Below are 226,519 nucleotides of genomic sequence, written 5' to 3'. Positions count from 1 at the left end.
CACGGCCCCCGGCGCATGGCCGCGTGGCTCGGAAGGCTCTGACATCGCCAGCAGACCCATGCGCCCGCCGATCACGGTGAAGGCACAGAGGAAACAGACGCCAAGGACCAACAGCCGCCCTTCGGCACGCATCCGGGCCTTGTCGCGCATTTGCTCATGGCGGATGCGCTTGTTCTCACGCTCGATCGCGTCGGGGTTTTCGCCCTTTTCGCGGGCGTCGAGGATGCGGGCCAATGGGCGAAGCGGGGTGCGGATCATTCGAAGTCCTCCTCGGACTCATCCGCGCCGGTGAGCGCGTCGTAATTCATGGTCGAGACATCCACAGGATCGGTGATCGGCAGCAGTTCGGACGGCGGCTGCGGATAGGCCACCTGATCGACCTGACCGAATTGGCCGGGATGCAGTGGCAACAGGCCGAGGCGGTCAAAGTTCAGATCGGCCAGATCGCGCAGCCGGTCAGGGCGGTTTTGGAACGCCCATTCGGCGCGCAGCACCGCCAGACGGGCATGGGCGGCGCGGATATTGGCATGTAGCCTGTCGGCATCGCTCAGGGCCTGCTGGGTCGCGTAATTCTCGCGGTAAGCCCAGAAGGCCAGCCCAACCACGGCAATGGTGGTGAGGATATACATCACCGTGCGCATCTCTCAGATCCCCCTGACCATCGGCATGCCGATGGATTTCGCATCAATCTCACCACTGGGCGCATCGGTGCGCGTGGCAACCCGCAGTTTGGCCGAACGGCTGCGCGGGTTTTCGTCCAATTCCTGCGCATCAGGCCCGATTGCCTTGCGGGATTTGAGTGTAAACTGCGGCGGCGCCTGTTCAAGCGCCGGGGCAAAACGGTTAGCATTGCCCCCGGCCCCTGCCCGCGCGGTGAGGAAGCGTTTGACCATGCGGTCCTCGACCGAATGAAAGGTCACCACAGCCAGTTTCCCGCCCGGCTTTAGCGCGCGCTCTGCGGCCATAAGCCCTTGGAACAGCTCGCCATATTCATTGTTCACCGCGATGCGCAGCGCTTGGAAGCTGCGCGTGGCGGGATGGCTCTGGCCGGGCTTGGAACGTGGCAGGCAGCCTTCGACCAGTTTGGCCAATTCCAATGTGGTGGTGATCGGCGCGTCTTCTCGGGCGCGGACAATCGCCTTGGCGATCCGGCGGGAGGCGCGTTCTTCACCATATTGAAACAGGATGTTGGCGATGATCTCTTCTTCGGCCTCATTCACCAGATCAGCCGCCGAGGGGCCGTCTTGGCTCATCCGCATGTCGAGCGGGCCATCCTTCATAAAGGAGAACCCACGCTCGGCCTGATCAAGCTGCATCGAAGAAACGCCGAGATCCAGCACCACCCCATCAAGATCTTGGGCATATTCATCCATGCGCGAGAAGACGCCCTGCTGCATGGTGATGCGGTCACTGTAGTCGCCCGCCCATTCCGCTGCCATCTCGAACGCCAGAGGGTCACGGTCCACCGCGATCACACGCGCGGCCCCGGCCTCTAGAAAGCCACGGGTGTAGCCGCCCGCGCCAAAGGTACCGTCAAGCCAGACCCCTTCCACGGGCGCCACGGCGTTTAGAATAGGACGCAGCAGAACGGGGGTGTGAGGGGCGGAAGGGTCAGAGGCAGCAACCATTCCGTCAGACCTCCATGTCACCATCAAGGAACGAGAGCGGGTCGACATCGTCGGGCAGTTCTTGCTGCCAGGATTCTTCCTCGGTCTCGTAGGTTTCGGGCTTCCAAATCTGGAAGGTGTCACCGGCAGCGATAAAGAACGCCTCGCCGTTGAGATCAATTTTGTTGCGCAGCTTGGCGGGCAGCACCAAACGGCCTGTCTCATCTACCGTGGTCGGGAAAGACTGGCCGTGGAACAGACGCTGAAGCGCCTTACGCTGCATGGAGCCGCGCGGCATGCGGTCGATCTTGGCGTCGACCTCTTCGATGGCTTCCATCGTGTAGCATTCAAGGTAGTCGCGGCGCTGATCGCCATAGACAATGACCAGCTCAGGGTTGTCGCCGTTTTTCCAGTTCGGATCGCCAGCCTCCAATACACGCCGAAAAGAGGCTGGGATAGACACCCGCCCCTTCGTATCGACTTTGTGTTGGCTTTCGCCTCTGAACCTGCGGCTCACGTTCTGTCCCTGCCTCTTGCGCGTTCGCGCTTAATTCGTTTTTTCGTCTTTCTGCCCTGCCCCGGAAATGGAAACGGCGGGTTGATCTGCTGCCACTGATCAACCCGCCGCCCACGTCCCGCAGCTTGGCGGGGGAAGTCCGACTGCGCGCGCCACCTGGGGGGATGTCTGCTCGCTCACGCGCCGGATCTCTTTGGTCTGATGAAAGCGAGGTGCCTGTATGAAACCTGCTAGGTTTTGATTATTTTTGGGGTCGTTTGCTGCCCCGTGTCCCGTTCTCATCCGATGCACTAGGGATGCCATGGGAATTGATGGGCGTCTACATATTTTTTGGAAATATGCCCAATATTTTGTTTTGCACAGGCTGTGTGAACAACATCTGGTATAACTTTTTGAGCGGAAAATGGCTTAACTTGAGCTTCCTTAGGCCTCAAACACAATATCTTGTTAACGAATTGCGGGCTGCACAAATTCCCACAGTTTCCCACTAAAATTTGCTCACATAGTTATCCACAGGGCGTGTTCGTTGCCTGTTCTGCGGAAACTGTATGGAGGCTTCGGAATGCAGGTCAACTCCCCTGCCCGCGAATCGGCAGAACCCGCCAATAGCGCAAGGCGTGCCCATAATTTCCCAGACTTCCCATGCATTCCCGCGACTTTTCCCATGACGTCCCAGCCGCCCATGCTTTCCCAGCCCTACGCCTCCCTTAACTGACTGCATCTTGCCCTTTCGGCCCACCCACGCCATGTAATGCCGCAAAATGAGGGAGTTCATCATGATCCAAGCCACGGCTCTATTCACCCACGCCCTGAACATGCTGTTTCACGCGCCGTCCACCACGCTGCGGGTGATCCTGCCCGCGGTGCTTTGGGTGATGGGCGCTGCCGCCGTGGCGGGTGTGCTGGCCGGAGATGCGCTTGGGGCGATGGATCAGGTGATCGACAACGCCACACCGCCGCCCACGGATCAACTCTTGATCCTGATCGCCTGCGGTGTGGCCGGCATCCTTGGCTATGCGCTGATGGCCATCCTCTGGCACCGCTACGTATTGCTTGGCCATGATGGGGCCGACCTGCGCCCCGGCGCGCGTCTGTTCGGGGCCTATGTCTGGCGCGCCATCGTTCTGGGCTTCGTCCAGTTTCTTGCGGCACTTCCCATTGGCCTCGCCATGTTGCTCTTGGGCGGGCTGACCGGGTCGAGCCCCGCGGCGCTGCTCTTGATCGGACTGGTGGCGGGCGTGGCCTTCCTATGGCTGGCGCTGCGGCTCAGCCTGGTATTGCCAGCCGCCGCCTTGGGGCACGTTATGTCAGTGCGCGAAAGCTGGCGCGCGACGGAACCGCTGGCAGGCACGCTCTGGGCGCTGGCCGTATTGCTGGCGGTGGTGAACACGTTGTTAGGCGTGATCGCAAGCATGTTGCCGCCCGCCGACCCCGGCCTGCGGCTGATGCTGGATTCAGCGATCTACCTTATAGAGGGGCTGGTTTTCGTCTCGATGCTGACGACACTCTATGGTCATCTGGTCGAAGGGCGCGAACTGGGGTAACCGCCCGCGCCCCAAGTTTCAGGCCATACCGCCGCCGATCAGACCCCGCGCAAGACGCGCATAGGCGTCGGCCATCGGCCCTTCGCCTGCAGCGATCGGCGTGCCGATATCCCCCGCCAGACGGGTGTCGAGATCAATCGGCAGGCTGCCCAGCAGCGGCACCCCCATCTTGTCGGCCTCTGCCGCCACACCGCCATGGCCAAAGATCTCATGCTGAGAACCGCAATCGGGGCAGACGAATGTCGACATATTCTCGATCAGGCCCAGCACGGGGGTCTTCAGCGTCGCGAACATGTCCAGCGCCTTGCGCGCGTCGATCAGGGCCACATCCTGCGGTGTGCTGACCACGATCGCGCCCGACAACTCGGACTTGGTGCAGAGCGTCAGCTGCACGTCACCCGTACCGGGCGGCAGATCGACAAGCAGCACGTCAAGCTCGCCCCATTCCACCTGCCCCAGCATCTGCTGCAACGCGCCCATCAGCATCGGCCCGCGCCAGACCACGGCCTTGCCCTCTTCCAACATGAAACCAATCGACATCATGGTCACGCCATGGGCCTGCAGCGGAATGATCGTTTTGCCGTCGGGGCTGGCAGGGCGTTTATTCACCCCCATCATGCGCGGCTGGCTGGGACCGTATATATCTGCGTCAAGCAGACCCACCTTGCGCCCCGCCCGCGCCAGCGCCACCGCGAGGTTGGAACTGACGGTTGATTTCCCGACCCCACCCTTGCCCGAGCCGATGGCAAGGATGCGCTTCACGCCACTGGGCTTCATCGGCCCCTCTTGCGGTTTGGGGTGCCCACCAATCTTGAGACTGGGCGCTTTCGGGGCGGGGCCATGGGCGGTCAGGGCAACCGATACATCACCTACCCCGGGCAAATCGCGCACCACCTGCTCTGCGGCGTCACGCAGGGGGGCCATCTGCCGAGCGACATCGGCGTTGGGCGCTTCGATGACGAATCGCACTTTATCGCCTTCGACGACCAGCGCGCGGACCAGATCATGGGACAACAGGCTTTTCCCGTCGGGCAGTTGCACCCGCGCCAGCGCCGCTTCGACTTCTGCTTTGGTCACAGACATGCGCAAATTCTCCTCTATTACGGCTTCTGAAATGGCAGGTTCTGCGCCAAGCGCAAGGGGACGGCTATTTTTGCATAGGGATGAGGCGGAATGCCCAAGGATTACGCAGGGGTACCATGTTTTCGCCGCATAGCAGCATTGCAAAAAGAAATATTGTGCACTCGCAGCAATTAGCGCTAACTTAGGTTCATAGGCAGGGCAAAGCGCCCCGCTTTCGGAAAGACCAGACACATTCATCCTCCTCCCGAATGTGTCTGATTTGACCAAGACTTGGATGCATCCCTCCTCCTCCCGGATGCAGCTGAGTTTGGAAAGACCAGACGCTTCCATCCTCCTCCCGGATGTGTCTGTAATTGGCGGCGACATCTACCTCCTCCCAGATGTCGTCGCCCCCTTTCCCCACTCCACCCCCATATGACAGTTTTATGACGTTGCGCCGTTTCGCCGCAGGATCAAAACCGTTTTTAATCAATAAGTTGCGCAGATCCAAACCTATGCGATTTCTGCATAGCGGCATTGACTTTATGCCCGTTGTGCAAATGCAGAAAGAGCGTAAATAGCACGCAACGAGATGATTAACCGATGAAAAAAGAGGCGCCGAAATGGCTTACATGAACACAACAACCGCAAACACAACTTCCGTCTTCGCCCGTATCGGCGGCGCATTCGAAGCACTGGCAACCCGCTACAAACAGAACCGTCTGTACCGTGAAACTTTCGACGGTCTGAGCGCGTTGAGCAACCGCGAACTGGCCGACCTTGGCCTGAGCCGTTCCGAACTGCGCCGCGTCGCATGGGAATCTTCCCGCGGCTAAGCAGAGATAGAGATCGGACGTCAGAACCCCTCCCTGTTCTGCCGTCTGAAAGTCGGGGTGCGCGTCACCTTCCTCCTCCCTGAATGAGGCGGACCCCGCAAGGAGACCCGAAGCCGACCCTCCCTCGACGCTTCGGGCCGACATAGAAACGGCGGCACCTTCCTCCCAAGGTGTCGTCGTTTTTGTTTTTAAGGCCTTGTTTAGGCGGGCTTTTGACTGCCTCGCCTTAGCGGTACGATGGCGCGTCAGAACGGCACGTCGTTACCACCGGTCAGGAAACGCGACACGACCTTCTTGGTCCCGGCCTTTTCAAAAGCGACTTCCATCTTGTCGCCCTCCATACCGATTACCTCGCCATAGCCGAATTTATCGTGGAAAACCCGCTCGCCCATTTCAAAGGCAGCGACCGCCTGCATGTCGATCGTGACATTGCGGCTTTCGCGCGGCTGACTGGTGCCCCGCGCCCCGCTACGCGATTGCAGGCGTTTCCACCCCGGGGAGTTATAGACATTGGCGCTTGCCGCGCGGTCATGCAGGTCGGATTGCGGCATCGCGGCGCCGAAACCACCGCCGTAAAGCCCCGGCGGGGTCAGCACATCCACATGCTCTTCGGGCAGCTCATCAATAAAACGGGACGGCATCGCGTTTTGCCACTGACCAAAGACCCGGCGATTGGCAGCGAAAGAGATCGTGCAAATCTGCTCGGCGCGGGTGATGCCAACATAGGCCAGCCGTCGCTCTTCTTCGAGCCCCTTTAACCCGCTTTCATCCATCGAGCGCTGCGAGGGGAACAATCCGTCCTCCCAACCCGGCAGGAAAACCATAGGGAATTCCAACCCCTTGGCCGCATGAAGCGTCATGATCGAGACCTTCTCGCCGTCGCCTTCCTGTTCATTGTCCATGATCAGGCTGACATGTTCGAGGAAGCCTTGCAGGTTTTCGAACCCTTCCAGCGCTTTCACAAGCTCTTTGAGGTTCTCCAACCGCCCCGGCGCTTCGGGCGTTTTGTCATTCTGCCACATGCCGGTATAGCCGCTTTCGTCGAGAATCATTTCGGCCAGTTCAACATGAGAGACCTCGGGCGGGCCGTAATCGACCCGCAGCGGCGCCGCGCCATCATCAAGCACCGCGTCGTCTTCGCTGATCTCGATCCGGGGGCCTTGCAGCATTGCTGCCCAACGGTCGATCCCGTCGATCAACAGCCGCAGTTGTGCTGCCCCTTTGCCGCTGATCCCCCCGTGTGCCAAGAGGATTCGCGCCCCTTCGACAAGGTTCACCCCATGTTCGCGCGCGGTGCGCTGGATTTTCTGCTGCGCCTTTTCACCCAAACCGCGTTTTGGCGTGTTCACGATTCGCTCAAAGGCCAGATCATCGTCGGGGCTGGTGACCACGCGGAAATAGGCCATGGCATCGCGGATTTCCAAACGCTCATAGAATTGGGGGCCACCGATCACCTTGTAAGGCAGGCCGATGGTCAGAAATCGGTCTTCAAAGGCGCGCATCTGGTGGCTTGCCCGAACCAGAATCGCCATGTCATCCAGCGAGAATGGGTCGAGCCCTCGTGAGCCACGCTGCGCGGATTCGATCTCATCCCCGATCCAGCGCGCCTCTTCCTCACCATCCCAATGGCCGATCAGGCGCACTTTCTCGCCCTCGGTCTCCTCGGTCCACAGGGTCTTGCCCAACCGCCCCTCATTACCCGCGATCACGCCAGACGCGGCGGCCAAAATATGCGGGGTCGAGCGGTAATTCTGCTCGAGCTTCACCACATGGGCGCCGGGGAAATCCGTCTCGAACCGCAGAATGTTGCCCACCTCGGCCCCGCGCCAGCCATAGATCGACTGGTCGTCGTCACCGACGCAACAAATATTCTTGTGCCCCTGCGCCAGCAGCCGCAGCCAGAGGTATTGGGCCACGTTGGTATCCTGATATTCGTCGACGAGGATGTATTTGAACCAGCGCTGATACTGGGCCAGCACATCCGGGTGTGCCTGAAAAATCGTCACCATATGCAACAGCAGATCACCGAAGTCGGTGGCGTTCAGCTCAACCAGACGGCGTTGATATTGCGCGTATATCTCCGGCCCACGGTGGTTATAGGCCCCGGCATCCGCGCTTGGAATCTTATCGGGGGTCAAGGCGCGGTTCTTCCAGCCGTCGATGATCCCCGCCAGCATCCGCGCGGGCCAGCGTTTGTCGTCGATCCCCTCTGCGGCGACCAGTTGTTTGAGCAGGCGCAGCTGGTCATCCGTATCGAGGATCGTGAAATTGCTTTTCAGCCCCACCAATTCCGCATGGCGCCGCAGCAGCTTGACGCAGATCGCGTGGAACGTGCCCAGCCACGGCATCCCCTCCACTTGCTGGCCTAGCATCTGACCCACGCGGTTCTTCATCTCCCGCGCGGCTTTGTTGGTGAAGGTGACCGCCAACACCTCATGCGGCCGCGCGCGCCCGGTGTTGAGCAGATGCACGATTCGCGCCGTCAGCGCCCGCGTCTTACCGGTGCCCGCCCCGGCAAGCATCAACACAGGGCCATCCAATGTCTCCACCGCAGCACGCTGGGCGGGGTTCAACCCCTCCAGATAAGGCTGCGGGCGCGCAGCCATGGCGCGGGCGGACAGGGAAGCGCCCTCAAAGGCGTCCATTTCGTCAAAATCACTCATGCCCACAATCTAGCGCGTCCGCGATACGAGATAAAGAGACGTTCCACAAATGTTCTTTCGAAAGACTACTAGGCGCCATGGGGCGGGGGCGCAATGACAGGGAATTTCAAATGCAGGGCAAATCTTTACCCGTTGATAATGCTTTGGCGGCAATGTGATGGCACAACGACAAACGAGAGGAACCGCTCATGTTCAGAAACGATGATACTTCGGTACTGCGCCGAGAGATTGACCGGTTCAAGCTGCCGATGTTCATTGCGGAATTGAACGCCGACAGCGGGCACTTCGAACTTCTTGCCCTCAACACCGCCCATGAGGCGCACAGCGGCATGGTGATGGATGAGGTGATAAACCGCCCCCTGCACAGTTTAATGCCCTATGAAGAGGCTGAGGCGGTGAATGAACGCTATGCGCGCTGCGTCTCAAACGCGGGTCAAATCCGCTACCGTGAGATGCTGCATATGCCGCGTGGGCCGCTGATCTGGGACACCACGCTGCATCATGTCCAGTCCTACCGCGGTCTTGATCGGGTTGTGGGCAGCGCTATTGTGGTGGAACGGGTGCAACGGGATAACCGCGACACCCTCGCTTTTGAAGATGTGCGCTATTTCGCGGCGACCTCTTCGTTCAAACTCGAACAAATTTCCACGGTGCTGGATGCCGCTGAAAAAGGGCTGATCGACCCGGCGAAACTCACCGGATCGGCGGGGATGCTGGCCGGGCTTTGCCGCGCCATCGACAGCACAATGCAAGAGCTCCGCTCGATCGCGCAGGAACGTCTGGATGCCGAGGCGACCCCGACCGTGCATTTGATCGATATGGATGGGGGGACCAACGGCGACAGCGACGAAATCGAAGCGGCCATCGCAGCACTTGTGGATATGGCCGACAACCTACCCACCGCGCCGAACCGTAAGATCAGCGAAGCAGCACCGCTTGCCCGGTCAACTTTCCGCCAGTAACCCGGCGGGCGGAAAACAGCGCTGCACGCGCAGCGCCCTTACGCCGACGGCGGAGCGCCGGCTCGATCTCCGCGCTTCCTCTCTATCTGGACAATCCGTAACCCTTTGGCGCAAATGCCGCCATGGACCTACATGCAACCTATCCCGCCCTTTCGGACCTTCGCAGTCGCGCGCAATCGCGCCTGCCTAAATTCGTTTGGGAATACCTTGATTCCGCAACCGGGACGGAGGCCACCAAACACCGCAACCGCGCGGCCTTGGACCGTGTCGGGCTTATGCCATCGGTGTTGCACGGTGAATTCACACCTGATCTCAGCGTTGAGCTGATGGGCCAAAAGCTGCCCCTGCCCTTCGGCATGTCCCCCTTGGGCATGTCCGGCCTGATCTGGCCCGATGCCGAAGCTCACCTTGCCCGCGCGGCGGATCGGGCGGGCATTCCCTTTGGCCTTTCCACCGTTGCCGCCACAAGCCCCGAAGATATTGCACCCCATCTGGGCGCGCATGGTTGGTTCCAACTCTACCCCCCGCGGGACCCCGAGATTCGCACCGACATGCTGGCCCGCGCCAAGGCCGCGGATTTTACCACACTCGTCCTTACCGTCGATGTTCCGGTTGCCTCGCGCCGTGAGCGGCAGACCCGATCTGGCTTGACCAGCCCGCCCAAGCTTACCCCCCGCCTGATGGCACAGGTGGCGATGCGGCCCGCTTGGGCCATGGGCATGGCGCGGCGTGGTCTGCCCCATATGAAGATGCTCGACAAATATACCGAAGGCACGGCCAGCGCGAACCTACCGCCAACCGCCCATGTCGGCTATCTGCTGCGCACCGCGCCCGATTGGGACTATCTGCACTGGCTGCGCGCCCATTGGGATGGCCCGCTGGTGATCAAAGGTGTCTTGCGCCCAGAAGATGCGACCGCCCTAGAGAAAGCCGGCGCGGATGCGATCTGGGTCTCGAACCACGCGGGCCGTCAGTTCGACGCAGCCCCGGCCAGCGCCGAGGCGCTGCCCGCCATTCGCGCGGCCACGAAATTGCCGGTGATCTTCGACAGCGGCGTGGAATCGGGTCTCGACATTCTGCGCGCCTTCGCGCTCGGCGCGGATTTCGTCATGCTTGGCCGGGCTTTCCACTTTGCCCTCGCGGCGCTTGGACCGCGCGGGGTTGATCACCTGATCGATCTGCTCGCGCGCGATCTTACTGCCAATATGGGGCAGTTGGGCGCAGGCACCCTGCGCGACCTGCCCGCCCCCTTCGATCTCTCGCCGCTCTGATCGGAAAGCTTGCAGAAATGTGACAAAGAGTGCCACAGCCCTCTTGCGCTGCACCGCAGCATCCCTAAGCTGCCTTCAAAACCAGCAGGGGAGACCAGCCAGTGACCGATTTCAAAAAGATCCTGATCGCCAACCGCGGTGAAATCGCAATCCGCATCATGCGCGCCGCCAATGAGATGGGCAAGAAAACGGTCGCGGTCTACGCCGAAGAAGACAAACTTGGGCTGCATCGGTTCAAAGCGGATGAGGCCTACCGCATTGGCGAGGGCCTCGGCCCCGTCGCCGCCTACCTTAGCATCGACGAGATGATCCGCGTGGCCAAGGCCGCCGGCGCTGACGCGATCCACCCCGGCTACGGTCTGCTTTCAGAGAACCCCGAGTTCGTCGATGCCTGCGAGCAGAACGGCATCACCTTCATCGGCCCCCGCGCCGAAACCATGCGCGCTTTGGGCGACAAAGCCTCCGCCCGCCGCGTTGCCATGGAAGCCGGCGTGCCGGTCATTCCTGCGACCGAAGTGCTGGGTGACGACATGGACGCAATCCGCGCCGAGGCGAAGGAAGTCGGCTATCCGCTGATGCTCAAAGCCTCATGGGGCGGCGGTGGTCGTGGCATGCGCCCGATCATGTCGGAAAAGGAACTCGAGGAAAAAGTCCGCGAGGGCCGTCGCGAGGCCGAAGCCGCCTTTGGCAATGGCGAGGGCTATCTGGAGAAGATGATCCTGCGCGCGCGCCATGTCGAAGTGCAAATTCTCGGTGACAAACAGGGGGATATCTACCACCTCTATGAGCGCGACTGCTCTGTCCAGCGCCGCAACCAAAAGGTCGTTGAGCGCGCCCCCGCGCCATACCTTTCCGAGGACCAACGCGCCGAGATCTGCGAGCTTGGCCGCAAAATCTGTGCCCATGTGAACTATGAATGCGCCGGCACTGTCGAATTCCTGATGGATATGGACGACGGTAAATTCTACTTCATCGAAGTGAACCCGCGCGTGCAGGTCGAACATACCGTCACCGAAGAGGTCACCGGCATCGACATCGTCCGCGCGCAAATCCTCATCGCCGAGGGCAAACCACTGGCCGAAGCCACCGGCAAGGCGCGTCAGGAAGACATCACCCTCACCGGTCACGCGCTGCAGACCCGCGTCACGACTGAGGACCCGCAGAACAACTTCATCCCCGACTATGGCCGCATCACCGCCTACCGTTCGGCCACCGGCATGGGCATCCGTCTGGATGGCGGCACCGCCTATGCGGGCGGGGTGATCACGCGCTACTACGACAGTCTGCTGACCAAGGTCACGGCCAAGGCGCCCACGCCAGAGATGGCGATTGCGCGGATGGACCGCGCCTTGCGCGAATTCCGCGTGCGCGGCGTGTCGACCAACATCGCCTTCGTAGAAAACCTGCTGAAGCACCCGACGTTTTTGAACAACGAATACACCACCAAGTTCATCGACGAGACGCCGGAGCTTTTCAACTTCAAGCAGCGCCGCGACCGCGCCACCAAGGTGCTGACCTATATCGCCGACATCACCGTCAACGGCCATCCCGAGACCAAGGGCCACGCCCTGCCTGCTGCCCATGTTCGCGATCCCAAACCGCCCGTGTTGCATGGCGAGCCGCAGATGGGCACGCGCAACCTGTTGGAGCAAAAGGGCCCACAGGCTGTGGCCGATTGGATGGGGCAACAACGTCAGTTGCTGATCACCGATACCACCATGCGCGACGCGCATCAGTCGCTTCTGGCGACCCGGATGCGCAGCCTCGACATGATCAAGGTGGCCCCCGCCTATGCCGCCAATCTGCCCCAGCTTTTCTCTGTCGAATGCTGGGGCGGCGCGACCTTTGATGTGGCCTACCGCTTTTTGCAGGAATGCCCGTGGCAGCGCCTGCGGGATCTGCGCGCGGCCCTGCCCAATGTGATGACCCAAATGCTGCTGCGCGCCTCCAACGGCGTGGGCTATACCAACTACCCCGACAACGTTGTGCAGAAATTCGTCGCGACAGCGGCGAATACCGGCGTCGATGTCTTCCGCGTTTTCGACAGTCTGAACTGGGTTGAGAACATGCGCGTGGCGATGGATGCGGTGGTCTCCTCCGGCAAGGTCTGCGAAGGCACGATCTGCTACACCGGCGACATTTTCGATCCGGATCGCGCGAAATACGACCTTCAGTATTACGTCAACATGGGCAAGGATTTGAAAGCCGCCGGCGCGCATGTGCTGGGGCTGAAAGACATGGCCGGTCTGCTGAAACCCGCCCAAGCCCGCGCGTTGGTCAAAGCGCTGAAATCCGAGGTTGGTCTGCCGATCCACTTCCACACCCATGACACCGCAGGCAGCGCCACCGCCACGATCCTCGCGGCCTCTGAGGCGGGGGTAGACGCTGTCGATTGCGCGATGGATGCGCTTTCTGGCAACACCTCGCAGGCGACGCTCGGCACCGTGGTTTCGGCTCTTCAACACACAGACCGCGACACCGGAATCGACATGAAGGCCGTGCGCGAAATCTCTGATTACTGGGAAGAAGTCCGCGGTCATTACGCGGCATTCGAAACCGGCATGCAGGCGCCCTCCTCCGAGGTCTATTTGCATGAGATGCCCGGCGGTCAGTTCACCAACCTCAAGGCGCAGGCCGCCTCCATGGGGTTGGAGGACCGCTGGCCCGAGGTGGCGCGGACCTATGCGGATGTGAACCAGATGTTCGGCGATATCGTCAAAGTCACGCCCTCGTCCAAGGTTGTGGGCGACATGGCGTTGATGATGGTTTCCCAAGGGCTGACCCGCGCGCAGGTCGAAGATCCGAACGTCGATGTGTCCTTCCCCGACAGCGTGATCGACATGATGCGCGGCAATCTGGGCCAGCCGCCCAACGGTTTTCCGGCAGGCATCGTCAAGAAAGTGCTGAAAGGTGAGACGCCGAACACCGAACGCCCCGGCAAACATCTGGAGCCCGTCGATCTTGAGGCCCTGCGCAAAGAACTGTCCGAGCAATTGGACGGCATGCAGATCGATGATGAAGACCTCTGCGGCTACCTTATGTATCCTAAGGTTTTCCTCGACTACATGGGCCGCCACCGCGTCTATGGTCCGGTCCGCACCCTGCCCACGCATACGTTCTTCTATGGCATGGAGCCGGGCGCTGAGATCTCGGCCGAGATCGACCCCGGCAAGACGTTGGAGATCCGCCTGCAGGCCGAATCCGAGGCCGGTGAAGATGGCGAAGTGAAGGTCTTCTTTGAGTTGAACGGCCAGCCGCGGGTGATCCGTGTGGCGAACCGTCTGGTCAAGGACGCCACCGTGCAGCGGCCCAAGGCCGAGGCCGGCAACGCCAATCACATCGGTGCGCCGATGCCAGGGGTCGTGGCCTCGGTCGGGGTCAAGGAGGGGCAGCAGGTCAAGGCGGGCGACCTGATTTTGACCATCGAGGCGATGAAGATGGAAACGGGCCTGCATGCAGAGCGTGATGCGGTGGTAAAGGCCGTGCATGTTCAAGCAGGCGGCCAGATCGACGCCAAGGACCTGCTTGTCGAACTAGAGTAAACCACCTGCGGGCGCGGCCTTCTCCGCGCCCGCCACTTGGAGCGAAACGATGCATCTTTCTGCGATAACCTTGATCGTTCCTGACTATGACGCGGGAATCGATTTTTACTGTAGCGTCATGGGGTTCGACCTGACCGAAGACGTTGATCAGGGCCGCAAACGCTGGGTTCGGGTCACCCCGCCCGGCGCGCAGACGGGGTTCATTCTGGCCCGAGCCGATGACGACCAGCAAAAGGCCGCGATTGGCAAACAGGGCGCGGGGCGCGTTTGGCTGTTCTTGAAAGTAGATGATTTCACGGCGGAATTCGACCGTCTGACCGCTGCTGGCGTCATATTTGAAGAATTACCGCGGCACGAGCCCTATGGCAAAGTTGCCGTCTTCCGCGATCCTTTCGGCAACCGCTGGGATCTGCTGGGCGACTGACCGCGTCCCCGCGCCGCATTGCCATCGCCCGCCGCGCCGCTATCTTGGCGGTTGAGTGAGCCTGAGCGATCCCATGCCCTACGAATGGACAACCCCGCCCCGCGCAAATCCGCAGCAGATGCGCCTTTGGCCGCATCAATCCCTGCCCGCGCGCGGCTTTGCGGCTTTCATGCTGGCGACTTTCACGCTGGCGATGATCCCGCTTTTCGCCATGCTCGGCACCGCCCTGCTCTGGGGCCTGCTGCCCTTCGTACTCTTGGCCTTGGGCGCGGTTTACTGGGCCTTGCAGCACAATCACCGCGCCCGGCAAATCGAAGAGGTACTGACCCTCGACGACACCACGGCGCGGCTGATGCATACCACAGCCAAGGGCGAGGTGAAGGATTGGAACTGCAACCGTTATTGGACCCGGGTGAAGAAATACGACGATGACGGCCCGGTGCCACATTACGTCACCCTGCGCGGCGAGGGCCGCGAGGTAGAGATCGGGGCCTTTCTCAGCGAAGAGGAGCGCATCGCGCTGTACGATGATCTGTCACGTCACCTGCACACCTAAAAAGGGCCGGACCCGACGGCCCAGCCCTTCATCTCAAACCCTAACCGCGGCTCAGCTCAGGCGGTCTTTGATGACCGGCCCCACCGCGCCAAAATCCATCTGGCCAGTATAGCGCTCTTTCAGCAGCCCCATGACCTTGCCCATGTCGCGGATTGAGGTCGCGCCCACGTCGGCCACGGCCTTATCCACCGCGGCAGAGGTTTCGGTGACGCTCAGCTGCCGTGGCAGGAACTCTTCGATCACCTCGACTTCTTCGCGCTCCCGCTCCGCAAGGTCCAGACGCCCGCCCTCTTCATAGGCGCGCGCCGATTCCTGACGCTGCTTGGCCATCTTGCTGAGAATGCCCAGCACCTCGGCATCCGACACGCCCTCATCCGTGCCGTTGGCCCGGGCGGCGATGTCCTTGTCCTTGATCGCGGCATTGATAAGCCGCAGCGTCGAAAGCCGGTCCGCCGCCTTGTCTTTCATGGCCTGTTTCAAAGCATCCGAGATGCGCATCCGCAATGACATGGTGGTTTCCTGTGTTTCGCTAAATCCAAGTGTCGCAGCTTACCTGCTCTCTCCGCGCGGAGCAATGGGGGGCGACGGAAGGTAACCCACTGTTATAAAACGATATCTCATTTATCTCCGGCTATTGACCCCGCGCCCGCGCGGGATTAGGTTGCCACCCGTTTACCCGCCCATTTCTGCCCGGAGACTGCCCCATGTCCGCGCCCGCTCGCCCACGCCCAACCGCCTGCCTTGCCCTCGCGGATGGATCGATTTTCTACGGCATGGGGTTTGGCGCCACGGGCCAAACCGTGGCGGAGTTGTGCTTCAACACCGCGATGACCGGTTACCAAGAGATCATGACCGACCCCTCCTATGCGGGTCAGATCGTGACCTTTACCTTCCCGCATATCGGCAATGTCGGCACCAACCCCGAAGATGACGAGACCGGCGATCCGGTCGCCGCCGGGATGGTCGTAAAATGGATGCCCACCACGCCCAGCAGCTGGCGCAACATCCAGCCGCTGTCGGATTGGCTAGCCGCGCGCGGTCGCATCGCCATCGGTGGTATCGACACCCGCCGCCTGACCCGCGCGATCCGCCAGCAGGGCGCGCCGCACGCCGCCCTCGCCCATGACCCGGACGGCAACTTTGACATCGAAGCGCTGGTCGCCACCGCCCGCAGTTTTGCCGGTCTCGAAGGCATGGATCTGGCCAAGGACGTCACCTGCGCCCAGACTTACCGTTGGAACGAGATGCGGTGGGCATGGCCCGACGGCTACGCGCCCCAGACCGAGGCCAAACACAAGGTCGTGGCCGTGGACTATGGCGCAAAACGCAACATCCTGCGCTGCCTCGCCTCTGCGGGCTGCGACGTGACCGTGTTGCCCGCCACCGCGACCTATGACGATATCATGGCGCATAAACCGGACGGCGTGTTCCTCTCGAACGGTCCGGGCGATCCGGCAGCGACCGGCGCCTATGCCGTGCCGATGATCCGCGACGTGCTGGATAAAACCGATCTGCCCGTCTTTGGCATCTGCCTTGGCCACCAGATGCTAGCGTTGGCGCTTGGTGCGACCACGGTCAAGATGAGCCACGGCCACCACGGGGCGAACCACCCGGTCAAAGACTATGACACCGGCAAGGTCGAGATCACCTCAATGAACCACGGTTTCGCGGTCGATGGCCAATCCCTGCCCGAAGGCGTGCGCGAGACGCATGTGTCGCTCTTTGACGGGTCGAACTGCGGCATCCGCGTCGATGGCCGCCCGGTCTGGTCGGTGCAGCACCATCCTGAAGCCAGCCCCGGCCCGCAGGACAGCTACTACCTATTTGAGCGTTTCAGCGAAGCCATGGCCGCGCGTAACGCCTAAAATTTGCCACATGCATTGATTGCATAGGCGGCTGTTAATTCTCAATTAACGGTCGCCTGCCAGTCTCATTCCGGAACCTCGACGGGGCACGGAATGAGCAACCTTCGCCTTAAACTCTCAGCGCCGCGTATGGCCGCCGCGCCCGCCCGCCGGATGCGGTTGGGTCAGCATCTGATTGCGGCGGGGGTCATCGGGCCAAGCGATCTTCTCCACGGGCTCGACCTACAACGCCGGATCGACGCCCCCTTGGGCGAGGTCCTTGCGACCGAAGGGCTGGTCGCGCCTGATGACATCGTCAGGGCGCTCGCCCGGCAGTACGGTGCGCAGCCTGTCGATCTTACGCGCAGCCCCTCCGATCCGCGCCTCTCTGCTCGGATACCCGCGCGCCTCTGTCTGAAATTTGGCGCGGTGCCTTGGCTTGAACTGGGGGACCGGCTTTTCGTGGCCAGCAGCCGTCCCGCCGAATTTTCCCAGCTTTGCAGTGCCTTGGGCGAAAGGGGGGAGTCCTTGGTGCTGGTCATCGCCGACCCCCAGCAGGTGCAGACCCAGATCGGCCGTCTTTACGCGACAGAGCTCGCGCATCATGCCGTCACCCGTGTGGCGGACGCCGAAAGCTGTCGAAACTGGGCGGTGCGCAACCGAAAACGGCGGTTTGCGTTGCAGGGCATTCTGCTGTCCCTCGTTGCCCTGCTGGTATTCTTTCCCTCGGCAGTCCTCGCCGTGGCGCTTCTCTGGGGGGCCTTTACGCTGCTTTTGACCAGTGGCCTCAAGGCGGCGGCGCTATGGGCGTGTCTCATCCGGACCGCCCCACCGCGGGCACCGCCGGAGGCCAGTGATATGAAGGGCTTCCGCCTGCCCCGCGTCTCGGTCCTCGTGCCGTTGCTGCATGAGGAAGAGATCGCGCAGGCGCTTATCGCGCGGCTGTCTTGGCTGACCTACCCCAAATCACTGCTGGAGGTGGTCTTGGTCCTCGAAGCAAGCGACAGCCTCACCCGAAAGACCATCGCCCGCACGCCTTTACCGCCGTGGATCAGCGTGATCGAAGTACCCGACGCCGGGGCGCTCAAGACCAAGCCCCGCGCGCTGAACTACGCGCTCGACTTCTGCCGGGGCAGTATCATCGGCGTGTGGGACGCCGAGGATGCGCCAGAGCCGGACCAAATCGAACAGATCGTAACCCGCTTTCAAAACGCGCCTGAGAATGTCGCCTGTTTGCAGGGGATTCTGGATTTTTACAACAGCCGCAGCAATTGGATGGCCCGCTGTTTCGCCATCGAATATGCGACGTGGTGGCGGGTGATCCTACCCGGTGTGGCCCGACTGGGGCTGGTTGTCCCTTTGGGTGGGACAACCCTGTTTTTTCGGCGCGATATCCTTGAACGGCTCGGCGCTTGGGACGCTCATAACGTGACAGAGGATGCCGATCTGGGTCTTCGACTGGCGCGGCGCGGTTATGTGACCGAACTAATACCCACCACCACTTTTGAGGAGGCCAACTGCCGCCCTTGGCCTTGGGTGCGGCAACGATCGCGGTGGCTGAAGGGCTATCTTATCACATGGGCCGTCCATATGCAGAGGCCGCGCGCACTGCTGCAAGACCTCGGGCTGCGGCGGTTCATCGGCGTACAGGCGATCTTTCTCGCGACGGTCTCGCAATTCGCCCTCGCCCCGCTGCTCTGGTCGCTCTGGCTAAGCGTCTTTGGGCTGTACCACCCGGTCACTGATTGGCTTGCCCCACCGCTCATGACGGCGATCTTTGCGCTGTTCATCCTGTCCGAACTGCTGAACCTCTGCGCCTCTGTAATCGCGGTCTCAAACCGCGGGCAGCGCCACCTGCTGCCTTGGGTTATTACATTCCCGCTCTATTTTGCCCTGGGGGCCGTAGCCGCTGCCAAGGCACTTTGTGAGCTCTATCGCAGCCCCCACTTTTGGGACAAAACCGCCCATGGGCATACATTGCCCCACTACGTAAGGCCGCAGAAGAAGACGCCTAAAAATCTTCCTCGCGCCGGGCCGCTTCCTGCTTCAATCGGGTCATGAAGGCGACAGAAATATGCGTGCGCAGCGCCTCATCCGCGCCATCCTCATCGCGCGCTTCGATCATTTCCACGATGCGGTTATGTTCGGCCTGCGCGATCTCACCACGCCCCTCCACCGCAAGCGAAGAGGTCGCCATCAAGGCCATGGAGCGGTGCACAAGGTCAAGCTGTTGCACCAGATAGCGGTTGTGCGACGCCAGATGGATCTGCTTGTGAAACCGCTTATTCGCCCGCGCCAGCGCATTGGGATTGCCCGCCAGCGCGTTGTCGGCATCCACCATCTCGCGCAGCACGCGCACTTCCTCAGCCGTGGCATGGCGCGCGGCCAGACGCGCGGCCAGCCCTTCCAACTCCCCCCGCACGACGTAAAGCTCGGCCATCTGGTTGTGATCCAGCGAGGCCACGATCAGGCTGCGCCCGTCGCGCATCAAAAGCGATTGGGTCTCAAGCCGTTGTAAAGCTTCACGGATCGGGGTGCGCGACACGCCGAAACGCTCGGCCAACTCGCTTTCTACCAGCCGGTCACCGGGGCGATAGGTGCCGATGTCGATGGCCTCTAGAATCATCGAATAAGCGTCGGTCGGGCCGGTTTTGGCGTCGGGCATGAGCTATCTGTCCTTGAAAGTTGCGCCACCTTACTCACCGCGACCATATGCGCAACCCGGGAGGGCTTGCGCGGCTGCCCATCTCGGCCTACCTCTGCGCCATGCCGCGCGATGCTTTCTCTCATGTCACCACTTGGGTCTTCGACCTTGATCAGACGCTCTACCCCCCCGAGGCGCGGCTTTTCGATTTGATCGAAGCGCGTATGGTCGATTGGGTGATGCGCGCCATCAATGTCGACCGGGCCGAGGCCAACCACCTGCGCCAGCACTATTGGCAGACCTATGGCACCACGCTGGCGGGGCTGATGCGCGAACACGGCGTCGATCCCGGCCCCTACCTCACGGATGTGCATGACATCCCGATGGACCGGCTGACCCCCGACCCGCTGCTGGCCCAAGCGATCCGCGTTCTGCCGGGGCGGCGCATCGTCTACACCAATGGCTGCGCGCCCTACGCCGAACGGGTGCTTGAGGCACGCGGCCTTTCGGGGCTTTTCGATGCGGTCTACGGCGTCGAACATGCGGATTTCCTGCCCAAACCCGAAGCCGCCGCCTACGATAAAGTCTTTGCCATCGACGGTTTCCAAACCGCAGCCGCCGCGATGTTTGAGGATGATCCACGCAACCTTGCCGCCCCCCATGCCTTGGGGATGCGCACGGTGCATGTGGCGCCCACACGTGGCGAAGGCGATCACATCCACTACCATACGCAAGACCTCTGCGATTTTCTGACACGGGTGGCGGGCCGATGACCTTTGATTGCGATATTCTGATTTCCGGTGGCGGCATCGCCGGACTGACCGCCGCCGCCGCTTTTGGCGCGGCGGGTTTCGACGTGATCTGCGTCGATCCCACACCGCCCGTCACCGACGGCGCAGCCGAGGGCGCCGACATGCGCTCCACCGCGCTGCTGCAACCATCCCGTCTGCTCTTGGAAGATGCCGGACTATGGGACCGCCTCGCCCCACATGCCGCCCCTTTGCAGATCATGCGGATCGTCGATGCGGGGGGCGATGACCCGAGCCCCCGCGTCACCCGCGAGTTCGATGCCGCCGATATCTCAGATGCCCCCTTCGGCTGGAACTTCCCAAATTGGCTGCTGCGCCGCGAGATTTTGGCCCGCCTGAACGCGCTGCCCAATGTCGATTTTCGCCCCGGCACCGGCACCACCACGCTCTTCACCCGCAGCTCCGAGGCCCGTGTCGGTCTCAGCGATGGCAGCCGCATCAAAACGCGACTGGTGATCGCCGCCGATGGGCGAAAAAGCCCAATGCGCGATGCCGCCGGGATCGAAGTCACCACCCGCCGCTACGGCCAAAAGGCGCTGGCCTTTTGCGTGACACACCCCATCCCGCATGAGAATGTTTCGACCGAAGTACACCGCTCCGGCGGCCCCTTCACCCTCGTCCCCCTGCCCGACCGCGACGGCATGCCCTGCTCCGCCGTGGTTTGGATGGACGACGGTCCCGCGACCCAAGCCCGCGCCACGCTGGATACCGCTGCCTTTGAGGCCGAAGCGACGGCGCGCTCAGCCAATCTTTTCGGGCCGCTGACCCTCGCCAGCCCCCGCGCGCTTTGGCCGATCATCAGCCAAGAGGCCAAGCGCCTCTCCGCCGAACGGGTGGCATTGGTGGCTGAGGCCGCCCATGTGCTGCCCCCCATCGGCGCGCAGGGGCTGAACATGTCGCTAACCGATCTGGCGACGTTGTTGGATCTGGCCCGCAAATCGCCTGAAAAGCTCGGCGATGCCGAGATGCTAGAAGCCTACCACAAGGCCCGCCACACAGACATCAGCCTGCGCGTCCGGGGCATTGACCTGCTCAACCGGGCCAGCCAAGCCAGCAGCCCACTGGCCCGCGATGCGCGGGCGGCAGCGCTTAATGCGCTCTACGCCCTGCCCCATGTGCGCAAGATGCTGATGCAAATGGGGCTGGGCCTGCGCCGCTAACGCGCGGCGCAGCCTGTTTTACAAAACCTCGTCGAGCACAGCCGTCAACCGTGCCACGGTGGCGTCAACGTCATAAAGCTTATCCAGCCCGAACAGCCCCAGACGGAAGGTGCGGAAATCATCCGGCTCTCCCACCTGCAACGGCACGCCCGCTGCAATCTGCATGCCATGAGCGGCAAAGGCCTTGCCGTTCTGCACATCCGGATCGGCGGTGTAGCCGACCACCACGCCCGGCGCGGCAAACCCGTCAGCAGCAACCGAAGTCACCCCCCGTGCGGCCAGCGCCTGCCGCACCGCTTCCCCCAAACGCCACTGCGCTTCTTTCAACCGGTCGAACCCATAATCGCGGGTCTCTTTCACTGTATCACGGAACAGCCGCAGCGCATCCGTCGGCATGGTCGCATGATAGGCATGCCCCCCCGCCTCATAGGCTTTCATGATGTCGCGCCACTTGCGCAGATCGATCGCGAAACTGTCCGATGTGGTCTCATTCAACCGCGCTTCTGCCCGCGCGGACATCATCACCAGCCCAGCGGAAGGCGACGCGCTCCACCCTTTTTGCGGGGCCGAGATCAACACATCGACCCCAAGCGCCTTCATATCCACCCAGACACAGCCCGAGGCGATGCAATCAAGCACCATCAGCGCACCCACTTCATGCGCCGCCGCAGCCATTTCTTTGATGTAGTCATCCGGCAGGATCATGCCCGAGCTAGTCTCCACATGCGGTGCAAACACGACCTGCGGTTTCCCGTCGCGAATAGCTGCGGTGACCTCTTCAATCGGCGCGGGCGCAAAGGGCGCGGGGCTGGCGTTGCCCTGCATCCGCGCCTTCATCACCTCGGCACTCTTGGTAAGATCGGCGCTTTCAATGATCTGGCTCCAACGGTAGGAAAACCACCCGTTGCGTACCACCAACACGTCTTGGCCGCGCGCGAATTGTCGGGCCACGGCCTCCATCGCATAGGTACCGCCGCCGGGCACCAGCGCCACAGCGTCGGCGTTGTACACTTCGCCCAGCCAGCCCGAGAGGTCGCGCATGACCTGCTGAAATTCCGCTGACATGTGGTTGAGCGAACGGTCGGTAAAGACCACGCTGAATTCATCAAGCCCCGTGGGGTCTACCGTGTCGAGCAATGCCATCGTTCTTCCTCCATCTTTCGATCAAAGGCATATGTCCCGCCGCCACAAAAGGCAATTCACGGCTAAAGCGGCCCCGGCAGGCGCTCTTCGCTCAAAAGCACATTGGCCTCCACCTCCCCCGCGCCGGGCAATGTCATGATCCGCCGCCTCAGCACGCGTTCGAAATCGGGCAAATCCCGCGCCACGACCCGCAGCCGGTAGTCGAAAAGCCCCAAGACGTGCTCCACCGTCTGCACTTCGGGAATGGCACTCACCGCCCGCTCGAAATCCTCCAAACTCACCCGCCCCCGCGTGGCCAGTTTGATGCCCAGAAAAACGGTCACACCAAAACCCAAAGCCTCGGCATTCAACCGCAGCCGCCGCCCGGCAATCGCGCCGCCCTCTTCCAACCGCCTGATCCGCCGCCACGTCGCAGGCTGCGACAGGCCCAACCGCCGTCCCAATGCGCTCGCACTCTGTGTGGCATCCCGCGCCAAAGCGCGCAGCAAGGCGCGGTCAATCTCATCAAGCTCAATCACAGCGGCAGCCCCTCCTGCGTTTTGATCCGCGCCACATGCATCAGCGCCTCAATCTCGGCGATATGCGGTAGCGTGAGGATACGACTGCGATAGATCTGCTGGTAATGCCCCATATCCCGCGCGATGATCGACAGCCGCAGATCGACTCGGCCCAAAAACGTCTGAAGCTCGATCACCTCAGGCACCTGCCGCGCCTCTGCCAGAAAGATGTCGAAAGCATTGGCCTGCGTTTTGTCCAGTGTCACCCGCAAGGACACCTCCAACGCATAGCCCAGTGCGGCCCAATCGATCACCACACCGCTGCCCTGCACGATCCCCTGATCCTGCAGCCGGGCAATCCGCCGCGCGGCCTTGCCAGAGGTGATATTGCACCGCTCCGCCAACTCGCCGGGGCTGAGGCTCGGCTCCGCTTGCCAATAGCGCAGAATACGGCGATCCAGATCATCAAGCATGAATTTTCCGTTTTCTAGTGAAACCACGAATAACTATCTTCATTCTTTCACAAATACCTCTGCGATGACAATGGCCACTAGACGCAACATCGCTATGGTGAACCGCAGATAGAGATCAACCAAAGGACAAGATCATGCGCGTTTACTACGACCGCGATTGCGACGTGAACCTCATCAAGGACAAAAAAGTAGCCATCCTCGGCTACGGTTCCCAAGGCCACGCCCACGCCCTGAACCTGCGCGACTCCGGTGCCAAGAACCTCGTCGTCGCCCTGCGCGAAGGCTCTGCCTCCGCCGCCAAGGCCGAAGGCGAAGGTCTCAAGGTCATGGGCATCGCCGAAGCGGCCGCTTGGGCCGACCTGATCATGTTCACCATGCCCGATGAGCTTCAGGCCGAGACCTACAAGAAATACGTGCATGACAACATCCGCGAAGGTGCCGCCATCGCATTCGCCCACGGCCTGAACGTCCACTTCGGCCTGATCGAGCCCAAAGAAGGCGTCGACGTGATCATGATGGCGCCCAAGGGCCCCGGCCACACCGTGCGCGGCGAATACACCAAGGGCGGCGGCGTGCCCTGCCTTGTGGCCGTCGACAAAGACGCATCCGGCAAGGCGCTGGAAATCGGTCTGTCCTATTGCTCTGCCATCGGTGGTGGTCGCTCGGGGATCATTGAGACCAACTTCCGTGAAGAATGCGAAACCGACCTCTTTGGCGAACAGGCCGTGCTCTGCGGTGGTCTGGTCGAACTGATCCGCATGGGCTTTGAGACGCTGGTCGAGGCGGGCTACGCCCCCGAGATGGCCTATTTCGAATGCCTGCACGAAGTGAAGCTGATCGTCGACCTGATCTATGAAGGCGGCATCGCCAACATGAACTACTCGATCTCGAACACGGCGGAATACGGCGAATATGTCTCCGGCCCGCGCATCCTGCCCTACGACGAGACTAAGAAGCGCATGAAAGACGTGCTGACGGACATCCAGAACGGCAAGTTCGTGCGTGACTTCATGCAGGAAAACGCAGTCGGCCAGCCTTCGTTCAAAGCCACACGTCGCATCAACGACGAGCACCGCATCGAACAGGTCGGCGCGAAACTGCGTGAGATGATGCCGTGGATTTCCGCAGGCAAGATGGTGGACAAGGCCAAGAACTGAGCCATCTCCCCCTCAAGATAAGACGACATCGACCCCGGCCTTGCGCCGGGGTCTTTGCCTTTACGCCGGAGCCCCGATGAACACCACGCCTCAGATCACCCGCACCAGCTGGCTGCTGATCGCCATTCTGGGCTTTGTCTGGGGCGGCACCTTTCTGGCCATCGAAATTGCGCTGACGGGCATTACGCCCTTTTGGCTCGCCGCCTCTCGGATCGGGTTTGCGTCGGTGGTGATGCTGGCGCTATGGGCCTGGCGCGGTTTCGCGCTATTCGCCGACCGCCCGACGCGGGGCGTGATCGCGACACTGACCACCATCGGCATTATCAGCTCGGCCCTGCCGTTTTCACTGCTGGCATGGGGGCAGCAATATGTGACCTCTGGCTTTGCCGGGGTGACCATGGCCTCGGTCGCGCTGATCGTCCTGCCCTTGGCGCATTTCCTACTGCCGGGAGAGCGTATGACCCCGCGCAAGGTTGGCGGTTTTGTCATTGGCTTTATCGGCGTGGTGGTATTGATCGGCGGGCAGGCATTTGAAAGCACGGGTGCCGCGATGGAGACTGCGGGCCGTATCGCCTGCGTCGGCGCGGCATCGTGCTATGCCATCAGCTCGATCCTCATGCGCCGCTTGCCGTCGGTAGACCCGATCGGCCTGGCCACGATCCTTATGCTGATCGGTGCAGGCATCATGTTGCCTGCCGCTCTTATCAGCGAAGGCCCGCCGCCCCTGCCCGGCCCCAAGATCGTGGCCGTCTTGGCCTTTCTGGGTCTGGTTCCCACCGCAGGCGCGGCCTTTTTGCGGGTCTATGTGGTGCGCACTGCCGGGCCGGTCTTTATGTCCTTGGTCAATTACCAAGTGCCGGTCTGGTCGGTCCTCTTGGGGGCGCTGGTCTTGTCAGAGCCGCTGCCGATGTCGCTGCTCTATGCAATGGCGCTGATCCTTGCGGGGGTCGGGCTCAGCCAATACGGCGCGCTGAAACGGCTGTTCCAGCGCGGATAGGACAGCCTAGCCGCCCACCGCCGCATTCACCGCGTCAACCACGCTGTCCACGGCACGTTCCATCAGTGCCGCGTCTTCATGTTCGGCCATCACACGGACCAGCGGCTCGGTGCCCGATTTGCGGATCAACAACCGCCCGCCTTGCGCCAGATCGGCCTCGGCCTGCGCGATGGCGGCTTTTACCTGCGCCTCTTCCAACGGGGTTTGCCCGGCAGAGAACCGGACGTTTTTCAGCAGTTGCGGCACCGGGTCGAATTGGTACAGCAACTCCGAGGCAGGTTTGCCCGAGCGGACCATCTCAGCCAGAAACTGCATCCCGGCCATAAGTCCGTCGCCCGTGGTCGCGTGGTCGGTCATCACGATATGACCCGACTGCTCCCCGCCGAGGTTGAACCCCCCTTCGCGCATCCGTTCCACCACATAGCGGTCGCCCACGCTCGTGCGCTCCAACCGCAGACCGCGGTCGTCGAGGAAACGCTCCAGCCCAAGGTTGCTCATCACCGTGGCCACAAGCGCCTTGCCCGCAAGCCGCTCTTCTTCGGCCCAACGGGCGGCCATCAGCGCCATGAACTGGTCGCCGTCCCCGATACGGCCATTCTGATCGATCAAGATCACCCGGTCTGCATCGCCATCAAGGCAGATGCCCACATCGGCGCCATTCGCCACCACGGCCTCTGCCGCGGATTGCGGCTGGGTCGAACCACAGCCATCGTTGATGTTGAACCCATTGGGGGCCACGCCCACGGGGATCACCGTCGCACCCAATTCCCACAGCGCCATGGGCGCCACGTGGTAGGCCGCGCCATGGGCGCAATCGATCACCACTTTCAGCCCATCAAGACGCATCTGCCGCGGGAAAGAGGATTTGACCCGTTCGATATAGCGATAGCGGCTGTCGTCGATCCGCTTGGCCCGGCCGATCTGATCCGGCTCCGAAGGCGCGACCCCTTCCGCGACCAGCGCTTCGATTTCCTGTTCGACCTGATCGGAGAGTTTGAAGCCATCCGGGCCAAAGAATTTGATACCATTGTCGCTGGCCGGATTGTGACTGGCCGAGATCATGACCCCCAGATCGGCGCGCATCGACCGTGTCAGAAGCCCGACCGCAGGCGTTGGCACCGGCCCGAGCAACAGGACGTTCATTCCCGTGCTGGTGAGGCCCGCCGTCAGCGCGTTTTCGAACATATAGCCCGACAGCCGCGTGTCCTTGCCGATGACCACGCGGTGCACGGTGTCTTTCTCACGCCGGAAATAGCGCCCCACGGCGGCACCGATGCGCAGCGCCATTTCGGCGGTCATGGGGTGAATATTGGCGGTGCCGCGCACGCCATCAGTACCAAAGAGTTTTGTCATAGCTGTTTTCCTGTCAGTGCCGCGCGGTAAAGTGAAATGGATTGGATGGTTTGCGCCACGTCGTGGACGCGCAAGACTTGGACACCGTGGCTCAGCGCCGCCAGGGCGACCGCGATGGACCCCGGTGCGCGATCTTCCCCAGCCGCGCCGCCGCCTATGGTGCCGATGAAGCGCTTGCGCGATGCGCCCAGCAAGATCGGCACGCCGAGGCTGTGGAACAGGCTGAGATTTGCAAGCAGCGTGAGGTTGTGCTCAAGCGTCTTGCCAAAGCCGATGCCCGGATCGGCGATAATGTTGTGCCGCCCGATGCCCTCGGCCTCCAACGCGGTGATCCGCCCGGCCAGATAGTCATAGACGTCGAGCAGGACGTTTTCATACTGCGGGTCACGTTGCATCGTGGCCGGGTCGCCTTGGGCATGCATCACGCAGACCGGCAGGTTCCGCGCCGCACAAAAGGGCGCGAGCGCCGGGTCAAAGGTCAGCCCGGCCACGTCATTGACCAAATCCGCCCCCGCCGCGACCGCGGCTTCGGCCACGGCGGCCTTGCGGGTGTCGATGCTGATCGCTCCGGTCCCAGCAGCGCGCAGCCCTTCGATTACGGGACGAACGCGCGCGATCTCCTCGTCCTCAGGCACCGTTTCGGCCCCCGGACGGGTCAATTCGCCGCCGATATCCAGCATGTCGACCCCCGCCGCCCGCATTGCCGCCCCCGCAGCGACCGCGATCTGCGGATCGGCATGACGACCGCCATCTGAGAAACTGTCCGGCGTGGCATTGAGAATCCCCATCACGCGGGGGCGGTCGAAGGTCAGTCCGGCGATGGCCGGGCGCGGCGCGGTCAACGCCGCCCGCGCCGTAGGGGGGAGCGCGTCTGCCGTGATCACATGCGGCGCCTGCCCCCGCGCCAATACCTCAACATGGGTAAACCAGCCCCAGCCGCCCGCAAGGGTCAGCGCGCCTTCGGGCCGCGCGGGACCAATCTGAACCAAGGGGCGGTGATAATCTGTCATCAGGCAATCTCCGCACTGTCGACATCGAGCACCCGCACCGGCAGCGCCGCGCCCTCGGGCCGGTCTGCGCCGATCAGCACCAACTCGCTGGCGGCAGAGGTCTCTGCGAACCACGCGGCCAAGGCCGGTGCCGCGCTTGGCGGGGCGGCGGGGCCGTCCACCGCATCGAGCACGATCCGCGCAGGGGCCCAGATGCTGATCTGGCCGTTTTTCATCGCCCAGTCCAACTCTGTCCGGCTGCCAACGACCCCGCAGCGGGGATCGCGCGCCCAGAGCACCCAAGCGTTCTGTTCGATCGCCAACAGGTCGATGTGGCGTTGTGCTTTTTCATCTCCGGCCCGTGGGGCCGCGATGTCAGCTGGGCCAACGCAAAGGATCACGGGCTGGGCGGAGGCTTCCAAGTGGTCGAGCCATCCGGTCAAGCGGTCAGAGGCAATGGCGGCATTTGACAGGTAAATCACGCGCGGCTGCGGTGCCTCTTGGGCGGCGTCCTGCGCTATGGCAGCGCCCTCCCGCGCCCGCACGATCTCAACCCCAAGCGCACCGGGGCCACGGTCAAGCTTTTCGATCCGCACGAAAACCCGCATCGCCTGCGGTTCGATCAAGATACGGTCCGCCACCCGTTCGGCCAGCGTTTCCAAGAGGTTGAGCCGCTCGGCGGCAAGCTCGGCGGCGATGGCCTCGGTCACGCGGTCATAGGACAGGATGCGGTCCACATCGTCATCCACCACGCCCGTCAGGGGCGCCACCTCGACCACCACGTTGAAACAGACCCGTTGCGTGACATCCCGCTCGGCCTGAAAGGCGCCGATCTCTACCTCAACGATATGATCGCGCAGGGAAATACGGTCGCGCGGCTCAGGGCCGGCCATCGTCTCTGCCCGCTCAGAAGGGTGGGCAAAGGCAAGTCGAATTTCGTCGTCGGACATCGGCAGCGCCTATCGGATCAGGGTATCGGGCCCCGTCGGGGGCGCTTCGATGCACATTTAGCAGGCCCACCGACGGCAGGCCAGCACCCGAAGGCACATCCGAACCCGAACTCTTAGTTCGAGGCGGTTTTCCACGTGTGGCGGTAGAAGAGATGCTGACCGATCCGCGCAGTCTTGGTATAGACCCGCGCCCAGTTGGGGTTCACGGCGGTGGTGTGGTAGTGGGTCGCGCCATTGGTCAGCTTGGGCGCGGAGCCGTCGATGATCGCACGCGCCACTTTAGAGACCCGGGCAAAGGCGCGCGGCTCATTGATGACTTCTTTGTAGCCGTCGCAGGTATAGGTAAACTGGCACTGATACTTGCGCCCCGTCCCCTGATTGATCACGCCGCAAAGCGTGCCGGGAAAGCGGGCCGATTTCACACGGTTCATGATCACTTCGGCCACGGCAAACTGGCCTTTGACCGTCTCACCGCGCGCCTCGAAATAAAGCGCTTCGGCAAGGCACTGCAACTCGGCGTTGCCCTCGGCTTTGGGCTGGCTGTCGACCCAAGCGGTCGAGAATTTCACATCTGTCTCGCTGGCCGACACGGGCTGCGCGACCATCTCCTGAAGCCGCGCCGCACCGGCGGATTTCAGACCTTGAATTTCAATCTGCGCAAGATCGCTCGCGCTTTCGGAGCTTGCTTGAACAGCCAGCGGGCTGCTGCACAGAGCCATGGAAAGAGCAAAAGAGATCGACCGGATAAAACGCATCATGCGCCTCGCATCATTGTTAGGGCTGCGGGGCGGATAGCCAAAAGGTTCCGGGCGGTAAACCCAACCGGGCATTATGTGCAGAAACTTGCCGAATTATGGTATAAGTTGGGCTGGAGCCCGCTGCCCCTACCCGATCTTGTGGGCAATGGCGAGCTGGGCCGCAGCCAAACGTGCAACCGGTACGCGAAACGGCGAACAGGAAACATAATCAAAGCCCGATTCGCGGCAAAAAGCGATGGATTCGGGGTTCCCGCCATGCTCCCCACAGATGGAAAGGGTGATTCCGGGCTGGGCTTTGCGCCCCCTTTCCGCCCCAAGTTGCAGCAATTCGCCGACCCCATCGGTGTCGAGCACATGGAAGGGATCCTCTGGGTAGACCCCTTGTTGGACGTAATTCGACATGAAGCGCCCCGCGTCGTCGCGCGAGAGGCCATAGGTCATCTGCGTCAGATCGTTGGTCCCGAAACTGAGAAAGGCACAATGCGGCGCGATATCATCAGCACGCAGACAGGCGCGTGGGGTCTCTACCATCACGCCGAGACGGTAGGTGAAGCTCGCGTCGCGCTCGCTGCGCACGGCGGCGGCCACGGCATCGACGCTGGCTTTGACCAATTCCACTTCGCGCCGGGCGCTGACCAGTGGGATCATGATCTCGGGCACCACCGGCTCGCCATCGCGGCTGGCTTCGATTGTGGCCTCAAAGATCGCGCGGGCCTGCATTTCGTAGATTTCGGGCACCGTCACCCCGAGCCGCACGCCGCGCAGGCCCAGCATCGGGTTATACTCCGTCATCGCCGCCACGCGCCGCGTCACGTCAGACATCTGAAGGCCAAGCGCCTCGGCCAATTCGCGCTGCCCGGCTTTGTCTGAGGGCAAGAATTCATGCAGCGGCGGATCAAACAAGCGGATGCACACTGGCTGCCCCTGCATGATGCGGAATAACTGGGTAAAATCCTCGCGCTGCATGGGCAGCAGACGTTCCAGCACGGCACGGCGGTCTTCGCCGCTTTCGGCAAAGATCATTTCGCGCATCACGGTGAGGCGACCGGGCTCGAAAAACATATGTTCGGTGCGGCAGAGCCCGATGCCATGGGCGTTGAAATTGCGCGCGGTCTGCGCATCGGCGGGGGTGTCGGCATTGGCGCGAATGCCAATGTCGGCCACATCCTCGGCCCAGCCCATCAGCCGGGTGAACGTATCATCCAGCGCGGCCTCTTGCATCTTGGCCGCCCCGGCCAAGACCTGCCCGGTTGAGCCATCAACGGTGACTTGATCCCCTTCGACAAAAACCCGCCCATCGGGGGCGATGATCTGCCGCTGGGTCACGATAAAGCGCATGTTCGACGCACCGACAACGCAAGGCAACCCCATGCCGCGCCCGATCACCGCCGCGTGGCTGGTGATGCCGCCGCGCTCTGTCAAAACGGCGGCGGCGGCATGCATGCCGCGAATATCCTCTGGTGACGTCTCGCGCCGGACGAGGATGCAAGGCTCCCCCCGCGCGGCGCTGGCCTGCGCGTCGCTGGCCGAAAAGACGATCCGCCCGGTGGCCGCTCCGGGGCTGGCGGCGATGCCGCGCCCGATCACGTCGCGTTTGGCGCTTGGGTCAACCTGACGGTGAAGCAGTTCCGACAGCGTGCGCGGCTGCACCCGCATGAGCGCTTCCTCGCGGCTGATGATCCCTTCGTCAGCCAGCGCCACGGCGATCCGCACCGCCGCACGGGAGGACCGTGCGACCTTCACACCATCCAGAATATGCAGCTTGCCTTGATCGATCACGAACTCGACCTGCATCTCGGCCCGGAGCCGTTTGCGCATCAGCGCCGCGTGGTCTTTCAACTCGGCAAAGGCATCGGGCACCAGCTCTTCCAACGACGGCCCGCGCGGATCGCGGGTGAGATACATCGCCGCCGCATCGCCTTCGAGCGCATCACGACCCTGGCTTTGGCTCAAATAGCGCCCGGTGATCTGCGGCAGGCCGGTATCACTATCGACCAGCTGCAACACGCCCGAACCGCATTGCCCCTGCCCGACGCCAAAGGCCATTTCCTGCACGATCAACCCCAGCCCCGCATCCGCAGGCGCCCCCTTGGCTTGCCGGAGCAACCGCGCCGAAGTGCCGTTCCACGCCCGCGCCATTGACCGCAACACGGCAGCCAGTTGCGTTGCCGGGTCTTGGGGAAAACGCTCTTCGGTCTCGGCCTCGTAGGCGCGTAGTGATTCCATCAGCGCCGCGCGGCCATCGCCGTTCACATCGTCGAACATATCCGGATCCAGCCGGGCAACATTGACCGCATAGGACTGCACGAACCGCGAATAAAGCGCCGCTGCCGGGCCTTCGCCGATGGTCGTGGCGTAATGTTCAAACAGCGCGTCGTTGATGCCGATGTTCAGCACCGCCCCCGGCCCGCCCCAATCAGGGTCTTGGCTAGAGGGGCGCACACAAAGCAGCGCGCCTTTGGGAAATTGATCGACCACCGCTTGGATATCAGGCAACTGCCCGCGCGCGATCTGTTGCACTGCGTTAAAGGAAACCGCCACGGTAGAGGGCACCGGCAACTCAAGCCGCACAAGGCGCTGCAAGCATTTCGCCCGCCCGCCGTGGGTGTCATTGGCAATTGGCGCGGTGGGGGTCACCAGCGTGGTATGGGGATCGTTCTGCACTGCGGCACCTTAATCGTTCAGATGCAGCATAGGGGTTGAGGCAGAAGGGGCAAGGGATCTTGCCCCCTCAGCGGTCAGCCATCCAGTTTGGTCAAATCCGCCACGGCGCTACAGATCGTGCGAATACGGCTGAGCAGATTGAGCCGGTTGCGCCGTACGGTGGGGTTGTCGGCATTGACCTGAACCGCCTCGAAAAACGCATCAATCGGCCCGCGCAGTTCCGCCATGGCGGCCATCGCGGTCGAAAAGTCCTGCGCCGCCATCGCCGGGGTGATCTTGGCCTCGGCTTTGTCGAGTGCGGCGAAAAGGTCTTTCTCGGCTTCTGTCTCGGCAAACTTCGGATCGGCGCCGAAGGAGTATTCCACGCCATCGGCCTCTTCAGCTTGGCTGAGGATGTTGTTGGCGCGTTTGAAGCCTTGGATCAGGTTCTCGCCGTCGTCGGTTTTGAGCGTCTCCGACAGGGCGCGGGCGCGTTTGACCAATAGGGTCAGATCGTCGCTGCCGTCCATTGCGATGCAGGCGTCGATGATGTCGTGGCGGATACCTTGGTCGCGGAGGTAGACTTTGAGGCGGTCGTGGATGAAGGAGAGAATATCACCGGTATCGGCCCGACCTGCATCGCGGTCACCGACGATCTCGGCGCTTTTGTTCAGCACGTCGTTCAGCGTCAACGAGACATCATTCTCAACCAAAATCCGAATAACGCCCAACGCCGCACGGCGCAGCGCAAAAGGATCCTTGCTCCCGGTCGGCTTCTCATCAATCGCCCAGAAGCCGGTCAGCTTGTCGATCTTCTCGGCCAGCGCCACGGCAATCGAAACAGGCTCAGTCGGCACGTCATCGGACGGCCCCAGCGGCGCATAGTGATCCTTGGCCGCATCGGCCACGGCATCCGACAGCCCAGCCTTGCGCGCGTAGTAGCTGCCCATCAGGCCCTGCAATTCGGGGAACTCATAGACCATTTCGGAGCTGAGATCGGCCTTGGCGACGCGGGCGGCCTTTTCGGCCTCATCGGCGTCGGCGCCGACCAGCGGGGCAAGCTCACGCGAGAGGGTCGCCATGCGGTCGATCAACTCGGCCTGTGTGCCGAGTTTGTTATGGAAAGTCACGTTTTCCAGCGCCTTGACCCAAGTCTCCATCCCCGCGCCCGAGGTCACGGTGCGCAGGTCATTGTCCCAGAAGAATTTCGCATCCGACAGCCGTGCGCCGAGCACTTTTTCGTTGCCTGCAAGGATCGTCGCGCCATCGTCGGCGGTGGTGCGGTTGGCCACGGTGACAAAGCGTTCAATCTGACCCGACTTTGGATTGCGGACGGAAAAGAACTTTTGATGTTCTTTCATTGATGTCTGCAACACCTCGGGCGGCAGACCTAGGAAATCGTCGCCAATGCGGCCCATCAGCACCACGGGATATTCAACCAGCCCGGCGACCTCGGCCAAAAGCCCTGCGTCTTCGACAACCTCAAGCCCAGCGGCGAAGGCCATGTTGGTGGCGTCATGCCAGATCGTATCGGCCCGCGCGGCGGGGTCGAGCACGACATGGGCGCGGGCGAGTTTGGTCTGGTAGTCTTCGAAGCCCGCGACTTCGATCTGATCGGGCGCAAGGAACCGGTGTCCGCGCGTGCTGTTGCCAGCGGTGATGCCATCGACGGTCAACGGCACAACCTCGGCCCCGGCTTCATCGCTGATGACGCAAAGGATCGAATGAAGCGGGCGGACCCATTTCAAGCTGCCCGTGCCCCACCGCATCGACTTCGGCCATGGGAAATTGCGGATGGTCTGTTCCAGCACCTCGGCCACGATCTCAGCCGCAGGGCGGCCCGGTTTTTCGATCTTGGCAAAGAACACTTTGCCCTTGGGCGTGTCGCGTTCTTCCAATTGATCACGGGTCAACCCAGCACCGCGCAAAAACCCTTCGATGGCTTTCTCAGGCGCGTCGGCTTTCGGGCCTTTGCGCTCTTCCACCTGTCGCGGGCTGGCGGCAAGCATATCGCCAAGCGCCAGCGTCAGACGGCGCGGGGTGGTGAAAACGGCGGCGAAGCCATAGGTCAGACCAGCTTCGACCAGACCGTTGGTCACCAGCTTTTGCAGGTCTTCGCCCGCGCGTTTCTGCATCCGCGCAGGGATTTCTTCGGAGAAAAGTTCAATCAGCAGATCTGGCACGGGCGGCCCCCAATTCTTGCCGCGATGGCGGCGTCTCATCGGGGGCTTGGATAACGAGTGCTAGGCGGAGGGTCTAGCCCCCCGCCCTGCGTTTAATCCAACAAGGTGCGGATATCGGGGTCGGAGAATTTCGGCACCACCCGGTAGCCCGCTTCGACAAAGTTATAGACCGCAAAGCCAATCAGCCCCAGCCCGGCACCGCCCAAAAGGAAACGCCCAAAGGCCATGCCGCGCAGGCTTTGCAGCGCCTCGCCCAGACCGCCCGCCTGTGCGGGGTTCGCGGTCAGCGCCGCATAGCCCAGTGAAAAGGCAACCAACCCCAGAATGCCGCCATAGATAATCAGGCCAACCTTCACGATAGGGTCGATGCTTTCGGTGAACTGGGTGCGCGCCAGATGGCCCTTATATTTCCCGCTCCAACCTTTGTAGGCATAGTAGATGCCTGCGCCCAATAGGATCAGCGCGCCAGCGGCTACGATATAGCGCCCGGCGGGCATCGACATCAGCTTTTGCGTCCAGTCCTGCGCGGAACTGCCGCCGGAATTCTTGCCGCTCATTGCCAAGGCCAGAACGGAAACGCCGATACCGCCGTGGATCAGCCCGGTCGTGACTTGCCCCAACCGCGCGATCAGCCCCTTGGCGTCGGTCCCGTGATCTTCGACATCCTTCACGCCCGCAGCCACGCGCCAGACCAGATAGGCAAGCAACCCGATGCCAATCGCGATGAGTGCCGGAATACCGTATGGCTCATCCCGCAGCGCCGCGAGGGCGTCTTTCGTGCCCGAGGCTTGGGTGCTTTTGACGGCGGCCAATAGGGCCAGCCCCCCGATGATCGTATAGATCACCCCGCGCGCGCCGTAGCCCGCGCGCATCACCCATTTCAGCCCCTCATGTGTTTTTTCCGACATTTTCGCCCCCGTTCTATGTGGGGACAAGCGTTCGGCAGCGCCAAAAGGTTCCGCGCAAACAGGCGGCGCCTGCGTTTAAGATCAGTCGGCGGGACGCTCGGGGCAAGCCTCTCCTACCACGGTGCCGTCATAGGACTTCTCGCCGCAGTCGTTCAGCTCATGCCAGATGTAGCCACGCCCGTCATCGGTCAGCGCCACGATCCGGTCGACGCCGTAGTGCACGTTCTTGCCGCCAAGGAAGGTCAGCGCGGTGCCGGCCTCAATCTCGGCCCCGATGGCGGGGGCGTCGAAACAATCGAACCAGCCCGGCGCGTTGCGCGGATCGGTGGGGTCGGTCATCTCATAGGTCTCGGTCGCCATGGCGAGGCTGATGTCATGCTCAAAGCAGGCACGGAACCGGATCGGAGAACTGTCGGCGTCGATGGCCTGAAGGTTCTCTGCCGCGATCTCTTCCGGCTCTTGCGAGGTAAGCGATACCAGTTCGACCTTGGCCTCAGGCACCTCGTGATAAAACCCATAGATCTGCAAATAGTAGAGTGCAGCCCCGGCGATCAGTGCGGATACTAGGATCACGATACCGACAATCTTGCCGCTCATGCCGCGCTATCCGCCTCAGGCGTCCAGCCGCCCGCGCGGGTCTGCACGAAGGCATCGGCACATTGTTTTGCCAAGGCCCGCACCCGCCCGATATAGGCCTGCCGTTCGGTCACCGAGATCACGCCGCGCGCGTCGAGCAGGTTGAAGATGTGGCTCGCCTTGATGCATTGGTCATAGGCCGGATGCGCCATGACGATGCGTTTCCCGGTCTTGGGGTCCTCGGCAGGCTGTTCGAGGATGAATTGGCAATGCGCTTCGGCCTCGTTGAACTGGTCCAGCAGCACCTCTGTATTGGCGGTGTCAAAGTTCCAGCGCGCGAATTCTTCTTCGGTCTGCTTGAAAACATCGCCATAGGTCAGCGGAATTGGTGCCTCGGGGCTGTTAAAGGGCATGTCCATTACGTGATCGACACCTAGCACATACATCGCCAAACGCTCCAACCCATAGGTCAGCTCTCCCGAGACGGGGTGGCAGTCATGGCCGCCAACCTGTTGGAAGTAGGTGAACTGGGACACTTCCATTCCGTCGCACCAGACCTCCCAGCCCAGACCCCAAGCGCCCAGCGTCGGGCTTTCCCAGTCGTCTTCGACAAAACGGATGTCATGCAGCGCCATGTCGATGCCAATGGCTTCGAGCGAACCGAGGTACAGATCTTGCAGATTGGGCGGGCTGGGTTTGATCAGCACCTGATACTGGTAATAATGCTGCAAGCGGTTGGGGTTCTCACCATAGCGCCCATCGGTGGGGCGGCGCGAGGGCTGAACATAGGCCGCGGCCCAAGGCTGCGTGCCGAGGCTGCGCAGCGTGGTGGCCGGGTGAAAGGTGCCCGCGCCCACTTCCATGTCATAGGGTTGCAAGATTGCGCAGCCCTGCCGCGCCCAATAGCTCTGCAATGCAAGGATGATCTCTTGAAAAGAGCGTGGTTTCTGCGCCGCGTCAGACATGGTGATTGCCCCTTTATGATGCGCGCCTTTCCTACGTCTGCAATCCATGGGGGTCAATCGCAGCTTTGTGAGAAATTCGCCCCCTTTGCCATGGCATTTGCGCTGCTTTCCGGCGTAATCTGGCTCGGATTTGGTTTTGCGAGAGTTGAGTGACGATGAAGCGAATTCTACGTGCCCCGGTGGCGTTCTTTTTGGCCCTGAGCCTGACTTGGGCCAGCCTCGCGCGGGCGCAATCGGCAGAGGATATCGTTTGGGTCCAGATCGAGGCGCAGCCCTCATTGGCCGAAGCCACCGATCGCGCGCGCGCCTATGAGACCCTGTTGGATGACGTGAATGGCTTTTCCCTTGGCGGCGGTTGGTACGGCATCGCCGTGGGCCCCTACCGGCGCGAAGATGCGGAACTGGTGCTGCGCAGCTATGTGCGCGACGGTCTGGTGCCGCGTGACAGCTTCATCCAGCAGTCCAGCCGCTTCCAGCAGCAGTTCTGGCCCGTGGGCGACAATGTTCTGGAAACCGGCGTGATCGATGCCCCCGTGAGTGTGGATGGCGGTGAGCCAGAGGAAGCCGCAGCGGGCAGCACCACCCCCGATGTCACCACAACCCCGCTCGACGCGACAACGACCGAAGGCGAGATTGAAGGCGAGACTGAGGGCGAGATTGAAGTCGCTGAGGCAGAGGCCGAAACCGCTCCGGCCCCCACCCCGCCAGAGCCGGATGAAACCCCGGCAGAGGCGCGCCGTTCGGAACGCGCCCTCTCGGCGCAAGAGCGCAAAGACCTGCAAATCGCGCTGCAATGGGCCGGTTTTTACGACGCCGCGATTGATGGTGCCTTTGGCCGGGGCACCCGCGCCTCTATGGGGGCGTGGCAGGCGGCGAACGGATATGAGCAGACTGGCGTGCTGACCACCCGACAGCGTGCCGCGCTGATCGCACAGTATAATGCCGTCCTTGATGGTTTGGGCCTGCAAATGGTGCGCGATGAGAAAGCCGGGATCGAGGTTATGATGCCCACGGCTGAGGTCGAATTTGCCCGCTACGAGCCGCCCTTCGCCCATTACGACACCAGCGGCAACATCGGCGCACGGGTGCTGTTGATCAGCCAGCCCGGCAACCAAGATACGCTCTACGGTCTCTATGACATCATGCAAACGCTTGAGATCGTCCCCTTGGATGGCCCCCGCGAACGCAAGCGCAACTCCTTTGAGTTGATCGGGGAGAACGGCAGCATCATCAGCCAGACGCAGGTCTCGCTGGAGAACGGTCAGATCAAAGGGTTCACCCTGATCTGGCCCGCCGGGGACGAAGACCGCCGCCGCCGCGTGGTCGCAGAGATGTCCAAAAGCCTGACCCGCCTGCCCGGCGCGTTGGACGCGGCCGCGGGCAACAGCGACGCGCAGGCGATTGATCTGGTCGCGGGTCTGCAAATCCGCCAGCCCAAGATCGCCCGCAGCGGCTTTTTCATCGACGGCAATGGTGCGGTTGTCACCACAAGCGAGGTTGTCGCCTCCTGCTCCCGGGTAACGCTGGACGCGGATACCGATGCTACTGTTATCGCCACCGATGAGGCACGCGGGCTTGCGCTGCTCAAACCCGAAAGCCGCCTCGCCCCGCTGGCCGTGGCCGAGTTCAGCAGCGGTGCGCCACGTCTGCAATCGGAAATCTCTGTCGCGGGCTACTCCTACGAAGGGGTGCTGAGTGCTGCGACCCTGACCTTTGGCGCGCTGTCGGACCTTAAAGGGCTGAACGGGGATGAAAACCTCAAACGCCTGTCGGTCAACGCCCAGCCCGGTGATGCCGGGGGGCCGGTCTTTGACGAGAATGGTCATGTGGTGGGCATGTTGCTCCCCCAGACGGAGGCGGACCGCAAACTGCCCAAAGACGTGAGCTTTGCCCTTGATGGTAGTGTGATCCTCAAAGCGGCACAGGACGCAGGGCTCGACAGCAAGCAGGCGCAGGGGGCCACTGGCCCGATCGCGCCGCGCGATCTGACCCTGCGTGCGCAGGGCATGACGGTCTTGGTCAGCTGCTGGGAATAACGCGGGGGCCCAGCCCCAAGCGAAAAAGACAAAGGGCGGTGCCATCGGCGCCGCCCTTTCGCGTTTCAGGCGCGCCAGAATTTCGCGGTGAACATGACGTAGACCGCCAGCAATTCCAGCCGCCCGATCCACATGGCGATGATCAAAATCCATTTCGCCGTGTCGTTGAGGCTGCTGAAATTCCCCGCAGGGCCGATGATCTCTCCCAGTCCCGGCCCGATGTTTGCCAGCGCCGCCGCTGCGCCCGAGACGGAGGTGACGAAATCCAACCCCGTCAGGCTCAGCGCGACCGAGATCAGCCCCAGCGACACCACGAAGAACATGAAGAACGACATCACCGAGCTCAGCACGTCCGCCCCCACCGGGCGGCCATCATAGCGCGGGGTAAAGACGCCATGGGGCGAGCGGATCCGCCGCAACTGCGCGCGGATCGAGGCAAAGAGCAATTGATAGCGGAAGATCTTGATCGAACAGGTGGTCGAGCCCGCGCAGCCGCCGATCAAGCCGATGAAAAAGAACAGCGCCACGGCGAAGCTGCCCCATTTCATATAATCCGCCGACGCATAGCCGGTGCCCGAGATGATGGAGGTGATATTAAAGATCGCTTCCCGCAAGATCCGCTCGGACTCGTAGGTCGTGCCGCTGCGCAGGACGAAAAAGACAATCACCACCAGAAAGGTCAAGGTCATGAAAAAGCCGCGCACCTGCGGGTCGCGGTGCAGGGCCACGGGGTTGCCGTTGATAAGCTGCACATAGCGCACGAAAGGCAGGGCCGCGAGGATCATAAAGATCGCCGCTACATACTCGGCGGGGCCAGAGAAGGTGCTGAACGAGGCATCGTAGTTGGAAAATCCCCCAGTCGATACCGTGGTCAGTGCATGAACCGTCGCGTCAAATGTGCTCATCCCGAGCGCAAGATAGCTCAGCATACAGGCCAGCGTCAGCCAAAGGTAGATCACCGAAATCTGAGTCGCGATTTGCCCCGCGCGGGGCAGGATTTTTCCAAAGGTGTCAAAGGATTCAGATTTGAAAATCTGCATACCACCGACCCGCAACTCGGGCAGGAACACCATGGCGACCACGACGATACCGATGCCGCCCAGCCATTGCAGAATACCGCGCCAGATCAGCAGGCCCTTGGGCAGGTCTTCTAACCCGGTCAGCACCGTGGCCCCGGTGGTCGTCAGCCCCGACATCGCCTCGAACATCGCGTCGGTGACGCTGGCATCGGTCGCGCCCAGCACGAAGGGCAAGGCCCCGAACAGCGGCAGCATCAGCCAGACGCCGGTGGTGAGCATAAATGTCTGTTGGATGGTAAGCCCTTCGCGGACCCCATTGGCGCTGGCAAGGGCGATCATACCGCCACCCAACGTCGTGATCAGTGCGCTTTCGACGAAGACCCACCATTGGCCCCGGCCCTCGGCCAGATCGACCAAGATCGGGATGATCATGGCAAGGCCAAGCACGGCCACCAAAAGGCCCACGACATATCCGACAGGTCGTATATCCAACATGGGCGCAGCGTTGGCTTGGCCGCTCGTCGCTGTCAAGCCGAGACGGGACCGGGGCGCGATTTGGCCCCGGTCCGTGTCGTCTTAGATGTAGTAGAGGTCTTTGAAAACGTGGTGAACGATGTCGTCACGCTTGATGCCCATGGCGGACAGTTCTTCGTCGCTTTTCGCTTGCAGGCCTTGGACCTGCTCAAAACGGCGGTGGGCGGTGGAGCCCACCATGATGCCATGGCCGATCCCCGCAAAAAAGCGACGCAGACCGGCGCCGGCGCGCCGCAGCCCTTCAAAGGGAGAGACGGAGTGGGCGGGATGAGCAGTGCTCTGGTAGGTCATCTGATTGCCTTTGCAATTTCCAGTATTTCGATGACCGCTAGATAGGCAATGCTGCGCCGCAGCAGAACCGACGTTTTCGCATAGCCGCTGGTCGGGACTTGCAGGGCTGACGGGGCGACATTCGCTATTTCTGCGCTAAGACACCCGGAATGCCCCGCAAAGGGGCGCTGCGCGGGACGCGGACAACCATCGCGCGATTGCCGCGCAGCGCCGGGTCAGCCCACGTGAAAGAGCGTGTTGAAAAGCTTGGGGTCGATGCTCTGCGCCGCGAAGGTCTCGCCTTGGGTCAGCACGCTGATCGCATCATGGCTGTGCAAGCTTTCTTGATGGCTGGCGACGATGCGGAAATCCCCCACCCGTCCATCGGCCAAAAGCTGTTCACAAAACAGCCGCGCGGCATCCTCAACAAAGATCGGATTCGCGGCGTTGAGTTCGGCGAACGCCTGTTCGTCCTCGCGCTTGACCATGACCTGCGTCTCGGTCGGCACGGCGCGGCGGCAAATCTCGATGAGGTCTTCGAACCACAGGCAATCGCCCTCGTCCTGCGTCTCGACCGAAATGCGCGCCACGGAGCGCTGCGAATGCGGCGTGGCCAATTGCCCCCGCGTTTCCCGCGCATGTTCGCTGAGTTCCAGCGAACAGGGGCAGGTGCTGGAATAGACGTAATCGAGATGCACGATCTTTTTGCGCTCTCCGTCCTGCTCAACCAACTCCAGCGCGATGTCGTAATACTGATAGCCCGTCAGCCCCGAGCGCAGGCTGGCGATCTTCATCGGAAAAGAGAATCGCATCTGAATCCGTGCGTCCAAGCTTTCGAGATCGGTCTTATAATCATCCAGCGCCGCTTCGATCACCTCAAAGCTAAAGGTCGCCTCTGCATGGCGGTAAAAGCTGCGCATGATGCGGGACATGTTGATGCCCTTCTTTTCCGCATCAAGCGACACCGAACCGGTCACAGAGGTTTCCAGCCGCATATCCCCGCCCTCACGGCTGCGATAGCGGATCGGCAGGCGAAAGTTCGAGATGCCGACATGCTGGATCAACTGCTGCGCGCCCCGGATCAGGCTGGAGGGGCCGTTTTGCAAATCAGGCAGGCTCGCGCGGTAGTTGTCACCCGCGGTGAAGTCTTCGGGGTAGGCACGGCTCAGCGCCGGGTAGTCGGCGGGCGCGAGCATCCGCGCCATCGCCGGGTCAAGGGCTGCAATCTCTGCCGGGGTGGCCGTTTCGGCCCAAGCGCGCAGGGTGGCGAGCGCAGCCTCCGCAGCGCTTCGATCCGGTGTTTCGGACATCTCAGTCACGATGTTCATTGCGCGGCCCTCCGGTCTGTCATCCTCAATGTATGATGCGCGGGGCCAAAATGCCACCGCGCCTGCGACACATCAGGTCAGGCTTGCGCCGCCGCGTCCAAGGCTTGCAACAGATCGGCCTTGAGATCGCCGGTATATTCCAGCCCCACGCTGACCCGCACGAGGCCCGGCGTAATGCCCAAAAGGTCTTTGGTTTCCTGCGGCAAACGCTGGTGCGTCGTGGTGGCCGGGTGGGTCACGATGGTCTTCGCATCGCCGAGGTTGTTAGAGATCACCCCCACCTGCAGCGCATTCAGGAACGCGAAAGCAGCCGCCTTGCCGCCCTTCAGGTCGATCGACAGCACGGTGCCCCCTGCCCCCATCTGCTTCATCGCAAGCGCGTTTTGCGGATGCGCGGAGAGGCCGGGGTAAAGCACCCGCGCCAGTTCGGCGTGGCCCTCCAGCGCTTCTGCCAATTCCTGTGCGCTGGCCGCCTGTGCCCGCACCCGCAGGTCGATGGTTTCCAACCCCTTGAGCATGATCCACGCGGTGAAGGGGCTCATCGAGCCGCCGGTGTGTTTCATATAAGGCTCAAGCGTGCCACGGATGAAATCGCGGCTGCCCAGCACCACACCGCCAAGCGCGCGGCCCTGCCCGTCGATATGTTTGGTCGCCGAATAGACCACCACATCCGCCCCCTGCGAAATCGCGCGGGAGAATACCGGCGTGGCAAACACGTTATCGACCACCACCAGCGCGCCCTTGGCATGGGCCAGCTTGGCGACGGATTCGATGTCGATCACCTCAAGCGTGGGGTTGGCAACGGATTCAAAGAACACCGCGCGGGTGTCATCCCGGATCGCCGCCTCCCATGCGCCCAGATCGCTGCCGTCGACGAAGGTGACCTCAACGCCATAGCGGCCAAGGACTTCTTCGAGCACATAGATACAGGAGCCGAAAAGCGCCCGGGCCGACACCACATGATCGCCCGCCTTCAGCATTGAGATCAGCGCGCCCGACACCGCCGCCATGCCGCTGGCGGTGGCGAATGCGTCTTCGGCCCCTTCCAGCGTGGCGATACGGTCTTCGAACATCGCGACCGTCGGGTTGCCGTAGCGGGCATAGATGAACTCATCCGGGCCAGTTTCCTCGAACCGGGCCTCGGCCTGTTCGGCGCTGTCATAGACGAACCCTTGGGTGAGGTAGATCGCCTCGCTCACCTCGCCATATTGGCTGCGGCGGGTGCCTGCGTGGATCGCTTGGGTGCGCGCGTGACGGTCGTTGCTCATGTATCTCATCCTTCCGGCCCGACCTTGCGGGCATAAAAAAAACCCCAGACGCGGCCAAGCGAAAGGGGGTCTTTCATCCTGACCTTTTAGCGGCATGTTTAACGTGGCCCACAATCCGGTAACAAATCGCCACGCGGGGTGGATTACGCCGCGCGACGCTGCAGGTCAACAGTTTCGCGCGGGCATGGTTTAAATTCGGGTCAGCTTTGATCTTTCTTCTCGCCGTAGGCTTCGAACAGCTTGCCCTGCGCCATGAAGAAAACGAAAATCGCCGCCGTCAGGCCGAAGGTTTTGAAATAGACCCATGTGTCGGTCGAAAAGAACCGCCAGATCAGTTCATTGGCCAACGCGAGGCCAAAGAAGAAAAACATCAGCCGCTTGGTGAGCAGCATCCAGCCCTCATCGCGCAGGGGCATCATCTCTTCCATGACGTATTTCAGATAGGACTGCCCGCGCAGCAGGCCAACCGCCAAAAGGCCGCCAAAGAGCACATAGATCAACGTCGGTTTCATCTTGAAAAAGCGGTCGTCGTTCAGCCAGACCGACAGCCCGCCAAAGATCACCACCAGCACCACGGTGGCGACCTGCATCCGGCTCAGCTTGCCCGTCAGCGCCCAGAGCGCGCCGGTCGACAGCACCAGCAAAGGCACGAACATCGCGGTGACGACGATGAAGCCATCGTACTCCGTGCCGCCGAAGGTATAGGTATTATCCTTCAGCCACAGATAGGCGACGAGGAAGGCCAACACCGGCCCATATTCCAAGCCTGCGCGCAGCATTGGGTTGATCTCTCTTGGTTCTGACATGCCTGTTCCTTCAGCCGCCCATTTCAACAATCACCGCCCCGGCCGCGATCAGCGCCATCAGCGCGATGCGGCGCGGGCCGACGGTTTCTTTCAGCACCAGCACACCGATCAGCGCGGCGAAGACGGTAGATGTCTCGCGCAGCACCGCCGCCTCGCCCACCTTATCGAGCCGCGTGGCCAGCATGACCGACCCAAAGCTCGCGAATGCGATGAACCCGCCGATCACGCCGCGCAGCATCAGCGGAGCAACGTCGGGCGGGTTCTCCATTCTATGCCAGCGCCGCCATGCAATCACCGGCATCACCAGCCCGTCGATCATAAAAAACCACGCGAGAAAGGTGAACGGATCAGCCGTGGCGCGAATGCCATATGCGTCATATGTGGTGTAAAGCGCCACGAACAAGCCCGTCAGCACCGCAAGCCCCAAGGCCGCGTGCAGCGTATCGCGCGCCGCGACCAGATTGCGCAGATTATAAACCGCCAGCCCGAAGATACCGCTCAGCAGCACGGCCACACCCAGCCACTGCACCGCGTTGAAGCGCTCGCCAAAGATCAGATAGGCGCCGACCACGGCAAACAGCGGCCCCGTGCCGCGCACCACCGGGTAGACCACCGTATAAGCACCCTTGGTATAGGCCCAAGCCTGTAACAGTTTATAGATCACATGGATCACGAAGGCGCCGAGGAAGATCAGCCACATATGCGGCTCGGGCCATGGCACGACGAACAGCGCAAAGGGCGCGGCCATCACACCATAGGAGACATCAATCGCCCCGCGCGTGAGCCACGGATCATGCCGCCCCTTTTGCAGCGCGCCAAAGACCGCATGCAAAAAGGCCGCCGAAAGCGCCAACCAAAGCGCCGCGGTATGGCCCGCGGGCGTGCCTTCGATCGACAGGATCCATTCGGTCATCGCGGAACCACCACAGCGGCGAGAGGTTTATTCCTCAAAACCTTTATCACCAACGGAAATTCCATGTTTGAAAGCCTGCTCGCCGACCTGACCAACAGTTTTTCCAAAGTGCCCGTCACTGTCGCTGCCGCGCGGCTGCTAATGGCAGCGTTTCTGGCGGGTGTTGTGGGGTTTGAGCGCGAGCGGCGAGACAAGCCTGCGGGGCTGCGCACCCATATCATGGTGGCCATCGCGGCCTGCCTGTTCATCATCATCGGGCAAGAGCTGGGCAGTCTGGAGTTCGGAGAGGGCGACCAGATGCGCTTTGATCCGCTGCGTTTGATCGAAGCGGTCACGGCGGGCGTCGCCTTCCTTGCCGCGGGGATCATTTTCACCTCCAACGGCGAAGTGCGCAACATCACCACCGGCGCGTCGATGTGGTTGGCCGGTGCCATTGGTCTTGCTTGCGGCGCGGGGCAGATTTTGCTCGCCTGTCTTACGGCAGGGATTGTGGTCAGCGTTCTGACGGTATTGCGCTGGATCGAGCGAAAGCTCGGCACCCACGAGTAATCAGAGCCGCCGCGCAGGGCGACCAAGGCGTCGCTAGGCATCCGTACCAACCAATGCGGCGGCAAATTCATCGGGATCAAACGGGGACAGATCGTCAATCTGCTCGCCCACACCCACCGCATGGATCGGCAGACCGAAACGATCCGCCAGCGCCACCAGAACGCCCCCCTTTGCGGTGCCGTCGAGTTTGGTCATAACCAGACCGCTGACGTCGGAAATCTCTTGAAAAACCTTCACTTGGTTCAGTGCGTTCTGCCCGGTCGTCGCGTCCAGCACCAATAGGGTGTTATGCGGCGCGGTCTCATCCTTCTTGCGGATGACGCGGACGATCTTGGCCAATTCCTCCATCAGGTCGCCCCGGTTTTGCAAACGGCCTGCGGTGTCGATCAGCAGCAAATCGGCGCCTTCCTCCTGCGCGCGGCCCATGGCGTCGAAGGCAAGGCTGGCGGGGTCGCTGCCCTGCGCTGCGGTCAGCACAGGCACCCCTGCGCGTTCACCCCAGACCTGCAATTGCTCCACCGCGGCGGCGCGGAAAGTGTCACCGGCGGCGATCACGACCTTCTTGCCCGCCGCACGAAATTGCGAGGCCAACTTGCCGATGGTCGTCGTTTTGCCCGAGCCGTTCACGCCGACCACCAGCACCACCTGCGGGGTCTTGGAGTAGATCGGCAGGGGCCGCGCCACAGGCTCCATGATGCGGCTGACTTCGCTGGCGAGCAGTTGTTTGATCTCTGCCACTGACAGTTTCTTGCCAAAGCGCCCTTCGGCCATGTTGGCGGTGACCCGCAAGGCCGTATCGACGCCCATATCGGCGCTGATCAACAACTCTTCGAGCTGTTCGAGCATCTCGTCATCCAGCGCGCGGCGCACAACTGGCTGCGCTGCGCTGCGGCCCATCAGACGACCCAGAAGGCCCGGCTTCGCAGGGGCGGCCTCTGCTTCGTCGAGCGCAGGCGCGACCGGGGTCATGGCTTGGCGCAGGTCCACGGCGGGCGGCACTTCGTCGGGGGCCGGAGCGGGGTCGGGGGCCGGAGCGGGGACTGGATCGACCGCTGGCGGCACCTGCTCGGGTTCGGGCGTGGGCTCCGGGTCTGCGGGCTCAGATGGCACCGCTGGCGCGGGCTGAGGGGTGGGCTCGGGAATGGTGACGGGCTCGGGCGTCGGCTCGGGCGTTGGTTCTGGCATTGAAGCGGGTTCGGGGGTTTCCTCCTCCTGCTCAGCTGCCAACATCGGGCCGCTGTCGTCCTGCCCATCGGGCATCACATCCGACGCCGCGCCGGGCTGGTCCATCACCGCGTCAACCGGGGCCGCTTCGGCCTCCGTTTCGCCGCCATCGCTGACTATCGCCTCTAGCCCCTCGTCGATCTTGGACGAGGATTTGAACAAGCGGTCCTTGAGCTTCGTGAAGAAGGCCATCGGCGTCTCCCATGCAGTTTCTTCTTGATCTATAGGCTTGCCCGCGCAGATGGAAGAGCGCCTAGGGCAGATCAAGGCAACCGGGAGGGGCCGCAGTTAGATTTCGTCAGAAAAATGCTTCATCACCAGCCGGATCGGGTTCGGCGCAGCCTGCCCCAGCCCGCAGATTGAGGCATCGACCATCGCGGTCGACAACTCCTCCAACAACCTTTGATCCCAGCGGTCCTCTTGCATCAGCTTGACCGCCTTTTCGCAGCCCACCCGGCAGGGCGTGCATTGACCACAGCTTTCATCTTCAAAGAACCGCAGCATGTTCAGCGCCGCCGCGCGGGCGCTGTCGTGCTCTGACAGGACAATTACCGCCGCCGACCCAATAAACGACCCATGCGGTTGCAGCGTATCAAAATCGAGCGGCACGTCATCCATCGAAGCAGGCAACAGGCCAGAGGACGGCCCGCCCGGCTGGTACGCCTTCAGCACATGCCCCTCGGCCATGCCCCCCGCCGCCGCGATGATATCGGTGATGGTCGACCCCGCAGGCAGCACATACATCCCCGGCTCCGCCACCCGCCCCGAGACCGAGTAGCTGCGCAGCCCCTTTCGACCATTCTTTTCGGTCGCGTTCAGCACCTGCGGCCCTTCGCGGCAGATGCGGGCGATCCAATGCAGGGTTTCCACGTTATGCACCAGTGTCGGGCGGCCAAAGACACCGACCTGCGCCACATAGGGCGGGCGGTGACGCGGCAGGCCGCGCTTGCCTTCGATGCTTTCGATCATCGCGCTTTCTTCGCCGCAGATATAGGCGCCCGCCCCGCGGCGCAGATCGACATAACCGGGGGTGATGACGCCTGCATTCTCCAGCGCCGCAATCTCGCGCCGCAGAATTTCCAGCACCGCCGGGTATTCGTCGCGCATGTAGAGGAAGACTTGTTCCGCCTCGACCGCCCATGCGGCGATCAACATACCTTCGAGGAAAAGATGTGGTGTACGCTCAAGATACCAGCGGTCCTTAAAGGTGCCCGGCTCGCCCTCGTCACCATTCACCGCCAGATATCGCGGACCCGGATTGGCCCGCACGAATCCCCATTTCTTGCCCGAAGGGAAACCAGCCCCGCCAAGCCCGCGCAGTCCGGCTTCTAGCAGTTGTTCTTGAACCGCTTCCCAATCACCGCCCGCGCGCAGGTTCAACAGCGCCTCGTAACCACCTGTATTCTGGTAGCTTTGATAAGGCTCATAGTCCGGCAATTGGGCATGCGTGTTTTGTGCTGCAATCGCCGCCTGAACCTTTTCGGGCGTTGCGTGGTCGATATGATTGTGGCCCAGTTCCAGCACCGGCGCGGTGTCGCAGCGCCCCATGCAGGGCGCGCGCAGCACGCGGACCTGCGCAGGGTCCAGCCCCTCTTCCAGCGCCGATTTCAACGCCTGCGCCCCGGCGAGTTCGCAAGACAGCGAGTCGCAGACACGGATGGTCAACGCGGGCGGTGGGGTTTCGCCCTCTTTCACCACGTCGAAATGCGCGTAGAAACTGGCGACCTCATAGACTTCGGCCATCGACAGGCGCATCTCTTCGGCCAAGGCCCGCAGATGCGCGGCAGAGAGATGTCCATAGCGGTCTTGGATCAGATGCAAGAACTCGATCAGCAGATCGCGGCGGCGCGGGCGGTCTCCCAAAAGCACGCGAACTTGCTCCCAAGCCGCGTCCTGCACCTGCCGACCCTTGGGGTGATGCCGCCCCTTGCCCTTGCCGGATTTCCAGACGCCCTTTTGCGGTTCCTGCCCCGCCGCTTTGCCGTGATCATCCAGCGCCATGTCGCTTCCCCCCGCCTTGCTTTCAGCAGTCGTAGCAAATCAAGGCGCAGCCCGGCGATCAAAAAGCGACAATCGCGCGGGTGTTTGCGTTGTGCGCGGGCCGTGCGGCGGGCAGAATGGGCGGATGCGCCGCAAGGCGGGTCATGAGTAAGGGAAAACACGTGCTGTGGTATGTGATCGCCAGTTTTACGCCAGCGGTGCTGATCGCCGCCGCCGCCCTCTGGGGCGGGGTCTGGCCTGTGCTGGCACTTTTGTCGATCACGGTCCATGTCTCCTTTATGGACCGATTGGGCCGTGCGCTGACCCTTTCCGACAGGTCCGGTCGGGGGCTGACGCTGACATTGGCTGCCGTGCATTTCATGCTGCTCCCGCTCGGGGTCTGGGCGATTGGCGGCGCGCCGCATCTTGAGGGGCTGGACCGTGCGCTGATCTTTGCCGCCCTCGGTCTGTTTCTGGGTCAGATCAGCAATTCCAACGCACATGAGTTGATCCACGCATCCCGCCGCCTGCCCCGACGGATCGGCACGGCGGTCTATATCTCTTTGCTGCACGGGCATCACGTCTCGGCCCATCTGCGGGTGCATCATCCCGCCGCCGCCACCCCCGCCGATCCCAATTCCGCGCCCAAGGGCATGGGATTCTGGCGGTTTCTTCTCAGCGCAAGCTGGGGGGAGTTTCGCGCCGGGTGGCAGGCCGAAAACGCGCAGCGGGCGCGCAAGACGGGGGCGAAGGGGCTGCACTCCTATGCAATCTACCTCGGCGGTGCAGCACTGGCCCTGCTCACCGCGCTACTTTTGAGCGACATTTCCGGGCTGTTGGCCTATCTTGGCCTTGCCGCCTATGCACAGATGCAACTGCTGCTGTCGGACTATGTGCAGCACTATGGCTTGCGGCGGCAGCAACGCCCCGATGGCCGGTTCGAGCCGATCGGCCCGCAACACAGCTGGAACGCCCCGAAATGGTATTCCGCGGCCATGATGCTGAACGCGCCGCGCCATTCGGACCACCACATGCGCCCCGCCCGCGCCTTTCCGGCGCTGGAAGTGACCGAAGAGATGCCGAAACTGCCCTATTCCCTGCCCATCATGGCGGTGATTGCCCTTGTGCCACCGCTCTGGCGTCGGGTGATGGACCGCCGCGTGGCGCGGTGGCGCCGCGGCTGATCCCACTGGCGCGGGGCGCAGGCTTCTGGCAGGCTGTTGGGATGAGACATACCCTCGCCCTGATCTGCGCCCTCCTGCCCCTGCCCGCCTTGGCCGAGATGTCAGCGGCGGAGTTCGAGGCTTATACGCAGGGCAAAACGCTCTACTACGGCCAGTCCGGCGCGCCCTATGGGGCCGAGGTCTATCACAAGGATCGCCGCGTGCAGTGGTCCTTTCTTGATGGCCGCTGCAAGGAGGGGCGCTGGTATGAGGCCGGGGGGCTGATCTGTTTCGTCTACGAAGACAACCCCACCCCGCAATGCTGGAGCTTCACCGAAAGCCCATCCGGGCTGGTCGCCCGGTTCGAGAATGACCCAACCCAGACCGAGCTTTACGAGGCGCAGGAGCAGAATGACCCTCTACTCTGTCTCGGGCCCGAAGTCGGGGTCTGACCGGCCTTAGCTTTCGCCTTTGACAGCCAGCCGACCATCCGCAAATTCGATCTCCAACCGGGCGGCGTTCTTTGCGGCCTCGGCGCTGGTCACCACATCGCCATCGCCACGCACCACGGCGAAACCGCGGGCGAGCGTTTCGCGGTAGCCAAGCGTGCCAAGGGTGCGGCCCAAAGCGTCGATCTGGCGGCGACGGCGGTCTTGATCCGCGCGGCCTGCGCGCGCCAACCGGGCGAGCACCTCATTCAATCGCTGGTCTTGGCGGGAAAGGTCGCGGAGCAGCACCTCTGGGCGGAAAGTCTGCGTACGGTCGAGCAGCCGTTCACGACGACGCAGGATCTGCCGCTGCAACACCTCGGGGTGAAACCGGTCGATCCTTGTCCCGAGCCGTTCACGCTGCCCTGCCAAGTTGCGTTGCCATGCGGGGTCGAGCCTTGCCGATAGCTGGGCCAGCCGCTGACGATCAGCCTCCAACTGGCGGCGCAGGGTGCCGGGACGCAGGGCACCGGACATATCGGCCAGTTTCACGCGGCGGCCTTGGACGCCTGCGATTAGCGCGGGTCCTAGTTTTTCGCTTGCGCGGTCGAACCGCTGCCACGCACCTTCAGTCAAAGTCTCGGCACGCGGCAAGGCCCGCGCCAGATCCCGCATCCGCTGGCCGCGCCGGGTCAGCCCTTGGCTCAGCGCCTGACGCATCCTTGCGCCCTGCCCTTCGAGCCATGCTGCCAGTTCATGCCGCACGGGCACCGCCAATTCCGCCGCTGCGGTCGGCGTCGGCGCGCGTTTGTCAGAAACGAAGTCGATCAGCGTCGTGTCTGTCTCATGCCCCACGGCAGAGATCAGCGGGATCTCCGAGGCTGCCGCCGCACGCGCGACGCTTTCCTCGTTAAAGCCCCAAAGGTCTTCGACCGAGCCACCGCCCCGCGCGACAATCAGCAGCTCAGGCCGGGGCAATGCGCCACCTGGGGTCAGCCGGTTAAACCCTTCAATGGCGCGCACGACTTCGGGCGCGCATTTCGCGCCCTGTACGGCGACGGGCCAGACCAGCACTTTGCGCGGGAAACGGTCGCGCAGCCGGTGTAGGATATCACGGATCACAGCCCCCGAGGGCGAGGTCACGACGCCGATGATCTCAGGCAGGTAGGGCAGCGGGCGTTTGCGTTCGGGCGCAAAAAGCCCCTCCGCCGCCAACGCCGCTTTGCGTTTCTCCAAGAGCGCCATCAGCGCGCCCATGCCCGCCGGTTTGATATCCTCGATGACGATCTGGTATTTCGATTGGCCGCCAAAGGTGGTGATCCGTCCGGTGGCGATCACCTCCATCCCCTCTTCGGGCTGGGTCTCGAGCCGCGCCGTGACGCCTTTCCAGATCACACCGGAGATCACCGAACGGTCGTCCTTGAGGTCAAGATAGACATGCCCCGAACGCGGGCGGCTCACGCGGCCCACCTCACCCCGAATCCGTACATGGGCAAACTCACCCTCAATCACCCTTTTGATCGCGCCGGAAAGCTCGGTCACCGTAAATTCGGGGCTGTTTGCACCGGGGGCGGGGTCGTCGAACAGATCCATCTGGGCACCTTGTGTCTGTGGGCACCCCAGCTTAGAACGCGGAGCAACGAAGTCCAAGGGAGTGCGCGGCATGAATATCCTGATCCTCGGCAGCGGAGGCCGCGAACATTCACTCGCTTGGGCGGTGATGCAGAACCCCAAATGCGACAAGCTGATCGTGGCACCGGGCAATGCGGGCATCGCGGCCATTGCGCAATGCGCTAAGCTCGACATCATGGATGGCGCGGCGGTGGTGGCTTTCTGCGAAGGCAACAACATCGACTTCGTCATCATCGGCCCCGAAGCGCCCTTGGCAGCGGGCGTGGGCGATGACCTGCGCGCAGCGGGTTTCGACGTGTTCGGCCCCTCCAAAGCGGCGGCTGCGCTGGAAGCTTCCAAAGCCTTTACCAAGGAAATCTGCGACGCCTGCAATGCCCCAACGGCGGCCTATGGCCATTTCACCGACGCCGCCAGCGCCCGCGCCTATGTGGAAAAGCAAGGCGCGCCGATCGTCATCAAGGCCGACGGTCTGGCGGCGGGCAAAGGTGTCATCATCGCCATGACAGATGCCGAAGCCTTGTCCGCCGTGGATGAGATGTTTGACGGTGCCTTTGGCGATGCGGGCGCGGAAGTCGTGATCGAAGAGTTCATGGAAGGCGAAGAGGCGTCCTTCTTCGTGCTTTGTGATGGGGAGACCGTGCTGCCCATCGGAACGGCCCAAGACCACAAGCGCGTCGGCGACGGCGACAGCGGGCCCAACACCGGCGGCATGGGCGCCTATTCCCCTGCCCCGGTGCTGAGCGACGAGATCGCCGAACGCGCGCTGGAAGAGATCATCCGCCCCTGCATGGCCGAGATGGCGAAACGCGGGATGCCCTATCAAGGCGTGCTTTATGCCGGGTTGATGATCAAAGACGGCCAGCCGCGTCTGGTGGAATACAACGTGCGCTTTGGCGATCCTGAATGCCAAGTGCTGATGATGCGCCTTGGGGCGCAGGCCTTTGATCTGATGCAGGCCACGGCCAAGGGGTCTTTGGCCGAGATGCAGGTCAACTGGGCCGAAGACCACGCGCTGACCGTGGTGATGGCGGCGAATGGCTATCCCGGCGCCTATGCCAAGGGCAGTGAGATCAAGGGGCTGAAAGACCTGCCCGAAGACAGCGCCAATATAGTGTTCCACGCGGGCACCGTGGCGCAAGACGGGGCGATCTTGGCAAACGGCGGCCGCGTGCTGAACGTCACCGCGCGGGGCACCACGCTGGCCGAGGCGCAAGAGCGTGCCTATGCGATGGTCGACGGGATCAATTGGCCAGAAGGCTTCTGCCGCCGCGACATCGGCTGGCGCGCGCTGAGCTAACAGGCGGCGGCTTAGGCCGCCCCAGCACCCTCACTCACAGGCAAGTGCCGCGGCAAAGCTGTCGGCCCCCGCGAAGGGGCCGATGTCGCGACGCGCAAGCTGCCCGTCCTTCAGGGTCACCCCGACCACGCGCTGCCAATCGGCATCCGCCAGCACCATCTCTGGCCCGGCACCGCAATCGCGCAGCCCGCCCGAGATGAAGGACTTTCCGATTCGATGGTTGGTCAGCCCCGGCATCTGAGCCACCTCGCTCAGGTCCCCATCCGCAAAACGCCAGACCCGCAGCACCCGCGCCAGATGCGGGCGGTCGACATAGGCGATCTCAACCGCGCCGTCACCGTCGAGATCAGCGGCGCCTATGGGGGCAAGCCAGCGGTTGCTTTGGCCGATATGCGGGGTCTCAGCAATCTTGCCCTCGGGGCCGTAGATTGCCAGCGCCGCGCCGCGGTTCACGTCGGTCTCAATCACCAGCACTTCGGGCGCGCCATCACCGGTCACATCGACCAGCCGCGGGGTGATATCTTCGAAAACATGGTCACGGGGCAGAACGAAACGCCGCGCGCTCCCGTCTGCCAAAGAGACCTGTAGCCCGCCCCATTCCAGCGCGTCGCCGAGAATGCCATGGGCGTAGCGCCCGGTGGGCGAGATATAGCGCGCGGCGGTGATCGTCTCCGCCGCGGCGCTGGTTGCGATCAGCGCGAGCAAGGCTGCGCCGACCGCCCGCATCAGATTTGCTTTTCGGGCATCTGCACACGCAGACCGTCCAGCGCATCGGTGACCTTGATCTGGCAGGTCAGACGCGACCGCGCAGGGTCAGGCTCGAAGGCGAAGTCGAGCATGTCTTCTTCCATGTCGTCCATCGGGGTCAGTTTCTCTGTCCAGGCCGGATCGACATAGACGTGGCAGGTGGAACAAGCGCAGGCCCCGCCACAGTCGGCTTCGATGCCGGGAATGTTATTGTCCCGCGCGCCTTCCATGACCGTGAGACCATTGGCCACCTCGACCACATGTTCGGTGCCGGAATGTTCGACATAGGTGATTTTGGCCATGATGATGCCCTTTCGTCCTAAAAGTTCGGCCTTGTTTAGCGGGCTATGGCAGCCGGTTCCAGCCCCCTTTTCATGAGTTCGCCCACGCATGCCCCCGCCGATGACATTGCGGTGGGCAAGGTCCGCGCATCCCGCTAGTCTGCGCGCAAACAACAGGCGAGCCCCGCGATTCCGGCATGACACAGCCCCCTCCCCTCCGGTCCAAATTGCAGCGCGCGGCCTTGCTGCTGCTCGTCGCCGGTATCGCGGGCTGCGAGACGGCGACACCGGCCACGCCGCGCCCTGAGCCGGGGGTGCTGGAAGCCACCCGCAACGGCCCCGCAGGCGCGCCGGAGGGAAGTTGCTGGGGCCGCACGGTCAGCCCCGCGGTAATCGAGACGGTGACCGAACAGGTCGAAGTCACCCCGGCCAAAATGAACGCCGATGGCAGCATCGCCAAACCGCCCGTCTACAAGACAGAGACCCGCCAAGAGATCGTGCGCGCACGGGTCGACAACTGGTTCGAGACCCCCTGCCCGGATGTGCTAACGCCAGAGTTCAACAGCACCCTACAACGGGCGCTGCAGGCACGCGGGCTGTATGCTGGGCCGATCACCGGTGAGATGGACAGGGCGACACGGCTCGCCGTGCGACGCTATCAGGCCAAACAGGGCCCGAACAGCGAGGTGCTGTCACTCACCACCGCCCGTGCGCTTGGGCTTGTAGCGGTGCCCCGGCAGGGCGGCTGATCCCCCAACGAAAAAGGGCGCCCGGAGGCGCCCTTTCCAAACCACGGTAGCGGATCACTCCGCCAGCGACAGCGCGACAAATCGCGGGTCGCCGCCACGGCGCACCAGCAGCAGCAGAGACTTGCGGCCAGCCTCTTTCGCGGCGGCGATCCGCGCTTCCAGATCAGCGATGCTCGTCACCTGTTCCTGCCCCGCTTCGGTGATGATGTCACCCATGCGCAGGCCCTTCTCAAAGGCCTCCGACGTTTGATCCACATCCGTCACGGCAAGACCGCTCATATCGTCATCGGCCCCCAGTTCGGCGCGCAGATCGTCGGTCAACGGCATCAGGGTCAGGCCCATCAGCATGGTCGACTGCGGCTCTGCCTCGGTGCCGTCATCGGCGTTTTCGTCCACTGCCGCAGGAACCGCGCCATCCGCATCTTCGCGGCGGCCCAGCACAACTTTGATGGTCTGGGTCTTGCCATCGCGCAGCACGGTCACGCGGACCGTCGCGCCCACGGGGCTGTTGCCCACCTGACGCACCAGACCGCGGGTATCGACGACTTCGACGCCATCGAACGATTTGATCACGTCACCGGTCTTGAGCCCTGCTTCCCTCGCCGGGCCTTCCGGCACGTCTGTGATCAAGGCCCCAACGGCTTTCTTGAGGCCCATGGCGTCGGCTACATCGTCGGTCACGTCCTGAATGCGCACACCCAGCCAACCGCGGCGGGTCTCACCGAATTCCTGCAACTGGTCGATCACGCGGGTGACCACATTCGAGGCCATCGAAAAGCCGATCCCGATGGAGCCGCCATTGGGCGACAGGATCGCGGTGTTCACGCCGATCACCTCGCCATCCATATTGAACAGCGGCCCGCCCGAGTTGCCCCGGTTGATCGCAGCATCAGTCTGAATGTAGTCGTCATAGGTGCCCGAGAGCGCCCGGTTGCGGGCCGAGACGATACCCGCAGAGACCGAAAAGCCCTGCCCCAGCGGGTTGCCCATGGCGATCACCCAGTCCCCGACACGCGCGGCATTGCTGTCGCCGAAAGAGACGAAGGGCAACGGCTGGCTGGCTTCGACCTTCAGCAGCGCAATGTCGGTCTTGGGGTCGGTGCCGATCACCTTGGCGACCAGTTCCTCGCCCGAGAAAAATTCGATCGTGATCTCATCGGCACTTTCGATCACGTGGTTGTTGGTCACCACATAGCCATCTTCGGAAATCACAAAGCCCGAGCCAAGCGCCGAGGAACGGCGCGGGCGGTTGCCCTCGCCGTCGTTGTTGCGGTCCTGGAACTCGCGAAAGAAGTCTTCGAAAGGCGAGCCTTCGGGAACGATGCCCTGCGGCCCGGTGCGGCCCTCAACCGTGGTCGATGTGGTGATATTCACCACCGAGGGGCTGATCTTTTCCGCGAGCGGGGCGAGGCTTTCAGGTTTGGCCAGCGCCATGCTGGCTTGCAGGATCAAGAGGGTCAGCGCCATCACCCCCATTGCCATCGCTCGCATCCATTGGGTGTGTTGTGCTGTTTTGGACAGGGAAACCGCCTTGGCCTGCATTCATCGTCTCCTGATTGTTCCTGTTGTTGCCAACGTGGGCAGAGTGCATTCCGAAAGGACGCGCTGCAACAGCAAAGATGGGGCCGATCACGGGCATTTCAACGGGCACGCGGCTGATGATTTATGGCTCGGGCCTCTGTGCCTTGGCAGAATGCGCGGCGAAACCGAACGTCCTTCAGCCCCTGATCCGGCCTTTAGACGCCCAATTGAAACGCCAGCCAGACAAGTATCAATCCGGCGACCACCACCAGTGCGCCGAGTTGGCGCAGCGCCGCCTCAGGGATCCGGCGGAGCATTTCCAGCATCTGCTCCAAAAACGAAGGGGCCAGTGCGTACACCAGCCCCTCGAATATCAGCACCGACCCTAGAGCCAGTAGAACAAGGCTCATTCGTCGAGCGCGGCTGGCTGGTCGGCCTCCGCGTCCGGCGCGACAGGTGCAGGCGCTACTGGCTCAGGCGTGGCGGGGGCCGCAGGGGCGGCCTCCTCCTGCGTGTCGTCGGCAGCAGCGCTATCGTCCGCTGGCGCAGGTTCCGCCGCCGGCGCATCGGTTTGCGGTGCCTCGGCTGGCGTCTGGACCTGTGCCTCGGCCGCTGTCTGCGGCGGTGCGTTCGCATCGACAGTGGTCGAAGGATTGCGGTCCGAGCGCAGGTAGTTGAAGAACTCGCTGTCCGGCGACATCACCATGGTCGAGTTCTCGCCCCGCAGGGCCTGCTCATAGGCGGTCAACGACCGGTAGAATTCAAAGAACTCCTGATCCTGACCATAAGACTGCGCGAAGATTTTGTTTCGCTGAGCGTCCGCCTCACCTTCGATAATCCGTGCGTCCCGACGCGCCTCCGACAAGATCTCTTCATAGGTCCGGTCAGCAAGGGCGATCACACGCTGCGCGGCCTCGCGGCCACGGGCGCGTTCATCGGTGGCTTCACGCTCACGTTCGGCGATCATCCGCTGCAGGGTTGCATCAAAGTTCTGCTCTGGCAGGTTGGTCTGACGCAGACGCACATCAACGACCTTGAGGCCAAGCGCCTGTGCACGGGCATCTGCGCGGACACGAATTTGCTCCATCAGGTCCGACCGCTCGGGCGACAGGATCGTGTTGGAGGTCACGCCCTGCGAACCCAAAACGGCACGGATCTGGCTTTCCATGATGCCGCCCATTTCGCTTTCGGCCTGACGTTCACCGCCCGCACCCAAAGCTTGGCGGTACTGGACCATGTCGTCGATCCGGTAGAGCACGAAGGCATCGATTTCCAGACGACGGTCATCGGCGGGGGTAACTTCGATCACCGGGGTTTCCAGCGACAGAATGCGGTCTTCGTAGCGCACGACCTCATCCAAGAAGGGCACTTTGAAGCCGATGCCCGGCTCATTGCGAACCTGTTTGATCTGGCCAAAACGCAGCACCAGCGCTTTTTCGCGCTCGTCCACGACGAAGACAGCCGAAAGGACACCCACGATGGCGATCACCAAGATGGGAATGATAAGACTTGTTTTCCGCATCAGTTCGACCCTCCGCCGCGCCGCAATTCATTGAGTGGCAGATAGGGAACGACGCCCTGCCCGCCTTGGCCGCTGCCGTTTTCGAGGATGATTTTATCCACGTCGCCCAGCACCTTTTCCATGGTCTCAAGGTACAGACGCTTGCGCGTCACGTCGGGCGCGTTGCGGTATTCTTCCAAGACGGCCTCAAAACGGCTGGCTTCACCCACAGCGTCGTTCACCACACGGGCGCGATACCCTTCGGAAGCTTCCAAAAGCTGCGCGGATTCACCGCGGGCTTCGGCGGTGCGGCGGTTGGCATAGGCATCGGCCTGACGCTCTACCCGGTCACGCTCCTGCTCGGCCGCTTGCACGTCGCGGAAAGCGTCGACGACCGATTGTGTGGTCGTGTTGCCATTGGCATCGGTGACCTGCACGGTCTGGCTGGGCGGGTCGACCTTGTTCACGTTGACACGCAGCACGTTGATGCCGGTCTTGCGGTTATCAAGCGTGGTTTGGATCAACTCTTTCACCCGATCTGCAACGGCACCACGGTCCCGGTTGAGGATCGGCGCGAGTTCGGACTGGGCGATGACTTCGCGCATCGCGGATTCGGAAATCGCACGCACGGAGGCTTCAGGATCGCGCAGCGAGAATTTGAAATCGCGCGCGTTCTTGATGTTCCAGACCACCTGAAAGTCGATGTCGACGATGTTTTCATCGGTGGTCAGCATCAGGCCTTCGTTGCCGCCCGTGCCGCGCCGCACACCAAGTTCTTCGGTGCGGTTGGTGGTGACGTCAAAAACCTCTGCCGTGACCAGCGGCCATGGGGCAAAGTTCAGACCCTCGGTGCCAATGCCGGAAAATTCGCCCAAGAACAGTTCGATCGACTGCTGTTCGGGCCGCACGGTATAAAAGCTGGCAAAACCCCAAAGCGCCACGCCGGCCAAAAGGGCAATACCAATTGTCGAGCGGGTCACACCCGGCCCGCCAGAGCCGCGGCCACCGCCGCCGGTGCCATTGCCCCGGTCGCCACCACGGCCGCCCATCAGGACACGCAGCTGCTCTTGGCCCTTGCGCACCAGATCGTCGATCTCGGGCATCTGGGGGCGGTCACCGCCCTGCCCGCGTGGACCCTGCGGCCCGTCGTTGCGTCCCTCGTTGCCGCGGTCACCATTGGTGCCCCGGTCTCCGCCGTTGCCCCGGTTGCCGCCTCCGCCGCCCCCCCAGGGGCCTTGCGAATTTCCTGCCATTGATATGTTCCCCTCTCGGCCGCCCATGCGGCCTATCGTTCCAAAAATTGTACGCTTTCGCGCGATATTCAAGCCGTGCGGGTCGGATTACGCATCGTCACCAGCTCTTCGGACATGGTTGGGTGTACCGCGCAGGTGGCGTCAAACTGCTCTTTCGTGGCCCCCATCTTGACCGCGATGCCGACCATCTGGATCAACTCGCCCGCATTTGGTGCGACGATATGACAGCCCAGCACGACCCGCGTATCGGCGCAGACGATGAGCTTCATCAGCACCCGGTCGGCCTTGCCCGCAAAGGCCCCCTGCATCGGTTTGAAAGAGGTTGCATAGACCTCAATCGGTCCTTTGTCGCGGGCGTCTTCCTCGCTTAGCCCCACGGTGCCCATTTCGGGCTGCGTGAAGATCGCCGAGGGCACCAGATCGTGATCGACCTGCGTCGGGTTGCCGCCAAAGACGGTTTCGACAAAGGCCATGCCTTCGCGGATCGCCACCGGCGTAAGGTTGATCCGGTTGGTCACGTCGCCGATGGCATAGACCGAGGGCACGGCGGTCTGGCTGTACTGATCCACTTCGATCGCACCGCTGCGGCCCAGTTTCACGCCCAGTTCTTCCAGCCCCATGTCGTCGCTGTTGGGGCGGCGGCCAGTGGCAAAGAGCACTTGGTCGAACATCTTTTCGGTGCCGTTGGTCGGCTTGACCTTCATCGGGCCGCTGCCGTCTTCGTGGCTGGGCGACATTTCCAGAATGTTGGTGCCAAGATGCAGGTCGATCCCCTTTTCCTGCATCATCTCGGCCACCATGCCGCGGGCTTCGTCGTCAAAGCCGCGCAGGATCTGCGCACCGCGGTAGTATTGCGTCACCTCGACGCCCAATCCGTTGAGGATACAGGCGAATTCACAGGCGATATAGCCGCCGCCGATAATCAGGATCGACTTGGGCAGCTTCTCAAGGTGGAACAGATCGTCGGAGACCAGACCCAGTTCCGCATTCTCGATCTCGGGGCGCACGGGGCGACCGCCGCTGGCGATGAGGATATGTTTGGCGGTCTTCTCGGTCCCGTCGGAAAGGGCGACGGTATGGGCGTCTTTGATCCGCGCGCGGGCGTCGAAAGTATCGACGCCAGAGTTCTTCAAGAGCTTGCGATAAACGCCTTCAAGGCGGTCCAACTCTGTGTTCAGGCGGCTTTTGAAGTCATGCCAATCGAAGGGCCCGGCCTTGAGATCCCAGCCAAAGCATTTCGCCTCCTCCACCACATCGGCATAGCCCGAGGCAAAGACCATCAGCTTTTTGGGCACACAGCCCCGGATCACACAGGTGCCGCCATAGCGGTCTTCTTCGGCCAGTCCGACCTTGGCGTCATGCTCGCCCGCCGCGACACGCGCCGCGCGCACACCGCCCGAGCCGCCACCGATGACAAACAGGTCGTAGTCGAATTCATTCTTGGCCATTTGGCGCCTCTCTTAGTCGTTTTTGGTATTGCGCGGGATCGCGCATATTTCGGTCTTGCGCGGGATCGCGCATATTTCGGTCTTGCGCGGGATCGCGCATATTTCGGTCTTGCGCGGGATCGCGCATATTTCGGTCTTGCGCGGGATCGCGCATATTTCGGTCTTGCGCGGGATCGCGCATATTTCGGTCTTGCGCGGGATCGCGCGTGGATCGCTCTTGGGCGTTAATCGCTGAGGTCGGAAAACAGGTTGTCGGTCTCGACGAATTCCAGCCGGTCGGTCGCCACGGTGCCTTCATTTATGTCGCGCACCTCAACCCTGCCATCCCCGTAGCCGATCACAACCGCGTCACAGATATCTATGAACAGGCCGTTTTCCACCACGCCGGGCATCTGGTTCAGCACCAGCGCTAGTTGCCGCGCGTTGCCGATGCGCCCCAGCCGCAGGTCTAGAATATAGTTCCCCTCGTCGGTGATGAAAGGCACCTCGCCGTTCATCCGCAGGGTCGAGTTGCGGCCAAGCACATCCATCGAGATCAGCGTCTCTTCGACCAGCGCCTGCGTGGTTTGCCAGCCAAAGGGAATCACCTCGATCGGCAGAGGGAATGCCCCCAGATGATGCACCTCTTTGCCGATATCGGCGATCACCACCATCTGGTCACTGGCCGTCGCTACGATCTTTTCTTGCAGCAACGCGCCGCCGCCGCCTTTGATGAGGTTCAGTTCTGCGTCGAACTCATCCGCGCCGTCAATCGTCAGGTCGAGCCATTTCGCCTCATCGAGCGAGATCACCTCGATCCCCACCTCCCGCGCCAGTTGCGCCGTGCGCGAGGAGGTCGGCACGCCTTTGATCCGCAGCCCATCTTCGCGCACCAGCTCGCCCAGACAGCGCACCAGCCACGCCGCCGTCGATCCGGTGCCAAGGCCCACGCGCATCCCATCTTCCACGAACTCGCAGGCCCGTTTCGCGGCCACGAATTTGGCCTTGTCGATCGGTGATAGGTCTCCGGACATCGGGTGCTCCCTCTCAGGCGTTTGCCGCGTTATAGGGCGAATTGGCATAGGGTGCGAGGGGCAAGTCGGCGGTTTTTGGACGCACGGCAATGCGACAGGACGGCCAGAGCGCGCGCCCTGTCGCTTTCAGCGCGCCAAGCGGCGGCAGGAAATGGTTGGATCGGCCCACACCGCTTGCAATGCGCCAAAGGTCTGGGCGATACCCGTTCCACCGCGCCCCGACACCCGCAACCATAAAAGGGTCCGCCACCTGATGTTTCTTTCCGTCTTCGACATGTTCAAAGTGGGCATTGGCCCTTCGTCTTCGCATACCATGGGGCCGATGGTGGCGGCGGGGCGTTTCCTTGACCTGATGCGCGCCTCGCCTTTCCAATTCGCCGGGCTGCGCGCGTCGCTCCACGGCAGTCTGGCCTTTACCGGGGTGGGCCATGCCACCGACCGCGCCACGATCCTCGGCCTCGCCGGATTCACGCCCGAAGACTATGACGCCGAAGCCGCCGAGAAGACGCTGGACAAGGTCAAGCAGACCCGGCGCATCAGCGTCGAGGGGCTGCCCGAACTGCGCTTCGACCCCGAGCACGACATGATCTTCGACTACGACACCAAGCTTGCAGGCCACGCCAATGGCATGATGCTGATGGCCACCGACGCCCAAGGCGACGTTGCCTTGCGCGAAACCTATTATTCCATCGGCGGCGGCTTCGTGATGACCGAAAAGGAACTGGCCGCAGGCAAGGACACGGATGAGGGCGCGCCGGTGCCCTTCCCCTTTAAGTCCGCCGCCGAAATGCTTGAGATGTCGACGAAATCCGGCAAGACCATCGCGGGCATGAAACGCGCCAACGAAGAGGCGCGTGGCGGGGCCGAAAACCTGCGCGCGGGCAGCAAACGGCTTTGGCAGGTGATGCGCGATTGTATCGACCGGGGGCTGACGACCGATGGCACCCTGCCCGGCGGCCTTCAGGTGAAACGCCGCGCCAAGGGCATCCATGACGCGCTGATCGCCGAGCGTGGGCAGAACCAATCCGCGCCGCATACGATCAACGACTGGATGAGCGTCTATGCCATGGCGGTGAACGAGGAAAACGCGGCGGGCGGTCAGGTCGTCACCGCGCCCACGAACGGCGCGGCAGGCGTGATGCCCGCGACATTACGCTATTATCTCGACCATGTGCCCGGCGCGTCTGAGGCGCATATCGAAGACTTCCTGCTCACCGCCGCCGCGATTGGCGGGCTGGTGAAATACAACGCCTCGATTTCGGGGGCGGAAGCAGGCTGTCAGGCCGAAGTCGGCAGTGCCGCCGCCATGTCCGCCGCCGGGCTTTGCGCCGTGATGGGCGGCACGCCGCAGCAGATTGAAAACGCCGCCGAAATCGCGCTGGAGCATCACCTTGGCATGACCTGCGACCCCGTCAAAGGGCTGGTTCAGGTACCTTGTATTGAGCGTAACGGGCTGGGCGCGATCAAGGCGGTATCGGCGGCCTCATTGGCGCTGCGCGGCGACGGCACGCATCTGGTGCCGCTGGACGCCTGTATCGAAACCATGCGCCAAACCGGCGCGGACATGAGCGAGAAATACAAGGAAACCTCGCTCGGCGGATTGGCTGTCAATGTGCCAAATTGTTGAAGCTGCGCAAATTTGCACAGGGCCCGTTCGCCGGGGCCAATTGTTGAGGGCACTGCCACCGCCTATCTTCTAAGCAACCGCAAAGGAGAGCATCATGTCCCTCAGACCCACATTGGAAACCCGCCGCGCCACGCCCACAATGGAAGGCGCAGGCGTCAAATTGCACCGCGCCTTCGGCTTCCACGACCCGTCGGAGCTGGACCCCTTTCTGCTGTTCGACGACTTCCGCAACGACCGGCCCGAAGACTTTGAAAAGGGCTTCCCTTGGCACCCTCACCGCGGGATCGAGACGATCACCTATGTGCTCGAAGGCACCGTGGAACACGCGGATTCGCTGGGTAACACCGGCGATCTGAACGCGGGCGACGTGCAATGGATGACCGCAGGCTCGGGCATCTTGCACCAAGAAATGCCGCGCGGGAATGCCGCCGGGCAGATGCATGGCTTCCAGCTTTGGGGGAACCTGCCGTCAGCCCAGAAGATGACCGCGCCGCGTTATCAGGATATGAAGTCCAGCGATATCCCAGTGGTGACCGACGACGACGGCACGCGGGTGAAAGTCATCACCGGCGAGTTCTGGGGCAAACGCGGCCCCGTCGATGGCATCGCGGCTGACCCGCAGTATTTGGATGTGTTCGTGCCCGCAGGGGTCAAGAAGACCTTTAAGATCGACACCTACCGCCGGGCCTTCGCCTATGTCTTTCAAGGCGCGGGGGCGTTCGCGGATGCCTCTGCCCCCTCGGGCGTGTTGCTTGAGAAAGAGGTCGCCGGTGAGGAGGTCAACATCCGCGACATGTCGGGCGACCGGACGCTGATCCGTTTCGGCTCCGGGGATGAGGTGACGGTTCAGGCTGGCGAGGAAGGTGTGCGCTTCCTGCTGATCTCAGGCGCGCCTATTGAAGAGCCGGTGGCGTGGCATGGGCCAATCGTGATGAACACCCGCGCCGAATTGCAGCAGGCGATGCGCGATTTGAACAATGGGACTTTCATCCGCCCGGCGCATTGAACCGAAGGGCCGTGGCCGCTTAGGCGGTCACGGCCTTGCGCACCATATCCCAATATTGCGCGACAACCTCGTCCAGCGACAGCCGCCCGCCCGCGCGGTACCAAGTATTCACGCCCGTCAGCATCGCGATGATCGCCAGCGTCACGATCTTGGTGTCGGCGACGGCGAAATCGCCGTTGGCAACTCCGGCTCGCAGGATCGCTTCGAGGCGGTCTTCGTAGTCGCGGCGCAAACGCTCGATCACGGCGAAATTCTCCTCCGTCAGATTGCGCAGTTCCATATAAGCGATGAAAACCTCATCAGGCCGATCCGCGTGAAAGCGGATGTGGAAGGCCACGAAGTCCTGCAACTGCTGCAGTGCAGAGCGGTCTGCATTGTTGGGCGTTTCAGCCAGCAGGTCGGTCATATGCGCCCGCATCAGGTCGAACAGAAGGCTCTGCTTATCAGGCGTATAGTTATAGAGCGCCCCGGCCTGAACGCCGACCTCAGCAGCAATCGCGCGCATCGACACGGCGGCATAGCCGCCCCGTGCAAAAAGCCGCAGCGCAGCCGCGCGCACGCGCGGGCCGGTGATATCTGAATGAGAGCCTGTGGTTCTTGCCATGGCGGCAATTTAATGAACAAGCGTTCAAAAGCAAACCCCGCTTGCGCGAAGATCACGGCTGGGGCAGAACGAGGCATGACCCTCATGCGCACGCCCCGCCCCCATTCGATCACCGCCCTGTTTCTGGGCGTCTCGCTGATTGCGGGCTGCACGCAGTTTCCCGAACTCGACCGCACGATTACCCCAGAGCTTGAGGCAGCGCCCTACCCCGATCTGGTGCCGATTGACCCGCTTTTGGCCAAGGCCACCGCCGGGCGCATCGACCCCGTTCGGACCGAAGCCGAACTTTCGGGGCGTGCCGCACAGCTTGAAGCCCGCGCCAGACGGATCGGGACGACAAGCACCAATGCCACGACCGCGACGCGGGTGGCGCGTCTGCGGGCAAAGGCCGCTGAGTTGCGGCGCGCACGTCAGGCCGCCGAAACCAGTGCAGAAGCTGAATAAACAGGCATGTCCGAGATGCGTATGCGCGTTGCACGCAGGCGCTGAACCCGCTACATCGCGGCTATGCCCGGCCCCATCCGCCGGGCCTTTCGGATCAGACCAGAAGGACCACCGCCATGTCTAAGCCGCTTCGCCTCGGGATTGCCGGATTGGGAACCGTGGGCGTAGGTGTGCTGCGCATTCTGCGCCAGCAGGCCGCCCTGCTAGAGGCCCGCACCGGCTGCGCGATGACGGTTTCTGCGGTCTCGGCCCGCACCCGCAACAAGGATCGCGGGCTGTCGCTTGCGTCTTATGACTGGGAAGACGATCCCGTCAAACTGGCGACCCGCGATGATGTCGATGTTTTCGTCGAACTGATGGGCGGCGCAGACGGCCCTGCCAAGGCCGCGACCGAAGCCGCACTGGCGGCGGGCAAACATGTGGTCACCGCGAACAAGGCCATGCTGGCGATGCACGGCCAAGCGCTAGCCGAACAGGCCGAAGGCGCAGGCGTGGCGCTGCGCTATGAGGCCGCCGTGGCGGGCGGCATCCCGGTCATCAAGACGCTGATGGAAGGGCTTGCTGGCAATGAGATCACCCGGATCATGGGGGTGATGAACGGCTCGTGCAATTACATCCTCACCCGGATGGAAAACTCGGGCAAAACCTATCAAGAGATTTTCGCCGAGGCCGATGGGCTGGGCTATCTCGAAGCCGATCCGCAGCTGGACGTGGGCGGCATTGACGCGGCGCATAAGCTAGCGATTCTGTCATCGATCGCATTTGGCACCAAAATCGACTTTGACGGCATACAGCTTGAGGGGATCGAGCGGGTCGCCATCGAAGACATCCGCGCCGCCGCCGACATGGGCTACAAGATCAAACTGCTGGGCGTGACCCAGAAAACCGGACGCGGACTGGAGCAGCGGATGATGCCCTGCCTCGTGCCGCAGACCTCGCCTTTGGGACAGCTGGACGGCGGCACCAACATGGTGGTGATCGAAGGCGACGCGGTGGGGCAGATCGTGCTGCGCGGCGCAGGCGCAGGCGAAGGTCCAACGGCGAGCGCGGTGATGGCCGATGTCTGTGATATTGCGCGCGGGTTGCGCGGGCCCGTCTTTGGCCAGCCAGCCGAGACGTTAGAGCAAACCACCCCCGCCAGCAGCCAGCGCCCGGCCCCTTACTATCTGCGCATGGCGCTGGTCGACAAACCCGGTGCACTGGCGAAAATCGCCACGGTGTTGGGTGAAGCGGGCGTGAGCATCTACCGGATGCGCCAGTATGAACATTCCGACACTTCTGCCCCGGTTCTGATTGTGACCCATAAGACCAGCCGCAATGCGCTGGTTGAGGCGCTGGCGAATATGGACAAGACCGGCGTGCTGGCGGGTGAGCCGGTCGCGTTGCGGATCGAAGAGGTCTGAAGGTTTGCGTTGAGGGCCATCGCCTGCCCGCGGGTCGGCGATCTGACCGCGAATATTGCCACTTTATGGTGCAGCCAAGATGTACCTTCGCAAAGCAGCACCCAGCCCCACCAAATCGCCTACCCGTCTGGGCGGGCAGGCGATGGCCCGGCGCCTGCGGCTTGATTCCGGGCTTAGGTGGCATTTGTAGCCAAGCTCCGGCGTTTGCCAGCGGATCGGCAAACTGAAGGCAGCGACATGCCACTTTATGGCGCAGCCGTGATGTGCGCTCCGCGAGGGTGCACCCAACCTCATCAAATCGCCCACCCGGTCGCACCAAAGGTGCGCCCTTATAATACGGCACGCCTTTGGCGTGACGGCCCGGCGCCTGCGGCTTGATTCCCGGCCAAGTGCTACCTGCGCCCAACCCAAAACTTGCCCCGAGGCCCGCGCGAGGGTACAGGACAGAAAACACATTGCACCCAAGGACACTCCATGACCGCTTCTGCCGAATTCCAAGACCGCATGCTCTCTCTGGGCCTCGCCCGCGTTTCCGAAGCCGCCGCGCTGGCCTCGGCCAAGCTGATCGGCAAGGGTGACGAGAAGGCCGCCGACCAAGCCGCCGTCAACGCCATGCGCGAACAGCTCAACATGCTCGATATCGCGGGCGTCGTGGTCATCGGCGAAGGCGAACGTGACGAAGCCCCGATGCTTTACATCGGCGAAGAGGTCGGCACCGGCAATGGCCCCGGCGTGGACATCGCGCTTGACCCCCTTGAAGGCACCACGCTGACCGCCAAGGACATGCCCAACGCGCTGACCGTGATCGCCATGGGGCCGCGCGGCTCCATGTTGCACGCGCCCGATACCTATATGGACAAACTCGCCATCGGTCCGGGCTTCGAGACCGATGTCGTCACCCTCGACATGACCCCGGGTGAGCGGGTCGAAGCACTGGCCCGTGCCAAGGGCTGCGCGGCGTCCGACATCACCGTTTGCATCCTCGAACGTCCCCGCCATGCGGATATGATCGCCGAGGTTCGCGCAACCGGTGCCGCCATCCGTCTGATCACCGACGGCGACGTGGCTGGCGTGATGCACTGCGCCGACCCCGAGACCGGCATCGACATGTATATGGGCCAAGGTGGCGCGCCCGAAGGCGTGCTGGCCGCTGCCGCCCTGAAATGCATGGGCGGGCAGATGTATGGCCGCCTGTTGTTCCGCAACGACGACGAAAAAGGCCGTGCCACCAAGGCCGGGATCACCGAATTTGACCGCATCTATTCGCGCGACGAGATGGTCACCCAAGACGTGATCTTTGCCGCCACCGGCGTCACCGGCGGCAACATCCTTCCGGGCGTGAAACGCGAGCCGGGCTGGCTGACCACCGAGACGCTGATCATGCGCTCGCGCACCGGGTCGGTCCGCCGGATCAACTACCGCACCCCGGCAGAGTGAGGGCCAGATCGGCCCTTACTCCACTCCTTTTCCATAACGGCCAGATGAGGTCCGCATGAGCTTTCTCGGTGTCGAAACATCCTTGACCGGGCGGCGCTGGATCGGCCCTGACGTGGAACTGACCCGCGCGGCGGAACTGCTGGTGCAGCGCGCGGGCCTGCCCGACCCGGTGTGCCAAGTGCTGGCCCGGCGCGGCGTGGTCGACACCGAGGCGGCGGGCTTTCTGGCCCCCGCCCTGCGCGACCTGCTGCCCGACCCACGCAGCTTGCGCGATATGGAGGCAGCGGCAACGCGGTTTCTCTCGGCCCTCCAAAAACGTGAACGCATCGCGATTTTCGCTGACTACGACGTGGATGGCGGCTCTTCCGCTGCGTTGTTGCTCGTCTGGCTGCGCGACATGGGCCACCGCGCGACGCTCTATATCCCTGACCGTATCGACGAAGGCTATGGCCCCAATGACGAGGCCATGTCGGCACTGGCCGCCGACCATGACCTGATCATCTGCGTCGACTGCGGTACGCTGTCTCATGGCCCCATCGCCGCTGCCAAGGGCGCGGATGTCATCGTGCTCGATCACCACTTGGGCGGAGAGACGCTGCCGGATGCGCTCGCTGTGGTGAACCCCAACAGACAGGACGAAGACGGCACGCTGGCGCATCTCTGCGCCGCTGCGGTGGTGTTCCTGATGCTCGTCGAAGCAGGCCGCCAGCTGCGTGAGGCGGGCCAGAAGGGGCCGGACCTCATGGGGATGCTAGACCTCGTGGGGTTGGCCACCGTGGCCGATGTGGCCCCGCTGATCGGCGTCAACCGCGCCTTTGTGCGTCAGGGTCTGAAAGTCATGGCCCGCCGCGCGCGCCCCGGTCTGGCCGCCCTTGCCGATGTGGCGCGGATGGACACGGCCCCCACGGCCTATCACCTCGGTTTTCTGCTTGGCCCCCGCATTAACGCGGGCGGGCGCATCGGGCAGGCCGACCTTGGCGCGCGGCTTTTGGCCACCGCCGACCCGCATGAGGCCGCGGCCTTGGCCGAGCGACTGGACCAGCTCAACACCGACCGCCGCGAGGTCGAAGCCGCCGTGCGCGCCAGCGCCATGGCACAGGCCGAAGAGCGCGGCTTTGACGGGCCGCTGGCATGGGCCGCTGGCCCCGGCTGGCACCCCGGCGTGGTGGGGATCGTCGCCTCGCGCCTCAAAGAAGCCGCCAACCGCCCCTCCATCGTCATCGGCGTCGAAGACGGCATCGGCAAAGGCTCAGGCCGCTCGATCAGTGGCATCGACCTTGGCGCGCCGATCCAGCGCCTTGCTGCCGAAGGGCTGCTGATCAAGGGCGGCGGCCACAAGATGGCGGCGGGTCTGACGGTGGCCGAAGACAAGATCGACGCGGCAATGGAACGGCTTGGCGAATTGCTCACCAAACAGGGCGCGCATCTGGCTGGCCCCGCTGATCTGAACCTCTGCGGCATGATGATGCCCGGCGCGGCCACGGTAGAACTGGCCGAGATGGTCGACCAGGCCGGCCCCTTCGGCGCGGGCGCCCCTGCCCCGCGCTATGCCTTCGCCGATATGCAAATCCGCTTTGCCAAACGCGTAGGCGAGAACCACCTCAAGGTTAGCTTTGGCGACGGTCTGGGCGCGAACCTCGAAGCGATTGCGTTCGGCGCCTACGACGGCCCCCTCGGCCCCGCGCTTGAAAACCACGGCGGCGCGCGCTTCCACCTTGCCGGGCGTCTCGACATCAATAATTTCCGCGGTCGGCGCACAGTTCAACTGCGTTTGGAGGACGCCGCGCGGGCCTGAAAACTTTTTCTAGAAAAAGTTCATTTTTCTGCTTGCAGCCCCCCGCCGGATTACTTAAACGTCCGCTCACAGACAGAGCTGCAACACACGAAACGCTGCACTGACCTGACAAAGAGTGGCCCGTTCGTCTATCGGTTAGGACGCCAGGTTTTCAACCTGGAAAGAGGGGTTCGATTCCCCTACGGGCTGCCACTTTTCTTCTCAAAATTAATACTACGACGACCACTCTGACCATGAGGTTCTGGTTGCGGGTCACTCTGCGATAAACGGGCCTTCTCGAGCCAGTCGAAGCATGACCCGGCAAGCCCCTCACGATCAGGCTCCTGAACATATTGAGCAAACTCCTTATAGTCGGAGTGAATAAGGTGGGCAGCGATCTCGCACAGGTTGGCACCAGACCGGGTGGGGCGCGCTTTGCGAACGCCATGTTGCAACAGAAAGCTCAGTTCGATTTGCGCTTCCCGGCTTTCCCCAATAACTTTCAAAGCACATGTCAAACCGCGCTGCACGCCCCATAGATGGGCTACAGAGCTTACTGACGGCAAGAGTAGCATCATGCTAATCCCCCACGCCAGTTCTTCGGGGAGAGGCGGCTATGCAGCACGTATCGGCTCTAAGCGCCAATCCTACGGATCAATCAACGCAACGTCATCGTTCCATAACCCGACCGTAGACGTCACCCGCGTGACCCCACCTCAATACAGCCCCTGAATTTCCAGTGGCAGTTGCTTCACCTGCTGCTGTTTCAGCACGGTCTTCGGCTGGGGCGTCGAGTCTGCTGATCTCAGCTTGTTGTAGCGGTTGGCCGAGGCGGCCGAGATATCTTCGCGGCTGCGCAGGATGGTGGGGCGCAGGAAGACGAAAAGCGTGCGTTGTGTGTTGCGGCCGTTGCGGGTCTTGAACAGCTCGCCGACCACCGGCAGATCACCCAGTCCCGGCACCTTGCTGCTGCCGTTGATCCGGTCGTCGGTGATCAGCCCGCCCAGCACCACTGTGCCGCGGTTGTCGGCCATGACAGTGGTGTTGATAGCCCGTCGGTTGGTCACGAGATCGGCTGCGCCCTCGACATTGGCGTTGGTGAGGCTCGAAACCTCTTGTTCGATCACCAGTTGCACCACCCCGCCCGCGGTGATCCGCGGCACCACGTTCATGGTGATGCCGACGTCACGCCGCTCAATCGTGGTGAAAGGCGTGGCGGTATTACCGTCTGTTGCAAAGCTGCCGGTGCGGAATGGCACGTTCTGGGCGACTACGATGGTCGCAGGCTCGTTGTCGAGCGTGGTGACCGAAGGCGTGGACAAGAGCCGCGCGCTGGTCGATTGCGACAGCGCCTGCACGAGGATGCCAAAATCGTTGCCCCCTGCGCCCAGCGTCAGCCCGGTCGAGAGCGCGGACCCCGCAGGCACGCCGACAGCCGACAAAACGGAGCCGAGCGAGACCCCGCCGCCATTGGAAAAATTGGTCGCGGCGATGGCACCCGTGGGAATGTTCGGACCCAAACCCAGCTGCGCGCCAAGCCGTTCGGCAACCTCGCCCGAGACCTCGACGATAGCCGCTTCGATCATCACCTGCGGGCGGCGCACGTCGAGCGCATGAACCAGTTGGCCGATCTCTTGAACCTGCGCGGCGGTGCCACGCACAATGATGGAATTGGTTGCGACTGAGGCCGTGATATTGACGGCATCCGGCGCCACAACGCGGCTCAGGGGGACAAAGGCACCCTCCGCGCCCTCCTCGGCCTCAGCCGCAGCACCGACATCGGCGGCCACGACATTGGTGATGTCGGTGGCTTCGCCCACGGTGCCCTTGATGATGTCGGCAATCACCTGAGCATCGCCGTACTGCAGGTTGAAGACCGTGGTGGCCACGGCCTCGCGTGGATCACGGCGTGGGGCCACGTCCATCGCGATGGCAAGGTTGCGGATCTCGGTGATGTCTTCGGGCGTGCCCCGCACGAGCAAAAGGTTCGATCCGGGATCGACAGAGAGCCGTGCGCCGGTGCCTGCCGGGCCCAGCACCTCAAGAATGGCATTGCCCACGGTCGCCGCATCGGCGCTGCGAAAACGCAGCACTTCGGAGCGCACCAGCGCGTCGCCGTCAAAGCTGCGCGCGATGGCCATGATCCGGTCCACATTGGCACGGGTGTCGGTGATGACCACGCCGTTGGGGTCTTCGACCGCTTCGATATAGCCCAATTCAGCCACCAGCGGGCGCAGCACTCGGACAGCCTCTGCCGAGGGTAAGCGATTGAGACGCAGCATCTCGGTCACGAAGTCCTGACTGCCTGCGTCGTCGGCCTCGCCCAGATTCGGGCCGCTCGCGGTGCGGGCCTCGGCCTCAGGCACCACCTGCCAGATTGATCCGGCCTGAACGGCGACGAAGCCGCGCACCCGCAGAATAGACTGGAACAGCGACCAGACGCCTTCGGCATCCAGCGCCTCGGCAGAGACCACCGTGACCTCACCCACAAGGCCCGGGTCCAGCACCAAGGTCCGGCCAGTGATCTCGGATATCTGTTCGACCAAGAGCGAGATATCCGCATCGCGCAGATTGATGACAAAGGTCTCTTGTGCCCGCGACGGGGCGGGCAAGAGGGTCAGCAGCCCCAGCATCAGGGCGGCAAGGAGAGTGAGCGGACGGGTCACTGCAGCGGGAATGACATCACGATCGTGCGGCCATCCCTTTCCACTTCGATGCGGGCAAGGCCGGATTCGGCGATCACGTCATAAAGCGCGCGATCCTTATCCACGTTGCCGACACTCTGCCCGTTCACACTTGTCACGATGTCTCCTGCCCTCAAACCAGCGCGGTTTACACCCACGTCGTGCTTTTCTGCGATGGTATAGCCTTTTTCCCCCGGCACCAAACCAATCGTGTCGAGCACCTGAGCCGGATTGGCGATGATGCGCTTACGCCACATGTCGATATAGTCCTGCGTGGTGACAGGCTCTGCCCGGGACGCGGCATCCACCTGTTCGCTGATCGACCCGCCCTTCCCCGAAGTGATCAGCGCCATCAGCCGCTCTGCGCCGGTCGGCACGGCCTCGGCATCCGGAGTGGCCTCGGCACCTGCAAAATAGAGCACAATTTCAGCGCCATCCTTGCTGAGGGTCACGCGGTCCTGCGCGATGGCGGTGAGCGTGGTGCCCGGTGCCACCTCCTCGTCAATGCGGTAGTTGCCCTCCGATTGGTCCGAGCGCAGCAGGGCCAGCGAACGGCTGGGATCATCGCGCACGATCACGCCCAGAAGGACCAGATTGAGCGGCGCCTCGACGGCTTCGACCTCGGCCACCGCCACCTCGGCGGCACCGAAAGGCGCCAGCGCCAAGGCGGGGCCGAGATCGGTGGGGGCGGTTTGCGCTTCGACCGGCGCGCGCAGCACGGCGACGGACGGCATCACCCGGTCATGGCCCATCACCCGCCATGTCACATCCGCCCCGGCCACCGCCACGCTGCCCAGAGCGCCAAGGATCACGGCAAGCCGCAGCCATCTGCCAAGGGGTGCTATCGGGATCATGACGGCGCTCCAATATCGAGATACCCATCCAACACGTAAAGCGGCTGGTCGCTGCCCGCGATCGCGCTGCGCAGGGTCACGGCCTCGACCGCCGGGTCTTCGGTGGGACGGCGGGTTACGGTGATGTCAAAGTCGATGCCATAGATTTCCAATGCTGAGGTCGCCGCTGGCAGCCCGGCGCGCAGTTCCGACAGGCGGTATTCGGCGGCCCAGCGGGCGGCGACGCGGTCCGACAGGTCAGTGATGCGGCGGGTATGACCCTCGCTGGCCGAGAGCAAAGACACCGCTCCAAGCGCCAGCACCGCCATCGCCACCAAGGCTTCGATCAAGGTAAACCCTGCATCCGCCTGCCGCCTCATTGCGCCCCCTCCAACCGGGCGGCGTTGAGACCGTCAAAACGGATCACTTCCGCGGCGCCCGCGCCCGACAACAGTTCCAGCGTCAATGGCCCGGACACACCGAGGTCCATGTCGCGCGACAGCACCAAGCTGCCCGCCGCATCGGCGATCCGGGTGCCGCCGTCAAATAGATGCGGCGCGGCGAGGATCGGCAGGTCATGCGCCTGCCATCTGTCGCCATCATATAAATCAAAACGATAGCCTTCGGCCGCCCAGACAAACCCCAAGGGCACCCCGGTCAAGATCACCTCATCCGCCGCTCGGTTCAGCCGCGCCACCAGCAGGTCCGCCTCCTGCCCTGCCACATCGCCGCGCGGACCAGAGCCAAAACTCAGCCCCACCACTCCGGCCAGAATGCCGATCAGAGCGAGAACGACAAGCACCTCCACCAGTGTCACGCCAGCATCGGGCAGCCGGTGTCGGCCCGGCGATGTGGATGTGGATGTGGCGGAGATTTGGGTCACCTGTTAGCCTGCAACTGCCCATGTGCGATGTCTGCATTGGCGCCCTCGCCCCCCGGCGCGCCATCCGCGCCCAACGACATCAAGTCAAAGCCACCATTCTGCCCCGGCGAGGCATAGAGGTAATCATTGCCCCAAGGGTCAATCGGCACGGCGGTCAGATAGCCTCCCGCCACCCAGTTGCGCGGCTCGGGCGGGGAGGTCGGGCGCACGGCCAGCGCCTCCAACCCCTGTGTGGTCGTGGGATAGGTGCGGTTATCAAGGCGGTAAAGTTCCAGCGCCGAACTGACCGCGCGGATGTCCGATTGCGCTACCGTGGCCCGCGCCTCATCGGGGCGGCCAATGACGTTGGGCACGATGATCGCGGCCACCAGCGCGATGATCACCAGCACCACCATCATCTCGATCAGGGTCACCCCGGCCTCGGGGTTACGCGCGCCTTTGAGCGCTGGATGAGTGCGCGGGCACGCTTGGCGCAAGTTTTTCCGATGGCCCATGAAACTGTTCCCCTATCTGTCGCGTGGCTTTGGCTATACTATGGTAAAAACAGGATGATTGAAAAGGCAATTTTACGTGAGTAATCAAAGTATTACGTCAGAAATGGACGCCTCTGAGCGCCCCATAGACCTGCGCGATGAAAATACTTTGAAACCTTTGCTGTCTCCTGCCACGGCCGGTCTACTGGCCCGCGCCGATGCCTATTGCCCGAAAGAAAATGGCCTGTCCGCAAGGCTTGTGGCCGCCGAGCAAGTCGGCAGCTTTCTGGTCGATGTGCCCCGCGCCACTGCCCGCCAACGGCGCGCTTTGCTGACCTTTGCCGTCGAAGACCGTATCGCCGCTCCGATCCAGTCGGTGCAGGTGATCCAAGGCCCACTTGAGAACGCCGATCCGGGTCAACTGCTGGCCTTTGTCCTGTCGCAAGAGATCATGGCAGAGATCGCCGCCGCCGAGGCCCCCTATCTGCCGGAGTTTCTGATGATCCCGCGCCCCGATGCCGGGGGCGGCCCGGCATGGTCGGTCTGGCGCGATGGCGACAGGGCGGTGGTACGCTGCTCGGATGGCACCGGATTTGCCCTGCGGACCGAGATGCTGCCGCTGTTCTGGAGCCGCTCGGGAAACCCCAAGCTCTACGCGCTCGCCGAACCGCTGGGTGACGCTTTGCCAGCCCAAGACCTCTCTGCCGCGCCGCCGCCACCGGACCCGCGCGACCTTGCTTTCAGCTTTGCACGCCAGCGCACGACAGGGGCCGAAGGGGTTGCGGCATGGCGATGGGCCGCGGTGGCCGCCGGTGCGGCGCTGATGATCCATCTTGGCCTGACGGCCTTTGACACTGCCGCCCTCAAACGCATTGCGCAGCAGGAACGCCTCGCAGCCGAAGCCGCCATTGCAAACATACTGCCCGGCGTCCCGCTGACCGGCGATGTCGGGCCGATCCTCGCACGGCTCACCCCGGCCCCCAGCGAGGAGGGGCGCGGCCCCTTTTTGCCGCTGCTGAACGAGGTCGCGGGCACATTGGCCTCAGACCCTGCCAGCGTGGGGTTCCGCCGCCTGTCTTGGGGGCGGCGCGATAATACACTGGTGGTGCTGATGCAAAGCCCCGGATTGGAAGACCTGCAACGCATTGAGCAGGAACTTGAAACCGCAGGCTTTGCCGTGCGCAGCGGGGCGGCCACCGCTGGAAATGGCGGCGCGGAAGTTGAAATGCGCATCACCAAAGGGGCGGGCGGATGACAGGTTTTGATCGGCTCAGCAGACGCGAAAAACTGCTCATCGCTCTTGTGATCCCGCTGGCCCTTTTGGTGGCGCTTTACCGTTTTGCATGGATGCCGCTGCAAGCGGGTGAAGCGCAGGCGCGGTCCGATATCGCGGCGTACCGCCTTGTGCAGGACACCGCAGCACTGGCCGCCCAGACCGAGATCGCGCCGACTGCGCCAATCAATGACACCCCGCTTGCCACCCGGATCACCAGTTCCGCCAGCGCGGCGCAGCTGACCCTGCGCCGGATCGAGCCCGAAAACGACGGCATTCGCGTGACCTTGGACGACACGCCCTTTGCCACCCTGCTGCTTTGGCTTGCCGATCTCGAAGAACAGCATGACGTGACCCTTGAGGCGCTCGAAGTCGACCGCCGCCCGGCGCCCGGTGTGATTTCGGCCCGTCTGCTGCTGGGAGCCCTGTGATGCCTGAACCAAGCCTCCTGACCCGCCTCGCCTACGGCTTTGCCCAAAGCCATGGCGTCATCGTGACGCCCGGCGCCGAGGGTCCGCTATGCCAGTATCGCAGCGATGCGCCGCTTGAGGCGCTGATCGAAGCGCAGCGGGTCTGCGGCACGACATTGACCTTCGAAGAAGTCGGCACCACGGAATTCGAGGCCGCGCTTGGCACGCTGTATCGCGATTCCGCGTCCGAGGCCGCGCAAGTGGCCGCCGATGCCGATGACGATCTGGTCACGCTTGCCGATACGGCGGCCTCTATCGACGATCTTCTGGCGCAGAACGACGATGCCCCGGTGGTGCGGCTGATCAACGCGCTGCTGCTCGAAGCAGTCAAGGAAGGCGCCTCGGACGTGCATATCGAGACCGAAGAGCGCCGCCTGCTGGTGCGTTTCCGCGTCGACGGTATCCTGCGCGAAGTGATCAGCCCGAAACGCGCGCTGGCGCCCTTGCTGGTGAGCCGGATCAAGGTCATGGGCAAGCTCGACATCGCCGAAAAACGCCTGCCGCAGGACGGTCGGGTGTCGCTACGGGTCGGGGGCTATGACCTCGACGTGCGGATCTCGACCATTCCGTCGCAATTCGGCGAACGGGTAGTGCTGCGTCTCTTGGACCGTGGCCAGACCCTGCGCGGCATCGACCATCTAGGTCTGTCGCCTCGCGATAACACTGTGCTGAAACGCATCCTCGCCCTGCCCGACGGCATGGTGCTGGTGACCGGCCCCACTGGCTCGGGCAAGACCACAACGCTCTATGCCGGGCTCGACATGCTCAACGACCGGCAGCGCAATATCATGACGGTCGAGGACCCGATCGAATACACGATGGACGGGGTTGGCCAGATGCAGGTCAATGCCAAGACCGACCTCAGCTTTGCCCGCGGGCTGCGCGCGATCCTGCGGCAAGACCCCGATGTCATCATGGTGGGCGAAATCCGCGACCGCGAAACCGCGCAGATTGCGGTGGAATCGGCGATGACCGGGCATTTGGTGATCTCGACCCTGCACACCAATACGGCCATCGGCGCGGTCTCGCGCTTGGTGGAAATGGGGGTTGAGCGGTTCCTGCTGGCACCAATGCTGCGCGGGCTGATCGCCCAGCGTCTGGTGCGGCGCAACTGCCCGGACTGTCTGGCCGATCACACCGTCACCCAGACCGAAAGCGATCTTCTGGCGGGCAAGGTCAAACCCGGAGAGATCGTTCAGAAAGGCATGGGCTGCGACAACTGCCAAAACAGCGGGCATCGCGGGCGCCTGCCGCTGTACGAGATCATCGAGGTCGATGGCGATCTTGAGCGGATGATGCACGAAGGCCAATCTGAAGCCAGCCTGATCGCCGCGGCGCGGGCGCGGGGTCCGGGCATTCTGGAAGACGGCATCGCCAAGATGCGCGCAGGCATGACCACGGCGCAAGAGGTCGCCCGCGCGATCCATGAGGGCGCGGTTCTCCCCCCGCCTGCCCAAGACGCCTCGCCCGCACCGGAGGCTGACTGATGCCCGCCTTTGCCTATGAAGCCCTGACCCCCGCGGGCAAATCAACCAAGGGCATCATTGAGGCCGCTAGCGCCGCCGCCGCCCGCAGCAATCTGCGCCAGCGCAACCTCGCGCCGCTCTCTGTCGAGCCGACAAAACAGAGCAAGACCGCCAAGCAATCGGGTTTTGGCAAGCCTCGCATCCCGCGCCGGGCGCTGACGCTGCTGACACGGCAATTGGCCACGCTTGTCGGGTCGGGCATTGGGGTCGAACAGGCGCTGAAAACTGTGGCGGATCAAAGCGGAAAACCGGCGGTGACCTCGCTGCTGCTCAACCTGCGCGCCTCGGTCCTAGAGGGTCGCAGCTTTGCTCAGGCGCTTGGCGATTACCCGAATGTCTTTGGCGATTTCTACCGCGCCTCGGTGGCGGCGGGAGAGACCTCGGGCCAATTGGGTCAGGTGATGGAGCATCTCTCAGGCTTTGTGGAAACCCGCGCCAAGAACCGCCAGACGGTGCAACTGGCGCTGCTGTATCCGGCGATCCTTGCCGTGGTGTCGCTGGCGGTGATCGTGGCGCTGCTGACATTCGTTGTGCCCGACATCGTGCGCGTCTTTACCTCACGCGGGGCGGAACTGCCGTTTCTGACCCGGGCGCTGATCTCGGTGAGCGACTTTATCAACGCTTGGGGGCTCGTGGCCCTTGGGGGGGTGGCCGCGACGGGACTGGCGGCGGTGAGCCTGTTGCGGCAGCCCGCGGTCCGGCTGCGCTGGCACCGTTTCCTGTCGCGCTCGGTGCTGACGCGGGGGTTCTCGCTCAAGACCAATGCGGTGCAGTTCGCGGGCACCCTCGCGACCCTGACGGTCAGCCGCGTGCCTTTGGTCGATGCGTTGGCTGCGGCGGCGCAGACGGTGCCGAACCTGCATATCCGCGCGAAGGTCACTCAGGCCACGGCGCGGGTGCGCGAAGGGGTGGCCCTGTCGCAGGCGCTAGAGGAGGCCAAGGTGTTTCCGCCGATGCTGATCGCCATGGTGGCCAGCGGTGAAGCAGGCGGCGTGCTGGGCGCGACCCTGACCCGCGCCGCCGATGATCAGGAACGCGACCTGAATGCGCTGGTCGCAGCACTGGTAGCCCTGGTCGAGCCGGCCGTTCTGCTGATCATGGGCGGAATCGTGATGCTTTTGGTGCTGTCGATCCTGCTGCCGATCGTCAACCTGAACAATCTGGTGACTTAGAAAGGGTATTCGATGATGATCGGGCCGCCGGTCGGCATGCCGGGCACCAAGACCGCCCCTTCGGGTTCGACCCGCCCAATCACCCGGCGGTCGCCGGTCACGGTGAGTTCCGCGAGCACGCTGTCGCGGTCGCGCAGCAGGCCGCGGGCATCATTGCCCTGCGTGGTCAGATCAAGCGTCATCTGCGGCACCGACGCGGCGCGCCCCAGCAAATCTTCGCAGTTGCCCGCCTCGACCGAAACAACCCCCGCCGCCGCGGCACGGCCCTCTCGCCAGCTCAGGCTCTGCAGATCGACCACCGCGCGTGAGGTGCAGTTTTTCAACGCCAGCCCCGGGATAAGCCCCATAAGCCCCGGCCCGGCGCGGCCCACGACCGTTTCAGCCTCAAGCGCCCAAGGCGTGGCACGGGCGACCCCGGTCAGCTGGGTGTCGCGGCCCTGCAGCGTCCAATCGACCACGCCGCGCGCCAGCAGCAAGGGCTGGCCCCGAACCTCCCAGTCCAGCGAATATCCACCGCTAAGCACCGCGCGGCCTTTCCACAGGCTGCCATACAGGTCAGTAATCTGTGCAGGGACAACCGCCACACGGTGCAGCGCGGTGGCCGGGAGGGTCACGATCAATGCAGCCAGGTAAAAAAGGAGCGCGAAAGATGCCAAAAGCACGAGCGAAACAAACCCCCGAAGCCGCGATTTGCGGGGCTGGGGCGGCGCTGACACGGCGGCGTCTGTTGCTGGGTCTTGGTGGATCATCTGCGCTCTTTGGTCTGTCGGGCTGTGGCGGGCTGTCTCTGACGGGGGGCGACAAGCTGCCGCCAGCGAATGCGGTGGGTCAGGCGGTTCTGCTGGCCCCTCTCAGCGGGCCGCGAGCGTCATTAGGTCAGATCATGCTGGCCGCTGCAAGCCTTGGCGGCAATTCCACAGCACCGGGCGCAGAGGTGGCGGTGGTCGACGCGGGCGATAGCGACGCCTCGGCGGTTGCGGCGGCCAAAGCCGCGCAGGCGGGCGGCGCGCGGATGATCTTGGGGCCAATGTTCTCGGGGCAAAGCCGCGCCGTGGCAGCGGCGGTGGATGTGCCGGTGGTGTCGCTGTCCAACGACAGCTCGATCGCTGGGGGGAACCTGTTTGTCTTTGGCATCACCCCGCAGCAATCGGCCAAATCGATCCTTGGGTTTGCGGCCTCACGTGGTAAGCGCAGCGTGGCCACCGTCGTCCCGCCCGGTGCCTTCGGGGCCCTGTCGGCGACAGCCGCGCAGGCGGTGGCGGCCAGCGTTGGGATCAAGATGCCCGCCCCAGTGGTCGCGGCCTCGGCCGCAGGGCTGGTGGACAAAATCCGCGCGGCCAACGGCGGCGCGCTGCCCGACGCGGTCTATCTGCCCGTGGTCGGCGGACCCTTCGAGGAACAGGCCGCCGCCCTCAAATCCAGCGGGGTGCAACTGCTGGGCTCCGAGCAATGGGCCTCGATCACCCCCTACCGGATCGCGGCGCTGCAAGACGGGTGGTTCGCCGCCCCCGACCCGGTGGGTTTCGAAGCCTTCGCCACCGCCTTTGCCGAGGTCAGCGAGGCCGACCCCGGCGTGCTGGCAGGGCTGGCATTCGACGCCGTGGAGATGGCCCGCATCCTTGGCCGGATTGCCCAGCAAGACCGCAAGGGACTGCTGCGTGAGGCGGGCTTTGACGGTGTTGTCGGCCCCTACCGGTTTCAGAAAGACGGGCAATGCAGCCGCGGCCTGGCGATCCTTAGTGTGACCAATGGCGCCAACAACCTGATCGGCTCGACCGGCGCATGACCCCTCGGCGCGACGGCATGGCCGGGGTGACATTGGTCGAAATGCTGGTGGCGCTGAGCCTTTTTGCCATGGTCGGTCTTGCCGCCTTTACCACCTTGGACACGATCCTGCGGGTGCGCGCGCAGACCGATGGGCGGCTGGAGCATCTGGCCCGGCTTGACCGCGCGCTCATGATCTTTGGCCGCGATCTGATCGAAGCCGATCCGCAGGCGGTCACGTTGGAGGCGGGCGTACTCTCGGCTCCGCTGCAAGACGGGCGCACCCTGCGCCGCTACCTGCGTGCCGAGGGGGAATTGCACCGCCAGTCGGGCACGCAAAACGCTGACCCCGATCTGACGCAGACCCTTGTGCCAGAGGTCGAGAGCCTGACCTTTCGGGTGCTCGACGACGGGGGCATTTGGCATGACACCTGGCCTGACCCCGCCAGCGACACTCCGGCGTCTGCCGTGGACCTGCGCCTTGAGATCACCGGAGCAGGCACGCTGCGGCGGCTGGTGCCATTAAGCCAAGTGGTGCCGAAATGAGGGCGCGTGAGGCTGGGGTGATCCTGATCAACGTGCTGGTGGCACTGGCGCTTGGCGCGGCCATTGTCGTGTTGATGTTCACCTCGCAGGAAAACCTGATGGACCGCACCCGCCGGGCTGCGGCGGCCACGCAGGCCGAAGCGCTGGCGCTTGGCGCGGAGGCATCGCTGGTCGCAGCCCTGCGCCGAGACATGAAAGAAGCCCCCGAGACCGACCATATGGCCGAGCCTTGGGCGCTGGCCGCGCAGGAGGAAGTTGAACTGGAAACCGGCAGCTTCTCGATCACCGTGAATGACGCGCAGGCGCGGTTTGACCTCAATGCCTTGGCGGCGGGCCGGCTTGCGCAGCAGCAGACATTGGCGCAACTGATCACTGCGCTGGAACTGCCGGACCGTGTGGCGCTCGATATAAATGACCACCTGATCCGGCGCGGCCCGGTGCGGGACTTGGCGGAAATCCAAGCGTTGGACGCCCAGACCCGCGCCGCGCTGGCACCCCATGTCAGCCTGCTGCCGCAGTCCGGGAATGTGAATTTGAACACGGCCAATGAGACGGTGATGGCCGTGATGCTGGGCTCGCCCAGTGCGGCGCGACAGCTTGTCAAACGGCGCGCGGCGGCGGGCTTTCTTACCAAGGGCGACCTCACCGACGCGGGGATTGTGACGCTGGACGGGATTGGCTTCACCTCGGCGGTCTTTGACGTCGAAAGCCGGGCCGAGGTTGACGGTCTCACGGTCACGCTGAGTTCGCGGCTGCTGCGCCGCACGGTGCTAGGTCAAAAGGAAGTGCGCGTCATTGCGCGCAGTTTCTCGCCCCAAGGGGCAGATACAGCCCCCCTGCCCGACCCGCCGCCCTTTCGCCCCTAAAAACCACAGACGCCAAGAAAAACGCGGCCTCCCGGGGGGGAAGGCCGCGTTTCAGGTCATTCACGCCAATCAGGCGCTTGCCGTCCCCTTACGGGTTAAACGGCTCCCGTGTGGGGAACTGGGGCAACGACACCCCGGCGAGGGAAATCGGCTCATCGTTGCGATCCTGCGCGAAGGCACGGGCAAAGTCCGACCCCAGCGAGGCGATCCCATTCAGCCCGCTCCCGCCGCCGCAGGCGACCAGAACACCGCCCAGAAGCACAAGAATCGAGATATTCTTTAACATTGGAATTCTCCTATTCCTTTGGGTTTAGTTGTTCGGCGAACCGGCGATCGGCGTATTCAGATAGGGGAAGGACGCCCGCAGTTCGGTGGCCCGCAACGGCGCACCATCGGTGAAGGGAACTTCGCCCGCTGGTGCTGTGTCATCAGGGTCACCATCGCCACAAAGGCCAAGGTTGATGCTGTCTTCGGCGCTTGGATCACCGCTGACTTCCTGACCAAGCGGCACGTTGTGGCACAGACGGCCCATCATCACACGCAGGGCAAGGTCGACCGTGTCATCGCCGGGGCGACGGCCGTTCGGGAAACCACCCAGATCTTCGGCCAGCAGGCCAAAGGTGTGCTGATCATCACGTGGTGTCGCCGGGAAAGTGGTGTTCAGACGCAGCATTTCCGACAGGTCGGTGGACGCATCGAAGTTAGCTGGCTGGTTCACACCCGGAAAGCCCGACAAGAACGCCGTCACAAGGTCATTGCGCGGGAAGTTCGACGGTGCGATGTCGCCCGAGGCACCAAGCGCATCGCGGAACAGGATGTCCAGCAAGGCCGGCAGGGTCGGGTTGGTAACATAGACCGCGAGGGCTTCGTCGATGGTCGGCTCGGCTGCGTTGAAGAGGTCCTTGTCGGCCAGACCGATGACGACTTCGTTCACCAGCGGGTTCGACAGACGCGACTGCTGCACCCAAGCACCGCCAAAGAGCGAAGTCTGCTCATAGGTCGGCGACGGATCTTCAAGCTCACCCTGCGGCAGGCTTGCGGTGGTCCAAGCGCCGATCACAGCTTCATCGCCTTGGGTCAGGCAGTCAATCGGGACTTCAAGTGCCAGCGTGGTGACATTGGCCTTGCCGATCAGATCGTCATTGGCGCGGTCCTGCACGATGCCGTTCGCAATGAAATCCGGGTCATTGTACTGCGGCCACATCGGGTTATCAGGGCCTTGCACGGGCACAAGGTTCACCAAGTCGAAGATCTCGCCGAGGTTCACGGCAAAGGCTTCTTCGCGCTGACCGGCAAAGACACGGCCGGTGCCACAGCCCGGAATCTCGACATTGTCGTAGATATAGGCGTCGGCATAGGCCTCGTAGTCGGGCAGTGTCTTGTTGCCGACGTTGTCGAGGGGCTTGGTGAAGGTTGCACCGCCCGAGTGGGTCAGTTCGGCGCGATCGCCGCTACGGCGGTCGCCGGTGATCATGGTGACACCGTAGCTTTCGGTCTCGCCCAAGGCGGCTGTGGGGTTGCTGGCGGTGATCTGGCCAGCCGCGCGCAGCGGGATGCCCACGGTCTCGCCGCCGATATCAAGCTGGATACCGGTGCCGCCCGTCAGGTTGTTGTCGAATTTGAACTGGAAGGTGATCTCTTCCTCGGCGTCGGCATCGTTGCTGACGTGGATCTCATAGATCGCATCGGGATCCATGGTGAAATAATTCGGGCCGCCATAAGGGGCCTGCAAAGGCTGGTAGTTGGCAATCAGGGTCACATAGTCGCCGCGCCCTGCCTCATAGCTTTTGAACATGTAGAAATCGGTGGCGTCGATCTTTGGCTGCTCGGTGATACCGGGCGCTTCGCGGTGTGACGACGCTGATGCAAGGGTCGTCGTCAGGCACAATGCGCTGGCGCAGCTCCCTCGTAGCAGGGTACGAACAGAAATAGTCATTTGTCTCTCCCAAGTTGGCATTTTTCTGATGTAATTGTTGGTTCTACTCTCCCTGCGAACGCTGAAAAAAATGCAACTCAGTACCCGCATTAACGCAGTCACGTGGTTCGTTAAGAAAAGGTTTCAACCTTTCTGAAAAAAGTTTTGTTGCCGAAGGACGGGATGATTTGTAGGCCAACGGAATGCCTTTGAACGCGGATATGTCGCCTGCCCTATTCCTTGCGAGCACGGCCATTTTGGCCGTGTTTCTGGGTCTGCTGGTACGGATCGACCTGCGCGAGAAGCGCCTGCCGGATCGGTATACCTTGCCGCTCATCGTTCTGGGGCTTTCGCTAATTGCCTATGCTAGGGGCACATTACCGGGGGGCGAGATCTGGGGGGCGATTGTCGGCTATGTGACCTTCTGGGCGCTCGGTAGTTTGTTTTTCAGACTGCGAGGGCAAGAAGGGCTTGGGCTCGGCGATGCGAAGCTTCTGGCCGCCGCTGGCGCGTGGCTGGGTATTAGCGCCTTGCCGATGGTCGTGCTGTGGGCGGCGCTCGGCGCCTTGGGCTTTGCGGTTATCACCCAGCGTGGACGAACGGACCAACTGGCCTTTGGCCCTTGGCTTGCGGCAGCGTTCTTTGTCTTGTGGGTATTGAGGATTGATACCGTCTGGTAGTGATCGGCAGGCCACTGTTGGAGCGTTGAACCATTGGTGTCCCTGCAAACTAACTGCACATTTTGGTGGTAGACCTAACATATGAACCCAATCCGGAAGTCATTGTTCGCCAAGATTTTCACAGCCGTCGCAGCGATTTCCATTCTTATCGTATTGGTGATGGCGCTGATGGTCGCCCTGTGGATGCGCGAGGGTTTTGCGCGCTACCTGCTCAGGGGGGAACTGGCACGGTTCGACGAGCTCGCAACATCCTTGGCTGAGCGTGGACAGAACGGTTGGGCCGAGTTTGATGAAGACCCGCAACTGTGGGCTGCATTTGTACATGCGCATGCCCCTCTCCCAAGCCGGTCCCCGAGATTTCCACCTGAAGCCCCACCCCCACCAAGGCCAGACAACCCACCGCCGTTTATATTAGGCGATGACAATATGAGGCTGGAGAAACGTATCGTGCTGCTTGACCGCGATGGCAATCAGATCGCGGGCCATATTGAACGCTCGGCGCTATTTGAGCGGCGCCCCGTATGCGCGAACAACACCTGCGCGGGCGCGAACCTTCTTGGCTATATCGGATTGAACGCGCCGATGGAGCAACGAGATGCGAGCGACACATTCTTTTTGCGCGGGCAGTATGCCTCTCTTGCTCTTGCAGCGCTGATCGCCATCGCCCTCTCGGCTGCGGCTGCGTTTATCATCGCGCGCCAGTTGCTTGAGCCCGTTCGGCGGTTGGAGGCCGGCGCGAAAACGATGGCGGCGGGCAATTACACGGCCCGGATCAAACAAGACAGAAGTGACGAATTGGGGCAGTTGATCGGCCACTACAACACTTTGGCGGCGACACTTGAACAAACCGCCAAGGCCGAGCGTGAATGGATTTCCAACACCAGTCACGAACTGCAAACGCCGCTTGCAGTGCTACGCGCCCAGATTGAGGCGCTACAGGACGGGATCCGCCAGCCCGACGACAAAACGCTGACCGAAATGCATGCAGCGCTCATGCGACTGTCGCGTCTCGTACAGGACCTCAAAACACTGTCCTATGGCCGCGAAGCCGAGCTGACATCGTCAATTGAACAAGAAGACCTCCCGTCCCTTGTGAAGCAGGCGGCTGAAACGATGCGTTCAAAGCTCAGCGCTAAAGGGATAGAGTTGGAGCTTAATCTGCCGATGCAGATGTGGGTTCCCTGTGACCGAGGGCAGATTGGCCAAGTCATGGATAACCTGCTTGAGAACGCTTTTCGATATACCGATGGGCCCGGCCAGATACGCGTTAATCTGCAAGACGGCGAGGGTTTCGCGCAGCTGACTGTAGAGGACACGCCGCCAGCCGCGCCCGAAGACGATGGGGACAAGCTGTTTGACCGTTTCTACCGCGTGGAGGCATCGCGGTCTCGCGCGCATGGGGGGTCCGGGCTGGGGCTCTCCGTCTGTAGGGCCATCGTAGAGGCGCATGGCGGCACCATCTCTGCTGGCCGATCCGAGTTGGGCGGGGTACAAATTTTCATACGATTGCCGAAACAAGCAGTGTGACCATGGCGCGCATCCTGATCGTAGAAGACGAAATAGCACTTGCAGAAGTCGTGCGGGATTACCTGCTTGCTGACGGTATGAGCGTAGAAATGTTGGGTACGGGCGCGGGTGCCATCGCGCTTGCCCAGACAAATCAGCATGATCTGGTCATTCTGGATCTGATGCTGCCCGAGGTGGATGGCCTGACGATCTGTCGAGAATTGCGCAAAACATCCGATGTACCGATCATCATGACCACCGCGAAAGTAGAAGAAATCGACCGTCTTCTGGGTCTTGAACTGGGGGCAGATGATTACCTGTGCAAACCCTTCTCTCCGCGTGAGCTTGTCGCGCGGGTCAGGGCGGTTTTACGCAGACGCCCTATGGGTCAGCCCGCACAAATCCCTGCCACGAACGACCGCCTCATCATCGACGGCGACCGGTGGCAGGCAACACTGGATGGCAGCCTCCTTGACCTCACACGCCGGGAATTCTCGGTGCTGCAGGCGCTTGCTTCCCGGCCAGGCCGCGTTTTTTCGCGCGACCAACTGCTTGCACTGGCCTTTCCCGACGACACAGAGGTTTTTGACCGAACCGTCGATAGCCACATTCGAAACATCCGGCGCAAGATCGCATCGGTCAGCACTTGGGACCCGATCCGCTCTGTCTATGGGGTGGGATACGCCTACGATGGCTAAAGGGGCCGCCCCTACCCCAACCTTTCGAGAATTGAGCCAGAAAAGCTACAGAGTGCATTTTTTTACGATCTGCATTCTCGCTGCATAATTGCTGCAAACTCACTGCTCAAAGAACATGGAAAAAGGCCCTGTGAATGGCGACTTAACGCCACAACAGGAGAACCTACGATGTTCATGGATAAACTTAGAGCACAACGCGAACAGGCTGCGGCCCAACGTAAGATCCCACTTTACCGGCCAACAGTACCCCGCATCAAAGGCAACCAAAGCATCATCCTCGCGATCACCTTCGCCGCTGTGGTTCTGGGCGCGCTTAACATTTCCGCCGTGCGCGCTGAAAGTGCTTCGGCAACGGATCAAGGTACCGTTTATGCGCAATCTGCGCCTTCCGGTCAGGGCGAACGCGCAGGCCGCCCGCCGCGCGAGGCTATTGAAGCTTGCGAGAATGTTGAGCCACAGTCTGTCTGCGAGTTCTCGGGCCGCGATGGCGGCACCGTTCGGGGCACCTGTATGTCCCCCAAAGCAGATGTGCCACTGGCGTGCGCCCCGGCCAATATGCCGAAGAAGGGTTAGTTCGCGCTTCGCCACGAGATTGCGATGCGGCAACCCTCAGGGGGTTGCCGTATTCTCCGTGTCTTGCCGAGAAACGGATAGGCTGAATTGAACCTCCCCCCCACCTTTGCCCGGGCTTACTTATGCGCGCCTCACTTAGTCTCGCTCGGGCGGTTTTGGTGCATTCCGACATAGACGAACCGATCACGACGGCGAGCGCTGAGCGTCCCTTGACCGTAGATTTTACACTTGAGGATGGCACTGCATCCGCCCGCTACCAGATCACGGCGCCCGACCACGAAAACCATCGGGCTGAATCACAGCTTACCGAGCAAGGCCCATCGCTCGGTGCCCCTGAGGGAATTAAGATGATTTGCACGAAACCAAACAAGGGCATTGTGGGCCGCCGTTCGTTTCTCATGGGCCTTGGGGCCACCGCTCTTTCAGCCTGCACAAGCCCCGTTCAGACGCCTTTGGCGACGCGCGTCGAAACGGACAATGACCCGCTGTCGCGGTTTCGTCTCTTTGCGGATGATGGGCCGGACGAATGGCGCAAACACCTGCATCCCCCGTCGTCTTTACCGGACCCCTCTGCCGGGCCGAACGTGCTGGCCCTATCCGGCGGCGGTGAGGACGGTGCTTTTGGGGCGGGCGCGCTTGTGGGCTGGTCAAAGCGCGGCGACAGGCCCAATTTCGACTTGGTGACCGGCATTTCGACCGGCGCCCTCATCGCTCCGTTTGCGTTTATGGGACCGAATTACGATAATGTTCTAACCCGCGTTTTCACCGAAAGTGACGCAGGTGACATCATGCAGATGCGGCCATTTCAAGCGGTCTTCAGCGACGCGCTATATGACACCGCGCCGCTGGCTGCGTTGATCACCCAGCACACCCCACCCTCGTTCCTTCGTGCCATCGCGCAAAAGCACAGAACGGGAAAAAGCCTGCTCGTTGTCACCTCGGAACTTGATAGTGCGCGGGCCTCGATCTGGGACATGGGCGCCATCGCCGCCGCAGGGCAATACGAGCTGTTTCGCAGCATCTTGCGCGCCTCTGCCGCACTGCCGGGGCTCTTTCCGCCGGTAAATCTGCGATACACTGCGGGGGGTAAAACCTATGCGGAAACGCATGTCGACGGGGGCGTACACATGCAGTTTCTGGCGGTCCCCAACTTCGCGTTCACGACACCTGATCACAGGCTGCAAGGCGGGCATATTTACGTCCTGATCAACAACACGCTTAATCCGGCCCCTGAAACAGTAGGAAGATCCGCGCTAAGCATTTCGCAACAGGCACTCACGACAACAGGCCGAGCCAACGCATTGCTGCAGGTCAACGCGACCCAGCTTTACGCACGCGAACGGGGGCTACGCTTTTCGGTAACTTCAATCGATCCGAAATCTGGGATCGTCTATGATCCGTCGGATCGGTTTTCATCAACCTATATGAACGCTCTTTATCAACACGGCGTAGAGCGGGCGCAGAGCGGTACACTTTGGACGAACGCAAAGGAGGAGTGGCCGCCACGACAGTAGCACCGAGAAAATCGAGTGCGCCCCGAAATTAACGGATTGAACATGCAGGCCCAATCAGAAAGATGCTTGCACCCTCCTCGGTTCGTCAATTTCTGCGTTCGCTAATGGGTGGTTTTATTCAAAATGGGCAGATTTCAGTTGTTCCCTGCAGTGCCGAAGATCGGGTCAGATAGGAGCGAGGGACGTAAAATCACCCCTGCCGTTGGGCAATGTGAACTGCGGGGTTTCAGTCACCTATCAAGCATCTAACTGCCCAAACCCGGTGCAATTTCTATGTTTCCCAACCATGGCTCACATTTTGCCCAATTTTCGTCCCGATTTCTTAACATGGTTGTGTGAAACCTAGATACTGGCGCAAGCAGTGAAAGAGGCCGCAACAATGACCCATGTACCCACACCAGGAACCGTGTCACGCCCGCAGAGCGGAAATCTTTCGATGTTAGCGCGCCACATTGCTTTCGGCTTGTTTGCGGTATTGATCTATCTGGGCCCGGCTCCTGGACAGATCTTCGGCTCCCATTTGCCATGGCTGCGCGAGTGGGTCATGTTCTCTGGGGTGGGTGTGGGCATTCCCAATGGCCGCTTTGTCGTGCGACATGAGGATGGTGCCGAGACAATGCACACCCCATTGGAAGCGGCAGATATCGAGCAATATCCGTTGATTTTGCACTACCTTTTCGAGAATCGCATTTTCGCGACAGAGCATTTCGCCCATTTTGCCGCGCCCCTATGCGCAACGGTACCTGAAACAAGTTCGGTTCGTTTCGAAGGGGCGGTTGGAACCCGTCAGGGCTGGCAAGCCTTGAAGATCGAAAATATCTGCGCCTCCAGCGAAGGGAAGAAGCCATGAACGCTGGGGTGATGTTGCGCGACTTCGTCGCTTGGGGCCCAGACGCCACTGGTCCAACGCGGGCAGTTGCGCTTATGCGAATTGGGCTGGCAACCATGGCAATTGTCCGCTTCGGTGCCGAAGTCGCACCCTTCGCGGCGGAGACATTCAGCGAACTGCTGCTGGGATTGGTCTTCTTTATCTTTGCAATCGCAGCCCTGCTGGGCGTCCGCGCCAGACTGTCAATCGGTCTGCTTGGGCTGACAATATTTCTTCTATACGGGATGAGACAAGCGGGCCTTGGTACCGCGGGTTGGAATCATCACCATGTCTATCTTCTTGGCATCTCTTGTATTTTCCTCATGTTTACGGATTGCGGCCGGTCTTATTCCTTTGACCGATGGACGGCCATCCAGAGCGGAAACCGGGTTCTACCTGAACACGGCATCTTGTGGGGGCAGCGCCTGATCGCCCTGCAAATGTCGGCACTCTATTTCTGGACTGCGGTGGACAAGTCAGACCAAGCCTTCATTTCAGGACAAAGGCTCGAACAGATTTTCGTTTGGAGCTATTCGGGTCGCACGCTTGAGATACTTCTCGCTTCTCCCATGCTCCTTGCGTTGATGTCCTGCGCCGTCTTGGTCGTCGAATATTTTCTCGCCTATGCGATCCTTACCCGTCGCCATCGCGCAACGGCCATATTCATCGGGTTAAGCATGCATTCGACGTTCTACCTGTTGCTCCCCGTCAGCACCTATTCTGCGACGATGATGCTCCTATACCTTGCGTTGCTGGACCCGCAATCCGTCCAAAAGTTCATCAAGAGGATGCAAGAGCCATGACGCCGCTGCGGATCGTCTACGATGGTGAATGTCCTTTTTGCGCAAACTATGTCGCGCTCTTTCGACTTCGGGAAGGCCATGCCGTTGAACTGATCAATGCGCGCACCGATCGAACCAGGGCCAATAGTTATGGTCTGGATCTGAACGATGGGATGATCGTCGATCTTGACGGTGAGGTTTTCCATGGCGCGAAAGCTGTCGCCCTGCTCTCGCGTCTGTCGCGGCGGCGAGGGGCGTTAAGTTCCGACCGCGTTGCGAAGGCGGTCTACCCGGTGATGCGTTTTGGTCGGGCGGTAACACTTAAGGTTTTGGGCCGAAAACCTCTCTGACCCGCGCCGAGCTAGAACGGTGACACTGCTTTGCCCATAGGCGACGCCGTTAACGCCCACGCGCAACCCTAAGCCAAAAATTGACGCCGACAGTGCAGGTCTACAGTTCACGTGCATTCAGCAACAGGTCAACGCAGCGGCAAAGATCGCGGAGGCTACTAGGCCATCGACCAGCACAGTATCCGTCAGATCCGCCAGCCTATGGCGAAGCCCGACATACCGGCGCGGCAGAAACACTCGACGCGCTCGGCCGGATGGGCGGGAACGGCTATGCAGGCACCTTCGACGACTTCGACCTGCCGACGCCCTTGGCCGAGGACGCGCAGCGTTCCGGCAAAAAACATGTCGTGAACGGCAATAGCTGAAACGGAGAATAGACCTCGGCTGGGTTGTGTGACGCAACCAGCGACAAATCGTCGGTGGTAATGAGGGGCTGCTGTACTGGTGGGTGGCGGGGCACGCTCATCTTGACCCAGGGTGTCCTTTCCTCTCGTTTGAACACAGTAATTTTTGGGTCTTCAGTATTTGCCTTGGTCCGCACCAAGCCAAGCCTCACAACCAACCGAAGAATCCTCTGAAATCTTGCTGCCATGCAGGACGAATTTGCTTTCACACATCCACTACCTGCGCCCAACTGTCGCCCATTTATCGCCCTGACATTTTTGTGAGAGCTCCGCGAGAGGTGACCGCAGGCGTGCCGATATCTCATCCCTCCACAAGTGCCTTAGTGTAGGAGAGGCAAGCAGCCGATACACGGAGCGCATCGCGGCACAGCCCTGAAATAAAAGATATTCCTCAACAATATCAAGCTCTTGATACACACTTTCGCGCCCATCCGCACCCCTCTTTTCGCGGCATGCCAGCAGGGTCCACGCCCGAGCACCCCCTGCCTAACCCCTACAGTTCCCTCGCTAATTTCTGCCACCCCCCTCTCCTGCGAAACAGTCTGTTTCTGAGAAAATGGATCGAATAAGGCGAAAAGGTGGTAACAAATGATACATATCCTACCTGAACGTATAGGCCGCCTAGGCCGTTGAGACAAAGCGGGGCGAAGGCGCCGTGGGCCGGACAGGTCCGATTGAATGCGAATGAACCCTGGGGGGTTTGGAATGAAGTACTTTGACGCCCACAGCCATACCTATGGCTCAATGGAAGCCCTCGCCGGCCCGATGTTGGGCCGCACGCAGCCTGCTGCTGCGGGTGCCGCCGCGCTGCCCGCGCCGCGCGCTTTGGCGGCCTTTCGTCTGCGTCCTACCGGCCTTTATGGGCGCTATGCGAAACCGATTATCGACCGGCTGCTGATCCTTGCCTCCCTGCCCATCGCGCTGCCGATCATCGCCCTTTGCGCGCTGGCGCTTTGGATTGAAAGCGGGCAGCCCTTCTATACCCAGCAGCGTCTTGGGCGGGGGGGCAAACGCTTCTCTATCCTGAAACTGCGCACCATGGTCCGCGATGCCGATGCCGTGTTGGAAAGCTACCTTGCCGCGAACCCGGCGATGCGGGCCGAATGGGACGAGATGCAAAAACTGAAGGACGATCCGCGCATCACACGGGTTGGCGCCTTCCTGCGGGCAACCTCGTTGGATGAGCTGCCGCAGCTTTGGAACGTGCTTAAAGGCGACATGAGCCTGATTGGCCCGCGTCCGATGATGCCCGACCAGCTTGAGATGTACGGCGAAGCGAAAGCTTATTTCGCCCTGCGCCCCGGCATCACCGGGTTGTGGCAGGTCTCGGCGCGCAACAACAGCCGCTTTACATACCGCAATGAGGTCGACGCCGCCTATCGCCGCAATCTGTCGCTGCCGATGGACCTGACGATTCTGCTCAAAACCGTTGGCGTCGTCTTGCGCCGGACCGGGTGCTGAGCGATGCTTGCCGCGCCCGGCAACAACGAGAAAATTAGCGCCTCATGTTCAGAAAATCGAAAGGGAAGACGATGAAAGATCTCTATGCATCCGACGCCCTTGGCGCGGACAACAGCGATGTGTCGGCGCAGTTTGGCGGCCCGGGGATGCGGCACAGCATCCGCCCGCGCCGCACCGTGATCGACCATGAGGATGAGTTCGACGGCGATCTTGCGTCTGAAGAGGCGCTGCCCACCGCCGCTCCGGCCGTGTCGCGCTATATCGGCGACGACCGCGCGCCGCGTTGGCAAGACCTGCCCATCGCCACCCCCGGCCCCGGGGGGGACATGCCGTTGGTCGACGATCACCGCAACAGCGCCGCCGCGCGGGCTTTTGACCTGCTGCGCACGCGCCTGCGTCAAACCACTCTAGAGCACCGCTGGGTCAATATCGCTGTCACCGCCCCCACCTCGGGCTGCGGCAACAGCTTTTCAGCGACCAATCTGGCGCTGAGCCTGTCGCGTGTGCCGGGATCGCGCACCGTGTTGATGGACATGAACATGCGCAACCCCGGTCTGGCCCGCGCTTTTGACCTGCAAGCCCCCGGCGCAATGAGCGACCTGCTCAGCGGACGGGTCGATCTTGGCAAAGGGATGCTGCGGGTCAGTGACACGCTGGCCCTCGGCCTGAATGACCAGCCCGAGGTGAACGCCGCCGAAATCCTCCAAGACAGCGCCACCGCCGAAACACTGCTGCGCCTGCGCGCCTCACTGCAGCCAGAAATCGTTCTCTACGATATGCCACCCATGTTGGAGCATGACGATCTGTCGGCATTCCTGCCGCAACTTGATGGTGTGTTGCTGATCTCGGACGGGACGCAAACAATGGCGCGCCATCTGCGCGAATGCGAACGCATGCTCGAAGGTCAGGTGCCGCTCTTGGGCATCGTACTGAACCGGACGCGCGCGTCCAGCCTGCCGAAATATGCCTGACACCCCCTGTCGCTGCCCCCTCTAGCGCCCTATTATCGCCCAAGTCTTCTGGTCTAGGCAGGGAAACTCCGCCGGGCAACGGTCGGGGGCTTTAGGCAGGTTGGAAAGAGGCACATGGGACCGATCTATACATTCGATGACATCATCGACATGCTCCGCCGTCGGGCGGGCGTGATCATTTTGATCACGCTACTGGGCTGCATCGCCTCGGTCTACTGAGCGCTTTCGACGCCGCATGTTTACCAATCTTCCGAAGTCATTCAGATCGAGCAGCCCAAGATCGCCAATGATCTGGCCCCCTCCACCGTAGAGGGGTCATCGGCGCGTCGTCTGCAGTTGATCGAGCAGCAGTTGATGGCCCGCGGCACCCTCGTGGACATCATCCAACACTTTGATCTTTATGATGATCTTACCGCGCTGCGGATGTCGGAAAAGGTTGATCTGCTGCGCCGTTCGGTTACCATCACCGGTGTGGCCGCCGCGCGCGAGGGCTTTGCCGATGACGGCACCATCTCTGTCATGACCTTCACCGCCGAGATGGACAACCCCGCCGATGCGCAGGCCGTGGCGCGCGAATTTGCCGACCGCACCCGCCAGATGTCGGCGGCCCAACGCCAAAGCCAGACCCAAGAGACCTTGGAGTTCTTTCAGCGCCAAGAGCAGAACCTGATCCGCGACATCTCTGAGCTTGAGGCGGAACTGGCCGATTACCGGGCCGAGAATGATCTGTCTCTCGAAGGCAGTCTTGAGTTTCGCCGCGGCGAAATCAGCAGCCTGAACGACGCCCTCCTTGAGCTTGACCGCGAGATCATCGCCTCCCGGCTGGCCCGCGACCGGGTCAACCCCGACGCCCGCGCCGCCACCATCGCCCGCGAACAGGCCGAACTGGACGCCACGTTGGAAAGCCTCACCACGCAGCGCGATTTGCTGCAAGAGCAGCGCGAAACGCTGACCGCCAGCCTGCAAACCTCACCTGAGGTTGAGCGTGAACTGGCCCGGTTTGATCGTCGCCTAACCCAGCTGCAGGACCAGTTGGAGGTGATCACAGCCCGCCGCAACGAGGCGGAGGTGGGGTTCTCACTCGAATCCGATCAACGGGGTGAGAAACTGATCACGCTGGAGCAGGCCGAACTGCCGGATTACCCCGTCTCTCTCAGCCGCAAAAAGCGGGCGGCGATAGGTGGCATGGGCAGCTTCGCGCTTGCCCTGATCGTGGCCTTTTTGCTGGAACTGCGCCGCCCGGTGATCCGCTCTTCCCGGCAGATGACGCGCGAGACGGGGCTCATCCCCGTCGTGTCGATCCCCGACCTCAGCCCCCGCGAAAAGCGCCGCACCTTGGGCAAAGTATGGCAAGAACGCTTAAAGGCAGGTAAAGAGGGCCGCGCCGCACGTATGGCACGCAGGCAAAAGAGCTGATCCGCTCAGACCGTAGCGCTGAGCCCCAGTACCCGGTCCCAATGCAACCAAAGCGCCAGTGCGCCAAGCACGATCCCCAGCAGGGCGAAGATCAGATCGTGGCGCGCGTCCCAGACGCCATGCGCCCGCGCAAGCCAGATCAGCACCAGATGCGACAGGGCCATCGCCGCGCCCAGGCCAATCAACGCACCGGGCAGCCCGGCGGCGATCACCCCCGCCAACAGAAACCCAATCTGCAAGCTGGCCCGCGAGGCCGAGGAGATGAAAAAACGCCGCGAATCCCCCGCCGCGCGTATGGCACGCAAGCAAAAGAGCTGATCCGCTCAGACCGTAGCGCTGAGCCCCTGTACCCGGCCCCAATGCAGCCAAAGCGCCAGTGCGCCAAGCACGATCCCCAGCAGGGCAAAGATCAAATCGTGGCGCGCGTCCCAGACGCCATGCGCCCGGCCGAGCCAGATCAGCACCAGATGCGACAGGGCCATCGCCGCGCCTAGGCCAATCAACGCACCGGGCAGCCCGGCGGCGATCACCCCCGCCAACAGCAACCCAATCTGCAAGCTGGCCCGCGAGGCCGAGGAGATAAAAAACCGCCGCGAATCCCCCGCCGCAAGCGCCGCTTGGTCATAGGTCATCCCGATCACCTGCGGCATCAGCGCCAGCGCCAGCATCACCAGAATCGCGCCGCTTTGCAGATAGCGCGGGTCATAGAGTACTGAGACCAGCCACGGCCCTGCCAGCGCCATTGCGGCCAAAAGCATCAGCAGCCCCCCGCTCAGCCCATAGCGCATCCGCCGCAGCTTGGGATGATCGCCGCCCCCGGCCTCGCGGTAGATCGGGATCATCACCCGCCCGGTGACGTTCTGCCCCAAAAGCAGCGGAAAACTGGCGAGGAAATAACCGATATTGTAGATCCCCAAGCCTTCGAGTGAGAGGAACTTGCCCAAGATCGCCTTGTCCCCTTGGCTGGCAAAGAACCAAAACATGGTCGACAGGAAAATCCATTTCCCGAAATGCACCAACTCCTGCACCGCAGGCCGTTCCCAGCGAAAGCGGTTGCCCGGCCCCGGCAGGAACGCATGGGTCAGCGCCAGTTTTGCCAGCGCCCCCACCACGCCACCGACCACCAGCGCCGCCACGGATTGATAAAGCACCGCGCCCACGATCATCACCACGATGCCAATCACCTGTGACGCCAGATCCAGCAGTGTCAGCCGCCCCATTTGCAGATGCCGGTGCGCCGTCTCGATCCGCGTGGGATTGAACCCGGCGACCACAAGGCTCAGCGCTGCGATGGGCAGATAGGTCAGCAGCGAAGGCTCATCGTAAAACGCCGCCACTGGCCACGTCAGCGCACAGGCCGCCAGCCAGAGGCACAGCCCCCGGATCGCTTGAATCGTCCACGCGGTGTCCAGAAAGTCGCGATCGTCTCCGCGTTTGCTCTGTGCGATGGAGGGCGCGATGCCTACGTCCGAAAACAGCGTCAGCCCGACGATCACCACCTGTATCAGCGCCATCAGGCCAAAGGCTTCGGGGAAAAGCAGCCGCGTCAGGATCAGGTTCGAGGCCAGCCGGATCGCCTGCGACCCGCCATAGCCCAAGACGATCCATGAGGTTGAGCGCAGCGCCCGTGCCATCAGGCGATTGCCCGTCACCGCTTGGGAAACCTGTGAAAACACCCGTTGCTGCGCCTTTGCCAATTCTTTGCGAGAGACTAAAGGCTTGCCCGCCCTTGTGCCAGTGGCAAGCGGGCGGGTAACAAGGTTTATCAGCCATAAGCCAAGGCCGCGCCCCCCGTGAAGATCGCCTATATCCTCAACACCTACCCGCAGCCCTCGCATTCCTTCATCCGCCGCGAGATCGCGGCGCTAGAGGCGGCTGGCCATGAGGTGCTGCGCTTTGCCATGCGCGGCCCCGATGTGCCGCTGGTCGATGGGCAGGACAAGGCCGAAGAGGCGCGCAGCCACTATGTTCTGGCCGCTGGCGGGGCCGCCCTCGCCCGTGCAAGCCTGCGCAGTGTCCTGCGTTCGCCCCGCCGGTTCGGCAAAGCGCTGCGCGAAGTCTGGCACGCCGCACGTCGGGCCGAGACGGGGATGGCCCGCCATCTGATCTATCTGGCCGAGGCGTGCTATCTGCAGGCGCAGCTGGACGGCAGCGGCACAGAGCACCTGCACGCTCATTTCGGCACCAACGCCACGATGGTCGCGATGCTTTGCCACCTGCTTGGCGGGCCGTGCTATAGTTTCACCACCCATGGGCCCGAGGAATTCGACAGCCCCCACGCGCTGTCACTCGGCGCGAAAATCCATCATTCGGCATTTGCCGTGGCGATCAGCCAGTTCGGGCGCAGTCAACTGTGCCGATGGGCTGACCCAGCCGATTGGCCGCGCATCAAAGTTGTGCATTGCGGCATTAAGCCCGCTAAATTCCCTGCCCCCGCCGCCCTGCCGGATGGCCCGCGGCGCCTCGTCTCCATCGGGCGTTTTGTGGAGCAGAAGGGCCAGCTTGCCCTGATCGACGCCATGGCCCAGCTGCGCGACAGCCAACCCGATCTGCATCTGACGCTGATTGGCGACGGCCCTTTGCGCCGCGCGATTGAAACGGAAATCGCCCGCCATACCCTGCAAAATCGCATCACCCTGACCGGCTGGGTCGACGAGGCGCGAGTTACCTCCGAACTCAGCGCTGCCCATGCGCTCGTCATGCCCAGTTTCGCCGAAGGTCTGCCCATGGTGGTGATGGAGGCCATGGCCGCCGCCCGCCCGGTGATCGCCACCTATATCGCAGGCACGCCGGAACTGGTGCAGCCCGGCCAAACCGGCTGGCTGGTGCCCGCAGGCGATGTGGCGGCCTTGGCCGAGGCGATGACCGCCCTGCATGACGCGCCGCTCTCGACGCTGGAAGAGATGGGAGCGAACGCCCGCGCGCGGGTCTTCGCGCGCCATGATGTGTCCCGCGAGGCGGCAAAGCTCGCCGACCACATGCAAGACGCCGCCCGCTAGCGCCCCCGCACCCAGCGGTTTGCACTGCGAAAGACCGGTGCGTAAATCGTCAGCCGCACGGCGACAAAGACCAGCGCCCCCAAAGGGTCCGCCAGCGCGCGCCGCCAAAAGGGGCGCATCTGATCATGCGCGTCATCATTGCGCATCAGGTCGGGGAAAAGCTGCTCGACCTCGGCCACGCCAATGTCTTGCCGCCGCCGCACCCGCACCAGCGGCGCAAAGCCTTCGATCATGGGCCAAGCATAGGGGGCAGGCACCGCGATGCGTTCCTCGGGGCGGAAATTCAGCCGCGCGAAAGTGTCGTCCGAGATGATGTCCGGCCAATCCCCCCAACGCGCCCGCCCGGTGCGGTTCATGGCAAAGACACCAAACCCCGGCACGCCATGGGTCATGAAGCCGGTGGTCTGCCAAAACCGCGTGTAATGGCGCGTCACCCAATCGCCTGAGGTCGTCACCTGCGGCATCCCGCTGGCATAGCGCGGCGCGTCCTCGGCCAGTGCCCCGGCCAGTTGCGCCAGCAGGGGCGGTGAGACCAGCACATCGGCGTCGAGATAGACCAAGACCGCACCCCGCGCCGCAGCCTCGCCCGCATTCAACGCACCGAGTTTGCTGCCTTGAGCCAGTTCCAGCACCCGCAGCGCCCAGCCTCGCGCCTCGAACGCGGGGGCCTTTCTGCGGGCCAGTTCTGCGGTGTCGTCCGTGCAGCCATTGGCCACGACGATCACCTCCACCGGCCCCGCCACCGGGTCAGCGGCGCAGAGCGCGTCGAGGCAGGCGGGCAGCCAGTCGGCCTCATTATGGGCGGGGATCAACACGCTCACCCCTTGGAACGCGCCTGTTGCTACTTCCATGCGTTCAAAGCGTCCCAACGTGGATTTTCATCCGCCAGATAGCGCAGCGCGCCCCAAGACCCCCATTTCGTCGGGGCATAGACATCTGAATAATGGGTGAACAATTGCCCGCCGACAGCCAGCCACCCTGCCATCAAATCGGTATAGAGCGCGCCCATTTGAGGCGCGTAATTGAGATGGTGAAAGAAGGCGGTCAGACTTTCGTCATTCACCTGTGCCCCAAGGCCAACCACATGGCTGCCGCCTTCGTACATCACCAGATCTAGGTCATGCGCCCGCGCCACGGCGGCATGATAGGGCCAGACACGGCCAATAAGGTCGGCAAGCGTATCGTTTTGAAGCCCGCTGATGCCACCGTTGCGCAGATCTTTCGCCGCACGGGCGGTGGCCGCGTCAAAGCGGTGGGTCTTGATATAATCGTCGAGAGCGCTGCCGCTCACCCCTTCCGCTTCCCCCTCGGCGCGGGCCAATTCGAGGCTTTCCGACAGCCAATCCTTGACCAACTCGGCGTTGTCTTCCAGCCCCAGCACCCCACCAAAATAGCCGGTGATCGCATAGGCATCAAAGGCGGTGGCGGGCGCGCGGTTTCCTGCTTTTTCAGCTTGGTAAAGCGGGGCTTCCAAAGCCTCACGCTCAAGCCCCAGCCAGCCGGTCTGGCTCGCGATCACATTGCGCAACCGCGCTTCAGCCTCACCGCCGAAGACATCCGTCCAGATGCGCGCCACTTCGGCGGCGCGCAGGCCATAGAACTGCATCCCCTTCTCGGCCTCATTCCAGCGGGCCTGCGCCATCTCATCCGCCCATTGGGTCTGGGCGAATTGCCAATTCCACACCTCGTTGGAGAATTCCACATAGGCTTTGCGGTCCTCGCTCAACGTCTCCTCGACGTAGGTCGCGAACGCGGTCACATAGCCATCATCCGCCAGATGTGGCATGTTGAACCACGGGTCGATCCCCAGCTCATTGGCCAAGGCGACCATGACTTCTACCGGGACACCGCGCAGGGCATAGGTCACATCCTCGGGGCGCGGGCGGTCCTCCCATGCGGCGATGAGGCTGTCGTTGGTGCCCATCCAATCCATGAAGCGCAGCACCTTCATCCCGGTCAGATGCTGCGTCCAATCGGGGTTGAACCGCGCGCCAGCGTCGAAATCGGCAGCGCGGTCTTCGCGCACGACGGTGATATCGCGCGGCGGATCGCTGCGGTGCATGCGCTGAATGCGAATGTCGACACTGCCCGGCCCCGGCGCATAGTCGAACCGCACCTCGTTCTTGCCATAGCGGACATTCTCGGCCCGGCCCGTGACCTCGATCACGCCCTGCCCCTCAAAGCGAAGCAGATAGCGGCCCTTGAGCGTGGTCGCCTGCGGCGGCATGTCGGTCAGGATCAATGTGCCGATGCTGCCCAAGGCGCGGGGCATCTTCACCGGCCAGCCTTCGGAATCGAGGTAGCCACCCTCAACCAATTGCGCATATTCCATCCCGCCAAAGCGCCCGGCCAGATGGCCAAGCCACGGGCGCGCGGTTTTCATCAGGTCGAGGAAGGGAGCCTGCACGCTCCAATCGGCGATGGCGGCAAGGCCGATGCCCATGTCGCGGGTGCCTGCGACGGCGTCCTGCGGCGGTGTGATCTTGAACGGGGCATTCGCAATCGGCGTGACAGGTACTTCGGGCTCATCTGGGGCCGGCGCTGGCTCATCAGGAGCGGACGCAGGTTCATCTGGGGCGGGCGCTGGCACATCGCGTGCAGGCGTAGGCTCATCACGGGCAAGTGTAGACTCAGGCACCGCGGGCGGGCCAGTGGGCGAAATCGGGGCGGTCTGTGCATTGTTTGCGGCGGCAGGGCGCGTGGCAGGCGGCACCGGCACCACAGCACTGCCCTGATACTCTCGCACCGCATCCCACGCCACACGCTGAAGCTCCCGCGCGAGGTCGGGGGTGGGCGTGTCAAACGCTTTGCCCCAACGGTCATTGAAATCCGTCGGCAGGCCCAAGGGATCTTTGCCCGTTAGCGTGGCATATTGCACCATGGCGACAAAGTAGTGGCCCAGATCGTTCAGGTGGATGTCATCGGCAAAAAGCGCGTCGATCTCATTCAGCCCCGGCACACGTTCGGCGGCGATTTCATCGTAAAGCCGCGCCATCGCTTGCCCGGCGGGGATCACCTCAATCGTCGCAGTGTCAGAGCTGCGCCCATCGCTCACCGCCGCCGCGATCCCCTCCCATGCGGGCAGATCATTCTGCAACCGTTCGCGCCAAGGGATATGGGCGTGGTCGTCATAGGCCACTGCCTCTCCGCTGCCGCTTTTCAGCGAATGCCATGTCTCTTGCAGATAGACCTTCACCGTCGCATTGGCCGCCGCAGCAAGGCCAAAGAAAGCCTGCGCATAGACTTCGGTATCCGACCAACGGGTGTGATTGGCCAGCGGGATCGCCTCGGTCAGGATCAGATGGGTGGTCTGCCCTTCGGGCAAGACCGTGCGGGCATCCACGCCCTCGGCCCGGTCAGATTCGTCCCAATTATAACGCAGGGGCGCGCCGTTGATGATCTGCGCGCGCACCTCGCCCTGCCCCACCCCGGCGCGCAGCGCCTCTTGCAACATATCCGGCCCGTCCGCCCCAAAAAGGCTGTGGCCCACCATCAAGACCGAGAACAGCCCGCCCAGACCGCTCATGCCGCGACCCCGCTGTCGGGATGGGCGCGGACCACGTCCCAGACCACGCGCTGCATCAGTGCTGCGGCCTCTGCACTTGGTGTGTCAGCCGGGGTGCCATCCGCACGGGTCAACTGATGCGACAGCCCCGCCGGGTCGCGGTGATAGAGCGTTGCGTAATGGGTCAGCGCCACAAGATAGGCCCCCTGATCGTTGAAGTGAATCGTATCGCGGCGGCCCTGCTCATCGCGCGAAAAGAGGTTCTGCAGGCTGATGATGCCGCCCACCCCTCCGGCCGCATCGACTGCGCGGGCAAAGGCCGCCATGACCTGCCCGGCGGGGATCAGATAAATGGGCACCTCCGATTGCTGCAACGCGGGGTAGATCACCTGCTGCCGCCAGTATTGATCGAGGTCACGGTCGATCCGGTTCAGCCACCCCTTGCCATCGTCGGTGTGATGCCATGTCTCATAAAGATAGACGCGCGTGTCGGGCCGGGCCGCCTGCGCCAGATCGGCCCAGCGGGCAAGGTAGTCGGGGCTGTCGTGGTAGCGGATGGCGTCGGCAATCTCGACCATCTCGGTCAATACCAGGGCGTCGTAATCGCCCGAACCGATCGCCGCCCGGGCGGGCCGGTGCTGCGCATGGTCATTAGAGCGCTCAAACCCATTCACCGGCACATTCGGCTCCCAATGGTCGCGCAGCGAACTGCCCCAGCCGGTTTGACTGTGATAGCTGTGCCCGGCCCCCGCCATCTGCGCCAGCATCGCGGGCATGTCTCGGCCCACCAGTGAATGCCCCAGATGGTAGACCTGCATCGGCCCCGCCGGCGGGGTCAGCGGCGTGGCATAGAGTTGTTCCGCGCGGTCCTGCACCTGCGCCCGGCGAAAGACCCAAGTCCCGCCGCCAAGGCTGGCAAGAGCGGCGCCCCCCAGAAAGGCACGGCGAGAGAGTGCGACCATGAGATCAAGCTCCTTTGCGATCAATCTGCCCAATCGCCACCCCGCTGACAAGGTGGCCCGCCACCGAAACGATCCGCCCCGGCAGCTTCTCGCCGCGCTTAAAGCGTTCAGTGTCTTGGGTAAATTGCGCGTCAAAAGCGGGGTTTTCGGCGGATAGGGTTACGTCCAACCGATCAAAGCCAAAGAGCGTTTTGGTGAGCGGATATTGCGCCTTATAGGCCGCCTCCTTGGCGCAGAAGATGCGTTTGGCGGCGGCGAGATCAGCCCCCCCGAGGCGGGTAATCTCGGACGGAAGACAGATTTCTGCAATCAGGTCGTCGGGCAGCGGGCTGTCTTCTTCGATGTCGACGCCCAGTGCCACCACATCAGAGCACCGCGCCAGCACGGCGATGCACCACACATCGGAATGGCTGATCGAACCGGTCAGGCCCTGCGGCCAAATCGGCGCGCGGTCGGTGCTGGCCAGCACCGGCGCAGGCGGGTGGCCAAGGGCCTGCATCGCTTGGCGTGCGGCGTGGCGTCCGGCGGTGAATTCGGCGACCCGCTTGGGCCGTGCACGTGCGATGACGGCGGCTTCGTCCCCCAGCAATGGCGGATGGGGCCTGTCGATCTGGGTTACAGCAACGGCGACTGGCAGATCGAACAGACTGCGGACTGCGGTCTTGATCTCGGCCTCTGCCGTCACCTCAACCCCGCCCGCGGGCGCGCTCGGCACGCATGAGGCGACGTTTCGACATGGTTTCGGTCCGGGCAGGCGTTTCGGCGGCTGGGGGCGCCTTGGGCGGTTCGGCTTTCTGGCCGTCCAATCCATCAATATGCGCCGCCAATCCCGCAAGGGTCGGGAAACGGAAGATATCGGTGATCGACAGCGCGCTGGCGCCCAAGGCCGCCTTGATATCGCGATGCGCCTGCACCGCCAGCAGCGAATGCCCCCCAAGAGCAAAGAAGTTATCGCCGCCGCGAATGTCCCCGATGCCCAAAAGCGCGCCCCAGACCTGCGCGATGGCGGCTTGGCTGTTGCCGTCTTGCGTGGCCGTCTGTGGCGCGGCGGCAGGTGCAGCACTGCGTTTGACCGGGGCGGGCAAGGCCTTGCGGTCAATTTTCTTGTTGGGCGTCAAGGGCATGGCGGGCAACGTTACGATGGCCTGCGGCACCATGATATCGGGCAGATGGGCGGCCAGTTGCCGCCGCGCCGCGTCGCTGTCGATCGCCGCATCGGCGACCACATAGCCGACCAGTTGCGCGCCACCCGGCCCCGCATCATCGCGCAGCAGGGCCACGGCCTGACGCACCCCCGGCAGATCGGCCAGCCGCGCTTCGACTTCCCCAAGCTCAATCCGGTGGCCGCGTATCTTGACCTGCGCATCGGCGCGGCCTTCGAAATGCAGCACGCCTTCGGCGTCCATGCGCACCAGATCGCCCGTGCCATAGAGACGACCGTGGCCCGCGAAGGGATCGTCGATGAAACGCGCGGCGGTCATCTCGGCCCGTTGCCAATAGCCCTGTGTCACGCCAGCGCCCCCGATCCAAAGTTCACCCGCCGCACCGATCGGCAGCACCTGCCGCGCGGCGTCAAGGACATGAACCTGCGTGTTGGCAATCGGTGTGCCGATGGGGGCCGTGGTGCTGTGGGTGTCTTGTAGCACATGGGTGGTTGACCAGATCGTCGTCTCGGTCGGGCCGTACATGTTCTGGATCTGCGCCAGCGTCGCCGCACGCAAAGCGCGTGACAACGTGCCGGGCAACGCCTCCCCCCCGACCATCAGCGCCTTTACCCGCGCCAAAGCGCCACGTGCCTCATCGTTCATCACCATCATCTGCGCCATCGAGGGCGTGCATTGCAGATGGGTCACGCCATGGCGCACGATCTGCGCGGCGATTGAGTGGTCGTCCTCTGCCGGTTGCCCACCCGCATTGGCGCGGCGCAGCACATCGGCCAGCGGCTTCAGCCCCGCCATCACCTTGTCGGTGGGAATGCCATAGTCGATCAGGCAGGCGATCTCATCCACACCGATCCGCTTGAGTTGCTCGGCCCGCGCCAGCCCATCTGCCACGGTGCCAAACATGCCACTGTCGTTGAAATAGCGTTGAAAGGCGAACTCTAGGATCGCATCCATTTCTTCGGCCGAGAGCCCTTCGAGGTCGATCTCAAACGGGTTCGTCGTGCCGGCCGGTTTCTTGAAGGCCGGAAAGGCCCAAGCGTATTGTTTGATCAGCCCCGCCGCCGAGCGCAGGTAGTCCTTCATTGGCGCGCGGGCGATTTCCTCGGCCTCGGCGCGGGTCTCGGCAAGATAGCTGTGCAACATGACGGTGACCCGGTGATCCGCCGGGTCATGGCCCGCACCGCGCAGGGCGTCGTGGTAGATCTTGATCTTGTCCGCCACCTCTTCCACCGATTGGCCGAGCAGGTGGGTCAGCACATTGGCCCCGATCTCTCCTGCTTCTTTCCACGTTTGTGGATTGCCCGCCGTGGTGACCCAGATCGGCAGCCTGTTCGAGACGGGGCGCGGCTGCGTTACCACCGCGTGGGGCGTGCCATCGGCACGGGGGAATTCCACCGGCTCCCCGGCCCAGAGTTTGCGCAACTGGTCGATGGCGTCATACATCGCGGGCTTGTTCTGCGGCGGCGTGTTCTCCGGGCGCAGCACGAAGTCATCGGGCTGCCACCCGCTGGCGATGGCCAGTCCCACGCGCCCGTTTGTCAGGTTGTCGATCACCGCCCATTCCTCGGCGATCCGCGCGGGGTGATGCAGCGGGGCGACGCAGAATCCGGCCCGCACGTCAAGGTTCTGCGTCACCGCGGCCACGGCAGCGCCTGTGACAGAGGGGTTCGGATAGGGGCCGCCGAAGGCATGGAAATGCCGCTCGGGCGTCCAGACCGCGTTGAAGCCATTGGCATCGGCGAATCGCGCACCTTCCAGCAGCAGCTCGTATTTCTTGGGGCCGACCCCGTCGTCATTGCCCCAGTAAAACAGGTTAAAGTCGATCTTGCGGTCGCTAGTGGCAATCGGCCCGTTCGACATCAGCGCCCGGCTATCGTCGCCTGCCAGCACCAGTTTGATCCCCCGTGCGAGGGTCCAGAACAGTTCCAGCACCGAGATATCGAAACTGAGGCTGGTGACAGCGAGCCAGACAGCGCCCGCCTCATGATCGATCCGGTCGTCCATCCCGGCAAAGAAATTCGCCACATTGCCGTGGCTGACCATCACGCCCTTGGGGGTCCCGGTCGAGCCGGAGGTATAGATCAGATAGGCAAGGTCATCCGGCCCCGCGCTGGCGGCAGGGTTCACGTCCGAAGCCGTGGCGAGGCGTGTGTCACGGTCCAGCTCCAACACCTGCGCGCCTTGCGCGGGCAGGCTGGCGGAAAGGGCCGATTGCGTGACCACGACCGCAGCGCCACTGTCTGAAAGGTAATGTGCCAGACGGTCCGCCGGATAGGCCGGATCAAGCGGCACATAGGCGGCGCCAGCTTTCAGGATGCCAAGCGTGCCCACCAGCAGGTCCACCCCCCGTGCAACGCAAAGCGCCACCGGCATCCCCGGCCCGGCCCCCATGTCACCCAGCACATGCGCCAATTGATTGGCGCAGGCGTTCAGCGCGGCATAGCTAAGCGTCTCCCCCTCGAACACCAGCGCGGGGGCCTCGGGTGTGCGCGCCACCTGCGCCTCAAAAGCGGCATGGATGGTGAGGTGTTCATAGTCGCGCGTCGTCGCGTTAACGCGGGTCAGGAGCTGCATCTCGGTCTCTGGAAGGGCCCAGAGGGTGCCGCAATCTGCAGCCTCGGAGATGTTGGCGAAAGCCGCCTCAAACCGCGCGGCGAGGAGGTTGATCGCGGCATCGGTCAGTCGCGTGCTATCCGCAAAGAGGCGCGCGCCCCCCGCCCCGAGGCAGAGGGTCAACGCCGCGCCCGCGAGCGGTTCACTGTCAAAGGACAACGCAAAATCCGGAGTGCCAAGCGCTTCAATCGCTGGGTCGCGCAGCGGCAGATCACGCGCGAAACCTGCCGCATCCTTCGCGCGGGCAAGTTGTGGTTCCACCTGTGCGATCAGTTCCGCCACGGGCAAGCCCGCCTCTGCCGCGATGGTGACCGGCAACCAATCGGCGATCAGCGGCGCGGATTCCCCTTTGCGGCTGAGGGCGATGCCGCCTTCTGTTGCCCCGGCGCTGCGCAGCGCGACGAGGGCTGCGGCTGCGGCCTGCTGCGAAAGGTCACTCCTCTGCGGCAGCGCGATCTCTCGCTCTGCCCATGTCGCTGCCGTCGTTTCAGCTGCGGTGGCCAAGGGGACCGGCAGCGCCTCAAACCCGGTCAAAGCGCGCCGCCAATGTGCCTCCTCAGCCGAAGCCGGAGCGCTGCCCGCCGTGTGGGGCACTTTATCACCGGGGGCAAAAAACTGGGCCGGAGCAATACTCTCACCCGCCATATCGCGCAGATCATAGAGGGCGATATGGGCATCGCGCGCCGCCACGACCACCCGCGTGCTGTCGACATCGACAACCTCGCCGGGGGTGCCGCCTTGGCCCGCCAGCACCTCGACGCGGGAAACGGCCAGCACCGCGCCTGCCGCGCCTGCGAGTTTTGCCGTGGTCAAAGGGTTCCAATAGGCCCCGAAATCCAAGCCACGGACCAGCGCGCTGATCTCTCCTGCGGTCTTGGTAAAGTCGATCAGCCCGCAGTTCTCGGGCCGTTTGTCCTTCGCGAAATAGCTGCGCTGACGCAGGTCTTGGGCGGTGCCTTGCAGCTTGCCGCTTTCCAACTGGGCCAGCACTGCGCCAAAGCTTTCCATCCCGGCGGCGTAGCATTTAGAGTTGAGGCTAAAGGCCGTCTCATCGGGCGCGATCTCTACCTCCCGCTGCGCCAGCAGGTCACCGGTGTCAACGCCCGCTTCAATCAGATGCCAACTGACCCCATGCTGCGCCTCGCCGTTGATGATTGCCCAAGCGGGCGTGTTCAGCCCAGCATAGCGCGGCAGGGGCCCATCGTGGAAATTGACCGCGCCACGTGTGGGCAGGGCCAAAACCGTCTGAGGGATCAGCCGCAGGTTGGCGATGCTCAAAAGCCAGTCGGCGGCCAGACCCATGGGCAGCAGATCTTCCGCATCGCTGCGAAGGACCAGCCCCTGCCCTTCGGCCCAAGCGCGCACCGCGTCATCTCGGGTGATTACGGCGGCGATCCGATGGCCGCCCGCCAGCAGCATGTCGCCGCAGGCAATGGTCAGAGATTCGTCGCCCATCAAGAGCGCGGAAAACGGTTCTGTCTTGAAGCTGGCGGTCATCAACGGTCCTCCGTGGCGGGGCTACGGCTCGGGTCTTGGACGGCGGGGGCCGCGCGCCTCGCGGTGAGCGCATGGGCCGCGAGGTCACGGTAAAAACCGGGGGCGTCTTCTGGCTGGCGTCCGGTCAGCAGGCAGCGCAGGCGGTGCAATCCGCCCCCGGCAAGCCGAGCACAGGTGGCCAAAGCGGCATAGGCGCGGCCATGGTTCTTGGCGAAATAGCGGTGGCGACTGTCGAACCAATAGCGCGGCATTCGGCGCCATTCCTTCATCCCGGTCGAGACCGAGCCAACGTGAACGCAGCGCGCCTGAGGCACATACCAGCAGTCCCACCCAGCCCGCGCGGCACGCAGGCAAAGATCAGTTTCCTCATAATAAAGGAAATACGCTTCGTCGAAGAGACCGACATCAGCCAGCATATCCCACCGCATCATGACACTGGCACCGGCCACCCAATCGACCTCTGCGGCCTCTTCCGGCAAGGGCGGGGCCACCACGGCAGAGGACAGCAGTCGCGTCAGTGGGCCCAACCGCGCGGCAGCTTCCAACTCGCCCGCGGCAGAGGGGAACCGGAAGGCCGTGGCATGGGGCAGATCATCCTCGCCGCGCACATGGCTTCCGGCCAACCCGGCGCGGGGGTGGTTCTGTAGATGGTCCAACAGCGTCCCGATACAGCCCCGATCAAGGAAGGCATCCGAGTTCACCACATGCACGAAATCCGGCGCTGCCCCGTCGGACATCCCCGCCCGCATGGCAATGTTGTTGCCCGCCCCGAAGCCACCGTTGCGGGGCGATGTGATCAGCCGCACCCGATTGCCCGCACCCCAGCCCCGCGCGGCAATCTCCTGCGCCAAGAGCGCGGCAGAACCGTCGCCGCTGTCGTTGTCAACGATCACCAGTTCGGCATGGGTCTGGGGCATATCGGCCAAAGCGGCCTCAGCCGCGCGCAGGGTCATCTCTGCGGTGCGGTAGTTGAGAATAATGACCAAAAGGCGGGGTGATTGTTGCATCATTCCGCCGCCGTGGCCTGAGGCTGATCAGCGGGCTGGTCGTGGCTGGCGTCTATTGGCAGGGCCGCCGCGATCACCTCGGCCAGCTCTTGCGCCAAGACAGTCACATTGGGCGCCAGCACCATGCTCACATGGTCGCCCGGCACTTCGATCACCTGCAAGCGCGGCGCATATTGCCGCCACTGGTTGTCCTCATAGACATATTCTTTTTCCGCGGTGACATATTGCCCGGCAGAAACAGCCCAATGCCGATCCAGCGGTGGTCGGAAGAGTGTCATCGGCCCGTCCCACTGGGGCGTTTCATAGCGCTCCATCGCGCGCAGGAAGGCCGCCTGAATGCGCAGACTGTTGAAGGAAGCCCCCCCCTCACCATCGCCGACCGCCTCCTGAGGCCCCCGGCGGCGCGCGCGCTCCCACGCCCAGCGGTTGCGCGCCCATTCAAGCAGATAGGCCGGACCCTTACGCCGCAGCTCTGCCAATTTGATATGCGCCTTGTCGATCTTGCTGAGCGTCGGGCGGACGGGCAGCGGCGTGTCGAGCATCGCTAGAACGGCCACCTCTTGCCCTGCCGCCTGCAACTGCTGCGCCATCTCATAGGCCGTGATCCCGCCGCCGGAGTATCCGGCCAACAGATAGGGCCCTTGGGGCTGCAGCGCACGGATCTCTGCGATGTAGTCAGCCGCAGCGGCCTGCACCTCTTCGTGGGGGGCAGCGTCACCGATCAACCCACGGGCCTGCACACCATAGACCGCGCGTTCGCCGCTAAAGGGCAAGGCAAGGTGGCGCAGGTTCAGCACATTGCCGAACATCCCCGCCACCACGAAAAGCGGCGTCGCATCCTGCGGCGATTGATTGAGCGGTACAAGGTGGTCAAAGCGCTGCTGCGGGGCCGCCGCTGCCGTATCAGCCACTTCCGTCTGCGCCAAATCTCCGCGCTCCGCCGCGATGAGCGCTGCGCATTTGGCGATCGTGGGAGCCTCGAACAGAACGGAGATCGGGAATTCCACCTTGAACTCGCGCTTGACCGCCGCAAACAGGCGGACAGCGATCAGGGAATGCCCGCCGAGGTCAAAGAAACTATCCTCGACCCCCACCGGGCTAACGCCCAAAAGGTTCGACCAAATCTCGGCCAGTTTCTCTTCGATCCCGTTGCGTGGGGCGACGAAAGAACCGTCCAGATCGGGCCGCTCAAAGCTTTGCCCTTGGGCGGAGGCATCGGTCAGCGGCGCGTCGGCTTGGGCAATCAATGTCTGCAAGGGCAGTGAGGACACCATGACCTGTGGCGCATCCAGCGCCAGCGCACGGCGCAGGGCCTCTGGCCCTTCCTGCGCGCGGATACCTTGGCGCACCAGACGGGCCAAACGCTCTTCGGCGGGGCTGAGACTGTCGGCGCTTTGGGCATCCTCAAAGACCACTTCGCGGGCGTCGGGCGGCGGCACCTCGGCAAAGGCCCCTTCGAGCCGTTTCATCGCGAAATCGCGCACATCGACAAGGACCGCTCCCTGCGCATCGGTGATCGTCACATTGAACCGGGCCAAGCCCTCCGCCGCCGATCCTTCGGCAAGCCGGACGTGCGAGCGGACCTCGGCAGGCAGCGCCGCGTGAAGCGTGATCTCACCATGAGACAGCGGCACCCAAAGGTGACGCGCGGCATAGCCCGGGATCAGCGCCATGGCCCAACCGGTGGCGATGTCCATCAGACCGGGGTGCAGCACATAGCCATCGGCCAGATCACCCTGCGCGGCCTCGGGCAGCCGTAGCGCGGCGAGCCCCTCTCCCTGTCCCATGGCGGTGCGTTGCAGCACATGCCAGCGCGGGCCGAATTTCAGATGCGCCTCTTGAACGGCGGGCAGACGGCCCCCGGGCGCGGCTTCGGCCACGTCCTCGCAACGGGCCGCGAGGGCAGCAAGATCGAGAGGGGTGGCTGTGCGCCCCGTGGGGGTCAAACGCGCTTGAACATGCAACTGCCACGCGGGCCTGCCATTGACCACACAGGCGCTGCGCAACTCGGCGGCGAAACCTGCGCCCTCGGGGGTCAGGGTGATCTTGATCTTGCGCCGCGCCCCATCGGCCAGCGGCAGGGGACGCAGAAAATAGAGGTCTTGCAGCGTGAACCCCTGCAGCCCTTGAGCCTGCGCGGCCTCGGCCAAAAGCTCAATATAGCCTGTCCCCGGCATGATGGCGCGGCCATCCAAGGTGCGGTGCTGGTCGAGCAGCCAATGTGAGGTGGCGATCTCGGTGGTGAATTCCGGTACGCCGCTGTCGCCTGACCCTGCGGTTTCAAGCAGCGCCGCATTGATCGCGCGGGCAGGCAGCGCCACGGCACCGCCCCCCGCAAGCGTGTCAGCGGCCATGCCCACATCGGCCCAAACGCCCCAGTTCACCGCGACCACGCGGGTCTTCGCGCCGCGCCGCGATTGCGCAAAGGCATTGAGCCAGGCGTTCGCCGCCACATAGTCCACCTGCCCCGCCGCGCGACTGGCGGTAGAGGTCGAGGAAAAGAGCACCATCAGGTCAAGCGCGCCATCGGGCAACAGTTGGTCCAAGACCCGCAGCCCCTGCACTTTGGGGGCCAGCACCGCGTCAATGCCCGCGTCGGATTTGGCCAAGAGCGGCGCATCGTCCAGCACCCCGGCGGCATGGATCACCCCTGTCAGCCCCCCATGGCGGGCGGTCAGATCGTCGATCACCCGGCGCATCTGCGCAAGGTTGGTGACATCCGCGCGGGCCACTTCGACCGCCCCGCCCGACTGCGCCGCCTGCGCCTCAAGTCGCAGAACGGCACGCAGGCGGCGGGCCGTGGCATCGGCGGGGCCGTGACTGGCAAGGTAGCTGTCCCATTCGTGGCGCATCGGAAGCGCAGCGCGGCTCAGCAGGATGACACGGGTGCCCGGCGTCTCAAGAATGTCTGCCGCAAGGGTCAGCCCGATGCCCCCGAAACCGCCGGTGATGAGGTAATGTCCCTCCGGCTTCCACCCCGGCAAATCGCTTGGCGGTAGGCTGGCTGCGCGGTAGCCCAATTCATAGCGGCGGCCAGCACGATGGGCGACCTGAAGGTTGGCCGGGCTGGCCAAAAGCTCTTCGATCAGGTCACCGGGATCAATCACCGGCGCGGGGTCAGCTGGCTTCGCAAACCATCTTGCCGGTGCCACGGGTGCTGCGACGGGCAGGTCAATCTGGCTCGCCGTCAGCCCCGGCACCTCTCGTGCCATGACGCCGACGGGGCCAGAGATCAGCGCCTTTTCGGGATAGGCCAGCCCCTCTTCCGCGATCTGCGCCCCACCGGTGGTGAAGACGTTAAGGTGCAGCGGCGCGTCAATCTCGGCCTCGGCCAAGGACTGCGCGAGCCACGTCAGGCTCCAGAACCCCTGTTCAATATTGCGGTCAAATCTGCTGGAACCGGGGCGCGGGGCGACCTGATCATCGGTCAGCCAGAAATGCGCGATCCGGTCGGGCATTTGCCTTTCGGCCTGAAGCGTCGCGATCAACTGGTCATAGCCCGACCGTCCCTGTTCGGGGGCCAGCGTGAAGTGATCCGTGGTGACGCGGGCAAAGGCATCCCCCGCCGTGACCTGCACCACGCGATGCCCCTTGGCCCGCAACTGCGCGGCGGCCTCGGCCCCCGGCCCCGCCGTATCGGCGAAGATAAGCCAGTTCACCCGGCCGGAGAGCGCCATATCCCCTTCGGCGTAGCGCGGTTGCCAATGCGGCAGCGCGCCCCAATCGCTGATGTCATCCAGCCGTTGCAGCGGTTGCTCTGCGGGGCGGGTCGCGGCCTCTTCCGGTTCGATGAAATAACGCGCACGTTGGAATTGATAGGTCGGCAGCACCACGCGGTTGCGCCGTGCCTCGCCCCAGATCTGCGCCCAGTCAGCTTCGACCCCCGAGGCCCAAAGCCGCCCGATCACGCTGAGGAAATAGGCATCATCCGCGATTTCTTGCTCGGGGTGGCGCAGCGAAGACATCACCTGCCCCGGTGCCACATCCGCGTTCATCTGCGCCAAGGCGGAAAGCGCCTTGCCCGGTCCGACCTCTAGGAAGACCCGCCGCGCGTCAGCGCTCAACGTGCTGATACAATCGGCGAAATTCACCGTGTTGCGCAGCTGTTCGACCCAATAGTCGGGGTCCGCCGCCATCTGCGCCGTGATCATCTTGCCTGTTCGGTTGGACAAAAAGGGCATCTGCGGCGCGCGCAGGTCAAGCGTGGCAAGGAAAGCGCGGTATCGGTCAAGGATCGGGTCCAGCATCCGCGAGTGGGCGGCGATGTCGATGGCGATGCGCTGGTGGTCGAGACCGGCTGCATCCAACCGTGATTGCAGCGCCTTTAGCGCGTCGTCCGGGCCAGAGACCGCGATCAGTTCCGGGCCGTTGACGCTGGCGATATCAAGCCCTTCGCCCAGAAGTGGCGTGATCTGATCCAGCGGAGCGGAGATGCTGATCATCCCGCCTGCTGGCACCTCATCAAAGAGCCGCCCGCGCAGCAGGACAAGGTCGATGCATTCCTCAAAGCGCATCACCCCGGCAAGGCAGGCGGCGACATTTTCCCCCATGGAATGCCCCACCATCGCCGCGGGTTTCACCCCCCAAGAGAGCCAAAGCTGCGCCAGCGCGTATTCGACGATCATGATCAGCGGCAATTGCACCGAAGGCCGTTTCAGCTTGGCTTCTGCCGCTGCGCGGTCTTCGGGTTCCGGCAGCCAGATCGCGCGGATGTCATACTCAAGCTGCGGCGCGAGATGGTCGAGCCCCCGGTCCATCCATTCGGCAAAGACCGGCTCGGTTTCATAAAGGTCGCGGGCCATATCGGCATATTGCGCGCCGCCGCCGGGGAACATGAAAACGACCTCAGCCTCGGGGCCAAGGTGGTCATGGGTGAAGACACGGCGGCTGTCGCCGCCTTCCAAAAGGGCTGCGGCTTCTTCATGGGTTTCGGCGACCAAGATGCGGCGTTTGTCGAAACCCCGACGGCCCTCTTTCAGGGTGAAGGACACATCGGCCAAGGGCTGTTCGGGATGCGCGCGCAGATGCGCCGCGAGGGCGGCGCTGTTGGCGTCCAACGCCGCTTTGTTCCGGCCCGAGAGGCAGAGCACATGGAAAGGGAAATCGCTTTCTTCCGACGCAGCGCGGGCGGGCGCCTCTTCCAAGATCATATGCGCGTTGGTCCCGCCAACGCCAAGCGCATTGACCGCGGCACGCCGGGGCGCGGCTTGGGCGGGCCAGTCATAAAGCCGGTCGTTCACGCGGAAAGGCGAGCCTTCGAAGGGGATCGCCGGGTTCGGCGCTTCATAGCCCAGCGAGGGGGGGATTTGCTGGTGGTGCAACGCCAGCGCCGCCTTGGCCAGCCCCGCCACACCCGCCGCAGTATCGAGATGGCCGATGTTGGTTTTGACCGACCCGATGCGGCAGAAATCTTCGGCCTGCGTCTCGGCCCGGTAGGCTTGGGTCAGGGCGGCGACCTCAATCGGATCGCCTAAATAGGTGCCGGTGCCGTGGCATTCGACCATGCCGATGCTCTGCGCCGCCACGCCTGCATTGTCGAGCGCGCGGGCAATGGCCGCCGTCTGCCCATCAACCGAAGGGGCCAGATAGCCCGCCTTGGCCGCGCCGTCGTTGTTGACCGCCGAGCCTTTGATGACCGCCCAAATAGGATCGCCATCCGCAATGGCATCTTCCAACCGCCGCAGCGCCACCGCCCCTGCGCCAGAGCCAAAGACGGTGCCCTGCGCGCGGTGGTCGAAGGCGTGGCATTCACCATCGGGGGAGAGAATTTCGTTCTCTTTGAACTCATAGCCCCTGCCCTGCGGCAGTTCGATCGTCACCCCGCCCGCCAACGCCATGTTGATCTCACCCGCGCGCAGCGCCTGCGCCGCATAGTGGATCGCCACCAGCGAGGTCGAACAGGCGGTTTGCAGATTGATCGACGGGCCTTTGAGGTCAAACACATGGCTGACCCGGGTCGACAGGAAATCCTTGTCATTGCCGGTATGCCGGAGCAGGAACATGCCGACATCATCGACCAGATCGGGGTTCGAGCAGATGTTGAAATAGAAATAGCTGCCCATGCCACAGCCCGCATAGACGCCGACGGGGCCAGAGAGGCTTTCGGGCATATGCCCCGCCTGCTCCATCGCCTCCCAAGCGACCTCAAGAAATTTGCGGTGCTGCGGGTCGAGGATGGCGGCGTCTTTTGGGGAAAAGCCGAAGAACTCGGCGTCGAACATGTCGTAACCGGGCATCTCGGCGGTGACGGGCACGTAGTTTGGCCGGGCCATACGTTCGGCGCTCTCTCCGGCGGCGCGCAGCTCGGCCGCGTCGCGCCGCTTGAGCGCGCTCACGCCATCGCGGAGGTTCGCCCAATAGGCGTCGACTCCTTCGGCCCCCGGCACATTCACCGACATGCCGACAATCGCGATATCATCGCGTGCAAGAGTTTTGTCTGTGCTATTCATTGCGACACATGTCCCATCGCCCGTTCGACTACAGTGATGAGCCTTCAAGGTTCAATTTAAGCTTCGGGTGCAGCATACAACAGGCAAATCTGTCAAAAATGAGCCAAGAGCGTGCCCTTGGGTCTATTCTGGACAAAATCGCTTCACGGAACGGTGAGCAGATGCCAGTTCAGAAAACCGTCCGCTTTGCCTGCAGCGCAGGATTTGCGCTGGCATCAAGTGCGGTCTGCCCCCTGCGCGCCGCCGCCAGACCCTCGGCATGACCGAGGATCGCCCCGGCCGTAAGCCAAGTAAGCGGCGTCAGCGTGGCATTAAGCAACATGTCCATCATGGTAATGCCAAGGATCAAAAGCAGCGGCGCGACCCAAGGGGATAGGCCCGCATCCCCCTGCCGGTAGAGGTGTAGCCCCATAAGAAAGATCGGCAGCGCCAAAAGACCCATCTCACAAAGATACCCGACCCAGCCGAAAGTGCCGAAAACGATGATCCAGCGGCCGTCCGGAATCGATAGGATATTGCCGTTGGTCGCATCCCGGATCAGGTTGCGCCCCCATCCACCCCAGCCGAACCACGGCTTTTCGGCTGCCCGCGCCAGCAGCCGTTCTTCGTTCATGAAACGATAGCCAAGCGATTGCGCCCGGTCCGCGCTGATCGCCTCGGCCTGCGCGAGGATGGCATCAAGCGGGATCAACCCCGCGTTGCGCAGCATCGGATAGATCACTGCCACCGCCGCAAAGACCACCGCCAGACGGATCTGCCAGCGCGCCGGGACCAGCAGCACCATCGGCACCAAAAGCAGCGCATAGGCGATGGAGGCAAGGCTTTTGCACAGCAGCAGAACCACGCCCAAATAGGCCGCCAACAGCAGCATTTTCCAACGGTCGATCACCGGGGTCTGCCGCGCCAGCGCAACCGCCGACAACAACGCGATACACATGAAAATTGCCAGCCACAGCGCATGCGGTAAAAACACGATGGGCCGGAAGCCACCATTGCGCATCATCTGCTCAAAGGAGTGCTGAAAGAACCCGTAAATCCAGGTGTTTAGCTGCGGTGAAAAACGGATCTCGAACAATGAGGGCACGGAATAGATAAGCCCGCCGATCATGAAGGCCAGCAACAGCTCGCGCAGGCCCTCTTCGTCTGCAAGGAACTGCCGCGCCAACAAGAAGGGCACCAGCATCAGCATCTGGCCGATCAAGACCGACCCGATGTCGCGGATCGACAGCCCCGGGAGGGCATCCACCGGAAAGAGGATCGGCTCGAACCCTCGGATTGCCTGAAACAGGATCGGATCGCCATTGGTCAGCACCGTGGGCACAGCGGAAAAGACCAGCCCCACCACCAAGAACCCTGCCAAACGAGAGGCGGGCCAAAGCTGCAGTTTCTCCTGCGTGCCCAGCCAGATGATCAACAAAACGCTCAGGTTCGGGATCGACACTTTGTCGAGGCCCGGCACCAGCGGCAAGTTAAATTCGGCCAGCGGCGGCAGGAAAAGATAGCCCCCCAAGATCGACCAGATCAGCGCCCGCTGCAGCGGCAGGTTGCGAAACAGCCACAGACAGACGAAGGGCCAGATCAGCAGCATCAGATAGGCGACGGGATTTGGCATGATGTCCTTCACGAAAGCCGGACGAATGCGCGGCAGGATGGGGGGGGGCGAAAATACCATCTGGCCCCAGCCCTGTCATCCCGCTAGTTTTGCGGCAGGTTCAATCTGGCACGGGCGTGGTTGATAGATGGCATGTGAAATCAATTACATAAAGCGTGCATCCTCCCCCCTTGCGCCTGCCTGTGGCAGCCCAAAGGCGGGGCGCGCGGTATGAAGTATGGCAAGGGCGATGCCGCGGTGGTGGTTAATGTGGCGACAAGGGCCGCATTGTTTCAGGCCCTGCGCGCGCGCTTTGCCAAGGGCCAAGGATTCGCGCTTGCCACGCTCAACCTCGACCATCTGACCAAACTGCCCCGCGATCCGCGTTTTACCGCCGCTTATCACGCGCAGGATCTGATCGTGGCCGATGGCCGCCCCGTTGTCTGGCTATCGCAACTGGCCAAGCAGCCGGTTGCCTTGATGCCCGGCTCTGATCTGATCATCCCGCTTTGCGAATTGGCCGCCGAGCAATCGTTGCCCATCGCCTTCTTCGGCAGTGATGAGGAAGCCCTTCACGGGGCGGCAGCAGCCCTGCGGGCCCGTGTGCCGGGGCTGGAGATTTGCCACATCGCCGCCCCGCCGATGGGCTTTGACCCCGAAAGCGCCGAAGCGGATACCGCCCTGCGCAACATCGCCAACAGCGGGGCGCGTCTGTGTTTTCTGGCACTAGGTGCGCCCAAACAAGAGATGCTCGCCGCGCGCGGGCGTGAGGTTGCGCCGGGGGTGGGGTTCGCCTCTGTCGGGGCGGGATTGGATTTTTTGGCCGGGCGGCAGCGCCGTGCGCCGAAATGGATGCGGATGCTGGCTCTGGAATGGTTTTGGCGTGCCCTGCAGAGCCCGGCGCGGATGGTGCCGCGCTATGCGCGCTGTTTCGCGATCCTGCCGCGCTTGACGCTTGAGGCTTGGCGGGCGCGCTAGGCGTCAGCGGTATTCGATGATCCGCCCATCGCGGCGCATGTGATACTTGAGCACGCCCAAGGCTTCGGGGAACTTGCCCAACAGGGTGAAAAAGCCCCAAGCCGCCCCCCCGCGCCAGATCAACCGCAAGAGTTGCAGTGGGTAGAGCAGCATCAGCCCGACTGCGGCCCACGGCAGCAACAGCGCCAGCAGCAAAAACACCGCAGGCAAAAGCGCGCCCCAAAGCACGGCGCGCCGCGTCTCGGCCACCCAATGGCGATCGGGACCAGCGCCATGCAGCGCCGCCCCTTCGGCAAAGGCGTGACCAGCACGCAGGCTGCGCCGCCACCACTGGCTGAACCGGGTGATCTGCGCGTCATGCCATGTCATCTCGGCGTCGAGCCGCCATATCTGCCAACCCGCCCGGCGCAGCCGCTGGCACAGTTCTGGTTCTTCTCCGGCGATCATCTCTGCCCGGTAGCCACCCACGGCGCGGAGCGCCTCAAGCCGCATCAGCGCATCGCCACCACAGGCGCGCGCCTCGCCCGGCGGCGTGTCCCATTCAGCGTCGATCAGACTGTTGTAAATCGAGGTTTGGGGATGTTCCTCGCGCCGTCTGCCGCAGACCACGGCGAGTTGAGGATGCGCGTTCAGATGGGCCTCAGCCGCCGCCAGCCAACCGTCCCGCAGGATGCAATCGCCATCAAGGAATTGCACCAGCGTGATCCCTTCGCCCAATGCCGCCACGCCCGCATTGCGGGCCCGCGCGGCGGTGAAGGGCTGCTGCATGTCCAGTTCGACCACTTCCGCGCCCAGCCCCCGCGCCGCAGCGACGGACCCATCGGTTGAGCCGCTGTCGACATAGACAATCTGCGCCACCTGCCCCGCCAAAGCCTGCAAGGACCGCTCCAGCCGGGCGCCTTCATTGCGTCCGATGACAACGGCGCCGATGCTCATGCGGCATGCTCATCACGCCAAGCGGCGACATGGGCGCTGTAGCTGTCGGAGGGTACCAGAAAGCCCGCGCGGTACAGAAGTTCGACCCGGTTCCAACGCCGCGCGTCCAGCGAGAAGAGCGAGACATCGGGGTTTTGCCCGATCACCGCCATGCGGCGTGCGTCTTCGCCATGCGCCAAATTGCCTGCGCCCAGCGTCTCGGCATCCCGCGCGGCGGCGTCATTGGCGAACTTGTAGTGTTTGATCACTGCCGTCATATCCGCCACGCGCAGCCCGCAGGACAGATGCGGATGCGGCGCCGGTGTGACCTCTGGCCCGTTGAAGATCAGCGGATGTTTCGTCAGGCAACAGTTCTCTCCAAAGACCTTGCCGCGCACGCCGCCAAAGGCGAACTTCACCGCATCGTTGGAAAGATCATTATCGGCCAGCAGCGCGGAGAACGGAATCTCCGGACTGTGGTAGTCGGTTTTGCGCACCGCGCTGATGTCATAATAGAGAAAGGATTGCAGCGCTTGTTTATAGGGCACCCCCGCCGCGGCAGCGAGGCTGGTTTTAGGGAACATCTCAAGCATCTGCGCCAATAAGGCGGTATAGCCCTGCTGTTCGAGATAGGCGGTCAGCCCCTTGATGCCAATCTGACCCCGCCCTTCGAAATCAAAGATTTCATCCATATCGACATAAAGACACCAGCGATTTCTACCATAGGTCTGCGCGGGATACTGGCGGATCAGGTCTTCGTATTCGGCCAGCGGCAGGGTGCAGCGGTCGATCACAGTGCCTTTCTGCGCTTTGATCCGGGCGATGGTGTCATCGCGCGAGCCGTTGTCGATGAAAACGAAATGTTGCACGCCCATCGCGCGGTAATGGCGAAAAAAGGCGTCGAGGTAATAGCTGCCGTCGCGCACCAAGGCGATCAGCACCACCTCACCGGGGGCCACGTCCAGTTTGTTTGGCCCGTGCAGATGCTGCAAGGAGGCGGCAAAGCGCGCCCGGCGGCGGGCGTCGTGCAGGCGTTGGCGCAGGCGGCGAAGCAGATGCAGGGGCGATTTCATGCCGTTGTGATACGACAGGCAATCTGCGCGGTCCACTGCCGCCATGGCTTTCTGATCCGCGTGACTGTGCCCCGAGCGATTAGCTGCCACCGTTTTGACCGGGCGCGGCAACAGGCCCGGCCACGGCCCGCAGGGCGGGGTCAAAGAATGTGTGGCGCCCACGGCCAGCGTGTTTCGAGGCATAGAGCGCGGCATCTGCATTGGCCAGAACCACCTCACGCGGTTGCCGATCGCCGCGCTGGATCCAGACCGTGCCGATGCTGGCGGAAACCTTGCAAACTTCCCCCTTGTAGCGGATTGGCTCTTCCAACCGGTCGATGATCCGCTGGCCGATCCGCCGGAGTATGCCCTCGCCGCGCACATCGGGCAGAACCACGGTGAACTCATCCCCGCCCAACCGCACCACCATGTCAGAGCTTCGGGTTTCTTGTTGCATGATCCGGGCGACGACTTGCAGCACATGATCGCCCGCGGCATGGCCCAGACTGTCATTCACCGCCTTGAAGTAGTCGAGATCGACATGCATCACCGCGAACCCCTCTCCGGCGGTGATCAACCGCTCTAGCACCGCGTTCAGCGCGCGGCGGTTTTTCAGCCCCGTCAGCGTATCGGTAAAGGCCTGTTCCTCTGCAGTGATTCGCGCCTCTTGCAGGCGCAGGTTCAGGCGACGGGAGGCCTCCATCGCGGCTGATTTCGCCTCCATCAGATAGAGCATCTCGATCGCCAGATCGGTGGCGGCGAAATCCGCATTGGTCAATGCATAGTCCTGCACCCCGTCGAAAATCGAAATCCCGAAAGAGAGGTTCACGATCAGCCGCCGATCCCCCAAGGGCACCAGCAGCCCCTTCAGCTCGGTCCGGGGGGAATCGCGAAAAGCGAGGTGCAGCTTTACCCCCGTGGCCCGGTGCAGGTCTTTCATCCCGTCAATCCCGCGGGGCCGCTTAACGGTGACGGTTTCCAGAAAATGCCGCCCCGCCAACGGGGACTGCGGGCGCAGCTTTTGGATCGTCGGCCCGGCGTGGCGGATCTCGCCATTGGCAGACAACAGCAGATGCATCGGACATAGTTTGTCCAGAACCGCCGGATCATGGCAGCCTACGCTCATGCCCGCGCCCCAAGCTCAAACCGGCGCCCTTCCGAGAATTCGGCCTCGACCAAAATGATCTTCAGCACCTCGATGCCATCCGATCGCCCACAGTGTTCCAACAGCACCAGCGCGCCATAGTCATCGGCCATGGCCCGCAAGACCCCCATCATAAGGTAGCCATAGCCAACGAGCGGGGCTTCGCAGATCAAGGAATACTGGCCATCGGGGTCTTCGCGCAGTTCGACCCAAGGCAAATGCAGTTCGGATAGGGCAAGGCGCGTCCGGTCCGGCAAATCGTCGAGCGATTGCAAAAAGTCACTGAAGCTCACCCCGCCAAAGCGCAGCAAACGCCGCACAGCCTCATAGCCCGGTTGCGCCACAAGAAAGGTGCCGACGTCTTCCATCACCTCGGCCCGGGGTCGGTCCAGCACGTCGCAGACCGCCTCAAGGACAGCCGGGGTGACGTGATCCGAATAGGTCAGCATCGCCTCGAATTCGGTAAAGTCCAACCCGGCCCGAGAGGCCACCTCGACCCAAAGTCTCTGCCCGTAGTTGGCACAAAAGTAGTTCTGAATGCTGCGGTTGATAAGCCCGTGCATGACTGCCTCATTCCCATTTTTCCCGAGAGCAGATTGCCGTTGCAGTGGTTAAGATTGGCCTGATGAATACAGTTGTCAGGAAATTGCGTCGCCCACCCGGCCACGCCAAGCCCGGAATCGCACCCGGAACCGCCGCCACATTCCGCGCGTTCGGTAATGGAGAGAAGAGGCGACGCCCCGCCTTTCCCCCAGCCAGTGAGGAGCATATCCATGAGCGATGATCCCAAACACCCGAAAGACGAAGACAAGACACCGCCCAAGAAACCTCAAAAAGACCTGCACCGCCCCGAGGCCACATTGGACGAAGCCCCCGCCGGAAGCCCCAACGCCGAAGAACGCTCGCGGCTATCGGACTGAGGGTCTGGGTCTGACCTCAAGTAAAAAAGGGTGTCGAAATATGAGCAATGACGTCACAGCCCCCCGGCAGCACAGCGCGCCGGGGTTTATGATTTGTCTGGGCTGGGTCGCCATCCTTGGCTGTGTGATATTCGCCGTCTCGATCCTGATCGCGGATTTTGTGGTGCCGAACCATGACTGGATTGCCGACACGATCAGCGATTTGGGTGCGGGGCGGTATGAATTTATCGTCGACATCGGCATCTATGCCTTCTCCGCCGCGCTAATTGCCTGTGCCCTGCTTTGTGCCCATGTGCATTTCGGCGATCGGTGGTGGAGCATCGCCACCATTGGCCTTGCCCTTCTGGGGCTCATCGTTTTTCTGGTCGGCGCAAGAAACGAATACGGGGACCGCGATTCCGATGGCGTGGTGATCCATGTCTATCTGGTCTACGCGCTTGGGCTGATTATGCTCACCGTGCCTTGGCTGCTGTCGAAAGGTTTCGCTGATATCTCTGCGTTCCTTGCCAAGGCGCTCAAGGTGATCTCGCTTCTGTGGCTGGTCTCCGCCCCGCCGTTCTTCTTCCTGCCCACCGGGATCGACGGCATCTATGAGCGCTATCTGGGGCTGATTGCCATGGCGATGGTGGTGCTTTTGGGGCGGTTCTTTATCCAGCGGGGCAAGGCATTGAACGGGGGGCACGGGTGATGTTTTTCGACCACGTTCCGCTCGATATCCTCGCCCGGGCGCTCTTGCTTTCCGCCATTGCGCTGACTTGGGTGATCTTTGTGGTCCGCGTGATCGGGCTGCGCACTTTTTCAAAGATGACCGCCTTTGACTTCGTCGCCACGGTCGCCACAGGCTCGCTGCTTGCCGGGGCCTGTCAGGCCACCACTTGGCCAGAGTTTGCGCAGCCGACCTTAGCCATTTCCGCCCTGCTTGGTGCGCAATTCGTCATCGCGCGGATACGGCAAGCCTCTGACCAATTCGAAAAAGTCGTGCAGAACGAGCCTGTGATCCTGATGCGGGAGGGTGAAATTTTCGACGCCGCCCTAAGCGAAACTCGCGTCGCGCGCGCCGATCTGATTGCCAAGCTGCGGGAGGCCAATGCGCTGCGCTTTTCGGAGGTGCGTGCCGTTGTGTTGGAGACGACGGGCGATATCTCGGTCCTGCATGGGGATACCCTCGAAGAGGGAATTCTTGAAGGCGCGCGGGTGATCAAGGATTAAGCCGGCCTTAAATCAACCGCCCCAGCAAATGGCCGATATCCGGCAAGACCAGATCGGCGTGCGGGGCGAGATCTTCCGCTGTGGCCGGTCCGGTCAACACCGCGATCCGCCCCATGCCCGCCACGCGCGCGGCTGCTAGATCATGAATGCTGTCGCCGACCATCGCGATGGAGGAGGCCGGCAGGCCCACATGCGTCGCAAAGGCGTGCAACTGCCCCGGAGATGGCTTGCCCCCATGCCCACTGTCGAACCCTGCGAAAAAGTCGAACATATCAACCACCCCCGCCGCCAGCAGGTGCGCGCGCGCGGGGTGTTCCGCATCATTGGTCGCCACGCCGAGGCGCAGCCCCCGATCGCGCAGTCCCTGCAAAAACGGTCTGAGCGGCACCGCCTCGCGCTGCGGCGCACGGGCCGCCTCGGCATTGATTAATTCTAGAAGGTCCGAAGGCGGCCGTTCAGGGAAATGCGGGGCCAAGGCATCGACCACCTGCTGCGGTGTGCCAGCGATGGCGATACTGTCTGGGGCAAAGCGGCGGGTGGCAAGGTCAAAGCCAATGTCTGCGCCGACCCGCGCGGCCATTTCACGCTCCCCATCACAGACCCGCAGCAAGAAGGCTTCGGCCCAAGGTTCCCAAGTCGCGGCAAAGTCAAAAAGGGTGCCGTCCTTGTCAAAGAGCAGACCCTTAACGTTTCTTAAGTCCAATGCACCTGCTCCCCACCGGGCAGCGCCGCGCGGGCTTGCATGATCCGTTCATAGGGTATCGCCAGATGGTCGCAAAACCCGATGACCCAGGCGTCGTCCATCATCAGAAAATCCAGCACAGCGCCCAGAAAAATAGGGTCGCTGGCCTGTTTCGTTAGGTCCGCTTCGGACGCGCCCGTACTGCCCAGAAACACCGGCAATAGATCATCATTCGCCGCGAGCCAGCCCAGCGCCTGAAGTGCCAAAGTTTCGGCGGAATCTTGGGTATAGGACATTGAAAACCGTCTTTTGCTGAAGGTTGGAAACCCTTTGTTAACCATTAAGGGGCAAAGACAGTCTCATCAAACTGATTTGTACGGTGAAGGAGCTGTCGTGCAAGGGACCATCCTTATTGCAGATGCGATTGCAACCAATCGGATCGCCCTCAAGGTCAAGCTCTGTGCGGCATACTATCACGTCGTGCAGGCAGAGAATATGGAAGAGGCTTTGACCTGCGTGCGGGACAACTCGCCGGATCTGGTGATCTGCGCCCTGACCCTGCCGGGTGGCGGGGCGGCGGACCTATGCCGCGCGCTCAAAGCCTCTGGCGATAGCGCGCAGCTTCCGGTGCTGGCCATCGGCAACGGCGATCAGGCGGTGGATAGGTTTGCCGCGCTCGAAGCAGGGGCAAACGACGTGTTGCTCAAACCGCTTGATTGCACGCTATTGCTGGGCCGGGCGCGCAGTCTCATCCGTGCCCGCAATGCGGCTGACGAATGGGAAATGCGCGATGACACGTCACGCGCGCTTGGGTTGGCGGAACCCGCGGCTGAATTTACGGCGGAATTCACAGCCCGCAGCCACTGTGTGATCATCCATTCCGACAGCGCGATGAGCGTGAATTGGGCCAAACACCTCCGCCCCCAACTGCGCGCGCGCCTCACCCTCGCCAACCCGGAGGAGGCCATTCGCGCCGCCGCCGCAAACGGGCCGCCAGACGCCTTTGTATTGGTCCTGCCTCAAGATCCCGTGCCTGCCACGGCGGCTCTGCGCCTAATCTCGACCCTACGCGCCAATGCGCAAACCCGCCATACCGGGCTGCTGGTGGTGCAACTGGCCCCGGATGCGGCGCTTGCTGCCACTGCCCTAGATCTGGGGGCAGACGATCTGATGACCGAAGGCTTCAACCCCGCGGAAATGGCCCTGCGTCTTCATGCGATCTTGCGGCGCAAACGGATGACGGACCAACTTCGCGATACGGTACGCACAGGGCTGAAGGCTGCCGTTTTCGACCCTCTGACGGGGCTGCACAATCGCCGCTATGCCCTGCCCCATCTGGATCACATCGCGGAACATGCCCTTGAAACCGCCCGCCCTTTTTCGGTGATGGTCGCCGATCTGGATCATTTCAAAGGCATCAATGACCGCTATGGCCATGCCGCGGGGGATTCGGTGCTGGTGCAAACGGCGGAACGGCTGCGCAACAATCTGCGCGGCATGGACCTTGTCGCGCGGATTGGCGGGGAGGAATTCCTTATCGTCATGCCGGGGACCAACCTTGCGGATGCCGAAAAAACGGCGGCGGCGGTCTGTGCCGATATCGGCAATCGCGGCTTCGTCGTTCCCGGCACTCCCCTACCGATACATGTGACCATCAGCATCGGTCTCTCCGTCGGCCCGATGGAGGAAGAGGGCCGCCCGCTATCCTCGGAAGCGTTGATGGCTCAGGCGGATCAGGCCCTCTACGCTGCGAAAACCCACGGTCGAAACCGGGTGAACCTGAGCCGCCCCGCGGCTTGAACCTGAGGCCCAGAACGAAACCGGGACCAAAGGCGCCGGACGCCCTTCTGTCGGGCAAGTGTCAGTCGCATTCGCGGCGCCGGTTGCGTTTAGGACAAGACGAAAGTCCTTTTGGGGGTGTTAGGTTCGCATAGACCACTGTCCACCGCCGGGTCTTCGTAAGCAGGCAATCGCAATCAACGTCCCCTGCGATGCCGGTCCTTTGCCAACCTTCCACCCGCATCCTGCCTCTGCCTCTGCCTCTGCCTCTGCCTCTGCCTCTGCCTCTGCCTCTGCCTCTGCCTCTGCCTCTGCCTCTGCCTCTGCCTCTGCCTCTGCCTCTGCCTCTGCCTCTGCGAAAAGGACGCGATACAAATGAGCCAGCCTCAACCAAAGATTGCATTAAACACAAACCTTCCTTAGCGTAACGCAATGCAACAGGATCGGCCCCTTATCGGAATAGCCCTGATGATGGGCTTCTGCATCGTAGCGCCCGTGGGCGATGCGGTGGCCAAGCTACTGGGCGCTTCGGTCCCCTTGGGACAGGTGGTGCTGCTCCGCTTCGCCCTTCAGGCGCTGATCCTGTTTCCAATCGTGTGGTACTCTGGCCGCGTCTGGCACATGCGCGGGCGGGTGTTTCGGCTGACCCTTCTGCGCACCCTGCTGCATATGGCGGGCATTGCCGCCATGTTCACCGCGTTGAAATACCTGCCCCTCGCCGATGCCGTTGCCATTGCTTTCGTCATGCCATTTTTCATGTTGCTGCTCGGCAAACTCATCTTAAAGGAAGAGGTCGGCCCAAGACGTTTGGGCGCGAGCATCGTTGGGTTTCTCGGTACGCTTCTCATCGTGCAGCCGAGTTTCGTGGACGTCGGCTGGCCCGCACTGCTGCCGATCGTCGTGGCGGTCGTCTTTTCATTCTTCATGCTGGTCACCCGCCAGATCGCCAAGGAGACGGACCCGATCAGCCTGCAGGCCGTGAGCGGGGTGATGGCTGTCGTGATGATCCTGCCGTTGCTGGCGCTCGGCGCCATCACGGAGTTCGCGCCTTTGCAGATCATACAACCCGATGCCTTCGACTGGACCCTGCTGCTCGGCATCGGGGTTCTCGGTACGATCGCGCATCTGCTGATGACATGGTCCTTGCGCTTTGCCCCATCGGCCACATTGGCGCCGATGCAATACCTTGAAATCCCCTTCGCCACGCTGCTTGGTTTGCTCATCTTCTCCGACCTGCCCAATCCACTCGCAGGTTTGGGCATTCTGATCAGCGTCAGCGCGGGTCTCTACGTGATCATGCGCGAGCGGGCCACTGCGCGTGATCTGGCCGCAGCAGTTGCGCCGCCAGTGGCGCCATAAGACGACGCGGCAGGATCAGCAGCATATCGGGGCCGTCCATCTCAAGCGCGACGGGCCCCAAAGCGCGGTTCGACGTGCCAACTCGGCCACCAGGCGCAAAATCCAGCCCGTCAATCGGCCATTCCAATCTACGACTGCGCCCCGTCACCGGTGCCAATGGCATGAGAGAGACCACATCCCCCGCCTCCGTCGGTAGGGTGATGCGCGGCGGCGCGAGCAGCACGATCTCATGCGCGCCCAACAAGATGCAGGGCCGATCCGGATAGGTGGCGAGCGTATTAAAGGCCGCAAGCTGATGGTCCAGCCGCGCCCCGGTAAAACCAACCCCCAGCACCAGCGGCGCGTCGATCCGGGTCAGCGCCTTGTCGAAATCCGTGCTCTCTTGCTCGGCGACCCGGTGACACCGCTCTGATGGGATCCGTGCCAACACCTCTGCCGGGGCGGAATCGAAATCGCCGATGACCGCCGCCAATTCCACCCCTGCCGCCAGAGCCAGCGCGGCGCCACTGTCGGCCGCAACGCAGGTGGGTGCCAGCGCCAGTGCCGCGCCGATGTCTCCCTCAAAGACCTCTCCGCCGCCGAGCAGCGTGACTGGTTTGTGGTCCCGCACGATATGGTCTGAAGTGGTCAATTAGTGCCCCTTTCGGAAATCTGCCTTAATCTTGCCTTGAAATCATACGTTGAATGGCACAGATTCGAGCCGCTTTGGTCTTGGACATCGTGGTAAACGATACCTGCAACACCGCAGAGGACGAGCATCCGATGATGAACAGCAACAAAATCTTGACGGTCTCCTATGGCACTTTTTCGTGTACGCTGGAAGGCTTCGACGATTCCTTCGGCACCATGAAGGCCATTGCCGAGTATTTCCGCGATCTGGCCTCGGATGACCGTTACTTCGGTGCCGAGCCGCCACAACCGGATGCTGAGATGCTCACCCGGATCGCGCAGCGCGAAGTCTCCCGCCGGGTGCAAGCCCGTGAGCAGGAAGGCAAGATCGTGCTGAGCGCGCTGGAGAACCAAAGCGCCGAGGCTCCGGCCCAAGCGCCCCCGGCAGCAGCACCTGCCGCAGCCGCTCCGGCTCAGGCCGAAACCGCAGCGCCGCAAGCACCCGCCGCGGCAGAGCCTGCGCCCGTCCAAGAAGAAGCGCCAGCCCCCCTTAAGGCTGAGATCGCCGACACCGCCGCCGTGGAAGCCCCTGCAGCAGCCGAACCTCAGATCGCTGAAGCCGTCGAAAAGGCGGAGCCCGCCCCTGCCGCCGAGCCTGCACCGGCAGCCGAAGCAGAGGAAGAAGACACCAGCGACGCCGAGGCGTTCTTTGCCGCCAGCCCGCAGCCGCAGTCCCACTACGAGGATGAAGCGCAGGCCGCCAGCGTCGAAGAGACGCCCGCCGCAAGCGCCGCCCCCGCCGACAGCATCGCCGCCAAACTGCAGCGCATCCGCGCCGTGGTCGCCCAGCAGGACGAGGATGAGGCCGCAAGCTACGACGAGGAAGAAGCAGCCGCGCCCCAAGTGGCCCGTGCCACCGCCGAAACGCAGGTCGAATCCGAAGAGAGCCAAGCCGCCATCGACGCCGCACGTCGCGACATCGAAGATGCGCTGGACGCCGATGAAGCCACAGAGATGGCGCAAGACGAAGCGGAAGAGGACGACGACGATCTCGCTGACATCCTCAACCGTCTTGAGGCCGAAGAAGAAGACGAAGCAGAAGTCGCCGAGACGGATGAGAGCCTGTTCGACGCAGAGGACGAAGAGGAACCTAAAGCCGAAGCCGCACCGGAGATCGACGCCGCCGACCTGCCCCGCAAAGGGCGCGTGATCAAGGTCAAACGCGCAGATCTCGAAGCCGCCGTGGCCCGGGGCGATCTGGAAGAAGTCTCTGACCCGGCACCGCAAGAGGCACCCGCCGCAAAAGCCGAGGAAGCGCGCAGCTCTTCGCTGTCGCCCGAGGATGAAGACGAACTGGCCCGCGAATTGGCCGCGTTGGAGGCCGAACTTGGCGCGTCCACCCCGGCAGAGGCCGAGGAAACGCCCGCCCCCGCGGTCGAGATGACCGAGCCGGAAGCCGCGCCTGTTGAAGACGAACCCGCAGGCGAAGAGCCCGAAGAGGTTAAAGCCGCAGAGCAGGAACCAGCAGAGGTTGAAGCCGCAGCGGAACAGATCGAAGAGCAAGCCGAGCCTGCGCAAGCGGCCCGTCACAGCCTGCCCACCATCGACGATGAGACCGGCCCCGACATGTCGCGTCTGATGGCGGAAACCGATAGCAAGATGGATGAGGCCGAAAGCACCACGCGCCGGGATGCCTTTGCCCATCTGCGGGCCGCCGTCGCCGCGAAGAAAGCCGATGAAGCGATGGGTGGCCGCGCCACCACCGCGACCTCGGATGACGCCTACCGTGAAGACTTGGCCGATGTGGTCCGGCCGCGCCGCCCGGTGAGCCGTTCGGCCCGGACCGAGCGACCCAAGGCCGACGCCCGTTCTGCTCCGCTGAAACTGGTAGCCGAGCAGCGCATCGACGTCGACAAGCTGCGCAGCGCTGGCCCCGTGCGTCCGCGCCGTGTGGCGGCCGTGGTCGAGCCGGTCAAAACCAACCCCGATGCCGAAAGCTTTGCCGATTTCGCCGCCGACATGGGCGCCACCAAACTGCCCGAACTTCTTGAAGCGGCGGCGTCTTACATGTCCTTTGTCGAGGGGCGCGACCAGTTCTCTCGCCCGCAGTTGATGGGCAAGGTCCGCTCGATCGGGCTGCCGGACTTCACCCGCGAAGACGGGCTGCGCTCCTTCGGTCAACTGCTGCGCGCAGGCAAGATCGAGAAAATCAAAGGCGGGCGGTTCACCGTCTCCGATGAGATTGGCTACCGCCCCGACCACCGCGCCGTGGGTTAAGCCCCCGACCAAAGTGCGGATACGAAAAAGCGCCCCGCGGGGCGCTTTTTTATTGCGTGTTACTGGTCGTCGTCCGCGTCCGGGTCCGCCTGTCCGATGCCTTTAAAGACAAATTTGAACGGCAGCGCCCAGACGATGCCAAGGGCAACATAAATGCCAAGCTCAAGCAGCACCGGCGGGCGGTCGAATTGGGCCACCGTCCAGACCGCCACCGCGATATAGCTTGGCAGCCCGATCAGCAGGATCACCAGCGCCCAACGGCGACGTGCTTTGTAGCTCAGCGCCATCAGATCAGTCCGCGAAAGGGTCGGTCACCAGAATGGTGTCCTCCCGCTCTGGCGAGGTGGAGACGAGTGCGACCGGGCATTGGATCAACTCTTCGACCCGGCGCACATATTTGATCGCATTGGCGGGCAGATCGGCCCAACTGCGCGCGCCTTCGGTCGATTCGGACCAGCCCGGCAGTTCTTCGTAGATCGGCACGCAACGGGCCTGCTGTTCGGCGGCGGTCGGCAGATAGTCGAGCCGCTCACCGTCCAGATCGTAGCCGACGCAGACCTTCAGCGTCTCGAACCCATCAAGCACGTCAAGCTTGGTCAGGCAGATGCCGGTGATACCGGAAGTCGCGCAGGTCTGGCGCAGCAGGGCCGCGTCGAACCAGCCGCAGCGGCGCTTGCGCCCGGTGGTGGTGCCAAACTCATGGCCCCGCTCACCCAAACGCTGGCCGTCGGCGTCTTCCAACTCGGTCGGGAACGGGCCTTCGCCGACGCGGGTGGTATAGGCTTTGACGATGCCCAGCACATAGTCGATGGCGGTGGGGCCAAGGCCCACGCCGGTCGCCGCCTGCCCCGCGATCACGTTCGACGACGTGACAAAGGGATAGGTGCCAAAGTCGATGTCGAGCAGCGCGCCCTGCGCCCCTTCGAAGAGGATGCGCTTGCCCGCTTTGCGCTTTTCGGCCAGCACTTTCCAAACGGGTGCGGCGAAAGGCAGAATTTTCGGAGCGATTTCTTGCAGTTGTGCAATCAGCGCGTCGCGGTCGATGGCTTCAACGCCCAAGCCCTTGCGCAGCGGATCGTGGTGCTGCAGCGCACGGTCAACCCGGGCTTCCAATGTCGCGGGGTCCGCCAGATCGGCCACGCGGATGGCGCGGCGGCCCACTTTGTCCTCGTAGCACGGCCCGATGCCGCGGCCAGTGGTGCCAATCTTGGTGCCCTTGCTGGCCGCTTCTTCGCGGGCGCGGTCAAGTTCGCCGTGGAACGGCAGGATCAGCGGCGTGTTTTCCGCGATCATCAGGTTCTCGGGGTTGATCTCAACACCCTGCCCTTCGATCGTTTCGATCTCTTTCAGCAGGTGCCACGGGTCCAGCACCACGCCGTTGCCGATGACAGACAGCTTGCCACCGCGCACCACGCCCGAAGGCAGCGCGTGCAGCTTATAAACCTTGCCGTCGATGACCAGAGTGTGGCCCGCGTTATGCCCGCCTTGAAAGCGCGCGATCACATCGGCGCGTTCGCTGAGCCAGTCAACGATCTTGCCTTTTCCCTCGTCACCCCATTGGGCGCCGACAACGACGACATTGGCCATGATATATTCCTTTGCGATGTCCCGCGCCCGTATAGCGACAGTGGCAGGCGTGTGAAACTCGAAAAACGCGCTGAGCGCCAGCGAGGGGGTTTAGACGTTTCCTGCCGCGCTCAAACGCACCGGATCGCCATGTGGCGTGCTGAGATAGGCGGCCTCCCACCCGTCGCGCAGGCTGCGCAGATCACCGGGGCGGGCATGGCCTGCGTCGATCAGCAGGGTTTCGAGGGTTTCCAGCCAAGCGTTGAAGTAGTCCTCTCCGCCGTTCAACTCTCGCCTCAGCCCATGCCGTGCCAAAGTCGCGCCAAAGCGGTCGGCCCAAAAGGGCCAATCGAAAAGACCACTCTCGTTCAGATGCACCGTCAGCGCGAAGAGATGCGCGTGCCATGGCGCCTCAAAGACGGGTTCCGGGGCGCTCATGGGGCCTCCAGATAGCTTTGCCACAGGTCGAGCACGACCTCATCGCGGGGGTGTTCGGGATGCGCCCAAAGCTCAGAGGCCGGAAAGGCTACGGCATAAAGCGGCTCAGGGGCTTCGCCCAGATCATGGGCGTTGCTGTCGGGCAAGACATGCGTGCCATGCAGCCGCAGCACCCGGCCCTTCGCGCCCGCGGCATAGGCGGGCAGCCGGGTGTGGCCGCCCGGAACAATTGTGTTTTCAGGCTGCTTGCGGGTGACGACCGCATCGCCGGGCGCAAAGATCGCTGCGATGTCCGAAGGGCGATCCGCCGGGCCGCCACGGGCCAGCACCCCAGCCACCTGCGGCGCTTTCATCGCCTTTTCCGCCAGCGGGCTGGGCGCAGGATCGGCCTTGCCTGCCAGTTCCTCACGGCTGACCACCCCGCGGGCGACCAACATATCAGCCACCCCGGCGAGCCACTTTTCGTAATAGCTGAACCGCATGTAATCAGTGGGGGCGAGACATTCGCGGGCATGGCGCGACACGTCGATGTTCCATTTGCCTAAGGTGCCGGTGGCCAAGGTCAGCGCCAGCGCGCGGCGGTGCCACTCGGCGTGAAAGATCACGTCTTCGGCCTCGGGCGTGACCGGGCCATCGCCGAAACGCCCGCCCATATCATGCACGCGGGTCATGGCGCTTTGGCCAATCCGGTGCCGATCATACTGTCGCGGGTGACAAGGTCGGCCAGCGCCGCGACATCCAAGCCCTCGCTTCCCGCCGGGCGCTGCGGGATCACCAGATAGCGCACCTCGGCTGTTGAATCCCAGACCCGTACGGCGGTGTCTGCGGGCAGGTCCACCCCGAATTCCGCCAGCACCTTGCGCGGTTCGCGCACCACGCGGGCGCGGTAGGCGTCGGATTTATACCATCCCGGCGGAATGCCCAGAAGCGGCCAAGGGTAGCAGGAGCACAGCGAGCAGACGACGATGTTATGCACCTTATCCGTATTTTCGACCGCGACCATATGCTCGCCTTGCCGCCCGAAGAAACCCATCTCGGCCACCACGGCGGTCGCATCCTTGAGCAGCGCCGCGCGAAAATCAGGATCGCTCCACGCGCGGGCGACGACCTCGGCCCCGTTGCGCGGGCCGATGCGGTTCTCATAGGTGTCGATGATCTCATCCAATGCGGCGGGGTCAATCAGCCCCTTGGCCGTCAACAGCGTTTCCAGCGCCTTGACCCTGAGCGCAGGCTCGGGCGGCAGCAGGGCATGGGGGTGGTCGTGGTCTGGATGATCATGAGGCATGGCGGCAGACTGCCCCAGAGGGGATCGGCTGTCCATCGCCGATCAGAGCCAATTCCTTCATTTCTCTGCAAAGAAAATGGGCGAATTTGCCCGCATTTCATGCTATAGTATTCCTACGAAGCAAGTCTGCACCACCTTAATTCCAGGATAACCCTCTTACATATTGTGGTTGAGTACTGCTTCAAAAGACCGTCGCCCCCATGCGGCGGTCTTTGCTCGTGCCTTTCATCCGTCTGGTGCCCCCTCCCCGCTTTTCACCCCGGTCCGATCGCTGCTCGGCGGCAATCCACCCTTGCCCCCATGGGCAAAGACGAATAGATACCCGCCAACCAAAACCGAAAGCTGTCGTACCCATGGAAAATGTCGTTCTGATCATTCACCTGATTCTGGCCCTCGGCCTGATCGCCGTGGTACTGCTGCAACGGTCTGAGGGCGGTGGCCTTGGCATGGGTGGTGGCGGCGGCGGTGCCGTTTCGGGCCGCTCTGCCGCGACGGCACTGGGCAAGGTGACATGGATCCTTGCCGCTGGTTTCATCGCCACCTCGATCACGCTGACCATCATCGCGGCGGAAAAATCCGCAGGCTCGTCGGTCATCGACCGGCTGAGCGCGACACCGCCCGCCCAGAACCAAGATGGCAGCCCTGCCCTGCCTGCGGGCGACGATCTGCTGCCGCCTTCCGCGGATGGCAACTCACCGCTGGTCCCTGCGGCCGATTAAGCTAACGAACACAAAACCTTGAGGCACGGCCTTGTTCCGCAACTGCATGTTGCGGCAGGCCTTGCCTCACACGCACGAATCCTGTAAGGCTTAAATCCCGTGGTGCTGCGGTTTTCCGCAGCGCGTTTGGCTGGTTTTTGCCTGCAACAAACTTTGATTTCACGGGGGTCTCCGATCACATGGCACGCTATATCTTCATCACAGGCGGTGTGGTCTCGTCGCTGGGCAAGGGTCTGGCCTCGGCGGCCTTGGGCGCCTTGCTTCAGGCACGCGGTTTTTCGGTTCGTCTGCGCAAGCTGGACCCCTACCTGAACGTCGACCCCGGCACGATGTCGCCATTTGAGCATGGCGAAGTCTTCGTCACCGATGATGGCGCGGAAACCGATCTTGATCTTGGGCACTATGAGCGCTTCACCGGCGTGGCCGCGCGCAAGACCGACAGCATCAGTTCGGGCCGGGTCTATTCCACCGTGCTGGAGAAAGAACGCCGCGGCGACTATCTGGGAAAGACCATTCAGGTTATCCCCCACGTCACCAATGAAATCAAAGACTTCATCGATATCGGCGATGATGAGGTCGATTTCATGCTCTGCGAAATCGGCGGCACCGTGGGCGATATCGAAGGTCTGCCCTTCTTTGAAGCGATCCGCCAGTTCAGCCAAGACAAGCCGCGCGGGCAGTGTATTTTCATGCACCTCACGCTGCTGCCCTACGTCAAAGCCAGCGGCGAATTGAAGACCAAGCCGACGCAGCACTCGGTCAAAGAACTGCGCTCCATCGGCATCGCGCCTGACATTCTGGTCTGCCGGTCCGAGGGCCCGATCCCCGCAAAAGAACGCGAGAAGCTGGCGCTCTTTTGCAACGTGCGCCCGGATTCGGTGATCGCCGCGCAAGACCTTAAATCGATCTACGAAGCGCCCTTGGCCTACCACCGCGAGGGGCTGGATCAGGCGGTTCTGGATGCCTTCCAGATCACCCCTGCCCCCAAGCCGAACCTGCGCCGTTGGGAAGATGTGGCCGACCGCATTTACAACCCCGAAGGCGAAGTCAAAGTCGCCATTGTCGGCAAATACACCCAGCTTGAAGACGCCTATAAATCCATCGCCGAGGCGCTGACCCATGGCGGCATGGCCAACCGGGTCAAGGTCAACGTGGAATGGGTCGACGCGGAGATTTTCGACAGCGAAGACCCCGCGCCGCATCTTGAAGGTTTCCACGCGATCCTCGTCCCCGGCGGCTTTGGCGAGCGTGGCACCGAAGGCAAGATCAAGGCCGCGCAATATGCCCGCGAGCACAAGGTCCCCTACCTCGGTATCTGCCTTGGCATGCAGATGGCGGTGATCGAAGCCGCGCGAAACGTGGCCGGGCTGAAATCTGCGGGGTCAGAAGAGTTTGACCATGAGGCAGGCAAAAAGCGTTTCGAGCCGGTGGTTTACCACCTGAAAGAATGGGTGCAGGGCAACCACAAGGTGGCGCGGAAGGTCGATGACGACAAAGGCGGCACCATGCGTTTGGGTGCCTATGACGCGACGCTGGCCGAAGGCTCGCGCGTGGCCGAAGCCTATGGCACCACTACGATCGATGAACGTCACCGTCACCGTTATGAGGTCGACATCGCCTATAAGGAACAGCTTGAGAAGGCTGGGCTGAAATTCTCGGGCATGTCGCCGGATGGCAAGCTGCCAGAGATCGTGGAATGGTCGGATCACCCGTGGTTCATCGGCGTGCAGTTCCACCCTGAGCTGAAGTCAAAGCCGTTTGATCCGCATCCCCTTTTCAAGGATTTCGTGCGCGCCGCGAAGGATGTGTCGCGGTTGGTATAAGATCGAAGGCCCGAGCGTTAAACGCCGGGCCTTTTTTCTGTCTGGCAGCCATCAACAGGCCCGGAATCAAGCCGCAGGCGCCGGGCCATCGCCTGCCCGCCCGCCACGCCGCAGGCGTGCCATCATTCATTCGCCGCACCTGCGGTGCGACGGGTAGGCTATGGCCCTCTCCGCTCTTTCGCGTTGCACCCGCCAACCACTCCGCTACAGCTAGGCCATGCTGAGCTATCAACACATCTACCACGCCGGAAACCTTGCAGACGTGCAGAAACACGCGCTTTTGGCGTGGATGCTGTCGTATCTCACCCGCAAGGACAAACCGCTCACCTATCTGGAAACCCACGCAGGCCGGGCGCTATATGACCTGTCGGACGCGGCGGCGGAAAAGACCGGCGAAGCGCGGCAGGGCATCGACAAGGTGGCCGATTGGTTCGCCCCCGATCACCCCTATTCCCAAGTTTTGCAAGCGTTGCGCGAGACCCACGGCCCCCGCGCCTACCCCGGCTCTCCTCTGCTGGCTGCGAAACTGCTGCGCCCCGATGACCGCATCCATCTGGCCGAGTTGCACCCCCAAGAGCACAGCGCCCTTGATCTGGCAATGTCGCCCTACCCGGCGAAATGCCACCTCAGCGATGGGTTCGAGATGGCCTTTGCCCTCACTCCGCCTACGCCGCGCCGGGGGATGCTGCTGATTGATCCCTCCTATGAGATCAAGACAGATTACGAGACCATCCCGCGCCAGATCGCCAAGCTTAGCCGCGCGTGGAACGTCGGGATCATAGCCCTGTGGTATCCGATCCTGACCAACCGCGCGCATGTACCCATGCTCGACACGCTCACCGCCAACCACCCCGAAGCGCTGCGCCACGAAGTGCGCTTCCCGCCAGCGCGCCCCGGTCATGGCATGGTCGGCTCAGGCATGTTCGTGATCAATCCCCCCTACGGGCTGGCAACTGAGGCGCAGAACCTCACCGCCCGTTTCGCCACTTTGACCCAACAGGAGAGATAACAGATGCCAAAGGGCTATTGGATCGCCACCATGGATATCCACGACACCGCGATTTATGATAAATACCGCGCCGCCAATGCCAAACCATTCGCGGATTACGGCGCGCGTTTCCTCGTGCGCGGCGGCACCCAACAAGTCCGCGAAGGCCAGATGCGCGCCCGCACTGTTGTCTTGGAATTCGACAGTTATGCCGACGCGGTCGCCTGCTACGAAAGCCCCGGCTACCAGCGTGCCAAAGACATCCGCCTGAACGTGGCCGATGGGTCTTTGGTGATCGTAGAAGGCTATGACAGCTAAATCCATGCGGACCATTGCAGGAACCAGCGCGCCCCACGCGCAGTTTCCTCTATGGCGACCCTGTTTCCTGCGATAAGTGAGCCCCATGCTGAACCGACTGTTCCCCCGCCGTAAGGCACAGCCGAAACCTTTGCCGCAGCCCAATGCCCAACTGGCACTGGGCGCGCTTTTGGTCCGTGTGGCCTTTGCGGATCGTACCTACCGCGCCTCCGAGATCGGCCAGATCGACCAGATTCTGGCGCGGACCTTTGGATTGAAACCGATCGAGGCCGCCAAGCTGCGCGCCACGTGCGAGGCGCTGGAACGTGACGCCCCCGGCACGCCTGAGTTCACCCGCATCCTGCGCGAAGAGGTCGACTATGCCGACCGCAAAGCACTGGGCGAGGCGATGTGGCAGGTGGCCCTCTCGGACGGGGCGCGCAATGATGACGAGGAAATCCAGCTTGTCGCCATCGAAACCGCGCTTGGCCTATCGGATGAGGATATGGCCGCAGCCCGCGCCAACGCTCTAAATACGCTCTGACATTCCCTTTCCCCGCAGCAGGATGATAACGCACTTATGTTTGGTGACTTTCTCAAACGGCTGACCCAGCCCGAACCCGACCCATTGGCCGACAACGATGCCCGCCTCGCGCTGACCGCGCTCTTGGTCCGCATCGCCAGGTCCGACAATGACTACGCGATGAGCGAACGGCGCTTGATCGACCGGATCGCGGCTGAACGCTACGGGCTGAATGAGGCTGACGCCACCGCCCTGCGCGAAGAAGCCGAGGCGCTTGAGGCGCAAGCCCCCGACACTGTGCGCTTTACCCGCGCGATCAAAGACGCGGTGCCCTATGAGCGTCGGCTAGAGGTGATCGAAGCGCTTTGGCAGGTGGTTTTGGCCGACGGCAGCCGCTCTGACGAAGAAGACGCGCTGCTGCGGTTGGTGTCGAACCTATTGGGCGTCACCGATACCGACAGCGCCATGGCGCGCCAGCGTGTCGCCAAGGAAAGCTGACCTAGCGTCAGCACCGGTACTGCGATGCAACGCGGGCCAAACTCTGCGTTGCAATTTCCGTCGATTCGTCGCTTTATAGCGCACTGAAATGACAGATTGGCGACAGTTTCCGTGACGACAGATACCCCGGTTATCCAGATCAAGAACCTTCACAAAGCCTATGGCTCACTGGAGGTTCTCAAAGGGGTCGATCTGACCGCCCCGCGTGGCCATGTGATCTCGCTGATCGGCTCATCGGGTTCTGGAAAATCCACCCTTTTGCGCTGCTGTAACCTGCTGGAAGACAGCCAGCAGGGCGAAGTGATTTTCAAAGGCGAACCGGTGCGCTGGAAAGGCAACGGCCACCACCGCTGCCCGGCGGACGCCAAGCAGGTGCTGCGCATCCGCACCAACCTGTCGATGGTCTTCCAGCAGTTCAACCTCTGGGCGCATATGTCGATCCTGCAAAACGTCATGGAAGCGCCGCTGACCGTGCTGGGCCGCGACCGGGCAAAGGTAGAGCGCGCCGCGCGCGGCTATCTTGAAAAGGTCGGGATCGGTGACAAATGCGATGTCTACCCCGCCCAACTGTCCGGCGGCCAGCAACAGCGCGCCGCCATTGCCCGTGCACTCTGCATGGAGCCCGAGGCGCTGCTGTTTGATGAGCCGACCAGCGCGCTCGACCCCGAGCTGGAGCAGGAAGTCGTCAAAGTTATCAAGGATCTGGCCGCAGAGGGGCGCACGATGGTGATCGTGACCCACGACATGAAACTGGCGGCTGACGTCAGCGATCATGTCGTCTTTTTGCACAAAGGTCTGATCGAAGAACAAGGGACGCCCGAAGAAGTCTTCGGCGCGCCCAAATCGGAACGTCTGCGTGGGTTCCTTTCGGCAACCCAGCCTGCGTAAACAAAAACCAAAGGGAGTTACCAAATGAAAAAGATCCTACTGGCAAGCGCCGCGCTCAGCATGACTGCTGGTTTCGCGATGGCCGAAGCTCATGGCAAAACCATCCGCATGGGCACCGAGGGCGCCTACCCCCCCTACAACTTCATCAACGACGCCGGCGAGGTCGACGGTTTCGAGCGTGAACTGGGCGACGAGCTGTGCAAACGCGCCGAGTTGACCTGCGAATGGGTGAAAAACGACTGGGACAGCATCATCCCCAACCTCGTGTCGGGCAACTACGACAACATCATGGCCGGGATGAGCATCACCGACGAGCGGAAGGAAGTCATCTCCTTCACGCAGAACTACTATCCGCCGACCGCTTCCGCTTATGTTGCGGCCTCTGAGGATGCGGACATCGAAGGCGGTGTTGTTGCAGGTCAGACAGCGACCATCCAAGCTGGTCACGTTGCCGAAAGCGGTGCCACGCTGATCGAATTCGCGACCCCCGAAGAAACCGTCGCGGCCGTGCGCAACGGCGAAGCCGACGCGGTATTCGCTGACAAAGATTACCTCGTTCCGATCGTCGAGGAATCCGGCGGTGAGTTGATGTTCGTGGGCGACGATGTCCCGCTTGGCGACGGCATCGGCATGGGTCTGCGCCAGTCCGACACCGAACTGCGTGACACATTCGACGCCGTCATCACTGAGATGAAAGAAGACGGCTCGCTGAACGAAATGCTCAAAAAGTGGTTCGGCGACGACACCAACACCTACGAGTGATCCAACCTCAGGTGCGCCCTTCGCGGCGCGCCTGACCTTCCCTGCGCGGCACCCTCGCGCGGATCAGCCCTCGCGCGGCACCCTCGCGCGGACCAGCCCATGGGGGCCCATGTTTTCTTTCTGCTCTGACCCATCGATCCTGAACGACTGGTTCTGGACCGCCTGTTACCTGACAACCGGCGTTCATATGTCGTTCTACATGTCCTTCCTTAAGGTCTTGATGCTGCTTGCCGTGACCGCGCCTGTGGCGCTGGCCTTCGGCTTTGGCGGGGCCATGATGGCGCGTGCGCGTTTCGCGCCGCTGAGTTGGGTCGGCAAAGGTTATATCGCGCTGGTGCGCGGTGTGCCGGATATCGCCTTCTTTCTGTTTTTCGTCATCGCCTTGGATCAGGGCATCGAATACCTGCGTCACAAGGCGCTCTGTTCCGATTGGGACATGCCGGTCCGCCAAGGCAGTGATTTCGTGGTCTGTCAGGCCGCCAAGATGCCTTTGGGCAATGCCGCGCAATGGGTGCATGAGGCCTATGGTTTCGGCCTTGCGGTCTTTACCTTTGCCATCGTCTTCGGCGCTTTTGCGGCCAACGTCCTGTTCGGTGCCATGCGCGCCGTGCCCCGGGCGCAGCTTGAAACCGCCGAGGCTTACGGCATGAACCACCGCCAGACCTTCTGGCGGGTGCTGGTGCCGCAGATGTGGGTCTATGCCCTGCCCGGTCTCAGCAACCTGTGGATGGTGCTGATCAAGGCCACGCCGCTGCTGTTTCTCCTGGGCGTCGAGGATATCGTCTATTGGGCGCGCGAACTGGGCGGCACCAAGACGCCGCGCTTCACCGACTATCCGCACCCCGACTGGCGCATGTGGTACTTCCTCGGGCTGCTGGTGTTCTACCTGCTCTTTACCCGGATTTCCGAGATTTCGTTGGACCGCCTGATGAAACGACTGACACGCGGCCAAGCCACCACCGGCGGCGAAGCCCAGCGGAGGGCCGGCGCATGAGCTGTCTGCAAACGATTCAGGACTACGGTCTGCGCTCTCTTGGCTATGGTGAACGCCTGCTGCCGCGCGAGGGTTTCACGCTCTGCGAACAGTTCACGCTGATCGGCTCAGGGATGCTGTGGAACATCTATTTCGGCGTCATCGCCCTGCTGACAGGGTTCTTCTTTGCCACGGCGCTTGGCGTTGGAAAGGCCAGTCCGAACCCTTGGTTCCGCAAACCGGCGGAATGGTTCATCTTCATCTTCCGTGGCTCGCCGCTCTTCATCCAATTCTTCTTTGGCTACTTCCTGTTTCTGTCGCTAAAGTCCGAATACGCCTTCTTCGCGCCCTTCACCGCGGCATGGTTGGGGGCGCTGATCGTGCTCTTTCTCAACACTGCCGCATATTCGGGCGAAATTTTTTACGGCGCGCTGCAGTCCATCCCCAAGGGCGATGTCGAGGCCGCAGATGCCTATGGTCTGTCGGGCTGGTCACGCTTTCGCCGGGTGATCTGGCCCACCTCGCTGCGCCTTGCCTGGCCCGCCTATACGAACGAGGCGATTTTTCTGTTTCACGCCACGACACTGGTGTTTTTCAGCGGTTTCCCGGCCTGGCAACAGCGCGGAGATGCGCTCTATTACGCCAGCTATTTTGCCGACAAAACCTTCAATCCCTTCGTGCCCTATCCCATTCTTGCCGGTTATTTCATCCTTCTGACGCTCTGCATCATTGGCGTCTTCGGTTTGATCAATTCCCGCCTAAACCGGCACCTGCCACAGGCCCAACGCCGTAAAATTCGCTTGCGTCCCAATTTGATCCGGTAGTATCCATTATTTGATCAAATTACGCGGCGCGTGGGCGCCAACTGCTTTTGCCCCCTGGGTGAACCGCTCTGTGACATGCCCACCGCCTTTGCAGGTGACGTATGAACAACTGGCTTCGCAAAAACCCTCAGGTCCGCACCATTCGTGTGGCCGCCGCCGACCTCAATGGCCAAGCCCGCGGCAAGCGCATTCCGTCGCGTTTTGCCGATAAGGTAACCACCGAAGGCACCCGCTTTCCGGTCTCGGTGCTGAACCTCGACATCTGGGGCGAGGATATCGACGACAGCCCGCTGGTGTTTGAGAGCGGCGATGCGGACGGCGTGCTGAAACCGACCGAGCGGGGCTTCATGCCGATGCCATGGCTCGACGCGCCCTCGGCCCTGCTGCCGATTTGGATGTTCCGCGAAGATGGCCGCCCCTACCCCGGCGATCCGCGCCACGCGCTGCGTGCCGTGCTTGACCGCTACAAAGCGCGCGGCCTCACGCCCGTCTGCGCGGTGGAACTGGAATTCTTCCTGATCGACGATTCGGGCCGCAACCTTCAGGTGCCGATCTCGCCCCGCTCGGGCAAACGACGCAAGGCGGCCGAGACCATGTCGATCCGCGCGCTCGACCAGTTCGATCTCTTTTTCACCGATCTCTATGACGCCTGCGAAGAGATGGACATCCCCGCCGATACCGCCATTTCCGAGGCGGGTCTGGGCCAGTTCGAAATCAACTTGATGCATTGCGACGATGCGCTGCGCGCCGCCGACGACGCATGGCTGTTCAAGATGCTGGTCAAAGGGCTGGCGCGGCGGCACGGCTTTGCCGCAAGCTTTATGGCGAAACCCTATGAGGATTACTCCGGCTCTGGCCTGCACACGCATTTTTCGGTGCTGGATGAAAATGGCGACAACATCTTTGACGATGGCGGGCCCAAGGGGACCGCCACGCTGCGCCACGCAGTGGCGGGCTGCATGAACGCGATGCGGGGCTCGGCGCTGGTGTTCTGTCCGCACGCCAACAGCTTTGACCGGATGGTGCCGGAATCCCATGCGCCCACCGGGGTATGCTGGGCCTATGAAAACCGCACCGCCGCGATCCGCATCCCTTCGGGCAGCCACAAGGCGCGGCGGATCGAACATCGGGTCTCTGGCGGCGACGTGAACCCCTATCTGATGCTGGCCGCCGTTCTGGGCGCGGCGCTTAACGGGATCGAAGATGGAGCAGAGCCGCCCGCCCCGATCACCGGCAACGCCTATGCCGCCGATCTGCCGCGCATGCCCAGCGATTGGAAAACCGCTATCGACTTGTTTGAAAGCTGCCCCCATGTCGCACGGATCTTTGCCCCCGAGATGGTCCGCAACTTCGTGCTGACGAAACGCCAAGAATTGCATTACATGCAGGAATTGACCCCAGAGGAACAGGTCGAGATCTATCTCGACACTGTGTAACAGGTGACACATGAAAATCGGCATTCTTCAAACCGGCCATTCTCCCGACGACTTCCGCGAACAGCTGGGCGACTATGGCGAAATGTTCACCAAGCTGCTGGACGGTCATGACTTTGACTTTCAAATCTGGTCGGTCGTCGATGGGATCTTGCCCGAAGGGGTGGATGAAGCCGATGGCTGGCTCATCACCGGGTCCAAACACGGCGCTTACGAGGATCACGACTGGATCCCGCCGCTGGAAGACTTCATCCGCGAAACCTATGCCGATGGCCGCCCGATGATTGGCGTCTGTTTTGGCCATCAGGTCATCGCCCAAGCGCTTGGCGGCAAGGTCGAAAAGTTCACCGGCGGCTGGTCGATCGGCCGCACTGAATACGACATGGACGGAGACAAGCTGGCGCTCAACGCATGGCATCAGGATCAGGTTGTCGAACTGCCCGAAGGTGCCAAGGTCGTCGCCTCATCTGATTTCTGCCCCTATGCGGCGCTGGCCTATGACAACCGCATCTGGACGGTTCAGCCACACCCCGAGTTCGGCCATGATTTCATCGACGGCTTGATCAAAACCCGTGGCAAAGGCGTGGTGCCGGACCACCAGCTTGAACAGGCGACCGCCGCGCTTGGTGGCCCCATCGATAACCAAAAAATCGCGGACCAAATGGCCGCATTCTTTAAAGACAACAGGAAAGAGAGGGCCTGATGGCCGAGGATTGGACAGAAGCACTACCCGAAGCGGCGCGCGCCTATCTTGAGGGCCGGCGTCTGGACGAAGTGGAATGTATCATCCCCGACCTGCCCGGCATCGCCCGCGGCAAGGCTGTCCCGGCGTCGAAGTTCGCGCGGCAGGATTACTTTCACCTGCCCGACAGCATCTTTTACCAGACCATCACCGGTGAATGGGGCGAAGCGGCAGGCGACGATGGGTTCATTGAAAAAGACATGATCCTGCGCCCGGATATGGACACGGCCACCGCCGCCCCATGGACCGGCGACTGGACACTTCAGGTGATCCACGACGCTTTCGACCGCAACAATGAGCCAGTGCCCTATTCGCCGCGCAATGTGCTTAAACGGGTGGTGCAACTGTACCGCGACAAGGGATGGGAGCCTGTGGTGGCCCCTGAGATGGAATTTTTCCTTGTGGCCCGCAACATCGACCCGGCCAAGGAAATTCAGCCGATGATGGGCCGCTCGGGCCGCCCCGCAGCGGCGCGGCAGGCCTATTCGATGACCGCCGTGGATGAGTTCGGCCCCGTCATCGACGACATCTATGACTTTGCCGAGGCACAGGGTTTTGAGATTGACGGCATCACCCAAGAAGGCGGTGCTGGCCAGCTTGAGATCAACCTGCAGCACGGCGATCCGGTGCGTCTGGCCGATGAGGTCTTCTACTTCAAACGGCTGATCCGCGAAGCGGCGATGCGGCATGAGTGCTATGCCACCTTCATGGCCAAACCCATCGCCGATGAGCCGGGCAGCGCGATGCACATCCACCACTCGGTGCTGGACGTGAAAACCGGCGAAAACATCTTTGTCGATGCGGATGGGGAAGAGACTGCGCCCTTCAAGCACTTCATCGCCGGGCTGCAAAACCACATGCCCTCGGCGCTGGCCGTGATCGCGCCCTACGTCAACTCCTACCGCCGCTACGTCAAGGATCACGCCGCGCCGATCAACCTTGAGTGGGGCCGCGACAACCGGACCACAGGCATCCGCGTGCCGCTCTCGGGGCCAAAATCGCGCCGGGTTGAGAACCGCCTTGCGGGGATGGATTGCAACCCCTACCTCGGCATCGCCGCCAGCCTCGCCTGCGGCTATCTGGGATTGATCCAGCAAAAAGACCCGCTGCCCGAATTCAAGGGCGACGCCTATGTCGGCGAAGGGGACATCCCCCAAGTTCTGGGCCAAGCGCTTGATCTGTTTGAAGAAGCCACGGAGCTGCATGAGGCTTTGGGGCCCGATTTCGCCCGCGTTTACTCCATCGTCAAGCGGGCCGAATACGAAGAGTTCCTTCAGGTCATCTCGCCCTGGGAACGTGAACATCTGCTGATGAACGTCTAACGCCCGGAGGCCCGATGAACCTGCTTTACGCCAACGACACGCCCGGCCAGTACCCCACCAGCTGGTATGCCGCCACCGCCACGAAGCACACGGCCCACCCGCCGCTTCAGGGGGACGCAAAAGCCGACGTATGTGTGGTTGGCGGGGGCTATACCGGCCTTTCGGCAGCACTGCATCTGGCCGAGGCGGGCTATGACGTGGTGCTGTTAGATGCGCAGCGCGTGGGCTTCGGTGCGTCGGGCCGCAACGGCGGGCAGTTGGGGTCGGGCCAGCGGGTTGAGCAGGACGGTCTGGAGAAGATGCTGGGCCAAGAGCATGCCACCAAGCTTTGGGAGATGGGGCAAGAGGCCAAGGCGCTGGTCAAATCGTTGATCGAAAAGCATGAGATTGACTGCCATCTGAAACCCGGCGTGGCATGGACAGGATCGACCGCCTCGGACGTGCGGCACTTGCACGATTATGCAGAGCATCTGCAAAAGCACTACGGCTATGATGAGATCGAGGTGCTGGATCACGCCGCGCTGCAATCGGTTTGCCCCTCGCCCGACTACAAAGGCGGTGTGCTGGATATGGGTGCGGCGCATCTGCATCCGCTGAACTATGCGCTCGGCCTTGCCCGCGCCGCCGCCGCCGCGGGGGTGCGCATTCATGAGACAAGCCCCGCCGAGAATATCGTCGAAGGCAGCAAGGCACTGGTGCAGACCGCCACCGGCAGCGTTTCTGCCGACCATGTGGTGCTGGCCTGCAACGGCTATCTGGGCAAGTTGAACGGCGACGTGGCCGCGCGGGTCATGCCGATCAACAACTTCATTGCCGCCACCGAACCCTTGGGCGACCGCGTAAACGATGTGCTGCCCCGCGACGTGGCGGTGGCTGACAGCCGGTTCGTGGTGAATTACTTCCGGCTGTCGCACGACGGGCGCCTGCTTTTCGGGGGGGGCGAAAGCTATGGCTACCGGTTCCCGCAGGACATCGCCGCTAAGGTGCGCAAACCGATGTCGCAGGTCTTTCCGCAGTTGAAGGATGTGAACATCGACTATGCTTGGGGCGGCACCTTGGGCATCACGATGAAGCGCCTGCCCTATGTCGCGCGGCTGGCGCCGAACATCTTATCGGCTTCCGGCTATTCTGGCCACGGGGTCGGCACCGCGACCCATGCGGGCTATCTGATGGCCAAGGCGATCGAGGGCGATGCTGCTGGGTTCGACACGATGGCCGCGATCCCGACGCAGGCATTTCCGGGTGGCGCCTCTCTGCGCAGCCCGCTGCTGGTGCTTGCCATGCTTTGGTATGCGACGCGGGATCGGCTGGGTCTTTGACTTCTCCAGCGTGAGCGGCAATGGCGGGGGGCTCGTTTTGGGCGGGCCTTTGAAAAGCGGGGGCGCTGCCCCCATCGCGCCGGGGGCGCGATTCCCCCGCGGGTATTTGAGAAAGAATGAAGGAAGAACTGGGGTGCGGGTTGAGCTGGTCTTCTCTTGGCCTGAGCGGCGCGTTGTTTTACAATTCTGGAAATCATTATTCAGGATTTTGAAATATGGCTTTGCCCGACATGCACCGCGCCGAACCTATCCCCGCTGAAGCCGAGGCTGCCATTGCGGCGCTTTTGCAAAGCGGCGATCTTTTTCGCTACACTGCGGCAAAGGACGCGCCCGTTTCCTTGCTGGAGGTCGAATTTGCGCAGATGATGGGCAGCGAATATGCGCTGGCCGTTTCTTCATGCTCTGCCGCGCTGTTTCTGTCCTTGCTCGCCTTGGACCTGCCGAAAGAGGCGACGGTGCTGATCCCCGGGTTTACTTTCGCCGCCGTGCCCTCTGCGGTGATCCACGCAGGCTGCAAGCCGGTGCTTTGCGAGGTGGGCGAGAATTACCGCGTCGATCTTGAGGATTTCGCCGCCAAATTGCCCGGTGTTCAGGCTGTGATCATCAGCCATATGCGCGGGCACACTTCGGAAATGGATGCGATCATGGCGCTTTGCGAAGCCGCCGATGTGCCGGTGATCGAAGACGCCGCCCATTCGCTGGGTACGCTTTGGCAGGGGCGAAAGATTGGCACGATTGGCAAAATCGGCTGTTTCTCTTTTCAGTCCTACAAGATGATCAACGCCGGCGAAGGGGGCATCCTGATCACCGATGATGCCGATTTGGTGGCCCGTGCCATCATCATGTCGGGCGCCTATGAGCATAATTGGAAGAAACACGCAGCCCTGCAAGACAGCTTTGCCACATGGCAGAACCGGCTGCCGCTTTACAATCTGCGCATGTCGAACCTGTCGGCGGCGATCATCCGCCCGCAACTGTCGCATCTGCCGCGCCGGGTGGCGGATGGGCTGCGCAATCATGATCACATGGCCGCGCGGCTGGCGGCCTCACCGTTGATCGATGTGCCAAGCCCCCTGCCCGGAGAGACCCGCGCGCCGGATTCGATCCAGTTCAATCTGGTGGGCCTGCCCGATGCCACGATCCGCGCCTTCGCCGCGGCGGCTGAAGCGACGGGTGTGAAGGTGCAGGTCTTTGGCCAGAGCACCGATAACGCCCGGGCTTTTTGGAACTGGCAATTCATCGAAGACCTGCCTGACCTGCCGCGTACCCGCGCCATGTTGATGCGGGCCTGTGACGTGCGCCTGCCGGTTCAGTTGACGCTGGATGAGATCGACGCTGTGGCGGATGTGATTTTGGCCGCGCTGGCCGATGTGGTTGATGCGCAGGCTGCATAGGGTGCACCGAAAGGAGGGAGCGCAGGGCTCCCTCACCGGTGGTGGGTCAGTTCAGCTTTGACAGTTTGTCTTGCAATTCGGCCAACTGCTTTTTGATCGCATCCAGATCATCGCCCTGTTCGGCCTGCTGCTTGGGTGGTTCCGGCGCGGTCGATTTGGCCCAGCCCCCTGTCATCGCTTTCATGAAGGCTTCTTGCTGCGCCTGCATCGCTTCCATACCGGGCATTTTGGCCATCGGGTTCATCGCGCTCATGTTTTCGACCACTTTGCTCTGCCCATCGCGGAGCATGTCGAAAGAGGCCTGCAAGAACTGCGGCACCACCGAAACATTGCCCGACATATAGCTGCGGACCAGATCGGTCAGCACATCGACCGGCAAGACGGCTTCGCCCCGACTTTCGTGTTCGGCGATGATTTGCAACAGATATTGCCGTGTCAGGTCATCGCCAGACTTCAGGTCGACGATCTGAACCTCACGGCCATCGCGGATGAAACCGGCGATATCCTCCAAGGTGACGTAATCGCTTGTCTCGGTATTGTAGAGCCTGCGGCTGGCATAGCGTTTTATCAGCAAGGGCTTCGGTTTGTCCGCCATGATGTTACTCCCGACCAGTGGTGCTGCATCGCAGCTTAGGACAGGGATCGGCAAATAGAAAGAGCGCATGACAAAAGGGCAGGCCCGATTGGACCTGCCCTTTTTCTAGGCATCATGCCGAGAAGATAAAACCGACGGGCGGTTTACTTCACGGTGGATTTCTTAGCAGCAGCCTGAGCGTTCTCGGCTGTCTTGGTCGCTGCGGCAGTCGCGTCGCTCTGGAACTCTTTGCCAGCCGACATCATCAGCTCAACAGTGTCCATCTGCACCTTTTTCGCGATCTCGGCGAAGGCGGCCATATGCTCGGCCGCGGATTCAGCGGAGGCGGAAGCGAAATCGGTCATCGCTTTGGCGTAGTCTGTAGGCTCGGCTTTGACTTTGGTCATCTCAGTCAGGCGGGACAGAGTTTCTTTGGTCCAGGCGGTGGAGATGTCAGCCGATTTTTCAGCCGCGTCAAAAGCAACGCCCGAAAGTTTCTCGTTCAGGGAGGCGGTGTTTTTGAATGCGTCTTGCATGGCGGCGTTATCCACGGGGAAAGCGCCCATAATGTCTTTGAACATCGCGGTCATGTCAGGTGTCTTGGTCATGTCTCAATCCTTTTACTGCTACTGTGGCAAGGGAGCGGGAAGACCCGTCCGTTTCGCGTCTGACCACAATATAGATGCCGCAGTGCAGCATTTCAAGGTTTTTTCTGCATTGCAGCATAAGCTGCTTAGCGCGCTAAGATTACGTAAGGTAATCAGTCATTTGCCTTGCGGGCCACATAGGCGCCCGGCGCGTCGCCGAGAACCTCGCGGCCATCATCGCCGGGAAAGCGCGCGGGAATCATAGTGCCTGCACGTTTGACCAGCCACTTGCCCCACCGCGGCCACCATGACCCTTCGTGATAAGTTGCGGCCTCGCGCCAAGCTGCGTAATCTTGGCTAAGATCACCGTTCACATAGTGGCCGTATTTATTGCGGCTGGGCGGGTTCACGATGCCCGCGATATGGCCCGATTGCGCCATGATGAAGGTCTTGTCCTTTGAACCCATCTGCTGCACGCCACGGTAGCAGTCTTTCCACGGCGCGATATGGTCGGTCTCGCAGGCCACAGCGCAGAGCGGCACCTCGATAGCGTCGAGGGTCAGCCGCTCGCCCAGCAGTTTATACCCGCCCTCGGCCAATTCATTCCGCTGGCACAGGCTGCGCAGATATTGCATCGCCATTTGCCCCGGCAGATTGGCCCCGTCCCCGTTCCAATAGAGCAGATCAAAGGCCGGTGGGGTCTCTCCCATCATATAGCTGCGCACGGCGGGGCCATAGACCAGATCGTTGGAGCGCAGAAAAGAGAATGTCCGCGCCATGACCACGGAGGGCAGGATGCCCTTGTCCGCCGTCTCGGCCTCGATCCCGTCGATGAAGTCATTGGTGAGGAAGGGCTGGAATTCGCCCTGATCCGAGAAATCGGTGAGCGCGGTGAAGAAGGTCGCGGATTTGATCGACGTGTCGCTGCGTTTTTTCAACAGCGAGAGCGTCAGCGCCAGCGTGGTGCCTGCAATACAATAGCCGACGACATTCACGCGCTTTTCATCCGTGATCGCCTTCACCTCTTCAATCGCTGCGAGGTAGCCTTCTTCGACGTAATCCTCCATGCCGATCTGGGCATAGCTGACATCGGGGTTCACCCATGAGACGACGAACAGCGTGTGCCCCTGATCGACAAGCCATTTGACAAGGCTGTTCTGCGCCTTGAGGTCGAGGATGTAGAACTTGTTGATCCATGGGGGGAAGATCAGCAACGGGGTCTTGTGCACCTCTTCGGTGCTGGGCGTGTATTGGATCAGCTCGAACATGCGGTTGCGAAACACCACCTTGCCGGGCGTGGTGGCGATGTTACGGCCCAACTCAAAGGCGCTGTCATCCGCCAGTTTGACGACCAACTCGCCGTTGTTGGCCTCCAAATCAGCGATCAGGTTTTCCAGCCCCTTCACAAGACTCTCGCCTTCTGTCTCTACCGCGCGCTCCAAAACATCGGGGTTGGTGGCAAGGAAATTGGTCGGCGACATCATCGCGATGATCTGCTGGCTGAAATAGACCAGCCGCTTCTTCTCGGCCGGGTCCATGTCTTGGGCGTCTTCGACCGCTTGGCGCAGCGCTTCGGCGTTGATCAGATACTGCTGTTTGATGAAGTTGAAATAGGGATGGGTTTGCCACAGCGGATTTGCAAAACGTTTGTCGGTGGGCGCTTCCCCCTCTACCGGGGCCAGCCCGCCCTTGGCCAGCGCCTGCTGCGCCTCGACGAAATGGGCGACCGATTTGGTCCAATAGCCCATCTGATGCTCCATCAAACGGGCCGGATTTGTCATCGCCTCGGCCCAGTAAGACTGTGCTGCTTTCGCGAAAAGTTGTTGGTTCGGCCCGTCCAACGCGGGCTGATGGCCCTCGCGCTGCGACATCACGCGGGTCAGGCGCTTACTTAATTCTTCAACCTTTTTCAGGTTTTGCGCCATTCGAGACAGGGCTTGAGGCTCAGTGATCTCGGGATTTTCGGATTCTGTTGTCATCTTAACCCTTACCTCCTATCTTTGCAGGTGCAGCATAAAGGAGCCCCCACATGCGCTATATGGCCACCTACGACATGATGGAGTCCATCCGGAATACCAATCAATGGCTCGGCGCTTCGGCGCTTGCTATGGCATCCTACCCGGCTTTCTCTCTGTTTCCAAACCCTGCGATGGAATGGCTCGCCGCATGGGGCGAAGTGACGGAGCGTAGTTTCGCCCGCATGGTCGTGAAACCCGACTGGGACATTCCCCCAGTGGTCGGCCCCACGGGCCAAGATTGTCTGGTCAGCATCGAGCCGGTGATGGAACGCCCCTTTGGCGATCTGCTGAAATTCTCGGTCCAAGGCCGCAAAGAGACGGGCCGCAAGGTTCTGCTGGTTGCGCCAATGTCCGGTCATTATGCCACGCTCCTTCGGTCCACCGTGATCTCCCTGCTGCCTGATTGCGACGTCTATGTGACAGACTGGCACAATGCGCGTGATATTCCAGTTAGTGCAGGCAAATTCGACATCGAGGATTATACGCTCTACCTCGTTGATTTCATGCACCACCTTGGCCCCGACACCCATGTGATCGCGGTCTGTCAGCCTGCGCCTCTGACGCTTGCCGCGACCGCCTATCTGGCCGAGGAAGCGCCCGAAGCGCAGCCGCGCACACTGACGCTGATCGGCGGGCCGATCGATCCTGATGCCACGCCGACGGATGTGACTGACTTTGGCCATAGCGTGACCATGGGCCAGCTTGAGCAGATGATGATCCAGCGGGTCGGCTTTAAATACGCGGGCGTGGGCCGCAAGGTGTACCCCGGTCTGCTGCAACTGGCGTCTTTCATCTCAATGAACAACGACACCCACCGCGATGCCTTTACCAATCAGATCACCCGCGTAGCGCAAAAAGCGGCGCATGAGCACGACAAGCACAACAAGTTCTACGACGAATACCTCGCCGTGATGGACATGCCGGCAGAGTTCTATCTCTCGACCGTGCAGCGCGTGTTTAAAGAGCGCGAGATCGCGCGGAACGTCTTCACCGTGGCGGGCCGTCAGGTCGATATCGGCAAGATTACCACGGTGGCGGTTAAAACGGTTGAGGGCAGCAAGGATGACATCTCTGCTCCCGGCCAATGCATCGCGGCGCTTGATCTGCTGACCGGTCTGCCTGATTCCAAAAAGGCCAGCCATCTTGAAGATGGGGCGGGCCACTACGGGATTTTTGCAGGCAAAAGCTGGCGCAACAATATTCGGCCCTTGGTGCTGGACTTTATCGATGCCAACAATGGCCAGCCCGAGCCGAAAACGCCCGAGCCTCAGAAATCCGAGTCTCAGAAACCCGTGTCTCAGAAATCTGCGCCCAAGAAGACCGACAAACCGGCAGCGGCCTGAGCCGCCGCCCTATTGCAGCACCAGAGGTTGATGCAGCCAGTCGCGCAGCGCGGCGGTTGTGGCCTCTGGTGCCTCTAGGCTGGGCCAATGGCCTGCATTCTCCAGCACCGTCAGCTTGGCGTAGGGGATCATCTCGGCCATGAAGGCGTGGCGTTTGACGGGGCAGAGCATGTCATGCTCCCCACAAAGCACCAGTGCCGGCACCTTGCATTTGCGCAGCACCGCTTGCTGGTCCCGCCGCCGTTGCAGGGCACGGGACTGGCGCACAAAGGTATCGCCGCCCAGTGTCTCGGCCATTTCCATCGCGCGGGTCAGCACCTCGCCCCGTCCCTTGCCGGGGGCGAGAAAGCCCGAGGCCATCCGCGCCTGCATCGCCTCCCCCAGCTTGCCGGATTGCGCCATGATGATCTGCGGCTCCCGGTCCGCGGCGATGGCGGGCAGTTCGGCCAGCACCTGCGTCGCCAGCAAGGCAATGCGGCTGATCCGGTCGGGGGCGCGACGCAAAAGCTCCAGCGCCACCACACCGCCCATGCCCTGCCCCACCAACGCGAAACGCGGTGGCAGTTGATCCAAAAGGCCCGAGGCGATCTCTTCGATCCGTTCCCCTTGGGTGATCGGAGCCAGCACCACCGTGCTGCGCGGGGAAAGTGCTCGGACCTGTGGCGTAAAGACACGGGCATCGCACATCATGCCGGGCAGCAGAACAAGCGGCTCAGCCATTGCGCAGGATCCGCTGCGGTATGCGGTTGAAATGACGTGGTTTCATGCCGTCCCCCTTGGGTTTGGCGGTCTCTTAGCATGGGTGGTTTGGGGTGGCATCGGGGGCGCGACCTTATCGGCGGTTCCATGCCCGCGCCTTGGGTCAGCCCTCTTTGCCGGAAACCTCGTTGATCGCCGCGACGATCATCGCCAGACAGCGCGCATCTGAGAAGCGGTGATCGGCGTCTTTGACCAGCGTCAGTTGCATATCAGGGCTCTGCGCGTGCTCCAGTAGCCGCACCGCCGTGGCCGTGCTGACGGCCGTATCGGCTGTGCCCTGCAGCAAGCGCACGGAGAACGGCAAGTCGAGCGCCTCCCGCAGCACCAGCCGCTTGCGCCCATCCTCGATCATGCGGCGGGTGATGACATAGGGCTCCATATAGTCCGACGGCAGTTCGACCTGCCCGACCTCTGCCAGCGTCTGTTTCTGCGCCTCGGTGAAATTCGCCCAGTATCCGTCTTCGGTAAAATCAGGTGCGGCGGCGATGCCGACCAGCCCGGCAATGCGCTCTGGCAGGTGCCGGGCCAAAAGCAGCGCCTGCCAGCCGCCCATAGACGACCCTACGACGATCAGCGGTCCCTCGGTCAGTGCTGCGACTGCGGCCAGCGTATCTTCGTGCCAATCGCCGATGCAGCCTTCGGTGAAGCTGCCCGAGGATTCCCCGTGACCGGAGTAGTCGAACCGCAGAAACGCCCGCCCCTCGGCCCGCGCCCAGTCTTCGAGATAGACCGCCTTGGTCCCCATCATGTCGGACTTCAGCCCGCCGAGGAAAACCACGCAGGGCCCCGCCCCGTCGATCTTGTGATAGGCGATGCGCCGCCCCTCTGGGGTGTCGATGAATTTGCTGTCTGACATGCTGCCTCCGTCTTTGGCCCAATCATGGGCATCGCCGCGGATGAGGGCAAGTCAGTCCTCGGAAAGATGCTCAACCTCGGGCAACCAATGGGCCAGAACCGCGGCGGCGACCGCCATCACGGCAAAGAGCATCAGCGTCGCCTGCGCCCCGATCAGCGCAGCACCACCGCCCAGCACCCCGGCCAGCAGCAAAAGCAGCCCGATCACCGTATTGCTCACGGCGGCATAGGCGGCGCGGTGGTCTTTCGGGGCCATGTCGACCAGATAGGTCGAGCGCCCCTGCCGCACGCCGTGATAGGCGATCATCAGGATGAACAGCACGCCGGGCATGGCCCAGACCGCCTGCGCCAAACCAAGGAACCACAGCCCCACCGCCAACGCCATCGCCAGTGCGCCGACGATGCCCGTCAGCATCAGCACTCGGCGGCTCGACATATCCGACAGCCGCCCCCAGACGTAGGAACTGACCAAGGACGCCAATGCCGAGGCCAGCACCAAGGCGCCCAACTGCCCCAACTGCCCGCCCTCCGACGACCCGGCCAGCACCACCAGATAGGGCGGCGCAAGGGCGGTCGATACCAACAGGCCGCGCACCAGAATGAACAGCCACAGGTCGCGATTGCCGCGCAGCAGTTTGAAATCCACGCCATCGGCCTTTTCGGTCTCGCTCGGCGTTTCTTTGATCGTTGAGAAGAGCAGCGCCGCCGCGACCCAAAGCCCCGCCGCCAGCGCAATCGCCACCACGACGACACCGCGGCTTTGAAACAGGCCCGACATCAAGAGCCCGGCAAAGATCACCACCCCGACCGAGGACACGGACCCCGCCAAACCGGTCACCGATCCACGCCGGGTTTTGCCCACGGTCTTGCCCAGAATTTCCTTGAACGACACCGAACAGGCGGCGCGGCAAACGGCCAACAGCGCGAGGGCCGCGCAGATGGCATAGCCCGCCGTGGCCCCCTCAAGGCTCAGCGCGGCGAGGGCGATCAGCGCCGCCGCCACGCCCTGCCCGACCGAGCCCCACACCCAAGCCCATTTGCGCCGCGCCATGCGCTGCACCACGCCCGCCAGCGCGATCTGCGGCAAAAGCGATCCGGCCTCGCGGATCGGCACTAAGGCCCCCGCAAAGACCGCAGGCGCGCCGAGGGCACTCAGCAGCCACGCCAACACCAGCTTGGGATCAATCAGCCCATCGGCCACTTTGGTCATCGACAACGACAGGATATGGCGCAGCCCATTGCGTGCCTCGGCCCGCTGCGCCTTGTCGTCCAACCCCGGTGCCGGGTCATCCGCCCCCGAAATCGTCTCGAAAGCGCGCTGCGCCGTGTCGTCTTGCATGTGACCCATCCTCGTTGTTGCCCGCCTGACATAGCGCGCCGCCGCAGGGCCGCAACTTGCCTGCCCAAGGTCCCGCTCGCATTGACAAAACGCCCCCGTCCCGCCACATAGGCGCAACACATAACCCGCAACCGGGCGTCTCGTAGGCGCCAAACCGACGAGGAGCGCCCAAGATGGCCCAAATCTCCCTCACCCTTCCCGATGGCAATAGCCGCCAATATGACGCCGGTATCACCGCTGGCGAAGTGGCTGCCGACATCTCAAAATCCTTGGGCAAAAAGGCCATCAGCGCCACCGTCAATGGTGCGCATTTCGATCTGGCGTGGCCGATCGAAGCAGATGCCGACATCGCGATCCACACCATGGCCGACGAAGCGCAGGCAAATGAACTGGTCCGCCACGACCTCGCGCACATCATGGCCCGCGCCGTGCAGGAAATCTGGCCCGACACCAAGGTCACCATCGGCCCGGTGATCAAGGACGGCTGGTATTACGACTTTGACCGCAAAGAGCCCTTCACCCCAGAAGACCTCGGCGCAATCGAAAAGAAGATGAAAGAGATCATCAACAAACGCGACGCCGTCCGGACCGAGGTTTGGGACCGCGCCCGCGCGATCAAACATTACGAGGACTTGAACGAGCCCTATAAAGTCGAGCTGATCAACGCGATCCCCGGCGATGAGCCTTTGCGGATGTATTGGCACGGCGATTGGCAAGACCTCTGCCGTGGCCCGCACCTGCAACACACCGGCCAAGTGCCGGGCGATGCGTTCAAGCTGATGTCCATCGCCGGTGCCTATTGGCGCGGCGACAGTGACCGCGCGATGCTGCAACGCATCTACGGCGTGGCCTTCACCGGCAAGGAAAAGCTGCGCGCGCATCTCAACATGCTCGAAGAAGCCGCCAAGCGTGACCACCGCAAGCTTGGCAAAGAGATGGGCCTGTTCCACATGCAGGAAGAGGCACCGGGCCAAGTCTTCTGGCACCCCAACGGCTGGCGCATCTACACCACCTTGCAGGACTACATGCGCCGCATGCAGGACCGCGACGGCTATGTCGAGGTGAACACCCCGCAGGTCGTCGACCGCAAACTGTGGGAGAAATCCGGCCACTGGGACAAATACCAAGAGAACATGTTCATCGTTGAGGTCGACGAGGAGCATGCCCGCGAAAAGGCGGTGAACGCGCTCAAGCCGATGAACTGCCCCTGCCACGTGCAGGTGTTTAACCAGGGCCTGAAATCCTACCGCGACCTGCCGCTCAGGATGGCCGAGTTCGGATCCTGCGCGCGCTATGAGCCTTCCGGGGCGCTGCACGGCATCATGCGGGTGCGCGGCTTTACCCAAGACGATGGGCATATCTTCTGCGCCGAGGATCAGATCACCTCGGAAACCGCCAAGTTCATCGCCTTTCTGTCGAAGGTCTATGCCGACCTCGGGTTTGAGAACTGGACCATCAAGCTCTCCACCCGCCCCGAAAAGCGGATCGGTTCCGATGAGACGTGGGACAACATGGAGAAGGCGCTTGGCGATGCCTGCAAGGCCGCGGGCTATGACTTTGAGGTGCTGGAGGGCGAAGGCGCTTTCTACGGGCCGAAGCTTGAATTCACCCTCACCGATGCCATCGGGCGCAGCTGGCAGTGCGGCACCCTACAGGTCGATGCCAACCTACCCGAGCGGCTGGAGGCCAGCTACATCGGGCAGGACGGCAACAGGCACCGCCCTGTGATGCTGCACCGCGCCACCTTGGGCAGCTTCGAGCGTTTCATCGGCATTCTGATCGAAGAGCACGCGGGCAAGCTGCCCTTCTGGCTGGCCCCGCGTCAGGTGGTCGTGGCCTCCATCACATCTGAAGCGGATGACTATGTGGCCGAGGTCGTCGAGACCCTGAAAGCCGCTGGTGTGCGTGCGGAAGCCGACATGCGTAATGAGAAGATCAACTACAAAGTCCGTGAGCATTCGGTCGGCAAAGTGCCGGTGATCCTCGCCGTCGGGGCGCGTGAGGTTGAAGAGCGTACCGTTTCCGTGCGCCGTCTGGGGCAAAAGCAGACTTCGGTGCAGCCGCTGGATGCACTCACCGCCGAACTGGCGCAGGACGCGACCCCGCCTGACCTGCGTTAACGGCTTGTAACAAATCTGCGCTCCGGCGGTCTTGCGGGCAGCTTGCCCCCTGCCCGCCGGAGCGTTTTTGTAACAATCATGCCCTTCCTGCGCGGGAAGGTTACAATTTTCGCTAGTTTTCCGCGTGATTTCTGACGGGACCGTGACGCACTCCCTCGTGACTGGCTTGTGAGGAAGCAGGCTGCTCTAGTAAACCTGTTCAAACCATCAGGAAGGAAACGACAATGTCCACCACACTCAAAACCGCCGCCATCGCAGGGGCCGTCGCCGCCGCGCTGAGCAGCCACGCCACCACCGCTACCGCCGCTTCGCAAGAGAAATGCTTTGGCGTTTCGCTGGCCGGTGAGAACGACTGCGCAGCGGGCCCCGGCACCACCTGCGCGGGCACCTCTGTGACCGATTACCAAGGCAACGCATGGACCCTCGTTGACGAAGGCACCTGCGCCGAGATCGACCTGCCCGAGATGGCAGACGGGACCGAGCGGACCGGCTCTTTGGAAGCGCTCGACCGCGACCTGCCCGCTTAATCTATAGCGTTCCGGGCGGCATCCCCGCCCGGAACCCCGCCCCGCAACATGCCGGAGGCCGTTATGCGCGACGATACCCCCCCTGTTACAACACTGCCCAATGCCCCCGGCGTCGGATTTAAATCTCGACATTTCGATGGCTTGATGGCCGATCCTGGCCCGGTCCGCTGGATCGAAGTGCATGCTGAAAACTACATGGGCGACGGTGGCCGCCCCCATGCGCAACTACGCGCCTTGCAAGACCGTTTCGCCCTGTCGGTCCATGGTGTCGGCCTGTCGATCGGTGGCGAAGGGCCGCTGGACGCGGCCCATCTGGCACGGCTCAAAACCCTCTGTGACCGAACGCAGCCCGCGTCCTTCTCCGAACATTTGGCGTGGTCGACCCATGGGATGGAGTATCTCAACGATCTCCTTCCGCTGCCCTACACCGAGGAAACGCTGACCCGTGTGGCGTCACATATCAACCAAGTCCAAGATGTCTTGGGTCGGCAAATGCTGCTGGAAAACCCCTCCAGCTACCTTGCATTCGCGGAATCCGACTTGTCTGAAACGGACTTTTTGGCAGAGATTATAGCACGTACCTCCTGCGGTCTCTTGCTGGATGTCAACAATGTCTTCATTTCAGCCACCAATCTCGGGCTGTCGCCACAGGGTTACATCGACGCCTTCCCGACAGACCATGTGGGCGAGGTTCATGTGGGCGGCCATGATGACGACACCGACGATCACGGCGCGCCGCTTTTGATCGACAGCCATGGCAAACCGGTCGTCGATCCTGTTTGGGACCTGTTAAGCTACACGCTGGCCCAAACCGGGCCAAAGCCGGTGCTGGTCGAGTGGGACAATGACGTGCCCGACTGGTCCGTCCTACGGGCCGAAGCCACCCGCGCCGCTGAGGTGCTGGTGTGACCGACCAACACAGCTTTCGCGCGGCCCTGCTTGATCCGTCACGGTCTGCACCCGATGGGCTGCGCGATGGCCGGGGGCAACCGGCGGGCGCGCGCTATGGCGTCTATCGCAACAACGTCACGCATTCCCTGATCGCCGCGCTCGAAGTGGCCTTTCCCCTTGTGCGCAAGCTGATCGGCGCCCGCAACTTTGCCGAACTGGCCCCCCTCTACGTCCGGGCGCATCCGCCGACATCTCCGATGATGATGCATTACGGCACGGATTTCCCCGCCTTTATCGCGGCTTTCGCCCCTTTGGCCAAGATTGGCTACCTCGCCGATGCGGCACGGCTCGACATCGCGCTGCGTGCCTCCTATCACGCGGCTGACGCGGCTCCGCTTGATCCGAAGGTCTTCGAAACGCTTGGCCCCGATGCATTGATGGGGGCAAAGCTCTCCCTCGCGCCCGCAACCCGCCTCTTGCGGTCAGACTGGCCGCTTTTCGACATCTGGCGCTATAATTTCACCGAGGACGCGCCCAAGCCCCGCAGCGCAGCGCAGGATGTGATAATCACCCGCCCCGCCTTTGATCCCGCGCCGGATCTGCTGCCGCCCGGTGCGGCGCTATGGCTATCCCACCTTGCCGACGGCTTGCCCTTCGGGGCGGCCCATGACGCCACGGCGGGCGCCCAGCCCGCGTTTGACCTCGCCGCCGCCTTGACCCTCGCCCTGAGCCACGGTGTCTTCAGCGCAATTTCCTTGGAGGGCAGTAAATGACCCAGCTTCCGACCCTATACCGCAACGCCGCCGACCGTCTGGAGCGGGCCGACTGGCTGCTTCCGACCCTCGCCCGGTTCCTCTTTGCCGCAGTGTTGCTGGTCTATTTCCTGAATGCCGGGCTGACCAAACTCGGGCCCGGCCCCTTGGGCATCTTTACCCCATCCACCGGAGCCTATGCGCAAATCTTCCCCCGCGTGTTTGAGGCCGTGGGCTATGACAGTGACGCGCTTGGGGTGTTCCATTGGCTCGTCGTCGTCGCCGGAACGGTGGCGGAATTTATCTTGCCGCTGCTCATCGTTATTGGCCTGCTGACCCGACTGGCGGCACTGGCGATGGTGGGCTTTGTCGTGGTGCAATCCCTCACCGATCTTTACGGCCATGGCAGCGCGCTTGGCGCGTGGTTCGACCGCTTTCCTGATGCCCATATTCTTGACCAGCGGGCGCTCTGGGTGTTCTTGCTTTTGGTACTCGTCATCAAAGGTGCCGGCCCATTGTCACTGGACCGGCTAATTGCAGGCCGAAGTTAAAGCATCGCGTGAACGTCGGCTTCTATCTCTTTGTTCCAGCCGAGAAATAGCTTGTCACCCACCGCGATCAGAGGGCGTTTCATTAGCGCTGGATGAGCTTCTATCAGGGCGAGCGGGGCCTGCTTGCGCGTCTCTTTATCCAGCCCCCGCCAGGTGGTGGAGCGGGTGTTGAGCAAGGCCGCACCAAATTGCTCATGGGCCTGCGTCAAAACCGCCCTTGGCACGCCCGCCTCCCGAACATCGACCAACTGCGCCTCTGGCAGCGCCTTTTTCGCCTTGCGACAGCTGTCACAGTTTTTCAGCCCATAAATTAGCACATCCGTCTCCCTCAGCCACGCGATCGCGCCCCCAATTGCGGGTTTCGCACCTGATCGCTTGATTTTTTCCAAGTCCGCGCGATCTTTCTATTATGGCGGGTCGCAATTCAATCGCTTTCGCCATTCTGCTCGACGCAGAGACGCAAAGACAAAGGAGGCGCGGAGATTATGCCGACTGGCACCGTGAAATGGTTTAACACCACCAAAGGCTACGGGTTCATCGCCCCCGAGAGCGGCGGTAACGATGTATTTGTTCATATTTCAGCGGTCGAACGCTCTGGCCTGACCGGCTTGGCGGATGATCAAAAGGTCAGCTACGAGCTGACCGAAGGCCGCGACGGTCGGCAGATGGCCACCGATCTCGCCCTGCTCTAGCCACGATATCGCAAAAGAACACCCGGCGTCCCGCGCCGGGCGTTGCTTGAGAGTTCACTGATACGAACAGCCCTTTGCCCCGACCGGGCAAGGCACGCGGGCTGAACGGCGCAGTGTCACTGCGCGGTGCGGGTGGCGATGGCGGTGGACAACCGGATGCGCTTTGACCTCTGCATAGGTCATGGGCTGGTTCGGTGTCCCGCAGCCAATCGCGCCGCCAAGCGTCACCGGCTGCAATCCAGCCGGGCAATAATTCGCGCTGCTAGGATAGGCATAGAGCTTTGGCTCGGCCGAGACCTGACCGGCCAAGCCCGCAGAAAGCAGCCCTATCGCCGCTGCAATAGCTGTCGTTAGACGCATGATAATCCTCGTAATTATATACAATATGAACGAAGATTGCCGGGGCGCATACATCAAGTCCAGTCTTTTATGGCAGCGCGTCTTTAACTCAACCGCGCCGGAAGCGTCGCATAGCCGTGAAAACGGATACGCCCACCGCCCTGACGCGCCGCGCTGATTTCATAGTCCGGGTAACGGTTCAGAAAGCGTTGGAGGGCGATTTTCCCCTCCATCCGTGCCAAGGTCAGCCCTACGCAGACATGCGGACCACCGGCAAAGGCCAGATGCCGATTGGGTTTGCGCCCGATATCGAATTTCGTCGGATCCTCAAAGACTTCCGGGTCGCGGTTGGCCGCTCCGATGCAAAGATGCAGGTTGGTCCCTGCGGCAATCTCCACCCCGCCGATCGTGACGGGGGCCGTGGTCTCGCGGTTGCCGAACTGGTTGGGCGAGCGGAAGCGCAGCACCTCTTCGATACAGGGGCCGATCAACGCGGGTTCCGCCAGCAATCGCGCCTTTTGATCCGGGTGGTCATGGAGCAGCGCGAGGGCACTGCCGATCAGGTTGGTGGTCGTCTCATGGCCAGCGTTGAGAATAAAAATGCAGTTTTGAATCAACTCGATCTCGGTCAACTGGCCGCCGTCATCTCCGGCAATGAGCCGCGTCAGCACGTCGGTTTCAGGATCCCCCGGCTCAGCCCGGCGCCGCGCGATGAGGTCTTGCAGATAGGCTTTGAACGCGCGCACCGCAGTATGGCCCGCCTCCAACTCCGCTTCGCTCAAGGTAGGCTCCAGCGCGCCGAGAATTGCCAGCGACCAGTCCCGAAGGGGGCCGCGTTCTTCCATCGGCACGTCCAGCAGGTTGCCGATGATCTGCACCGGAATGCAACTGGCATAGTCCTCAATCAGGTCCGGCGTGGGGCCCAGCCCTTCCAGCAGACGGTCAACCGTGTCGATCAGCCCCGGCTCCATCCGTGCCAGCGCCTTGGGCGTCAGGGCCGATGTCATGATCCGCCGCACGCGGGTGTGCAACGGTGGGTCATTGAACACGAGGCTTGTGGTGTGATGCTCAAACAGAGGGCTGCCAGGGCCGAATTTCGGCGCGAAGGCCAGCTTTTTGTCCGAGATATAAAGCGTGGTGTCGCGGTAAATCGCGTTCAGGTCCGCGTGGCGGCAGATCAGCACAGAGCCATCGGGCTGGCGCAGCACCGGGGTCTCGCGCAGCAGGCGGTCGTAATGGGGGAATGGGTTTTCGACAAACCCCTCAGGCGGTGCGGACAGATCAAACATAGGCCGCAGTGATGCGCGGCGCGCGGCCTATGTCAATGGCTGTCAGCGGCGGCGCAGCCATTCACGTGCGATGGCGCGGGGGCCCGTCGCGCGCAGGCAAAGATTGCCAAGCTCAATCCATTCTTCGGGGTCAAACTCGGGGAAAAATGCGTCTGCCGCGTCGATTTCCACGTCGACTTCGGTCACCAAGAGCCGATCCGCCAAGGGCAGAAGTGCGCGGTAGATACCTTCGCCGCCAATGCCGTAGACCCGGCGATACCCCTCAGCCGCGCAATGGCCCAAGGCCGCCTGCGGGTCGCGCGCCGCATGGACGCCCTCAATATCAGTACTGGAGACCACGCAATTCAGACGGTTCTTCAAAGGCTTGAACGGCAGGCTTTCCCATGTGCGGCGCCCCATGATGATGGCACCGCCGGTGGTTTCGCGCTGGAAGAATTTCAGGTCTTCGGGCAGCGACCAAGGGATATCCCCGTCTTTGCCAATGGCACCATTGCGGGCGCGGGCGACGATCAGGCTCAGCATCAGACGGCCACCGGCGCTTTGATAGCTGGGTCGGGGTCATAGCCTTCGAAGGTGAAATCCTCATAACGGAAATCAAAGATCGAGCTCACCTCGCGGTTGATCCGCAGCTTTGGCAGCGGCTTGGGGGTGCGCGCAAGTTGGGTCTGCACCTGTTCCAGATGGTTGGAATAGATATGCGCATCGCCCATCGAATGCACGAAATCGCCCGGTGCGTAGCCAGTGACATGGGCCAACATCTCCAGCAGCAGCGCGTAGGAGGCGATGTTGAACGGCACGCCAAGGAACATATCCGCCGAGCGCTGATAAAGCTGCAAATGCAGCTTGCCGCCCGCGATGCGCACCTGCCACAGCGTATGGCAGGGCGGCAGCGCCATCTGGTCCACCTCGCCCGGATTCCACGCCGAAACGATCAGCCGGCGGCTATCGGGGGTCTTGCGGATCGCCTCGACCAGCTTGGCGATTTGATCCACTTGACCGGCCTGATGCAGCACCGTCCCATCGGGCTGCGGCATCGGCTCACCCACCATCGGAAAACGCCGCCATTGATGGCCATAAACCGGGCCGAGGTCACCGTTCTCATCGGCCCATTCGTCCCAGATGCGGACGCCATTTTCCTTGAGGTAGCCGATGTTCGTGTCGCCCGAGAGGAACCACAAAAGCTCATGCACGATGGATTTCAGATGCAGCTTCTTCGTCGTCACCAGCGGGAAGCCATCGGCCATCCGGTAGCGCTGTTGCATCCCGAAATGAGAGATCGTCCCCGTTCCCGTGCGGTCGGTCGAGGTCACCCCCTGCTCCAGCACTTCGCGCAGCGCATCATGGTACTGTTTCACGCAGCCCCCCCGTTATCCGTGGCATTTGTCATTGCATACCCTTCCGCGCCGCGCGCCTCAAGGCGGCTGTGTGGGGGCAATCGCCTGACAATGCCGTTGCCGCCTTTGACACCGGTGGTTTCGCGCCTAAACTCTCTATCAAAGCGCGGCGGGCATATTTTGCCGCTTCCCGTTTTGTGACGACTTTTTGACGACGAATTTTCGGCCCGAACAGGGTGTTTCATCCCTCCCCAAGCGGCCCAACTGAAGGAAAACCGATGCCCATCAAATACTTGCATACAATGGTGCGCGTGAAGGATCTGGACGCCTCTATCGCATTTTACAGACTTCTGGGCCTTGTGGAACGGCGCCGGATCGACAACGAGGGGGGCCGTTTCACGCTGGTTTTCCTCTGCCCGCCGGGCATGGACGATGGCCACGCGGATGTGGAGCTGACCTATAACTGGGATGGCGATGACGCGCTGCCCAGTGACAGCCGCCATTTCGGCCACCTCGCCTATACGGTTGAGAATATCTATGAGACCTGCCAGCACCTGCAAGACAACGGCGTGACCATCAACCGCCCACCTCGCGACGGGCGCATGGCTTTTGTCCGCTCGCCGGACAATATCTCGGTCGAATTGCTACAAGAGGGTGACGCCCTGCCCGCGCAGGAACCTTGGGCCAGCATGGAAAACACCGGTCATTGGTAAGGCTCTGCATCAATGTCCTGCTGGCGCTGATGCTTGCGCCCATGGGCGCAGCGCGGGCGGCCCTTTGTCGTCTCGCGCGGCGTCCGGCGGGTGATGTGCCCTCTTCGGTCGCCCCCAAGGGGGCGCCGCCGGGGCTGAACGGATCGCTGGGATGATCCGCGCGGCCCTCGCCCTCTTTCTCACCTTCACTTCTATCCCATCGGCCGAGGCCGCTTGTCGGCAGGCGCTTGCCTTGGGGCTGGATGTCTCTGGTTCGGTTGATGCGCGAGAGTATCGGTTACAGATCGGTGGTTTGGCCGACGCGCTGAACGATCCGCGTGTACGGGACGCCCTGCTGGCGATGCCGGAGCATGGCGTCGACCTGATGATCTATGAATGGAGCGGGTCCAGTGACCAGACGGTGATCTTGCCTTGGACCACGTTGAGCGACGCGGCGGCGCTTGGTGGGGCCATCGCACTTTTGCGCAGCACCGAGCGGCGTGAGGCTTCTCCCGGCACGGCATTGGGGGATGCGATGCAGTTTGGCGCGGGCCAGTTGGCGACGCGCGCCGCCTGCCAGAAACACACGCTGGATATCTCGGGCGACGGCATCTCGAACTTCGGGCCGCGGCCCCGGGATATACGCGACAGGTTGCACGCCCAGCCCCTCAAGCCGCAGGAACTGACCATCAACGGTTTGGTGATCGGCGCGGAAGACCCAGCCCTTGGCGACAGTCGGCAGGCCGAGATCGGCGCGCTGGCGTCATACTACCGGGCCGAAGTCATGCTCGGCCCCGGCGCATTCGTTGAGACGGCAGAGGGGTTTGAGGACTACGCCCGCGCCATGACCCAGAAGCTCTTGCGGGAAGTGGAGGGGAGGGTCTACTCCCACCTCACCCCCCCTGCCCGTGATCAGTAGATATAGCGGATCTGATCCGTCCAATACCGCTCCATCCGTTTGAGAGAGCGGGTGATATCTTCGATCCCTGCATCGCCCAGCACGCCCTTGTTTTCCATCCCATCGGCATGGCGCGAGAAAAGCTCGGCCACCACATCGCGGATATAACGCCCCTTTTCGGTCAGCCGAACGCGGACGGACCGGCGGTCAATCTCGCAGCGCTGGTGGTGCATATAGCCCATTTCGACCAGCTTCTTAAGGTTATAGCTGACGTTGCTGCCCTGATAGTAGCCGCGGCTTTTCAGCTCGCCCGCGGTCACCTCGTTATCGCCGATATTGAACAAAAGCAGCGCCTGCACGGCGTTGATCTCTAACACGCCGACACGTTCGAATTCGTCCTTGATCACGTCCAGCAGCAAGCGGTGCAACCGCTCGACCAAGGACAGGGACTCAAGATAGCCTGCCATAAAACCCTTTATGGCCATCGGCTGCGCAGCGGGGTCTTGAATGCTCATGCGAAATCTCCGGTTCACCTTGTTCGAACCGGAAACTCGCTGAAAAATCAGAATAATTCGTTAAACCCTTTCGGGTTTTTTGAATCAGCCGCGCGCCTCGGCCAATTGCCCGCGGATATCTGTGACCAATGCCGCATATTCGGCGGGGGCGTCGGCCTGTCCGCTGACCCAAAGATAAAGGTCGTGGTCATTCTCATTGAGCATCTGGTCATAGAGCGTGAGCCCCGCGTCATCCATCTGCGGCAGCCGCGCCTCGGCATAGGCCGATAGGATCAGGTCCATCTCTTTGATGCCCCGGCGCATGGAGCGCATTTGCAGGCGTTTCAACCGGTGTTCATGGACCTCAGGCATCTGCGGGCTCCGTCATAAGGCGCCGAATGCGCTTTTCCATTTTGCCGACAGTCTCGGCCTTTTTCAGCAGGTCGGTGCGCAGGGCGCGCATGTCGGCCAACACTTCTTCCAGATCGACGCGGCGCGCGGTTTCGCCCGCTTCGGGGGCATCGACCCCCTCGCCTTCGCCATTGATCAACCACATCATCGAGACATTCAAAAGCCCCGCCAGCATCGAAAGCCGGTTGGCGCGCGGCTCAGACAGATCGTCCTCCCAGCCGCGCAGGGTGGACAGACGCACGCCCAGCCGTTTGGCCAGCATCGCCTGTGTCATGCCGGTCTGTTCGCGGGCCGCCGCGACCCGGTCGCCAAAGGTGGCGGCCTCGGGGCCGTACCAGTCAATCTCGTCGGTCATGCTTTATCTCCTGCCAGACACCCTTGCCGGGTGCGGGGCCGCCCCCTATGAACGTGGGGATATTCATAAGCAACCCGAGGCTGAAATGGAACTGCTGTCCGCGACCCTTGATCGGGTCAAACCGTCGCCCACCATCGCCGTCACCACCAAGGCGGCAGAACTCAAGGCCGCGGGGCGCGATATTATCGCACTTGGCGCGGGCGAGCCGGACTTTGACACGCCGCAGAATATCAAGGACGCCGCCGTCGCCGCGATCAACGCAGGCAAGACGAAATACACCCCCGTGGATGGCATCCCTGAGTTGAAACAGGCGATCTGCGCCAAGTTCAAGCGCGACAACGGGCTGGACTATACCCCCGCGCAGGTCAGCGTCGGGACGGGCGGCAAACAGATCCTTTATAACGCGCTGATGGCAACGATGAACCCCGGCGAAGAAGTCGTGATCCCCGCGCCCTATTGGGTCAGCTACCCCGATATGGTACTGCTCGCAGGCGGAACCCCGGTGGTCGCGCCCGCCACGCTTGAGAATAACTTCAAGCTGACGCCGGAAGCGCTGGAAGAGGCGATCACGCCCAAAACCAAATGGTTCATCTTCAACTCGCCCTCGAACCCTACCGGGGCGGGCTATAGCCGCGACGAGTTGAAGGCGCTGACCGATGTGCTGATGCGCCACCCGCATGTCTGGGTGATGAGCGACGATATGTACGAGCACCTCGCCTATGACGGCTTCGCGTTCTGCACTCCGGCCGAGGTGGAACCCGCGCTTTACGACCGCACGCTAACGGTCAACGGCGTCTCGAAAGCCTACGCTATGACCGGCTGGCGCATCGGCTATGCCGCAGGCCCGGAAAAGCTGATCGGCGCGATGCGCAAAATCCAGTCGCAAAGCACGTCGAACCCTTGCTCGGTCAGCCAGTGGGCCGCGGTTGAGGCGCTGAATGGCACGCAGGATTACATCGCTGAGAACAACGAGATGTTCGTGCGTCGCCGCAATTTGGTGGTGGAGATGCTTTCGGCCATTGAGGGCATCACCTGCCCGACGCCCGAGGGGGCGTTCTACGTCTACCCTTCCATCGCGGGGCTGATCGGTAAGACCTCGGCGGCGGGCACCAAGATCTCGGATGATGAGACCTTTGCCACCGCGCTGCTTGAGGAAACCGGCGTGGCGGTCGTCTTTGGCGCGGCCTTCGGTCTTTCGCCGAATTTCCGCGTCAGCTACGCTACGTCTGACGAGGCGTTGAAAGAGGCATGCACCCGCATCCAGACTTTCTGCGCCGGGCTGACGTAAAGGCGAATCATGGCAGGCGATCTTCCCGACTATTACTTCAGGGTCCGCGAGAATGGCGCGGCGGTGTTTCGGCTGGATGCCGCGAACCGCCAGCGCCGGATCGAGATGGAGCAGATCGCCGTCGTCAACATCCGCAACGGTGAGGTAAAGCCTCACGGGCAGCACCGTTTGACCGAAGCCGATAAGTCCGAGATCGCCCGCTGGACAAAGGCGCGCCGCGAAACCCTTGCCGCGCGGGAGATTGACGACATCCGCCGCGCGGTGGATCATCTGAACCTCACCACCCAATGGGCGCAATCGCGCGCCACGGACGCCGAGCTTGAGGCGGTGACGGATGACTTGTTGTTGGCAATGCATGATCTGCGCAGCACGCTCGTGCGCAAAAAAGCGGATCGGATGGATCGGAGCTGAGGGTTACCCGGCCAGTGACTTGACCGTGACGCCCCAGAACCGCGCGTTGAGCAGCAGCCCCGCGACGCCCAGCCCGGCCACCAGACCGGCCCAAATCCCCATGGCCCCAAACCCCAGCGTAAAGCCAAGGAAATAGGAGCAGGGCATCCCGACCACCCAATAGCTGATCGCGGCCATCACCATCGGGATTTTGGTATCCTGCACCCCGCGCAGCAGACCAAGCGCCACCACCTGCGCCCCGTCGACCAGTTGAAACAGCGCGGCCATGACCAGAAGGCCGGTGCCAATGGCAAGGATTTCGACCCGCGCAGGCTCGTCCTCTTGCATGAAAACCGAGATCAACGGCTCGGGCCAGCCCACAAAACCGACCATGGTGATCAGGGCAAAGACCAGCGACAGGACCGTGACAATCACCGCGCCGCGCTTCATATGCGGCACGTCGCGGCGGCCATAGGCATTGCCCGCACGGATCGTGGCGACGTTGCTCAGCCCCAGATGCACCATGAAGGTCAGAGAGGCGAGCTGGATCGCAATCCCATGCGCCGCCAGCGGGATCGTCCCCAGCCAGCCCATCATCAACGAAGAGGCCGCAAACAGGCCAACTTCGCTCAGCGTGGTCAGGCCAATCGGTAGCCCCAACGTAAAGACCCGCACCAGCATCTGGGTATCGACCCGCCAGAGCCGCACGAACAGACTGTGTTGCGGCAGGGCGATCAGCACATAGATCACCACCCCGATAAGCGAGACGCATTGCGTCGTGACCGAGGCCACCGCCGCGCCCATCACGCCAAGCTCCGGCGCGCCCCAATTGCCAAAGATCAGCGCGTAGTTCGCCATCGCATTGATCACGGCAGCCAGCAGGGTGATCCACAGCACAACCTGCGTCCGCTCCAAAGCGGCAAGGTAGGATTTCAGCACCATTACCAGCAGCGCGGGCACAATACCCCAGCCCGCGACTTTGAGGTAATCACCCGCCGTATCGGCAAGGTTGGGCCCCTGTCCCAGCAGGTCCAGCACCGCAGGCGACCATATCATCGCGGGCAGCGCGATCATCGCAAAACCCACCGACAGCCACAGCCCCATGCGCGTGGCGCGGCGCAGGCCAATCTCGTCACCCTCGGCGTCATAGGCGGCCACCAGCGGCATCACCGCCATGGCAAAGCCCGAGCCAAAGATGAACAGCACGAAGAAATAGGTACTGCCCAGAACAACCGCTGCCAGCGCCTCGACCGAATACCAGCCCAGCATGACCGTATCGGTCACCCCGATGGCCATCTGTGCCAGATGTCCGCCGATCAGCGGCAGGCCAAGCGTCAGGATCGCCCGGACGTGATTGCGGTTGGTCATTACTTTGGTCATGGGCCAGCCTTACGCCGGGCCGCTGCAAAGGGAAAGTCCGGTTTTTGCGCTCTGTCATAGGGTTGCGGGGGCTTTGTTGCCCTGATTTTGCCATGAATTCCTTGCGTCTGCGGCCCTGAGCGGCAAAGCTGATGGCAGGAGGGCTCGCGATGGAAGCAACACGGACCGAAACCCGCCGCGTGAACGGTCAGGAGATTTTCATACGCCATTGGGGCGATGAGAACCTGCCGCCGCTTCTCATGCTCCATGGCTTTCCCGAATATGGCGGCGCATGGCGCGATCTGGCCCCGCTGCTTTGCCAGCACTTCCATTGCATCGCCCCCGACCAGCGCGGCTATGGCCAAAGCAGCGCGCCCGAAGGGATCGAACCCTACGCGATGGCGCATCTTATGGCCGATATGGCCGCGTTGATCGGGGACAGGCCGGTGACGGTTTTGGCGCATGATTGGGGCGCTTCGGTGGGCTACGCATTGGCGATGTTCCGACCCGAGTTAATGGCCCGGCTGATCATTCTCAACGGCGTGCATCCCGTGCCTTTTCAGCGCGCCATGGCCGCAGGCGGTGCACAGTCGCGCGCTTCGCAATATATCAACGCGCTGCGCGCCGAAGGCAGCGCGGTGAGGCTAGCCAAAGATGACTTCGCCGGGCTGCTAAAGCTCTTTTCGGCGCATATGGACCTGAGTTGGCTGACGGCAGAGCGGCTTGAGGATTACCGCGCGGAATGGGGGCGTCCGGGGCGGCTGAGGGCGATGATCAACTGGTATCGCGCCTCCCCCCTGCAGGTTGCGGCCCCCGGCAAGCCCCTGCGCGACCTGCCAGAATTCCCGGTTGAACGTTTGCGCGTGAACTGCCCGCATCTGCTGATCTGGGGCGCCGAGGATACCGCCCTTTTGCCCGAAGCCACCGCGGGGCTGGAAACCTTCGCGCCAGACCTTACCCGGATTGAGATAGAAGGCGCGGACCACTGGTTGCACCACCAAAAGCCATCAGTTGTGGCAAAGGCGATCCTTGATTGGTGCGGGGCGCGGCCCTTGTAAAATGCGCAATAAAATGTATATTGAGATGTGTATTCAGGAGCCACGCCATGACCCGCATCCATACCAACCACATCGCCACCATGACCGAAATGCGCGAACCGCATAAGGTATTGGAACGCTCAGGCGGCAAACCCGTGGCGGTGATGAAGAACTCACGCTGTGTGGGGTATTTCGTACCCGCCGAGGCGACCCTGCAGGAGGAGCCGCGCGTGGCCACGCTGGATGAGGTGATGGAGAGCATTGCCCGCAGAAAGCACATCAACCAGCCGGTTCTGGACTATCTCAAAGATAAATGACCTATGTGCTGCTTTCACCTGACCTCGTCGTCAGGATCCACGATTCCGCGTTAAACCCCGGTGAGCTAGCCGGCATGGCCTTGGACAAATCACTCGAAGGAGCGCTGGCACGGGTCGACAACCGACTGGTCTACGGCATGATCGAAGATGTCTTTGACCTCGCTGCGGCTTATTGCGTGGCGGTTGCCACTGGGCATGCCTTCAACGACGCGAACAAGCGAACCGCGCATCTCGTTCTCGATATCTGTCTTGATCTCAATGGGGTGCAACTTGACCACGACACCGTCGAGGCAGGCGACCTGATCCGCGAAGTGGCCCAAGGCCGCATCGACGAAGAGACCCTTGCTGATTGGCTGCGCGCCAAAGCCAGCTGACCCGGTTAAATCCACCCGACAAGACAAACCCGCGATTGCCCCCGGCGCGCGGGGCTGTCAAAATGGCCCCCACCCACAAACAAAGAGCAGGCCCGCATGACCGATCTTCTTTCCGGCCAGGAACCCACCGAATACGATGCCTCCTCCATCGAAGTGCTGGAGGGGCTGGAGCCTGTCCGCAAGCGCCCCGGCATGTATATCGGCGGCACAGATGAACGCGCCCTGCACCACCTTGTGGCCGAAGTGCTCGACAACTCGATGGACGAAGCGGTGGCGGGCCATGCCAACCGGATCGAGGTGGAGCTGAACGCCGATTATTCGGTCACCATTCGCGACAACGGCCGCGGCATCCCGATCGACCCGCACCCGAAGTTTCCCGACAAATCCGCGCTTGAAGTAATCCTCTGCACGCTGCACGCGGGCGGCAAGTTCTCGGGCAAAGCCTATCAGACCTCGGGCGGTCTGCACGGGGTTGGTGCATCCGTAGTCAACGCGCTGTCGGATTCGATGGTGGTGCAGGTCGCGCGGAACCGCGAACTGTTCGAACAACGCTTCTCCCGCGGGATCCCGCAAGGCCCGGTGGAGAAGATCGGCGCGGCGCCCAACCGGCGCGGCACCACGGTGACTTTCCACGCGGATGAGCAGATTTTCGGCGCCCACCGTTTCAAGCCTTCCCGCCTGCTCAAGATGGTCCGGTCCAAAGCCTATCTGTTCTCCGGCGTCGAAATCCGCTGGAAATCTGAGATTGAAGACGGCGACACGCCGATGGAGGCGACTTTTCACTTCCCCGGCGGTCTGGCTGATTACCTGCGCGAAACACTCGGCAAATCAACTACCTATGCCGAAAACCCCTTTGCCGGAACGGTCGAGTTCCAAGAACGCTTTGGCGTGCCGGGCAAGGTCGAATGGGCGATCAACTGGACGCCCGCGCGTGACGGCTTCATCCAGTCCTACTGTAACACCGTGCCCACGCCCGAGGGCGGCACTCACGAAGGCGGCTTCTGGGCTGCGATCCTCAAAGGCATCCGCGCTTATGGCGAATTGGCGAACAACCGCAAGGCCAAGGACATCACCCGCGACGACCTGATCACCGGAGGCTGCGCGCTGGTATCTTGCTTTATCCGCGAGCCGGAATTCGTGGGCCAGACCAAGGACCGTCTGGCCACAACCGAAGCCGCGCGTCTGGTTGAGAACGCCGTGCGCGACCACTTTGATAACTGGCTGGCGGCGGACACGAAATCCGCCGGTGCCATCCTCGATTTCCTCGTCCTGCGCGCCGAGGAACGGATGCGCCGCAAGCAAGAGAAGGAAACCGCCCGTAAATCCGCCACCAAAAAGTTGCGCCTGCCCGGCAAGCTCACCGATTGCACCAGCAAGACCCGCGAAGGCACCGAGTTGTTCATCGTCGAGGGCGACTCGGCGGGTGGCTCTGGCAAGGGCGCGCGCAACCGCAATACGCAGGCGCTGCTGCCGCTCAAGGGTAAGATCCTGAACGTGCTGGGCGCGGCCTCAAGCAAGCTCACGACCAACGCCGAGATCAACGACCTTTGCGAGGCGCTTGGCGTTGGCATGGGCACGAAATTCAACCTCGACGATCTGCGCTATGACAAGATCATCATCATGACCGACGCCGACGTCGATGGCGCGCATATCGCGTCATTGTTGATGACGTTTTTCTTCACCCAGATGCGCCCGCTGATCGACGCGGGGCATCTGTACCTCGCCTGCCCGCCGCTGTTCCGCCTGACGCAGGGGGCGAAACGGGTCTATTGCCTTGATGAGGCAGAGAAAAACATGTGGTTGGAGAAGGGTCTTGGCGGCAAAGGCAAGATCGATGTGAGCCGCTTCAAGGGTCTGGGCGAGATGGACGCGAAGGACCTGAAAGAGACCACCATGGACCCCGCCACCCGCAAGCTGATCCGCGTGACCGTGGATGAGGACGTGCCCGGTGAGACCGGGGATCTGGTGGAGCGGCTGATGGGGAAGAAGCCGGAGATGCGATTTGCGTATATTCAGCAGAACGCGCAGTTTGTGGAGGAGTTGGATGTTTGAGGGAAAACGGGCTACACCCAATAGCGCAGTCGGTCGTCAACGCCTACTTTCTCGATAGCGCCGAAGAAGATTATCTTGTCGCAAGATGGGCCGCACAAAACGCTAGACTTCATCAATTTTGCTGGAGTGCGGCGCAAACCATAGAGAAGTCGTTGAAAGCGATCACGCTGAATTGTCGTATCCCTTTAAGTCGTAAGGGAGACGGGCACCAGTTTACCGTCTTACTGAGCAAACTGATCGAAGATGGTAGGCTACCTTCAGAATCGCTAAAGGTGCAAACCTCCTTGCCTTCGGAAAAAATCTATTCGTCGAAATTTACTGACGGTCTACGTCCTACTCCCATTGAAGAAGTCGTGTACCGTTTTCAGGAGAACGGCACCGCACACATCCGGTATAGAAACGCTCAAGTTACCAAAGCATTTTTCAATGAAGTGCATATGCTAGATGCGTTGTTCATTCTCCTAAGAGAGCTTGCAGGTCGCCCCGCCAGAAAAAACCTCCTCGAAAGCCAAGAACCAGATGAGGCGGGAACCTTAGAAGAGACCTTTGCGGCGGAGTTTCCGAGCTTGGATGGCCCCAGCAATAGAAACAGACTTCAGCTAGCAACCACTATTTCTTTCCAGAATATCGAATTTTTTCCTAAGTATTTCTCCCATGATCACCCTTTGATTGGTGGTTTTTCTGTCAGAAAAAATCCCTGGCCAATCCGTAGGTCAAACGCAGCACTTTTTGGAGACGACGAAGCCAAAACTGACTTGGATTGGCTTTTATCGAACGCGAAAGTTCATGTTAAGGAAGAAGCCGCGCTGAGGGAACTAGCCGACCATTTTCTAACTCGCGCAAAAAAGAGTAGATACGGGGTGGGGATTCTAGAGCACGCCCCCCAGCCACATCTGTTCCGTATCCCATGCGCCTTTGGCGCATAGCCCCTTCCCTTCCCCCCATGGGGAAGGGGCTTCCACACAACGACAGGTCGGGACCGCGACAGCAGTTACCTGCACCGTTCGCCTTTGCACCCCCAACTTCCCCCTTGATCCGCCGCCCACACCGGTCCTAACTCCCCCCATGATCCGCGCCCTCCTCCTTCTCCTACTCCTCACCGCCTGCGGCCGTCCGCTGACGGAGAACGAACGCGCCTATCTCTCCACCATTCACGGCACATCCGTCGACTACGACCGCGTGCGTCTGCACGACGGGGCCCCGACCCGCGCCGTCACCTTCACCCGCAAGCCGCGCCCGCGCACCACCTGCCGCGAGCGCATCCTGCCGCCGCAGGAAGGTGACACCGTGACCTCCAAACCCGCCGCCGTGGCCCTGTGGAACAACCTGCTATTCGACAAGGATTGGTACCTCGAAGACTACCTCCCCGATCACCCCGACCGCATTGGGTTGATCGCGGCGATGCTGCTGGCGCATGAGATCACCCATGTCTGGCAATGGCAGAACCGCAAGCTCACCGGCTATTCGCCCCTGCGCGCGGCCTCGGAGCAGTTTACCAGCCCCGATCCCTACCTCTTCGAAGTCGACACCCAGCCGCGCTTCCTCGACTTCGGCTATGAGCAGCAAGGTTCGATCGTCGAGGAATTCGTCTGCTGCCGCGCGCTCGACCCGCAAGCGCCACGCACCAAGCGGTTGCATGCGATGTTGTCCGAGGTCATGCCCGTGGCCCCCCTGCCCCAAAGCCGCCCCTATGACGTGAGCCTGCCGTGGGATGGGGTTAAGTTGGACAATATCTGCGGCTGATTTAGACCGGCACTAGCTGCCCTGCCTCAAGCCGGATCTGTCGGTCCATCCGCGCGGCCAGTTCGAGGTTATGCGTGGCGATCACCGCCGAAAGCCCGGTGCCGCGCACCAGTGCCATCAGCGCCGCAAACACCTGATCCGAGGTGGAGGGATCGAGGTTGCCCGTGGGCTCGTCCGCCAGCAGCAGACGCGGCGCATTGGCCAGCGCCCGGCAAAAGGCCACCCGCTGCTGCTCACCGCCCGACATGGCAGCGGGGCGGTGGTCGGCCCGCTCGGCGATGCCGACCTGCGCCAAAAGATCACGCGCCCGCGCCTCGGCCACCTTGCGGGCCACGCCATTGGCAAGCTGCGGCAGCACGATGTTTTCCAGCGCGGTGAATTCGGGCAGTAGGTGGTGGAATTGATAGATAAATCCCACATCCGCCCGGCGCACCCCGGTGCGCTTGCGGTCGCTCTGCCCCGTGAGGTCATCGCCCGCGATCTCAACCGTGCCGCTGTCAGCCGCGTCCAGCAGCCCCGCGATGTGCAGCAGCGTCGACTTGCCCGCACCCGAAGGGGCGACCAGTGCCACGACTTCACCGGGGGCGACCGTCAGGTCTATGCCGCGTAGCACCTGCACCTCGTTGGGCTTGCCGGGGTTGTAGGCCTTTGAAATGCCGCTCAGGCGCAGGACGGGATCATTCATAGCGCAGGGCCTCCACAGGGTTCATCCGCGCCGCACGGCGGGCGGGGAAAATCGTCACGACAAAGCTAAGGCCAAGCGACAGCCCCACGGCGGAGAGCACATCGCCCAGTTGCAGTTTCGCGGGCAGGAAATAGATGCCGCGGATCGACGCATCCCAAGCATTGCCGCCGCTGAGGTAGTTCACGAAGGCGAAAATCTGGTCGACGTAGATCGCAAAGAGCACGCCCAGCACCACGCCCGCGGCGGTGCCGATGATCCCCGTGAACGCGCCGCAGATAAAGAACACCCGCAGCACCGAGCCCTCAGACAGCCCCATGGTGCGCAGAATGCCAATGTCGCGGCCCTTGTTCTTGACCAGCATGATCAGCCCCGAGACGATGTTCATCGCGGCGATCAACACCAGCACCGAGAGGATTACGAACATCACCCGGTCCTCGATATCCAGCGCCGAAAGGAACGAGCCGGACGCATCGCGCCATGTCCAGACCTGCGCCCGGTCGCCCGCCGCCTGCATCAGCGCCGGCGCCATGGCGTCAACGCTCTCGGGGTCTTCGACCATAACCTCCAACTCATCCGCGACGCCCTCGCGGTTGAAAAAGCTCTGCGCCTCGGCGATCGGCAGATAGACACGTGTCTTATCAATATCATAGCGCCCGGCAGAGAAGATATAGACGACTTCATAGCCGTTCACCCGCGGGCTGGTGCCAAAGGCGGTTTTCACCCCATTGGGCGAGATTAGCTTGATCGTATCGCCCACCTGCACGCCCAAAGACTGCGCCACGCCACTGCCGATGGCGATGCCCTCTTCAAACCGACCGATGTCACCGAAAGAGCGCTCGGAAGGCTGGATGCCGGGGATGGTCATCAGATCATCAGACGCGATGCCAAAGACCTCAACGCCTGCGTTGGATTGCCGCCGGTTCGCCATGACCTGCTGGCGCACCAAGGGGGCCACGCGGGTCACGCCGGGCACTTTTGCGACCTCGGCAGCCATCTCGGTGTAGTTGGCGATGGTGCGGTCGATCTGGCCGGTCTCTTGCACCTCGCCCATCGTGTAGACCGTGACATGCGCGTTGGCGCCAAGGATCGTGTCGACGAATTCTGCCCGAAAACCCGAGCGGACCGACAGCGTGGCGATCAGCGCGAAGACCGCGAGCGTGATGCCGATCAGGCTGATCCACGTCATCACGCTCACCCCGCCCTCGGCGCGGCGGGCGCGGAGGTAGCGCCAAGCGATCATCCATTCAAAGGCCGCGAATGGGGCGGTTCGGGTGGGCTTACTGGCCATCGGGGAGGGCTCCGGTCTGAGGTGCGCGCAACGTGAGCCTTTGCCTCAGAAGGGTCAAGAACGCAATGCCCGGCGGCGGCGGAAGCGCGCGGGCCATGTGGGCAGCCACAAAAGGAACCGGCTAAAAACGGCCCCTCCGATGAACCCCAAAACGGCAAAGATAAATTCCGCACGGCTGCGCGGGGCGGAGGGCGAAAAGGCACGCACGGTTTCGCGCAGGGCGTCAGCATCCGGCGCATGCAGCAGATAATAGCTGCGCAAGAACGGGCCTGCTGCGCTAAGGGGCGGCAATTCCGCCTCCAGTGTCGCGTGACGCTCAATATTGCGGATCAGGTCAATGCGGCGACGCTCCAAAAGGGCCGAGCCACGCAGCCGCGCCAGAGCGGCCTTTCTGTCTAGCCCGACAATTTCGGCCGCACGGTCGAAATCCGCCACCACTTGCGAAAGCCTGCGTTCTGCGGCTTCTAGCTCAAACACATAGGCCCGGGAAAACCCCGGGCCTTGCGCCGCAATTCCTGCCCCTATGATCCCACCGGCCAATGTCAGCGCCCGCAGGATCATCGGCGACCTCAGGCAATACCGGCGTAGATTTTCGCCAGCTTTTCGACCGCCTGCTCTGGCGGCAGCTCTTCGCTTTCACCCGTACGGCGGCTGGTCAACTCAACCACACCATTCTTCAGCCCGCGTGGCCCAACGGTGATGCGCCACGGCAGACCGATCAGATCCATCGTCGCAAATTTCATACCCGCCCCGCCCTTGCGGTCGTCGTAAAGCGGATCGAGACCCAGCGCTTTGAGGCTCTTATAAAGCGCGTCGCAGGCTGCATCGGCCTCATCATCGCCTTGCTTGAGGTTCACGATCCCGGCGTGGAAGGGCGTCACGCCCTCAGGCCAGATGATGCCCTTGTCGTCGTGGCTGGCCTCAATGATCGCGCCTAGCAGGCGGCTGACGCCGATGCCGTGGCTGCCCATATGCACCGGCACTTGCTTGCCGTCCGGGCCTTGGACCTTGGCGTTCATCGCGTCGGAGTATTTCGTGCCGAAGTAGAAAATCTGCCCCACTTCAATGCCGCGCGCGGTGCGCTGGCGTTCTTCGGGCACCTTGGCGAAAAGCTCGGGGTCGTGGGTCTCATCGGTGCGGGCGTAGCGCGAGGTGAACTCATCCAGCACAGCGCGGCAGGCGTCGTGATCGCTGGGGTCAATCTCGCGGTCGCCAAAGGTCAGATCGGTGATCTCGCTGTCATAGAAGACCTCCGACTCGCCCGTTTCGGCCAGCACGAGGAATTCATGCGTATCATCGCCGCCGATGGGGCCGGAATCAGCACGCATCGGGATCGCTTGCAAGCCCATCCGCTCATAGGTGCGCAGATAGCTGACCAGATGGCGGTTGTAAGCGTGCAGCGCATCCTCTTTGGTGAGGTCGAAGTTATAGCCATCTTTCATCAGGAACTCGCGGCCCCGCATCACGCCGAAACGCGGGCGGATCTCGTCGCGGAACTTCCATTGAATGTGATAGAGCGTCAGCGGCAGGTCTTTGTAAGAGCCGACATGGCTGCGGAAGATGTCGGTGATCATCTCCTCATTGGTGGGACCATAGAGCATGTCGCGGTCTTGGCGGTCGCGGATGCGCAGCATCTCGGGGCCGTAGGCGTCATAGCGGCCCGATTCCTTCCACAGATCCGCCGATTGCAGCGTCGGCATCAGCATCGGGATATGGCCCACGCGCTGCTGCTCTTGGTGCACGATCTCTTCGACCTTGCGCAGCACCTTGTAGCCCAACGGCAGCCAAGAATAGATCCCCGCGCTGGATTGCTTGATCATCCCCGCCCGCAGCATCAACCGGTGGCTGACGATCTGCGCCTCGGCAGGGTTTTCCTTCAGCACGGGCAGAAAATATTGGGACAGACGCATGGTGTTTCCTCATTGAGCGAATTGCCCCCTGACTAGTGCATGTCAGGAGGCGAGACAATCACATCGCACGGCAGCGCGAGAGCTTGGCCGCCCGCGGCGCACCGCGCCCATCTCCTAAGCGGCCTGTGCACAACGGACAGCGTGCTGCTGCGATGGTCGCCCGATCTCCCCCAAGTTAAGCAGCCAAGACTTGAAACGAAACGCCACATGGGCGATGTGAGAACATTCCCTGCCGGAGAGCATCATGGCCCTGCCAATCCGAGACCAATTGAAATACTGGGGCATCGCTGCGGCGGTGTTCATGGTGGCATTGTGGTTCATGGGCGACGTGCTGCTGCCCTTCCTGCTCGGCGGGGCGATTGCCTATTTCCTTGATCCGGTGGCCGACCGGCTGGAGCGTCTGGGGCTGAGCCGTGTAATGGCCACCGCGCTGATCACCGTGGCGGCTCTTTTGATCTTCGTGCTGATGGCGCTTTTGGTCATCCCGACGCTAGTGAACCAAACCGTCAACCTGATCGAGACCGCGCCCAAGGTTACTCGCAATTTTACCGATTTCATCACCGACCGTTTCCCCTCGCTGTTGGACGACGATTCGACGCTGCGCACCTCGCTGACCACCTTGGGCACGACGATCCAAGAACGCGGTGGTGAGCTGTTCCAAACCGCACTGGCCTCCTTTGCCTCGCTGATCAACATCCTGCTCTTGTTCGTCATCGTGCCCGTGGTCGCCGTCTACCTGCTGCTCGACTGGGACCGCATGGTTGCCGCCATTGACCGGCTGCTGCCGCGCGACCATGCGCCGACGATCCGGCAATTGGCGCGGGAGATCGACGCGACGCTCGCCTCTTTCGTGCGTGGCATGGGCACGGTCTGCCTGATCCTTGGCACCTATTACGCCGTGGCGCTGATGCTGGTGGGGCTACAGTTCGGCCTCGTCGTCGGTTTCGTGGCCGGTTTGGTCACTTTCATCCCTTACCTTGGCGCATTGATCGGTGGGGCGCTGGCGATCGGGCTGGCGCTGTTCCAATTCTGGGGCGATTGGGTGTCGATCGGGCTGGTGGCGGGCATCTTTGTGCTGGGCCAGATCGTCGAGGGCAATCTGCTGACACCAAAACTCGTCGGCAACTCAGTCGGGCTGCACCCTGTCTGGCTGCTGCTGGCGCTGTCGGTCTTCGGCACGCTTTTCGGCTTCGTCGGCCTGCTGGTCGCGGTGCCCGTGGCCGCCGCCATCGGGGTGATCGCGCGTTTCGCCACGGCGCGCTACCGTGAAAGCGTGCTCTACAAAGGCCGCGAGCCTGAAACGACCGTCGACGAGGACATTCGCTGACATGGCCCACCAACTCGGGTTGAACCTGCCCAGCCGGACGGCTCTGGGCCGCGACGCATTCTTTGTCGCCCCCTCCAACGCCATGGCGATGGCGATGATCGACGGCTGGCGCGGTTGGGCGGGCGGCAAGCTGGCGCTGACCGGGCCACAAGGCTCGGGCAAGACGCATCTGACGCATGTTTGGGCGGACCTGTCGGGCGCCCGCATCATCAGTGCTGCCGACCTGCTGGAGGCCGACATTCCCGCCCTCGCCCGCGGCCCCCTCGCCGTCGAAGATGTCCATCTGATCGCCGGGAACGCGGCGGCGCAAACGGCGCTCTTTCACTTGCACAACCTCGTGCTGGCCGAGGGGCAGGCGCTTTTGCTCACCGGCACGGGGCCGGTGGCCCATTGGGGGCTGACGCTGCCCGATCTGGTCAGCCGGATGCGCGGCGCCACGATGGTCGAAATGGAAGCACCCGATGACGCGCTGCTCTCGGCCCTGCTGGTCAAGCTGCTGGCCGACCGGCAGTTGACGCCGAAACCGGAACTGATCAACTACCTGATGACCCGGATGGATCGTTCCTTTGCCGCTGCCATCGCGCTGGTCGACCGGCTGGATGCCGCCAGCCTTGCGCAGAAGCGCCCGTTGACCCGCGCACTGGCCGCGCAGGTGCTGGACATCGCCCCGCCCCGCGCGTGATACTGGAATAATTAACGCAAGCCTTCGCAAACCCGTTACATTCCAATGTCATGAGGCCCGCATGACCCAAGCTGATTTCCTGCAAGCGCCCTTTCCGCCCGCCACCGATCTGCCCGAGCTTGATACCGCCGGGCCGGGCCGTTTCTTTAACCGTGAGCTAAGCTGGCTCGACTTCAACTGGCGGGTGCTGGAAGAGGCCGAGAACCCGCGCGTGCCGCTGCTGGAACGGCTGCGCTTTCTGTCGATTTCAGCCACCAATCTGGATGAGTTCTATACCGTGCGGGTCGCGGGGCTGCGCGAACTGGCCCAAGCGGGCAATACCACCGCCGCCGCCGATGGGCTGAGCCCCGGTGAGCAATTGGTGCTGATCAACGAAGACGCGCGCAACCTGATGATGTCCCAACAGCGTGTGCTGGTTGACCTCATGACCGAGATGGACGCGCAGAACATCATGCTGGAACGCGCCGCCGACCTGACCGAGGCGGACCACAAACATCTCGAAGGGGTCTTTCTCAACCAAGTCTTCGCCGTGCTGTCGCCGCTGGCGATTGACCCGGCACATCCCTTCCCCTTCATCCCCAACACCGGCTATGCGCTGGCGCTGCAACTGGAACGCAGCCGCGACAAACGCCCCCTGCAAGCGCTGCTGCCGATCCCCGGCCAGATCGACCGCTTCGTGCCCCTGCCCGCGCCCGACGGCTGCCTGCGCTACCTGCCGCTCGAAGACCTGTTGATCATCAACATCCCCAACCTCTTTCCGGGCTACAAACTCAAGGCGCATTTCGAATTCCGCGTACTGCGCGATAGCGATCTTGAGGTCGAAGACGAGGCCGAAGACCTCGTGCGCGAGTTCGAAGTCGCCCTGAAACGCCGCCGCCGCGGTGAAGTCGTGCGGCTGACCCATTCCGCAGGCGCCCCGGAAAAGCTGAAATCCGTCGTCATGCGCGAACTTTGCGTGCGGCCCCAAGACGTGATCGAAATCGAAGGCATGCTCGGCATCGCCGATCTGTCGAAACTGGTAACCGACGCCCGGCCCGACCTTCTGTGGCCGCAGTTCACCCCGCGCGTGCCCGAGCGCGTCAGCGACCACGATGGCGATATGTTCGCCGCGATCCGGCAAAAGGACATGCTGCTGCACCACCCCTATGAGACCTTTGATATGGTGGTGCGCTTCCTTGCCCAAGCGGCGCGGGATCCCGACGTGGTGGCGATCAAACAGACGCTCTACCGCACCTCGCGCGACAGCCCGATTGTCAGCGCGCTCTGCGAGGCTGCCGAGGATGGTAAATCTGTCACCGCCTTGGTTGAACTGAAAGCCCGCTTTGATGAGGCCGCCAATATCCGCCAGTCACGCCGCTTGGAACGCGCGGGCGCGCATGTGGTCTATGGCTTTCTCGACCTCAAGACCCACGCCAAGATCTCGACCGTGGTACGCCGCGAAGGCGATCAACTGGTGACCTATACCCACTACGGCACCGGCAACTACCACCCGATCACCGCGCGGATCTATACGGATCTGTCGCTTTTCACCTGCGACTCGAGCCTTGGGCGCGATGCCACGAAAGTCTTCAACTTCCTCTCAGGCTATGCCCCGCCAGAGCAGTTGGAAAACCTCGCCATTTCCCCCACCACGCTCAAGCCGCGCCTGCTTGAGATGATCGCCACCGAGGCTGACCATGCTCGCGCCGGGCGGCCTGCCGTGATCTGGGCCAAGATGAACGCCCTGATCGACGCCGAGGTGATCGACGCGCTTTATGATGCCAGCCAAGCGGGGGTGGAGATCAGCCTTGTCATTCGCGGCATCTGCGGGCTGCGGCCCGGCGTTAAGGGGCTGTCGGACAACATTCGCGTCAAATCCATCATTGGCCGTTTTCTGGAACACAGCCGCATTGTCTGTGTCGGCAACGGCCACGGGCTGCCGCATAAAAAAGCGCGGGTTTTCATGTCTTCCGCTGACTGGATGGGCCGCAACCTCAACCGCCGGGTCGAGACTTTGGTTGAGATCGAGAACCCGACCGTCAAGGCACAGATCACCAGCCAGATCATGGCCGCCAATCTGGCTGACGTGGCGCAAAGCTGGGTCATGGGGCCGGATGGCAAATTCACCCGGCCCGCCGTGCCGGAGGGGACGTTCGCGTTTAACTGCCACCGCTTCTTTATGGAAAACCCCTCGCTCTCGGGGCGCGGCAGCGCGGGGGCGTCGGATGTGCCCAAGCTGACCCATACCGAGGATTGACCTATGGAGAGGTCCGTTAGCAATTGACCTCACCGCGCCCCTGCGCCAATTATCCCTTCAAACGGATGGCCCGCAGGAGCATTGATGGCAGACCAGACCGACCCTTCCCGAGCCGCCCCCGTCCCTGAGACCGGCGTGGCGGAACTGGGCCTTTTCGCGAAACCGTTGTTTCAGGATCCGGGTGCGCGCGCGCTGGCGCGGGTGGGCGTGGTGGATGTGGGCTCGAACTCTGTCCGCCTTGTGGTGTTCGACGGCGCGGCGCGCTCTCCGGCCTACTTCTACAACGAAAAGATCATGTGTGCCCTTGGCGCTGGCATGTCTGAGACGGGCCACTTGTCGCCCGAAGGCCGCGCCCGTGCCCTCTCGGCGCTGCGCCGGTTCAGCAAGCTGGCCGATGGCATGGGCCTGTCGGAACTCACGGTCGTTGCCACCGCAGCGGTGCGCGATGCCAGCGATGGGCGCGAGTTCTGCGCCGATGTGCTGCGCGAAACCGGCCTGCGCATCTGGGTGATCGACGGCGAGGAAGAGGCCCGGCTTTCGGCCCAAGGGGTGCTGCTGGGCTGGCCCGGCGCTTACGGCCTTGTCTGCGACATCGGCGGCTCTTCGATGGAACTGGCGGAAATCTCTGGTGGGCGCGTCGGGCGGCGGGTGACCTCGCAACTCGGGCCGCTGAAATTGCGCGATCTCAAGGGCGGTGCCAAGGGGCGGCACGCCCATATCAAAGAGGTCATCACCGGCCTTCAGGAAAAGATGGGCAACCAGCGCGACCGGCTGTTCCTTGTGGGCGGCTCATGGCGCGCCATCGCGCGGATCGACATGTACCGCCGCGGCTATCCGCTGCATGTTCTGCATGAATACCGCATGACCGTGACCTCGGTCCGGGAGACAGTGAAGTTCATCCAAGCCTCTGATTTGGAAGAGTTGCGCAGCGCCTGCGGCGTGTCGTCGAGCCGGATGTCACTGGTGCCCTACGCCGCTGAGGTGCTGAGCCGTCTGGTCAAAACCTTCCGCCCCAAAGACATCGCCATTTCCAGCTACGGCATCCGCGAAGGCATGCTCTATGAGCAAATGCCGCAACGCCTGCGCGACCGTGATCCGCTGATTGAGGCCTGCTATTTCGCCGAAGCCAAAGACGCGCGGATGCCCGGCTTTGGTAAGGTGCTCTATAACTTCATCCTGCCGCTCTACCGCTCTGCCCCGCATGCGCGCAGGCGGTTGGTCAAAGCGGCCTGCCTCCTGCATGATGTCAGCTGGCGCGCGCATCCCGACTACCGGGCCGAGACCTGTTTTGACAACGCCACCCGCGCCAACCTTGGCGGGCTCAAACACGCGGAGCGGATTTATCTGGGGCTGGCGCTGCTGCACCGTTATTCCAACAAACGCGAAAATACCCGGTTCGAAGACCTTTATGAGATGGTCGACGAAAAGACCCGGTTGGAGGCCGAGATCCTTGGCAAGGCCATGCGCTTTGGTGCGATGCTCTGGATGGACAAGGGCGAACAGCGCGGCGAATTGCGCTGGTTCCCCAAGAAAAAGCAGTTGGAACTGTGGCTCACCCCCGACATGGTGCCGCTCTTCGGTGAGGTCGCAGAGGCCCGACTGAACTCGCTCGCCAAATCGCTTGACGCCGAAGTCCATGTGCGCACCGGCAAACGCCCTCCGAAATAGGCCGGGTTACAGGTCGATCTGGGGGGCAGGCTCGGTCGGCGTGTCTGGTGGCACCATCGGATGATCCGGCTTGCGGCGAATGATGATATCGCCGTTGGGCTGCATCTCGGGCGCTTGGTATGCGCTCCAGTCCTCGACCTCATCCAGCAGTTCCGTCAGCTTCGGCCCCATCTCGCGCGCAAAATCGCGCAGGGCGGGGCGCATGGCTTCGCTAAAGCCTTCGAAACCCTCCATGACCGGGCCCATTTCATCCATGATCCCGTCCATGAACATCTGCGCGCCGCGCTCCATCAAGCCGAGGCCGCGTTCTTCGGTGTCCTCTTGCGCGTGGGCCGCAAGCGGCAGCATCGTGCAAAGGGCGATAAGGGGCATGAAACGTGTCATGGAATTGATGTAGGCGGCGCGTTCGGGATTTCTAGTCTTCTGCCGATGCACGGGCACAAGCCCGCCTAAAGGTCGACATCCAGCGTGACCGGAAAGTGATCCGACGCCGCAAGAAGCGCATCGCGCAGGGCCACATTTTGCCAGCAAGCGGGGTCATCCATCGGGTGCCAAATCCGCCAGCGGGCATCGCGGGCACAGATTTGCGGGCTGACCATGATGTAATCCAACAGCGCCTGAAGGTAACGTTCCTCTGGTGCGATCCAAAACCGCGCGCTGGTAGGCGCGGCCCCCAACCGTCGGCTAAGCGCCTGTTTGGCATGCGGGTCAAAGAGCGCTGCCGCCCCCTCCCCCAGCACAATCTCGACCGAAGACCGCCCAAACAGGCTCTCGAACTCATCCAGCCCCGGCCCGTCGTTCAAATCACCCATCACCATCACGGGCCGATCTGCCGCCAGATGCGCATCAATCCGCCGCCTGAGCCAGATCGCCTGAGCCAATTGCTTGCGCCTATTGGCGATGGCGATGCGCAGCACATCGGCCTCCGACTTGGCCCCATGGGGCGCTTTGGATTTGAGATGCGCGCCGATCACCTGAAAGGCAAAGCCGGTCTTCGTGGTCACCTCCAACTCAAGCGGCGGTTTGGAGAAGACCACGGCATCCTCAGTCGCGTCTACGTCAAGATCAATCCGCAACGTCTGGTCAAAGCGCGGAGCGTCAACAGCCGACTGCGGCGCGTGGCGGGCGGTGAGCTTATCGGGGTCATAAAGCAGTGCAATCTCTTGCTCTGTATCGTTGGAAAACCCCATGACGGCCTCCCGCGCGCGGAGGGAAAACCGCGCGGCGAAATGCTTTAACGCTGCCACGGTGGACTGCCGCCGCCCCTGGTTCGGCGCCTCAATCACCATCACCGCATCGGCATCCAGCGCGCCGAAAACCAGCCCCAAAGCAGCCGTCTGCTGCGCACGGGTCACCTGATAGCGCGAAGACCATTCACCGTCGTCGTAGAGCTGATTGTCATCGTCAAAAAGGCTCGCGAACCACTCAACATTGTAGGTCGCGATGCGCATCAAGCGTGTTTGCCCGAGATCGTTTCCCACGCGCGGTTGATGTCGATCATGCGTTTCTCGGCCATCTTGATGGCCTCCTGTGGCAAGCCGCGCGCCACCAAGGCATCAGGATGGTTTTCGCGTACCAGCCGCCGCCACGCCTTGCGGGCTTCTTCGAGCGTGGCATGGGGGCCGATGCCCAGAACCGTGCGCGGCAGGGGCGAGCTGTCGGGCACGAACCGCGCTTTGAGCGAGGCAAAAGCCTCCTCTCCCATGCCAAAGATCGCAGCCACATCTTCGAGAAAGGCGTTTTCATTCGGGTGATAGACGCCATCCGCCATGGCAATGTGAAACAGCCCCTCCATCAGATCATGCAGCATCTCGGGCTGGTCGTTGAACATGCTGGCGATGCGTTTGGCGTATTCCTCAAACCCGGTGACATCCTGCCGCGCAAGGTTAAAGACCCGCGCCGCTCCGTCCTGATCCCCTTCGGCAATTTGGAAGACCTCGCGAAAGGCCGTCACCTCGTCGCGGGTCACCAGCCCATCGGCCTTGGCCATCTTCGCGCCCAAGGCGATGACTGCGATGGTAAAGGCGACCGAGCGTTCAGGCGGGCTGCGCAGACGGTCAAAGACAGCCGACAGCCCCTCGCCCGCGGTGAGGGCTGACAAAGCTTCGGAGATGCGCGTCCAGATCGACATGGGCTGACCCTTTGGTATTCGGCCCCAGCTTAACCGCTGGCACCGGGGAAGTCAGGATGCTGACAGGGTTTTTTGCATCAAGATCAGATCAAGCCATTGCCCGTGTTTGCGCCCGACTTCGGGCATCCGGCCAACCTGCGCAAAGCCCAGTTTTTCATGGAAAGTCACAGCCCCCGGATTGGCGCTGCTGATCGCGGCAACCATGACGTGATGGCCCTGCGCCGCTGCCGCCTCGACCGCCCGCGTCATCAGGCCGCGGCCCAGCCCCTGCCCCTGTGCCGCGTCCGCCAGCACGATGCTATGTTCGACCGTCGCGCCGTAGCCCGGACCGCCGCGAAAGCTGCCGTAGGTGACAAAACCCATGACTTGCCCTGAGTCTTCGGCCACCCAAAACGCGTCGGCGCGGGTGGCGATCAGCGCGGTGATATCCTCTGGCGTCTTTTCGTCGGTGGTAAAGGTCGAGAGGCTGTCGCGGATCATGCCGTTCCATAGGCCCGCCACGGCAGCGGCATCGCGCCGCTCTGCGAGGCGGATCGCGCGGCCCGTTTGGACCGCGCCCGTTTCAGCCTGCATCACTTCCGGGTCTCGCGGATCAGCTTGAGGATATCCTGCGCAGCCGTCGGGATATTCGTCCCCGGGCCAAAGATCGCCTTGACGCCCGCGTCCTCCAAAAACTTGTAATCCTGCTGCGGAATGACCCCGCCACAGATCACCAGAATATCCTCGGCCCCCGCATCTTTAAGCGCCTGAATAAGCTGCGGTGCCAATGTCTTGTGCCCCGCCGCTTGGCTAGAGATGCCGACAACATGAACGTCGTTGTCCACCGCATCCTGCGCCGCTTCGGCAGGGGTCTGGAAAAGCGGGCCGACATCCACGTCAAAGCCGATATCGGCGAAGGCGGTGGCGATCACCTTGGCCCCACGGTCGTGCCCGTCTTGGCCCATCTTAACCACCAGCATGCGCGGGCGGCGGCCTTCGGCCTCGGCAAACTCATTGACCGATTTCTGGATGTCGGCAAAGCCCGCGTCTCCCTCATAGGCCGCGCCATAGACGCCTGAGAGGGTTTTGACCTCGGCCCGGTGCCGCCCGAATTCCTTCTCCATCGCCATGCTGATCTCTCCCACTGTGGCGCGCGCGCGGGCGGCTTCGACCGCCGCGTCGAGCAGGTTGCCGCCCTCGGCGGACCGCCGTGTCAGTTCCGCCAAGGCGGCGGTGCAGGCGTCCTCGTCCCGCTCGGCCCGGATACGCTCCAGCCGCGCCACCTGACCAGCGCGGACCTTGACGTTGTCGACATCCAAGATGTCGATCGGCTCTTCCTTGTCGCGGCGGTATTTGTTCACGCCGACGATCACCTCGGTGCCGCGGTCGATGCCCGCCTGACGCTGCGCCGCGGCTTCCTCGATCCTGAGCTTCGGCATGCCAGAGGCCACGGCCTTGGTCATGCCGCCCATCTCCTCGACTTCTTCGATCAGCTTCCACGCGGCCTCGGCCAGATCGGCGGTCAGTTTCTCGACGTAGTAGCTGCCTGCCAGCGGGTCGACGACATTGGTGATGCCGGTCTCTTCCTGCAGGATCAGCTGGGTGTTGCGGGCGATACGGGCGGAGTGTTCCGTGGGCAGGCCAATGGCCTCGTCCAGTGAGTTGGTGTGCAGCGACTGGGTGCCGCCCAGCACCGCCGAAAGCGCCTCGTAAGCCGTGCGCACGACGTTGTTGTAGGGGTCCTGCTCGGCCAGGCTCACGCCGGAGGTTTGGCAATGAGTTCGCAACATCGACGACTTGGGGTTTTTCGGCTCGAACTCCTCCATCACCCGCGACCAAAGCAGACGCGCGGCGCGCAGTTTGGCGGCCTCCATGAAGAAGTTCATGCCGATGGCGAAGAAGAAGCTCAGGCGCGGTGCAAAACGGTCCACATCCATGCCCGCCGCAATCGCCGTGCGCACATATTCGCGCCCGTCCGCGATGGTGAAGGCCAGCTCTTGCACGAGGTTCGCGCCCGCCTCTTGCATGTGGTAGCCCGAGATTGAGATCGAGTTGAACTTCGGCATATGATCCGAGGTATATTCGATGATGTCCCCGATGATCCGCATCGACGGTTCCGGCGGGTAGACATAGGTGTTGCGCACCATGAATTCCTTGAGGATGTCATTCTGGATCGTCCCCGAGAGCTTGGCGCGGTCATGGCCCTGCTCTTCGCCCGCGACGATGAAATTGGCGAGGATCGGGATCACTGCGCCGTTCATCGTCATGGAGACCGAGACCTGATCCAGCGGAATGCCGTCGAAGAGGATTTTCATATCCTCAACCGAATCGATGGCCACACCGGCCTTGCCGACATCGCCCTCAACGCGCGGGTGATCGCTGTCATAGCCCCGGTGCGTTGCCAGATCAAAGGCCACCGAAACACCCTGCTGCCCGGCGGCCAGCGCGCGGCGGTAAAAGGCGTTGGATTCCTCAGCCGTCGAAAAACCTGCATATTGCCGGATCGTCCAAGGACGGCCCGCGTACATCGTCGCCTTCACGCCGCGCGTAAATGGCGCTTCGCCGGGAATGCTGCCGAGATGCTCCAGCCCGTTCACGTCGTCGGCGGTATAGAGCGGTTGTACGTCGATCCCCTCCAACGTCTTCCACGTCAGATCATCAAGGCTGCGTCCGCGCAATTCGCCCGTGGCCAGTTCCTGCCAGCGTGTCTTGGCGTCCTTTTGGTTGGATGTCATATGCTTGTCCTTCTCCCTTAACGCCGGGCGGCAGGCATGGGCCTGCGCATCACCGGCGGCTGAATTGTCACGGGGCGCGCCCTCACGGGGATAAATGCCCCCTGCGGCGCTTTGCCCTTCGCAAAATGGTACAGGCCCCCTATATCTGAAGGGACAGGAGCCTTGATGAAACGTTTGATCTCACTAGTTTTTGCAGGATTGATCGCCAGCACAGCGATTGCCCAAGGGGCCGATACCCCGATGGAGGATCCGCTGTTCCTGCCCGCCGATATGGCCGATCTCAGCGCCTTCCAATGGAAAAAGCGGCCCGTTCTGGTCTTTGCCAATTCCGAGAACGATCCGGCATATGTCGCGCAGATGGAATACCTCCGCGACCGCGAGGAAGAGTTGCGGTTGCGTGATGTCATCGTGCTGACCGATACCGACCCTGCCGCGCGCAGTGCGCTGAGGCTGCGGATGCGCCCGCGGGGCTTCATGCTGGTGCTGGTCGACAAGGAAGGCCAAATCGAGCTGCGCAAACCCTTTCCATGGGACGTGCGCGAGATCACCCGCAGCATCGACAAGATGCCGCTGCGCCAGCGTGAAATCAGAGAGGCAAAGGAGCGCGACGTCATCCGTTGATGCCCCGCGCCCTGCCCGCCCTGATCGCCAGCGCATCGCACCCTATTCGAACTCCATGATGACATCGTCCACCGCAAGGCTGTCGCCCGCGCCAGCGTTGACCTTGCTCACCACGCCCTTCTTCTCGGCGCGCAGGATGTTCTCCATTTTCATCGCCTCGATGGTGCAGAGCGCTTGGCCCTCTTGGACCTCATCGCCCACTTCCACGTCGAGTTTCACCACCAGACCCGGCATCGGGCAGAGCAGCATCTTGGAGGTGTCGGGCGGCAGCTTCTCGGGCATGAGGGCCGCCAGTTCCGCCTGACGCGGGGTGCGGACATGGACTTTCAGATCCGCGCCGCGGGTGCGGATGCGAAAACCGCCAGAGATTTTGCCAACCTTCAGCACCAAAGGCGCGCCATCGACGGTCATTTCGGCCAGTTGGTCGCCCGGTGTCCAATCGCCGCTGACGCGCATTTCGCCGCCGTCGCCAAAGGCCACCGTCGCCCCTTCGGGATCGGCCTTGGTGACCACGTCGAAACTCTCGCCCTGCAGCTTTACGTTCCAATCGCTGCCGACCTTGCGCTCGTGGTTGTCCATCCGGCCCGAGACACGCGCGCGGCGAATTTCGCCTACGCGGTGCATCGCAGCGCAGGCCGCAGCGATGCGGCGCAGCTCGCCCTCAGGCAGGGTCACACCCTCGAAACCTTCGGGATATTCCTCGGCGATGAAGGCGGTGGTCATCTCGCCCGAGACGAATTTCGGGTGATCCATCACGGCAGAGAGAAACGGCAGGTTATGCCCGATGCCCTCAACCTCGAAACTGTCGAGCGCCACGCGCATCTTCTCAATCGCCTCTTCGCGGGTCGGGGCCCATGTGCAAAGCTTGGCGATCATCGGGTCGTAATACATCGAGATTTCGCCGCCCTCAAAGACGCCGGTATCGTTGCGCACGGCCATCTCGCCGCTCGGTGCATCGCCCTGCCAAGTGCCTTGCTCCAGCAGCGGCCCGGCGGCCACTTCCTGCGGCGGGCGGTAGCGGGTCAGACGACCGATGGACGGCAGGAAACCACGGTAAGGGTCTTCGGCGTAGAGCCGGTTTTCGATGGCCCAACCGGTCAGGGTCACGTCATCTTGGGTGATCGACAGTTTCTCGCCATTGGCGACGCGGATCATCTGCTCGACCAGATCAACACCGGTGATCAGTTCGGTGACCGGGTGCTCCACCTGAAGGCGGGTGTTCATCTCAAGGAAGTAGAAATTCTTGTCGCCATCGACGATGAATTCCACCGTGCCCGCGCTGGTGTAGCCCACGGCCTGCGCCAGTGCGACGGCCTGCTCGCCCATGGCTTTGCGGGTCTCTTCATCAAGGAAGGGGCTCGGTGCCTCTTCGACGACCTTTTGGTTGCGGCGCTGGATCGAACACTCCCGCTCGCCCAGATAGATACCATTGCCATGCGCGTCGCAGAGCACCTGAATTTCAATGTGGCGGGGCTGGGTGACGAATTTCTCGATGAAAATCCGATCATCCCCAAAGGAGTTTGCCGCTTCGTTCTTGGACGATTGGAAACCTTCGCGGGCCTCTTCATCATTCCAAGCGATCCGCATGCCCTTGCCGCCGCCGCCAGCCGAGGCTTTGAGCATCACCGGGTAGCCGATCTCGTTCGAAATTTTCACGGCCTCGTCGGCGTCTTCGATCAGACCCATATAGCCCGGCACGGTCGAGACACCCGCCTCCTGAGCAATCTTTTTGGAGGTGATCTTATCGCCCATCTTTTCAATGGCGCCAACGGGCGGGCCGACGAAAGCCACGCCAACAGCGTCAAGCGCCTCGGCAAACTTGCTGTTTTCGCTGAGAAAACCATAGCCCGGATGGACCGCCTGCGCGCCGGATTGTTTCACGGCCTCCATCACCTTGTCGATGACGATATAGGACTGGTTCGCGGGGGGCGGGCCGATGTGAATGGCCTCATCCGCCATTTCCACATGCAGCGCCTGCGCATCCGCATCGGAATAGATCGCTACGGTGGTCAGACCCATCTTCTTAGCGGTCTTGATCACGCGGCAGGCGATTTCGCCCCGGTTGGCAATGAGGATCTTGTCAAACATCAGCAGTTCCTTTGACGGTAACAGGCCACGCAAAATGCCGCGTCAGCCATAGCTGCGCGGGTGCCTGTAGAGATAAAGATGGAGGGGGAAACCGCCCTGCCCGCGCCGATGGCAGGCAGAGCGGTTAATGGGGCGAGATCAGTTACATTTGCCGGGGTTAAGCTGGCAATAACCGACGTTGGCTGCAGCGCCGATGGCTGCGCCCTGCGCCAGCGACCCACCTGTGACGGCTGCCGCACCTGCGCCCACGGCTGCGCCGCCCAAACCCTGTTCGCCGATGGTGTTGCCACATGCGGCAAGACCGGCTGTCGCGCCAAGCGCGAGAATGATGTTACGAATTGACATGTGCCTGTTCCTTCACTGCTATCTACTGTCCGACCAACGCCCTGCCGTTTGACAAGTTCCCGGTCAATTTTCCGGCCCGTTGCCCTGTGGCGCGAAAACCACCCCGCCGAAAAGTCGGGCAGCGCGGCGCGGTTGCGCAGCGGCTGCCCGTTAGGGGAAGGGGTATGGTCTTCATGTCCGACGGCACGAAGAGCAAAAGACGCGCCGCCAGCCACGCAAAACCTGCCCCAAGCCTGCGCCAGCGCCAAGCACGCCCTTTGAGGCGGCCGGACTTCGGCAAGGCTGTGCTGATCTGCGTAGAGGCGGGGCGACATCATGCCGATCAACCCTCGAAAGCTTCGGGGAAGGCGGCACGGGCTGCGGCCACGTCGAGCACGAGCAAAGCTTCGTAATCGGCGGGATCAAAGGGATCGGTAGCCGGCAGCACCTCGCGGCCAAAGAGCCACGACAGACGGCCCGCATCCAGATTGCCACGCTCGAAAGGATGCTCGCCAAAGGCTTCCCACAGGGCTTTGACAAAGGCGGCATCGGCGCGGCGGTCAGGCGCGCGGCGGTCAGGGCGACGCTCACGCCGGGTGATGGGCGTGACCCCCTTGGGGTTCGGACGGCGAATTGTGAATTGGAAATCGGTGCCGGGCAGTCGCCCGGGGAACCCGCGGTGTTTTAGCATATAGGCGGGCATCAGACACCCCTCCCGGTTGCAGGGGTGGCTGGGATCAGGGCAGGCGCAAACGCCTGCCCTGCAACGGCATTATTTGTACTTGCCGGTGTAGACGGGCTCGACCGAGATGGGCTCGGGCTCAACCACGACGAACTCTTCTTCTTGCTGTGCGCAGGCCGAAACAGCTGCGACGAAACCGATAGCTGCCAGCAACTTGATGCTCTTGGACATGTATATCTCCTATTAATGTTAAATGAACCTGACGCGACAACATGCCGGCCAAGCCCGGGTTCTGAGGTAAGGGATACGTGGGTATTCCTTGACCGCATCATATGCGATTCACATAGCAATGGATATGGTTGCAAGCGCAATCGGTCGCGTTGTGACTCCAAAGCATCATTCCAATTGGAGGATCGGCGGATTCTTGCAAGATCTTGCCTGCGCATCACAAACCCTCCCAGATGCAAGCGTCATCTTGGGCACGGAAAGCTTCGAAATATTGGGTCGCTTCGGGGTCGGCCGCGCCGAATTCCACCGGGCGGTCAGCAAGGGAGACAACGATCACCTGCCCCGCAAGCGCATGTTCGGTCATATAAGGGAGGGCGACCACCGCGCAGAGATGCTCCATGTCTGGAGCGGCGAGGTCATAGGCGATGGCCTCCGGCCCTTTGGCGATCTGCGGCGCAATGAACCGAAAGCGAAGCCAAATCTCACCGCCCAATTCCTCGACAAGAACCTCTTGCAAGTCAATAACTTGCCCCGAGGGAACGTCAATCGCCCGTGCCGGAGACGCGAGCCCCCCCGCCAGCAAAGCTGGCAGGCAAGCTCGGCGCAGCAGAGCGCCTAGTGATTGCGCAAAGCGTCGATCAGCGCGCCCTTGTCCATATCCGAACGCCCCTCGATCCCGAGTTCCTGCGCCCGGTCGTAGAGGTCGTCCTTGGTCCAATCCTCGTAGGGTGGCTGTTTGCCCCCCTTCTTGCCGGGATGCTGGCTGTCGTTGGCCTGCGCATTGGCGATGCGGGCGGCTTTCTCCTTGCTCGCCCCATCCTCGCGCAGGGACTTGTAGGTCTCTTCGTCCTTGATTGATGAATTCGGCATGATCCGGCCCTCCTTTGCAAGGAAAACCACCCAGCCCGCCGAGGGTTCCGCGCGCGGCCTCGGTGGGATCGGTATTTAAGAAAGGATGAAGCTGCATGATGGTGCTCAGAGCGGGATGTTGTCGTGTTTCTTCCACGGGGTCTGCACTTTTTTGTTGCGCAATGACGCGAAGGCACGGGCGACCCGTTTGCGGGTGCTGCGGGGCTGGATCACCTCGTCGATGAAACCGCGTTCGGCGGCGACGAAGGGGTTGGCGAAACGGTCTTCGTAATCCTTCGTGTGTTTGGCGATCTTTTCGGGATCCTTCAGATCCTTGCGGTGGATGATCTCTGTAGCGCCTTTGGCCCCCATTACGGCGACTTCGGCGGTGGGCCATGCGTAGTTGAAATCCGAACGCAGGTGTTTGGAAGCCATCACGTCATAGGCGCCGCCATAGGCTTTGCGCGTGATGACGGTGACCATCGGCACGGTCGCCTCGCCATAGGCGAAGAGCAGTTTCGCGCCGTGTTTGATGACGCCGCCGAATTCCTGACCGGTGCCGGGCAGGAAGCCGGGCACGTCCACGAGGGTCAGAATCGGGATTTCGAAAGCATCGCAGAACCGCACGAAACGGGCCGCTTTGCGCGAGCTATCAATGTCGAGGCAGCCCGCCAGCACCATCGGCTGGTTGGCGACCACGCCGACGGTACGGCCTTCGAGACGGATGAAACCGGTGATGATGTTCTTGGCGAATTCCTCTTGGATTTCGTAAAAGTCGCCCTCATCCGCCAGTTTGAGGATCAGTTCCTTCATGTCATAGGGGGTGTTGGCATTCGACGGCACCAGCGTGTCGAGCGAGGGTTCGATCCGGTTGGGATCGTCGAAGAAGGGGCGGACCGGGGGTTTCTCGCGGTTGTTGGCGGGCAGCAGATCGACGAGGCGGCGTACTTCGGCCAGCGCCTCTACGTCATTTTCGAACGCCGCATCGGCGACAGAGGATTTGCGCGTGTGGGTCGAGGCGCCGCCCAATTCCTCGGCGGTGACGACTTCGTTGGTGACGGTTTTCACCACATCGGGGCCGGTGACGAACATGTAAGAACTGTCTTTGACCATAAAGATGAAGTCGGTCATCGCGGGCGAATAGACCGCGCCGCCCGCGCAGGGGCCCATGATGACGCTGATCTGCGGGATCACGCCGGAGGCTTCGATGTTGCGCTGGAAAACCTCGGCATAGCCCGCGAGGCTTGCCACGCCTTCTTGGATACGTGCGCCGCCGGAATCGTTAATGCCGATCACGGGCGCGCCGTTCTGCACCGCCATGTCCATGATCTTGCAGATTTTCTGAGCGTGGGTTTCCGAAAGGGAGCCGCCGAAGACGGTGAAATCCTGACTGAAGACATAGACGAGGCGGCCGTTGATCGTGCCCCAACCGGTGACCACGCCATCGCCTGCGGGCTTTTGATCCTGCATGCCAAAATCGGTGCAGCGGTGGGTGACGAACATGTCGAATTCTTCGAACGAGCCTTCGTCGAGCAGCAGATCGACACGCTCCCGTGCGGTGAGCTTGCCGCGACCGTGCTGCGCATCGATCCGCGCCTGTCCGCCGCCCAAACGCGCATCTTCGCGGCGCCGCTCCAGTTGTTCGAGAATGTCTTTCATGACGCACCCCTATTGTGATTTCGGCCAGTCTATCGGAGGAGCGCAACTGACCAAAGAGCAATTTTGCAAATTTGCAAAATCAATACAGGCGCACCCAAGCAAAATGAAAAGTTGCAAAACAATCTAGTTAACATGGACATTTCCCATGCCCGCGACTACTTGCATTTGCATGAGCGATATCCCCAAAGTCCGGTATCTAGACCGGACGACCCCGCCCCATATTTCAACGCTGATACTGCTGGCCGGGCTTTCGGCCATGGTGATGAACATCTTTCTGCCCAGCCTGCCGAAGATGGCAGAGCATTTTGGCACGGATTACGCGGTGATTCAGCTTTCGGTGCCGCTTTACCTGTTCTTCAGTGGCATACTGCAAATCTTCATTGGGCCGATATCCGACAACCTCGGGCGGCGGCGCGTGATGCTTTGGGGGCTGGGCATCTTTTCCCTGGCCACGGTTGGTTGCTTGCTCGCTCCGAACATCGCCGTGTTCCTCGTCTTTCGTATGGCGCAGGCCGTCATCGCCACGGGCATGGTGCTGAGCCGTGCGGTGATCCGCGACCTTTATACCCAAGACGAATCGGCCTCCATGATCGGCTATGTCACCATGGGCATGGCGCTGGTGCCGATGATCAGCCCGGCCTTGGGCGGCTTGTTGGAGCAGGGGTTTGGCTGGCAGGCCTCCTTTTGGGCGATGCTGATCCTCGGCGGGCTGGTGTTCTGGGTGGCTTGGGCGGATTTGGGCGAAACCGCCCGCGCCAGTGGCAAATCGCTGGGCCAGCAGTTCGGCGAATACCCCGAACTGCTCCGCTCGCCACGGTTTTGGGGCTATGCGCTTGCGACGGGCTTCTGCTCGGGCGCTTTCTTTGCCTATCTTGGCGGCGCGCCTTTCGTGGGCACCGTGGTTTTCGGGATGGAGCCTGCGGTGCTGGGCCTTTATTTCGGCGCGCCCGCGATCGGTTATTTCATCGGCAACTTCATCACCGCGCGCACCGCGACCCGTTTCGGCGTCAATACGCTGGTGCTCTGGGGCTGCATCTCAAATGCTGTGGGCGGCACGGTGTCGCTGCTGATATTCCTTGCGGGATACGGCTCCCCGCTCAGCTTTTTCGGGCTGATGACGCTGGTGGGGCTGGGCAATGGGCTGTGCATCCCCAATGCCACAGCCGGGATGCTGTCGGTGCGCCCGCATCTGGCGGGCACGGCCTCCGGGCTTGGCGGGGCGATTATGATCGTCGGTGGCGCGGCGCTGAGCGCGCTGGCCGGGGCCCTGCTCACCCCAGAAACCGGGGCCTATCCGCTATTGTGGTTGATGCTGCTGACCGCCATCGCCTCGGTCGCCTCCATCTGGGTGGTGATCCGGCGCGAGAAAGCCTTGGGGCTTTAACCTAGCAGTACCCCCGCCTCGGGCTTGCGAGCGGGGGTTTGCAAAGCTACGCTGCCGCGAAATGCAGATTTGCAAAGGTGCGCGGATGGCGATCCAGAAACTCTATGCCGGTGTAAAACTGCGAGAGACCCGCACCCGTGCGGGGCTGACGCAGAAAGACTTCGCCGCCCGGCTTGGCGTCTCCTTGCCCTATCTCAACCAAATGGAAAACAACAACCGGCCCGTCAGTACCAATGTGGTACTGGCACTGGCGTCGGAGTTCAGGCTCGACGTGACCGAGCTTTCCAGCGGAGATGGAGAGCGATTGGTGAGCGATCTGCGCGAGGCGCTGGCCGATCCGATCTTCGCCGGAAAGACACCCCCGGTGGCCGATCTGCGCCTCACCGCCTCCAACGCGCCGGGTCTGGCCCATGCGTTTCTCGCCCTGCACCAAAGCTACCGGCAGGTGCATGAACGACTGGCCTCACTGGACGAAGCCTTGGGCCGCGAGGACGCTCGGGCGATGCCCTCCCCTTGGGAGGAGGTGCGGGATTTCTTTCACTATTGCGACAATTACATTGATGCCGTCGACCGCGCGGCAGAGCATTTCGCCACCCGCGCGGGCAGCGGTAACGATACGCGGGCGACCGCGGCAACCGCGCTTGAACGCGCTGGCGTGACCGTGATCTTTGAGGATGACGACCGCCTGCGCGCCTATGATCCCGCGCGCAAAACGCTGCATCTGTCGGCCCGTGCAGCCCCTGAGACGCAGACCTTTCAAATGTTGCTCCAAGTGGCGCTGACCCAGCAGGACGCGCTGCTGGAGGCAACGCTTGATCTTGCCCGGTTCCACAGCGCCGCCGCCCGGGATATCGCCAAGATCGGGTTGGCCAATTACTTTGCTGGGGCGGCGCTACTGCCTTATGGGCGATTCCTGCAAAAGGCGCAGGACTGCCGCCATGATCTGGAGGTGCTGGCCGGGCATTTCGGCGCCTCGATTGAGCAGGTGGCGCACAGGCTTTCGACACTCCAGCGGCCCGGCGCAAAGGGGGTGCCCTTTTTCTTTGTGCGGGTCGATCAGGCGGGCACGATCACGAAGCGCCATTCTGCCACCCGGTTGCAATTCGCGCGTTTTGGCGGCGCTTGCCCGCTTTGGAATGTCCACCGCGCGTTTGAAACGCCGGGAAGGTTCTTGCGCCAATTGGCCGAAACGCCGGACGGGGTGCGCTATATCAGTCTGGCGCGGGACATCTCGAAGCCGGCGGGGCGGTTTGGCGCGCCGGTGCGGCGTTATGCGATCTCACTGGGGTGCGAGGTGCGCCATGCGGCGGCACTCGTCTATGCCGATGGGATGGATGTCACCCGCAGCGATGCCTTTGAACCGATTGGCATTTCCTGCCGCATTTGTGAGCGCCGGGATTGCCACCAGCGCTCCGTCCCGCCGCTGGAACGGCAGTTGGTCGTCGACCCGCATCTGCGCGATACCCTGCCCTACCGGGTGGAGTGATCAGCGCCGCGCCCGCCGCCAGCCAGCACCGCGGGCTTCTGCTTCGGAACAGAACCAACGCTCTCCCTTGCGGGTACTAATGCGGGTGCGGCTATAGAAATTCTGCCCCGGCATATGGTAAATCTTGGTCCCTTTGGCGCTGATATTGCCCTTGATCTGGCAGCTCCCCTCAGGCCGGGCCGGTTCTGAACTGCTGCGGCGGGTCACGCGGTAGCGGGCCGGAGAGATGGTCTTGAACCCATGAATGCCACGCCCTGCAACAAAGGCTGCCTTTTCCTCCAGATCATAGTCCATCGAATATTTGCGATAGGCAAAGGCCAGCCCCTCTTGCACAAGCGCCTGCCCTACGTCGACACCGCCGACATGGCAGCGGGCGACGATGCGATCATATCGGTCACGGTCCAGCGCTTCACAGCGCGCTTCGGCCCCTTGGTATCTGTCGCGCACCTCTCTCGTTGTCCAATCACCGCAGGCCCAAGCCTGCCCGCCATCGGTTTCGCAAGTCTGGCTTGCCTCAAGCGCGTCGATTCCGTGCAAGCGGATGCGCGTGCCGCCAAGATCGAAGGTATCCCCATCGATCACGCGCACCACACCCGACACGGTCTGCGCCCCAGCCGATACTGCTGCGAAACTCAGCGTGAGACTGAGGGCGAAAAGTGAACAAATCTTTAACATGGGGCAGGTATGACGCCCTGCCCCGCCAGCTTCAAGGGAGGAGATTAAGACAGGTTAATGATCAGCGCTGCGCAACCTGCCAATTGGGATGCAGCCAAGGTTCGTCATTCGCCCGAGGCAGCGGATCGCGGCCCAAAAGCAGGTCCGAGACCTTTTCCCCCACCATGATCGAGGGCGCGTTGAGGTTGCCATTGGTGATGCGTGGAAAGATCGAACTGTCGGCCACCCGCAGCCCTTCAACCCCAATCACCCGCGCCTGCGGGTCGACCACGGCGTTCGGATCGTCCGCCGCGCCCATGCGGCAGGTGCCACAGGGATGATAGGCGCTTTCCGCATGTTCGGCGATGAAACTGTCAAGCTCCGCATCCGATTGCAGCGCGTCGCCGGGTTGGATCTCATGTTTGACGAACGGCTTGAAAGCCTCCTGCGCGAAAATCTCACGTGTGAGGCGGATGCAGGTGCGGAACTCCTCCCAATCGTCGGGATGCGACATGTAGTTAAAGCGGATTTTCGGCGCATCTGCCGGGTCGGCCGAGCGCAGGGTGATGTCGCCCCGCGACTTAGAGCGCATTGGCCCTGTATGGGCCTGAAACCCGTGCCCCTCCGCTGCTGCCTGCCCGTCGTAACGCACGGCGATGGGCAGGAAATGGTATTGAATATCAGGGTATTCCACGCCGGGCTTCGAGCGGATGAAGGCCGCGGATTCGAACTGATTAGAGGCGCCCATACCGGTCTTGGTAAAGAGCCACTGCGCGCCGATGACAGCCTTCGACAGCAAGTTCCAATGCTTATAAAGGGTGATCGGCTGGCTGGAGGCCATCTGGATGTAGAGCTCCAAATGGTCTTGTAGGTTCTGCCCCACGCCGGGACGGTCTGCGACAACATTGATGCCGTGCTGCGCCAGATGACCCGCCGGACCGATCCCCGACAGCATCAGCAGTTTCGGCGAGTTGATCGATGACGCGGCCAGCACCACCTCGCGCTGCGCACGGATGACCTCTGTGCGGTTGCCGCGCTTGACCTCGACCCCCACGGCGCGGCCCTCTTCGATCACCACGCGCTGCGCCAGCGCGCGGATCAGCGTCACATTCCCGGTTTTCTGTGCAGGCCGCAGGTAGGCATTGGCCGCCGACCAGCGCCGCCCGTTCCAGACCGTCTGCTCCATCGGGCCAAAGCCCTCTTGCTTCTCGCCGTTGTAATCTTCGGTCATCTGATAACCGGCCTGCGAGCCCGCCTGTACGAAAGCGTCAAACAGCGGGTTCTCGCGCGGGCCGCGGCTGACGTGCAGCGGGCCGTCTGTGCCGCGCCACGCCGCATCGCCGCCATGGCCGTTTTCGTGCCAGGTCTCCATGCGTTTGTAATAGGGCAGCACGTCGGCATAGCCCCAGCCCTGCGCGCCGCTTTCTTCCCAATGGTCGAAATCCTTGGCATGGCCGCGCACATAGACCATTCCATTGATCGAGGATGACCCGCCGATCACCTTGCCGCGCGGGCAGACCAACTCGCGCCCGTTCAGATGCGGCTCGGGTTCGGATTTATAGCCCCAGTCATAGCGCGGCATGTTCATCGGATAGCTGAGTGCCGCGGGCATCTGAATAAACGGCCCCGCGTCGCTGCCGCCATGTTCAATGACGATCACCTTCCGCCCCGCCTCGGCCAGACGGTAGGCCATGGCGCAGCCCGCAGACCCCGCCCCGACGATTACAAATTCAGCTTCCATTCCACTTACCTTCCGCAAATCCGCACGGGTGCGGGGCAGCGCCCGACGGTGTCGGCTTTATGCGCTGCGGCCTAATTTTCCGTTGCTTAGAACGGCGCTTCGACATCGCCCATGCGGACGTAGACCGACTTCAACTGGCTATAATGGTTGATCGCGGCCTTAGAGTTTTCGCGGCCCACGCCGGAGTTCTTCATGCCCCCAAAGGGCGCTTCGACCGGCGCGTCATTATAGGTATTGATGTAGCAGGTCCCCGCCTCGAACCCGGCGGCCACGCGATGTGCGCGGGTCAGGTTTTGGGTAAAGACACCAGCGGCGAGGCCGAATTCCGTGGCATTGGCACGGGCCATGACCTCGGCCTCATCCTCAAAATCGAGCACGGCCATGACCGGGCCGAAAATCTCTTCGCGGGCGATGACCATGTCGTCTTTAACATCGGCAAAGACGGTCGGCTGCATGTAGAAACCGTCGCGCTCAATCCGTTTGCCGCCATAGACCAGCCGCGCGCCCTCGGCCTCACCCTTCGCCACATAGTCCAGCGCGATCTGCATCTGGCGGTCGCTTACCATGGGGCCAAAGCTGGTGTCGGGGTCCATCGGGTCACCGATCACGGCGTTTTCCAACCGCTCAGACAGCCGCGCAAGAAACGCCTCCTTGATGTCGCGGTGCACAAAGACCCGCGTGCCGTTCGAACAAATCTGGCCGGAGCTATAGAAGTTGCCCAAGATCGCGCCGCTCACGGCATTGTCGATATCGGCATCTTCAAAGACGATCATGGGGGATTTGCCGCCCAACTCCATCGTGACATGTTTGATGCCCTCGGCGGCGGCGGCATAGACCTTGCGGCCCGTTGGGACGGATCCGGTCAGCGACACCTTGTCGACGCGGCTGTCGGTGACCAGCGATTGCCCCACCTCGCCCATGCCCTGCACCACGTTGAACAGGCCCGCAGGCAGCCCGGCCTCAACGAGTATCTCAGCCACTTTCAGCGCACAGAGCGGCGTTGTCTCGGACGGTTTGAAGATCATCGCATTACCGCAGGCCAGCGCCGGCGCGGCTTTCCAGCAGGCGATCTGCGTGGGGTAGTTCCACGCGCCGATGCCCACGCACAGGCCAAGCGCCTCGCGGCGGGTATAGACCCAATCCTCGCCCAGTTGGATATGCTCGCCCGTCAGGCTGCCCGCCAGACCGCCGAAATACTCCAGCGCGTCGGCCCCGCTGGTGGCATCGGCGACAGAGGTTTCCTGATAGGGTTTGCCGGTGTCATAGGTCTCCAGCACCGACAGGTCGTGGTTGCGCTCGCGGATCATGTCGGCGGCGCGGCGCAGGATGCGGCCCCGCTCGGTGCCTGTCATCGCGGCCCATGCGGCCTGCGCCTTGCGGGCCGAGGTGATGGCTTGTTCAACGATCGCAGGCGTGGCGGCATAAAGCGTGGCGATCGTCTCGCCCGTGGCGGGATAGATCACCGGGATCGGCGTGCCCTCCGTGTCTTCGACATAGGCGCCGTCGATGAAATGGCTGGCTGTGGGCTGGGGATCATAGGACATCAAAGATACTTTCTTGCCTGAGGGGCGGAGTGTTCGAGGAGGCGGAGCGCGGCAATGCCGCCCTTCTCCGCAGTGTTCAGCGGCCCGCTTTCAGCAGCAGGTCGAGGGTATAGAGCGCGCGGGTCATGGCTTCGGCAGCGCTGACATCGTCCGACAGCGCGGCGCGCAGATAGAGCCCATCAATCAGCGCCGCTAATGTGTCGGCGTCGCCTTCGGGTTGGGGGCTGATCGGGCGCAGCGCATGGGTGAGGTTCGAGCGCAGACGGCTTTGATAAGCTGTCAGCAGCCGCCGCGTTTCGGGATTGGTGCGGGCATGGGCGTAAAGCGTCATCCACGCGCTAATCGTGCCAGGATGAAAGCCGGTGTCGTCGAAACTGGCGACAATGATCGCCGCCGCCCGGTCATGCGGCGTGCGGGCCGTGGCCAGCCGTTCGCGCACCCCGGCGGCATATTCCGACAGGATATGACGCATCGCGGCGAGGAAGATCTGATTCTTGCCGCCGAAATAGTGATGCGCCAACGCGCTCGACATGCCTGCCCGCTTGGCGATCTGACTCACCGTCACATCCAGCGACTGAGCTTCGCCAATCTCGGCGATGGTGGCTTTGACCAGCGCAGAGCGGCGAATGGGTTCCATTCCGACTTTGGGCATTGGATTCGGGTCCTTGGGGCAGTGTTGACCGCCTCAGGATAGGGGAATCTTTATTGACTCGTCAATCAAGTACCGCCCGGCGGGGTGGTACGTCAGAATTTCGTGGCGTGGGAGGGCGGCGTGACCTGCCGTTTCAGCATTGCTTCGCGCCATGTGATAAAGGTGACCGAGCCCAAAATCACGGCTCCGCCCAGCACCACCCAGATGTCCACCGGTTCGGCAAAGACCACCACACCAAGGATCGTGGCCCAGACCAGTTGCAGGAATGTCACCGGCTGCGTCACCGTCACGGGGGCGGCGGCGAATGCCAGCGTCATGGTGAAATGCCCCGCCGTGGCGAAAAAGGCGACGCCGGCGAGGATCAGCAACTCCTGCGCGGTGGGCGTGATCCAAACGGTGAAGGCGAAGGGCGCAAGGCCGATGGTCACGAAGATCGACAGCATGGTGACGATCATCACAGGCCGCGCTTCATCCGCCAGCACCTTGGCCAAGAGGTAAGACCCCGCAAACACCACCGCCGCCAGCAGCATCGCCAGATGCCCGGTCGAAACTTCGCGGAAACCCGGTCGCAGGATGATCGCCGCGCCCGCCAGCCCCAGACAGACCGCCACGATGCGCCGTGCCGCGAGCTTTTCGCCCAGAAAAATCGCAGCGCCGACAGTGACATAGATCGGCGCGAGGTAGTTCATCGCCGTGACCTCGGCAATCGGCAGGCGGGTCATGGCGTAGAACCACAAGATCACCCCGCCCGCATGAAAGAACCCGCGCAGACCGAAAAGCCCCCACTGGCGCTTGCTAACGGGGGTCGACAAAAGCGACCGCAGGATCGGCAGAACAAAGACCAGCCCCATGGCGTAGCGCAGGAATGCAGCCTCTGCCGAGGGCAGGCGCGGCCCCATGTATTTGACCAGCGCGGTCACGCCGATGAAACATGCCCCGGTCACCAGCATCCAAAAGACCCCGACAAGCGGGCGATTGGCGGGAACGGGGATGTCGGGGGTGGTCGCGGGGTTTTGTGTCATGTCGCGACCCTTTCCCAAAGTGCTGCCAAGGGCAAGATGGGCGCGGCACTTTTATTCACATCGCAAGCAATTTGATCGCAATCCCCCACATGGTCACGGCGATGACGGCGTCCAAAATCTGCCAACTGCGCGGCTTGGCGAAAAGCGGCGCAAGCAGCCGCGCGCCATAGCCGAGGGCAAAGAAGAACACGAAACTCGCCAACGCTGCGCCGATCCCAAAGCTCAGGCGGTCGGGATACTGCGCCGAGATTGAACCAAGCAGCACCAATGTGTCGAGATAAACATGCGGGTTCAGCCAGGTCAGGGCCAGCAGGGTTAGGACCGCCTTGCCCAAGCTGCGGGTGGCCTGCCCTTCGGCCTCCAACCCCTCACCGCCGCGCCATGCCGACACGGCGTTGCGCCAACCGTACCACAGCAGGAAGGCCGCGCCGCCGTAGCGCATCAGTGGCCCGAACCACGGTGCCGCTTCGGCCAGCGCGCCAAAACCGGCCACACCGGCAGTGATCAAGATCGCATCCGAAGTGGCGCAGACCAACACCACCACCAGCACATGCTCACGCCGCAGCCCTTGGCGCAGGACAAAGGCGTTCTGCGCGCCGATGGCCATGATGAGAGTGAGGCTGAGAGCGAAGCCGGGGAGGAATGAGGTCAGCATTGGGGCGTCCTGTCTTGGGTTGCTTTTGCCTACCGCGGCGGTACAGATTACTCAAATTCAATAGTCTTCGCTTGGATTAGAAAAACTTATGAAGTTAGACAGCGCCCAACTGACCGCTTTGGCGAGCATCCTGCGACTTGGCAGCTTTGATGCGGCGGCGGCGGCGCTCGGGGTCACCCCCTCCGCCATCTCGCAGCGGGTGAAGGCGCTTGAGGATCGGGTCGGCACCACGCTGGTCTTGCGCGGCCAACCCTGTACCGGCACGCCGACGGGCCAGCGGCTGGCGAAACACGCCGAAGACGTGGCCCTGCTCGAAGCGCAGGCATTGGGCGTCAGCGGCAACACGTCCCCGCCCCGGCTACGGCTGGCGGTGCCTGCGGATGTACTGGCGACATGGCTCATCCCGGCCTTGGCGCAGATACCGGAGATGCTGTTTGATCTGGTGATCGACGATCAAGACACCTCCGCCGATTGGCTGCGGCGTGGAGAGGTCAGCGCGGCTGTGACCGGACAAGCCCGCGCCGCACCGGGCTGTGATCTGCGGCCCTTGGGCGCGCTGCGTTATCACCCCACAGCCAGCCCCGCCTATATGAAGAAATGGTTCGCCCAAGGCGTCACCACCGAGACACTGGGCCAAGCGCCGATGCTGACCTTTAACCGCAAGGATCAACTGCAGGGGCGCTGGCTGATGCAAAAAACCGGGCAGCGATTGACCCCGCCCAGCCACCACCTGCCCTCAAGTCACGGCTTCGTGGCGGCGGCGCGCGAAGGCTTGGGCTGGGGCATGAACCCTGCCCCTCTGGTGGCTGAGGATATGGAGAAAGGCCGCCTCGTCTCGCTCGACGACGCATTGCCATTGGATGTGCCGCTTTACTGGCAGGTCGCGCGGATCATGGCCCCCGCGCTTGCCCCGCTCACCGCCGCCATAAGGGCTGCGGCGCGCGAGGCGCTGGTGCAAGGGGCGCGTTAAAGCTGCGCCATAACCTCATCAGAGGCTTCGAAATTGGTGGTGACGCGCTGTACGTCGTCGTCTTCCTCAAGCGCATCGACCAGCTTCATTAGCTTTTCCATGGCCTCAAGGTCCATCTCGGTGGTGGTGGTCGGACGCCAGATCAGTTTAGTCGATTCCGACTCGCCCAGTTCCGCCTCGAGCGCTGTCGACACATCATTGAGATCGGTGTCGGCGCAATAGATGACGTGACCGTCTTCGGAGCTTTCGACATCTTCGGCTCCGGCCTCAATCGCCGCCATCATCACAGTGTCCGCGTCGCCCACGGACGCGGGATAGATCACCTCGCCCTTGCGCTCGAACATAAAACCGACCGAGCCTGTCTCGCCCAGATTGCCACCGTTCTTGGTGAAGGTCGAGCGCACGGTCGAAGCGGTGCGGTTCCGGTTGTCGGTCATCGCCTCGACGATCACCGCCACGCCGTTCGGGCCATAGCCCTCATAGCGGATTTCTTCGTAATCCTCGCCCTCACCGCCCACGGCCTTCTTGATGGCGCGTTCGATGTTGTCCTTGGGCATGGACTGGCCTTTGGCCTCTTTCACGGCCATGCGCAGACGCGGGTTCTTTTCCGGGTCGGGGTCGCCCATCTTGGCCGCGATGGTGATTTCCTTGGAAAGTTTGGAAAACACCTTGGCGCGCAGCTTGTCCTGACGGCCCTTGCGATGCTGGATGTTTGCCCATTTGGAGTGACCGGCCATGAATACCTCGTTCTGGCAATGCGTTTGCGCCACTCTATATGCCAGCATCACCGCTGGAACAAGCCACCCGGCCTGTGCTTAGCTTTCCTCCTTTGGGGCAACCACGTTAGACCGGATATATGACCACAGATCAGATCATTCTCTTTACCCTCTTTGGCGCGGTCTTTGGCCTGCTGCTGTGGGGCCGCTTTCGCTATGACATCGTGGCATTTGGCGCACTGATGGCCGGGGTGGTGCTGGGGGTGGTGCCCACGGAAAACGCCTTTGACGGCTTTGGCCATCCGGCGACGCTGATCGTGGCGCTGGTGCTGGTGGTTTCCGCCGGGCTGGTGCGTTCGGGCGCGGTGATGTTGATCACCCGCACGCTGGTGGACAGTTCGCGCAGCTTGGGCGCGCATATCTCGATCATGGGGGCCGTCGGCGGGGTGCTCTCGGCCTTTATGAACAACGTGGCGGCCTTGGCGCTTTTGATGCCGGTCGACATTCAGACCGCGCGCAAAGCGGGCCGCGCGCCGGGGCTAAGCCTGATGCCGCTGAGTTTTGCCACCATCCTTGGCGGCATGGCCACGCTGATTGGCACGCCGCCCAATATTATCATCGCGTCGATCCGGCAGGAATCGCTGGGGGCGCCTTTCAAGATGTTCGACTTTGCCCCGGTGGGCGGTTTGGCCGCCATTGCCGGGCTGATCTTCGTGGCCTTGATCGGCTGGCGTTTGATCCCCGCCCGCGAAGACGCGATGATCGAAGCTGATGATATCGCGGAATATATCGCCGAGTTGACCGTGCCCGAGGGCAATAAGCAGATCGGCAAGCGTCTAGCAGAGCTACAGGAAGAAGCACATAAGGCCGATGTGGCGATCCTTGGGCTGATGCGGGACGGCAAGAGGCGCTATGGCACCGCGCGCAATGTGGTGCTGCAGGCCGGAGACGCGATCGTGCTGGAAGCCACGCCCGACGCGCTGGACGAATTTCGCAGCACCCTGAACCTCGCGCTGGCGGACAGTGACCGCGAAGACCTGCTGCTGGCCGATGGCGACGGGGTCGAGATTGTCGAGGTCGTGGTGACCGAAGGGTCCCGCCTCAATGGTCGCACGGCGCAGGCGGTGGGCCTTTCGTGGCGCCAGCGCACGGTGCTTCTGGGTCTGTCTCGGCAAGGCCGCAAGATCACCTCGCAGCTGCGCACAACCGAGCTGAAACCCGGTGACATCCTCTTGCTGCTGGTGCCGCGTGACACGGTGGCCCATGTCACCGACTGGCTGGGCGTACTGCCCTTGGCCGACCGTGGCCTTGCCGTGACCCAAGACAGCAAGACGTGGCTTGCCATCGGCATGTTCGCAGGTGCGGTGGCGGCGGCCTCCTTTGGGTTGATCTATCTGCCCATCGCGCTTGGGCTGGTGGTCGTGGGCTATGTGCTGGCCAAGATCGTGCCGCTGTCGGAGCTCTATACTCATATCGAATGGCCGGTGATCGTGCTTTTGGGCTCCATGATCCCGCTGGGCGCGGCGCTGGAAACCTCGGGCGGGACCGAGTTGATCGCGGGCGCGCTGGTGGGGCTGACCGAGGGGCTGCCCGCATGGGTCGTGCTGACGGTGCTCATGGTGGTGACCATGTCGCTGTCGGATGTGCTGAACAACACGGCGACGACAATCGTCGCCGCCCCGGTGGGCATCCAGATGGCGCAGACGCTCGGGGTGTCGCCCGACCCCTTCCTGATGGCGGTGGCGGTGGCGGCCTCTTCGGCGTTCCTCACGCCGATTGGACATAAGAACAACACCCTGATCCTTGGCCCCGGCGGCTATTCCTTTGGCGACTATTGGCGCATGGGGCTGCCGCTAGAGATCATCGTCGTCGCGGTGTCGATCCCCGCGATCCTCGTCTTTTGGCCACTTTGACGTCGCGCCCCCGGCGCGCGTCAGGCTTGCCAGATCGCATTTGTCGCCCCTAGGCTGATTTCAGCTTTAGGGGGGACAAATGGATATTCTAATCAACGTCGTACTGCCGCTGTCTTTGGCGATCATCATGCTGTCGCTGGGGGTCGGCCTTACGGTCCAAGACTTCACCCGCGTTGCAAAATACCCGCGCGCTTTCGGGTTGGGCGCGCTGTGCCAAGTGGTGCTGGTGCCCGCCGCCGCTTGGGCCGTCGCCACGGCCTTTGGCCTCAGCGGAGAGCTGGCGGTGGGGCTGATGATCCTGTCCTTCTGCCCCGGCGGGGTGACCTCGAACATGGTCAGCAAATTCGCGCGGGGCGATGTGGCGCTGTCGGTGACTTTGACGGCGGTCGTCTCGCTCCTGAGCATTCTGACCGTGCCGATCTTCACCGCCATCGCCGTGCGACATTTCATGGGCGATGCGGCCCCGGATGTGTCGGTCGCAACACTTGCCATGGCGATGTTTCTGATCACCACCCTGCCCGTCGCGCTTGGGCTGCTGCTGCGCCACGGCGCGCCTGCCTTGGCCCTGCGGATCGAGCCGGGTCTCTCGGCCCTCGCCGCGCTGCTTTTTGTGCTGATCGTGCTGGCCGCTTTGGCCGGGAACTGGAGCCTTTTTGCTGAGAACCTCGCCAGCCTCGGGCCTGCGCTCATCAGCTTTAACGTCGTTTTAATGCTGCTGGGGCTGGGCATCGCCGGGGCCGCGGGGCTGGCGTGGCGGACGCGCAAGACGATTTCGATTGAGGTCGGCATTCAGAACGCCACGCTGGGCATCACCCTCGCCGCTTTGATATCGGGCCAAGCCTCGGGGTTCAGCGCCTACGCCCTGCCCTCGGCGGTCTATGGGATTACCATGTATCTGGTGGCCCTGCCCTTTGTGCTTTGGTTTCGCAAGCGCTGAGAGTGGGGGGCCGCACAAACAAAAGGCGCGCCCCGAGGGACGCGCCTTTCTTGTTTAAGGGACGGGCCATCAGGCCATGTCGAAAGCGTCGTCCTCACAGAGGTCGGGCTCTTCGTCTTCCTCCGAAGGCATGGAGGCAAGGCTGAGCGCGTCCAAAAGAGCGGTCGCGCCGTCGGATGTGTCGGCGGCGTCGGGGTCGGCCATGTCGGGATCGACCATACCCGTCACCTCAAGAACTTCCCCGCCAGTCTCGTCCGAGTCGACGACGAGGCGCATCCCGCTCAGATCGATATCCTCGAACGACAGTGAGCCGGGAAAGGTCCACAGGGTAAAGTTGGTACTGCTGACCTCCCCTTCCGAACTATCAGCGGTCGTGCCGAACTGCAGACCGACATCAAAATTGCCCCCCGCTTGGGGACCGTCGGTGAAACCGTCAACTCCGTCATCAACAGCCTTCACGTCCGTGAGGTGATACCCCTCGGCGTTCACATCAGGGAAGAAGTTCAGTTCTTCGATCGCACTCCCGTCAGTCACATTGAAGAAAAGTCCGTTGATATCTGCGTGGGACTCAGCTTCAGGGTCTGTGGGTGATAGGTTGAAGTGCAACTCGCCATTAGGCATCTCAGTGACGGCGACTGTGGTCTCTCCATTCTCCCCCATCAGGAATTTCAGAACGGTTTTATCGTCGCCACCGGTATCACTACCTTGCGTACCGCCAGAGCCGGAGCCCTTCGTTCCGCAAGTGCCGGAGCCCTTGGTGCCGCCAGAGCCGGAACCCTTCGTACCACCAGAACCGGAGCCCTTCGTGCCGCCCGAGCCGGAACCCTTCGTACCGCCAGAACCGGAACCCTTCGTACCGCCAGAGCCGGAGCCCTTCGTACCGCCCGAACCAGAACCTTTCGTGCCACCAGAACCGGAACCCTTCGTGCCGCCAGAGCCGGAGCCCTTCGTACCGCCAGAACCGGAGCCCTTCGTGCCACCCGAGCCGGAACCCTTCGTACCGCCAGAACCGGAGCCCTTCGTGCCACCCGAGCCGGAACCCTTCGTACCGCCAGAGCCGGAGCCCTTCGTACCGCCAGAACCGGAGCCCTTCGTGCCACCCGAGCCGGAACCCTTCGTACCGCCAGAGCCGGAGCCCTTCGTACCGCCAGAACCAGAACCCTTCGTGCCACCAGAACCGGAACCCTTCGTGCCGCCAGAGCCGGAACCCTTCGTACCACCAGAACCGGAGCCCTTCGTGCCGCCCGAGCCGGAACCCTTCGTACCGCCAGAACCGGAACCCTTCGTGCCGCCAGAGCCGGAGCCCTTCGTACCGCCAGAACCGGAGCCCTTCGTGCCACCCGAGCCGGTGCCCTTGGTGCCACCCGAACCAGAACCCTTGGTGCCGCCAGAACCGGTGCCCTTCGTGCCGCCAGAGCCGGTGCCTTTGGTACCACCAGAGCCGGAACCCTTGGTGTCACCCGAACCAGAACCCTTGGTGCCGCCAGAACCAGAACCCTTGCCGTCATCGCTCCCGTCGAACTTCCCGGCCAGGTTTTCGTCATACCATTTCGCGAAGGAGGATCCCTCTACCCCGCCGTTGTGATAGGACTTCGTTCCGCTGGCGTCGCAACCGCTGCCCGCCGCACCATCGGTGGACCAGCTATCGTCTTTAGGGCACCTCTAAAAATTGCGCTGACCTTGGCGCTGCTTTATGATTGAGGCGACGGATCGGCACAGGGGATGCAGCCATGGCGCAGATGGGTTTTTTCGATCTTTCCGACCGCTATGCGAGCTTGGATGTCAAGAGGGACCCGCTGGTCGCGATCGACGCCGTGGTGCCATGGGAGGAATTCCGGCCAACGCTTGAGGGGGTTTGGCGCAAACCGGATTCAGAGCGTAAATCGCGCGCGGGGCGCAAGCCGATCGACGCGATCGTGATGTTCAAGGCGCTGGTTCTGAGCGCGCTCTACAACCTGTCGGACGATCAGATTGAATATCAGGTGCGCGACCGGCTGTCGTTCATGAGGTTCCTGGGCCTCGGACTGGAGGACCGTGTGCCGGACGCCAAGACGGTCTGGCTCTACCGCGAGGCGCTGGCTCAGGCGGGCATGGTGGAGGCGCTGTTCAAGCAATTCGACGGCCATCTGGCGCGGCAGGGCTACATCGCGCGGGGCGGACAGATCCTGGATGCGTCCATCGTGCCGGTGCCGAAGAACCGCAACACCCGCGAGGAAAACAAGACCATCAAGAGCGGCGAGGTGCCCGAGGACTGGGAAAACAAGCCCGCGATGCGCTCACAGAAAGACTTGGACGCGCGCTGGACGAAAAAGCACGGCAAGAGCCATTACGGTTACAAGAACCATGTGAATGTGGACCGCAAGCACAAGCTGGTGCGGCGCTATGACGTCACTGACGCAGCCGTGCATGACTGTCAGGCGGTGGATCACCTGCTGATGCGGGGCAACACCGGCGCGGGCGTCTGGGCGGATTCTGCCTATAGGTCCGAGGAGATGGAGGCGAAGCTGCGAGCGCGCAAGCTGACCAGCCACATTCACCGCAAGGGCAAGCGGGGCAAGCCGCTGACCGAACAGGCCAAGGGCAGCAACCGAACCAAATCCACGGTGCGGGTCCGGGTCGAACATGTCTTCGGCGCGCAGACCAACGACATGGGCGGCACGCTGGTGCGCACGATCGGCATGGTGCGGGCCAAGGCGAAGATCGGAATGAAAAATCTTGCCTATAACATGCGCCGCCTCGTCCAGTTGCGCCGCATCAACCCGTGCCCGGCATGAAGACCGGGCAAACCAGCGACCAGATCAGGCCGCAAGGCCGTAAAAGCCAGGCGTGAAAGGCGCCGCGCCGTGACCGTCCCGGGGCGCCAGGCACCAACCGACTGCCTACCTCCCGCTTCTAGCCACACGCACTGCTGTGCGGCTACGAAAATGGTTAAAAATCGAGGTGCCCTTTACTGTTCCAACCTTTAGAGAATCTGTAACCCATGACACCAATCCCTCATATACTTTTGCAGTCGCGACCGCTTTGCAGCGCCACGTCCCCCACAGACTTGCGAAACTAACAGGCGCAATTCTCTTTCGGCAAATTCTTTCCATTTTTTCGATGAATGAGGCCAGATGTCGACATAATCGCGAAACAGTAACGCGCCGCGCAGACGCATTGTCCTTTGGTATAGGCCAAACATACCGAATGGCGGCGAATCACTCCGGCCGGATAGGCTGAAATTGCCTTTGTTTTGCCCAAAACCCGCCGTACCCTCGACCGTCAAAACGCCTAGACAGACGGAAACACCAGCGGAGGCCCCATGGCACGACCCAAGGAACAAAGCGCTCAGGCGCAGATCGTCGCAGCGGCGCGCAAGCATTTTGGCCAAGACGTGGCACGGGTATCGGCCCCCGGTGGTGAGAACCGGTCAAGTTTCCGGCTGCACCTGACCGATCGCACCGTCATCGCAACCCTGCGCCCGAACTTTCGCCGCACCCATTTAGAAGCCCATGTGCTGACCGAACTTGGCCGCCATTGCAGCGACCTGCCCGAATGTCTGGGCGTGGTTGGCGATATCATGTTCCAATCCGATGTCGGCAAACGCCGCCTCAATGTTGAGGTCGCGCAGGTCGCGCCAGCGGTACAGCTTGATCTTGCGGGAGAGGCCGTATCGGCCATTTTTCGCATCCATGGCGCCGCGCGCCAGACCGAGTTGAACGCCATCATGCCGCATCTGGGCAACAACCGCGATTGGGTGCTGAACTTCGTTGATGCGGTGGACTTTCTAAAGGACCTCGGGGGCGGCATTTCAGACCAGTTCGACCGCACCGCCGCCTATGAACGTATCAACGCCCCGGCGCGGCAATTCGTGAAATGGGACTGCCGGTCGGGCAATGCCGCGATTGGCCGGGATGACAAATTGCGTTGGTTCGATTTTGAATATGCCGGGCTGCGCCATGGCGCCGAAGACATCGCTTGGCTGATCGGGGATGAGGCGTGGCCCGTCGCCCCGCAGGACATGGTCGACGTGGTAATCGACGCCTTCGATCCCACCTGCGGCATCCCCCTGCCCGACTACCTTGACTACCTTTCGGTTTACCTAACCTTCCATGCTGTGCAGCGGCTTAAGCTAATCAGCAAGGAAGCCAAGAAACGTGGCTGGCTGAGCAAAGACCGCATCCGGCGCTATGACGATGCAGGCGTGCACCCCGAATTCGCGGCGCATATCTGCCGGGTTGGGGCCTATTTCTCGGACCAATCCGAACTCACCGCGCCGCTGACACGCAACTTCCTTGAGGCGCAGGCGGGATTTGAAGCGATCGTCGCCCAGACCGAAAAGCAGCGCAGCGCCTGAGTTACCAAAACAGCGGGATCACCGCGCTTACCAACAGCGACATGCTCAGGTTCAGCGGGATCCCGATGCGCATGAAATCGGTGAATTTATACCCCCCCGGCCCGTAAACCAGCGTGTTGGTCTGATAGCCGATGGGCGTGGCAAAGGCGCAGGAGGCCGCGATCATCACCGCCACAACCAGCGGGCGCGGGTCCATGCCAAGCGCAGTGCTGAGGCTGATGGCGATCGGCGTCATGATGACTGCCACAGCATTGTTGCTGACGATCTCGGTAAGGGTCGTGGTCAGCAGGAACACCGCCCAGATGATGAAAAACGGCGGCAACTGTGCCAATCCCGGCGCGATATTGTCGACGATCAGCGCAATCGCCCCTGAGTTCTGCAGGGCAGCGCCAACGGCCAGCATGGCAAAGATCAGCGCCAACAAGCGCCCTTCGACGAAAGAGAATGCCTCCTCTGCGTCGATACAGCCGGTCACCAGCACCACGGCCACGGCGATCACGGCCAAGGCCAAGATCGGCGCGACGTTGAAGGCGGCCAGTGTGACGATGCCCACCAGCGCCGCGATGGCAATCGGCGCATGGCCCCGCCGAAACGCACGGGCCGAGGGTTGGGTCACGTCAACGAGGTTCATCTCGCTGGCCAGACGCTGAATATCCTCCGCCGCGCCTTCCAGCAGCAGCGTGTCCCCCACTTTGACGATCAACTGGTCAAGCTGTTGGCCGATATTCTGGTTCCGCCGATGCACCGCCAGCGGATAGACGCCATAGCGCCGCCGCAGCCGCATGGAGCCCAAACTACGCCCCACCATCCGGCAACCGGGGGTGATCAGCACTTCGACGGTCGTGGTCTCCACCGCCGAAAGCTGGTCAACCCGGCGCAGTTCTTTGTTGTTTTGCAGGCTCAACAGCTCGGTCATCTGGGTCCGCAGCACCACGCGGTCCCCGACCTGAAGCTCAACGCCTTTGAGGTTGCGGCGCAATGAATCGTCGCCTCGCACCACGTCGATCAACCGCACGCCCTCGCGTTTGAACAGCTGCACGTCCAGCACTTCGCGGCCAATCAAGTTGCTTTCAGGGGGGATCACCGCCTCGGTAAAGAACTTCATCTTGGAGCGATCCGAGAGCATATTCGCCATGCTGTCGCGCGCGGGCAGCAGTTTGTCGGCGAAAAACAGCATGTAAATCAAACCCCATGTGCAGACGACAAGACCCACGGGAAGGATCTCGAAGATCCCGAAAGGCGCCATCCCCTGCGACCGCGCCACACCATCGACCAACAGGTTGGTCGAGGTGCCGATCAGCGTGAGTGAACCGCCCATAATCGCGGCATAGCTGAGCGGAATCAGCAGCTTAGAGGCTTTGGTATTGAGCGTACGGGTGAGTTGCACCACCACCGGGATCATCACCACGACGACGGGCGTGTTGTTCATGATCGCACTCGCCGCCATGACCGACAGGATCACCCCCGCCACCGCCGTCTTGGGGTGGGTCTTGGCCGAGCGTTCGGCCAGCCGGGTTAGCACATCCAACGCCCCGGTCCGCACCAAGGCCCCCATGATGATGAACATGGCCGCAATGGTCCAAGGCGCGGGGTTCGACAGCACCGCCAGCGCATCGTCATAGGGCAAGACGCCGATGGCCAGCAAAAGCGCGGCACCGGCGATGGCGACCACTTCGGTGGGGAAAGCTTCGCGCAGGAAAAGCACGAACATCATGCCGACGACCACGAGGGTGAGCACCGCCGTCTCCATCGGAGAGAAGCTGAAAAATTCCATCAAGAACCTGTCATTCGGGCAAAAGGCCGTTGTCCAGTTACGCCGATTGCGGCCTTCGGTGCAAGCGCGACGCGTCGCCGCGCCGTGCTGAACTTAAGGTGCGCTGGCCTGCAAGGCACCGCCCTCGCGCACCGGCACGATCCGTGTGGCGCGGCCCGTGCGGTCATCGGTCTCAATATAGACACCCGACAGCGTTGCCTCGCCATTGGCAGGGGTGAAACGTTCGCGCGGCATGCCGGTGATGAAACGGCGCAGCGGCTCGGCCTTATCCATGCCGATCACCGAATGATAATCGCCGCACATGCCCGCATCGCTGAGGTAGGCCGTCCCGCCCGGCAGGATCATCGCATCGGCCGTGGGCACATGGGTATGGGTGCCGACAACAAGGCTCGCGCGCCCATCGCACCAATGGCCCATGGCCATCTTCTCGCTCGTGGCTTCGCAGTGCATATCGACGATGATCGCCTGCGCCATTCCGCCCAGAGGGTGCGTTTTCAGCACCGGCTCCAGCGCCGAAAAGGGATCATCAAAGGGGCGTTTCATAAAGACTTGGCCGAGCGCTTGGGTCACCAGAACCTTCTTGCCGTTCTGCGCCGTGAACAGCTTGGCCCCCTTGCCCGGTGCATTCTTAGAAAAGTTCAGCGGGCGGATCACGCGCGGCTCCTGCTCTATAAAGCTGAGCATGTCTTTCTGGTCAAAAGCATGATCGCCAAGGGTCAGGCAATCGGCCCCGGCCTCTAGCAACGTCTTGGCATGTGCGCCCGAAAGCCCCATGCCGCCGGTCGCATTCTCGCCATTGACCACAATGAAATCGAGCTTCCAGTCGCGCCGCAGCCGCGCCAGATTTTCGGTGATCGCCCGCCGTCCGGCCCGGCCCATCACATCGCCAAGAAACAAAATCTTCATAACTTATGGACTAGGACGCGCGCGGCTTGGCGGCAACCCTTATTCCGCTTGGGGCCTTATCCCGCGTGGGCCGGTTAACGTCACGCCACCTCAATCACCCCGGCCTCTGTCACGATCAGATCCAGCGGCTCATCGGTGTCTTCCAACGGAACGTCGTCGCTCTCCTGCCCGGCAAAGGCGAAACCGATTGCCATCGTGGCCCTGCGCGTGCGCAGCATTGCCAGTGTCCGATCATAAAATCCGCCGCCATAGCCCAGCCGCGCGCCTGCGCGGTTAAAGGCCAGCAGCGGAACGATCACGATCTCGGGTTCGAAAAAATCGTTATGTTCGGGGATCATCGCGCCGAAAGTGCCCGCCACCATCGGCGTCTCGGGTGTCCAGCGCGAAAAGGACAGCGGGTGGTCGGGCCACATGATCACCGGCACGCCGACCGGGCCGTGGGCGCAGGCCTCGGCCATGGCCGGGCGGGGGTCGATTTCGGTGCGAATGGGCATGAAGCCCGAAAGCGGCACGCCGCGATAGCCTGCCAAAACTTCAGACAGATACCCAGCCTGCGCGGCATTCGCCTGTTCAAACAACGGCTTGCGGCGGGCAAAGGCGGCCTTGCGCGCCGCGGCCTTACGCGCTGCAGCCTCGCTCACAAAAGCACCAGCGCCGCGAGACCGAGGAAGGCAAAGAAGCCGACAACATCCGTCACCGTGGTCACAAAGGCCCCCGAGGCGAGCGCCGGGTCAATCCCGAACCGCTCCAGCAAAATCGGGATACCGGTGCCCGCAAGCCCCGCCACCACAAGGTTAATAACCATCGCGGTCGCGATCACATAGCCAAGCGCCGGAGAGCCGAACCAGATCACCCCGACAATCCCCATGATCACCGCAAAGATCAGACCGTTCACCAGCCCCACCAGAACCTCCCGCCGGATCACCCGCCAGACGTTCGAGCCGGTAAGGTCTTTCGTCGCAATCGCACGCACCGCGACGGTCAGGCTCTGCGTACCCGCGTTGCCGCCCATGGAGGCGACGATCGGCATCAGCACCGCCAGCGCCACGATCTGCGCGATGGCGGCTTCGAACTGAGAAATCACCATCGAGGCGGCAATCGCCGTCACGAGGTTCACCGCGAGCCACGGCAGACGCTGTTTGGTCGTTTCCGCCACACGGTCGGAAAGTGAGCCCTCGCCCACACCCGCCAGTCGCAGGATGTCTTCTTCGTGTTCTTCGTCGAGCACCGCCATGGCGTCGTCGATGGTGATGACACCGATCAACCGCCCCTCTTCATCAACCACAGGGGCCGAGATCAGGTGGTACTGGTTAAACGCATAGGCCACGTCGCCCTCGTCCCGCATGGCGGGGATGATCTGGAAGGTTTCCTCCAGGATATCCGCCAGCCGCGTCTCGCGGCGCGAGCGCATCAGCTTGCCCAGCGTCACGTTACCCACCGGGTGCAGGCGCGGGTCGACCATGACGATGTGATAAAACTGGTCTGGCAGGTCTTCTTCCTTGGTGGCGCGCAGATGGTCGATGGTCTGGCCCACCGTCCAATGCTCGGGCGCCATCACAACCTCGCGCTGCATCAGACGACCGGCGGAGTATTCCGGCCAGTTCAGCGCCTGCTCAACGGCGACCCGGTCAGTCTCTTCCAGCGCGTCGAGGATGGTTTCCTGCTGCGCGTCTTCCAGATCTTCGATCAGGTCAACCACATCATCGCTGTCAAGCTCGCGCACCGCTTGGGTCAACACCTGCGGCGTCAGGATCGAGATGACTTCTTCGCGGATCGACTCGTCGAGTTCCGACAGAATCTCGCCGTCGAACTCCTGGCCATAAAGCCGGATCAACGCGGCGCGGTCATCCTCGTCGATCTGCTCCAAAAGGTCAGCGATGTCCGCCGCGTGCAGCGGTTCCATCAACTGGGTCAGATGGGCTTGATCGTTGGCCTCTACGGTTTCAAGGATCGCGGCAACGGCCTTGCGGTCCAGCATATAAGCTTCGGCATTCTCCTCAGAGGGTACCGCCGGATCCAGCTCTTCGATCTGCTCTGCCATCCGCGTTCTCCGTGCCTGTGCTGCGCTTTGGGCCGACAATATGCAAGCGCCCGCACGGGCACAATGCCGCCCGCGACGCTTCGGTATTGTTCCCCGTCTCGCCCTCACCTAAACCACTGGCATGACAAATCAACGACTCCTTTTGGGCGCGACGCTCAGCTATTCCGGCAACCCGATGCAAAGCGCGTGGGAGGATGCCGTGAAGATCGACACCGAAGGCGGTGTCTTGATCGAAGACAGTCGCATTGTCGCCGTGGGCAATGGCGAACGCCTGCGTGCCGACCATCCGCAGGCCGAGGTGACGCGCTATGGCGATGCGTTGATTTGTCCGGGCTTTGTCGATGCCCACGTGCATTATCCGCAGACCGCGATCATCGCGTCATGGGGCAAGCGGCTGATCGACTGGCTGAACACCTACACCTTCCCCGAAGAGATGCGCCTTTCGGATCCGGCCTATGCGGGCGACATCGCCGCGCGCTATTTGGACCTGACGCTGGCCCATGGGACCACCACTGTTGCGTCTTACTGCACGATCCACCCCCACAGCGCCGACGCGCTGTTTCAGGCGGCAGAGGATCGCGGCCAACGGATCGTAGCGGGCAAGACCTGCATGGACCGCAACGCCCCCGAGGGGCTGCGCGACACGGTGCAATCGGCCTATGACGACAGCAAAGCGCTGATCGAGCGTTGGCACGGCAAGGGCCGCGCGAGCTATGCGATCACGCCGCGTTTCTCTCCGACCTCAACGCCCGAACAACTCTCGGCCCTCGGTGCGCTTTGGGCAGAGCATCCGACCTGCCTGATGCAGACCCACCTCAGCGAGCAGACGGATGAGATCGAATGGGTGCGCGGCCTGTTCCCAGAGGCGCGCGATTACCTTGATACCTATGAGGCCCATGGGCTGCTGGGCGAACGCGGGCTCTACGGCCATGCGATCCACCTAGAGCCGCGTGAGATTGACCGGCTGGCAGAGACAGGCGGGGCGCTGGTGCATTGCCCCACCTCCAATACGTTTATCGGTTCGGGGCTGTTTGACATGACCGGGCTTGCCGCGCGGGGCATTCCGCTGGCGCTGGCAACGGATACCGGGGGCGGCTCTTCCTTCTCGATGCTGCGAACGATGGCCGCAGCCTATGAGGTCGGCCAGTTGCGCGGCACCCCGCTGCACGCGGCGCAGCTGATCTGGCTCGCCACCGCAGGCTCGGCCCGCAGCCTGCATCTGCAGGATCACGTCGGCAGTCTGGCCGAAGGGATGGAGGCGGATATCACCGTGCTATCGCTCAACTCCACCCCCGCCATCGCTCAGCGTCACGCGGCAGCCAAGGATATCTGGGAAAGCCTCTTCGCCACCATCATGATGGGCGATGACCGCGCGATTGCAGATGTTTGGGTTGCGGGTGCGCGTCGGGGTGGCACGGCGTAACGCACCACCCGCGATTGGGTTGCCTCAGCAGGGCGCGCCCAGCACCATCACCCAAACCTCACTATCGGCCTGCACCAACCCCATCTCTTCGGCGCGGCTGTCGACCATATTGCGGTAATGCCCCGGTGAGTTGGTCCAGCCGGTCATGACCTCATCCAATGACTGCTGCCCCTTGGCGATATTCTCGGCCACAAAGCACCATTGATAGCCCGCCATCGCGGCACGACGGCCCACATCCGTGCCATCGCGGCCCTTATGGCTGAAATAGTCGTGCTCTGCCATATCGCTGGCATGGGTTTGCGCCGCTTGCGCCAAACGGCCATCATAGACGAGAGGTTTGAGCCCCTGCACATCCCGCAACGCATTTACGCGCTCCAACCCCATGGGGTCGGCCAATGCCGGCATGCCCGCCAGCATCAGGATCGATAGAAAAAATGGCCTCATTCAGCCAAGCCTTTCGCCAATTCGTTTTGCCGCGCCACCTGTGCGGCCAAGTCAATCGTGGTGACGCGACCATCGCGCACCACCTGACGGCCTTCAACGAAAAGGTCGCGCACCGCCGTCGGACCGGCAAGAAGCAGCGCAGCCGGATCCCAACTGCCCGCACTATGCACGCCGGAAACATCCCAGATTGCCACATCGGCGCGTTTGCCGGGCATCAGCCGCCCGCAATCAGGGCGCCCCAGCACATCCGCCCCGCCGCGTGTGGCCAGTTCCAAGGCGGCGCGGGGGCTCATCGCATCAGCGCCACGGGACACACGCTGCAACAGCATCGCCTGCCGCGCCTCAGCGGCGAGATTGCCGCTGTCGTTGCTGGCCGATCCATCGACCCCCAGCCCCAGCGGCACGCCTGCATCCAGCATCGCCCGTACCGGCGCGATGCCTGACCCAAGGCGGCAATTGGAACAGGGGCAATGCGCGACCCCGGTGCGGGTCCGGGCAAAGAGGTCAATCTCAGACGCGTCCAACTGCACACAATGGGCATGCCAAACGTCATCGCCCAGCCAACCAAGGCTTTCGGCATATTCTCCGGGGCGGCAGCCGAATTTCTCCAGCGAATAGGCCACATCCTCGGCGTTTTCGGCCAGATGGGTGTGCAGCATCACGCCCTTGTCCCGTGCCAGAAGCGCCGTGTCGCGCATCAACTCGCGACTGACCGAGAAAGGTGAACAAGGTGCCAATCCGACACGACACATCGACCCTTCGGCAGGATCATGGAAGGCGTCGACCACGCGGATGCAATCTTCCAAGATCGCCGCTTCCCGCTCCACCAGCGCATCGGGTGGCAGGCCACCATCGCTTTCACCGATGCTCATCGACCCGCGCGTGGGGTGAAACCGCAGGCCCAGTTCGGCGGCGGCGTGGATCGTATCCTCCAGCCGCACGCCGTTTGGGTAGAGATAAAGGTGGTCCGAACTCAGGCTACAGCCCGACAGCGCCAGTTCCGCCAACCCAATCTGGGCCGAGACGAACATATGCTCCGGTCCCATGCGCGCCCAGATCGGATAGAGCCGCTGCAACCAGCCAAAGAGCAGCGCATCCTGTGCGCCCGGCACGGCGCGGGTCATGCTTTGGTAAAGATGGTGATGCGTGTTCACGAGACCCGGCGTGACGACACAGCCTTTGGCCTCGACAATCTCGCCCTCCGTCCGAAGGCCCTGCCCGATCTCGGCAATCACCCCGTCGCGCAGCAACAGGTCTGCACCGGCAAGCTCGCGCCGGGTATCGTCCATCGTGATAAGGTAATCCGCGCCGCGGATGAGGGTCTCTGCCATAGGTCACACTTTTCGCTATGCCCGTCTCATGCAAAGTGTGTGTGGCCGATGGAAAACGGGCGAGAGAACCGGCCTTTACGGCATTTATCGCATCCCGCCGGGGCCGGTCAATCCGCGGGTTTCGACAATTGGATCAATATGCGGAAAGGACCGCAAGCGCCTGCGCGTGGATTTCGCGGTTGGCCGCCGCAAGCGCCCTGCCCCCCTCATGCACCGGGTTGCCCTGCCAATCGGTGACGATCCCCCCTGCCGCTTGGATCACTGCGATGGGCGCTTGAATGTCATAGGCGTTCAACCCTGCCTCGATCACCAGATCGACCTGCCCGGCCGCGACCAGCGCATAGGCGTAGCAATCCATGCCATAGCGGGTCAGCAGCGCCTGCGAGGCCACGGCCCGAAAGGCGTTGGCCTCATCGGGGCTGCCGACCTCGGGGAATGTGGTGAAAACGATGGCCTGTCGCAGGTCCCGCGCCGCGCGGGCCTGCAGGGGGCGGCTTCCATGCGGCCCGGTCATCAGCGCGCCATCCGGTGCGCCCTCGAACCGCTCGCCGATATAGGGCTGGTCAATGATGCCGTAGAACGGCCCCGACGCATCGCTGACCGCGATCAGCACGCCCCAAGTCGGCGTGCCGCTGAGAAACCCGCGTGTGCCGTCAATCGGGTCAAGCACCCACGTCAGCCCCGACGTGCCGGGCTGCGCGCCATATTCCTCGCCCAAGATGCCATCGGCGGGCCGTTCCGCCGCCAAGATATCGCGCATCGCCCGTTCGGCGGCGCGATCCGCCTCGGTCACGGGGTCAAAGCCGGTACCGAGCTTGTTGTCGGCCTGCAAATCAAGGCTGCGGAAATAGGGCAGGATCACCTGACGCGCCGCATCCGCCATCAGATGGGCGACGCGGCGAATATCAGGATCAAAATCAGTGGCGTTCATCATGACGAAGACCTGACAGTTTGCGCGGGTTTGCGCAAGCCTGCCAATGCTTTAGAAAGTCGGGCCCTAGAATGTTGGCCCTTCAAAAGCTAGGCCAAGAAAGACGACCCGGATGGGATCAGGCCACATCGCTCAGCACGCGGGCCAGTTCGAACAACCGGCGGCGCTGGTTCTCGGGGATGGCATAGTAAGAACGGACCAGCTCCATCGCCTCTTTGTCGGCCATCAGATCGGCTGGCAGCCCGTCCACCGCTGGGCCATCTGCGACCTCTTCGTCTTTCAATCCTTCAAAGAAGAAAGACACAGGCACGCCAAGCGCATCCGCGATATCCCAAAGCCGCGAAGCGCTGACGCGGTTGGCGCCGGTTTCGTATTTTTGTATCTGTTGGAATTTGATTCCGACGAGTTCCGCCAGTTTCTGTTGGGTCATCCCCGTCAGCCAGCGCCGCTGCCTGATACGTTTACCCACATGTACATCTACCACATGCACCATATTCTTTAATCCTTATAGGGCACATGCGACCGTGCCAATCTCTGTTCCAAACAAGGACGAAGTGTGCCGTTGCTTCACGCAATACCGCAGGGGTTGCGTGAAAGTCCTACCTCCTATCATAGCGGTTGCGTTGAATTCGGCAAAGAAATTTCACGTGATGGTAAAAATCTGTTCCGTTTCGACCGCAACCTCAGGCGGTGCACTGCCCCTCTCTCTCTTTGACCGGCGGGCGTTGAATCTCCAAGTTTCCTTGGCTGTAGTGGTTTCCCGCTCGGCAACCAGTGGATGAACGCGAAGAATATCAATCGGTTCCCCCCGGAATAGTTCAAATGCCGTTTTTCTGGCTCTCGGGTGGTTCACGTCACCGTTACCGGCACCCCGCCGCGCCGCCAAAGCGTCGGTGCTTTTCCGCCGATCACCGCACCTTGGGCGCCCCGCCCGCCCGAAACAGAGGTCTTACCGACCCTCAGCGCGCGCCCCTGACAAATCCAGGGCGAAACCCGCGATTATTGCCGTGATATCAGGCTGCAAGACACTTGAAATTCGCCCCTTCAGGCCCGATATTCAAAGCCAAGAACGTGTCGGCCGGGTTTCGACACGCAACTTTGCCAATGGGAGTCACTAAATGGCTGACGTCAATTCAATTCGCTCTGCTGCCGGGTCGCGCGTCGCCGCGATCGACGAGGGTCTGCGCGCTCATATGAACAAGGTGTATGGCACCATGTCGATCGGCATGCTCATCACCTTCGCCGCGGCTTGGGCCATCTCTGGGCTGTCGGTTACCTCCGACCCCTCCGCCGCCGTGGCGCAGCTTAGCCAAGATAAGTACCTGACGCAGTTGGGCTATGCGCTCTATGCTTCGCCGCTGAAATGGGTCGTGATGTTCGCGCCGCTCGCTTTTGTCTTTGGCTTTAGCGCGATGATCAACAAAATGTCCGCCGCCACGGCGCAAACGGTCTTCTATGCTTTTGCCGCCGTCATGGGCATCTCGATCAGCTCGATCTTTCTGGTCTTCACCGGCTATTCCATCGCGCAGGTCTTTTTGATCACGTCGATCGCCTTCGCCGGTCTGTCGCTCTGGGGCTACACCACCAAGAAGGACATCTCCGGCTGGGGCAGCTTCCTGATCATGGGCGTGATCGGTCTGGTTGTCGCGTCGATCGTTAACATCTTCCTCGCCTCTTCGGCGCTGATGTTCGCGATTTCGGCCATCGGTGTTCTGATCTTCGCGGGTCTGACCGCCTATGACACCCAGAAGATCAAGACCGAGTATCTGGCCCACGCGCATCACGGCGACACTGAGTGGTTGGGCAAGGCCGCGATCATGGGCGCGCTGAGCCTCTATCTGGACTTCATCAACATGTTCATGATGTTGCTGTCGCTCTTCGGCAACCGCGAGTAATCGCTGGACCATCTGATGCGAAAGGCCGGCCCTGAAAGGGGTCGGCCTTTTTCTTTGGCGGCATTTAAAGTCAAAGCGGTCAGCCAATCGCTCCGAAAAGATGGCCGACCCCCGCGGTCACGGCCATGGCCAAACCACCCCAGAAAACGACACGCCTGATGGCGGGCCGTTTCGGCGCACCGCCCAATTGTGCCCCGCCCGCGCCAAGCAGCACCAGCGCCAGCAACGCAACCAAAGCGATCGTCAGGCCACGCGCCCCCGCAGGGGCCAGAACAGCCGCCAACAAGGGCAGCCCGCCGCCCAAGGCAAAGGCCAGCGCCGAGGCGCCCGCCGCCTGCAGCGGATCGGCCTGACCGGCAAGGCCGAACATGCCCAACTCTTCGCGCGCGTGGGCGCCCAAGGCGTCATGGTCGGTCATCTGTGCTGCGACTTCCAACGCGAGGTCACTTTCCACGCCCCGGTTCTCCAGCCCTTCGGCAAGTTCGCTCAGCTCGTAATCCGGGTCTTCGATCAGGGCCACGCGCTCGCGCTCCAAATCGGCCTTCTCAACATCCGCCTGTGCCGAGACCGAGACATACTCCCCTGCCGCCATTGACAGCGCCCCGGCGGTGAGCCCCGCAAGCCCGGTCAGCAAGACATTGCCCTGCGCCATGCCAGCCGCGCTCACCCCCACCAGCAGACTGGCAGAGGAGACGATACCATCGTTGGCCCCCAAAACGGCAGCGCGCAGCCAATTGCTGCGGTTGATGAAGTGACCTTCTTTGGGCATCTCAGCCGCCTTACGTCTATTGCGGCTGGTACACCAAAAGATGCGCCGGGAAGATGACTGGCCGGTCACCACCCACGCCGGTAAAGCCGACACTGCCGGTAGG

General features: G+C 62.4%; 219 protein-coding genes, 1 tRNA gene and 1 riboswitch (2 of these 221 cut by a window edge). Of the genes, 100 read left to right on the top strand and 120 right to left on the bottom strand.

Annotation, left to right across the window (positions count from 1 at the left end; genetic code table 11):
- The 4 genes in view from R1T45_RS11255 to mraZ are tightly spaced (at most 4 nt apart) and all read right to left on the bottom strand, a layout consistent with a single transcriptional unit that may run on beyond the window.
- A protein-coding gene (locus tag R1T45_RS11255) for a penicillin-binding protein 2 (protein ID WP_317390859.1) crosses the window boundary here: on the bottom strand, positions 1-258 show its start. The gene continues 1,530 nt to the left of window position 1, outside the view; the window shows 258 of its 1,788 coding nt (coding positions 1-258); it begins with the start codon at positions 256-258; the stop codon falls past the left edge of the window.
- Positions 255-641: a cell division protein FtsL gene (locus tag R1T45_RS11250; RefSeq protein WP_067935365.1), complete on the bottom strand. Its 387-nt coding sequence runs from the start codon at positions 639-641 to the stop codon at positions 255-257. Before R1T45_RS11250 ends, R1T45_RS11255 begins: the two co-directional genes overlap by 4 nt.
- Positions 642-644: 3 nt before the next feature.
- Positions 645-1,628, bottom strand: a complete 984-nt coding sequence (gene rsmH, locus R1T45_RS11245) for a 16S rRNA (cytosine(1402)-N(4))-methyltransferase RsmH (RefSeq protein ID WP_317390858.1) — start codon at positions 1,626-1,628, stop codon at positions 645-647.
- 4 nt (positions 1,629-1,632) lie between these two features.
- Positions 1,633-2,124, bottom strand: coding sequence for a division/cell wall cluster transcriptional repressor MraZ (mraZ, locus tag R1T45_RS11240; protein ID WP_317390857.1), 492 nt, complete (start codon positions 2,122-2,124; stop codon positions 1,633-1,635).
- A gap of 776 nt (positions 2,125-2,900) precedes the next feature.
- Between mraZ and R1T45_RS11235 the strand changes: the two genes are divergently transcribed.
- Complete coding sequence (locus tag R1T45_RS11235; RefSeq protein ID WP_317390856.1) at positions 2,901-3,668, top strand: hypothetical protein; 768 nt, start codon at positions 2,901-2,903, stop codon at positions 3,666-3,668.
- Positions 3,669-3,686: 18 nt separating this feature from the next.
- Here R1T45_RS11235 and R1T45_RS11230 read toward each other — a convergent pair whose 3' ends face one another.
- Positions 3,687-4,751 (bottom strand): Mrp/NBP35 family ATP-binding protein, encoded by a 1,065-nt coding sequence (locus tag R1T45_RS11230; RefSeq protein WP_317390855.1) that lies wholly within the window; start codon positions 4,749-4,751, stop codon positions 3,687-3,689.
- A 602-nt stretch (positions 4,752-5,353) separates the two neighbouring features.
- On the opposite strand from R1T45_RS11230, the gene R1T45_RS11225 reads away from it, so the two are divergent.
- The gene (locus tag R1T45_RS11225) at positions 5,354-5,566 is read left to right on the top strand and encodes a DUF1127 domain-containing protein (RefSeq protein WP_317390854.1); all 213 of its coding nucleotides are present in this window, start codon (positions 5,354-5,356) and stop codon (positions 5,564-5,566) included.
- A 245-nt stretch (positions 5,567-5,811) separates the two neighbouring features.
- Here R1T45_RS11225 and R1T45_RS11220 read toward each other — a convergent pair whose 3' ends face one another.
- Positions 5,812-8,229 carry an ATP-dependent helicase gene (locus R1T45_RS11220; RefSeq protein ID WP_317390853.1) on the bottom strand — a complete coding sequence of 806 codons (2,418 nt, stop codon included), beginning with the start codon at positions 8,227-8,229 and terminating at the stop codon, positions 5,812-5,814.
- 188 nt (positions 8,230-8,417) lie between these two features.
- On the opposite strand from R1T45_RS11220, the gene R1T45_RS11215 reads away from it, so the two are divergent.
- The 5 genes from R1T45_RS11215 (at position 8,418) to R1T45_RS11195 (ending at position 14,984) form a co-directional block, all read left to right on the top strand.
- Entirely contained in the window at positions 8,418-9,191 is a 774-nt protein-coding gene (locus R1T45_RS11215; RefSeq protein WP_120351391.1) for a hypothetical protein, read from the top strand.
- A gap of 122 nt (positions 9,192-9,313) precedes the next feature.
- A complete protein-coding gene (locus R1T45_RS11210; protein ID WP_317390852.1) occupies positions 9,314-10,462 on the top strand; it encodes an alpha-hydroxy acid oxidase in 1,149 nt (382 codons plus the stop codon).
- 101 nt (positions 10,463-10,563) lie between these two features.
- Positions 10,564-14,004 (top strand): pyruvate carboxylase, encoded by a 3,441-nt coding sequence (locus R1T45_RS11205; RefSeq protein WP_317390851.1) that lies wholly within the window; start codon positions 10,564-10,566, stop codon positions 14,002-14,004.
- Positions 14,005-14,053: 49 nt separating this feature from the next.
- Positions 14,054-14,428: a VOC family protein gene (locus R1T45_RS11200; RefSeq protein ID WP_132444465.1), complete on the top strand. Its 375-nt coding sequence runs from the start codon at positions 14,054-14,056 to the stop codon at positions 14,426-14,428.
- A gap of 73 nt (positions 14,429-14,501) precedes the next feature.
- Positions 14,502-14,984, top strand: a complete 483-nt coding sequence (locus R1T45_RS11195) for a DUF2244 domain-containing protein (protein WP_317391075.1) — start codon at positions 14,502-14,504, stop codon at positions 14,982-14,984.
- A 51-nt stretch (positions 14,985-15,035) separates the two neighbouring features.
- On the opposite strand, the gene R1T45_RS11190 is transcribed toward R1T45_RS11195, so the two are convergent.
- The gene (locus R1T45_RS11190; RefSeq protein ID WP_067622724.1) at positions 15,036-15,494 is read right to left on the bottom strand and encodes a GatB/YqeY domain-containing protein; all 459 of its coding nucleotides are present in this window, start codon (positions 15,492-15,494) and stop codon (positions 15,036-15,038) included.
- Between the two features lie 194 nt (positions 15,495-15,688).
- Here R1T45_RS11190 and carA point away from each other — a divergent pair, with 194 nt between their 5' ends.
- On the top strand, positions 15,689-16,849 hold the full coding sequence (gene carA, locus R1T45_RS11185) for a glutamine-hydrolyzing carbamoyl-phosphate synthase small subunit (RefSeq protein WP_132444464.1): 1,161 nt from the start codon (positions 15,689-15,691) through the stop codon (positions 16,847-16,849).
- A gap of 93 nt (positions 16,850-16,942) precedes the next feature.
- On the top strand, positions 16,943-18,889 hold the full coding sequence (locus R1T45_RS11180) for a glycosyltransferase family 2 protein (protein ID WP_317390850.1): 1,947 nt from the start codon (positions 16,943-16,945) through the stop codon (positions 18,887-18,889).
- Here R1T45_RS11180 and R1T45_RS11175 read toward each other — a convergent pair.
- Positions 18,840-19,493 carry a GntR family transcriptional regulator gene (locus R1T45_RS11175; RefSeq protein ID WP_067622715.1) on the bottom strand — a complete coding sequence of 218 codons (654 nt, stop codon included), beginning with the start codon at positions 19,491-19,493 and terminating at the stop codon, positions 18,840-18,842. The genes R1T45_RS11180 and R1T45_RS11175 overlap by 50 nt on opposite strands.
- A 101-nt stretch (positions 19,494-19,594) precedes the next feature.
- Between R1T45_RS11175 and R1T45_RS11170 the strand changes: the two genes are divergently transcribed.
- On the top strand, positions 19,595-20,245 hold the full coding sequence (locus tag R1T45_RS11170) for a pyrimidine 5'-nucleotidase (RefSeq protein ID WP_317391074.1): 651 nt from the start codon (positions 19,595-19,597) through the stop codon (positions 20,243-20,245).
- On the top strand, positions 20,242-21,441 hold the full coding sequence (locus tag R1T45_RS11165) for a UbiH/UbiF family hydroxylase (RefSeq protein WP_317390849.1): 1,200 nt from the start codon (positions 20,242-20,244) through the stop codon (positions 21,439-21,441). The genes R1T45_RS11170 and R1T45_RS11165 overlap by 4 nt, the downstream gene beginning before the upstream one ends.
- Positions 21,442-21,459: 18 nt before the next feature.
- Here R1T45_RS11165 and R1T45_RS11160 read toward each other — a convergent pair whose 3' ends face one another.
- The 3 genes from R1T45_RS11160 to R1T45_RS11150 form a co-directional block, all read right to left on the bottom strand.
- Positions 21,460-22,584 (bottom strand): aminotransferase class V-fold PLP-dependent enzyme, encoded by a 1,125-nt coding sequence (locus R1T45_RS11160; protein WP_132444462.1) that lies wholly within the window; start codon positions 22,582-22,584, stop codon positions 21,460-21,462.
- 62 nt (positions 22,585-22,646) lie between these two features.
- The gene (locus tag R1T45_RS11155) at positions 22,647-23,102 is read right to left on the bottom strand and encodes an Lrp/AsnC family transcriptional regulator (protein WP_132444461.1); all 456 of its coding nucleotides are present in this window, start codon (positions 23,100-23,102) and stop codon (positions 22,647-22,649) included.
- The gene (locus R1T45_RS11150; RefSeq protein WP_317390848.1) at positions 23,099-23,554 is read right to left on the bottom strand and encodes an Lrp/AsnC family transcriptional regulator; all 456 of its coding nucleotides are present in this window, start codon (positions 23,552-23,554) and stop codon (positions 23,099-23,101) included. The genes R1T45_RS11155 and R1T45_RS11150 overlap by 4 nt, the downstream gene beginning before the upstream one ends.
- Positions 23,555-23,688: 134 nt before the next feature.
- On the opposite strand from R1T45_RS11150, the gene ilvC reads away from it, so the two are divergent.
- Entirely contained in the window at positions 23,689-24,711 is a 1,023-nt protein-coding gene (gene ilvC / locus R1T45_RS11145; protein ID WP_067622701.1) for a ketol-acid reductoisomerase, read from the top strand.
- Positions 24,712-24,787: 76 nt separating this feature from the next.
- The gene (locus R1T45_RS11140) at positions 24,788-25,708 is read left to right on the top strand and encodes a DMT family transporter (RefSeq protein WP_317390847.1); all 921 of its coding nucleotides are present in this window, start codon (positions 24,788-24,790) and stop codon (positions 25,706-25,708) included.
- 6 nt (positions 25,709-25,714) lie between these two features.
- Here R1T45_RS11140 and glmM read toward each other — a convergent pair whose 3' ends face one another.
- From glmM to R1T45_RS11095, 9 genes are all read right to left on the bottom strand, one after another.
- The gene (gene glmM, locus R1T45_RS11135) at positions 25,715-27,061 is read right to left on the bottom strand and encodes a phosphoglucosamine mutase (protein WP_067916323.1); all 1,347 of its coding nucleotides are present in this window, start codon (positions 27,059-27,061) and stop codon (positions 25,715-25,717) included.
- Complete coding sequence (gene folP / locus R1T45_RS11130; protein ID WP_317390846.1) at positions 27,058-28,071, bottom strand: dihydropteroate synthase; 1,014 nt, start codon at positions 28,069-28,071, stop codon at positions 27,058-27,060. Before folP ends, glmM begins: the two co-directional genes overlap by 4 nt.
- Positions 28,071-29,000, bottom strand: a complete 930-nt coding sequence (locus tag R1T45_RS11125; protein ID WP_132444457.1) for a dihydroneopterin aldolase — start codon at positions 28,998-29,000, stop codon at positions 28,071-28,073. Before R1T45_RS11125 ends, folP begins: the two co-directional genes overlap by 1 nt.
- A 113-nt stretch (positions 29,001-29,113) precedes the next feature.
- The gene (locus tag R1T45_RS11120; protein WP_205570860.1) at positions 29,114-29,758 is read right to left on the bottom strand and encodes a cell wall hydrolase; all 645 of its coding nucleotides are present in this window, start codon (positions 29,756-29,758) and stop codon (positions 29,114-29,116) included.
- Between the two features lie 126 nt (positions 29,759-29,884).
- Complete coding sequence (locus R1T45_RS11115; RefSeq protein WP_132444456.1) at positions 29,885-32,422, bottom strand: putative PEP-binding protein; 2,538 nt, start codon at positions 32,420-32,422, stop codon at positions 29,885-29,887.
- Positions 32,423-32,496: 74 nt separating this feature from the next.
- A complete protein-coding gene (gene glyS, locus R1T45_RS11110) occupies positions 32,497-34,584 on the bottom strand; it encodes a glycine--tRNA ligase subunit beta (RefSeq protein WP_317390845.1) in 2,088 nt (695 codons plus the stop codon).
- Positions 34,585-34,676: 92 nt separating this feature from the next.
- Positions 34,677-35,492, bottom strand: a complete 816-nt coding sequence (locus R1T45_RS11105) for a DUF1206 domain-containing protein (protein WP_240791583.1) — start codon at positions 35,490-35,492, stop codon at positions 34,677-34,679.
- Between the two features lie 81 nt (positions 35,493-35,573).
- Positions 35,574-36,089 carry a DUF6446 family protein gene (locus R1T45_RS11100; protein ID WP_067627003.1) on the bottom strand — a complete coding sequence of 172 codons (516 nt, stop codon included), beginning with the start codon at positions 36,087-36,089 and terminating at the stop codon, positions 35,574-35,576.
- Complete coding sequence (locus R1T45_RS11095) at positions 36,086-37,033, bottom strand: glycine--tRNA ligase subunit alpha (RefSeq protein ID WP_317390844.1); 948 nt, start codon at positions 37,031-37,033, stop codon at positions 36,086-36,088. Before R1T45_RS11095 ends, R1T45_RS11100 begins: the two co-directional genes overlap by 4 nt.
- Before the next feature lie 155 nt (positions 37,034-37,188).
- Between R1T45_RS11095 and R1T45_RS11090 the strand changes: the two genes are divergently transcribed.
- Positions 37,189-39,069, top strand: a complete 1,881-nt coding sequence (locus R1T45_RS11090; protein ID WP_317390843.1) for a serine protease — start codon at positions 37,189-37,191, stop codon at positions 39,067-39,069.
- Positions 39,070-39,134: 65 nt separating this feature from the next.
- Here the strand turns inward: R1T45_RS11090 and R1T45_RS11085 are convergent, their stop codons facing one another.
- The 6 genes from R1T45_RS11085 to R1T45_RS11060 all read right to left on the bottom strand — a co-directional run bounded on the left by R1T45_RS11085 (position 39,135) and on the right by R1T45_RS11060 (position 45,207).
- On the bottom strand, positions 39,135-40,583 hold the full coding sequence (locus tag R1T45_RS11085) for a TrkH family potassium uptake protein (protein ID WP_260009580.1): 1,449 nt from the start codon (positions 40,581-40,583) through the stop codon (positions 39,135-39,137).
- 81 nt (positions 40,584-40,664) lie between these two features.
- A complete protein-coding gene (locus R1T45_RS11080; RefSeq protein ID WP_120351408.1) occupies positions 40,665-40,913 on the bottom strand; it encodes a hypothetical protein in 249 nt (82 codons plus the stop codon).
- Between the two features lie 215 nt (positions 40,914-41,128).
- Positions 41,129-42,220: a GTP cyclohydrolase FolE2 gene (gene folE2, locus R1T45_RS11075; protein WP_120351409.1), complete on the bottom strand. Its 1,092-nt coding sequence runs from the start codon at positions 42,218-42,220 to the stop codon at positions 41,129-41,131.
- 77 nt (positions 42,221-42,297) lie between these two features.
- Positions 42,298-43,488: an O-succinylhomoserine sulfhydrylase gene (gene metZ, locus R1T45_RS11070; RefSeq protein WP_317390842.1), complete on the bottom strand. Its 1,191-nt coding sequence runs from the start codon at positions 43,486-43,488 to the stop codon at positions 42,298-42,300.
- 66 nt (positions 43,489-43,554) lie between these two features.
- A riboswitch (SAM riboswitch) is annotated at positions 43,555-43,631 on the bottom strand.
- A gap of 57 nt (positions 43,632-43,688) precedes the next feature.
- A complete protein-coding gene (locus tag R1T45_RS11065; RefSeq protein ID WP_120351411.1) occupies positions 43,689-44,294 on the bottom strand; it encodes an inner membrane-spanning protein YciB in 606 nt (201 codons plus the stop codon).
- Between the two features lie 10 nt (positions 44,295-44,304).
- On the bottom strand, positions 44,305-45,207 hold the full coding sequence (locus tag R1T45_RS11060) for a DMT family transporter (RefSeq protein WP_317390841.1): 903 nt from the start codon (positions 45,205-45,207) through the stop codon (positions 44,305-44,307).
- A gap of 63 nt (positions 45,208-45,270) precedes the next feature.
- On the opposite strand from R1T45_RS11060, the gene R1T45_RS11055 reads away from it, so the two are divergent.
- Positions 45,271-45,756 carry an MgtC/SapB family protein gene (locus R1T45_RS11055; RefSeq protein WP_067626987.1) on the top strand — a complete coding sequence of 162 codons (486 nt, stop codon included), beginning with the start codon at positions 45,271-45,273 and terminating at the stop codon, positions 45,754-45,756.
- 33 nt (positions 45,757-45,789) lie between these two features.
- Here the strand turns inward: R1T45_RS11055 and ftsY are convergent, their stop codons facing one another.
- Together ftsY and R1T45_RS11045 are read right to left on the bottom strand one after the other, a co-directional pair.
- Positions 45,790-47,172, bottom strand: coding sequence for a signal recognition particle-docking protein FtsY (gene ftsY / locus R1T45_RS11050; RefSeq protein WP_317390840.1), 1,383 nt, complete (start codon positions 47,170-47,172; stop codon positions 45,790-45,792).
- Between the two features lie 96 nt (positions 47,173-47,268).
- The gene (locus R1T45_RS11045; RefSeq protein WP_317390839.1) at positions 47,269-48,981 is read right to left on the bottom strand and encodes an NAD(P)H-dependent oxidoreductase subunit E; all 1,713 of its coding nucleotides are present in this window, start codon (positions 48,979-48,981) and stop codon (positions 47,269-47,271) included.
- Positions 48,982-49,142: 161 nt separating this feature from the next.
- Between R1T45_RS11045 and R1T45_RS11040 the strand changes: the two genes are divergently transcribed.
- Both R1T45_RS11040 and R1T45_RS11035 read left to right on the top strand, forming a co-directional pair.
- Complete coding sequence (locus R1T45_RS11040) at positions 49,143-50,144, top strand: alkane 1-monooxygenase (protein WP_317391072.1); 1,002 nt, start codon at positions 49,143-49,145, stop codon at positions 50,142-50,144.
- Between the two features lie 41 nt (positions 50,145-50,185).
- Positions 50,186-50,575, top strand: coding sequence for a hypothetical protein (locus R1T45_RS11035; RefSeq protein ID WP_317390838.1), 390 nt, complete (start codon positions 50,186-50,188; stop codon positions 50,573-50,575).
- A gap of 6 nt (positions 50,576-50,581) precedes the next feature.
- On the opposite strand, the gene xseA is transcribed toward R1T45_RS11035, so the two are convergent.
- Positions 50,582-52,144: an exodeoxyribonuclease VII large subunit gene (gene xseA / locus R1T45_RS11030; protein ID WP_317390837.1), complete on the bottom strand. Its 1,563-nt coding sequence runs from the start codon at positions 52,142-52,144 to the stop codon at positions 50,582-50,584.
- A gap of 70 nt (positions 52,145-52,214) precedes the next feature.
- On the opposite strand from xseA, the gene purD reads away from it, so the two are divergent.
- Positions 52,215-53,480, top strand: coding sequence for a phosphoribosylamine--glycine ligase (purD, locus tag R1T45_RS11025; RefSeq protein WP_317390836.1), 1,266 nt, complete (start codon positions 52,215-52,217; stop codon positions 53,478-53,480).
- 30 nt (positions 53,481-53,510) lie between these two features.
- On the opposite strand, the gene R1T45_RS11020 is transcribed toward purD, so the two are convergent.
- Complete coding sequence (locus R1T45_RS11020; RefSeq protein ID WP_317390835.1) at positions 53,511-54,206, bottom strand: VCBS repeat-containing protein; 696 nt, start codon at positions 54,204-54,206, stop codon at positions 53,511-53,513.
- Positions 54,206-54,529, bottom strand: a complete 324-nt coding sequence (locus R1T45_RS11015; protein WP_067625538.1) for a 2Fe-2S iron-sulfur cluster-binding protein — start codon at positions 54,527-54,529, stop codon at positions 54,206-54,208. Before R1T45_RS11015 ends, R1T45_RS11020 begins: the two co-directional genes overlap by 1 nt.
- A gap of 176 nt (positions 54,530-54,705) precedes the next feature.
- Here R1T45_RS11015 and R1T45_RS11010 point away from each other — a divergent pair, with 176 nt between their 5' ends.
- Positions 54,706-55,257, top strand: coding sequence for a peptidoglycan-binding domain-containing protein (locus R1T45_RS11010; RefSeq protein ID WP_317390834.1), 552 nt, complete (start codon positions 54,706-54,708; stop codon positions 55,255-55,257).
- Between the two features lie 54 nt (positions 55,258-55,311).
- Here the strand turns inward: R1T45_RS11010 and R1T45_RS11005 are convergent, their stop codons facing one another.
- The 5 genes from R1T45_RS11005 to gorA all read right to left on the bottom strand — a co-directional run bounded on the left by R1T45_RS11005 (position 55,312) and on the right by gorA (position 60,980).
- A complete protein-coding gene (locus R1T45_RS11005; protein ID WP_411041396.1) occupies positions 55,312-56,739 on the bottom strand; it encodes a DegQ family serine endoprotease in 1,428 nt (475 codons plus the stop codon).
- Between the two features lie 254 nt (positions 56,740-56,993).
- The gene (locus R1T45_RS11000) at positions 56,994-57,188 is read right to left on the bottom strand and encodes a DUF2065 domain-containing protein (RefSeq protein WP_120351421.1); all 195 of its coding nucleotides are present in this window, start codon (positions 57,186-57,188) and stop codon (positions 56,994-56,996) included.
- Positions 57,185-58,300 carry a protease modulator HflC gene (gene hflC, locus R1T45_RS10995; protein WP_067916329.1) on the bottom strand — a complete coding sequence of 372 codons (1,116 nt, stop codon included), beginning with the start codon at positions 58,298-58,300 and terminating at the stop codon, positions 57,185-57,187. The genes R1T45_RS11000 and hflC overlap by 4 nt, the downstream gene beginning before the upstream one ends.
- Positions 58,300-59,532, bottom strand: a complete 1,233-nt coding sequence (hflK, locus tag R1T45_RS10990; RefSeq protein ID WP_201722068.1) for an FtsH protease activity modulator HflK — start codon at positions 59,530-59,532, stop codon at positions 58,300-58,302. Before hflK ends, hflC begins: the two co-directional genes overlap by 1 nt.
- Positions 59,533-59,600: 68 nt before the next feature.
- Positions 59,601-60,980 (bottom strand): glutathione-disulfide reductase, encoded by a 1,380-nt coding sequence (gorA, locus tag R1T45_RS10985; protein ID WP_317390832.1) that lies wholly within the window; start codon positions 60,978-60,980, stop codon positions 59,601-59,603.
- Between the two features lie 28 nt (positions 60,981-61,008).
- Here gorA and R1T45_RS10980 point away from each other — a divergent pair, with 28 nt between their 5' ends.
- Positions 61,009-61,215 carry a hypothetical protein gene (locus tag R1T45_RS10980; protein ID WP_317390831.1) on the top strand — a complete coding sequence of 69 codons (207 nt, stop codon included), beginning with the start codon at positions 61,009-61,011 and terminating at the stop codon, positions 61,213-61,215.
- Here the strand turns inward: R1T45_RS10980 and rpiA are convergent.
- Complete coding sequence (gene rpiA / locus R1T45_RS10975) at positions 61,205-61,993, bottom strand: ribose-5-phosphate isomerase RpiA (RefSeq protein ID WP_120351423.1); 789 nt, start codon at positions 61,991-61,993, stop codon at positions 61,205-61,207. The two genes, R1T45_RS10980 and rpiA, sit on opposite strands and share 11 nt — an antisense overlap.
- Before the next feature lie 13 nt (positions 61,994-62,006).
- The gene (locus tag R1T45_RS10970) at positions 62,007-62,243 is read right to left on the bottom strand and encodes a hypothetical protein (protein WP_120351424.1); all 237 of its coding nucleotides are present in this window, start codon (positions 62,241-62,243) and stop codon (positions 62,007-62,009) included.
- 3 nt (positions 62,244-62,246) lie between these two features.
- On the opposite strand from R1T45_RS10970, the gene R1T45_RS10965 reads away from it, so the two are divergent.
- Together R1T45_RS10965 and R1T45_RS10960 are read left to right on the top strand one after the other, a co-directional pair.
- The gene (locus R1T45_RS10965) at positions 62,247-63,620 is read left to right on the top strand and encodes an L-serine ammonia-lyase (protein ID WP_317390830.1); all 1,374 of its coding nucleotides are present in this window, start codon (positions 62,247-62,249) and stop codon (positions 63,618-63,620) included.
- A gap of 94 nt (positions 63,621-63,714) precedes the next feature.
- Complete coding sequence (locus R1T45_RS10960; protein ID WP_132444440.1) at positions 63,715-64,626, top strand: pirin family protein; 912 nt, start codon at positions 63,715-63,717, stop codon at positions 64,624-64,626.
- A 19-nt stretch (positions 64,627-64,645) separates the two neighbouring features.
- Here R1T45_RS10960 and R1T45_RS10955 read toward each other — a convergent pair whose 3' ends face one another.
- A complete protein-coding gene (locus R1T45_RS10955; protein WP_120351427.1) occupies positions 64,646-65,230 on the bottom strand; it encodes a TetR/AcrR family transcriptional regulator in 585 nt (194 codons plus the stop codon).
- 75 nt (positions 65,231-65,305) lie between these two features.
- Here R1T45_RS10955 and R1T45_RS10950 point away from each other — a divergent pair, with 75 nt between their 5' ends.
- The 5 genes from R1T45_RS10950 to R1T45_RS10930 all read left to right on the top strand — a co-directional run bounded on the left by R1T45_RS10950 (position 65,306) and on the right by R1T45_RS10930 (position 70,501).
- Positions 65,306-65,674 (top strand): hypothetical protein, encoded by a 369-nt coding sequence (locus tag R1T45_RS10950; protein WP_205570861.1) that lies wholly within the window; start codon positions 65,306-65,308, stop codon positions 65,672-65,674.
- 116 nt (positions 65,675-65,790) lie between these two features.
- Positions 65,791-67,077: a homoserine dehydrogenase gene (locus R1T45_RS10945; RefSeq protein WP_317390829.1), complete on the top strand. Its 1,287-nt coding sequence runs from the start codon at positions 65,791-65,793 to the stop codon at positions 67,075-67,077.
- Between the two features lie 474 nt (positions 67,078-67,551).
- Positions 67,552-68,514 carry a class II fructose-bisphosphatase gene (gene glpX / locus R1T45_RS10940; RefSeq protein WP_317390828.1) on the top strand — a complete coding sequence of 321 codons (963 nt, stop codon included), beginning with the start codon at positions 67,552-67,554 and terminating at the stop codon, positions 68,512-68,514.
- 55 nt (positions 68,515-68,569) lie between these two features.
- The gene (gene recJ, locus R1T45_RS10935; RefSeq protein ID WP_317390827.1) at positions 68,570-70,309 is read left to right on the top strand and encodes a single-stranded-DNA-specific exonuclease RecJ; all 1,740 of its coding nucleotides are present in this window, start codon (positions 68,570-68,572) and stop codon (positions 70,307-70,309) included.
- A gap of 117 nt (positions 70,310-70,426) precedes the next feature.
- A tRNA-Glu gene (locus tag R1T45_RS10930) sits at positions 70,427-70,501 on the top strand.
- Here R1T45_RS10930 and R1T45_RS10925 read toward each other — a convergent pair.
- The 6 genes from R1T45_RS10925 to gspG form a co-directional block, all read right to left on the bottom strand.
- The gene (locus tag R1T45_RS10925; RefSeq protein WP_317390826.1) at positions 70,489-70,866 is read right to left on the bottom strand and encodes a hypothetical protein; all 378 of its coding nucleotides are present in this window, start codon (positions 70,864-70,866) and stop codon (positions 70,489-70,491) included. The genes R1T45_RS10930 and R1T45_RS10925 overlap by 13 nt on opposite strands.
- A gap of 138 nt (positions 70,867-71,004) precedes the next feature.
- Positions 71,005-72,954, bottom strand: a complete 1,950-nt coding sequence (gene gspD / locus R1T45_RS10920; RefSeq protein ID WP_317390825.1) for a type II secretion system secretin GspD — start codon at positions 72,952-72,954, stop codon at positions 71,005-71,007.
- Positions 72,951-73,826 (bottom strand): type II secretion system protein N, encoded by an 876-nt coding sequence (locus tag R1T45_RS10915; RefSeq protein ID WP_120351459.1) that lies wholly within the window; start codon positions 73,824-73,826, stop codon positions 72,951-72,953. Before R1T45_RS10915 ends, gspD begins: the two co-directional genes overlap by 4 nt.
- Complete coding sequence (gene gspI / locus R1T45_RS10910; RefSeq protein ID WP_120351460.1) at positions 73,823-74,185, bottom strand: type II secretion system minor pseudopilin GspI; 363 nt, start codon at positions 74,183-74,185, stop codon at positions 73,823-73,825. The genes R1T45_RS10915 and gspI overlap by 4 nt, the downstream gene beginning before the upstream one ends.
- On the bottom strand, positions 74,182-74,688 hold the full coding sequence (locus R1T45_RS10905) for a prepilin-type N-terminal cleavage/methylation domain-containing protein (RefSeq protein WP_317390824.1): 507 nt from the start codon (positions 74,686-74,688) through the stop codon (positions 74,182-74,184). The genes gspI and R1T45_RS10905 overlap by 4 nt, the downstream gene beginning before the upstream one ends.
- Complete coding sequence (gene gspG, locus R1T45_RS10900) at positions 74,685-75,182, bottom strand: type II secretion system major pseudopilin GspG (protein WP_317390823.1); 498 nt, start codon at positions 75,180-75,182, stop codon at positions 74,685-74,687. The genes R1T45_RS10905 and gspG overlap by 4 nt, the downstream gene beginning before the upstream one ends.
- Positions 75,183-75,258: 76 nt before the next feature.
- Between gspG and gspL the strand changes: the two genes are divergently transcribed.
- From gspL to gspF, 4 genes are read left to right on the top strand one after another with little or no spacing between them, the layout of a single operon-like run.
- Positions 75,259-76,416, top strand: a complete 1,158-nt coding sequence (gene gspL, locus R1T45_RS10895) for a type II secretion system protein GspL (RefSeq protein WP_317390822.1) — start codon at positions 75,259-75,261, stop codon at positions 76,414-76,416.
- Positions 76,413-76,865: a type II secretion system protein M gene (locus R1T45_RS10890; protein WP_317390821.1), complete on the top strand. Its 453-nt coding sequence runs from the start codon at positions 76,413-76,415 to the stop codon at positions 76,863-76,865. Before gspL ends, R1T45_RS10890 begins: the two co-directional genes overlap by 4 nt.
- Complete coding sequence (locus tag R1T45_RS10885; protein WP_132445095.1) at positions 76,865-78,391, top strand: GspE/PulE family protein; 1,527 nt, start codon at positions 76,865-76,867, stop codon at positions 78,389-78,391. Before R1T45_RS10890 ends, R1T45_RS10885 begins: the two co-directional genes overlap by 1 nt.
- Positions 78,391-79,602, top strand: coding sequence for a type II secretion system inner membrane protein GspF (gene gspF / locus R1T45_RS10880; protein WP_317390820.1), 1,212 nt, complete (start codon positions 78,391-78,393; stop codon positions 79,600-79,602). Before R1T45_RS10885 ends, gspF begins: the two co-directional genes overlap by 1 nt.
- Here gspF and R1T45_RS10875 read toward each other — a convergent pair.
- A complete protein-coding gene (locus R1T45_RS10875) occupies positions 79,599-80,216 on the bottom strand; it encodes a type II secretion system protein N (RefSeq protein WP_162931854.1) in 618 nt (205 codons plus the stop codon). The two genes, gspF and R1T45_RS10875, sit on opposite strands and share 4 nt — an antisense overlap.
- Positions 80,217-80,251: 35 nt before the next feature.
- Here R1T45_RS10875 and R1T45_RS10870 point away from each other — a divergent pair, with 35 nt between their 5' ends.
- From R1T45_RS10870 to R1T45_RS10860, 3 genes are read left to right on the top strand one after another with little or no spacing between them, the layout of a single operon-like run.
- The gene (locus R1T45_RS10870; RefSeq protein WP_317390819.1) at positions 80,252-81,388 is read left to right on the top strand and encodes an ABC transporter substrate-binding protein; all 1,137 of its coding nucleotides are present in this window, start codon (positions 80,252-80,254) and stop codon (positions 81,386-81,388) included.
- Positions 81,385-81,912, top strand: a complete 528-nt coding sequence (locus R1T45_RS10865) for a type II secretion system protein GspJ (protein WP_120352242.1) — start codon at positions 81,385-81,387, stop codon at positions 81,910-81,912. Before R1T45_RS10870 ends, R1T45_RS10865 begins: the two co-directional genes overlap by 4 nt.
- Positions 81,909-82,778, top strand: coding sequence for a general secretion pathway protein GspK (locus tag R1T45_RS10860; protein ID WP_317390818.1), 870 nt, complete (start codon positions 81,909-81,911; stop codon positions 82,776-82,778). The genes R1T45_RS10865 and R1T45_RS10860 overlap by 4 nt, the downstream gene beginning before the upstream one ends.
- Positions 82,779-82,866: 88 nt before the next feature.
- Here R1T45_RS10860 and R1T45_RS10855 read toward each other — a convergent pair whose 3' ends face one another.
- Both R1T45_RS10855 and R1T45_RS10850 read right to left on the bottom strand, forming a co-directional pair.
- Positions 82,867-83,064, bottom strand: coding sequence for a hypothetical protein (locus tag R1T45_RS10855; protein ID WP_132445105.1), 198 nt, complete (start codon positions 83,062-83,064; stop codon positions 82,867-82,869).
- Between the two features lie 24 nt (positions 83,065-83,088).
- A complete protein-coding gene (locus tag R1T45_RS10850) occupies positions 83,089-84,714 on the bottom strand; it encodes a DUF4331 domain-containing protein (protein ID WP_317390817.1) in 1,626 nt (541 codons plus the stop codon).
- A gap of 242 nt (positions 84,715-84,956) precedes the next feature.
- Here R1T45_RS10850 and R1T45_RS10845 point away from each other — a divergent pair, with 242 nt between their 5' ends.
- The 11 genes from R1T45_RS10845 (at position 84,957) to R1T45_RS10795 (ending at position 95,916) form a co-directional block, all read left to right on the top strand.
- Positions 84,957-85,373, top strand: coding sequence for an A24 family peptidase (locus tag R1T45_RS10845; RefSeq protein ID WP_317391071.1), 417 nt, complete (start codon positions 84,957-84,959; stop codon positions 85,371-85,373).
- A 426-nt stretch (positions 85,374-85,799) separates the two neighbouring features.
- Positions 85,800-86,900, top strand: a complete 1,101-nt coding sequence (locus tag R1T45_RS10840; RefSeq protein ID WP_317390816.1) for an ATP-binding protein — start codon at positions 85,800-85,802, stop codon at positions 86,898-86,900.
- A 2-nt stretch (positions 86,901-86,902) separates the two neighbouring features.
- Positions 86,903-87,577 (top strand): response regulator, encoded by a 675-nt coding sequence (locus R1T45_RS10835; RefSeq protein WP_132445109.1) that lies wholly within the window; start codon positions 86,903-86,905, stop codon positions 87,575-87,577.
- 174 nt (positions 87,578-87,751) lie between these two features.
- A complete protein-coding gene (locus R1T45_RS10830; protein WP_132445110.1) occupies positions 87,752-88,150 on the top strand; it encodes a hypothetical protein in 399 nt (132 codons plus the stop codon).
- A 584-nt stretch (positions 88,151-88,734) separates the two neighbouring features.
- Positions 88,735-89,664, top strand: a complete 930-nt coding sequence (locus tag R1T45_RS10825) for a patatin-like phospholipase family protein (RefSeq protein WP_317390815.1) — start codon at positions 88,735-88,737, stop codon at positions 89,662-89,664.
- Positions 89,665-90,043: 379 nt separating this feature from the next.
- Positions 90,044-90,514: a hypothetical protein gene (locus tag R1T45_RS10820; protein WP_317390814.1), complete on the top strand. Its 471-nt coding sequence runs from the start codon at positions 90,044-90,046 to the stop codon at positions 90,512-90,514.
- The gene (locus R1T45_RS10815) at positions 90,511-91,335 is read left to right on the top strand and encodes an HTTM domain-containing protein (RefSeq protein WP_317390813.1); all 825 of its coding nucleotides are present in this window, start codon (positions 90,511-90,513) and stop codon (positions 91,333-91,335) included. Before R1T45_RS10820 ends, R1T45_RS10815 begins: the two co-directional genes overlap by 4 nt.
- Positions 91,332-91,664, top strand: coding sequence for a DCC1-like thiol-disulfide oxidoreductase family protein (locus R1T45_RS10810; RefSeq protein ID WP_317390812.1), 333 nt, complete (start codon positions 91,332-91,334; stop codon positions 91,662-91,664). Before R1T45_RS10815 ends, R1T45_RS10810 begins: the two co-directional genes overlap by 4 nt.
- Positions 91,665-92,812: 1,148 nt before the next feature.
- A complete protein-coding gene (locus tag R1T45_RS10805) occupies positions 92,813-93,529 on the top strand; it encodes a sugar transferase (RefSeq protein WP_120352243.1) in 717 nt (238 codons plus the stop codon).
- A gap of 71 nt (positions 93,530-93,600) precedes the next feature.
- Positions 93,601-94,500 (top strand): CpsD/CapB family tyrosine-protein kinase, encoded by a 900-nt coding sequence (locus R1T45_RS10800; RefSeq protein ID WP_317390811.1) that lies wholly within the window; start codon positions 93,601-93,603, stop codon positions 94,498-94,500.
- Between the two features lie 354 nt (positions 94,501-94,854).
- On the top strand, positions 94,855-95,916 hold the full coding sequence (locus R1T45_RS10795; protein ID WP_317390810.1) for a DUF874 domain-containing protein: 1,062 nt from the start codon (positions 94,855-94,857) through the stop codon (positions 95,914-95,916).
- 5 nt (positions 95,917-95,921) lie between these two features.
- On the opposite strand, the gene R1T45_RS10790 is transcribed toward R1T45_RS10795, so the two are convergent.
- Complete coding sequence (locus tag R1T45_RS10790) at positions 95,922-96,221, bottom strand: hypothetical protein (RefSeq protein ID WP_317390809.1); 300 nt, start codon at positions 96,219-96,221, stop codon at positions 95,922-95,924.
- An 18-nt stretch (positions 96,222-96,239) separates the two neighbouring features.
- Positions 96,240-97,550 (bottom strand): oligosaccharide flippase family protein, encoded by a 1,311-nt coding sequence (locus tag R1T45_RS10785; RefSeq protein WP_317391070.1) that lies wholly within the window; start codon positions 97,548-97,550, stop codon positions 96,240-96,242.
- A gap of 159 nt (positions 97,551-97,709) precedes the next feature.
- Here R1T45_RS10785 and R1T45_RS10780 point away from each other — a divergent pair, with 159 nt between their 5' ends.
- On the top strand, positions 97,710-98,915 hold the full coding sequence (locus R1T45_RS10780; RefSeq protein ID WP_317390808.1) for a glycosyltransferase family 4 protein: 1,206 nt from the start codon (positions 97,710-97,712) through the stop codon (positions 98,913-98,915).
- On the opposite strand, the gene R1T45_RS10775 is transcribed toward R1T45_RS10780, so the two are convergent.
- The 8 genes from R1T45_RS10775 to R1T45_RS10740 all read right to left on the bottom strand — a co-directional run bounded on the left by R1T45_RS10775 (position 98,912) and on the right by R1T45_RS10740 (position 117,783).
- Positions 98,912-99,766, bottom strand: a complete 855-nt coding sequence (locus R1T45_RS10775) for a glycosyltransferase (protein WP_317390807.1) — start codon at positions 99,764-99,766, stop codon at positions 98,912-98,914. The genes R1T45_RS10780 and R1T45_RS10775 overlap by 4 nt on opposite strands.
- On the bottom strand, positions 99,757-102,441 hold the full coding sequence (locus R1T45_RS10770) for a hypothetical protein (protein WP_317390806.1): 2,685 nt from the start codon (positions 102,439-102,441) through the stop codon (positions 99,757-99,759). The genes R1T45_RS10775 and R1T45_RS10770 overlap by 10 nt, the downstream gene beginning before the upstream one ends.
- Positions 102,438-103,382, bottom strand: a complete 945-nt coding sequence (locus tag R1T45_RS10765; RefSeq protein ID WP_317390805.1) for a hypothetical protein — start codon at positions 103,380-103,382, stop codon at positions 102,438-102,440. The genes R1T45_RS10770 and R1T45_RS10765 overlap by 4 nt, the downstream gene beginning before the upstream one ends.
- Positions 103,383-103,386: 4 nt before the next feature.
- The gene (locus R1T45_RS10760) at positions 103,387-104,097 is read right to left on the bottom strand and encodes a 4'-phosphopantetheinyl transferase (protein ID WP_317390804.1); all 711 of its coding nucleotides are present in this window, start codon (positions 104,095-104,097) and stop codon (positions 103,387-103,389) included.
- Positions 104,069-108,655 (bottom strand): MupA/Atu3671 family FMN-dependent luciferase-like monooxygenase, encoded by a 4,587-nt coding sequence (locus tag R1T45_RS10755; RefSeq protein ID WP_317390803.1) that lies wholly within the window; start codon positions 108,653-108,655, stop codon positions 104,069-104,071. Before R1T45_RS10755 ends, R1T45_RS10760 begins: the two co-directional genes overlap by 29 nt.
- Positions 108,655-109,665: a glycosyltransferase family 2 protein gene (locus tag R1T45_RS10750; protein WP_317390802.1), complete on the bottom strand. Its 1,011-nt coding sequence runs from the start codon at positions 109,663-109,665 to the stop codon at positions 108,655-108,657. Before R1T45_RS10750 ends, R1T45_RS10755 begins: the two co-directional genes overlap by 1 nt.
- A complete protein-coding gene (locus R1T45_RS10745) occupies positions 109,662-116,111 on the bottom strand; it encodes a polyketide synthase (protein ID WP_317390801.1) in 6,450 nt (2,149 codons plus the stop codon). Before R1T45_RS10745 ends, R1T45_RS10750 begins: the two co-directional genes overlap by 4 nt.
- Positions 116,112-116,280: 169 nt before the next feature.
- Positions 116,281-117,783, bottom strand: coding sequence for a hypothetical protein (locus R1T45_RS10740; RefSeq protein ID WP_317390800.1), 1,503 nt, complete (start codon positions 117,781-117,783; stop codon positions 116,281-116,283).
- Between the two features lie 150 nt (positions 117,784-117,933).
- Here R1T45_RS10740 and R1T45_RS10735 point away from each other — a divergent pair, with 150 nt between their 5' ends.
- Entirely contained in the window at positions 117,934-118,680 is a 747-nt protein-coding gene (locus R1T45_RS10735; RefSeq protein ID WP_317390799.1) for a WecB/TagA/CpsF family glycosyltransferase, read from the top strand.
- A 3-nt stretch (positions 118,681-118,683) separates the two neighbouring features.
- Here R1T45_RS10735 and R1T45_RS10730 read toward each other — a convergent pair whose 3' ends face one another.
- The 4 genes from R1T45_RS10730 to R1T45_RS10715 are packed head-to-tail and all read right to left on the bottom strand — an operon-like array spanning position 118,684 to position 122,354.
- On the bottom strand, positions 118,684-119,616 hold the full coding sequence (locus R1T45_RS10730; protein ID WP_317390798.1) for a glycosyltransferase family A protein: 933 nt from the start codon (positions 119,614-119,616) through the stop codon (positions 118,684-118,686).
- Positions 119,613-120,713 (bottom strand): glycosyltransferase family 2 protein, encoded by a 1,101-nt coding sequence (locus tag R1T45_RS10725; protein ID WP_317390797.1) that lies wholly within the window; start codon positions 120,711-120,713, stop codon positions 119,613-119,615. Before R1T45_RS10725 ends, R1T45_RS10730 begins: the two co-directional genes overlap by 4 nt.
- A gap of 34 nt (positions 120,714-120,747) precedes the next feature.
- Positions 120,748-121,773, bottom strand: coding sequence for a GGDEF domain-containing protein (locus R1T45_RS10720; protein WP_317390796.1), 1,026 nt, complete (start codon positions 121,771-121,773; stop codon positions 120,748-120,750).
- Positions 121,770-122,354: a heme NO-binding domain-containing protein gene (locus tag R1T45_RS10715; protein ID WP_067626538.1), complete on the bottom strand. Its 585-nt coding sequence runs from the start codon at positions 122,352-122,354 to the stop codon at positions 121,770-121,772. Before R1T45_RS10715 ends, R1T45_RS10720 begins: the two co-directional genes overlap by 4 nt.
- Before the next feature lie 210 nt (positions 122,355-122,564).
- Here R1T45_RS10715 and R1T45_RS10710 point away from each other — a divergent pair, with 210 nt between their 5' ends.
- From R1T45_RS10710 to R1T45_RS10700, 3 genes are read left to right on the top strand one after another with little or no spacing between them, the layout of a single operon-like run.
- Positions 122,565-122,711: a hypothetical protein gene (locus tag R1T45_RS10710; protein WP_161487393.1), complete on the top strand. Its 147-nt coding sequence runs from the start codon at positions 122,565-122,567 to the stop codon at positions 122,709-122,711.
- 40 nt (positions 122,712-122,751) lie between these two features.
- Positions 122,752-123,399, top strand: a complete 648-nt coding sequence (locus R1T45_RS10705) for a DUF998 domain-containing protein (RefSeq protein WP_162931861.1) — start codon at positions 122,752-122,754, stop codon at positions 123,397-123,399.
- Positions 123,399-123,920 (top strand): DUF421 domain-containing protein, encoded by a 522-nt coding sequence (locus R1T45_RS10700; RefSeq protein ID WP_132445140.1) that lies wholly within the window; start codon positions 123,399-123,401, stop codon positions 123,918-123,920. Before R1T45_RS10705 ends, R1T45_RS10700 begins: the two co-directional genes overlap by 1 nt.
- Before the next feature lie 7 nt (positions 123,921-123,927).
- On the opposite strand, the gene R1T45_RS10695 is transcribed toward R1T45_RS10700, so the two are convergent.
- Positions 123,928-124,623 carry an HAD family hydrolase gene (locus R1T45_RS10695; protein ID WP_317390795.1) on the bottom strand — a complete coding sequence of 232 codons (696 nt, stop codon included), beginning with the start codon at positions 124,621-124,623 and terminating at the stop codon, positions 123,928-123,930.
- Complete coding sequence (locus R1T45_RS10690; RefSeq protein WP_120351495.1) at positions 124,614-124,898, bottom strand: DUF3572 domain-containing protein; 285 nt, start codon at positions 124,896-124,898, stop codon at positions 124,614-124,616. Before R1T45_RS10690 ends, R1T45_RS10695 begins: the two co-directional genes overlap by 10 nt.
- A 97-nt stretch (positions 124,899-124,995) precedes the next feature.
- Here R1T45_RS10690 and R1T45_RS10685 point away from each other — a divergent pair, with 97 nt between their 5' ends.
- On the top strand, positions 124,996-126,402 hold the full coding sequence (locus R1T45_RS10685) for a diguanylate cyclase (protein ID WP_317390794.1): 1,407 nt from the start codon (positions 124,996-124,998) through the stop codon (positions 126,400-126,402).
- Positions 126,403-126,522: 120 nt separating this feature from the next.
- Here the strand turns inward: R1T45_RS10685 and R1T45_RS10680 are convergent, their stop codons facing one another.
- Complete coding sequence (locus tag R1T45_RS10680) at positions 126,523-126,756, bottom strand: hypothetical protein (RefSeq protein ID WP_317390793.1); 234 nt, start codon at positions 126,754-126,756, stop codon at positions 126,523-126,525.
- Between the two features lie 57 nt (positions 126,757-126,813).
- On the opposite strand from R1T45_RS10680, the gene R1T45_RS10675 reads away from it, so the two are divergent.
- A complete protein-coding gene (locus tag R1T45_RS10675; protein ID WP_317390792.1) occupies positions 126,814-127,740 on the top strand; it encodes a DMT family transporter in 927 nt (308 codons plus the stop codon).
- Here R1T45_RS10675 and R1T45_RS10670 read toward each other — a convergent pair.
- Positions 127,676-128,371, bottom strand: a complete 696-nt coding sequence (locus R1T45_RS10670; protein ID WP_317390791.1) for a thiamine diphosphokinase — start codon at positions 128,369-128,371, stop codon at positions 127,676-127,678. The genes R1T45_RS10675 and R1T45_RS10670 overlap by 65 nt on opposite strands.
- 53 nt (positions 128,372-128,424) lie before the next feature.
- On the opposite strand from R1T45_RS10670, the gene R1T45_RS10665 reads away from it, so the two are divergent.
- A complete protein-coding gene (locus R1T45_RS10665) occupies positions 128,425-130,626 on the top strand; it encodes a hypothetical protein (protein WP_317390790.1) in 2,202 nt (733 codons plus the stop codon).
- A gap of 59 nt (positions 130,627-130,685) precedes the next feature.
- Here the strand turns inward: R1T45_RS10665 and R1T45_RS10660 are convergent, their stop codons facing one another.
- The 5 genes from R1T45_RS10660 to nthA all read right to left on the bottom strand — a co-directional run bounded on the left by R1T45_RS10660 (position 130,686) and on the right by nthA (position 133,915).
- A complete protein-coding gene (locus R1T45_RS10660) occupies positions 130,686-130,913 on the bottom strand; it encodes a DUF2842 domain-containing protein (protein ID WP_067626583.1) in 228 nt (75 codons plus the stop codon).
- Positions 130,914-130,917: 4 nt separating this feature from the next.
- On the bottom strand, positions 130,918-132,213 hold the full coding sequence (locus R1T45_RS10655; protein ID WP_067626585.1) for an adenylosuccinate synthase: 1,296 nt from the start codon (positions 132,211-132,213) through the stop codon (positions 130,918-130,920).
- 90 nt (positions 132,214-132,303) lie between these two features.
- Positions 132,304-132,630, bottom strand: coding sequence for a nitrile hydratase accessory protein (locus R1T45_RS10650; RefSeq protein WP_120351499.1), 327 nt, complete (start codon positions 132,628-132,630; stop codon positions 132,304-132,306).
- On the bottom strand, positions 132,627-133,301 hold the full coding sequence (gene nthB / locus R1T45_RS10645; RefSeq protein WP_067938633.1) for a nitrile hydratase subunit beta: 675 nt from the start codon (positions 133,299-133,301) through the stop codon (positions 132,627-132,629). The genes R1T45_RS10650 and nthB overlap by 4 nt, the downstream gene beginning before the upstream one ends.
- Positions 133,298-133,915: a nitrile hydratase subunit alpha gene (gene nthA / locus R1T45_RS10640; protein ID WP_317391069.1), complete on the bottom strand. Its 618-nt coding sequence runs from the start codon at positions 133,913-133,915 to the stop codon at positions 133,298-133,300. Before nthA ends, nthB begins: the two co-directional genes overlap by 4 nt.
- 353 nt (positions 133,916-134,268) lie before the next feature.
- Between nthA and secG the strand changes: the two genes are divergently transcribed.
- From secG to R1T45_RS10565, 15 genes are all read left to right on the top strand, one after another.
- Entirely contained in the window at positions 134,269-134,634 is a 366-nt protein-coding gene (gene secG, locus R1T45_RS10635; protein WP_067627076.1) for a preprotein translocase subunit SecG, read from the top strand.
- 179 nt (positions 134,635-134,813) lie between these two features.
- Positions 134,814-136,457, top strand: coding sequence for a CTP synthase (locus R1T45_RS10630; protein WP_067627074.1), 1,644 nt, complete (start codon positions 134,814-134,816; stop codon positions 136,455-136,457).
- Positions 136,458-136,674: 217 nt separating this feature from the next.
- Positions 136,675-137,466, top strand: a complete 792-nt coding sequence (locus R1T45_RS10625) for a 23S rRNA (adenine(2030)-N(6))-methyltransferase RlmJ (protein WP_260009736.1) — start codon at positions 136,675-136,677, stop codon at positions 137,464-137,466.
- A gap of 3 nt (positions 137,467-137,469) precedes the next feature.
- Positions 137,470-137,763, top strand: a complete 294-nt coding sequence (locus R1T45_RS10620) for a DUF1330 domain-containing protein (protein ID WP_067627071.1) — start codon at positions 137,470-137,472, stop codon at positions 137,761-137,763.
- A gap of 85 nt (positions 137,764-137,848) precedes the next feature.
- The gene (locus R1T45_RS10615) at positions 137,849-138,286 is read left to right on the top strand and encodes a TerB family tellurite resistance protein (RefSeq protein WP_120351501.1); all 438 of its coding nucleotides are present in this window, start codon (positions 137,849-137,851) and stop codon (positions 138,284-138,286) included.
- A 36-nt stretch (positions 138,287-138,322) separates the two neighbouring features.
- On the top strand, positions 138,323-138,763 hold the full coding sequence (locus R1T45_RS10610; protein ID WP_067938626.1) for a TerB family tellurite resistance protein: 441 nt from the start codon (positions 138,323-138,325) through the stop codon (positions 138,761-138,763).
- Positions 138,764-138,874: 111 nt separating this feature from the next.
- Positions 138,875-139,651, top strand: coding sequence for an ABC transporter ATP-binding protein (locus R1T45_RS10605; protein WP_317390789.1), 777 nt, complete (start codon positions 138,875-138,877; stop codon positions 139,649-139,651).
- A gap of 24 nt (positions 139,652-139,675) precedes the next feature.
- Entirely contained in the window at positions 139,676-140,413 is a 738-nt protein-coding gene (locus R1T45_RS10600; protein WP_067627063.1) for a transporter substrate-binding domain-containing protein, read from the top strand.
- Between the two features lie 109 nt (positions 140,414-140,522).
- On the top strand, positions 140,523-141,407 hold the full coding sequence (locus R1T45_RS10595; RefSeq protein ID WP_317390788.1) for an ABC transporter permease: 885 nt from the start codon (positions 140,523-140,525) through the stop codon (positions 141,405-141,407).
- A complete protein-coding gene (locus R1T45_RS10590) occupies positions 141,404-142,210 on the top strand; it encodes an ABC transporter permease (protein WP_120351504.1) in 807 nt (268 codons plus the stop codon). Before R1T45_RS10595 ends, R1T45_RS10590 begins: the two co-directional genes overlap by 4 nt.
- A 101-nt stretch (positions 142,211-142,311) precedes the next feature.
- Positions 142,312-143,646: a glutamine synthetase family protein gene (locus R1T45_RS10585; RefSeq protein WP_120351505.1), complete on the top strand. Its 1,335-nt coding sequence runs from the start codon at positions 142,312-142,314 to the stop codon at positions 143,644-143,646.
- 10 nt (positions 143,647-143,656) lie between these two features.
- A complete protein-coding gene (locus R1T45_RS10580) occupies positions 143,657-144,346 on the top strand; it encodes a type 1 glutamine amidotransferase (protein ID WP_120351506.1) in 690 nt (229 codons plus the stop codon).
- Entirely contained in the window at positions 144,346-145,707 is a 1,362-nt protein-coding gene (locus R1T45_RS10575) for a glutamine synthetase family protein (protein ID WP_120351507.1), read from the top strand. The genes R1T45_RS10580 and R1T45_RS10575 overlap by 1 nt, the downstream gene beginning before the upstream one ends.
- 14 nt (positions 145,708-145,721) lie before the next feature.
- A complete protein-coding gene (locus R1T45_RS10570; protein WP_317390787.1) occupies positions 145,722-147,026 on the top strand; it encodes an FAD-binding oxidoreductase in 1,305 nt (434 codons plus the stop codon).
- Between the two features lie 215 nt (positions 147,027-147,241).
- Positions 147,242-148,420, top strand: a complete 1,179-nt coding sequence (locus tag R1T45_RS10565) for a DegT/DnrJ/EryC1/StrS family aminotransferase (RefSeq protein ID WP_317390786.1) — start codon at positions 147,242-147,244, stop codon at positions 148,418-148,420.
- Positions 148,421-148,466: 46 nt separating this feature from the next.
- Here R1T45_RS10565 and phaR read toward each other — a convergent pair whose 3' ends face one another.
- The 3 genes from phaR to R1T45_RS10550 all read right to left on the bottom strand — a co-directional run bounded on the left by phaR (position 148,467) and on the right by R1T45_RS10550 (position 151,560).
- On the bottom strand, positions 148,467-149,015 hold the full coding sequence (phaR, locus tag R1T45_RS10560) for a polyhydroxyalkanoate synthesis repressor PhaR (protein WP_067622929.1): 549 nt from the start codon (positions 149,013-149,015) through the stop codon (positions 148,467-148,469).
- 143 nt (positions 149,016-149,158) lie between these two features.
- A complete protein-coding gene (locus R1T45_RS10555; RefSeq protein ID WP_067622858.1) occupies positions 149,159-149,602 on the bottom strand; it encodes a phasin family protein in 444 nt (147 codons plus the stop codon).
- 152 nt (positions 149,603-149,754) lie between these two features.
- Complete coding sequence (locus tag R1T45_RS10550; RefSeq protein ID WP_317390785.1) at positions 149,755-151,560, bottom strand: class I poly(R)-hydroxyalkanoic acid synthase; 1,806 nt, start codon at positions 151,558-151,560, stop codon at positions 149,755-149,757.
- Between the two features lie 50 nt (positions 151,561-151,610).
- Here R1T45_RS10550 and phaZ point away from each other — a divergent pair, with 50 nt between their 5' ends.
- On the top strand, positions 151,611-152,942 hold the full coding sequence (phaZ, locus tag R1T45_RS10545; protein ID WP_120351511.1) for a polyhydroxyalkanoate depolymerase: 1,332 nt from the start codon (positions 151,611-151,613) through the stop codon (positions 152,940-152,942).
- Positions 152,943-152,951: 9 nt separating this feature from the next.
- Here the strand turns inward: phaZ and R1T45_RS10540 are convergent, their stop codons facing one another.
- The 3 genes from R1T45_RS10540 to R1T45_RS10530 form a co-directional block, all read right to left on the bottom strand.
- A complete protein-coding gene (locus R1T45_RS10540; RefSeq protein ID WP_317390784.1) occupies positions 152,952-153,662 on the bottom strand; it encodes an alpha/beta hydrolase in 711 nt (236 codons plus the stop codon).
- A 142-nt stretch (positions 153,663-153,804) separates the two neighbouring features.
- A complete protein-coding gene (locus R1T45_RS10535) occupies positions 153,805-154,557 on the bottom strand; it encodes an alpha/beta hydrolase (protein WP_317390783.1) in 753 nt (250 codons plus the stop codon).
- A gap of 51 nt (positions 154,558-154,608) precedes the next feature.
- Positions 154,609-155,895, bottom strand: a complete 1,287-nt coding sequence (locus R1T45_RS10530) for an MFS transporter (protein ID WP_317390782.1) — start codon at positions 155,893-155,895, stop codon at positions 154,609-154,611.
- Positions 155,896-156,068: 173 nt separating this feature from the next.
- Between R1T45_RS10530 and thrS the strand changes: the two genes are divergently transcribed.
- The 5 genes from thrS to R1T45_RS10505 all read left to right on the top strand — a co-directional run bounded on the left by thrS (position 156,069) and on the right by R1T45_RS10505 (position 160,736).
- Positions 156,069-158,015 (top strand): threonine--tRNA ligase, encoded by a 1,947-nt coding sequence (gene thrS, locus R1T45_RS10525; RefSeq protein WP_317390781.1) that lies wholly within the window; start codon positions 156,069-156,071, stop codon positions 158,013-158,015.
- Positions 158,016-158,239: 224 nt separating this feature from the next.
- Positions 158,240-158,542, top strand: a complete 303-nt coding sequence (locus tag R1T45_RS10520; RefSeq protein ID WP_067622878.1) for a DUF2282 domain-containing protein — start codon at positions 158,240-158,242, stop codon at positions 158,540-158,542.
- A gap of 63 nt (positions 158,543-158,605) precedes the next feature.
- Complete coding sequence (locus R1T45_RS10515) at positions 158,606-159,451, top strand: DUF692 family multinuclear iron-containing protein (protein ID WP_120351515.1); 846 nt, start codon at positions 158,606-158,608, stop codon at positions 159,449-159,451.
- Entirely contained in the window at positions 159,448-160,206 is a 759-nt protein-coding gene (locus R1T45_RS10510) for a DNA-binding domain-containing protein (protein WP_317390780.1), read from the top strand. Before R1T45_RS10515 ends, R1T45_RS10510 begins: the two co-directional genes overlap by 4 nt.
- A complete protein-coding gene (locus tag R1T45_RS10505; RefSeq protein WP_317390779.1) occupies positions 160,203-160,736 on the top strand; it encodes a DoxX family protein in 534 nt (177 codons plus the stop codon). Before R1T45_RS10510 ends, R1T45_RS10505 begins: the two co-directional genes overlap by 4 nt.
- On the opposite strand, the gene R1T45_RS10500 is transcribed toward R1T45_RS10505, so the two are convergent.
- Positions 160,733-161,053 carry an ArsC/Spx/MgsR family protein gene (locus R1T45_RS10500; protein ID WP_317391068.1) on the bottom strand — a complete coding sequence of 107 codons (321 nt, stop codon included), beginning with the start codon at positions 161,051-161,053 and terminating at the stop codon, positions 160,733-160,735. The genes R1T45_RS10505 and R1T45_RS10500 overlap by 4 nt on opposite strands.
- A gap of 168 nt (positions 161,054-161,221) precedes the next feature.
- Between R1T45_RS10500 and R1T45_RS10495 the strand changes: the two genes are divergently transcribed.
- Complete coding sequence (locus tag R1T45_RS10495) at positions 161,222-161,428, top strand: cold-shock protein (protein WP_067262111.1); 207 nt, start codon at positions 161,222-161,224, stop codon at positions 161,426-161,428.
- A 54-nt stretch (positions 161,429-161,482) separates the two neighbouring features.
- Here the strand turns inward: R1T45_RS10495 and R1T45_RS10490 are convergent, their stop codons facing one another.
- The 4 genes from R1T45_RS10490 to R1T45_RS10475 form a co-directional block, all read right to left on the bottom strand.
- Positions 161,483-161,788: a hypothetical protein gene (locus R1T45_RS10490; RefSeq protein WP_165935581.1), complete on the bottom strand. Its 306-nt coding sequence runs from the start codon at positions 161,786-161,788 to the stop codon at positions 161,483-161,485.
- Between the two features lie 83 nt (positions 161,789-161,871).
- Positions 161,872-163,056, bottom strand: coding sequence for a cytochrome P450 (locus R1T45_RS10485; RefSeq protein ID WP_317390778.1), 1,185 nt, complete (start codon positions 163,054-163,056; stop codon positions 161,872-161,874).
- A gap of 42 nt (positions 163,057-163,098) precedes the next feature.
- Positions 163,099-163,578: a dihydrofolate reductase gene (locus R1T45_RS10480; protein ID WP_317390777.1), complete on the bottom strand. Its 480-nt coding sequence runs from the start codon at positions 163,576-163,578 to the stop codon at positions 163,099-163,101.
- On the bottom strand, positions 163,578-164,411 hold the full coding sequence (locus R1T45_RS10475; protein WP_259945410.1) for a thymidylate synthase: 834 nt from the start codon (positions 164,409-164,411) through the stop codon (positions 163,578-163,580). The genes R1T45_RS10480 and R1T45_RS10475 overlap by 1 nt, the downstream gene beginning before the upstream one ends.
- Positions 164,412-164,668: 257 nt before the next feature.
- Here R1T45_RS10475 and R1T45_RS10470 point away from each other — a divergent pair, with 257 nt between their 5' ends.
- Both R1T45_RS10470 and R1T45_RS10465 read left to right on the top strand, forming a co-directional pair.
- Positions 164,669-165,103, top strand: coding sequence for a VOC family protein (locus R1T45_RS10470; protein ID WP_317390776.1), 435 nt, complete (start codon positions 164,669-164,671; stop codon positions 165,101-165,103).
- 151 nt (positions 165,104-165,254) lie between these two features.
- Entirely contained in the window at positions 165,255-166,001 is a 747-nt protein-coding gene (locus tag R1T45_RS10465; protein ID WP_317390775.1) for a DUF1194 domain-containing protein, read from the top strand.
- Here the strand turns inward: R1T45_RS10465 and R1T45_RS10460 are convergent.
- The 3 genes from R1T45_RS10460 to R1T45_RS10450 form a co-directional block, all read right to left on the bottom strand.
- Positions 165,995-166,495, bottom strand: a complete 501-nt coding sequence (locus R1T45_RS10460; RefSeq protein ID WP_067942516.1) for a MarR family winged helix-turn-helix transcriptional regulator — start codon at positions 166,493-166,495, stop codon at positions 165,995-165,997. The two genes, R1T45_RS10465 and R1T45_RS10460, sit on opposite strands and share 7 nt — an antisense overlap.
- Before the next feature lie 84 nt (positions 166,496-166,579).
- Positions 166,580-166,846, bottom strand: a complete 267-nt coding sequence (locus R1T45_RS10455) for a succinate dehydrogenase assembly factor 2 (protein ID WP_120351522.1) — start codon at positions 166,844-166,846, stop codon at positions 166,580-166,582.
- Positions 166,839-167,240: a multiprotein-bridging factor 1 family protein gene (locus R1T45_RS10450; RefSeq protein WP_120351523.1), complete on the bottom strand. Its 402-nt coding sequence runs from the start codon at positions 167,238-167,240 to the stop codon at positions 166,839-166,841. The genes R1T45_RS10455 and R1T45_RS10450 overlap by 8 nt, the downstream gene beginning before the upstream one ends.
- 85 nt (positions 167,241-167,325) lie before the next feature.
- On the opposite strand from R1T45_RS10450, the gene R1T45_RS10445 reads away from it, so the two are divergent.
- Positions 167,326-168,528 carry a pyridoxal phosphate-dependent aminotransferase gene (locus R1T45_RS10445; RefSeq protein ID WP_317390774.1) on the top strand — a complete coding sequence of 401 codons (1,203 nt, stop codon included), beginning with the start codon at positions 167,326-167,328 and terminating at the stop codon, positions 168,526-168,528.
- Positions 168,529-168,537: 9 nt separating this feature from the next.
- Positions 168,538-168,939, top strand: coding sequence for a hypothetical protein (locus tag R1T45_RS10440; RefSeq protein ID WP_317390773.1), 402 nt, complete (start codon positions 168,538-168,540; stop codon positions 168,937-168,939).
- 3 nt (positions 168,940-168,942) lie between these two features.
- Here R1T45_RS10440 and R1T45_RS10435 read toward each other — a convergent pair whose 3' ends face one another.
- Positions 168,943-170,298: an MATE family efflux transporter gene (locus R1T45_RS10435; protein ID WP_132445184.1), complete on the bottom strand. Its 1,356-nt coding sequence runs from the start codon at positions 170,296-170,298 to the stop codon at positions 168,943-168,945.
- A gap of 149 nt (positions 170,299-170,447) precedes the next feature.
- On the opposite strand from R1T45_RS10435, the gene R1T45_RS10430 reads away from it, so the two are divergent.
- The 6 genes from R1T45_RS10430 to R1T45_RS10405 all read left to right on the top strand — a co-directional run bounded on the left by R1T45_RS10430 (position 170,448) and on the right by R1T45_RS10405 (position 175,800).
- Entirely contained in the window at positions 170,448-171,335 is an 888-nt protein-coding gene (locus tag R1T45_RS10430; RefSeq protein WP_317390772.1) for an alpha/beta hydrolase, read from the top strand.
- A 47-nt stretch (positions 171,336-171,382) separates the two neighbouring features.
- Entirely contained in the window at positions 171,383-171,631 is a 249-nt protein-coding gene (locus tag R1T45_RS10425; RefSeq protein WP_093926785.1) for a hypothetical protein, read from the top strand.
- Positions 171,628-172,005, top strand: coding sequence for a type II toxin-antitoxin system death-on-curing family toxin (locus R1T45_RS10420; protein ID WP_317390771.1), 378 nt, complete (start codon positions 171,628-171,630; stop codon positions 172,003-172,005). Before R1T45_RS10425 ends, R1T45_RS10420 begins: the two co-directional genes overlap by 4 nt.
- 96 nt (positions 172,006-172,101) lie before the next feature.
- A complete protein-coding gene (parE, locus tag R1T45_RS10415) occupies positions 172,102-174,057 on the top strand; it encodes a DNA topoisomerase IV subunit B (RefSeq protein ID WP_317390770.1) in 1,956 nt (651 codons plus the stop codon).
- Positions 174,054-174,983: a hypothetical protein gene (locus R1T45_RS10410; RefSeq protein WP_317390769.1), complete on the top strand. Its 930-nt coding sequence runs from the start codon at positions 174,054-174,056 to the stop codon at positions 174,981-174,983. The genes parE and R1T45_RS10410 overlap by 4 nt, the downstream gene beginning before the upstream one ends.
- A gap of 139 nt (positions 174,984-175,122) precedes the next feature.
- The gene (locus R1T45_RS10405; protein ID WP_317390768.1) at positions 175,123-175,800 is read left to right on the top strand and encodes a hypothetical protein; all 678 of its coding nucleotides are present in this window, start codon (positions 175,123-175,125) and stop codon (positions 175,798-175,800) included.
- Position 175,801: 1 nt separating this feature from the next.
- On the opposite strand, the gene R1T45_RS10400 is transcribed toward R1T45_RS10405, so the two are convergent.
- The 4 genes from R1T45_RS10400 to proS are packed head-to-tail and all read right to left on the bottom strand — an operon-like array spanning position 175,802 to position 179,683.
- Positions 175,802-176,485 (bottom strand): ABC transporter ATP-binding protein, encoded by a 684-nt coding sequence (locus tag R1T45_RS10400; RefSeq protein WP_120351532.1) that lies wholly within the window; start codon positions 176,483-176,485, stop codon positions 175,802-175,804.
- Positions 176,478-177,773, bottom strand: coding sequence for a lipoprotein-releasing ABC transporter permease subunit (locus tag R1T45_RS10395; protein ID WP_205570864.1), 1,296 nt, complete (start codon positions 177,771-177,773; stop codon positions 176,478-176,480). The genes R1T45_RS10400 and R1T45_RS10395 overlap by 8 nt, the downstream gene beginning before the upstream one ends.
- A 54-nt stretch (positions 177,774-177,827) precedes the next feature.
- Entirely contained in the window at positions 177,828-178,334 is a 507-nt protein-coding gene (locus tag R1T45_RS10390; RefSeq protein ID WP_120351533.1) for a DUF2937 family protein, read from the bottom strand.
- An 8-nt stretch (positions 178,335-178,342) separates the two neighbouring features.
- Positions 178,343-179,683 (bottom strand): proline--tRNA ligase, encoded by a 1,341-nt coding sequence (proS, locus tag R1T45_RS10385; RefSeq protein WP_093926792.1) that lies wholly within the window; start codon positions 179,681-179,683, stop codon positions 178,343-178,345.
- A 244-nt stretch (positions 179,684-179,927) separates the two neighbouring features.
- Between proS and R1T45_RS10380 the strand changes: the two genes are divergently transcribed.
- The 4 genes from R1T45_RS10380 to R1T45_RS10365 all read left to right on the top strand — a co-directional run bounded on the left by R1T45_RS10380 (position 179,928) and on the right by R1T45_RS10365 (position 185,596).
- The gene (locus R1T45_RS10380; RefSeq protein ID WP_067937490.1) at positions 179,928-181,010 is read left to right on the top strand and encodes an AI-2E family transporter; all 1,083 of its coding nucleotides are present in this window, start codon (positions 179,928-179,930) and stop codon (positions 181,008-181,010) included.
- 1 nt (position 181,011) lies between these two features.
- Positions 181,012-181,692, top strand: coding sequence for an HdaA/DnaA family protein (locus R1T45_RS10375; protein ID WP_317390767.1), 681 nt, complete (start codon positions 181,012-181,014; stop codon positions 181,690-181,692).
- Positions 181,693-181,753: 61 nt separating this feature from the next.
- Entirely contained in the window at positions 181,754-183,928 is a 2,175-nt protein-coding gene (locus tag R1T45_RS10370) for an RNA degradosome polyphosphate kinase (protein ID WP_067626891.1), read from the top strand.
- Positions 183,929-184,012: 84 nt separating this feature from the next.
- Complete coding sequence (locus tag R1T45_RS10365) at positions 184,013-185,596, top strand: Ppx/GppA family phosphatase (RefSeq protein ID WP_067626893.1); 1,584 nt, start codon at positions 184,013-184,015, stop codon at positions 185,594-185,596.
- Between the two features lie 6 nt (positions 185,597-185,602).
- Here R1T45_RS10365 and R1T45_RS10360 read toward each other — a convergent pair whose 3' ends face one another.
- From R1T45_RS10360 to scpA, 5 genes are all read right to left on the bottom strand, one after another.
- The gene (locus tag R1T45_RS10360) at positions 185,603-185,968 is read right to left on the bottom strand and encodes a hypothetical protein (protein ID WP_236627351.1); all 366 of its coding nucleotides are present in this window, start codon (positions 185,966-185,968) and stop codon (positions 185,603-185,605) included.
- A gap of 77 nt (positions 185,969-186,045) precedes the next feature.
- Positions 186,046-187,047, bottom strand: a complete 1,002-nt coding sequence (locus R1T45_RS10355) for an endonuclease/exonuclease/phosphatase family protein (protein WP_317390766.1) — start codon at positions 187,045-187,047, stop codon at positions 186,046-186,048.
- Complete coding sequence (locus tag R1T45_RS10350) at positions 187,047-187,727, bottom strand: molecular chaperone DjiA (RefSeq protein WP_120351538.1); 681 nt, start codon at positions 187,725-187,727, stop codon at positions 187,047-187,049. Before R1T45_RS10350 ends, R1T45_RS10355 begins: the two co-directional genes overlap by 1 nt.
- A gap of 51 nt (positions 187,728-187,778) precedes the next feature.
- Positions 187,779-188,300 (bottom strand): GNAT family N-acetyltransferase, encoded by a 522-nt coding sequence (locus R1T45_RS10345; RefSeq protein WP_132445210.1) that lies wholly within the window; start codon positions 188,298-188,300, stop codon positions 187,779-187,781.
- Positions 188,300-190,441 carry a methylmalonyl-CoA mutase gene (gene scpA / locus R1T45_RS10340; protein WP_317390765.1) on the bottom strand — a complete coding sequence of 714 codons (2,142 nt, stop codon included), beginning with the start codon at positions 190,439-190,441 and terminating at the stop codon, positions 188,300-188,302. Before scpA ends, R1T45_RS10345 begins: the two co-directional genes overlap by 1 nt.
- Before the next feature lie 165 nt (positions 190,442-190,606).
- Here scpA and R1T45_RS10335 point away from each other — a divergent pair, with 165 nt between their 5' ends.
- The gene (locus R1T45_RS10335) at positions 190,607-191,062 is read left to right on the top strand and encodes a DUF4174 domain-containing protein (protein ID WP_120351541.1); all 456 of its coding nucleotides are present in this window, start codon (positions 190,607-190,609) and stop codon (positions 191,060-191,062) included.
- A gap of 42 nt (positions 191,063-191,104) precedes the next feature.
- Here the strand turns inward: R1T45_RS10335 and R1T45_RS10330 are convergent, their stop codons facing one another.
- From R1T45_RS10330 to R1T45_RS10300, 7 genes are all read right to left on the bottom strand, one after another.
- Positions 191,105-193,150 carry an acetyl/propionyl/methylcrotonyl-CoA carboxylase subunit alpha gene (locus R1T45_RS10330; RefSeq protein WP_317390764.1) on the bottom strand — a complete coding sequence of 682 codons (2,046 nt, stop codon included), beginning with the start codon at positions 193,148-193,150 and terminating at the stop codon, positions 191,105-191,107.
- A gap of 138 nt (positions 193,151-193,288) precedes the next feature.
- Entirely contained in the window at positions 193,289-193,495 is a 207-nt protein-coding gene (locus tag R1T45_RS10325) for a hypothetical protein (RefSeq protein WP_067630227.1), read from the bottom strand.
- Positions 193,496-193,817: 322 nt separating this feature from the next.
- Positions 193,818-194,165: a hypothetical protein gene (locus tag R1T45_RS10320; protein WP_067941107.1), complete on the bottom strand. Its 348-nt coding sequence runs from the start codon at positions 194,163-194,165 to the stop codon at positions 193,818-193,820.
- Between the two features lie 81 nt (positions 194,166-194,246).
- Positions 194,247-194,387: a hypothetical protein gene (locus R1T45_RS10315; RefSeq protein ID WP_162931863.1), complete on the bottom strand. Its 141-nt coding sequence runs from the start codon at positions 194,385-194,387 to the stop codon at positions 194,247-194,249.
- Between the two features lie 214 nt (positions 194,388-194,601).
- Positions 194,602-194,967 carry a DUF6497 family protein gene (locus tag R1T45_RS10310; protein WP_317390763.1) on the bottom strand — a complete coding sequence of 122 codons (366 nt, stop codon included), beginning with the start codon at positions 194,965-194,967 and terminating at the stop codon, positions 194,602-194,604.
- Between the two features lie 32 nt (positions 194,968-194,999).
- Positions 195,000-195,254, bottom strand: a complete 255-nt coding sequence (locus R1T45_RS10305; protein ID WP_317390762.1) for a Rho termination factor — start codon at positions 195,252-195,254, stop codon at positions 195,000-195,002.
- A 105-nt stretch (positions 195,255-195,359) separates the two neighbouring features.
- The gene (locus R1T45_RS10300; RefSeq protein WP_120351544.1) at positions 195,360-196,892 is read right to left on the bottom strand and encodes an acyl-CoA carboxylase subunit beta; all 1,533 of its coding nucleotides are present in this window, start codon (positions 196,890-196,892) and stop codon (positions 195,360-195,362) included.
- A gap of 169 nt (positions 196,893-197,061) precedes the next feature.
- Here R1T45_RS10300 and R1T45_RS10295 point away from each other — a divergent pair, with 169 nt between their 5' ends.
- Together R1T45_RS10295 and R1T45_RS10290 are read left to right on the top strand one after the other, a co-directional pair.
- Positions 197,062-198,276: a multidrug effflux MFS transporter gene (locus R1T45_RS10295; RefSeq protein ID WP_132445252.1), complete on the top strand. Its 1,215-nt coding sequence runs from the start codon at positions 197,062-197,064 to the stop codon at positions 198,274-198,276.
- Between the two features lie 85 nt (positions 198,277-198,361).
- Positions 198,362-199,762, top strand: a complete 1,401-nt coding sequence (locus R1T45_RS10290; protein ID WP_120351546.1) for a short-chain fatty acyl-CoA regulator family protein — start codon at positions 198,362-198,364, stop codon at positions 199,760-199,762.
- On the opposite strand, the gene R1T45_RS10285 is transcribed toward R1T45_RS10290, so the two are convergent.
- From R1T45_RS10285 to R1T45_RS10260, 6 genes are all read right to left on the bottom strand, one after another.
- A complete protein-coding gene (locus tag R1T45_RS10285) occupies positions 199,763-200,437 on the bottom strand; it encodes a thermonuclease family protein (protein WP_317390761.1) in 675 nt (224 codons plus the stop codon).
- Between the two features lie 61 nt (positions 200,438-200,498).
- Entirely contained in the window at positions 200,499-202,157 is a 1,659-nt protein-coding gene (gene betA / locus R1T45_RS10280; protein ID WP_260009855.1) for a choline dehydrogenase, read from the bottom strand.
- A gap of 86 nt (positions 202,158-202,243) precedes the next feature.
- On the bottom strand, positions 202,244-203,701 hold the full coding sequence (betB, locus tag R1T45_RS10275) for a betaine-aldehyde dehydrogenase (RefSeq protein WP_120351549.1): 1,458 nt from the start codon (positions 203,699-203,701) through the stop codon (positions 202,244-202,246).
- A 76-nt stretch (positions 203,702-203,777) separates the two neighbouring features.
- Positions 203,778-204,353, bottom strand: a complete 576-nt coding sequence (gene betI, locus R1T45_RS10270; protein ID WP_120351550.1) for a choline-responsive transcriptional repressor BetI — start codon at positions 204,351-204,353, stop codon at positions 203,778-203,780.
- A gap of 92 nt (positions 204,354-204,445) precedes the next feature.
- The gene (locus tag R1T45_RS10265; RefSeq protein WP_120351551.1) at positions 204,446-205,375 is read right to left on the bottom strand and encodes a DMT family transporter; all 930 of its coding nucleotides are present in this window, start codon (positions 205,373-205,375) and stop codon (positions 204,446-204,448) included.
- Between the two features lie 55 nt (positions 205,376-205,430).
- On the bottom strand, positions 205,431-206,030 hold the full coding sequence (locus R1T45_RS10260; protein WP_067936692.1) for a LysE/ArgO family amino acid transporter: 600 nt from the start codon (positions 206,028-206,030) through the stop codon (positions 205,431-205,433).
- An 88-nt stretch (positions 206,031-206,118) separates the two neighbouring features.
- Between R1T45_RS10260 and R1T45_RS10255 the strand changes: the two genes are divergently transcribed.
- Positions 206,119-207,000 carry a LysR family transcriptional regulator ArgP gene (locus tag R1T45_RS10255; protein ID WP_317390760.1) on the top strand — a complete coding sequence of 294 codons (882 nt, stop codon included), beginning with the start codon at positions 206,119-206,121 and terminating at the stop codon, positions 206,998-207,000.
- Here the strand turns inward: R1T45_RS10255 and R1T45_RS10250 are convergent.
- Positions 206,997-207,737 (bottom strand): YebC/PmpR family DNA-binding transcriptional regulator, encoded by a 741-nt coding sequence (locus R1T45_RS10250; protein WP_260009863.1) that lies wholly within the window; start codon positions 207,735-207,737, stop codon positions 206,997-206,999. The two genes, R1T45_RS10255 and R1T45_RS10250, sit on opposite strands and share 4 nt — an antisense overlap.
- Positions 207,738-207,856: 119 nt before the next feature.
- On the opposite strand from R1T45_RS10250, the gene R1T45_RS10245 reads away from it, so the two are divergent.
- Positions 207,857-209,629, top strand: coding sequence for an SLC13 family permease (locus tag R1T45_RS10245; protein ID WP_120351553.1), 1,773 nt, complete (start codon positions 207,857-207,859; stop codon positions 209,627-209,629).
- Between the two features lie 79 nt (positions 209,630-209,708).
- On the top strand, positions 209,709-210,566 hold the full coding sequence (locus R1T45_RS10240; RefSeq protein ID WP_120351554.1) for a bile acid:sodium symporter family protein: 858 nt from the start codon (positions 209,709-209,711) through the stop codon (positions 210,564-210,566).
- 69 nt (positions 210,567-210,635) lie between these two features.
- Here R1T45_RS10240 and R1T45_RS10235 read toward each other — a convergent pair whose 3' ends face one another.
- Entirely contained in the window at positions 210,636-211,100 is a 465-nt protein-coding gene (locus R1T45_RS10235; protein WP_132445228.1) for a hypothetical protein, read from the bottom strand.
- 223 nt (positions 211,101-211,323) lie between these two features.
- Here R1T45_RS10235 and R1T45_RS10230 point away from each other — a divergent pair, with 223 nt between their 5' ends.
- From R1T45_RS10230 to R1T45_RS10220, 3 genes are all read left to right on the top strand, one after another.
- On the top strand, positions 211,324-212,151 hold the full coding sequence (locus tag R1T45_RS10230; protein WP_317390759.1) for a hypothetical protein: 828 nt from the start codon (positions 211,324-211,326) through the stop codon (positions 212,149-212,151).
- A gap of 145 nt (positions 212,152-212,296) precedes the next feature.
- On the top strand, positions 212,297-213,340 hold the full coding sequence (locus R1T45_RS10225) for an IS5 family transposase (RefSeq protein ID WP_317389285.1): 1,044 nt from the start codon (positions 212,297-212,299) through the stop codon (positions 213,338-213,340).
- Positions 213,341-213,867: 527 nt separating this feature from the next.
- Positions 213,868-214,902, top strand: coding sequence for a hypothetical protein (locus R1T45_RS10220; RefSeq protein ID WP_317390758.1), 1,035 nt, complete (start codon positions 213,868-213,870; stop codon positions 214,900-214,902).
- A gap of 1 nt (position 214,903) precedes the next feature.
- Here the strand turns inward: R1T45_RS10220 and R1T45_RS10215 are convergent, their stop codons facing one another.
- From R1T45_RS10215 to mgtE, 4 genes are all read right to left on the bottom strand, one after another.
- Positions 214,904-216,676: an SLC13 family permease gene (locus R1T45_RS10215; protein ID WP_317390757.1), complete on the bottom strand. Its 1,773-nt coding sequence runs from the start codon at positions 216,674-216,676 to the stop codon at positions 214,904-214,906.
- A gap of 93 nt (positions 216,677-216,769) precedes the next feature.
- The gene (locus R1T45_RS10210; RefSeq protein ID WP_120351558.1) at positions 216,770-217,582 is read right to left on the bottom strand and encodes a TIGR00282 family metallophosphoesterase; all 813 of its coding nucleotides are present in this window, start codon (positions 217,580-217,582) and stop codon (positions 216,770-216,772) included.
- 80 nt (positions 217,583-217,662) lie between these two features.
- Positions 217,663-218,223, bottom strand: a complete 561-nt coding sequence (locus R1T45_RS10205; RefSeq protein ID WP_317390756.1) for a 5-formyltetrahydrofolate cyclo-ligase — start codon at positions 218,221-218,223, stop codon at positions 217,663-217,665.
- Positions 218,220-219,623: a magnesium transporter gene (gene mgtE / locus R1T45_RS10200; protein ID WP_093926818.1), complete on the bottom strand. Its 1,404-nt coding sequence runs from the start codon at positions 219,621-219,623 to the stop codon at positions 218,220-218,222. The genes R1T45_RS10205 and mgtE overlap by 4 nt, the downstream gene beginning before the upstream one ends.
- Positions 219,624-219,744: 121 nt before the next feature.
- Here mgtE and guaD point away from each other — a divergent pair, with 121 nt between their 5' ends.
- A complete protein-coding gene (gene guaD / locus R1T45_RS10195; protein WP_260009880.1) occupies positions 219,745-221,046 on the top strand; it encodes a guanine deaminase in 1,302 nt (433 codons plus the stop codon).
- Between the two features lie 24 nt (positions 221,047-221,070).
- On the opposite strand, the gene R1T45_RS10190 is transcribed toward guaD, so the two are convergent.
- The 4 genes from R1T45_RS10190 to R1T45_RS10175 all read right to left on the bottom strand — a co-directional run bounded on the left by R1T45_RS10190 (position 221,071) and on the right by R1T45_RS10175 (position 224,245).
- Positions 221,071-221,490 (bottom strand): CAP domain-containing protein, encoded by a 420-nt coding sequence (locus tag R1T45_RS10190; RefSeq protein ID WP_120351562.1) that lies wholly within the window; start codon positions 221,488-221,490, stop codon positions 221,071-221,073.
- Positions 221,487-222,821: an 8-oxoguanine deaminase gene (locus tag R1T45_RS10185; protein WP_317390755.1), complete on the bottom strand. Its 1,335-nt coding sequence runs from the start codon at positions 222,819-222,821 to the stop codon at positions 221,487-221,489. The genes R1T45_RS10190 and R1T45_RS10185 overlap by 4 nt, the downstream gene beginning before the upstream one ends.
- Positions 222,822-222,954: 133 nt before the next feature.
- The gene (gene hisN, locus R1T45_RS10180) at positions 222,955-223,755 is read right to left on the bottom strand and encodes a histidinol-phosphatase (protein WP_317390754.1); all 801 of its coding nucleotides are present in this window, start codon (positions 223,753-223,755) and stop codon (positions 222,955-222,957) included.
- A gap of 115 nt (positions 223,756-223,870) precedes the next feature.
- Positions 223,871-224,245 (bottom strand): helix-turn-helix domain-containing protein, encoded by a 375-nt coding sequence (locus tag R1T45_RS10175; protein WP_120351565.1) that lies wholly within the window; start codon positions 224,243-224,245, stop codon positions 223,871-223,873.
- A 625-nt stretch (positions 224,246-224,870) separates the two neighbouring features.
- Here R1T45_RS10175 and R1T45_RS10170 point away from each other — a divergent pair.
- Positions 224,871-225,647, top strand: a complete 777-nt coding sequence (locus R1T45_RS10170; protein ID WP_317390753.1) for a Bax inhibitor-1/YccA family protein — start codon at positions 224,871-224,873, stop codon at positions 225,645-225,647.
- Positions 225,648-225,726: 79 nt separating this feature from the next.
- On the opposite strand, the gene R1T45_RS10165 is transcribed toward R1T45_RS10170, so the two are convergent.
- Positions 225,727-226,416: a VIT family protein gene (locus tag R1T45_RS10165; protein ID WP_067942101.1), complete on the bottom strand. Its 690-nt coding sequence runs from the start codon at positions 226,414-226,416 to the stop codon at positions 225,727-225,729.
- Between the two features lie 16 nt (positions 226,417-226,432).
- A protein-coding gene (locus R1T45_RS10160) for a hypothetical protein (protein WP_165935557.1) crosses the window boundary here: on the bottom strand, positions 226,433-226,519 show its 3' portion. Its footprint extends 72 nt past the window's final position; 87 of the gene's 159 nt are visible here — the last part of the coding sequence; its start codon lies beyond the right edge, outside the window — the gene reads right to left on this strand; the stop codon is at positions 226,433-226,435.

The organism is Sulfitobacter sp. LC.270.F.C4 (genome assembly GCF_032922545.1).
Taxonomy (GTDB): domain Bacteria; phylum Pseudomonadota; class Alphaproteobacteria; order Rhodobacterales; family Rhodobacteraceae; genus Sulfitobacter; species Sulfitobacter profundi.
This window is presented reverse-complemented; position numbering and strand designations above follow the sequence as displayed.

Excerpts from the sequence above, each read along its gene's own strand:
- recJ (WP_317390827.1), top strand. The coding sequence starts at position 68,570 with ATGAGCTTTCTCGGTGTCGAAACATCCTTGACCGGGCGGCGCTGGATC.
- hisN (WP_317390754.1), bottom strand. The coding sequence starts at position 223,755 with ATGATGAACGCCACTGATTTTGATCCTGATATTCGCCGCGTCGCCCAT.
- betA (WP_260009855.1), bottom strand. The coding sequence starts at position 202,157 with ATGGAAGCTGAATTTGTAATCGTCGGGGCGGGGTCTGCGGGCTGCGCC.
- purD (WP_317390836.1), top strand. The coding sequence starts at position 52,215 with ATGAATATCCTGATCCTCGGCAGCGGAGGCCGCGAACATTCACTCGCT.
- R1T45_RS10520 (WP_067622878.1), top strand. The coding sequence starts at position 158,240 with ATGTCCACCACACTCAAAACCGCCGCCATCGCAGGGGCCGTCGCCGCC.
- R1T45_RS11150 (WP_317390848.1), bottom strand. The coding sequence starts at position 23,554 with ATGCTTGATGATCTGGATCGCCGTATTCTGCGCTATTGGCAAGCGGAG.
- R1T45_RS10265 (WP_120351551.1), bottom strand. The coding sequence starts at position 205,375 with ATGACACAAAACCCCGCGACCACCCCCGACATCCCCGTTCCCGCCAAT.
- R1T45_RS10290 (WP_120351546.1), top strand. The coding sequence starts at position 198,362 with ATGGCGATCCAGAAACTCTATGCCGGTGTAAAACTGCGAGAGACCCGC.
- betI (WP_120351550.1), bottom strand. The coding sequence starts at position 204,353 with ATGCCCAAAGTCGGAATGGAACCCATTCGCCGCTCTGCGCTGGTCAAA.
- R1T45_RS10925 (WP_317390826.1), bottom strand. The coding sequence starts at position 70,866 with ATGATGCTACTCTTGCCGTCAGTAAGCTCTGTAGCCCATCTATGGGGC.
- R1T45_RS10485 (WP_317390778.1), bottom strand. The coding sequence starts at position 163,056 with ATGTTTGATCTGTCCGCACCGCCTGAGGGGTTTGTCGAAAACCCATTC.
- R1T45_RS10320 (WP_067941107.1), bottom strand. The coding sequence starts at position 194,165 with ATGCTAAAACACCGCGGGTTCCCCGGGCGACTGCCCGGCACCGATTTC.
- R1T45_RS10240 (WP_120351554.1), top strand. The coding sequence starts at position 209,709 with ATGGATATTCTAATCAACGTCGTACTGCCGCTGTCTTTGGCGATCATC.
- R1T45_RS10455 (WP_120351522.1), bottom strand. The coding sequence starts at position 166,846 with ATGCCTGAGGTCCATGAACACCGGTTGAAACGCCTGCAAATGCGCTCC.
- R1T45_RS10555 (WP_067622858.1), bottom strand. The coding sequence starts at position 149,602 with ATGACCAAGACACCTGACATGACCGCGATGTTCAAAGACATTATGGGC.
- R1T45_RS10660 (WP_067626583.1), bottom strand. The coding sequence starts at position 130,913 with ATGGCGCTGAGCTACAAAGCACGTCGCCGTTGGGCGCTGGTGATCCTG.
- R1T45_RS10420 (WP_317390771.1), top strand. The coding sequence starts at position 171,628 with ATGACCTATGTGCTGCTTTCACCTGACCTCGTCGTCAGGATCCACGAT.
- xseA (WP_317390837.1), bottom strand. The coding sequence starts at position 52,144 with ATGGATCTGTTCGACGACCCCGCCCCCGGTGCAAACAGCCCCGAATTT.
- R1T45_RS10450 (WP_120351523.1), bottom strand. The coding sequence starts at position 167,240 with ATGACCGACGAGATTGACTGGTACGGCCCCGAGGCCGCCACCTTTGGC.
- R1T45_RS10535 (WP_317390783.1), bottom strand. The coding sequence starts at position 154,557 with ATGTCAGACAGCAAATTCATCGACACCCCAGAGGGGCGGCGCATCGCC.
- R1T45_RS11015 (WP_067625538.1), bottom strand. The coding sequence starts at position 54,529 with ATGGCCAAAATCACCTATGTCGAACATTCCGGCACCGAACATGTGGTC.
- R1T45_RS10260 (WP_067936692.1), bottom strand. The coding sequence starts at position 206,030 with ATGCTGACCTCATTCCTCCCCGGCTTCGCTCTCAGCCTCACTCTCATC.
- R1T45_RS10300 (WP_120351544.1), bottom strand. The coding sequence starts at position 196,892 with ATGAAAGACATTCTCGAACAACTGGAGCGGCGCCGCGAAGATGCGCGT.
- R1T45_RS10565 (WP_317390786.1), top strand. The coding sequence starts at position 147,242 with ATGGCTTTGCCCGACATGCACCGCGCCGAACCTATCCCCGCTGAAGCC.
- R1T45_RS10830 (WP_132445110.1), top strand. The coding sequence starts at position 87,752 with ATGGATAAACTTAGAGCACAACGCGAACAGGCTGCGGCCCAACGTAAG.
- R1T45_RS10855 (WP_132445105.1), bottom strand. The coding sequence starts at position 83,064 with ATGTTAAAGAATATCTCGATTCTTGTGCTTCTGGGCGGTGTTCTGGTC.
- R1T45_RS11065 (WP_120351411.1), bottom strand. The coding sequence starts at position 44,294 with ATGTCAGAACCAAGAGAGATCAACCCAATGCTGCGCGCAGGCTTGGAA.
- mgtE (WP_093926818.1), bottom strand. The coding sequence starts at position 219,623 with ATGGCAGAGCAGATCGAAGAGCTGGATCCGGCGGTACCCTCTGAGGAG.
- guaD (WP_260009880.1), top strand. The coding sequence starts at position 219,745 with ATGACAAATCAACGACTCCTTTTGGGCGCGACGCTCAGCTATTCCGGC.
- R1T45_RS11235 (WP_317390856.1), top strand. The coding sequence starts at position 2,901 with ATGATCCAAGCCACGGCTCTATTCACCCACGCCCTGAACATGCTGTTT.
- R1T45_RS10650 (WP_120351499.1), bottom strand. The coding sequence starts at position 132,630 with ATGAGCGCCCCGGAACCCGTCTTTGAGGCGCCATGGCACGCGCATCTC.
- R1T45_RS10175 (WP_120351565.1), bottom strand. The coding sequence starts at position 224,245 with ATGGTGCATGTGGTAGATGTACATGTGGGTAAACGTATCAGGCAGCGG.
- R1T45_RS11140 (WP_317390847.1), top strand. The coding sequence starts at position 24,788 with ATGAACACCACGCCTCAGATCACCCGCACCAGCTGGCTGCTGATCGCC.
- R1T45_RS10250 (WP_260009863.1), bottom strand. The coding sequence starts at position 207,737 with ATGGCCGGTCACTCCAAATGGGCAAACATCCAGCATCGCAAGGGCCGT.
- R1T45_RS10655 (WP_067626585.1), bottom strand. The coding sequence starts at position 132,213 with ATGGCCAATGTCGTCGTTGTCGGCGCCCAATGGGGTGACGAGGGAAAA.
- R1T45_RS10255 (WP_317390760.1), top strand. The coding sequence starts at position 206,119 with ATGAAGTTAGACAGCGCCCAACTGACCGCTTTGGCGAGCATCCTGCGA.
- R1T45_RS10465 (WP_317390775.1), top strand. The coding sequence starts at position 165,255 with ATGATCCGCGCGGCCCTCGCCCTCTTTCTCACCTTCACTTCTATCCCA.
- R1T45_RS10360 (WP_236627351.1), bottom strand. The coding sequence starts at position 185,968 with ATGCCCCTTATCGCCCTTTGCACGATGCTGCCGCTTGCGGCCCACGCG.
- R1T45_RS10350 (WP_120351538.1), bottom strand. The coding sequence starts at position 187,727 with ATGTCGATCTGGACGCGCATCTCCGAAGCTTTGTCAGCCCTCACCGCG.
- R1T45_RS10835 (WP_132445109.1), top strand. The coding sequence starts at position 86,903 with ATGGCGCGCATCCTGATCGTAGAAGACGAAATAGCACTTGCAGAAGTC.
- R1T45_RS10725 (WP_317390797.1), bottom strand. The coding sequence starts at position 120,713 with ATGGCGGCAGTGGACCGCGCAGATTGCCTGTCGTATCACAACGGCATG.
- R1T45_RS10225 (WP_317389285.1), top strand. The coding sequence starts at position 212,297 with ATGGCGCAGATGGGTTTTTTCGATCTTTCCGACCGCTATGCGAGCTTG.
- R1T45_RS10665 (WP_317390790.1), top strand. The coding sequence starts at position 128,425 with ATGGCACAGATTCGAGCCGCTTTGGTCTTGGACATCGTGGTAAACGAT.
- R1T45_RS11195 (WP_317391075.1), top strand. The coding sequence starts at position 14,502 with ATGCCCTACGAATGGACAACCCCGCCCCGCGCAAATCCGCAGCAGATG.
- R1T45_RS10675 (WP_317390792.1), top strand. The coding sequence starts at position 126,814 with ATGCAACAGGATCGGCCCCTTATCGGAATAGCCCTGATGATGGGCTTC.
- folP (WP_317390846.1), bottom strand. The coding sequence starts at position 28,071 with ATGACAGATTATCACCGCCCCTTGGTTCAGATTGGTCCCGCGCGGCCC.
- ftsY (WP_317390840.1), bottom strand. The coding sequence starts at position 47,172 with ATGGCCTTCTTCACGAAGCTCAAGGACCGCTTGTTCAAATCCTCGTCC.
- R1T45_RS10480 (WP_317390777.1), bottom strand. The coding sequence starts at position 163,578 with ATGCTGAGCCTGATCGTCGCCCGCGCCCGCAATGGTGCCATTGGCAAA.
- R1T45_RS10365 (WP_067626893.1), top strand. The coding sequence starts at position 184,013 with ATGGCAGACCAGACCGACCCTTCCCGAGCCGCCCCCGTCCCTGAGACC.
- R1T45_RS10355 (WP_317390766.1), bottom strand. The coding sequence starts at position 187,047 with ATGCGCATCGCGACCTACAATGTTGAGTGGTTCGCGAGCCTTTTTGAC.
- R1T45_RS10750 (WP_317390802.1), bottom strand. The coding sequence starts at position 109,665 with ATGATGCAACAATCACCCCGCCTTTTGGTCATTATTCTCAACTACCGC.
- R1T45_RS10870 (WP_317390819.1), top strand. The coding sequence starts at position 80,252 with ATGCCAAAAGCACGAGCGAAACAAACCCCCGAAGCCGCGATTTGCGGG.
- R1T45_RS10440 (WP_317390773.1), top strand. The coding sequence starts at position 168,538 with ATGGCAGGCGATCTTCCCGACTATTACTTCAGGGTCCGCGAGAATGGC.
- gspI (WP_120351460.1), bottom strand. The coding sequence starts at position 74,185 with ATGAGGCGGCAGGCGGATGCAGGGTTTACCTTGATCGAAGCCTTGGTG.
- R1T45_RS11035 (WP_317390838.1), top strand. The coding sequence starts at position 50,186 with ATGAGACATACCCTCGCCCTGATCTGCGCCCTCCTGCCCCTGCCCGCC.
- nthB (WP_067938633.1), bottom strand. The coding sequence starts at position 133,301 with ATGACCCGCGTGCATGATATGGGCGGGCGTTTCGGCGATGGCCCGGTC.
- R1T45_RS10390 (WP_120351533.1), bottom strand. The coding sequence starts at position 178,334 with ATGATCCTGCGGGCGCTGACATTGGCCGGTGGGATCATAGGGGCAGGA.
- R1T45_RS10710 (WP_161487393.1), top strand. The coding sequence starts at position 122,565 with ATGAGCGATGATCCCAAACACCCGAAAGACGAAGACAAGACACCGCCC.
- R1T45_RS10245 (WP_120351553.1), top strand. The coding sequence starts at position 207,857 with ATGACCACAGATCAGATCATTCTCTTTACCCTCTTTGGCGCGGTCTTT.
- R1T45_RS11210 (WP_317390852.1), top strand. The coding sequence starts at position 9,314 with ATGGACCTACATGCAACCTATCCCGCCCTTTCGGACCTTCGCAGTCGC.
- R1T45_RS10795 (WP_317390810.1), top strand. The coding sequence starts at position 94,855 with ATGGCCCGCGGCACCCTCGTGGACATCATCCAACACTTTGATCTTTAT.
- R1T45_RS11160 (WP_132444462.1), bottom strand. The coding sequence starts at position 22,584 with ATGGCATTGCTCGACACGGTAGACCCCACGGGGCTTGATGAATTCAGC.
- R1T45_RS10170 (WP_317390753.1), top strand. The coding sequence starts at position 224,871 with ATGGCTGACGTCAATTCAATTCGCTCTGCTGCCGGGTCGCGCGTCGCC.
- R1T45_RS10945 (WP_317390829.1), top strand. The coding sequence starts at position 65,791 with ATGTCTAAGCCGCTTCGCCTCGGGATTGCCGGATTGGGAACCGTGGGC.
- R1T45_RS10285 (WP_317390761.1), bottom strand. The coding sequence starts at position 200,437 with ATGTTAAAGATTTGTTCACTTTTCGCCCTCAGTCTCACGCTGAGTTTC.
- R1T45_RS10330 (WP_317390764.1), bottom strand. The coding sequence starts at position 193,150 with ATGTTTGACAAGATCCTCATTGCCAACCGGGGCGAAATCGCCTGCCGC.
- secG (WP_067627076.1), top strand. The coding sequence starts at position 134,269 with ATGGAAAATGTCGTTCTGATCATTCACCTGATTCTGGCCCTCGGCCTG.
- R1T45_RS10810 (WP_317390812.1), top strand. The coding sequence starts at position 91,332 with ATGACGCCGCTGCGGATCGTCTACGATGGTGAATGTCCTTTTTGCGCA.
- R1T45_RS10865 (WP_120352242.1), top strand. The coding sequence starts at position 81,385 with ATGACCCCTCGGCGCGACGGCATGGCCGGGGTGACATTGGTCGAAATG.
- R1T45_RS11165 (WP_317390849.1), top strand. The coding sequence starts at position 20,242 with ATGACCTTTGATTGCGATATTCTGATTTCCGGTGGCGGCATCGCCGGA.
- R1T45_RS11250 (WP_067935365.1), bottom strand. The coding sequence starts at position 641 with ATGCGCACGGTGATGTATATCCTCACCACCATTGCCGTGGTTGGGCTG.
- proS (WP_093926792.1), bottom strand. The coding sequence starts at position 179,683 with ATGCGTCTGTCCCAATATTTTCTGCCCGTGCTGAAGGAAAACCCTGCC.
- folE2 (WP_120351409.1), bottom strand. The coding sequence starts at position 42,220 with ATGAACATCGTGACTGAGATGTCCGAAACACCGGATCGAAGCGCTGCG.
- R1T45_RS10620 (WP_067627071.1), top strand. The coding sequence starts at position 137,470 with ATGCCAAAGGGCTATTGGATCGCCACCATGGATATCCACGACACCGCG.
- R1T45_RS11055 (WP_067626987.1), top strand. The coding sequence starts at position 45,271 with ATGTTTGAAAGCCTGCTCGCCGACCTGACCAACAGTTTTTCCAAAGTG.
- R1T45_RS11175 (WP_067622715.1), bottom strand. The coding sequence starts at position 19,493 with ATGCCCGACGCCAAAACCGGCCCGACCGACGCTTATTCGATGATTCTA.
- R1T45_RS10840 (WP_317390816.1), top strand. The coding sequence starts at position 85,800 with ATGAGGCTGGAGAAACGTATCGTGCTGCTTGACCGCGATGGCAATCAG.
- R1T45_RS10595 (WP_317390788.1), top strand. The coding sequence starts at position 140,523 with ATGTTTTCTTTCTGCTCTGACCCATCGATCCTGAACGACTGGTTCTGG.
- R1T45_RS11000 (WP_120351421.1), bottom strand. The coding sequence starts at position 57,188 with ATGAGCCTTGTTCTACTGGCTCTAGGGTCGGTGCTGATATTCGAGGGG.
- R1T45_RS10215 (WP_317390757.1), bottom strand. The coding sequence starts at position 216,676 with ATGGAATTTTTCAGCTTCTCTCCGATGGAGACGGCGGTGCTCACCCTC.
- R1T45_RS10700 (WP_132445140.1), top strand. The coding sequence starts at position 123,399 with ATGTTTTTCGACCACGTTCCGCTCGATATCCTCGCCCGGGCGCTCTTG.
- R1T45_RS10745 (WP_317390801.1), bottom strand. The coding sequence starts at position 116,111 with ATGAATAGCACAGACAAAACTCTTGCACGCGATGATATCGCGATTGTC.
- R1T45_RS10800 (WP_317390811.1), top strand. The coding sequence starts at position 93,601 with ATGAAAGATCTCTATGCATCCGACGCCCTTGGCGCGGACAACAGCGAT.
- rpiA (WP_120351423.1), bottom strand. The coding sequence starts at position 61,993 with ATGTCCGGAGACCTATCACCGATCGACAAGGCCAAATTCGTGGCCGCG.
- betB (WP_120351549.1), bottom strand. The coding sequence starts at position 203,701 with ATGTCCTATGATCCCCAGCCCACAGCCAGCCATTTCATCGACGGCGCC.
- R1T45_RS10220 (WP_317390758.1), top strand. The coding sequence starts at position 213,868 with ATGGCACGACCCAAGGAACAAAGCGCTCAGGCGCAGATCGTCGCAGCG.
- R1T45_RS10430 (WP_317390772.1), top strand. The coding sequence starts at position 170,448 with ATGGAAGCAACACGGACCGAAACCCGCCGCGTGAACGGTCAGGAGATT.
- R1T45_RS11180 (WP_317390850.1), top strand. The coding sequence starts at position 16,943 with ATGAGCAACCTTCGCCTTAAACTCTCAGCGCCGCGTATGGCCGCCGCG.
- R1T45_RS10615 (WP_120351501.1), top strand. The coding sequence starts at position 137,849 with ATGCTGAACCGACTGTTCCCCCGCCGTAAGGCACAGCCGAAACCTTTG.
- glpX (WP_317390828.1), top strand. The coding sequence starts at position 67,552 with ATGACCGCTTCTGCCGAATTCCAAGACCGCATGCTCTCTCTGGGCCTC.
- R1T45_RS10470 (WP_317390776.1), top strand. The coding sequence starts at position 164,669 with ATGCCCATCAAATACTTGCATACAATGGTGCGCGTGAAGGATCTGGAC.
- R1T45_RS10915 (WP_120351459.1), bottom strand. The coding sequence starts at position 73,826 with ATGATCCCGATAGCACCCCTTGGCAGATGGCTGCGGCTTGCCGTGATC.
- R1T45_RS10305 (WP_317390762.1), bottom strand. The coding sequence starts at position 195,254 with ATGCCGAATTCATCAATCAAGGACGAAGAGACCTACAAGTCCCTGCGC.
- R1T45_RS11080 (WP_120351408.1), bottom strand. The coding sequence starts at position 40,913 with ATGACCTACCAGAGCACTGCTCATCCCGCCCACTCCGTCTCTCCCTTT.
- R1T45_RS10345 (WP_132445210.1), bottom strand. The coding sequence starts at position 188,300 with ATGCAGGCTGAAACGGGCGCGGTCCAAACGGGCCGCGCGATCCGCCTC.
- metZ (WP_317390842.1), bottom strand. The coding sequence starts at position 43,488 with ATGAGCAACGACCGTCACGCGCGCACCCAAGCGATCCACGCAGGCACC.
- R1T45_RS10210 (WP_120351558.1), bottom strand. The coding sequence starts at position 217,582 with ATGAAGATTTTGTTTCTTGGCGATGTGATGGGCCGGGCCGGACGGCGG.
- thrS (WP_317390781.1), top strand. The coding sequence starts at position 156,069 with ATGGCCCAAATCTCCCTCACCCTTCCCGATGGCAATAGCCGCCAATAT.
- R1T45_RS11020 (WP_317390835.1), bottom strand. The coding sequence starts at position 54,206 with ATGCGGGCGGTCGGCGCAGCCTTGCTCGCGCTGATCGCAACCAGCGCC.
- R1T45_RS11170 (WP_317391074.1), top strand. The coding sequence starts at position 19,595 with ATGCCGCGCGATGCTTTCTCTCATGTCACCACTTGGGTCTTCGACCTT.
- ilvC (WP_067622701.1), top strand. The coding sequence starts at position 23,689 with ATGCGCGTTTACTACGACCGCGATTGCGACGTGAACCTCATCAAGGAC.
- R1T45_RS10400 (WP_120351532.1), bottom strand. The coding sequence starts at position 176,485 with ATGAATGATCCCGTCCTGCGCCTGAGCGGCATTTCAAAGGCCTACAAC.
- R1T45_RS10805 (WP_120352243.1), top strand. The coding sequence starts at position 92,813 with ATGGAAGCCCTCGCCGGCCCGATGTTGGGCCGCACGCAGCCTGCTGCT.
- glmM (WP_067916323.1), bottom strand. The coding sequence starts at position 27,061 with ATGACAAAACTCTTTGGTACTGATGGCGTGCGCGGCACCGCCAATATT.
- R1T45_RS11090 (WP_317390843.1), top strand. The coding sequence starts at position 37,189 with ATGAAGCGAATTCTACGTGCCCCGGTGGCGTTCTTTTTGGCCCTGAGC.
- R1T45_RS10460 (WP_067942516.1), bottom strand. The coding sequence starts at position 166,495 with ATGAGCATTCAAGACCCCGCTGCGCAGCCGATGGCCATAAAGGGTTTT.
- R1T45_RS11120 (WP_205570860.1), bottom strand. The coding sequence starts at position 29,758 with ATGATGCGTTTTATCCGGTCGATCTCTTTTGCTCTTTCCATGGCTCTG.
- R1T45_RS11060 (WP_317390841.1), bottom strand. The coding sequence starts at position 45,207 with ATGACCGAATGGATCCTGTCGATCGAAGGCACGCCCGCGGGCCATACC.
- phaR (WP_067622929.1), bottom strand. The coding sequence starts at position 149,015 with ATGGCGGACAAACCGAAGCCCTTGCTGATAAAACGCTATGCCAGCCGC.
- R1T45_RS10445 (WP_317390774.1), top strand. The coding sequence starts at position 167,326 with ATGGAACTGCTGTCCGCGACCCTTGATCGGGTCAAACCGTCGCCCACC.
- R1T45_RS10860 (WP_317390818.1), top strand. The coding sequence starts at position 81,909 with ATGAGGGCGCGTGAGGCTGGGGTGATCCTGATCAACGTGCTGGTGGCA.
- R1T45_RS11225 (WP_317390854.1), top strand. The coding sequence starts at position 5,354 with ATGGCTTACATGAACACAACAACCGCAAACACAACTTCCGTCTTCGCC.
- R1T45_RS10715 (WP_067626538.1), bottom strand. The coding sequence starts at position 122,354 with ATGCACGGGCTTATCAACCGCAGCATTCAGAACTACTTTTGTGCCAAC.
- R1T45_RS11125 (WP_132444457.1), bottom strand. The coding sequence starts at position 29,000 with ATGTCCGACGACGAAATTCGACTTGCCTTTGCCCACCCTTCTGAGCGG.
- R1T45_RS10505 (WP_317390779.1), top strand. The coding sequence starts at position 160,203 with ATGACCCAGCTTCCGACCCTATACCGCAACGCCGCCGACCGTCTGGAG.
- R1T45_RS10550 (WP_317390785.1), bottom strand. The coding sequence starts at position 151,560 with ATGACAACAGAATCCGAAAATCCCGAGATCACTGAGCCTCAAGCCCTG.
- R1T45_RS10630 (WP_067627074.1), top strand. The coding sequence starts at position 134,814 with ATGGCACGCTATATCTTCATCACAGGCGGTGTGGTCTCGTCGCTGGGC.
- R1T45_RS10540 (WP_317390784.1), bottom strand. The coding sequence starts at position 153,662 with ATGGCTGAGCCGCTTGTTCTGCTGCCCGGCATGATGTGCGATGCCCGT.
- R1T45_RS10395 (WP_205570864.1), bottom strand. The coding sequence starts at position 177,773 with ATGGCCAGTAAGCCCACCCGAACCGCCCCATTCGCGGCCTTTGAATGG.
- R1T45_RS10515 (WP_120351515.1), top strand. The coding sequence starts at position 158,606 with ATGCGCGACGATACCCCCCCTGTTACAACACTGCCCAATGCCCCCGGC.
- R1T45_RS10165 (WP_067942101.1), bottom strand. The coding sequence starts at position 226,416 with ATGCCCAAAGAAGGTCACTTCATCAACCGCAGCAATTGGCTGCGCGCT.
- R1T45_RS10775 (WP_317390807.1), bottom strand. The coding sequence starts at position 99,766 with ATGGAAGTAGCAACAGGCGCGTTCCAAGGGGTGAGCGTGTTGATCCCC.
- R1T45_RS11190 (WP_067622724.1), bottom strand. The coding sequence starts at position 15,494 with ATGTCATTGCGGATGCGCATCTCGGATGCTTTGAAACAGGCCATGAAA.
- phaZ (WP_120351511.1), top strand. The coding sequence starts at position 151,611 with ATGCGCTATATGGCCACCTACGACATGATGGAGTCCATCCGGAATACC.
- nthA (WP_317391069.1), bottom strand. The coding sequence starts at position 133,915 with ATGCCTCATGATCATCCAGACCACGACCACCCCCATGCCCTGCTGCCG.
- R1T45_RS10435 (WP_132445184.1), bottom strand. The coding sequence starts at position 170,298 with ATGACCAAAGTAATGACCAACCGCAATCACGTCCGGGCGATCCTGACG.
- hflK (WP_201722068.1), bottom strand. The coding sequence starts at position 59,532 with ATGGCAGGAAATTCGCAAGGCCCCTGGGGGGGCGGCGGAGGCGGCAAC.
- R1T45_RS10295 (WP_132445252.1), top strand. The coding sequence starts at position 197,062 with ATGAGCGATATCCCCAAAGTCCGGTATCTAGACCGGACGACCCCGCCC.
- R1T45_RS10730 (WP_317390798.1), bottom strand. The coding sequence starts at position 119,616 with ATGAGCATCGGCGCCGTTGTCATCGGACGCAATGAAGGCGCCCGGCTG.
- R1T45_RS10770 (WP_317390806.1), bottom strand. The coding sequence starts at position 102,441 with ATGAGCGGTCTGGGCGGGCTGTTCTCGGTCTTGATGGTGGGCCACAGC.
- R1T45_RS10720 (WP_317390796.1), bottom strand. The coding sequence starts at position 121,773 with ATGAGCGTAGGCTGCCATGATCCGGCGGTTCTGGACAAACTATGTCCG.
- R1T45_RS10370 (WP_067626891.1), top strand. The coding sequence starts at position 181,754 with ATGACCCAAGCTGATTTCCTGCAAGCGCCCTTTCCGCCCGCCACCGAT.
- R1T45_RS11230 (WP_317390855.1), bottom strand. The coding sequence starts at position 4,751 with ATGTCTGTGACCAAAGCAGAAGTCGAAGCGGCGCTGGCGCGGGTGCAA.
- R1T45_RS11045 (WP_317390839.1), bottom strand. The coding sequence starts at position 48,981 with ATGGCGCTGGATGATCACGGCAAAGCGGCGGGGCAGGAACCGCAAAAG.
- R1T45_RS10705 (WP_162931861.1), top strand. The coding sequence starts at position 122,752 with ATGAGCAATGACGTCACAGCCCCCCGGCAGCACAGCGCGCCGGGGTTT.
- R1T45_RS10820 (WP_317390814.1), top strand. The coding sequence starts at position 90,044 with ATGACCCATGTACCCACACCAGGAACCGTGTCACGCCCGCAGAGCGGA.
- R1T45_RS10575 (WP_120351507.1), top strand. The coding sequence starts at position 144,346 with ATGGCCGAGGATTGGACAGAAGCACTACCCGAAGCGGCGCGCGCCTAT.
- R1T45_RS10490 (WP_165935581.1), bottom strand. The coding sequence starts at position 161,788 with ATGCGTCTAACGACAGCTATTGCAGCGGCGATAGGGCTGCTTTCTGCG.
- R1T45_RS10495 (WP_067262111.1), top strand. The coding sequence starts at position 161,222 with ATGCCGACTGGCACCGTGAAATGGTTTAACACCACCAAAGGCTACGGG.
- R1T45_RS10335 (WP_120351541.1), top strand. The coding sequence starts at position 190,607 with ATGAAACGTTTGATCTCACTAGTTTTTGCAGGATTGATCGCCAGCACA.
- R1T45_RS10325 (WP_067630227.1), bottom strand. The coding sequence starts at position 193,495 with ATGTCAATTCGTAACATCATTCTCGCGCTTGGCGCGACAGCCGGTCTT.
- R1T45_RS10765 (WP_317390805.1), bottom strand. The coding sequence starts at position 103,382 with ATGGTCGCACTCTCTCGCCGTGCCTTTCTGGGGGGCGCCGCTCTTGCC.
- R1T45_RS11010 (WP_317390834.1), top strand. The coding sequence starts at position 54,706 with ATGACACAGCCCCCTCCCCTCCGGTCCAAATTGCAGCGCGCGGCCTTG.
- carA (WP_132444464.1), top strand. The coding sequence starts at position 15,689 with ATGTCCGCGCCCGCTCGCCCACGCCCAACCGCCTGCCTTGCCCTCGCG.
- R1T45_RS11095 (WP_317390844.1), bottom strand. The coding sequence starts at position 37,033 with ATGTCTGACGCGGCGCAGAAACCACGCTCTTTTCAAGAGATCATCCTT.
- parE (WP_317390770.1), top strand. The coding sequence starts at position 172,102 with ATGACCGATCTTCTTTCCGGCCAGGAACCCACCGAATACGATGCCTCC.
- R1T45_RS10815 (WP_317390813.1), top strand. The coding sequence starts at position 90,511 with ATGAACGCTGGGGTGATGTTGCGCGACTTCGTCGCTTGGGGCCCAGAC.
- R1T45_RS11200 (WP_132444465.1), top strand. The coding sequence starts at position 14,054 with ATGCATCTTTCTGCGATAACCTTGATCGTTCCTGACTATGACGCGGGA.
- R1T45_RS11215 (WP_120351391.1), top strand. The coding sequence starts at position 8,418 with ATGTTCAGAAACGATGATACTTCGGTACTGCGCCGAGAGATTGACCGG.
- R1T45_RS10890 (WP_317390821.1), top strand. The coding sequence starts at position 76,413 with ATGACAGGTTTTGATCGGCTCAGCAGACGCGAAAAACTGCTCATCGCT.
- R1T45_RS10585 (WP_120351505.1), top strand. The coding sequence starts at position 142,312 with ATGAACAACTGGCTTCGCAAAAACCCTCAGGTCCGCACCATTCGTGTG.
- R1T45_RS10965 (WP_317390830.1), top strand. The coding sequence starts at position 62,247 with ATGTTTCTTTCCGTCTTCGACATGTTCAAAGTGGGCATTGGCCCTTCG.
- R1T45_RS10960 (WP_132444440.1), top strand. The coding sequence starts at position 63,715 with ATGTCCCTCAGACCCACATTGGAAACCCGCCGCGCCACGCCCACAATG.
- R1T45_RS10755 (WP_317390803.1), bottom strand. The coding sequence starts at position 108,655 with ATGACCGCCAGCTTCAAGACAGAACCGTTTTCCGCGCTCTTGATGGGC.
- R1T45_RS10530 (WP_317390782.1), bottom strand. The coding sequence starts at position 155,895 with ATGCAAGACGACACGGCGCAGCGCGCTTTCGAGACGATTTCGGGGGCG.
- R1T45_RS10850 (WP_317390817.1), bottom strand. The coding sequence starts at position 84,714 with ATGACTATTTCTGTTCGTACCCTGCTACGAGGGAGCTGCGCCAGCGCA.
- R1T45_RS10610 (WP_067938626.1), top strand. The coding sequence starts at position 138,323 with ATGTTTGGTGACTTTCTCAAACGGCTGACCCAGCCCGAACCCGACCCA.
- R1T45_RS10185 (WP_317390755.1), bottom strand. The coding sequence starts at position 222,821 with ATGGCAGAGACCCTCATCCGCGGCGCGGATTACCTTATCACGATGGAC.
- R1T45_RS10690 (WP_120351495.1), bottom strand. The coding sequence starts at position 124,898 with ATGTCCTATACCCAAGATTCCGCCGAAACTTTGGCACTTCAGGCGCTG.
- R1T45_RS10380 (WP_067937490.1), top strand. The coding sequence starts at position 179,928 with ATGGCCCTGCCAATCCGAGACCAATTGAAATACTGGGGCATCGCTGCG.
- R1T45_RS10590 (WP_120351504.1), top strand. The coding sequence starts at position 141,404 with ATGAGCTGTCTGCAAACGATTCAGGACTACGGTCTGCGCTCTCTTGGC.
- R1T45_RS10600 (WP_067627063.1), top strand. The coding sequence starts at position 139,676 with ATGAAAAAGATCCTACTGGCAAGCGCCGCGCTCAGCATGACTGCTGGT.
- rsmH (WP_317390858.1), bottom strand. The coding sequence starts at position 1,628 with ATGGTTGCTGCCTCTGACCCTTCCGCCCCTCACACCCCCGTTCTGCTG.
- R1T45_RS10580 (WP_120351506.1), top strand. The coding sequence starts at position 143,657 with ATGAAAATCGGCATTCTTCAAACCGGCCATTCTCCCGACGACTTCCGC.
- hflC (WP_067916329.1), bottom strand. The coding sequence starts at position 58,300 with ATGCGGAAAACAAGTCTTATCATTCCCATCTTGGTGATCGCCATCGTG.
- R1T45_RS10950 (WP_205570861.1), top strand. The coding sequence starts at position 65,306 with ATGACCCTCATGCGCACGCCCCGCCCCCATTCGATCACCGCCCTGTTT.
- gspF (WP_317390820.1), top strand. The coding sequence starts at position 78,391 with ATGCCCGCCTTTGCCTATGAAGCCCTGACCCCCGCGGGCAAATCAACC.
- R1T45_RS11100 (WP_067627003.1), bottom strand. The coding sequence starts at position 36,089 with ATGAGCGGCAAGATTGTCGGTATCGTGATCCTAGTATCCGCACTGATC.
- R1T45_RS10625 (WP_260009736.1), top strand. The coding sequence starts at position 136,675 with ATGCTGAGCTATCAACACATCTACCACGCCGGAAACCTTGCAGACGTG.
- R1T45_RS10955 (WP_120351427.1), bottom strand. The coding sequence starts at position 65,230 with ATGGCAAGAACCACAGGCTCTCATTCAGATATCACCGGCCCGCGCGTG.
- R1T45_RS11005 (WP_411041396.1), bottom strand. The coding sequence starts at position 56,739 with ATGGCAATGGGGGTGATGGCGCTGACCCTCTTGATCCTGCAAGCCAGC.
- scpA (WP_317390765.1), bottom strand. The coding sequence starts at position 190,441 with ATGACATCCAACCAAAAGGACGCCAAGACACGCTGGCAGGAACTGGCC.
- gspG (WP_317390823.1), bottom strand. The coding sequence starts at position 75,182 with ATGGGCCATCGGAAAAACTTGCGCCAAGCGTGCCCGCGCACTCATCCA.
- R1T45_RS10885 (WP_132445095.1), top strand. The coding sequence starts at position 76,865 with ATGCCTGAACCAAGCCTCCTGACCCGCCTCGCCTACGGCTTTGCCCAA.
- R1T45_RS10375 (WP_317390767.1), top strand. The coding sequence starts at position 181,012 with ATGGCCCACCAACTCGGGTTGAACCTGCCCAGCCGGACGGCTCTGGGC.
- gorA (WP_317390832.1), bottom strand. The coding sequence starts at position 60,980 with ATGGCCAAGAATGAATTCGACTACGACCTGTTTGTCATCGGTGGCGGC.
- R1T45_RS10735 (WP_317390799.1), top strand. The coding sequence starts at position 117,934 with ATGAAGTATGGCAAGGGCGATGCCGCGGTGGTGGTTAATGTGGCGACA.
- R1T45_RS10190 (WP_120351562.1), bottom strand. The coding sequence starts at position 221,490 with ATGAGGCCATTTTTTCTATCGATCCTGATGCTGGCGGGCATGCCGGCA.
- R1T45_RS11220 (WP_317390853.1), bottom strand. The coding sequence starts at position 8,229 with ATGAGTGATTTTGACGAAATGGACGCCTTTGAGGGCGCTTCCCTGTCC.
- R1T45_RS10315 (WP_162931863.1), bottom strand. The coding sequence starts at position 194,387 with ATGTCCAAGAGCATCAAGTTGCTGGCAGCTATCGGTTTCGTCGCAGCT.
- R1T45_RS11105 (WP_240791583.1), bottom strand. The coding sequence starts at position 35,492 with ATGTCGGAAAAAACACATGAGGGGCTGAAATGGGTGATGCGCGCGGGC.
- R1T45_RS10785 (WP_317391070.1), bottom strand. The coding sequence starts at position 97,550 with ATGGCACGGGCGCTGCGCTCAACCTCATGGATCGTCTTGGGCTATGGC.
- R1T45_RS10740 (WP_317390800.1), bottom strand. The coding sequence starts at position 117,783 with ATGGTATTTTCGCCCCCCCCCATCCTGCCGCGCATTCGTCCGGCTTTC.
- R1T45_RS10405 (WP_317390768.1), top strand. The coding sequence starts at position 175,123 with ATGATCCGCGCCCTCCTCCTTCTCCTACTCCTCACCGCCTGCGGCCGT.
- R1T45_RS10570 (WP_317390787.1), top strand. The coding sequence starts at position 145,722 with ATGAACCTGCTTTACGCCAACGACACGCCCGGCCAGTACCCCACCAGC.
- R1T45_RS11085 (WP_260009580.1), bottom strand. The coding sequence starts at position 40,583 with ATGTTGGATATACGACCTGTCGGATATGTCGTGGGCCTTTTGGTGGCC.
- R1T45_RS10425 (WP_093926785.1), top strand. The coding sequence starts at position 171,383 with ATGACCCGCATCCATACCAACCACATCGCCACCATGACCGAAATGCGC.